Source organism: Ruegeria faecimaris, assembly GCF_900182615.1.
GTDB classification, from domain to species: domain Bacteria; phylum Pseudomonadota; class Alphaproteobacteria; order Rhodobacterales; family Rhodobacteraceae; genus Ruegeria; species Ruegeria faecimaris.
The window spans coordinates 1-189,433 of the sequence record NZ_FXTE01000005.1 but is presented as its reverse complement, the minus strand read 5'-3'; the positions used below and the strand labels follow the sequence as shown (position 1 = coordinate 189,433).

Annotated in this window: 194 protein-coding genes, 1 other RNA gene and 1 riboswitch; of the genes, 121 read left to right on the top strand and 74 right to left on the bottom strand. The window is 57.8% G+C overall.

Going from position 1 to position 189,433, the window contains the following annotated elements:
- Positions 1-201 precede the first annotated feature (201 nt).
- Complete coding sequence (locus FN806_RS11645; RefSeq protein ID WP_281995461.1) at positions 202-1,401, bottom strand: cytochrome-c peroxidase; 1,200 nt, start codon at positions 1,399-1,401, stop codon at positions 202-204.
- Positions 1,402-1,485: 84 nt separating this feature from the next.
- Here FN806_RS11645 and FN806_RS11640 point away from each other — a divergent pair, with 84 nt between their 5' ends.
- On the top strand, positions 1,486-1,956 hold the full coding sequence (locus FN806_RS11640) for a tetratricopeptide repeat protein (RefSeq protein WP_142637252.1): 471 nt from the start codon (positions 1,486-1,488) through the stop codon (positions 1,954-1,956).
- Between the two features lie 31 nt (positions 1,957-1,987).
- Here FN806_RS11640 and FN806_RS11635 read toward each other — a convergent pair whose 3' ends face one another.
- The 6 genes from FN806_RS11635 to FN806_RS11610 are packed head-to-tail and all read right to left on the bottom strand — an operon-like array spanning position 1,988 to position 7,564.
- Positions 1,988-3,049: a TRAP transporter substrate-binding protein gene (locus FN806_RS11635; protein WP_142637250.1), complete on the bottom strand. Its 1,062-nt coding sequence runs from the start codon at positions 3,047-3,049 to the stop codon at positions 1,988-1,990.
- Between the two features lie 24 nt (positions 3,050-3,073).
- Positions 3,074-4,363, bottom strand: coding sequence for a TRAP transporter large permease (locus FN806_RS11630; RefSeq protein WP_142637247.1), 1,290 nt, complete (start codon positions 4,361-4,363; stop codon positions 3,074-3,076).
- Complete coding sequence (locus FN806_RS11625; protein WP_142637246.1) at positions 4,364-4,951, bottom strand: TRAP transporter small permease; 588 nt, start codon at positions 4,949-4,951, stop codon at positions 4,364-4,366.
- Positions 4,952-5,004: 53 nt separating this feature from the next.
- Entirely contained in the window at positions 5,005-5,520 is a 516-nt protein-coding gene (locus tag FN806_RS11620; RefSeq protein ID WP_185956692.1) for a flavin reductase family protein, read from the bottom strand.
- On the bottom strand, positions 5,520-6,410 hold the full coding sequence (locus FN806_RS11615; RefSeq protein WP_142637242.1) for an aldo/keto reductase: 891 nt from the start codon (positions 6,408-6,410) through the stop codon (positions 5,520-5,522). Before FN806_RS11615 ends, FN806_RS11620 begins: the two co-directional genes overlap by 1 nt.
- Complete coding sequence (locus FN806_RS11610; protein ID WP_142637240.1) at positions 6,410-7,564, bottom strand: LLM class flavin-dependent oxidoreductase; 1,155 nt, start codon at positions 7,562-7,564, stop codon at positions 6,410-6,412. Before FN806_RS11610 ends, FN806_RS11615 begins: the two co-directional genes overlap by 1 nt.
- A 107-nt stretch (positions 7,565-7,671) precedes the next feature.
- On the opposite strand from FN806_RS11610, the gene FN806_RS11605 reads away from it, so the two are divergent.
- The 5 genes from FN806_RS11605 (at position 7,672) to FN806_RS11585 (ending at position 13,387) form a co-directional block, all read left to right on the top strand.
- Positions 7,672-8,382 carry a GntR family transcriptional regulator gene (locus tag FN806_RS11605; protein WP_142637238.1) on the top strand — a complete coding sequence of 237 codons (711 nt, stop codon included), beginning with the start codon at positions 7,672-7,674 and terminating at the stop codon, positions 8,380-8,382.
- Between the two features lie 12 nt (positions 8,383-8,394).
- Positions 8,395-9,489: a Gfo/Idh/MocA family protein gene (locus tag FN806_RS11600; RefSeq protein ID WP_142637236.1), complete on the top strand. Its 1,095-nt coding sequence runs from the start codon at positions 8,395-8,397 to the stop codon at positions 9,487-9,489.
- 199 nt (positions 9,490-9,688) lie between these two features.
- Positions 9,689-10,870 carry a phosphoserine transaminase gene (locus FN806_RS11595; RefSeq protein WP_142637234.1) on the top strand — a complete coding sequence of 394 codons (1,182 nt, stop codon included), beginning with the start codon at positions 9,689-9,691 and terminating at the stop codon, positions 10,868-10,870.
- A 65-nt stretch (positions 10,871-10,935) separates the two neighbouring features.
- The gene (gene serA / locus FN806_RS11590) at positions 10,936-12,531 is read left to right on the top strand and encodes a phosphoglycerate dehydrogenase (RefSeq protein ID WP_142637232.1); all 1,596 of its coding nucleotides are present in this window, start codon (positions 10,936-10,938) and stop codon (positions 12,529-12,531) included.
- Positions 12,532-12,649: 118 nt separating this feature from the next.
- A complete protein-coding gene (locus FN806_RS11585; protein ID WP_142637230.1) occupies positions 12,650-13,387 on the top strand; it encodes a metallophosphoesterase family protein in 738 nt (245 codons plus the stop codon).
- On the opposite strand, the gene FN806_RS11580 is transcribed toward FN806_RS11585, so the two are convergent.
- Positions 13,374-14,891, bottom strand: coding sequence for a malonate--CoA ligase (locus FN806_RS11580; RefSeq protein ID WP_142637227.1), 1,518 nt, complete (start codon positions 14,889-14,891; stop codon positions 13,374-13,376). The genes FN806_RS11585 and FN806_RS11580 overlap by 14 nt on opposite strands.
- Before the next feature lie 187 nt (positions 14,892-15,078).
- Between FN806_RS11580 and serB the strand changes: the two genes are divergently transcribed.
- From serB to FN806_RS11560, 4 genes are read left to right on the top strand one after another with little or no spacing between them, the layout of a single operon-like run.
- Positions 15,079-15,957, top strand: coding sequence for a phosphoserine phosphatase SerB (gene serB / locus FN806_RS11575; protein ID WP_142637225.1), 879 nt, complete (start codon positions 15,079-15,081; stop codon positions 15,955-15,957).
- Between the two features lie 45 nt (positions 15,958-16,002).
- Complete coding sequence (locus FN806_RS11570; protein WP_142637223.1) at positions 16,003-16,332, top strand: ArsR/SmtB family transcription factor; 330 nt, start codon at positions 16,003-16,005, stop codon at positions 16,330-16,332.
- Entirely contained in the window at positions 16,320-16,748 is a 429-nt protein-coding gene (locus FN806_RS11565) for an SRPBCC family protein (RefSeq protein WP_142637221.1), read from the top strand. Before FN806_RS11570 ends, FN806_RS11565 begins: the two co-directional genes overlap by 13 nt.
- Positions 16,749-16,770: 22 nt before the next feature.
- Positions 16,771-17,091, top strand: coding sequence for a YciI family protein (locus FN806_RS11560; protein ID WP_142637219.1), 321 nt, complete (start codon positions 16,771-16,773; stop codon positions 17,089-17,091).
- A gap of 5 nt (positions 17,092-17,096) precedes the next feature.
- Here FN806_RS11560 and FN806_RS11555 read toward each other — a convergent pair whose 3' ends face one another.
- Positions 17,097-18,095 carry an asparaginase gene (locus FN806_RS11555; protein WP_142637217.1) on the bottom strand — a complete coding sequence of 333 codons (999 nt, stop codon included), beginning with the start codon at positions 18,093-18,095 and terminating at the stop codon, positions 17,097-17,099.
- Positions 18,096-18,273: 178 nt separating this feature from the next.
- On the opposite strand from FN806_RS11555, the gene FN806_RS11550 reads away from it, so the two are divergent.
- From FN806_RS11550 to FN806_RS11535, 5 genes are all read left to right on the top strand, one after another.
- Positions 18,274-18,807 carry an invasion associated locus B family protein gene (locus FN806_RS11550; protein WP_142637215.1) on the top strand — a complete coding sequence of 178 codons (534 nt, stop codon included), beginning with the start codon at positions 18,274-18,276 and terminating at the stop codon, positions 18,805-18,807.
- A 175-nt stretch (positions 18,808-18,982) separates the two neighbouring features.
- Positions 18,983-19,150, top strand: coding sequence for a hypothetical protein (locus FN806_RS20485; protein ID WP_185956689.1), 168 nt, complete (start codon positions 18,983-18,985; stop codon positions 19,148-19,150).
- A gap of 143 nt (positions 19,151-19,293) precedes the next feature.
- The gene (locus FN806_RS11545) at positions 19,294-19,671 is read left to right on the top strand and encodes a lysozyme inhibitor LprI family protein (protein ID WP_246097235.1); all 378 of its coding nucleotides are present in this window, start codon (positions 19,294-19,296) and stop codon (positions 19,669-19,671) included.
- Between the two features lie 78 nt (positions 19,672-19,749).
- A complete protein-coding gene (rlmN, locus tag FN806_RS11540) occupies positions 19,750-20,940 on the top strand; it encodes a dual-specificity RNA methyltransferase RlmN (protein WP_142637213.1) in 1,191 nt (396 codons plus the stop codon).
- Between the two features lie 225 nt (positions 20,941-21,165).
- Positions 21,166-21,792: a cytochrome P460 family protein gene (locus tag FN806_RS11535; RefSeq protein ID WP_246097234.1), complete on the top strand. Its 627-nt coding sequence runs from the start codon at positions 21,166-21,168 to the stop codon at positions 21,790-21,792.
- 7 nt (positions 21,793-21,799) lie between these two features.
- Here the strand turns inward: FN806_RS11535 and FN806_RS11530 are convergent, their stop codons facing one another.
- Together FN806_RS11530 and FN806_RS11525 are read right to left on the bottom strand one after the other, a co-directional pair.
- Entirely contained in the window at positions 21,800-22,138 is a 339-nt protein-coding gene (locus FN806_RS11530) for a hypothetical protein (RefSeq protein WP_142637211.1), read from the bottom strand.
- Positions 22,135-23,055, bottom strand: a complete 921-nt coding sequence (locus FN806_RS11525) for a DnaJ C-terminal domain-containing protein (RefSeq protein ID WP_142637209.1) — start codon at positions 23,053-23,055, stop codon at positions 22,135-22,137. The genes FN806_RS11530 and FN806_RS11525 overlap by 4 nt, the downstream gene beginning before the upstream one ends.
- Positions 23,056-23,215: 160 nt before the next feature.
- Here FN806_RS11525 and FN806_RS11520 point away from each other — a divergent pair, with 160 nt between their 5' ends.
- Positions 23,216-23,599 carry a hypothetical protein gene (locus FN806_RS11520; protein WP_142637207.1) on the top strand — a complete coding sequence of 128 codons (384 nt, stop codon included), beginning with the start codon at positions 23,216-23,218 and terminating at the stop codon, positions 23,597-23,599.
- On the opposite strand, the gene FN806_RS11515 is transcribed toward FN806_RS11520, so the two are convergent.
- Positions 23,600-24,697, bottom strand: coding sequence for a cystathionine gamma-lyase (locus tag FN806_RS11515; protein WP_142637205.1), 1,098 nt, complete (start codon positions 24,695-24,697; stop codon positions 23,600-23,602). It abuts the gene before it with no gap.
- A 3-nt stretch (positions 24,698-24,700) separates the two neighbouring features.
- Positions 24,701-25,543 carry an LOG family protein gene (locus tag FN806_RS11510; RefSeq protein ID WP_142637203.1) on the bottom strand — a complete coding sequence of 281 codons (843 nt, stop codon included), beginning with the start codon at positions 25,541-25,543 and terminating at the stop codon, positions 24,701-24,703.
- A gap of 79 nt (positions 25,544-25,622) precedes the next feature.
- Here FN806_RS11510 and FN806_RS11505 point away from each other — a divergent pair, with 79 nt between their 5' ends.
- Positions 25,623-26,540: a serine/threonine dehydratase gene (locus FN806_RS11505; RefSeq protein WP_142637201.1), complete on the top strand. Its 918-nt coding sequence runs from the start codon at positions 25,623-25,625 to the stop codon at positions 26,538-26,540.
- Between the two features lie 108 nt (positions 26,541-26,648).
- Positions 26,649-27,476, top strand: coding sequence for a 2,3,4,5-tetrahydropyridine-2,6-dicarboxylate N-succinyltransferase (gene dapD / locus FN806_RS11500; RefSeq protein ID WP_142637199.1), 828 nt, complete (start codon positions 26,649-26,651; stop codon positions 27,474-27,476).
- A 65-nt stretch (positions 27,477-27,541) separates the two neighbouring features.
- Here dapD and FN806_RS11495 read toward each other — a convergent pair whose 3' ends face one another.
- Positions 27,542-27,877: a cupin domain-containing protein gene (locus FN806_RS11495; protein WP_142637196.1), complete on the bottom strand. Its 336-nt coding sequence runs from the start codon at positions 27,875-27,877 to the stop codon at positions 27,542-27,544.
- 117 nt (positions 27,878-27,994) lie between these two features.
- On the opposite strand from FN806_RS11495, the gene FN806_RS11490 reads away from it, so the two are divergent.
- Positions 27,995-28,339 (top strand): hypothetical protein, encoded by a 345-nt coding sequence (locus tag FN806_RS11490; protein WP_039539567.1) that lies wholly within the window; start codon positions 27,995-27,997, stop codon positions 28,337-28,339.
- On the opposite strand, the gene FN806_RS11485 is transcribed toward FN806_RS11490, so the two are convergent.
- On the bottom strand, positions 28,336-29,394 hold the full coding sequence (locus FN806_RS11485; protein ID WP_142637194.1) for a transporter substrate-binding domain-containing protein: 1,059 nt from the start codon (positions 29,392-29,394) through the stop codon (positions 28,336-28,338). The two genes, FN806_RS11490 and FN806_RS11485, sit on opposite strands and share 4 nt — an antisense overlap.
- A gap of 208 nt (positions 29,395-29,602) precedes the next feature.
- Between FN806_RS11485 and dapE the strand changes: the two genes are divergently transcribed.
- The 3 genes from dapE to rnr are packed head-to-tail and all read left to right on the top strand — an operon-like array spanning position 29,603 to position 33,630.
- Entirely contained in the window at positions 29,603-30,742 is a 1,140-nt protein-coding gene (gene dapE, locus FN806_RS11480) for a succinyl-diaminopimelate desuccinylase (RefSeq protein ID WP_142637192.1), read from the top strand.
- A gap of 3 nt (positions 30,743-30,745) precedes the next feature.
- Positions 30,746-31,321, top strand: a complete 576-nt coding sequence (locus FN806_RS11475) for a TIGR04282 family arsenosugar biosynthesis glycosyltransferase (protein ID WP_142637190.1) — start codon at positions 30,746-30,748, stop codon at positions 31,319-31,321.
- Positions 31,322-31,368: 47 nt separating this feature from the next.
- A complete protein-coding gene (rnr, locus tag FN806_RS11470) occupies positions 31,369-33,630 on the top strand; it encodes a ribonuclease R (protein WP_142637188.1) in 2,262 nt (753 codons plus the stop codon).
- Positions 33,631-33,661: 31 nt separating this feature from the next.
- On the opposite strand, the gene FN806_RS11465 is transcribed toward rnr, so the two are convergent.
- The gene (locus FN806_RS11465; RefSeq protein WP_142637186.1) at positions 33,662-34,060 is read right to left on the bottom strand and encodes a DUF1801 domain-containing protein; all 399 of its coding nucleotides are present in this window, start codon (positions 34,058-34,060) and stop codon (positions 33,662-33,664) included.
- Positions 34,057-34,770, bottom strand: coding sequence for a glutathione S-transferase family protein (locus FN806_RS11460; protein ID WP_334223311.1), 714 nt, complete (start codon positions 34,768-34,770; stop codon positions 34,057-34,059). Before FN806_RS11460 ends, FN806_RS11465 begins: the two co-directional genes overlap by 4 nt.
- A 67-nt stretch (positions 34,771-34,837) precedes the next feature.
- Here FN806_RS11460 and FN806_RS11455 point away from each other — a divergent pair, with 67 nt between their 5' ends.
- Together FN806_RS11455 and FN806_RS11450 are read left to right on the top strand one after the other, a co-directional pair.
- A complete protein-coding gene (locus tag FN806_RS11455; protein WP_142637184.1) occupies positions 34,838-35,551 on the top strand; it encodes a helix-turn-helix transcriptional regulator in 714 nt (237 codons plus the stop codon).
- 62 nt (positions 35,552-35,613) lie between these two features.
- Entirely contained in the window at positions 35,614-36,912 is a 1,299-nt protein-coding gene (locus tag FN806_RS11450; RefSeq protein WP_142637182.1) for a lytic murein transglycosylase, read from the top strand.
- Between the two features lie 73 nt (positions 36,913-36,985).
- On the opposite strand, the gene FN806_RS11445 is transcribed toward FN806_RS11450, so the two are convergent.
- Together FN806_RS11445 and FN806_RS11440 are read right to left on the bottom strand one after the other, a co-directional pair.
- A complete protein-coding gene (locus FN806_RS11445; protein ID WP_142637180.1) occupies positions 36,986-38,383 on the bottom strand; it encodes an aspartate aminotransferase family protein in 1,398 nt (465 codons plus the stop codon).
- A gap of 75 nt (positions 38,384-38,458) precedes the next feature.
- A complete protein-coding gene (locus tag FN806_RS11440; protein WP_142637178.1) occupies positions 38,459-39,142 on the bottom strand; it encodes a GntR family transcriptional regulator in 684 nt (227 codons plus the stop codon).
- Positions 39,143-39,283: 141 nt separating this feature from the next.
- Between FN806_RS11440 and FN806_RS11435 the strand changes: the two genes are divergently transcribed.
- The 5 genes from FN806_RS11435 to FN806_RS11415 all read left to right on the top strand — a co-directional run bounded on the left by FN806_RS11435 (position 39,284) and on the right by FN806_RS11415 (position 44,569).
- Positions 39,284-40,369, top strand: coding sequence for a polyamine ABC transporter substrate-binding protein (locus FN806_RS11435; protein ID WP_142637176.1), 1,086 nt, complete (start codon positions 39,284-39,286; stop codon positions 40,367-40,369).
- Between the two features lie 69 nt (positions 40,370-40,438).
- A complete protein-coding gene (locus FN806_RS11430) occupies positions 40,439-41,566 on the top strand; it encodes an ABC transporter ATP-binding protein (protein WP_142637173.1) in 1,128 nt (375 codons plus the stop codon).
- Positions 41,566-42,456: an ABC transporter permease subunit gene (locus FN806_RS11425; protein ID WP_142637171.1), complete on the top strand. Its 891-nt coding sequence runs from the start codon at positions 41,566-41,568 to the stop codon at positions 42,454-42,456. The genes FN806_RS11430 and FN806_RS11425 overlap by 1 nt, the downstream gene beginning before the upstream one ends.
- Entirely contained in the window at positions 42,453-43,271 is an 819-nt protein-coding gene (locus tag FN806_RS11420; protein ID WP_142637169.1) for an ABC transporter permease, read from the top strand. The genes FN806_RS11425 and FN806_RS11420 overlap by 4 nt, the downstream gene beginning before the upstream one ends.
- A complete protein-coding gene (locus FN806_RS11415; protein WP_142637167.1) occupies positions 43,268-44,569 on the top strand; it encodes an NAD(P)/FAD-dependent oxidoreductase in 1,302 nt (433 codons plus the stop codon). Before FN806_RS11420 ends, FN806_RS11415 begins: the two co-directional genes overlap by 4 nt.
- A gap of 3 nt (positions 44,570-44,572) precedes the next feature.
- Here the strand turns inward: FN806_RS11415 and FN806_RS11410 are convergent, their stop codons facing one another.
- The 3 genes from FN806_RS11410 to FN806_RS11400 are packed head-to-tail and all read right to left on the bottom strand — an operon-like array spanning position 44,573 to position 47,376.
- Positions 44,573-45,442, bottom strand: a complete 870-nt coding sequence (locus FN806_RS11410) for a phosphotransferase family protein (RefSeq protein WP_416383923.1) — start codon at positions 45,440-45,442, stop codon at positions 44,573-44,575.
- Positions 45,443-45,496: 54 nt separating this feature from the next.
- Positions 45,497-46,162: a flagellar hook capping FlgD N-terminal domain-containing protein gene (locus tag FN806_RS11405; RefSeq protein WP_142637165.1), complete on the bottom strand. Its 666-nt coding sequence runs from the start codon at positions 46,160-46,162 to the stop codon at positions 45,497-45,499.
- Positions 46,163-46,164: 2 nt separating this feature from the next.
- Positions 46,165-47,376 carry a flagellar hook-length control protein FliK gene (locus FN806_RS11400; protein ID WP_185956688.1) on the bottom strand — a complete coding sequence of 404 codons (1,212 nt, stop codon included), beginning with the start codon at positions 47,374-47,376 and terminating at the stop codon, positions 46,165-46,167.
- A 112-nt stretch (positions 47,377-47,488) separates the two neighbouring features.
- On the opposite strand from FN806_RS11400, the gene FN806_RS11395 reads away from it, so the two are divergent.
- The 6 genes from FN806_RS11395 (at position 47,489) to FN806_RS11370 (ending at position 51,211) form a co-directional block, all read left to right on the top strand.
- The gene (locus tag FN806_RS11395) at positions 47,489-47,761 is read left to right on the top strand and encodes a rod-binding protein (protein WP_142637161.1); all 273 of its coding nucleotides are present in this window, start codon (positions 47,489-47,491) and stop codon (positions 47,759-47,761) included.
- Positions 47,754-48,113, top strand: a complete 360-nt coding sequence (locus tag FN806_RS11390) for a flagellar export chaperone FlgN (RefSeq protein WP_142637159.1) — start codon at positions 47,754-47,756, stop codon at positions 48,111-48,113. The genes FN806_RS11395 and FN806_RS11390 overlap by 8 nt, the downstream gene beginning before the upstream one ends.
- A 209-nt stretch (positions 48,114-48,322) precedes the next feature.
- Complete coding sequence (locus FN806_RS11385) at positions 48,323-49,570, top strand: flagellin (RefSeq protein WP_142637157.1); 1,248 nt, start codon at positions 48,323-48,325, stop codon at positions 49,568-49,570.
- Between the two features lie 77 nt (positions 49,571-49,647).
- Positions 49,648-50,022, top strand: coding sequence for a flagellar biosynthesis regulator FlaF (gene flaF, locus FN806_RS11380; RefSeq protein WP_142637155.1), 375 nt, complete (start codon positions 49,648-49,650; stop codon positions 50,020-50,022).
- Positions 50,022-50,423, top strand: coding sequence for a flagellar biosynthesis repressor FlbT (gene flbT / locus FN806_RS11375; protein ID WP_142637153.1), 402 nt, complete (start codon positions 50,022-50,024; stop codon positions 50,421-50,423). Before flaF ends, flbT begins: the two co-directional genes overlap by 1 nt.
- Positions 50,420-51,211: a DUF1217 domain-containing protein gene (locus FN806_RS11370; protein ID WP_142637151.1), complete on the top strand. Its 792-nt coding sequence runs from the start codon at positions 50,420-50,422 to the stop codon at positions 51,209-51,211. Before flbT ends, FN806_RS11370 begins: the two co-directional genes overlap by 4 nt.
- A gap of 49 nt (positions 51,212-51,260) precedes the next feature.
- On the opposite strand, the gene FN806_RS11365 is transcribed toward FN806_RS11370, so the two are convergent.
- The 3 genes from FN806_RS11365 to FN806_RS11355 form a co-directional block, all read right to left on the bottom strand.
- Positions 51,261-52,832: a DUF427 domain-containing protein gene (locus FN806_RS11365; protein ID WP_142637149.1), complete on the bottom strand. Its 1,572-nt coding sequence runs from the start codon at positions 52,830-52,832 to the stop codon at positions 51,261-51,263.
- An 82-nt stretch (positions 52,833-52,914) separates the two neighbouring features.
- Positions 52,915-53,616, bottom strand: coding sequence for a winged helix-turn-helix domain-containing protein (locus FN806_RS11360; RefSeq protein WP_142637147.1), 702 nt, complete (start codon positions 53,614-53,616; stop codon positions 52,915-52,917).
- Positions 53,588-53,875 (bottom strand): hypothetical protein, encoded by a 288-nt coding sequence (locus FN806_RS11355; RefSeq protein ID WP_142637145.1) that lies wholly within the window; start codon positions 53,873-53,875, stop codon positions 53,588-53,590. The genes FN806_RS11360 and FN806_RS11355 overlap by 29 nt, the downstream gene beginning before the upstream one ends.
- A 175-nt stretch (positions 53,876-54,050) precedes the next feature.
- Between FN806_RS11355 and FN806_RS11350 the strand changes: the two genes are divergently transcribed.
- The 4 genes from FN806_RS11350 to FN806_RS11335 all read left to right on the top strand — a co-directional run bounded on the left by FN806_RS11350 (position 54,051) and on the right by FN806_RS11335 (position 58,004).
- Entirely contained in the window at positions 54,051-54,539 is a 489-nt protein-coding gene (locus FN806_RS11350) for a hypothetical protein (RefSeq protein WP_142637143.1), read from the top strand.
- Between the two features lie 109 nt (positions 54,540-54,648).
- The gene (locus FN806_RS11345) at positions 54,649-55,266 is read left to right on the top strand and encodes a ribonuclease HII (RefSeq protein WP_142637141.1); all 618 of its coding nucleotides are present in this window, start codon (positions 54,649-54,651) and stop codon (positions 55,264-55,266) included.
- Positions 55,267-55,372: 106 nt separating this feature from the next.
- A complete protein-coding gene (locus tag FN806_RS11340) occupies positions 55,373-56,476 on the top strand; it encodes a site-specific DNA-methyltransferase (protein WP_142637139.1) in 1,104 nt (367 codons plus the stop codon).
- 145 nt (positions 56,477-56,621) lie between these two features.
- The gene (locus FN806_RS11335) at positions 56,622-58,004 is read left to right on the top strand and encodes an adenylate/guanylate cyclase domain-containing protein (protein ID WP_142637137.1); all 1,383 of its coding nucleotides are present in this window, start codon (positions 56,622-56,624) and stop codon (positions 58,002-58,004) included.
- An 84-nt stretch (positions 58,005-58,088) separates the two neighbouring features.
- Here the strand turns inward: FN806_RS11335 and FN806_RS11330 are convergent, their stop codons facing one another.
- On the bottom strand, positions 58,089-59,225 hold the full coding sequence (locus FN806_RS11330) for an alkane 1-monooxygenase (protein WP_142637135.1): 1,137 nt from the start codon (positions 59,223-59,225) through the stop codon (positions 58,089-58,091).
- Positions 59,226-59,283: 58 nt separating this feature from the next.
- Positions 59,284-60,339, bottom strand: a complete 1,056-nt coding sequence (gene mutY / locus FN806_RS11325; protein WP_142637132.1) for an A/G-specific adenine glycosylase — start codon at positions 60,337-60,339, stop codon at positions 59,284-59,286.
- An 81-nt stretch (positions 60,340-60,420) separates the two neighbouring features.
- Between mutY and FN806_RS11320 the strand changes: the two genes are divergently transcribed.
- The gene (locus FN806_RS11320; protein ID WP_142637130.1) at positions 60,421-60,927 is read left to right on the top strand and encodes a DUF721 domain-containing protein; all 507 of its coding nucleotides are present in this window, start codon (positions 60,421-60,423) and stop codon (positions 60,925-60,927) included.
- A 14-nt stretch (positions 60,928-60,941) separates the two neighbouring features.
- Positions 60,942-61,604 carry a DsbA family protein gene (locus FN806_RS11315; RefSeq protein WP_142637129.1) on the top strand — a complete coding sequence of 221 codons (663 nt, stop codon included), beginning with the start codon at positions 60,942-60,944 and terminating at the stop codon, positions 61,602-61,604.
- Between the two features lie 36 nt (positions 61,605-61,640).
- On the opposite strand, the gene lpxK is transcribed toward FN806_RS11315, so the two are convergent.
- From lpxK to FN806_RS11295, 4 genes are read right to left on the bottom strand one after another with little or no spacing between them, the layout of a single operon-like run.
- Positions 61,641-62,639, bottom strand: coding sequence for a tetraacyldisaccharide 4'-kinase (lpxK, locus tag FN806_RS11310; RefSeq protein ID WP_142637127.1), 999 nt, complete (start codon positions 62,637-62,639; stop codon positions 61,641-61,643).
- Positions 62,626-63,861, bottom strand: a complete 1,236-nt coding sequence (locus FN806_RS11305; RefSeq protein WP_142637125.1) for a 3-deoxy-D-manno-octulosonic acid transferase — start codon at positions 63,859-63,861, stop codon at positions 62,626-62,628. The genes lpxK and FN806_RS11305 overlap by 14 nt, the downstream gene beginning before the upstream one ends.
- Entirely contained in the window at positions 63,858-64,658 is an 801-nt protein-coding gene (locus FN806_RS11300) for an inositol monophosphatase family protein (protein WP_142637123.1), read from the bottom strand. Before FN806_RS11300 ends, FN806_RS11305 begins: the two co-directional genes overlap by 4 nt.
- The gene (locus FN806_RS11295; protein ID WP_142637121.1) at positions 64,645-65,991 is read right to left on the bottom strand and encodes a TldD/PmbA family protein; all 1,347 of its coding nucleotides are present in this window, start codon (positions 65,989-65,991) and stop codon (positions 64,645-64,647) included. Before FN806_RS11295 ends, FN806_RS11300 begins: the two co-directional genes overlap by 14 nt.
- A 164-nt stretch (positions 65,992-66,155) precedes the next feature.
- Between FN806_RS11295 and FN806_RS11290 the strand changes: the two genes are divergently transcribed.
- Positions 66,156-66,890 (top strand): FkbM family methyltransferase, encoded by a 735-nt coding sequence (locus tag FN806_RS11290; protein ID WP_142637119.1) that lies wholly within the window; start codon positions 66,156-66,158, stop codon positions 66,888-66,890.
- Between the two features lie 35 nt (positions 66,891-66,925).
- On the opposite strand, the gene FN806_RS11285 is transcribed toward FN806_RS11290, so the two are convergent.
- Complete coding sequence (locus FN806_RS11285) at positions 66,926-68,455, bottom strand: DUF2125 domain-containing protein (RefSeq protein ID WP_142637117.1); 1,530 nt, start codon at positions 68,453-68,455, stop codon at positions 66,926-66,928.
- Between the two features lie 139 nt (positions 68,456-68,594).
- Between FN806_RS11285 and FN806_RS11280 the strand changes: the two genes are divergently transcribed.
- Genes FN806_RS11280 through FN806_RS11270 form a run of 3 tightly spaced genes read left to right on the top strand, consistent with a single transcriptional unit; the run spans position 68,595 to position 70,677 of the window.
- Positions 68,595-69,338, top strand: a complete 744-nt coding sequence (locus tag FN806_RS11280) for an SDR family oxidoreductase (protein WP_142637115.1) — start codon at positions 68,595-68,597, stop codon at positions 69,336-69,338.
- Positions 69,335-69,943, top strand: a complete 609-nt coding sequence (locus FN806_RS11275) for an enoyl-CoA hydratase/isomerase family protein (protein ID WP_142637113.1) — start codon at positions 69,335-69,337, stop codon at positions 69,941-69,943. Before FN806_RS11280 ends, FN806_RS11275 begins: the two co-directional genes overlap by 4 nt.
- Entirely contained in the window at positions 69,940-70,677 is a 738-nt protein-coding gene (locus tag FN806_RS11270; protein WP_142637111.1) for a VOC family protein, read from the top strand. The genes FN806_RS11275 and FN806_RS11270 overlap by 4 nt, the downstream gene beginning before the upstream one ends.
- Here the strand turns inward: FN806_RS11270 and FN806_RS20665 are convergent, their stop codons facing one another.
- On the bottom strand, positions 70,678-70,902 hold the full coding sequence (locus FN806_RS20665) for an HNH endonuclease (protein WP_246097236.1): 225 nt from the start codon (positions 70,900-70,902) through the stop codon (positions 70,678-70,680).
- A gap of 119 nt (positions 70,903-71,021) precedes the next feature.
- On the opposite strand from FN806_RS20665, the gene FN806_RS11260 reads away from it, so the two are divergent.
- Positions 71,022-72,194, top strand: a complete 1,173-nt coding sequence (locus FN806_RS11260) for a TIGR03862 family flavoprotein (protein WP_142637109.1) — start codon at positions 71,022-71,024, stop codon at positions 72,192-72,194.
- Here FN806_RS11260 and holA read toward each other — a convergent pair.
- The 4 genes from holA to FN806_RS11240 form a co-directional block, all read right to left on the bottom strand.
- Positions 72,191-73,219 (bottom strand): DNA polymerase III subunit delta, encoded by a 1,029-nt coding sequence (gene holA / locus FN806_RS11255; protein WP_142637107.1) that lies wholly within the window; start codon positions 73,217-73,219, stop codon positions 72,191-72,193. The genes FN806_RS11260 and holA overlap by 4 nt on opposite strands.
- Positions 73,216-73,719, bottom strand: a complete 504-nt coding sequence (gene lptE, locus FN806_RS11250; protein WP_142637105.1) for an LPS assembly lipoprotein LptE — start codon at positions 73,717-73,719, stop codon at positions 73,216-73,218. The genes holA and lptE overlap by 4 nt, the downstream gene beginning before the upstream one ends.
- Positions 73,706-76,243, bottom strand: a complete 2,538-nt coding sequence (gene leuS, locus FN806_RS11245) for a leucine--tRNA ligase (RefSeq protein ID WP_142637103.1) — start codon at positions 76,241-76,243, stop codon at positions 73,706-73,708. Before leuS ends, lptE begins: the two co-directional genes overlap by 14 nt.
- Before the next feature lie 71 nt (positions 76,244-76,314).
- The gene (locus tag FN806_RS11240; protein WP_142637277.1) at positions 76,315-76,803 is read right to left on the bottom strand and encodes a DUF3576 domain-containing protein; all 489 of its coding nucleotides are present in this window, start codon (positions 76,801-76,803) and stop codon (positions 76,315-76,317) included.
- Between the two features lie 283 nt (positions 76,804-77,086).
- On the opposite strand from FN806_RS11240, the gene FN806_RS11235 reads away from it, so the two are divergent.
- Together FN806_RS11235 and FN806_RS11230 are read left to right on the top strand one after the other, a co-directional pair.
- Positions 77,087-78,145 (top strand): porin, encoded by a 1,059-nt coding sequence (locus tag FN806_RS11235; protein ID WP_142637101.1) that lies wholly within the window; start codon positions 77,087-77,089, stop codon positions 78,143-78,145.
- Between the two features lie 102 nt (positions 78,146-78,247).
- The gene (locus tag FN806_RS11230; protein ID WP_142637099.1) at positions 78,248-78,907 is read left to right on the top strand and encodes a YggS family pyridoxal phosphate-dependent enzyme; all 660 of its coding nucleotides are present in this window, start codon (positions 78,248-78,250) and stop codon (positions 78,905-78,907) included.
- Here the strand turns inward: FN806_RS11230 and FN806_RS11225 are convergent.
- Both FN806_RS11225 and ribA read right to left on the bottom strand, forming a co-directional pair.
- Positions 78,891-79,391: a L,D-transpeptidase family protein gene (locus FN806_RS11225; RefSeq protein ID WP_142637097.1), complete on the bottom strand. Its 501-nt coding sequence runs from the start codon at positions 79,389-79,391 to the stop codon at positions 78,891-78,893. The two genes, FN806_RS11230 and FN806_RS11225, sit on opposite strands and share 17 nt — an antisense overlap.
- Positions 79,388-80,482 (bottom strand): GTP cyclohydrolase II, encoded by a 1,095-nt coding sequence (ribA, locus tag FN806_RS11220; protein WP_142637094.1) that lies wholly within the window; start codon positions 80,480-80,482, stop codon positions 79,388-79,390. The genes FN806_RS11225 and ribA overlap by 4 nt, the downstream gene beginning before the upstream one ends.
- A 163-nt stretch (positions 80,483-80,645) precedes the next feature.
- On the opposite strand from ribA, the gene FN806_RS11215 reads away from it, so the two are divergent.
- From FN806_RS11215 to FN806_RS11190, 6 genes are all read left to right on the top strand, one after another.
- On the top strand, positions 80,646-81,332 hold the full coding sequence (locus tag FN806_RS11215) for a response regulator transcription factor (protein ID WP_142637092.1): 687 nt from the start codon (positions 80,646-80,648) through the stop codon (positions 81,330-81,332).
- Positions 81,333-81,524: 192 nt separating this feature from the next.
- Positions 81,525-81,953 carry a GFA family protein gene (locus FN806_RS11210; protein ID WP_221929484.1) on the top strand — a complete coding sequence of 143 codons (429 nt, stop codon included), beginning with the start codon at positions 81,525-81,527 and terminating at the stop codon, positions 81,951-81,953.
- A 71-nt stretch (positions 81,954-82,024) separates the two neighbouring features.
- Positions 82,025-82,813 (top strand): exodeoxyribonuclease III, encoded by a 789-nt coding sequence (locus tag FN806_RS11205; protein ID WP_142637090.1) that lies wholly within the window; start codon positions 82,025-82,027, stop codon positions 82,811-82,813.
- A gap of 75 nt (positions 82,814-82,888) precedes the next feature.
- Entirely contained in the window at positions 82,889-83,803 is a 915-nt protein-coding gene (gene trxA, locus FN806_RS11200) for a thioredoxin (RefSeq protein ID WP_142637088.1), read from the top strand.
- A gap of 27 nt (positions 83,804-83,830) precedes the next feature.
- Positions 83,831-84,472, top strand: coding sequence for an LON peptidase substrate-binding domain-containing protein (locus FN806_RS11195; protein WP_142637086.1), 642 nt, complete (start codon positions 83,831-83,833; stop codon positions 84,470-84,472).
- Complete coding sequence (locus tag FN806_RS11190; protein WP_142637084.1) at positions 84,469-84,654, top strand: Trm112 family protein; 186 nt, start codon at positions 84,469-84,471, stop codon at positions 84,652-84,654. Before FN806_RS11195 ends, FN806_RS11190 begins: the two co-directional genes overlap by 4 nt.
- Here the strand turns inward: FN806_RS11190 and FN806_RS11185 are convergent.
- Positions 84,651-85,877, bottom strand: a complete 1,227-nt coding sequence (locus FN806_RS11185; RefSeq protein ID WP_142637272.1) for an FAD-dependent monooxygenase — start codon at positions 85,875-85,877, stop codon at positions 84,651-84,653. The genes FN806_RS11190 and FN806_RS11185 overlap by 4 nt on opposite strands.
- An 89-nt stretch (positions 85,878-85,966) precedes the next feature.
- Between FN806_RS11185 and FN806_RS11180 the strand changes: the two genes are divergently transcribed.
- The 4 genes from FN806_RS11180 (at position 85,967) to FN806_RS11165 (ending at position 92,123) form a co-directional block, all read left to right on the top strand.
- A complete protein-coding gene (locus FN806_RS11180) occupies positions 85,967-87,295 on the top strand; it encodes an amidase (RefSeq protein WP_142637270.1) in 1,329 nt (442 codons plus the stop codon).
- Positions 87,296-87,402: 107 nt separating this feature from the next.
- Entirely contained in the window at positions 87,403-88,584 is a 1,182-nt protein-coding gene (locus FN806_RS11175; protein WP_142637082.1) for an aminotransferase class I/II-fold pyridoxal phosphate-dependent enzyme, read from the top strand.
- A 14-nt stretch (positions 88,585-88,598) separates the two neighbouring features.
- Positions 88,599-91,487, top strand: a complete 2,889-nt coding sequence (locus FN806_RS11170; RefSeq protein ID WP_142637080.1) for a DNA translocase FtsK — start codon at positions 88,599-88,601, stop codon at positions 91,485-91,487.
- 39 nt (positions 91,488-91,526) lie between these two features.
- Entirely contained in the window at positions 91,527-92,123 is a 597-nt protein-coding gene (locus FN806_RS11165; RefSeq protein ID WP_142637078.1) for a LolA family protein, read from the top strand.
- A gap of 12 nt (positions 92,124-92,135) precedes the next feature.
- On the opposite strand, the gene FN806_RS11160 is transcribed toward FN806_RS11165, so the two are convergent.
- On the bottom strand, positions 92,136-92,717 hold the full coding sequence (locus FN806_RS11160) for a transglycosylase SLT domain-containing protein (RefSeq protein WP_142637077.1): 582 nt from the start codon (positions 92,715-92,717) through the stop codon (positions 92,136-92,138).
- A gap of 60 nt (positions 92,718-92,777) precedes the next feature.
- Positions 92,778-93,659 carry an AEC family transporter gene (locus FN806_RS11155; RefSeq protein WP_142637075.1) on the bottom strand — a complete coding sequence of 294 codons (882 nt, stop codon included), beginning with the start codon at positions 93,657-93,659 and terminating at the stop codon, positions 92,778-92,780.
- An 80-nt stretch (positions 93,660-93,739) separates the two neighbouring features.
- Between FN806_RS11155 and hspQ the strand changes: the two genes are divergently transcribed.
- Positions 93,740-94,066: a heat shock protein HspQ gene (gene hspQ / locus FN806_RS11150; RefSeq protein WP_142637073.1), complete on the top strand. Its 327-nt coding sequence runs from the start codon at positions 93,740-93,742 to the stop codon at positions 94,064-94,066.
- Positions 94,067-94,100: 34 nt separating this feature from the next.
- On the opposite strand, the gene FN806_RS11145 is transcribed toward hspQ, so the two are convergent.
- The 3 genes from FN806_RS11145 to FN806_RS11135 all read right to left on the bottom strand — a co-directional run bounded on the left by FN806_RS11145 (position 94,101) and on the right by FN806_RS11135 (position 96,702).
- Positions 94,101-95,678 carry a gamma-glutamyltransferase family protein gene (locus FN806_RS11145; protein ID WP_142637071.1) on the bottom strand — a complete coding sequence of 526 codons (1,578 nt, stop codon included), beginning with the start codon at positions 95,676-95,678 and terminating at the stop codon, positions 94,101-94,103.
- A 212-nt stretch (positions 95,679-95,890) separates the two neighbouring features.
- Positions 95,891-96,331, bottom strand: coding sequence for an ATP-binding protein (locus tag FN806_RS11140; protein ID WP_142637069.1), 441 nt, complete (start codon positions 96,329-96,331; stop codon positions 95,891-95,893).
- A 32-nt stretch (positions 96,332-96,363) separates the two neighbouring features.
- Entirely contained in the window at positions 96,364-96,702 is a 339-nt protein-coding gene (locus FN806_RS11135; RefSeq protein ID WP_142637067.1) for an STAS domain-containing protein, read from the bottom strand.
- A 100-nt stretch (positions 96,703-96,802) separates the two neighbouring features.
- On the opposite strand from FN806_RS11135, the gene FN806_RS11130 reads away from it, so the two are divergent.
- From FN806_RS11130 to FN806_RS11120, 3 genes are all read left to right on the top strand, one after another.
- Complete coding sequence (locus FN806_RS11130; RefSeq protein WP_142637066.1) at positions 96,803-97,975, top strand: thiolase family protein; 1,173 nt, start codon at positions 96,803-96,805, stop codon at positions 97,973-97,975.
- 74 nt (positions 97,976-98,049) lie between these two features.
- Positions 98,050-98,517 (top strand): GAF domain-containing protein, encoded by a 468-nt coding sequence (locus FN806_RS11125; RefSeq protein WP_142637064.1) that lies wholly within the window; start codon positions 98,050-98,052, stop codon positions 98,515-98,517.
- 57 nt (positions 98,518-98,574) lie between these two features.
- The gene (locus FN806_RS11120; protein WP_142637062.1) at positions 98,575-99,099 is read left to right on the top strand and encodes a GNAT family N-acetyltransferase; all 525 of its coding nucleotides are present in this window, start codon (positions 98,575-98,577) and stop codon (positions 99,097-99,099) included.
- 39 nt (positions 99,100-99,138) lie between these two features.
- Here FN806_RS11120 and FN806_RS11115 read toward each other — a convergent pair whose 3' ends face one another.
- On the bottom strand, positions 99,139-99,408 hold the full coding sequence (locus tag FN806_RS11115) for a DUF1294 domain-containing protein (protein ID WP_142637060.1): 270 nt from the start codon (positions 99,406-99,408) through the stop codon (positions 99,139-99,141).
- 117 nt (positions 99,409-99,525) lie between these two features.
- Here FN806_RS11115 and FN806_RS11110 point away from each other — a divergent pair, with 117 nt between their 5' ends.
- The 10 genes from FN806_RS11110 to rarD all read left to right on the top strand — a co-directional run bounded on the left by FN806_RS11110 (position 99,526) and on the right by rarD (position 110,598).
- Positions 99,526-100,095 (top strand): helix-turn-helix domain-containing protein, encoded by a 570-nt coding sequence (locus FN806_RS11110; protein ID WP_142637059.1) that lies wholly within the window; start codon positions 99,526-99,528, stop codon positions 100,093-100,095.
- Complete coding sequence (locus FN806_RS11105; RefSeq protein WP_142637057.1) at positions 100,095-100,718, top strand: LysE family translocator; 624 nt, start codon at positions 100,095-100,097, stop codon at positions 100,716-100,718. Before FN806_RS11110 ends, FN806_RS11105 begins: the two co-directional genes overlap by 1 nt.
- Before the next feature lie 5 nt (positions 100,719-100,723).
- Positions 100,724-101,104, top strand: a complete 381-nt coding sequence (locus FN806_RS11100) for a GFA family protein (protein ID WP_142637055.1) — start codon at positions 100,724-100,726, stop codon at positions 101,102-101,104.
- 15 nt (positions 101,105-101,119) lie between these two features.
- Positions 101,120-103,570 (top strand): GcvT family protein, encoded by a 2,451-nt coding sequence (locus FN806_RS11095; protein ID WP_142637053.1) that lies wholly within the window; start codon positions 101,120-101,122, stop codon positions 103,568-103,570.
- Positions 103,571-103,589: 19 nt separating this feature from the next.
- Positions 103,590-104,066 carry a cupin domain-containing protein gene (locus FN806_RS11090; RefSeq protein WP_142637051.1) on the top strand — a complete coding sequence of 159 codons (477 nt, stop codon included), beginning with the start codon at positions 103,590-103,592 and terminating at the stop codon, positions 104,064-104,066.
- 2 nt (positions 104,067-104,068) lie between these two features.
- Entirely contained in the window at positions 104,069-105,121 is a 1,053-nt protein-coding gene (locus tag FN806_RS11085) for an alcohol dehydrogenase family protein (RefSeq protein ID WP_425471984.1), read from the top strand.
- Between the two features lie 12 nt (positions 105,122-105,133).
- Complete coding sequence (locus FN806_RS11080; protein ID WP_142637049.1) at positions 105,134-106,024, top strand: homocysteine S-methyltransferase family protein; 891 nt, start codon at positions 105,134-105,136, stop codon at positions 106,022-106,024.
- Positions 106,025-106,035: 11 nt separating this feature from the next.
- Positions 106,036-107,010: a GlxA family transcriptional regulator gene (locus FN806_RS11075; RefSeq protein WP_142637047.1), complete on the top strand. Its 975-nt coding sequence runs from the start codon at positions 106,036-106,038 to the stop codon at positions 107,008-107,010.
- 89 nt (positions 107,011-107,099) lie between these two features.
- The gene (locus FN806_RS11070; RefSeq protein ID WP_142637045.1) at positions 107,100-109,553 is read left to right on the top strand and encodes a GcvT family protein; all 2,454 of its coding nucleotides are present in this window, start codon (positions 107,100-107,102) and stop codon (positions 109,551-109,553) included.
- Positions 109,554-109,695: 142 nt separating this feature from the next.
- Positions 109,696-110,598: an EamA family transporter RarD gene (rarD, locus tag FN806_RS11065; protein ID WP_142637043.1), complete on the top strand. Its 903-nt coding sequence runs from the start codon at positions 109,696-109,698 to the stop codon at positions 110,596-110,598.
- Here rarD and FN806_RS11060 read toward each other — a convergent pair.
- Positions 110,589-111,305 carry an SGNH/GDSL hydrolase family protein gene (locus FN806_RS11060; protein WP_246097232.1) on the bottom strand — a complete coding sequence of 239 codons (717 nt, stop codon included), beginning with the start codon at positions 111,303-111,305 and terminating at the stop codon, positions 110,589-110,591. The two genes, rarD and FN806_RS11060, sit on opposite strands and share 10 nt — an antisense overlap.
- Entirely contained in the window at positions 111,302-111,712 is a 411-nt protein-coding gene (locus tag FN806_RS11055; protein ID WP_142637264.1) for a nuclear transport factor 2 family protein, read from the bottom strand. The genes FN806_RS11060 and FN806_RS11055 overlap by 4 nt, the downstream gene beginning before the upstream one ends.
- Between FN806_RS11055 and FN806_RS11050 the strand changes: the two genes are divergently transcribed.
- Positions 111,650-112,456, top strand: coding sequence for an RluA family pseudouridine synthase (locus FN806_RS11050; RefSeq protein ID WP_281286270.1), 807 nt, complete (start codon positions 111,650-111,652; stop codon positions 112,454-112,456). The two genes, FN806_RS11055 and FN806_RS11050, sit on opposite strands and share 63 nt — an antisense overlap.
- A 2-nt stretch (positions 112,457-112,458) precedes the next feature.
- Here FN806_RS11050 and FN806_RS11045 read toward each other — a convergent pair whose 3' ends face one another.
- Complete coding sequence (locus FN806_RS11045) at positions 112,459-112,644, bottom strand: hypothetical protein (protein WP_142637040.1); 186 nt, start codon at positions 112,642-112,644, stop codon at positions 112,459-112,461.
- Between the two features lie 103 nt (positions 112,645-112,747).
- Between FN806_RS11045 and FN806_RS11040 the strand changes: the two genes are divergently transcribed.
- From FN806_RS11040 to FN806_RS11025, 4 genes are all read left to right on the top strand, one after another.
- Positions 112,748-113,440, top strand: coding sequence for a helix-turn-helix transcriptional regulator (locus FN806_RS11040; protein WP_142637038.1), 693 nt, complete (start codon positions 112,748-112,750; stop codon positions 113,438-113,440).
- A gap of 117 nt (positions 113,441-113,557) precedes the next feature.
- Entirely contained in the window at positions 113,558-114,229 is a 672-nt protein-coding gene (locus tag FN806_RS11035) for a YiaD family glycine zipper/OmpA-like lipoprotein (protein ID WP_142637036.1), read from the top strand.
- A gap of 114 nt (positions 114,230-114,343) precedes the next feature.
- Positions 114,344-114,886 carry an NADPH-dependent FMN reductase gene (locus FN806_RS11030; protein ID WP_142637034.1) on the top strand — a complete coding sequence of 181 codons (543 nt, stop codon included), beginning with the start codon at positions 114,344-114,346 and terminating at the stop codon, positions 114,884-114,886.
- 49 nt (positions 114,887-114,935) lie between these two features.
- Entirely contained in the window at positions 114,936-115,724 is a 789-nt protein-coding gene (locus tag FN806_RS11025; RefSeq protein WP_142637032.1) for an HTD2 family dehydratase, read from the top strand.
- Here FN806_RS11025 and FN806_RS11020 read toward each other — a convergent pair.
- The gene (locus FN806_RS11020; protein WP_342782003.1) at positions 115,716-116,195 is read right to left on the bottom strand and encodes a GNAT family N-acetyltransferase; all 480 of its coding nucleotides are present in this window, start codon (positions 116,193-116,195) and stop codon (positions 115,716-115,718) included. The two genes, FN806_RS11025 and FN806_RS11020, sit on opposite strands and share 9 nt — an antisense overlap.
- Positions 116,192-117,232 carry an NAD(P)/FAD-dependent oxidoreductase gene (locus tag FN806_RS11015; protein WP_142637020.1) on the bottom strand — a complete coding sequence of 347 codons (1,041 nt, stop codon included), beginning with the start codon at positions 117,230-117,232 and terminating at the stop codon, positions 116,192-116,194. Before FN806_RS11015 ends, FN806_RS11020 begins: the two co-directional genes overlap by 4 nt.
- A gap of 49 nt (positions 117,233-117,281) precedes the next feature.
- On the opposite strand from FN806_RS11015, the gene mnmC2 reads away from it, so the two are divergent.
- Both mnmC2 and FN806_RS11005 read left to right on the top strand, forming a co-directional pair.
- Complete coding sequence (gene mnmC2 / locus FN806_RS11010; RefSeq protein WP_142637018.1) at positions 117,282-117,947, top strand: tRNA (5-methylaminomethyl-2-thiouridine)(34)-methyltransferase MnmC2; 666 nt, start codon at positions 117,282-117,284, stop codon at positions 117,945-117,947.
- Positions 117,944-118,813, top strand: coding sequence for a DMT family transporter (locus tag FN806_RS11005; protein WP_142637016.1), 870 nt, complete (start codon positions 117,944-117,946; stop codon positions 118,811-118,813). The genes mnmC2 and FN806_RS11005 overlap by 4 nt, the downstream gene beginning before the upstream one ends.
- On the opposite strand, the gene FN806_RS11000 is transcribed toward FN806_RS11005, so the two are convergent.
- Complete coding sequence (locus FN806_RS11000) at positions 118,787-120,751, bottom strand: lytic transglycosylase domain-containing protein (RefSeq protein ID WP_142637260.1); 1,965 nt, start codon at positions 120,749-120,751, stop codon at positions 118,787-118,789. The genes FN806_RS11005 and FN806_RS11000 overlap by 27 nt on opposite strands.
- A gap of 133 nt (positions 120,752-120,884) precedes the next feature.
- Here FN806_RS11000 and dapA point away from each other — a divergent pair, with 133 nt between their 5' ends.
- Positions 120,885-121,757 (top strand): 4-hydroxy-tetrahydrodipicolinate synthase, encoded by an 873-nt coding sequence (dapA, locus tag FN806_RS10995; protein WP_142637014.1) that lies wholly within the window; start codon positions 120,885-120,887, stop codon positions 121,755-121,757.
- Between the two features lie 99 nt (positions 121,758-121,856).
- Here dapA and FN806_RS10990 read toward each other — a convergent pair whose 3' ends face one another.
- The 6 genes from FN806_RS10990 to pdxR form a co-directional block, all read right to left on the bottom strand.
- Positions 121,857-122,729: a dimethyl sulfoxide reductase anchor subunit family protein gene (locus FN806_RS10990; RefSeq protein WP_142637012.1), complete on the bottom strand. Its 873-nt coding sequence runs from the start codon at positions 122,727-122,729 to the stop codon at positions 121,857-121,859.
- On the bottom strand, positions 122,729-123,478 hold the full coding sequence (locus FN806_RS10985) for a 4Fe-4S dicluster domain-containing protein (protein WP_142637011.1): 750 nt from the start codon (positions 123,476-123,478) through the stop codon (positions 122,729-122,731). Before FN806_RS10985 ends, FN806_RS10990 begins: the two co-directional genes overlap by 1 nt.
- Positions 123,475-126,288, bottom strand: a complete 2,814-nt coding sequence (locus tag FN806_RS10980; protein ID WP_142637009.1) for a molybdopterin oxidoreductase family protein — start codon at positions 126,286-126,288, stop codon at positions 123,475-123,477. Before FN806_RS10980 ends, FN806_RS10985 begins: the two co-directional genes overlap by 4 nt.
- Before the next feature lie 87 nt (positions 126,289-126,375).
- The gene (gene pta / locus FN806_RS10975) at positions 126,376-127,389 is read right to left on the bottom strand and encodes a phosphate acetyltransferase (RefSeq protein ID WP_142637007.1); all 1,014 of its coding nucleotides are present in this window, start codon (positions 127,387-127,389) and stop codon (positions 126,376-126,378) included.
- A 5-nt stretch (positions 127,390-127,394) separates the two neighbouring features.
- Positions 127,395-129,173 (bottom strand): sulfoacetaldehyde acetyltransferase, encoded by a 1,779-nt coding sequence (gene xsc, locus FN806_RS10970; RefSeq protein ID WP_142637005.1) that lies wholly within the window; start codon positions 129,171-129,173, stop codon positions 127,395-127,397.
- A 126-nt stretch (positions 129,174-129,299) separates the two neighbouring features.
- Positions 129,300-130,760 (bottom strand): MocR-like pyridoxine biosynthesis transcription factor PdxR, encoded by a 1,461-nt coding sequence (gene pdxR / locus FN806_RS10965; protein WP_142637003.1) that lies wholly within the window; start codon positions 130,758-130,760, stop codon positions 129,300-129,302.
- A gap of 135 nt (positions 130,761-130,895) precedes the next feature.
- Between pdxR and FN806_RS10960 the strand changes: the two genes are divergently transcribed.
- A complete protein-coding gene (locus FN806_RS10960; RefSeq protein WP_142637001.1) occupies positions 130,896-131,204 on the top strand; it encodes an ArsR/SmtB family transcription factor in 309 nt (102 codons plus the stop codon).
- A complete protein-coding gene (locus FN806_RS10955; RefSeq protein WP_142636999.1) occupies positions 131,197-132,228 on the top strand; it encodes a permease in 1,032 nt (343 codons plus the stop codon). The genes FN806_RS10960 and FN806_RS10955 overlap by 8 nt, the downstream gene beginning before the upstream one ends.
- A gap of 42 nt (positions 132,229-132,270) precedes the next feature.
- Here the strand turns inward: FN806_RS10955 and FN806_RS10950 are convergent, their stop codons facing one another.
- The gene (locus FN806_RS10950) at positions 132,271-132,660 is read right to left on the bottom strand and encodes a hypothetical protein (protein WP_142636997.1); all 390 of its coding nucleotides are present in this window, start codon (positions 132,658-132,660) and stop codon (positions 132,271-132,273) included.
- A gap of 51 nt (positions 132,661-132,711) precedes the next feature.
- Positions 132,712-133,470 carry a DUF1013 domain-containing protein gene (locus FN806_RS10945; RefSeq protein WP_142636995.1) on the bottom strand — a complete coding sequence of 253 codons (759 nt, stop codon included), beginning with the start codon at positions 133,468-133,470 and terminating at the stop codon, positions 132,712-132,714.
- Positions 133,471-133,600: 130 nt separating this feature from the next.
- Here FN806_RS10945 and FN806_RS10940 point away from each other — a divergent pair, with 130 nt between their 5' ends.
- Positions 133,601-134,230, top strand: a complete 630-nt coding sequence (locus FN806_RS10940; protein ID WP_142637258.1) for a ribonuclease T2 family protein — start codon at positions 133,601-133,603, stop codon at positions 134,228-134,230.
- A 199-nt stretch (positions 134,231-134,429) separates the two neighbouring features.
- On the top strand, positions 134,430-134,810 hold the full coding sequence (locus FN806_RS10935) for a hypothetical protein (protein ID WP_142636994.1): 381 nt from the start codon (positions 134,430-134,432) through the stop codon (positions 134,808-134,810).
- Positions 134,811-135,002: 192 nt separating this feature from the next.
- Here FN806_RS10935 and recR read toward each other — a convergent pair whose 3' ends face one another.
- The 3 genes from recR to FN806_RS10920 form a co-directional block, all read right to left on the bottom strand.
- Positions 135,003-135,596, bottom strand: coding sequence for a recombination mediator RecR (gene recR / locus FN806_RS10930; protein ID WP_142636989.1), 594 nt, complete (start codon positions 135,594-135,596; stop codon positions 135,003-135,005).
- A gap of 64 nt (positions 135,597-135,660) precedes the next feature.
- A complete protein-coding gene (locus FN806_RS10925; protein ID WP_142636987.1) occupies positions 135,661-136,005 on the bottom strand; it encodes a YbaB/EbfC family nucleoid-associated protein in 345 nt (114 codons plus the stop codon).
- A gap of 223 nt (positions 136,006-136,228) precedes the next feature.
- Entirely contained in the window at positions 136,229-137,980 is a 1,752-nt protein-coding gene (locus tag FN806_RS10920; RefSeq protein ID WP_142636985.1) for a DNA polymerase III subunit gamma/tau, read from the bottom strand.
- A gap of 156 nt (positions 137,981-138,136) precedes the next feature.
- Between FN806_RS10920 and FN806_RS10915 the strand changes: the two genes are divergently transcribed.
- Positions 138,137-138,637, top strand: coding sequence for a protein-tyrosine phosphatase family protein (locus FN806_RS10915; RefSeq protein ID WP_425471981.1), 501 nt, complete (start codon positions 138,137-138,139; stop codon positions 138,635-138,637).
- Between the two features lies 1 nt (position 138,638).
- On the opposite strand, the gene FN806_RS10910 is transcribed toward FN806_RS10915, so the two are convergent.
- On the bottom strand, positions 138,639-139,043 hold the full coding sequence (locus FN806_RS10910; RefSeq protein WP_142636981.1) for a hypothetical protein: 405 nt from the start codon (positions 139,041-139,043) through the stop codon (positions 138,639-138,641).
- An 83-nt stretch (positions 139,044-139,126) separates the two neighbouring features.
- Positions 139,127-139,346, bottom strand: a riboswitch (cobalamin riboswitch).
- A gap of 139 nt (positions 139,347-139,485) precedes the next feature.
- Between FN806_RS10910 and FN806_RS10905 the strand changes: the two genes are divergently transcribed.
- Entirely contained in the window at positions 139,486-140,343 is an 858-nt protein-coding gene (locus FN806_RS10905; RefSeq protein WP_142636978.1) for an alpha/beta hydrolase family protein, read from the top strand.
- 25 nt (positions 140,344-140,368) lie between these two features.
- On the opposite strand, the gene rsgA is transcribed toward FN806_RS10905, so the two are convergent.
- The 3 genes from rsgA to FN806_RS10890 all read right to left on the bottom strand — a co-directional run bounded on the left by rsgA (position 140,369) and on the right by FN806_RS10890 (position 143,535).
- Entirely contained in the window at positions 140,369-141,397 is a 1,029-nt protein-coding gene (gene rsgA, locus FN806_RS10900) for a ribosome small subunit-dependent GTPase A (RefSeq protein ID WP_142636976.1), read from the bottom strand.
- Between the two features lie 158 nt (positions 141,398-141,555).
- Positions 141,556-141,654, bottom strand: an RNA gene (gene ffs / locus FN806_RS10895) — signal recognition particle sRNA small type.
- A 39-nt stretch (positions 141,655-141,693) separates the two neighbouring features.
- Positions 141,694-143,535: a 5'-nucleotidase C-terminal domain-containing protein gene (locus FN806_RS10890; RefSeq protein WP_246097231.1), complete on the bottom strand. Its 1,842-nt coding sequence runs from the start codon at positions 143,533-143,535 to the stop codon at positions 141,694-141,696.
- A 195-nt stretch (positions 143,536-143,730) separates the two neighbouring features.
- On the opposite strand from FN806_RS10890, the gene nudC reads away from it, so the two are divergent.
- The 3 genes from nudC to FN806_RS10875 are packed head-to-tail and all read left to right on the top strand — an operon-like array spanning position 143,731 to position 145,711.
- Positions 143,731-144,711, top strand: a complete 981-nt coding sequence (nudC, locus tag FN806_RS10885; RefSeq protein ID WP_142636972.1) for an NAD(+) diphosphatase — start codon at positions 143,731-143,733, stop codon at positions 144,709-144,711.
- 40 nt (positions 144,712-144,751) lie between these two features.
- Positions 144,752-145,219 carry an SRPBCC family protein gene (locus FN806_RS10880; RefSeq protein ID WP_142636970.1) on the top strand — a complete coding sequence of 156 codons (468 nt, stop codon included), beginning with the start codon at positions 144,752-144,754 and terminating at the stop codon, positions 145,217-145,219.
- Positions 145,220-145,243: 24 nt separating this feature from the next.
- Positions 145,244-145,711, top strand: coding sequence for a GNAT family N-acetyltransferase (locus FN806_RS10875; RefSeq protein WP_142636968.1), 468 nt, complete (start codon positions 145,244-145,246; stop codon positions 145,709-145,711).
- 1 nt (position 145,712) lies between these two features.
- Here FN806_RS10875 and FN806_RS10870 read toward each other — a convergent pair whose 3' ends face one another.
- A complete protein-coding gene (locus tag FN806_RS10870) occupies positions 145,713-146,546 on the bottom strand; it encodes a prephenate dehydratase (protein WP_142636966.1) in 834 nt (277 codons plus the stop codon).
- A gap of 119 nt (positions 146,547-146,665) precedes the next feature.
- On the opposite strand from FN806_RS10870, the gene FN806_RS10865 reads away from it, so the two are divergent.
- The 5 genes from FN806_RS10865 (at position 146,666) to FN806_RS10845 (ending at position 153,030) form a co-directional block, all read left to right on the top strand.
- Positions 146,666-147,175: a c-type cytochrome gene (locus FN806_RS10865; RefSeq protein ID WP_142637256.1), complete on the top strand. Its 510-nt coding sequence runs from the start codon at positions 146,666-146,668 to the stop codon at positions 147,173-147,175.
- Between the two features lie 174 nt (positions 147,176-147,349).
- Entirely contained in the window at positions 147,350-149,254 is a 1,905-nt protein-coding gene (locus FN806_RS10860) for an extracellular solute-binding protein (RefSeq protein WP_185956686.1), read from the top strand.
- A 9-nt stretch (positions 149,255-149,263) separates the two neighbouring features.
- Positions 149,264-150,349 carry a microcin C ABC transporter permease YejB gene (locus tag FN806_RS10855; protein ID WP_142636962.1) on the top strand — a complete coding sequence of 362 codons (1,086 nt, stop codon included), beginning with the start codon at positions 149,264-149,266 and terminating at the stop codon, positions 150,347-150,349.
- Positions 150,350-151,456 carry an ABC transporter permease gene (locus FN806_RS10850; protein WP_142636960.1) on the top strand — a complete coding sequence of 369 codons (1,107 nt, stop codon included), beginning with the start codon at positions 150,350-150,352 and terminating at the stop codon, positions 151,454-151,456. It begins immediately after the preceding gene.
- The gene (locus FN806_RS10845; protein ID WP_142636958.1) at positions 151,453-153,030 is read left to right on the top strand and encodes an ABC transporter ATP-binding protein; all 1,578 of its coding nucleotides are present in this window, start codon (positions 151,453-151,455) and stop codon (positions 153,028-153,030) included. Before FN806_RS10850 ends, FN806_RS10845 begins: the two co-directional genes overlap by 4 nt.
- A 19-nt stretch (positions 153,031-153,049) precedes the next feature.
- Here the strand turns inward: FN806_RS10845 and FN806_RS10840 are convergent, their stop codons facing one another.
- Positions 153,050-154,978: an elongation factor G gene (locus tag FN806_RS10840; RefSeq protein ID WP_142636956.1), complete on the bottom strand. Its 1,929-nt coding sequence runs from the start codon at positions 154,976-154,978 to the stop codon at positions 153,050-153,052.
- Between the two features lie 207 nt (positions 154,979-155,185).
- Positions 155,186-156,541, bottom strand: a complete 1,356-nt coding sequence (gene hemN, locus FN806_RS10835) for an oxygen-independent coproporphyrinogen III oxidase (RefSeq protein WP_142636954.1) — start codon at positions 156,539-156,541, stop codon at positions 155,186-155,188.
- 61 nt (positions 156,542-156,602) lie between these two features.
- Here hemN and fnrL point away from each other — a divergent pair, with 61 nt between their 5' ends.
- Both fnrL and FN806_RS10825 read left to right on the top strand, forming a co-directional pair.
- A complete protein-coding gene (fnrL, locus tag FN806_RS10830; protein ID WP_142636952.1) occupies positions 156,603-157,346 on the top strand; it encodes a transcriptional regulator FnrL in 744 nt (247 codons plus the stop codon).
- 72 nt (positions 157,347-157,418) lie between these two features.
- Positions 157,419-157,673, top strand: a complete 255-nt coding sequence (locus tag FN806_RS10825) for a GlsB/YeaQ/YmgE family stress response membrane protein (RefSeq protein WP_142636950.1) — start codon at positions 157,419-157,421, stop codon at positions 157,671-157,673.
- Positions 157,674-157,701: 28 nt separating this feature from the next.
- Here the strand turns inward: FN806_RS10825 and FN806_RS10820 are convergent, their stop codons facing one another.
- Complete coding sequence (locus tag FN806_RS10820; protein WP_142636947.1) at positions 157,702-158,541, bottom strand: universal stress protein; 840 nt, start codon at positions 158,539-158,541, stop codon at positions 157,702-157,704.
- Between the two features lie 195 nt (positions 158,542-158,736).
- On the opposite strand from FN806_RS10820, the gene ccoN reads away from it, so the two are divergent.
- Genes ccoN through ccoP form a run of 4 tightly spaced genes read left to right on the top strand, consistent with a single transcriptional unit; the run spans position 158,737 to position 162,171 of the window.
- Positions 158,737-160,344: a cytochrome-c oxidase, cbb3-type subunit I gene (ccoN, locus tag FN806_RS10815; protein WP_142636945.1), complete on the top strand. Its 1,608-nt coding sequence runs from the start codon at positions 158,737-158,739 to the stop codon at positions 160,342-160,344.
- Positions 160,345-160,358: 14 nt separating this feature from the next.
- Positions 160,359-161,087, top strand: a complete 729-nt coding sequence (gene ccoO / locus FN806_RS10810) for a cytochrome-c oxidase, cbb3-type subunit II (RefSeq protein WP_142636943.1) — start codon at positions 160,359-160,361, stop codon at positions 161,085-161,087.
- Positions 161,088-161,098: 11 nt separating this feature from the next.
- Entirely contained in the window at positions 161,099-161,311 is a 213-nt protein-coding gene (locus tag FN806_RS10805) for a cbb3-type cytochrome oxidase subunit 3 (protein WP_142636941.1), read from the top strand.
- Positions 161,308-162,171, top strand: coding sequence for a cytochrome-c oxidase, cbb3-type subunit III (ccoP, locus tag FN806_RS10800; RefSeq protein ID WP_142636939.1), 864 nt, complete (start codon positions 161,308-161,310; stop codon positions 162,169-162,171). The genes FN806_RS10805 and ccoP overlap by 4 nt, the downstream gene beginning before the upstream one ends.
- Before the next feature lie 103 nt (positions 162,172-162,274).
- On the opposite strand, the gene FN806_RS10795 is transcribed toward ccoP, so the two are convergent.
- Positions 162,275-162,457 (bottom strand): hypothetical protein, encoded by a 183-nt coding sequence (locus FN806_RS10795; RefSeq protein ID WP_142636937.1) that lies wholly within the window; start codon positions 162,455-162,457, stop codon positions 162,275-162,277.
- Between the two features lie 100 nt (positions 162,458-162,557).
- On the opposite strand from FN806_RS10795, the gene FN806_RS10790 reads away from it, so the two are divergent.
- From FN806_RS10790 to rplA, 12 genes are all read left to right on the top strand, one after another.
- Positions 162,558-163,433 carry a LysR family transcriptional regulator gene (locus tag FN806_RS10790; protein WP_142636935.1) on the top strand — a complete coding sequence of 292 codons (876 nt, stop codon included), beginning with the start codon at positions 162,558-162,560 and terminating at the stop codon, positions 163,431-163,433.
- 100 nt (positions 163,434-163,533) lie between these two features.
- The gene (gene ccoG, locus FN806_RS10785; RefSeq protein ID WP_142636933.1) at positions 163,534-164,961 is read left to right on the top strand and encodes a cytochrome c oxidase accessory protein CcoG; all 1,428 of its coding nucleotides are present in this window, start codon (positions 163,534-163,536) and stop codon (positions 164,959-164,961) included.
- A gap of 2 nt (positions 164,962-164,963) precedes the next feature.
- Complete coding sequence (locus FN806_RS10780; protein ID WP_142636931.1) at positions 164,964-165,422, top strand: FixH family protein; 459 nt, start codon at positions 164,964-164,966, stop codon at positions 165,420-165,422.
- A 3-nt stretch (positions 165,423-165,425) separates the two neighbouring features.
- Positions 165,426-167,603, top strand: coding sequence for a heavy metal translocating P-type ATPase (locus FN806_RS10775; protein WP_142636929.1), 2,178 nt, complete (start codon positions 165,426-165,428; stop codon positions 167,601-167,603).
- A gap of 5 nt (positions 167,604-167,608) precedes the next feature.
- Positions 167,609-167,767 carry a cbb3-type cytochrome oxidase assembly protein CcoS gene (ccoS, locus tag FN806_RS10770; protein ID WP_142636927.1) on the top strand — a complete coding sequence of 53 codons (159 nt, stop codon included), beginning with the start codon at positions 167,609-167,611 and terminating at the stop codon, positions 167,765-167,767.
- 70 nt (positions 167,768-167,837) lie between these two features.
- Entirely contained in the window at positions 167,838-168,035 is a 198-nt protein-coding gene (gene secE / locus FN806_RS10765) for a preprotein translocase subunit SecE (protein WP_142636925.1), read from the top strand.
- Positions 168,036-168,236: 201 nt separating this feature from the next.
- Positions 168,237-168,770 (top strand): transcription termination/antitermination protein NusG, encoded by a 534-nt coding sequence (gene nusG, locus FN806_RS10760; protein ID WP_142637254.1) that lies wholly within the window; start codon positions 168,237-168,239, stop codon positions 168,768-168,770.
- Positions 168,771-168,977: 207 nt separating this feature from the next.
- Entirely contained in the window at positions 168,978-169,763 is a 786-nt protein-coding gene (locus tag FN806_RS10755; RefSeq protein WP_142636923.1) for a phosphodiesterase, read from the top strand.
- Positions 169,764-169,766: 3 nt separating this feature from the next.
- Positions 169,767-170,630 carry an EamA family transporter gene (locus FN806_RS10750; RefSeq protein ID WP_142636921.1) on the top strand — a complete coding sequence of 288 codons (864 nt, stop codon included), beginning with the start codon at positions 169,767-169,769 and terminating at the stop codon, positions 170,628-170,630.
- Positions 170,631-170,666: 36 nt separating this feature from the next.
- Positions 170,667-170,897, top strand: coding sequence for a transcription termination/antitermination protein NusG (locus FN806_RS20855; protein ID WP_142636919.1), 231 nt, complete (start codon positions 170,667-170,669; stop codon positions 170,895-170,897).
- 920 nt (positions 170,898-171,817) lie between these two features.
- Complete coding sequence (rplK, locus tag FN806_RS10735; RefSeq protein ID WP_085823307.1) at positions 171,818-172,267, top strand: 50S ribosomal protein L11; 450 nt, start codon at positions 171,818-171,820, stop codon at positions 172,265-172,267.
- A 1-nt stretch (position 172,268) separates the two neighbouring features.
- On the top strand, positions 172,269-172,967 hold the full coding sequence (gene rplA, locus FN806_RS10730) for a 50S ribosomal protein L1 (protein WP_142636917.1): 699 nt from the start codon (positions 172,269-172,271) through the stop codon (positions 172,965-172,967).
- A gap of 69 nt (positions 172,968-173,036) precedes the next feature.
- Here the strand turns inward: rplA and FN806_RS10725 are convergent, their stop codons facing one another.
- Positions 173,037-173,996, bottom strand: a complete 960-nt coding sequence (locus FN806_RS10725) for a phosphotransferase (RefSeq protein ID WP_142636915.1) — start codon at positions 173,994-173,996, stop codon at positions 173,037-173,039.
- 401 nt (positions 173,997-174,397) lie between these two features.
- Between FN806_RS10725 and rplJ the strand changes: the two genes are divergently transcribed.
- The 5 genes from rplJ (at position 174,398) to FN806_RS10700 (ending at position 185,107) form a co-directional block, all read left to right on the top strand.
- Entirely contained in the window at positions 174,398-174,916 is a 519-nt protein-coding gene (rplJ, locus tag FN806_RS10720; RefSeq protein ID WP_142636913.1) for a 50S ribosomal protein L10, read from the top strand.
- 79 nt (positions 174,917-174,995) lie between these two features.
- Entirely contained in the window at positions 174,996-175,370 is a 375-nt protein-coding gene (gene rplL / locus FN806_RS10715) for a 50S ribosomal protein L7/L12 (RefSeq protein WP_142636911.1), read from the top strand.
- Positions 175,371-175,620: 250 nt separating this feature from the next.
- Complete coding sequence (gene rpoB, locus FN806_RS10710) at positions 175,621-179,754, top strand: DNA-directed RNA polymerase subunit beta (protein WP_142636910.1); 4,134 nt, start codon at positions 175,621-175,623, stop codon at positions 179,752-179,754.
- A gap of 49 nt (positions 179,755-179,803) precedes the next feature.
- The gene (gene rpoC, locus FN806_RS10705; RefSeq protein ID WP_142636908.1) at positions 179,804-184,045 is read left to right on the top strand and encodes a DNA-directed RNA polymerase subunit beta'; all 4,242 of its coding nucleotides are present in this window, start codon (positions 179,804-179,806) and stop codon (positions 184,043-184,045) included.
- A gap of 174 nt (positions 184,046-184,219) precedes the next feature.
- Positions 184,220-185,107 (top strand): DMT family transporter, encoded by an 888-nt coding sequence (locus FN806_RS10700; RefSeq protein ID WP_142636906.1) that lies wholly within the window; start codon positions 184,220-184,222, stop codon positions 185,105-185,107.
- Here the strand turns inward: FN806_RS10700 and FN806_RS10695 are convergent.
- The gene (locus tag FN806_RS10695) at positions 185,092-185,898 is read right to left on the bottom strand and encodes a putative rhamnosyl transferase (protein WP_142636904.1); all 807 of its coding nucleotides are present in this window, start codon (positions 185,896-185,898) and stop codon (positions 185,092-185,094) included. The genes FN806_RS10700 and FN806_RS10695 overlap by 16 nt on opposite strands.
- Positions 185,899-186,284: 386 nt before the next feature.
- Here FN806_RS10695 and rpsL point away from each other — a divergent pair, with 386 nt between their 5' ends.
- From rpsL to FN806_RS10675, 4 genes are all read left to right on the top strand, one after another.
- Positions 186,285-186,656 (top strand): 30S ribosomal protein S12, encoded by a 372-nt coding sequence (gene rpsL / locus FN806_RS10690; RefSeq protein WP_005621086.1) that lies wholly within the window; start codon positions 186,285-186,287, stop codon positions 186,654-186,656.
- A 15-nt stretch (positions 186,657-186,671) separates the two neighbouring features.
- Positions 186,672-187,142, top strand: coding sequence for a 30S ribosomal protein S7 (gene rpsG / locus FN806_RS10685; RefSeq protein WP_008756926.1), 471 nt, complete (start codon positions 186,672-186,674; stop codon positions 187,140-187,142).
- A gap of 18 nt (positions 187,143-187,160) precedes the next feature.
- Positions 187,161-189,278: an elongation factor G gene (gene fusA, locus FN806_RS10680; RefSeq protein WP_142636902.1), complete on the top strand. Its 2,118-nt coding sequence runs from the start codon at positions 187,161-187,163 to the stop codon at positions 189,276-189,278.
- A 60-nt stretch (positions 189,279-189,338) separates the two neighbouring features.
- A partial coding sequence (locus tag FN806_RS10675) for a GTP-binding protein (protein ID WP_034866829.1) occupies positions 189,339-189,433 on the top strand: 95 nt, incomplete at its 3' end.

Below are 189,433 nucleotides of genomic sequence, written 5' to 3'. Positions count from 1 at the left end.
CGCCCCTACACCCGCGAACAGGCCTGCTTCCCCCCGGGCTCCATGGGCGTCGACAAATACTGGTCCCCCGTAAACCGCGTCGACAACGCATACGGTGACCGAAACCTCATCTGCACATGCCCACCAATGGACACTTACGAAGAAGCCGCAGAGTAAACAGACGACAACCAGATCAGCCCCCGCACTGGCCAGGGGCTGATCTTATGGGATGAAATTGCCAGGAATCCCAAATGGCGGCGTCTTGATGCTGGTCCCGGTCAGACCATGCAGGAATTCCACAAGACTGGTGATTTCTGCATCTGTCAGGTCAATCTCTGGGATGTCGATCCGGCTACGTAGGCGCGCCATTTCGAACTGATCGCCCCATACCGCGAAATCAATCTGTTCCAGCCACGGAATTTCGGGCAGGGCGGCCATGTCACGGGTCCAACGCGACAGGCTGCGTTCAGGGTTGAGGTGATGGCGGATCACGCTGTCGAGATCGGGAAAGGCCCCGTTATGGCCGTATGGTGCGGTTAGAGCGACATTGCGCAGCATCGGCGTTCGAAAGCGGTAGGCATCCTCAAGCCGATCACTTTCGCCCATGCGGCCAACATCGCGGACATTGGGATCCCATTGCCGGGTGCGGCCCGGGCCAAAGGGCGGCAAGGCCAGCGCGTGGAACTTCTGATCCGACATTAGGGGCCCGGCGTGGCAGGTGGAGCATTGCGCCTTGCCATAGAAAAGGGTCATCCCAGCCTTCTGAACCGGTGACAGCGCATCGGTGTTCCCTGCCAGATAATGATCAAAAGGGCTGTCGATACTGCGCCATTCAATAGCCATGAAGGCGGCCAGAGCATTGGCGATCTGGGTGATGGTTATGTCTTCGGATGTCTCGACTTCAGGGAAGGCTGCGATCATGGCCGGACCGTAGGCGGGGTCGGTGCGCACACGCTTGGCAAGGATCGGCCAGCCCTTGTCTATCCGGTCATGTACCGCGCCGGTCACCTCGTTTTCAGCCACATTTCCTGCCATCTCAAACTGCGAGGTCAGCGGGAACAGCGCCTGCGCGGCCAGCAGAGAATTCAATCCCGCGGGCAACCATTCCTGCGCCGGAGAGTTGAAGCCGTTGCCATAGACATCCGAGATACTCAGTCGTCCGTCATGGAAAACAGTATGGATGTCCTTTGCCCCGAGGTTCCAAAGGCCGGGCGAATTTCGGGGAATACGCTTGCGGATTTTGTCGGACCCAGTGCCCGGCGTGCGATCGGGGCCTAACCCCTGACCGCCTTCGCCAATACCCAGCGACAGGCCGTCGGATGTTCCGAAATCGGGATGGTGGCAATGGGCGCAGGCGATGTTTTGATTGCCCGACAGGATTGGATCGTAAAACAGTTGATGACCGATGGCTGCCTGTTCCATATCAAAGGACAGGAAATCATCATCGGTCAGCGTGCGTGGCAGCTCTTGCGCTGCGGCTGCGCCGGCGAAAAGGAAAGCAATCCAATGCGCCAGATTATATTTGCCCTGTGTATGCTTGCGACCCCTGCGCTGGCCGAGCTGGAACAGGCGCGTGACATGATGGAGGCCGGCGCGTTCGAGGCCGCGCGCGAGGAACTGCTGCCCGCCGCCCGATCCGGCAATGCCGAGGCCGAGGAATTGATCGGCGTGATGTACGGGTTGGGTCTTGGAGTCGAGCAGGATTATGAACGGGCCTTTGAATGGTATCTGCGCGCATCGATGAAGGGGCATCCGGGCGCACAATCGGGGATCGGCTGGTATTACGAACTGGGTCTGGGCATGCCTGCGCCCGATCTTGTGCGGGCTTACATGTGGTACACGCTCAGCGCCATTGGCGGCGATCCCGACGCGGCAATCAGCCTTGAGGAAGTGGTCAAGAAAATGTCGCAGGAGCAGATTGAAAGAGCCCATGTTCTGGTCAACGACTATAAAGGGTGGATGTACCCGTTTCGGTGAGGGTCGGGCCAAACGCCCGACCCTAAATGGCTTAGTTCAGGTCCGCGTCACGCGATGCGTTGACGTCTGCCTCGGCCGCTGCAACGGCTTCGGTGAGCGCGGTGAAGACCTCATCACCACGACCGACGTTGGTTTGGAACCACTCGTAGACCGGGGTTGCCGCCTCTTTGAACGCGGCTTTCTGCTCGGGGGTCGGCACGTACAGATCACCGCCACCGGCGACGAAATCCTCATAGGCCTGGATCGACTTGCGCTTGGGTGAGGCAAAGGTGGCCTGCTGCAGCGCATAGAACCCATCGACCACGACACGGCGCATGTCTTCGGGCATCTCCTGGAACTTGGCGTTATTCATCCACCACAGAGCGCCCATATAGGCATGGCCGTCCAGGGTGACATATTGCAGGCCTGCATCGGGGAATTTCATGCCCATGATGTCGGTGATGCCGTTCTTGGACCCTTCAACCACACCGGTTTGAAAGCTGGTGAACAGTTCCGGCCACGGGATCGGGGTCGGCGATGCACCCAAGGCTTTAACCAGCTCTTGTGGCAGGTCAGCGACCACGGTGCGGATTTTCAACCCTTCCATATCAGCTGGTTCAGCCACGCGACGCTGGGTGTTGGCAAAGTTGCGCCAGCCACCAGTGTTGCCGATGGTCATCAGACGGATCGCGCCGCCGGAATCCTCAAGCGCCATGTCGCGCATGGTGCGGGTGAAATCGCCGGATAGAACATGCTCGGCAATCCGGTCATCCGCCATAAGGTAGGGTAGGTCGAGGACCTGGACATAGGGAAAGATGCCTGACGCCCCGCCCGAGGTCGAGATATAGATGTCGATGGTTCCATCGGCCACACCCTGCAGGCATTCCGCGCCGTTCGAACACAGCTGCGTACCGATGAACAGCTCGACCTCGATCGCGCCGTTCGAAGCGGCTTCGACATAGTTCTTGAAAACGATTAGACCGTCATAATCCTCGTCATTTTCGTTCGAGTTGGCCGTGGCGCGCAGCGTATAATCCGCTGCCGTGGCCGCGATGGCTGATGCGGCGACCAGCGACGTGGCCACCGCTGCGGTTTTGATAAAGGTTCTGAGCATGCGTTTCCTCCCTGTGGAACTCAGTTAGTTGGCAAATCCCGTTATCCTCGGGATCGTCATGGATAATGCGGGGATGTAAGTGATCAGAAAGATCACGATGATTTCAACGGCCAGAAACGGCAGGATCGCTTTGGCAATGGTTTCAACCTTTTCGCGCGACACGGCGGCGGCCACGAACAGCACCAGCCCCATGGGCGGTGTGGCCAGACCAACGGTCAAATTGACGCTCATGATGATGGCAAAGTGGATCGGGTCGACGCCGAGGCTGGTAAAGATCGGTCCCAGGATCGGCCCAAGAATGATGATCGCAGGCCCGGCATCCAGAAACATGCCGACAACGAACAAGAGCAGGTTGATCAGAAACAGCAGGATCAGCGGGTTTTCCGACAGGCTGAGGATCAGCGAGGCCAGCTGTTCTGGCGCATGGCTGAGGCTGACCACAGTTTTGAACGCCATCGCCGCCCCCACCAGCAGCAGAACGACGGCGGAGGTCAGGCCGGCATTGCTGAGGATCTCAGGCACTTCTTTGAGCGTCAGGGTGCGCAGGATGAAAAAGCCGATCAGAAAGGCATAGCCGACGGCCACCGCTGCGGCTTCGGTAGGTGTAAAGATACCGCCCAGAATACCACCCAGAATGATCACCGGAGTCAGCAGCGGAAAGAACGCCTTGAGGCTGGCCTGACCCCGTTCACCCCATGTGTATTTGCGGCTGGCAACGGGAAAATCATACTTGTCGGCCATGAATTTGATCATCAGCATCAGGCCAACGCCAACCATTACGCCCGGCACGATCCCGGCCAGAAACAGCGCCGCAACGCTTTCGCCCATGACATAGGCATAGATGATCATGATGCCAGAAGGCGGGATGATCGGGCCTATGACGGAACTGGCCGCAGTGATCGCCGCAGCGAATTTGCGGGTATAGCCCTGCTTCTCCATCGCCGGGATCAGCATTGAACCCAGCGCTGATGTATCCGCCACGGCAGAGCCTGAAAGTCCCGCAAACAGGATCGAGCTGAGCACGTTCACATGCGCCAACCCGCCGCGAAAATGGCCCATCAAGGCTTGGCTGAATTCCACCAGACGGATGGTTATCCCGCCGCGGTTCATTAGCTCTCCGGCCAGCATGAAGAAAGGGATTGCCATCAGGGGAAAGCTGTCCATGCCGTTATAGACATTGCGGTACAGCAGGGTGATGTCATTGGATTGGCCATTCAGCCACAGCAGGATACCCGGGGCGGCCAAAAGGGCGAAAAAGACCGGCAGGCCGATCATCAGAAAGACAAGGAAAGTGGGCAGGAACCAAATCAACATCTATTCAGCCCCCACCGGTGCGTCGGCAATTTCAGGCAGCAGGTCTGCGCCCCCCAATAGCGAGACAATCGCGCGCAGGATCAGCTCGACATTTACTACGATCAGAAGGGCCACCCCTACCAGCAGCGAGGCCATCATCCAGCTGCGCGGGACGCGGTACCATTCGTCAAAGCCAAATGAGGTGGGAATATACAAAGCGGCGGTTGCGAATTTGCCCCCGAACCCGGTCACTTCGGACCAGCCGATCTTTACCGCCACCAGCAGCACCGCCAGTGACACGAACAGCAGCGCGAGCATCAGTACCTGTCCCAATACGCGCGGAAGCATCAGGGGCACCATGTCGATGGCCACGAACCCGCCGCGGCGAAATGCGGTCGGGGCCATCAGACCCGTCATCCAGAGCATGCAGAACCGGGCGGCCTCATCCGGCCAGGGCAGTGCGTTGCCCAGCACATATCGGAAGAATACCTGAATCAGGATTGCGGTCACCATGAATGCAATCGCAACGACGCCAACCGCGCGGCCCAATCGCAGCACGGTTTCGTTCACGAATGCAATCGGCGCCAGCATCGTTGCCAGTCCGCCCATGCGTTTCCTCCCTATGTCAGCCGCGGGTTGGTCCCGCAGTCGTCAGAGCGCGCTTAGGACTGCGCGAATTGGCCGAGTTTTCCGGCATAAAAGGTCAGCGCGTCTCCATCGCTAATGCTGGCCTTCAGGACTTTGCCCACGACGATCACATGATCGCCTGCGTCGTGATAAGCGTGTTGTTCACATTCAAACCGTGCCAGACAATCCGGCAGCAGAGGGGTACCATTCGAGCAATGCCCATGGGCGATGTCTCGCAGCGCAAAGGCGTTTTTCGAGCAGCCGAAACACAGCTCGGCCTGTTCAGAGGACAATACATGAACGCTGAAATGGCGCGCCTTGTGGAAATAGGGGAAGCGGCGCGAGTTGCGGTCGCCGGCCCACATGATCAGGGGCGGGTCCAGCGATAGGGACGAAAAACTGTTGGCGGTGATGCAGACCGGGCCGTCCGTGCTGTTGCAGGTGACGATGGTAACTCCGGTGGCAAAGCGGCCAAACGCATCGCGCAGGGTTCGGGTGTCATCCTTGTGTGGGATGAAAGTATGGTTCATGTCCTGTGACATTGCATTCATCATGGTACCTCATGGCCCAGTGCCGCCTCATAAAGGCGGTACCAACTCTCGCGATCCAGATTGACTTTCAAGGCGTCCGAAATCTGTTTGATCCGGCCCAGATTGTTGGTGCCTAGCACCGGCAGGATGCCTGCAGGATGTGCCAGAAGGAAGGCCACGGCCACTGCGGCCCGGTCCACTCCGAATTCGGCGGCGATCTCATCCGCGACCACGCCGACCGGAGGGTTCCCGGCCATCAGCAGTCCGCCGCCCAGCGGCGACCACGCCATCACCGGCTGCCCATGCTGTTGATGAAACGCTAGGTCGCCATTGGTGAAGGGGCGGATTTCGCCCAGCGAGATCTCGACCTGGTTGGTGACCAGTTGGGTCTTCATCGCTGATTGCAGAAGCGTCCAGTCCCACGGGCGGAAATTCGATACGCCAACCGCGCCCACTTTGCCGCTGGCCACGACCTCGTCCAGCGCTGCGCCGGTCTCATGGTGGTCCATGAAGGGATCAGGGCGGTGGATCAGGAGCAGGTCGAAATGGTCGATTGCCATTTCGGACAGCGAGGTGTCGACGGATTTCAGGATATGCGCACGCGACGTGTCATAATATTTTACCTTCGCATCCGCGTATCGGCCCATCGGCGCAACGATGTCGCATTTGGTGACGATCTCCATCCGCGCGCGCAGCGCCGGGTTGGCGCGCAGGGCGTTGCCCAAAACCGCCTCGGCTGCGTAACCGCCATAGATGTCGGCCTGATCGAATGTGGTGATGCCCTGATCCAGGCAGGCTTGTATCTTGGCTTCGACATGATCCGCCGAGGTGTCACTGTCATCACCCAAGCGCCACATGCCGTATACCAGGCGGCTCATTTCCAGCGTGTCTGAAAGCTTTACACGTTGCATTAGCGGCGAACTCCGTTGCCCAGCGGGGTGGCTGGGATGGTTTTGGGCACGCGTCCGTATTCCTCGGGAAGCGAGCAGGTTTTCAGGTTGGGCATCACGCGGGCACCGAAATGGCGGGCCTCGTCCAGATGTGGATAGCCCGAGAAGATGAAGGCGCGGATGCCCATCTTTTGATAGTCTTCAATCTTGGTCATGACCTGATCGGTGGAGCCCACAAGCGCTGCGCCGCAGCCAGACCGCGCCCGGCCCACGCCGGTCCAAAGACCTGGCTCGACATAGCCATATTCATCCGCCAGATCGCGGTTTTTGGCCTGATGCGCCACACCCAGCGAAGTGGAATCCAGCGCCCGTTCGCGGATGGCGCGACCGTATTCGTCGTCCAGCTTGGATACGATGTAATCCGCGTATTCTTGCGCTTCGGCCTCGGTATCGCGAACGATCATGTGAACGCGCAAGCCGTAATCCAGTGTCCGGTTGTAATTCTCGGCTACCGCATGAACCGCCTGCATCCGCCCGGCCAGTTGATCCTCGGTTTCTGGCCACATCAGGTAGACATCGCAATGCTCTCCGCACAGTTCGAGCGCAGATGGGGAATAGCCGCCGAAATACAACAGTGGTCCGCCGGTCTGATAGGGTTTGGCTGGATCGGTGGTCAGGCCCGAGAAATTATAGACCTCGCCCGCATGGTTGATCTCATCCCGCGTCCAAGCCTGTTTCAGGATTTCGACGACTTCGCGCGAGCGTTGATAACGGAACGCGCTGTCTGCCTTTTCACCAGGAAAATCGGACGAGATGATGTTGACCGTCAAGCGCCCCTGCAACATGTGATCCAGCGTCGCGATGGTGCGGGCCAGCATGATGGGCTGCATTTCACCGCAACGCACCGCGGCCAGCAGGTTGATCTTGTCGGTGATCGGTGCGCATCCAGCAACAAAGCTGAGCGTGTCCTGACCGACCTGATAGGATGACGGGCACAGGATGTTGCGAAACCCCTGTGCCTCGGCCTCTTTCACGATGGCGGAACAATGGTCCCAGCTGGACCGCAGATCGCCATCGGGCATCCCCAGAAACTGATAGTCATCCGAACACAGAGCCGAAAACCACGAGACCTCGGCCGCATTCAGATCGGGGGAGGTGATTGGGACGATCGTCATCTGAGTCGGTCTCCGCAATGGATTTGCTTTTTCTCTTGCGTAGCAATCACATTGATGTAGATCAATAGTGTATCAATTTTTCCTGTGACCAATCGAAGCGCCCCGACGTGCCCCCCACAAGCCGAAACCCCAATGCCCTTCCGATATATGTTCAGATTGCAGAACTGCTGATCCGCGATATTGCGGCCGGCCGTCTGATTGACGGTGAGCGCCTGCCGCCGGAACGGGACATGGCGGCGGACCTGAATGTCTCGGTCGGGACCCTGCGAAAATCGCTGTCTGAGCTTGAGAAAAAAGGGATGTTGGAACGCATTCAGGGCTCGGGCAATTACATCCGTGAGACCGGAACGCAGAACAGCGTCTATGCGATGTTCCGGCTTGAGCTGCCCGAAGGGGGCGGTTTGCCAAGCGCGGATATCCTGTCGGTCGATCATCTGGAAAAGCCTGCCAATCTGCCCGGTTTCGGAGCCGCGGCCACGGGGTCGCGCGTGCGCCGGATGCGCTATTTGAATGACACAATCATCGCGGTCGAAGAGATATGGCTCGACGAATCAGTGGGTTTGATCGACGGCAACCTGCTGTCTGACTCGCTGTATCGCTATTATCAGCAGCAGTTGGGGTTCTGGATCACGCGGGCCGTAGACAGGGTTTCAATCGCCGCGCTGCCCGATTGGACACCGACGGGCTTTACCAAGCCCTTCGGGCAGACGGTCGGGTATATCGAGCGGTTCAGCTGGTCAGAACAGGTCGAACCCGTCGAATTCTCTAAAACTTGGTTCGATCCGGATCGGGCCACCTATGTTCAACGCTTGAAGTAAAAGGAAACGCGCATGACCCGGACCATCAATTACGGGCTGATCGGATGCGGCATGATGGGGCAGGAGCACCTGCATAATATCGCTCTGCTGGATGGCACGCGCGTGGCGGCAATCTATGAGCCCGACCCGCAGATGGCCCGCGCCGCGCAAGAGATCGCGCCCGAGGCTGTGATGGTGGGGTCGGTGGCTGATCTTCTGGCGGTCGAGGATCTGGATTGCCTGGTCATCGCCAGCCCGAACCACCTGCATGTGGATCAGATCTGCGACATTGCGGCGATGCGCCCACTGCCCCTGTTGGTGGAAAAGCCGCTTTTTACCGATCCGCAGGATGCGGCGCGGCTGGAAACGGTGCAGCGTGACTATCCCCATCCAATCTGGGTGGCGATGGAATATCGCTATATGCCTCCGATTGCCGCTTTGATCAAAGGGCTCCAATCCACCGGCGGGGTGCAGATGCTGACGATCCGAGAACATCGATTTCCCTTTCTGGAAAAGGTCGGCAACTGGAACCGGTTCAACCGCAATACCGGCGGCACATTTGTCGAGAAATGCTGCCATTTCTTCGACCTGATGCGGCTGATCCTTGGGTCCGATCCGGTGCGGATCACCGCCAGCGGTGGGCAGGCGGTAAACCATCTGGACGAAAGCTATGATGGGGAAACGCCGGATATTCTGGATCACGGTTATGTTCTGGTTGATTTCGCCAACGGCACGCGGGCGATGCTGGAACTGTGCATGTTCGCCGAAGGATCGCGGTACCAAGAGGAAATCTCGGCCACAGGACAACTGGCCAAGATCGAGGCGCTGGTGCCGGGGCCGGGGCGCTTTTGGCCCGATCATCTGGGTGAGCCGCCGGTGCCGCAGGTGATTGTCAGCCCGCGTAATCCGAAGGGGCCGGTGTCACAGGACATCCCCGTCGATCCGCGCCTGCTGGCCGCCGGGGACCACAATGGATCGACCTATTACCAGCATCAGGGGTTCCTGGCGCTTGTTCGAGGCGAGCGGGCTGCGCCGGATGTGACGCTGCAGGATGGGCTGTGGTCCGTTCGTATGGGGTTGGCGGCACAACAGGCGCTGGCAACGGGTGAAGCCGTTCGGTTGACCTGATAGGCAACAAGGACGATGCGCTGTGCCGGTGACGAAATTGCGCCTATCGGAAACGCGCTCCCCCAACTTGCGCATAAAAACCTGTCGTTTTTGATTTCTGATGGGTCTTTTTCGCTTGTTGATGCTGCGTCTGCACCCTAGCTCTGTCCGTGGGACACCCCTCCCCAACGAGGGGCGTGTATCTGGAAGGGTAATACACATGACTATCGAACAACCGGCGTCGCATGACGCCGTGCGCAAACCTGAAATGCGGCCGGCAAATCCGCGCTTTTCCTCGGGCCCCTGCGCCAAACCCCCCACATTTGACCTGACCAAACTGGCTGACGCAGCGCTTGGCCGTTCGCATCGCGCTGCTGTTGGCAAGGACAAGCTGAAAGCGGCCATCGAAGGTACGCGTGAAGTGCTGGGCATTCCAGCAGATTACAAGATCGGCATCGTTCCCGCGTCTGACACCGGCGCGGTTGAGATGGCGCTGTGGTCGCTGTTGGGTGAACGCAAGGTCGAGATGCTGGCCTGGGAAAGTTTTGGCGCGGGATGGATCACGGATGTGGTCAAGCAGCTAAAAATCGACGCCGAAGTGAAAACAGCCGATTATGGGCAGATCATCGATCTGGCCTCGGTCGACTTCTTCCATGACGTGGTCTTTACATGGAACGGCACGACTTCGGGCGTGCGGGTGCCAAACGGTGACTGGATCGCGGATGACCGTCAGGGTTTGACGATCTGCGATGCGACTTCAGCGGCCTTCGCGATGGACCTGCCGTGGGACAAGTTGGATGTGACCACGTTTAGCTGGCAGAAAGTTCTGGGCGGAGAGGCGGCGCATGGGATGCTGATCCTTTCCCCGCGCGCTGTGGAGCGGCTTGAAAGCTATACCCCCGCATGGCCATTGCCCAAGATTTTCCGCCTGACCAAGGGCGGTAAGCTGATCGATGGTATCTTTACTGGCGCCACGATCAACACCCCGTCGATGCTGGCGGTTGAGGACTATCTGTTCGCATTGGATTGGGCGCGCTCAGTTGGTGGTCTGCAGGGATTGATTGGCCGGGCCGATGCGAATGCCGGTGCGGTGCATGCGTTCTGCGAGCAGAATGGCTGGATCGCTAACCTGGCTGACGACCCGGCGACGCAGTCGAATACGTCTGTCTGTCTGAAATTCACCGATGCGCGCATCCGGGACGGCGCAGCCTTTGCCAAGGCCGTTGCAAAGCGGTTGGAGGCCGAGAATATCGCGTTGGATATCGGGGCTTATCGCGACGCACCTGCGGGTCTGCGTATCTGGTGCGGCGGCACGGTCGAAACTTCGGATATCGAAGCGATGTTGCCCTGGCTAGCCTGGGCCTTCGAGGCTGAGCTCGCAGCACAAACTGAAGCCGCCTGATCTTTCCCAATCTTCACCGGGCCGCCTCAGGCCCGGACATCTCATTACATTCAAGGACCACAGACATGGCTCCCAAAGTACTCGTTTCTGACAAACTCAGTGAAACCGCTGTTCAGATTTTCCGCGACCGCGGCATCGACGTGGATTTCATGCCCGATCTGGGCAAGGACAAAGATAAACTGGCCGAAGTGATTGGCCAATATGACGGCCTTGCCATCCGCTCGGCCACCAAGGTCACGCCGACCTTGCTGGAACATGCGGACAAGCTGAAAGTCATAGGTCGCGCCGGCATCGGCACCGACAATGTCGACAAGGATGCCGCCAGCAAGAAGGGCGTCATCGTGATGAACACGCCCTTTGGCAACATGATCACCACAGCCGAGCACGCGATTGCGATGATGTTCGCCGTGGCGCGGCAGATCCCCGAGGCCAGCACTTCGACCCATGCGGGCAAATGGGAAAAGTCTAAGTTCATGGGGATCGAGCTGACCAACAAAACCTTGGGCGTCATTGGTGCGGGCAATATTGGCGGGATCGTCTGCGAACGCGCCCTGGGCCTGAAAATGAAGGTTGTCGCCTATGATCCCTATCTGGGCGAAGAGAAAGCCGCCAAGATGGGTGTTGAAAAGGTTGAACTGGATGAGCTGCTGTCGCGTGCCGATTTCATCACCTTGCATGTGCCGCTGACCGATCAGACTCGCAACATCCTCAGCCGCGAAAATCTGGCCAAGACCAAGCCTGGCGTGCGCATCGTCAACTGTGCCCGCGGCGGTCTGGTCGATGAAGAGGCGCTGGCCGAGGCTCTGCAATCCGGTCACGTTGCCGGTGCCGCCTTTGACGTGTTCAGCGAAGAACCGGCCAAGGACAACGCGCTGTTCAACCTGCCCAATGTCGTCTGCACCCCGCATCTGGGTGCCGCCACGACCGAGGCGCAGGAAAACGTGGCGCTGCAGGTGGCCGAGCAGATCTCGAACTATCTGCTGACCGGCGCGGTGGAAAACGCGCTGAACATGCCCAGCGTGACGGCGGAAGAGGCCAAGGTCATGGGGCCCTGGATCAAACTGGCCGGGCATCTGGGCGGTTTCATCGGTCAGATGACGGATGAGCCGATCAAGGCGATCAACATCCTCTATGATGGTGTTGCGTCGGAAATGAACCTTGCCGCTTTGAACTGCTCGGCTGTTGCCGGGATCATGAAGAAGTTCAATCCCGAGGTGAACATGGTTTCGGCCCCGGTTGTGGCCAAGGAACGTGGTATTCAGATTTCGACCACCAATCAGGACAAGTCTGGCGCCTTCGAGGGCTATATCAAGGTGACCGTCGTGACCGAGAAACGCGAGCGTTCGATCGGCGGAACCGTGTTCAGCGATGGCAAGCCGCGCTTCATTCAGATCAAAGGCATCAATATCGACGCCGAGGTGGGCGCGCACATGCTCTATACCACGAACGAAGATGTGCCGGGTATCATCGGTGCGTTAGGTCAGGCCATGGGTGAGCACAGCGTCAATATCGCGAACTTTACCCTCGGACGCACCGAGGCAGGGGGGGAGGCGATTGCCTTGCTTTATGTTGATGAACCCGTACCAGCCGAAGCGCGGGCAAAGCTGGCCGAAACCGGCCTGTTCACGCAAATCAAACCGCTGGAGTTCGACGTTGCCTGAGGCGGTGTTGAATATCTGAGACACTTCATACCCGCGTCTTCCAAGGCGTGGGTATTTTCTTTTCCCGGCCGCCAAGACGCGTCACAAGCAGGGTGTTCCTGTTGATTTAGGGTTTTCCATGTCCTCGCCAATTTATGCAATCGGTGACATCCACGGCCAGCTCGGCATGCTGCAGGTTGCGCTGTCGCGGATCGAGGCCGATGGCGGGCCAGATGCAAAGATTGTGTTTCTGGGGGACTATGTCGATCGAGGCCCGGACAGTCGTGGTGTTCTGAACCTGCTGATCGAAAGCCAACAGACGGGGCGGAACTGGGTCATGGTCAAGGGTAACCACGACCGCATGATGACTCGCTTCGTGCAAGAGCGCGAGATTGCAGATAAGCAACTGCCCGTCACGCTGAACTGGCTGAACCCACGGCTGGGTGGTCGGGATACGCTGGCCTCCTATGGGGTTGAAGTCACGGACAATGACCGCATCTATCAGGTCCATGAACGGGCCTGTGCCGCCGTACCGCCAGCACATCTGGATTTTATCAACGCTTTGCCAGTTTACCATCAGGAGGATGAACTGCTGTTCGTCCACGCTGGCATCAGGCCCGGTCTTCCACTGTCGCAGCAATCCGAAGATGACCTGGTTTGGATACGGCAGGAATTTTTGGTTGAATCTGGCCCGCACCCCTGGCTGATCGTGCATGGTCACACCCCTGTGGATACGGCGGAACATTGCGGCAATCGGATCAATTTGGATGCGGGCGCGGGCTATGGTCATCCGTTGGCCACTGCCGTGTTCGAGGGCCGTGATTGCTGGTTGCTGACCGCACAGGGGCGCGCGCCGCTGAGACCTAGTCTTCGGTAAACAGGTCTTTGTAAGCTTCGCGTAGCGCGTTTTTTTGCACTTTGCCCATCGTATTGCGCGGCAATTCGTTCAGCACGATCAGCTTGCGGGGATGTTTGAATCGCGCCAGTTGGGTCTGCGCGCTTGCCATGATGGCCTCGAGGTCGGGCGACTTGTTTGGTTCGGCTACCAACAGGCCCAACACGGTTTCGCCGAAATCCGGATGGGGCACGCCGATAACTGCGCTTTCCAGAACACCGAGCTGGTCGTCCAGCACCAGTTCGACCTCTTTGGGATAGATGTTGTACCCGCCCGAGATGATCAGGTCCTTGCCGCGTCCGACGATATGGACATAGCCGTCCGCGTCCACACGTCCAAGGTCGCCGGTGATAAAGAACCCGTCCTCGCGCAACTCTGCTGCGGTCTTCTCGGGCATTTCCCAATAGCCCTGAAAGACGTTGGGGCCACGCACCTCGATCATGCCGATTTCGCCCTGTGGCAAGGTTTCACCCGTCTCAGAGTCGGTCACTTTGAGCTCAACGCCCGGCAAGGGGAACCCCACGGATCCGGCGCGGCGTTCACCGTCATAGGGGTTCGAGGTGTTCATGTTGGTCTCGGTCATACCGTAGCGTTCAAGAATGCGGTGCCCGGTGCGGGCCTCAAACTGCTGATGCGTTTCGGCCAGCATTGGCGCCGAACCCGAGATGAACAGCCGCATATGACATGCCAGATCGCCGGTGAACCGGTCGTCATCCAACAGACGGGTGTAGAAGGTCGGAACCCCCATCATCGCGGTTGCATCAGGCAAATGCCGCAGTACCTCATCCAGATCGAATTTCGGCAGAAAGATCATCGACCCGCCCGAAGCCAGTACCACGTTGGTTGCCACGAACAGCCCATGAGTGTGAAAGATTGGCAGAGCATGCAGCAACACGTCATCGTCGGTAAACCGCCATTCCCGTACCAATGTTTCGGCATTCGACAGCAGATTGGCCTGTGACAACATCGCGCCCTTGGATCGGCCGGTCGTGCCGGACGTGTACAGGAAGGCGGCCAGATCATCCTCGGTGCGGTTGACCGGCTCGAAAGCAGGCAGCATACCCAGCGCACGCCGCATCAGGCTGCCGGATCCATCAGCGTTTAGCGTTTCAAGCCGTGCCTTCTGGGCGGCGGCGGCGGGTGCCAAACCAGCCCTATTTACATCATCGCAGACCACCAGCGCAGCGCCGCTGTTTTCGATGAAATAGCTCAGTTCGCTGACCGTATAGGCAGTGTTGAGTGGCAGAAAAACCAGACCGGTCTGCACACAAGCAGCAAACAGCGCAAGCGCTTCGGGCGACTTTTCCACCTGAACCGCAACTCGTTGTCCGGGTTCGAGCTCAAAGCCGATTAGGGTATTGGCCAACCGAGATGCCATGTCCAGGAAATCAGAATGGGTCAGCACCTGACCGTTGGGCAGATGCAGGAAAGGCGTCTCTTTGCCCGCGTGAATGCCAAACAAGCGATCGTAAAGCAGGTTGCCCATTTACCGAGTTCCTTTCTGTCCAGTCCTGGCGAATCTGTCTTGGAATGGCGTGCTGGTAAAGCCCTGAATGGCGCAATCGGTCGCCGTTCTGTCCGCATGATGTGCCAGAGGTTGCTGCGGACAAACTGTCTTCTGGCGATCGGGGGCTATCTGCGTTAATCGCAGGTGAATTCGCCGGAGATAGACTATGTATGTTGCCACCCTGTTGACCAATCCCGAAACGCGAACGCTGGATTTGGCGCTGGTCGAGTCGTTGCGGAATGCCTGGGGCGGGGCCGAGATCATCTGGCTCAGCCCGGATGAGGCGGCAGAGTTCGCGCTCCAGGAACTTCCGGGCAATCAGTGGGATGTCTGGGGTGATTTGCAGAAGCTTGGCGTTGACCTGATCGTGCAGCCTGTCGAGGGGCGGCGCAAAAAGATGCTTTTGGCGGATATGGACAGCACCATGATCCAGCAGGAATGCATCGACGAACTGGCGGATGAGGCCGGTGTCGGCGACCGCGTCAAGGACATCACAGCCCGCGCAATGAATGGCGAATTGGATTTCGAAGGCGCGCTGACCGAACGGGTCGGGTTGCTGAAAGGGTTGGATGAGGCTGTGATCGGCAAGGTTCTGGCCGAACGCATCACCTTGATGCCCGGTGGGAAGGAGCTGGTCGCGACGATGCGCGCGAATGGCGGCTATGCGGCACTGGTCTCGGGCGGGTTCACGGCGTTTACTGCCAAGGTGGGCAGTGAATTGGGGTTTGACGAAAACCGTGCCAACACTCTGCTGGCCGAAAACGGCAAGCTGACCGGCGATGTGCAGCGACCGATTCTGGGACGACAGGCCAAAGTTGATGCTCTGGAACAGATCACCGCGCGTCTAGGCCTGTCCGAAAACGATGTGATCGCTGTGGGTGACGGGGCAAATGATCTGGGCATGTTGGGCCGGGCCGGAACCGGGGTTGCGCTGCATGCAAAGCCTTCGGTCGCGGAACAATGCGAAGTGCGCGTCAACCATGGCGATCTGACCGCGCTTTTGTATCTGCAGGGCTATGCGCGGCAGGAATTTGCCCAATCCTGAAAACCGGGGCTTTCCTTTATTTAACAAAAATGTTAAACAGTGGTCATGAATACGCTTCTGACCACATTCTCCGCATTGTCCGACGCCACGCGGTTTTCCATCGTTGAACAGTTGATGCAGGACGGAGAGCAGCCCGCGGGCGACCTGATCGAAGGGCGCGGCATGTCGGGTGCTGCGGTCTCGCGCCACCTGAAGGTTTTGCGTGAGGCCGGGCTGGTTCGGCAACGGGTGCAGGGCACCCAGCGGATGTATTCGATCCGCCCCGAAGGTCTGTACGCGATCGCGGAGTGGACCATTTCGAAACGACAATTCTGGGAAAGCAGTCTGGATCGTCTGGGCGATGCTATTGAAAGGGATACCTCATGGCCGATCTAAAGCTGGAGCGCACGTTCCCGATACCGCCAGAGGATCTGTTTGCGTGGATCAGTGTCGCAGAACGGCTGTTGCAATGGTGGGGCCCCGAAGGGGTGCATGTGCCCGAACATACTCTCGATTTTTCGCGCGTTGGTCCGTGGTATTCGGTCATGCAGAATGGCGAGGGCCAGCGGTTCAAGGTCTCGGGCCATGTGACCCATGTCGATCCGCCCAATTCGGTTGGCTTCACCTGGGGCTGGCATGACGATCAGGATCAGCGTGGGGCCGAGAGCCATGTAACGCTGCGGATCGAAGCCGCAGGCGGCGGCGCTCGGCTGGTGGTCGATCACCGCGACCTGGGCGATGACGAGATCGCCGCAAACCACGAGAAAGGCTGGACCTCGACGCTGAACAAGCTGGCCGGTCTGGCGCAATAAGTTTTCATCTGGGAGGAAAGAAATGCCACAGTTTCTGTTTGTCTATCACGGCGGGACCACGCCATCGGACCCGGCCGAAGTCGAAGCAACCATGGCCGCCTGGGGCGCGTGGTTTCAGAATATGGGCCCGTCACTAGAAATACCCGGCAACCCGGTGGGCCAGTCCTATACCGTCAGCTCGGGCGGTGTGGTCGACAATGGCGGTGCCAACCCGGTATCCGGCTTTACCGTGATCAAGGCCGACAGCATCGACGCCGCCAATGAAATGGCCAAGGGATGCCCCATGGTCGTAAACGGGTCAGGCTCGGTCGAGGTGGCCGAGATTCACGAGATTGAGATGTAGCGGCCCTAGCCGGGGAAACCCGGCGCGGGTCGGATCACGCCACATTCCAGCCCGCGACGGCTGTATTGCGTGGCGTTCATAAAGGTGCGGGTGGCCGGGTGATCGGCCTCCAGTACGCCGAGGCTGACCAGAATGGCAGCAATGGCGCATTCGCTGGCACGGGTGGCGCCATCGGTGATCTTCAGCGCGACGCCCATGCGTTTTTCAGGGATGATGGCGATGAATACGGCCTCGGCCCCGGTCTTGATCGCGGCGCGCCCGTTCATGGCGCGCATCAGCTCGGTACAGGCGCGCGTCTCTCCGGCCACCAGCTCGGGATGTTTGATCATCGCCGCGGTCAGGTGTTGTGCCGCATCGCTGGCCCGGTCCGACCGGTCCGCCGCCGAGGCAAACCACGCCATCGACCGTGCCATCCCCACCAGCGAGGTGGCAAAGTTCGGGGCGGAACAGCCATCGATGCCATAGCCGGGGCTGGTTTCGCCGGTGGTTTCTTCCAGCGCGGACAAACAGGCCTGTTGAACCGGGTGGTCGATTTCAAGATATTCCGGCCCGGCGCCCATATGCTGTGCTACCGTCAAAAACCCGCAATGTTTGCCCGAGCAGTTGTTGTGGATCTGACAGGGCGTGTCGTCGGCAAGTATCAGCCCGTCGCGCGCCGCCATATCCTGAGGCTCTTGCGGCCCACAGCGCAAATCGGGTTCTGCCAGGCCCAGATGGTCCAGCCAGGACGTTACCCTGTCTGTGTGAATATGCGCGCCGTTATGCGAGGCACAGGCCAATGCCAGATGCTCGCTGTTCAGCCCGTATTTCGCGGCCGCCCCAGATGTAATCAACGGCAGGGCCTGTATCATCTTGGCCGAAGACCGGGGGTAGATTATCGCCTCCGGGTCGCCCCAGCTGCGCACGATTTGACCCGTGTCATCACAGATAACCGCATGTCCCAGATGCAGGCTTTCCAGTAAAGGCCCCCGCCATAGTTCGGTCATTGCTACAGGCTGCGTCATCGGGACCCTCCTAAACATGCGCAAAAAACTGCCAACCGCCCTTTCGCCTATGGCGAAACTTGCGATAGTGTGTGTATGTCGGCAATCACCGGAAGACGCAACTTACAGACGAACCGTCAGGGTTCGCGAGCCATTCCGGTGGGTATGAGGTATTAGGTCGAGCTAGGAGGCTGGACAGATGGGATCAAAGCTCGTCCGCGTAATCGCGGGCCTGTGCGTGGCAGGGATGACAACGGCTGCAACCGCTCAGCAGGCAGACAGCACCAATAGAGTATCCGTAAACACCGACTGGAGTGTGTTTGTGGAAGAGGACCCAACCGAATGCTGGAGCGTTGCAACGCCGGATGAAACCGTCAACACGCGCGGCGGGCGCGTTGTTTCGGTGAGGCGCAGCGACATCCTGCTGTTTGTCGTGTTCAGACCTGATCCCGATGTGAAGGGGCGCGTCTCATTCACCGGGGGCTATCCGTTTGCCGCGGGATCGACCGTATCTGTATCCATCGACGGAAACAGCTTCGAATTCAGCACCGAAGGCGAATGGGCCTGGCCCGCGTCAGAGGGTGATGACCAAAAAGTAATCGCTGCCATGAAAAGCGGTACCGAAGCAGTGCTGACCGCCCGGTCCGAGCGCGGCACTCAGACCAAAGATACTTTCTCATTGCTGGGCTTCACAGCCGCTTTAGACGACGCCGAGAAACGCTGTACCAACTGAGCGCGCCAGCGCTCGGGCAGTGGCCCGGCTTGCAAAGTGGTGCCAGTTTCGCAGGATAGGACCGCCCTCCTTCATAGCTTAACTTAACGTCATCTATAAATTTGATCTGCGTCAATGCTCCGCGCTCTGAAATACTGAACTAATCGGTTCAAGCAGAGAGAAAAGGAGAGCATCGATGCAGAAGAAAGTTTTGGGCCTGTTTGTGCTGACCGCCGTCGTATTGCTGAGCGCTTGTGATAAATCCGCTGAGACATACCCGGTTTCGGGAGAGCAATGTGGGCCAAACGATCCGGTCAAAACGCTGGACGCCGAGGATTGCTTTATTCCACCAGCAGGTGCGTGATCCAATACGGCTGGCCTGGAAACGTCCGGGCGGCATAGGAGTTCGAATGACCGCGGGGTTGATCCCCCGCGGTTTTTTGTAACCTCTGGCGTCGCTGTGCTAAGCTGAACGCGTTAGTCTAACGACCCTTCGAGGAGTATGTCATGCGTTTGGTGATAATGGCTGTTTTAACCCCCACGTTGGCTGTGGCGGATCCTGCAATGGAATGCACGAACGCAAGTTCACAAGTCGAAATCGGATCTTGCGTTGCCAGTATGGAAGCGGGGGTTGAGGCTGCGCTGACCGATAGTTTTGGCTTTGCCATGGATGCAGCCAACGCGTTGGACGAGGTGACCGGACGGACAAGCGCGGCGCCTGCGATGGAGGCGGCGCAAAGCGCCTGGGTCGGGTATCGTGATGCGCAGTGCGAGGCGGTCGGCGCGTCTTTTGGTGGTGGGTCGGGAACCGGCATTGGTATCACCTCTTGCCGGATTGAATTGGGGCGCCTGCGGATTGACGAATTGCTGCGTTTTGTAAATTAGGCGCGACGAATTCTTTTGATCTTTGCGCGCAGTCCTATATAGAGGCGCATTCCAAGCCAGAATCTTCGAGACCCACCTATGTCGCCCAAAGCGCCGATCACTCAAGACGTCATGACCATCCCCCGCAAATTGCCGGAGGGGAAGGTGAACCTTGTCGGGTTGACCCGGGATCGCCTGCGCGAGACCCTGATCGAACACGGCACGCCTGAAAAACAGGCCAAGATGCGCACGGGCCAGATCTGGCAGTGGATTTACCAATGGGGTGTGCGCGACTTTGCCGAGATGACCAATCTGGCCAAAGCCTATCGTACCCAGCTGGCCGAGCATTTCGTGATCGAAATCCCCGAGGTTGTGACCCGACAAGTGTCCGAGGATGGCACACGCAAGTATTTGGTCCGTATTGCTGGCGGGCATGAGGTCGAGGTGGTTTATATTCCCGAGGACGATCGCGGCACGCTGTGTATCTCGTCTCAGGTCGGTTGCACGCTGACTTGTTCCTTCTGCCATACAGGCACGCAGAAACTGGTGCGCAACCTGACGGCGGCGGAAATTGTCGGTCAGGTGATGATGGCGCGGGATGATCTTGACGAGTGGCCGGTACCGGGAGCGCCCAAGGACGAAACCCGCCTGCTGTCGAACATCGTTCTGATGGGTATGGGCGAGCCTCTTTACAATTTTGAGAACGTCCGTGACGCGATGAAAATCGCGATGGACCCCGAAGGTATCTCGCTGTCTCGCCGCCGGATTACCCTGTCGACATCGGGCGTGGTGCCCGAGATCGCGCGTACCGCGCAGGAAATTGGCTGCCTGCTGGCAATTTCGTTCCACGCGACGACCAATGAAGTCCGCGATGTGCTGGTGCCGATCAACAAACGCTGGAATATCGAAGAGTTGCTGCAGGCTTTGGCCAGCTATCCCAAGGTTTCCAATTCGGAACGGATTACGTTTGAATACGTGATGCTTGATGGTGTGAATGACAGCGATGAGGATGCGCATCGTCTGATCGAACATATCAAGCGCCACAAAATCCCGGCTAAGATCAATCTGATCCCGTTCAACGAATGGCCCGGCGCGCCGTATAAGCGCAGCTCGAACAATCGTATTCGGGCTTTTGCCAATATCATCTATCAGGCCGGGTATGCCTCGCCCATCCGCAAGACGCGGGGCGAGGACATTATGGCGGCCTGCGGTCAGCTGAAATCGGCCACCGAACGCGCCCGTAAATCGCGCAAGCAGATTGAGGCCGAGGCCGGTCTCGACCGCGGATAAGCGGCTGAATAGACGGCGCATCGCAAAATTAATTTTTGGGGCGCTGTCTATAGAATGCAAAATTTGATATGTTTCAGAGGCTAGGTGTGGATGCACCAGGCTCACTTGCGCACAATAGGGTGAGTTCGGTGGCTGGCATGTGGCAAATTCGTTCACGGCGGCTACCTTGTATTTCAGCTCCGTGTGCCGATTGCGGCATAACAGGTTACGAGTTGGGTTATCTCTATGATGTTTCGATTGAAAATCCCGTACTTTAGTTTTGTTTTAGTTTTGGCTTGTGCGGCCGTCGCCGTAACTGATGCTGTTGCGCAGTCAAATGATGAGGATGCTCATCTGGCTATCGAAAATCCGGCTGATCTGACCAAGGACGACGCGCGTGAAATTTATGACTCGTTGCAGCGCCGGATGGCACGCGGCTATGCCGCAGCGCAGTTGGATTTGCTTCTGAATTACCAAAACTGGCCGCTGTACAACGATGCGCCCTATATATCTGAAACCCATGGTCGGCGATTTGTGAACAGCTATGCAAACCGGATGGCGTATAATTATGCAACCCTGACGGAAGGCGAAAAGCTTCCGGTGGGGTCTGTGCTGGCCAAGGACAGCGTGACCGTTACGGATGAGGGGAAAAGCCATCCCGGCGCGATGTTCGTCATGCAGAAACTGGCCGAGGGCGCCAACCCTGCTACGGCTGACTGGCGCTATATCATGGTCATGCCGGACGGGTCATTGTTTGGGGACACGTTGGGGGATCGCGCCAACGCAGTTGCGTATTGCCACGATTGCCACGAGGCGGTTGCCGACCGAGATTACACATTCTTCGTTCCCGAAGAATATCTGGTCGACAATTAGGCCGCTCTCACCCAAATCTCGCGGTGCCGATCACTTTGATCAGTTGCTGACGAACCGGATCTGGCTGCGCTGCGACGGCGTTCAGGACCTCTCGAAGTTCTGCGCGCAGCCCATGCATCTGGTCGATCAGGGAAATCATCATCGACACTGCGTCTGCCTCCATTTCGTATTGGTCGTGCAACTCGCAGGCCAACTCCAGCCGGGCAACGTCGATGCTGTGATAGACCAATCCGCGATCTGTTTGTTCGGGGATCACGATTTCGGCGGCCAGATATTCTGTCAATCGGGTCGAAGTCAGCCGGGCTACGGCGGTGATCAGTTCCTCTTCGGTCAGGGTGCGGGTCATGACGGCATTCCTTTGCGTGGGTCATAGCGGTGGGTTTCTCGCCATGAATCCATAAATTGCCTCAACTCATCATCGATTTGATCGGGCATTGAAATGGTCAGCTCGATCAACTGGTCGCCCCGTTCGGCCGAGCCGCGCTTCTTGACGCCCTTACCCCGCAGGCGCAGGGTTCTGCCGCTGCTGGTTCCGGCCGGAACGGTCACGTTTACGCCCCCATCGATCGTGGGCGCCGCCACTTTGCCGCCCAGCACCGCCTCATCAATCGTGATGGGCAGCGTGATGTGAATGTCATTTCCCTGACGGTCGAATACCGGATGATCCGCGACTGATACTGTCACCAGCGCATCGCCGCGCGGCCCCTCACCATAGCCAGCGGCACCCTTGCCCCGCAGGCGAATGGTCTGACCGCTTGTGATCCCTGCGGGTATCTTGACTTCGATCCGGTCCCCATCCGGCAGGGTCAGCTTCTGGCTGGCGCCGAATACCGCATCCAGAAAGCTGATCTGAAGCGTGAAGTTCAGATTGTGGCCGGGCGCGTGAAACTCGCGGCCGCCTTGCCCACCAAATCCGCCGCGACCCCGCATGAATTCGGCAAATATATCCGACATGTCGTCCGGGTCCGTCGCCTGCCCGCGATAGGGGTTGCCGGCGGCTTCGGCGTAATCGCGATAGTATTGCTGTTGCGGGCGTTCCTGTCCCGAGGCATCAATCTCACCATTGTCATAGCGTTTGCGCGTCTCAGGATCTTTCAACAGATCATAGGCCGCGGCGGCGGCCTTGAAATTGGCTTCGGCCTCGGCGTCCCCGGGTTTCAAGTCCGGATGGCATTCCTTGGCAATACGCCGATACGCTTTTTTGATTTCAGCGTCGCTGGCATCTTTGGCCACGCCAAGTGCGGCATAGGGATCGTCGCTCATCTCACCTCTCATGGATGGGGGAAGGGCTGATCATGATGAAGGTATTTTATCACGTGATTTCAACAGGTCAAAAAGGACCGGTGGCTAAATTGGTTCGCAAGTTTCGTAATCTCTGATACTATCAGGCTGTTTCATATTATTCATTGACGGAGATTAGCCGATGACGCGCAGACTTAAATCGGTTCTGGCCCTGCTGGCGGGCAATGCCATTGGGTTAATGTTGGCCGCTTTGCTACTGACCGGTTTTGCAATCAAGCCGATTTCATTCATCGTTGTGGTGATCGTCTTCACGCTGGTGCAGGTGGTGGCCGAGCCGCTGATCCTGAAGTTGGGTGAGAAAAGGGCGCCTTCGTTGAAAGGCGGGATCGCGTTGATCGTGACCTTTGTTGGCCTGCTTGTGACCGATCTGGTGACCAATGGGTTGACGGTTGGCGGAATTTCCAACCTGCTGGCTGCGACATTGCTGGTCTGGCTGGGCGCGCTGATCGCCAGCGTCGTGCTGCCGATCTACGTGTTCACCGAGCTGCGCACGCCCAAAAAGTAATTACAGCGCGTTCAGGCTGGCATCGATTGCCTGCCAAAGCTCAACCACCGGCTCGCATCCCACCGACAGACGGACAAAAGCGGGGTCAACGTCGTCGCCCCAACGGGCGCGGCGCTCGGCCGAGCTATGGACGCCGCCAAAAGACGTCGCAGGGCGCAGCATTGGACAGGTGTTGATGAAGGTTTCGGCCTTGGCCTGGGTTTCCAACGTGATCGAAAGAAGGAATCCGAACCGCGTGGTCTGAGCCTGTGCCAAGGTGTAGGATGGGTCACTTGGCAGGCCGGGATAGCGGATGTCTTTCACAGCCAGATGCGCCGCCAACCGTTCTGCCAACACCTGGGCTGAGCTGCACATCCGGTCGAACCGAACATCCAGTGTTTCCAGCCCACGATGCAGCAACCAAGCCTCGTGCGGACCGGGGATCGCGCCAGAGACACGCCGCCATTCCTCGACCCGCTCCATGACATCTGTATTGCGGCTGGCCACATGGCCCATCAGCAGATCGGAATGCCCACCCATGGCCTTGGTGTCCGAGGACACGACGATATCTACGCCCATATCCAAAGGACGCTGGCCCAGTGGTGTCATGGTTGTGTTGTCAGCAATGGTGATCCCACCAGCTGCGCGCACGGACGACGCGATGGCTGGCAGGTCCATCATATCCAGACCAGGGTTCGAGGGGCTTTCGACAAAGACCACATCGATGCCGTCGAACCCGCCTTCGGAAAAGGCGGTTGTCGGGCGTTCTGTCACGATGACACCCAGACCAGACAGAAATCGGTCGGCCAGCACGCGAGTGACGTAATAGCCATCCGACGGGATCAGGATGCGCGACCCGGCTTTGACCGTGGCAAACAACGCGGCCGAGATCGCCGCCATGCCCGACGGGAAAGCCAGGCAGGGGGCGTCTTCAAGATGGGCGAGAACCTGTTCCAGATGTTCCCAGGTTGGGTTGTTGACGCGACCGTAGAAATCATGCCCGTCCGGTGCGCCGGGCAGGTGGAACATACTGCTTTGGGTCAGGGGCAGGGCCACGGGCTCGCCCTTGGTCAGTGCGTTGCCCCGCAGATGCAGCATCTCGCCGGTCTTGCGCCCCATCGTTTAGCGCCCCGGTATTTCGTCACGGGGCGGGGTGGGTTCCCATTTCTCGATTATGTCGACCGCCTCTTGCGCGGTATCGACGAACCGGAACAGGTCCAGATCCTCGTCCGAGATGGTGCCGGCATCGGCCAGCGCCTCCCAGTTGATGACCTTTTCCCAGAACGCGCGACCGAATAGCAGGAAAGGCACGCGCTCCATACGGCCGGTTTGAATCAGGGTCAGGGACTCGAACAGCTCATCCATGGTGCCAAAGCCGCCGGGGAAGATGGTGATGGCGCGGGCGCGCATCAGGAAATGCATCTTGCGGATGGCGAAATAGTGGAAGTTAAAGCTGAGCTCGGGCGTAACGTACAGGTTCGGTGCCTGTTCATGCGGCAGCACAATGTTCAGGCCGATGGAACAGCCGTTCGCATCCTGCGCGCCGCGGTTGCCAGCCTCCATCACGCCGGGGCCACCGCCGGTGACGATTACATTCTCGCGCCCGCCGGTTTCGTTCGATTTCTCGGTCATCAACCGGGCAAACTCGCGCGCTTCGTCGTAATATTCCGACAGCCCGGCCAGCGTTTCCGTCCGCGCGGTGTGTTTCTGTGACGGCTCAGGGATACGCGCGCCGCCGAACATGACGATGGTCGAGGTGATCTCACGCTCGGTCATGATCATCTCGGGCTTGAGCAGTTCCAGCTGCAAGCGCACCGGGCGCAGCTCGTCCCGGCACAGGAAATCCTCATCGGCAAAGGCAAGGCGATAGGCGGGTGAGCGGGTTTGCGGGGTGTCGGGTACCTCGCTTGCGGTCGAACGGTCGGTCTGCGCGTCGCGAAACGGGCTGAGGCGGTCTTCTCTCATGGGGTAACGATCCCTGCTTGCGTGTTTTCCAAACAGCTATAGGGTTCGGGCGCAGAGTGCCAGTCACGGAAAGATGAGAATGAATTGGAAGAGCGAAATACTGGCGGCACAGCATCGCATAACCGGCTATGCACAAGTGACGCCAGTCATGGAAAGCCGTGCCTTGGGTCTGGGTTATTCGGTGGAAATGAAGCTGGAGCATATGCAGCACACCGGCAGTTTCAAGGCGCGCGGGGCGTTTAACACTCTGATCAGTTCGGATGTGCCCGAGGCTGGTGTTGTGGCCGCATCGGGCGGCAATCATGGCGCAGCCGCAGCCTATGCGGCACAGGCGCTAGGCTATCCGGCCAAGATTTTTGTCCCGGAACTGGCAGGGCCGTCCAAGATTGCGCTGATTGAACAGGCAGGCGCAGATCTGAGCGTGGTGCCGGGAGAATATGCCAACGCTCTTGCTGCGGCGCAGGCGTATGAGGATGCGTCGGGCGCGATGCAGATTCACGCCTATGACGCCCCCGCTACGGTCGCCGGGCAGGGAACCTGCTTTGCCGAATGGGAGGCACAGGGCCTGAAAGCGGATACCGTATTGATCGCGGTGGGCGGTGGCGGTCTGATCGCCGGGGCGCTGGCCTGGCTGCAAGGCACGCGCAAGGTCGTGGCGGTTGAGCCGGAAACCTCCTGCGCGCTGAATGCAGCCCTGCAGGCGGGAGAACCGGTGGATGTGTCCGTCTCGGGCATTGCGGCAAATGCGCTGGGCGCGCGGCGGATCGGCTCGATTTGTTTCGATCTGGCACAGGGCGTGCAATCAGTTCTGGTCAGTGATGAGGCCATCGCGCAGGCGCAGAAGGCCCTGTGGCGGGCGCATCGGATTCTGGTGGAACCAGCGGGCGCAACAGCCTTGGCTGCGCTGCTTTCGGGGGCTTACACGCCAGAGCCGGGCGAACGGGTGGCGGTGCTGATCTGTGGTGGAAACATCTCACCGGACCCTCTGAACGGCTGAAACCGCAACAAACAGCCGCAAAGCGCGCGCTCAGCGTCGCATTGCAGCCAGTCCGTCGCTTGCGTATAGGCAACACAAGCGTGAACAGAATCTGCAGGGAGCCGCCAAATGTCCAACGCGCAACTGGAAGCCGCCATCGAAGCCGCCTGGGAGGCGCGAGATGCCATCACCCCCGCCGCCACCGGCGAGACACGCGAAGCGATCGAAGATACGCTGAACGCGCTGGACAGCGGGTCGCTGCGGGTCGCGGAAAAGCAAGACAGCGGCGACTGGCATGTGAACCAGTGGGCGAAAAAAGCGGTTCTGCTGGGCTTTCGCATCAAGGATATGGAAATCCAGACCGGCGGCGCTCAGGACGGCGGCTGGTGGGACAAGGTGGACAGCAAGTTCGCGGGTTGGGGTGAAAACCAATGGCGGGCCGCTGGCTTTCGCGCGGTGCCGAATTGCGTCGTTCGCAAATCCGCCTTTATTGCGCCCGGCGTGGTTCTGATGCCGTCATTTGTGAACCTGGGTGCCTATGTGGACGAGGGCACAATGGTTGATACTTGGGCCACCGTCGGTTCATGCGCGCAGATCGGCAAGAACGTCCATCTGTCGGGTGGTGTTGGGATCGGCGGCGTTCTGGAACCGATGCAGGCGGGTCCGACCATCATCGAAGACAATTGCTTTATCGGCGCCCGGTCCGAAGTGGTCGAAGGCTGCATCGTGCGCGAAGGCTCGGTTCTGGGCATGGGCGTGTTCATCGGCAAATCGACCAAGATCGTCGACCGCGAAACCGGCGAGGTCACCTATGGTGAAGTTCCGCCCTATTCGGTGGTTGTTGCGGGCTCGATGCCGTCCAAGAACAACATCAACCTCTACTGCGCCGTGATCGTGAAACGGGTGGATGAAAAGACCCGCTCGAAAACCGGGATCAACGAGCTGCTGCGCGACTAATACTGGGCGCGGATCAAACAAGGGGGCTGCAGCGCGATCCGCTGCGGCCCTTTTTTTGTTATCGCTTACCCTTTGACCGGATAGCGGTCCGGTTCTTCGAACACATCAATGACGCGCGACCCGGCTTTGATCTTGCCGCCATGCTCCACTCCTGCGGGGATCGAATAGCTGTCACCGGGGCCATAGCTCTTGGTTTCATCGCCAATGGTCAGCTCAATCTCACCTTCGACCACAGTTCCCCATTGTGCCAGATGGGAATGAAGGGGCAGTTCGAAATCCTGAAGAAAGGTAAAAAACGCCACCAGCCCCGCGTCTGATCTGATCACGGCCGTTTGCACCACATCTTCGGGGAAGGGCACGTCGAGGCTTGGGAATCCTGTGATGAAATCCGGATAAGTCATGGCAACGTCCTTTTGTGATCGGTGTCAGGTTACTGCGGGCACTATGGCGGCACAGGCGATCCACTGCAATTCCCCGGCTGCTTGACCGCAGGCAGGTGCGCGGCTATGGCCCCTTGCATGGAAAAGCAAAAGAAACCTTCGCGTCAGCAGGTCTATACCCTGCTTGTGCAGATCGGTCGCAAGGATGGCGATGGCCTGCCCGACGGCGCAACCGGGGCGGCATTGATGTGTTTTGCCAGCGGCGTCGACGAGGCCGAGGCCGTGCGCGAAACGGTGGCGATCCTGAAACAGGCAGATACCGCGCCTTTGGATGTCACAGGCTATGGCACTTTGGCTGAACGTGAAGCGCAAGGTCACGAGATCGACCCGGATGAACGGGCCCTGATGCAGCGCGCGCTGGATGAAAATGCAGTGATCGTGGCGCAGATGACCCCGTTTTTCGGGGATGAAGAGACGGCTTAGTTCCGCGCCCCAAACCACTTGCGATAAATCTCGTCATAGGTGCCGTCTTCGCGCAGCGCCAGCAGCGCCTGGTTGACGTCTTCGACCAGGGGGGACCCGGTGGGGAAGGCAATGCCGTAATTCTCGCGCAGGAATATACCGCCTGTCATCGAGGCAATCCGGCGGCCTTCATGGGCGGCGAAATAGGACAGGATCGGCGCGTCGAACACGATGGCGTCCAGTTCCTCGTTGCGAAAAGCTTCAAGCATGGGGTCGAGCCCATCATAGTTGGTAAACTCGATCTCGCGGCGGTTCAGAAAGTTAGCAGCGGTTGAATTCGAGATTGTTCCGACCTCTTTGCCGTAAAGGTCATTTATCGAATTCACGCTGCCACTGATTGCATCCACTGTCATGACCGAGGTGATCCGCGCAGTGAAGACCGAGACGATAAACAGCGAAGATACAACCAGCACTACACCCAGAATTCGACCAAATGGCGTGCGCGGCATTCGTTCCTCAAACCCGCCATTGACCACCAGATTCAAGGCCCACCAGAATGAGGGGAACCAGGCCTCGTCTAGCTTGCGGTCGAAATAGGGCTGCGAGCGGCGCTCGAACACCCACATCAGCATGCCGCCGCCAAGAAGGATGGCAAAGGCAAGCCCGATAGCAATGAACAATTCGCGCGACAGTAACGCATGTAGCAGTGACGGGCGGCGCACCGCGTCCGATGGCACCATGATCTGCAAACCAGCCTCGAAAATCGGCTGGCTGAAGTCCATCTGCGTTTCTCGCGAGGCAGTGATCGAGATATTGGCGATGGCCAGATCTGCGGATCTGTTCTGCACTGCGCCCAGCATGTCGCCAAAGGCGTCGGAACGTTGGATGGAATAGTCCCAATTCAGGGATTCAGCCAACGCCTCAAGCAGGTCCATCGAGAATCCGGTTTGGGCTCCATCTTCGACAAAAGAAAACGGAGGCCGTGTCACGGTCGAAACCGTCAGCGTCTGGGCCTGGCTTTGCTGGCCGAGAACGGCGAAAGTCAGGCAGATCAATGCGAAAAGAGCACGTGTCATCGTAAAATCACCTGTTTCGCGGCCCTCTAGCGCAAATTCGAACCGGCAGACAAGGCAATCGCAGCGTAAGGCCCCATGTTTTCCGGGGGTGTCAGTTCGATACAAGGTGGAAAAAGCCCGCGGTTTCTGGCCTGTTGGGGTTGGCAATCGGGCCAATTCGTTGAATCTGTGCACGAACCTGAAAGAAATTTTATGAAAAGGGCCCACCATGACAGATCCGATTGCGTTGACGGCCGACCTGATCCGTTGCCCATCGGTCACACCTGAAGAAGGCGGTGCCCTTGTCCTGCTGCAGGATGTCCTGTCACAGGCGGGGTTTGATTGTACCCGTGTTGATCGCGCCGGCATCAGCAATCTGTTTGCGCGATGGGGTGCAAAAGGTCACGCCCGAAGCTTTGGGTTCAACGGTCACACCGATGTTGTTCCGGTGGGCGACGAGGCCGCTTGGACCACACCGCCTTTCGGGGCAGAAATCCGGGAAGGGTTCATGTATGGACGCGGGGCCACTGACATGAAATCGGGTGTGGCGGCCTTTGCAGCGGCGGCAGTGGATTTTGTACGCGACACGCCGCCCGACGGGGCGATCATCCTGACGATCACGGGTGACGAAGAGGCTGATGCGCTGCATGGCACCACCGCCCTGCTTGACCATATGGATCAATGCGGCGAGCGGATGAGCGTCTGCCTGGTCGGTGAACCCACCTGCCCGAACAGGATGGGTGAAATGATGAAGATCGGCCGTCGCGGCTCGATGACAGCCTGGTTTACCGTAACAGGTGTGCAGGGCCATTCGGCCTATCCACACCGGGCAAAGAACCCACTGCCCGCCATGGCCCGGCTGATGGACAGGCTGGCCAGTCACGAGTTGGACCGGGGATCAGATCATTTTGACGCCTCGACACTGGCGGTTGTGGCGATCGACACGGGTAATTCCGCCACAAATGTCATCCCGGCACAGTGCAGCGGGACCGTGAACATCCGGTTCAACGATCTGCATTCCGGCGCCAGCCTCAGCGATTGGCTGCAAGCGCAGGCGCGCGATGTAGCCGCCGCGTTTGGCGTTGATGTTGATGTGCGTATCAAGATATCGGGCGAAAGCTTTCTGACCCCTCCTGGCCCTCTGTCGGAATTGGTGGCCAAATCGGTTGCGGCTGAAACCGGGGTCACGCCCGAGATGTCAACAACCGGGGGTACTTCGGACGCGCGTTTCGTCAAGGATCATTGTCCGGTTGTCGAATTTGGTTTGGTCGGCAAAACCATGCATCAGGTGGATGAATGCGTTGAGGTGGCGCAGATTGAACAGCTCAAGGCGGTCTATACCCGTATCCTGACCGACTATTTTTCCTGATTCATGCAGCGCACCCTGGTGATCATGGTGAAAGAACCGCGCCCGGGCCGTGTCAAAACCCGGTTGGGGCGCGATATCGGTATGGTCGGTGCGGCGTGGTGGTTTCGGCATCAGACCCGCTCTTTGATCCGGCGCCTGCGCGATCCGCGCTGGCAGATCGTGCTGGCGGTCTCGCCGGACCGCGAAGGGCTGACCAGCCGCATCTGGCCCGCTGATCTGCCACGTGCGCCACAGGGGCGTGGGGATCTAGGCGATCGTATGGGGCGGATGCTGCGGGAAATGCCAACAGGGCCAGTCTGTCTGATCGGTGCGGATATCCCAGGGGTTACACGGGGGCATATCGCGCGCGCGTTCCGGGCATTGGGGCGCAACCAGATGGTGTTTGGTCCGGCCCCGGATGGCGGATATTGGCTGGTCGGGGCGCAACGCATTGGTGCCCTGCCACACAGCCTGTTTCAAAACGTGCGCTGGTCGACGGAACATGCGCTGGCTGACACGCTGGCCTCAATCCCCGGATGCCGGGTGGCGATGCTGGATCAGCTGCGCGATGTCGATACGGTTGCCGATCTGCGAGCCTGACCCTTTTTGGTCATGACGCCGACGCATCTCCGTGATAGGCCGAAATCATGACTCGCATCCCTACCAAGCAAGAGGTCCTCGATTGGATCTCGGCGAACCCCACCCTGACCTCGAAACGCGACATTGCTAAAGCCTTTGGCATCAAGGGCGCGGATCGGATCGACCTGAAACGGATCCTCAAGGAACTTGAGGCCGAAGGGCATCTTGAAAAGCGCAATCGCAGCTATCGTGACCCGGATCGTTTGCCGCCTGTCAGCGTGTTGCAGGTGAAGGCGCCGAATGCCGATGGTGATCTGTTCGCGCGCCCGCTAGAATGGCATGGCGAAGGGGTCGAGCCGGTTGTTCTGATGATCACTCGCGCCAGTGACCCGGCGCTGGGTGAAGGCGACCGCATTCTGGCCCGTCTGACCGTGGTGCATGAGGAAGACCATAATTACGAGGCCCGCCTGATCCGCCGGATCGGAACCAACCCGCGCAAGATCGTCGGTATCTTCCGCAAAGGGACCGAGGGCGGACGGATCGTGCCCATCGACAAGGCCGGACAGAACGAGTGGCTGGTCAATGAAGGTGCCGTACTGGGTGCAAAAGACGGTGAGTTGGTCGAGGCCGAACAGGCCGGACCCAAGACCCGCATGGGCCTGCCACGTGCCCGCATTGTCGAACGGCTGGGCGACCCGTCGGCCCCCAAGGCCGTGTCGCTGATCGCCATTCATCAGCATGGCATTCCCGATGACTTTCCCGACACAGTGATTGCAGAGGCCGACAAGGCCAAACCCGCTGGCCTGAAAGGGCGCGAAGACCTGCGCGATATGCCGCTGCTGACCATCGACCCCTCAGACGCGCGGGATCATGATGACGCCTGTTTCGCCCATGCTGACGATGATCCTAAGAACCCCGGGGGGCATGTTATTTGGGTCGCCATTGCTGACGTCGCCGCCTATGTGCAGCCCGGTACGGCGCTGGACCGCGAGGCGCGCAAGCGGGGCAACTCCAGCTATTTCCCCGACCGCGTGGTGCCGATGCTGCCGGATCGGCTGTCCGGTGATTTGTGTTCGTTGCACGAAGGCGTCCCGCGCGCGTGTATCGCCGTGCGGATGCAGATCGACGCCGAGGGCAACAAGATCGGCCACCGATTCGTGCGAGGGCTTATGCGCTCCGCCGCATCCTTGCATTATGCCGAGGTGCAAGAAGCCATCGACGGCACCCCGAACGACCGCACCGGGCCTTTGTTGGAAACGGTGCTGAAACCGCTCTATGCCGCGTATGCTGCGCTGAAAAAGGCGCGGGGTGTGCGGCAACCGCTGGAACTGGACTTGCCGGAACGCAAGATTATCCTGAGCGATACGGGCGACGTTCAAAGCGTGGCTTTCCGCGACCGTCTGGACGCGCATAAGCTGATCGAAGAGTTCATGATCCTCGCTAATGTCGCTGCGGCTGAAACCCTGATCGCCAAGCGCCGCCCGCTGCTGTTCCGTGTTCACGAAGAACCAGCACCCGAGAAGCTGGAAAGCCTGCGGGAAACGGCTCAGGCGGCGGGGTTGAATTTGGCCAAGGGGCAGGTGTTGCAGACCCGCCACCTGAACGCACTGCTGAATGCGGCTGCGGGCACCGAGGATGCAGAGTTGATCAACCTGACCACCCTGCGGTCGATGGCGCAGGCCTATTACAACGCTGAAAATTTCGGCCATTTCGGGCTGGCGCTGCGGAATTACGCGCATTTCACCTCGCCCATCCGGCGCTATGCCGACCTGATCGTGCACCGCGCGCTGATCTCGGCCCATGGCTGGGGTACCGATGGGCTGACCGAGGATGAGATCGCCCGGCTAGATGAAACTGCCACTCATATCTCGGATACCGAACGCCGCTCGATGATGGCGGAACGAGATACGACCGACCGGTATCTGGCGGCTTATCTGAGCGAGCGCGTTGGGACTGAGTTCTCGGGTCGGATCAGTGGTATCGCCCGGTTTGGGGCTTTCGTGAAAATGGACGAGACCGGCGCGGACGGTCTGGTACCGGTGCGATCCTTGGGGCGCGAGTTCTTCCATTTCGACCGCGAGGCCGGAACCCTGATGGGGTCGGACACCGGGCTGATCATAGCCATCGGCCAACGCGTCACCGTGCGTCTGACCGAGGCGACACCTGTGACGGGCGGGCTGGAGTTGGAGCTGTTGTCGATCGACGATCATGCCCTGCCGACGGGGCGCGGAGGAGCATCCAAGCGCCCAACGCGACGCAAGGCGGTCAGCACCAAGCGCAAGAAGGACAAGATCAAACGCAAGGTGGAACGCAAACGCCGCCAGAAGTGATTTCGCATCTCGGGAACAAGGCGAATGTAAGTTAGCCTTTTCCGGGAAGGTGATAGGTCAACGCGCGGGCGATCAGCCAGCCATGGCGGGTGGCGTCGATCTGACCCGGGTCATCAAACAGAACAGCGCGGTTGCCGTCTATCCGATCTTCGCCCGGAAAGGCCGAGGTGAAATCGCCCATCAACCGGCTTTGGCAATGCACGAACAGGGCAAAGCGGGCCGCTTTGTGCCCGCCCAATCGGATCGTGGATCCCTTGGGCGCCAGATAGGCGGGCTGCCCCCAGCGCAATGCCTCTTGCAACGGCTGCGCGCGGGGCAACGAAGTGGCGGTTTCCAGGATCAACTGACGCAGCGCAAGCGCCCCGGCACGTGTGCCTTCGGGCAGGGCTTGATAGGCCGCTGCCACTGCGGGATCGTCAAATTGTGTCATGACAGCGGTATCGCCTGCTCCATCCGGTCTATGTAGTCGCTCAACAGCTTATCCTGTTTGATCCGCTGGGTCAGCGGTGTATTGGCCGGCGTCGCGCGCATCGCGGCAAGCATCGGGGCCACGCTCATATCCACTGAGGTCGGGGTTTCTCCCATCAGATAAGTCGACTGCCACAGATAGGCCGAGATCGCCTCAAGATCGCGTTCCAGCCTGTCCTTACGTTCCGCATCTGAGAATCGAGAGACGCCCTGAAACCCCAATCCTTTAACAACGTTCTTGCGGATAGAATTGGCAACTGGTTTGCGGATCAGGGCGGGGATGCCAGTGAAAAAGGTCTTATACAGAATCGGCCAGACTTCGTCATTGGCCCAGCGGTCTTGGACGATCTGAAAATACAGATGCTCTTCGGCCAGGCGGATCAAGGCGCGCGATTGGGCCTTTTGCAGATCGCTCAGCCCGTGATCAAAATCACTGCCTTGCGCCTCAAGCCAGTCGCGGATCAGGTCGCTGTCGGGGATCAGACGCTGCGGTGTGCGCAGAACCGGCAGCTTCTGATGCGGCATCTTGCGCGGATCAAGGAGGTCAGATCGCTGCCAGCGTTGGCCCGATGTTTGCAGCATTAGTGCCGTCTTCACGCAAAACGGGCTGGCGCTGAACAGGCCAAAGGCAGAGGGGTAGGTCAAAAGGGTCAGCATCTTGGGCTCCATCATGGGTATAGGTGATGGGTATGCCGAGCTAATGACAATTTCTGTCATTAGAGATAAAGTAACCTGCATTATGACCCGCACCGCCCGTTTGTTCCAATTAATGCAATCCTTGCGCTCTGGCCCGTCGCCAAGAACGTCGATTGAGCTGGCACAGGATCTGGGCGTTTCGCCGCGCACGATTCACCGAGACATCGATTCATTGCGCAGCCTCGGCGCCGTGATCGACGGAGAGGCGGGGTTCGGGTTCACCCTGATCGAGGACGCCACCCTGCCACCGCTTGGCTTCACCGATGATGAGCTTGAGGCCCTGGTGCTTGGCCTGCGCGAGGTACAATCCATTGGTGATCCCGGCCTCTCAGAGGCTGCCAGCGAAGTTCTGCGCAAGCTGCAGGGTCGTTTGCCACCGCGCCAGTCTCAGCGCCTCAGCCATGCGGTGCTGACCGCTACACGGTTTGACCGGCCGGCGAAACCAACGGTGGATGTCGCTGAACTGCGGCGGGCCACCTGGGACGAACAGACGATCGAATTTTCCTATTGGGATGCCAAAGGCGACGAGACCCGTCGCAGTGTAAACCCGCTGAGCATTGTGTACATGGATCGCGCCAGCGTGCTGATCAGCTGGTGCCTGTTGCGGCAGGATTTCCGCGTGTTTCGGTTGGATCGCATGCAAGAGATGCAGACGACCGGGGCCTCGTTCCGGCCCAACCGGGTCCCTCTGCTGCGCGAAGCTCTGAACCGGCTGCGATCCGAGCGAAAGGCGAGAGACCGCGACTCGGAAAGCTGAGCGCTTTGAAATTCGCCATTTTTGCGCTATCCTGTGGTTGAGCAGTTATCAGGAAATTCGGAATGCGTAGATGCGTAAGCGGCGTTATGACCGCAGCATTATGGGCATCCATCGTACAGGCGGAGTCCATCAAAAGCCCGGAAGGGCCACAGCCGATACAATTGGCGTCGGCTGATCTTACAGTCTCAATCCGACCGGTCGTCCGACCATCGGAGGAAATGTATCGCGTGTCAGAGGAAAGAAGCGCCCGGTTTCAGGCGTGGCTTGGTGATTTTTGGGCGAGGGCACAGGCGCAGGGCATCCTGCCCGGGACTTTGAACCGCGCGCTTGCGGGGCTGGCCTATGACAAGGACATCATCAAGCGCGATCGTAATCAGGCTGAGTTTACCAAGCCCATCTGGGACTATCTGGATGCGGCCGTTTCTGATCGGCGCGTCGCGGACGGTCGCGCGGGGTTGGAACGCCATGCCGCGGTGCTGACCCGGATTGAGGCGCAGTATGGCGTCGAAAAAGAGGTCGTGGCCGCGATTTGGGGGCTTGAGACATCTTTCGGCACATTTCGGGGGTCGGATCAGACGATCCGTTCGCTTGCGACGCTGGCCTTTGATGCCCGACGGGCTGAGTTCTTTGAAACGCAACTGATTGCCGCCTTGCGGATCATTCAGGTAGGCGATGTCAGCCCCGCAACGATGATCGGAAGCTGGGCCGGAGCAATGGGGCATACGCAGTTCATGCCGACCTCGTTTTTGGATCACGCCGTGGATTTCGACGGTGATGGGCGGCGGGATATATGGGCGGATGACCCGACCGACGCGCTGGCCTCGACAGCGGCCTATCTGGCGCGTCATGGGTGGACCAAGGGACAGCCATGGGGTGTTGAAGTGCGCCTGCCCGCCGGGTTCGATTTTGCGGCCGCGAGACGCGATTACACGCTGCTGCCGTCAGACTGGGCGGCGCTGGGCGTGGTTGCGTGGGATGGACAGCCGCTTGCGGATCATGGTCAGGCAGCGATCTTGTTGCCAGCGGGTGGTGAAGGCGTTGCATTGATGGTCTTCGAAAATTTCCGCGTGATCGAGCAATACAACGGTGCAGATGCCTATGTGATCGGCATTGGACATTTGTCCGACCGTCTGGCGGGCCGCGCGGCGTTTCAGGCCGAGTGGCCTCGGGGTGATCGGGCGTTGAGCTTTGCTGAGAAGAAGGAATTGCAGCTCCGGCTGACCGAAGCCGGGTTCGATACACAGGGGATCGACGGGCGCACCGGCCCGAACACCACCGAGGCGGTTCGGGCCTATCAACTGGCACAGGGGCTTTTGCCGGACGGCTATGCGTCCGCGCCGCTGTTAGAGCGGTTGAGGTAGGGGAGGGGGCTCTGCCCCCGTCGCCTGACGGCGCCTCCCCCGAGGTATTTTCAGCCAGATGAAGCTGCGCAGGTCAGGAGGCCGCTTTCATCAGGCCCTGTGCGATGATCTCGGCCTGTGCCTCGTCCAGAGATTTGTGGATGCGTACGAGCATCTCATCAATTTCCGCGGGTGTCAGAACCAGCGGAGGAGAGATGATCATCCGATCGCCCACATGGCGCATGATCAGGTTATTCGCAAAGCAGCGGTCGCGGCAGATATAGCCGACTGTACCCGGATCGGAGGCGAATTTGGCGCGGCTGGCCTTGTCCGGGGTCAACGCAATCGAGGCCATCATGCCGACGATCTTGGCCTCGCCCACAAGCGGGTGATCGGCCAGCGCCTCCCATTTTTCCTTCAGATACGGCGCGGCCACATCGCGGACATGCTCGACGATCTTTTCTTCTTCAAGGATGCGCAGGTTTTCCAGTGCCACGGCTGCAGCGACCGGATGGCCGGAATAGGTGTAGCCGTGATTGAACTCGGTTCCGCCAATGACCTCGGCAATCTCGTCACTCACGATGGACCCGCCAATCGGCGCATAGCCCGAGCTGAGCCCCTTTGCGATGGTCATGATATCGGGGCGAATGCCGACGGTTTGAGACCCAAACCAGTTGCCTGTGCGACCAAAACCGCAGATGACCTCATCCGCAATCAGCAGGATATCGTATTTGTCACAGATGCGCTGAATTTCAGGCCAGTAGGTATCCGGTGCAACAATCACGCCACCTGCGCCCTGTACGGGTTCGGCGATAAAGGCTGCGACGCGGTTTTCGCCAAGTTCCTCAATCGCCTCTTCCAACTCACGCGCGCGGGCCAGGCCGAATTCTTCGGGAGACATGCTACCACCTTCAGCCCACCAGTTTGGTTGGTTGATATGGTGGATATTCGGGATCGGGATTCCACCCTGCGCGTGCATCCCTGCCATGCCGCCCAACGACGCCGAGCCGACCGAAGAGCCATGATAGGCGTTATGTCGGCTGATGATGATGTTCTTGTCGGGCTGGCCTTTTTCGGCCCAATAGGTCCGAACCAGACGGATGTTTGTGTCATTCGCCTCAGACCCGCCGGCTGCAAAGAACACATGGTTCAGATCGCCTGGCGCAAGTTCCGCGATCTTCGCGGCCAGCGCGATGGCAGGGACGTGGGTCGTTTTGAAAAAGGTATTGTAATACGGCAGTTCGCGCATCTGGCGGGCTGCGACCTCGGCCAGTTCATCGCGACCATAGCCGATATTGACACACCACAGGCCCGCCATTGCATCGAGTATTTCTTCACCCTCGCTGTCCGTAAGGTAGACGCCCTCCGCACGGGTGATCACACGCGCGCCTTCTTTCCCTAGGGCGCCATTGGCCGAAAAAGGGTGCATGTGGTGGGCGGCGTCCAAGGCCTGCAGCTGGGCCGTGGGCAAATGGTTTGTGATGGTCGACATCGGAAAATCTCCTGCAAGAGCGATTGGCAGCTACAATATGATCAAATTTTTTCCTGTCAATCGAATCGGACAGATCTAAGCGTTGACTAAGGCGTCTGCCATCAGCTCCATGCCCTGTTCGATATCTTGTGCGGTTGCTTTTGCTGCCAAATCCGCGTCCTGATTGCGCAACGCCGAAATGATATCCTTGTGGCGGTCCGGCAGGCTCTGAGTGCCGAATCTACCACATACAACGCGCAAAGACGGACCGAATCTAAGCCACAGGCGCTCGGCCAGATCATTGAGAATCGGGGCGTTTGCATGGCCGTAAAGCGTTTCGTGAAACCGGTGGTTGAGGCGCAGATAGCCGCTGACGTCTCCATCGCTGATAGTGCGATCCAGACGTTGGTCGATCTGCTCAAGATGATCAATGTCCTGAGGTGTCACATTCGCAGTTGCACGCCTCGAAAGCTCTGATTCTATTTTGATTCTTGAATAAATCATCTGTTCGACGTCGCCGTCGGTCAGAAGAGGAACACTCACTCGGCGGTTGCCCTGAAACACCAGAGCACCATCGGATATCAGGCGCCTGATCGCCTCCCGCACAGGGGTCATTCCAACACCCAGCGAATCAGTGAGACCCTGGATCGTGACGGGTTGCCCCGGCACCAATTCGCCGTACATGATTTGTGATCTGAGGGTATTATAGACCTGTTCATGCGCAGGTCGTTTTTCACGCGCACCGTCAGTGCTGGATGCCTTATTTTTGATCAAATCCAAGTGGTTTGCCCTGTTTCCCGCTATGTTGACTTGTCAGGTTTCTGACCTCGTGAAACCATACGACGGATCGTGCGAAAACGCAAAACTTGATCAAATCCAAAAAAACGGGAAAATAGCGCGTACACTTGCAGGGAGAATAATATGACAATCAAAACGCTGACCATGACAGCGGTCATCGCATTGGGGACTTCGGCGGCCTTCGCTGAAGAGGTGCGTGTTTACAACTGGTCCGACTATATCGACGAAGAGCTTCTGACAAAGTTCGAGGAAGATACCGGTCTGACTCTGATTTATGATGTTTTTGACAGCAACGAGGTATTGGAGACCAAGATGCTGGCCGGTGGATCAGGCTATGACGTGGTAGTGCCTTCGGGTACTTTCCTTCAGCGTCAGATCCAGGCTGGAGCCTTTCAGGCGCTTGACGCTGCACAGCTGTCGAATTCAGGCAATCTGTGGGATGTGATTCAGGAACGTACTGCCGGGTATGATCCGGACAACGCCTATTCTATCAACTACATGTGGGGCACAACCGGGCTTGGTGTAAATGTTGGAAAAGTGCAGGAAGCGTTGGGCGAGGATGTTGCGCTGAACAGCATGGATCTGGTTCTGAAACCCGAGAATATGGAGAAACTTGCATCCTGCGGCGTACATTTCCTGGATGCTCCGGCAGAAATCATTCCGATGGTTCTGCAATATTTGGGTGAAGACCCGGACAGCCATGACAAAGATGTTATTGGCAAGGCCGAGGCGGTCTTGACCAGCGTTCGACCGCACATTCAGAAGTTCCACAGCTCGGAATATATCAATGCATTGGCCAATGGCGACATCTGTGTCGCCGTGGGGTGGTCGGGTGATATCCTGCAGGCCCGCGATCGTGCGGCCGAAGCCGATAATGGTGTTGAAATTGAGTACCATCCCTTTGCTGAAGGGTCGTTGATGTGGTTCGACCAGATGGCGATTCCGGCTGATGCTCCGAACCCGGAGGGTGCGCATAAGTTCCTGAATTTCATTCTGGATGCCAACAATATGGCGGCGGCCTCGAACTATGTTTACTACGCCAATGGCAACAAGGCTTCGCAAGAATTTCTTGAGGAAGACGTGATCGGTGATCCGGCCATCTATCCGGATGATGCGACCATGCAGAACCTCTATATCACGACGCCTTACCCGTCGAAGATACAGCGGGTCGTGACCCGTTTGTGGACCAAGATCAAATCGGGCACCTGATCCGGCTTGTTTCAGCAGGGCGGACCAACCGCCCTGCCATTCTTTTCAGATTGCCGAACGGGGGCCGTTTTGAACTCTACTGTTTTTGTGCCGTGGGAAGACCCACAGGCGAAACCTCTGATCCAGTTCCAGAATGTCACCAAACGGTTTGGTGAGTTCACGGCCATCGACAATCTGTCCTTGGATATATTTGAGAAAGAATTCTTTGCTCTGCTAGGGCCCTCGGGCTGCGGCAAGACCACGATGATGCGAATGTTGGCCGGGTTTGAAAAACCGACCGAAGGGCATATTCTGCTGGGCGGGCAGGATATAGATCCCATTCCGCCGAACAAACGGGCTGTGAACATGATGTTCCAATCCTACGCGCTGTTTCCGCATCTATCTATCTGGGAAAACATCGCCTTTGGTCTGCGTCGGGACAATATGCCAAAGCATGATCTTATGGATCGTGTCGAAGAGATGTTGCGCCTGACCCGGCTTGAACAATTCGCCCGTCGCAAACCGCACCAGATCTCGGGTGGTCAGCGTCAGCGCGTGGCGCTTGCGCGATCCCTGGCAAAAGCGCCGAAGCTGCTGTTGCTAGACGAACCTTTGGGGGCGCTGGATAAGAAACTGCGACAGGATACCCAATTCGAGCTGATGGATATTCAGGAAAAGACCGGCACCACCTTTGTGATCGTGACCCATGATCAGGAAGAGGCGATGACCGTGGCCAGCCGGGTTGCGGTAATGGATCAGGGTAATCTGATACAAGTGGCGACACCCGACCGGATTTATGAGAATCCCAGTTCGGTCTATGTGGCCGATTTCATTGGCGACGTGAACATCATCCAGGGCAGGGCCACGGCAAGCGCCGATGAGACCTATCAGATTGACTGGGCTGAAGGTCAGGCACCTTTGACTGCGTCCTCGACCACAGAGTTTTCGAACGGTCAGCTCTGTCATCTGGCGATCCGCCCCGAGAAGGTGACGATCTCGGTTGATCGTCCAGCGGATGCAATCAACGCAGTGCAGGGCAAGGTGCTTGACATTGCCTATCTGGGCAATCTGTCCACTTATCACGTCGAACTGAATAACGGCACGATTATCAAGGCGCAGACGGCAAATACCCGTCGCATTTCGCGTCGTTCCTTTACATGGGAAGACCCGGTCTGGCTGTCCTGGACAGCCACCGCCGCGGTTCTGTTGGCGGATTGATGCGCCGCGCCCTTCTGATCGCCGTCCCGTATGTCTGGCTTTTGGCGCTGTTTCTGGTGCCATTTTTCATCGTTCTGAAAATCTCGCTTTCGGACACGGAGCTGGCCATCCCGCCTTACACGCCGACACTGGATCTATCTCAGGGCTGGGCCGGGCTCAGGGATTTCTTCAGCCAGCTGGATTTTGAGAATTTCGTCTGGCTAACCGAAGATGACCTGTATTGGAAAGCTTACCTGTCCAGTGTCAAAATCGCGTTGATTTCAACCATACTGACTTTGCTGGTGGGGTATCCTATCGCGTATGGCATGGCCCGCGCACCGGCTGAGTGGCGCCCGACGTTGATGATGTTGGTAATTCTGCCGTTCTGGACGTCGTTCCTGATCCGGGTCTATGCTTGGATGGGTATTCTCAGCAACGAAGGTTACCTGAACCAACTGCTGCTGTGGACGGGCATCATCTCGACCCCGCTGACCATTCTGAACACCAACACAGCTGTCTATATCGGTATCGTCTATACCTATCTGCCCTTCATGATTCTGCCGATCTATTCCGCGCTTGAACGAATGGACGAGTCGCTGATCGAGGCCGCAGAGGATTTGGGCTGTTCGCGTATTCAGGCCTTCTGGCTGATAACGATCCCCTTGTCACGCCCGGGTATCATCGCGGGTTGTTTCCTGGTGATGATTCCGGTGATCGGCGAATTTGTGATCCCATCATTGCTCGGAGGATCCGGGACATTGATGATCGGCAAAGTGTTGTGGGAGGAGTTCTTCTCGAACCGCGACTGGCCGGTGGCCGGTGCCGTGGCAGTTGTGCTGTTGCTGATCCTTGTGATTCCCATCGTGCTGTTCCAGCGCAACCAGCAGAAACAGACGGAGGCTGAGCAATGAACAGGTTAAGCTGGTTCAACGTCGTCTCGTTGACGCTTGGTTTCGCGTTTCTCTATATCCCGATGCTCATTTTGATCATCTTCTCTTTTAACGAAAGCAAACTGGTCACGGTTTGGGCTGGATTTTCGACCAAATGGTATGGTGAGTTGGTCCAGAACGAAGCGTTTCTTGATGCTGCCTGGGTCACCTTGCGGGTTGCAGTATTCTCGTCGACCCTGGCTACCATTCTGGGTACGGCGGCGGCTTATGTGCTGGTACGCGGTGGGCGGTTCTTTGGCCGGACTCTGTTTTCGGGCATGATCTATGCGCCTCTTGTGATGCCCGAAGTGATCACTGGCCTGTCGCTTTTGCTGCTGTTCATCGGAATTGGACTGGACCGGGGTATTTTGACCATCGTGCTGGCACATACGACCTTTTCAATGTGCTTCGTGTCGGTTGTTGTATCCTCACGTCTGGTCACGTTTGATCAGTCTCTGGAAGAGGCAGCGTTGGATCTTGGGTGCTCACCCGCACAAGCCTTCCGTCTTGTCACCCTGCCGATCATCGCCCCGGCGGTGATTTCAGGCTGGTTATTGGCTTTTACGCTGTCGCTGGATGATCTGGTGATCGCATCATTCACATCGGGCCCGTCAGCCACGACTCTGCCGATCAAGATTTTCTCAGCTGTGCGGCTGGGCGTCAGCCCTGAAATCAATGCGCTATCCACGATCATGATTGCGGTCGTGACGGTCGGTGTCATAGCAGCATCTTTGGTCACCAAGCGCGCGATGGTCCGGCAAAAACAGGATGAGATGGCGGCAGTGCGTGCGGAATGAAACGTCTGTTCCCTGAGTATACCTATGGATCTGGACCGCGATCAGGGTGCTGGTGGGATGAAACTATCGCAGCACCAGACTGGCCGGTGTTGCAGGATGATCTGAGCGTGGATGTCGCCATCATCGGCGGCGGGTTCACAGGTGTTACAGCCGCGCTTTTCCTGGGGCAGGCAGGCCTATCCGTCGCAGTTCTCGAGGCGGAGACGCCGGGGTGGGGTGCCTCGGGTCGCAATGGTGGGTTTTGCTGCCGAGGTGGGTCAAAGCTGAGCGATCGTGGCATGGCTCGGCGATATGGGGTCGAGGGGGCCGAAAGCTTTGCCCGGGCCAAAGTGGATGCGGTCAATCTTGTCGCCGACCTGCTTGAGGCGCATCAGATCGAAGCGGACGTTCATTCCAAGGGCGAGACCGCCCTGGCCCACACCGCCCGCGCCATGGAGAAATTGCGACGCTCGGCGGATGACGGGGGCTGCTTGCATGAGGTGGCCGACCTGCCCAGGCTCGGGTTGGGAGGGGATTTCTTCGGGGGCTATAGCGTGCCGGTCGGATTTGGTCTGAACCCCCGGAAATACCTGTTCGGCATTGCAAATGCGGCCGCTTCCGTTGGGGTCCGATTTTTTCAGAAAACCATGGCCAGAGACATCACCAAAACCAGCGCGAGCTTTGATGTTCGAACCGCGTCAGGACGGATCAAAGCGTCGAATGTACTGATATGCACCAACGGATATTCCAGTGAAAACATGCCTGAATGGCTGTCTGGGCGCTATATGCCAGCGCAATCAACCGTTCTGGTGACCCGCCCATTGACCGAGGCTGAGGTGTCGGCGCAGGGCTGGACCTCGGATCAGATGTCTTACGATACACGAAATCTTCTGCACTATTTTCGTCTTATGCCGGATCGACGGTTTCTGTTTGGGATGCGCGGTGGCCTGCGCTCATCACCTAAGGCCGAGGCTGCGATCCGGCAAAAGGTGCAGCGTGATTTCAAGGTCATGTTTCCGGCATGGGCCGATGTGGACGTGACCAATATGTGGTCAGGGATGGTGTGCCTTACCCAGGATCTGACGCCGTTCGCAGGGCCCGTTCCGGGTCAGAATGGGATGTTTGCCGGGCTGGCCTATCATGGAAACGGTGTCGCGATGGGTACCTATTGTGGGCGGGCGCTTAGTCGCATGGTGCTTGGACAGGATGCGGAATTGCCTGAGCCAATGGCCCGACCCCCGCGGCGTTTTCCACTTGGGTCCTGGCGGCGGGCGCTGATGCCGCCAGCCTATGCGTTAATGGCACTGGCCGACCTCTGACATTCACAAAGCGGCCAGTTCCAGCTCGAGCCCTTGTTCATAATCTGGTGCCCCATGTTCTGCGCGCCATAGGCAGTAGGCCGCCATCCTCCACCCGTACCAGCGGCGTAAAGACCGGTAGCGGTTTACGGTTTCCTGCCGGTCATACGCCGAAAGAAAGGACTTTTGCTCTTCAACGGTCAAAACCGCACCTCTGTAAAGATATTGCATGGCGGGTGACAGGAACAGCGCAAGGTCCTCGCAAGGATCACCAACGGCTGGGCATTGCCAGTCAATCAGCGTCAGACCAGAGGATGCGACGAGGATGTTTCCCGCCACCGGGTCGCCGTGAATCAGGCAAGTATGATCCGACCGCAAAATATGATGCTGTGGTTGCATCTTTTCCAGCTGAGCCCGTCGATCCGATGTGCACATCGCCAGAATGCTTTGACCATGTTCGGCCAGATCTGCGCTACCGTTTTTACCGGTGGGTGCGTTCTCTATGTTTGGGTTGAGCGAATGCAGGCGGTGCAGCAACCGGGCCACTGGGGCCGGGTCAGACCGCCAGGGGGTGCCCTGTGCGTGGTCGTAGAACACCCAATATCCGTTGTCATGTTGTCCCGTTGCCCGCAATCGCGGCACAACCCCAGAAGAAGCCAGTGCCCGCAGACAGGCGGCTTCCAATGCGGGATCGTTGCGAAACAATGGGTTTTCCAGGTCCGAGCGGTACAGTTTCAATACTTGATCACTGTCGTCGCCCAGCACCTTCCACACCTGGTTTGTCCTGCCACCATACAGAGTTTCGAACTGTGCCCCAGCGCTGGCAAATCCGAGCCTGACAAGTTGAGCAACAAGGTCGCGCGGTGGGGACGGTATTTGAGGCAGGGAGATCACCAATCAGTCAACGAGTCGGGCATTGCCTTGGTTTCGCCTGTCGTTAACCGTAGATCAAGCTCCTGTTCGCACCGCAGTGACTATTCCTGCTGGCACCACCTCTCCGCCAGCGAGCGTCAGCAACACTGCATCAGTGCCGACCTGCGCCTCCAGAACCTGATTATACGCTGAGGCGATGCGTTCAGACAGCAGTTCATCGCCGTCATAACTTTCCATTGTTGCGGTATAATTTCCTGCCGGTAACGGGGCGCCATCGTCATCGGTTCCGGCCCAGACAAACTCGGTTTCCGTCGTTGAAACAGCGATGCGTTCAACGACCTCGTCCGAGTCGTTGCGGATCACCATAAAGGCGCTGTCCGCCCCGGGGTCGGCCTGCGCATACAGCGTTTCTGGTGAACCGTCGAAATGAAAGGCCGAGGCGGTTCGCACATCCATCCCGACCCAGCTGGCAAGCTCTTCAAGGTTTACACTGCCAAGCGAATAGGCAAGCTCTGAGAGCAGATCGTTGGTCTGAACTTGCTGCTCGACCATCGAGAACTGCGCCAGCTGCGAGGCGTATTCCGATGAATCCAGCGGCTCCAGCGGGTCTTGGTTGCGGGCCTGGGCGGTCAGCATCAGAAGGAAGGTTTCAAAATCCGAGGCCAGGCCGGATGTTCCAGATTTCGCCGAAGACTGTGCCTGTGCGGCGGTAGAGCTTGTATTCTGTGCGGGTGTGATCATGCTCAAAGCCTCATATCAACGCGGCCACTATGGCCGATCCGGGTTAAGACCGGCTCGCTGGCCTGATCCATTTCGGTCTGGGTTGTATTCAGACCGGAATCTGCGTGTCTATCCGCGCTTTCGGACTGGCCGTCTGACGAACCACCCAGATTGAAAGACAGATCGCCAAGCCCGAGGTTTTTGAACTCAGCCTCAAGAACCGAAAGATGTCGCCTCATCATTTCCAGAGTTTCCGGCCGCTCGGCTGCGATCGTCATCTGCAACCCGTCTTCCCGGCCATTCATGACGATTGAGATCTTGCCCAGCTCTTCCGGATTCAAGGTCAGTTCAATCGTGCCGGATTGTGGTCTTGCATGTATCGCAGCGGCCATTTGCCCCGCGATTGCCCGCGCCGTTTCTGCCCGTGCTGAGGTTAAAAAGTGCTGATGGCTTGCTGACGTATCTCGTGCCGTTGAAAATGGCTGGCTTTCGCGCGCGGGCAGAATCCCCTCGGCATCCGGGTCTGATACCAAATCAACGTCCTGCACCTTGGCAGACGCCATCAGTTGTATTTGAACAAATGTCGGAACGGATTGCGTTGTCGGCGGTGAACCGGTGGCTTTGGGAGCCCGAGCCGCATCGGGTGTATCTCGCGAAACCAGCTTTGGTTCTGGCACTTCGGGTTTTTCGGACGCAGAATCCGAGGGTATCGACGCCTTGGTCCGATAGCCCTTTGCAATAGCGGTTTGCGTCAGATTGTGTTCCGGGTTTTGCTGAGCGGTTTTCGCCTGCAACAAAGCCGGAACCTCAGATCGGGCGCGTTGCGCCGCGTTTCCAAGCGCATCACCCCGAGGATCGGGGGTCGCATTGTTTGGCGCTGCGAGTATTACGGCCTTGTCAGGTTCGGGCAGCGATGCCGGCGTTTCCTCAGGTGCCATCTCTTCGTCCTGCGCCGGCGCGCGGGTGGGCGGGTCAGTTACAGGTTTTCCCGACAGGCTGGTCGCAAGATCAACAGAGTCTTCTTCGACCACATCCTCTTCAACCTGCACCTCGGCATTAATGGTCAGTTCGGGCACGTCCTCATTCAAGCTGTCACCTTCGGAACGCTGCAATTCCTGCTCCATTACCTCAGCAAAGGTGTCAGCCCCTTCCGAGATTGGGTGTCCCTTGGCGGCAGTTTCAGATTTTGCGGCGCTGGCGGTCGAGGATGTGGACAATATAAGAGGGTTGGGCATTTTGCTCCGGCTCCGGTTTGCGTAATCAGGAATTTGCCCGCAGGAAGTTACGTTTATTTTAACCGCTTTCATATTTGATCCAGAAAGTTCGATGCAATTTTCGGAGAAAGCGATGAAGCTATCTGGTATTCCAGCGGCGCCGCAGCCCTTGTCTGTTGAGCAAAAGCTGAAAGATGCTGCGGTAGAGCTTGAGGCGGCGTTCCTGTCTGAAATGCTTAAGTCCGCAGGTCTGGGCGAATCCCGAGATTCGTTCGGCGGCGGTGCGGGTGAAGACCAGTTTTCATCGTTTCTTGTTCAGCAGCAGGCACTGCAGCTTGCCAGGTCCGGCGGTGTTGGCCTGTCCGAAATCCTGTTTCAGTCCATGATGGAGAATACCAATGCCTAACAAGTCTGAACATGACCTGATCAAATCTCTTGAAGAAGTTCTGGACCTTGAACGCAACGCCTTGGTGACCGGGGATCTGGATCGGTTGAATCACATGGTCCCGGAAAAGGAAAAGCTGATCGGTGCGATCAATGATCTTGAGGTGATTGATAGTGATGAACTGATCGGGGTTCAAAAGAAAGTCGACCGGAATCAGGCTCTGCTGAACAGTGCGGCCGAAGGGATTCGGGCGGTTGCCGGGCGCATGGATGAACTGCGCCGAGTGCGTCAGGAATTCAGTACTTATGGAGCGGATGGGCAACGCAGCGATTTTACCGTTCGCAGTCACGCAAAGCTGGAAAAGCGGGCCTAGCGCGAGGATTGAATCAAATCCGAGCTTTCTGATTTTCGAGTCTTAGCACTCCGTTAGGAGATCGGCGTCAAAGGTGATCCTGCATCTGGAAACTCAGATGGCGCGAAAAGCCCGACGGCGGGTCGCAGTGATCAGAAAGACGTCAAAGCCCGTACATGTTGCGGGGTAAGCAAGGGCGCAAAAGGCCCGAACGGAAAAGGAAGAAAGCTATGTCCAGCATTCTGACAAACAACGGCGCAATGGTTGCGCTGCAAACCCTGAAATCGGTCAACAGGAACCTGGCGCAGACCCAGAACGCGATTTCGACCGGTAAAGACGTCGCCACAGCCAAGGACAATTCAGCCGTCTGGGCGATTTCCAAAGTCATGGAGTCGGACGTTAAGGGGTTCAACGCCATCAAAGACAGTTTGGCACTGGGTGAATCGACCGTTGCGGTGGCCCGGAACGCGTCCGAGACAGTCACTGACCTGCTGTCCCAGATGAAAGAGAAGATCGTTGCGGCACAGGAAGACAACGTTGACCGCGGCAAAATCAATGACGACGTGACTGCTCTTAAAGATCAGATCGCATCGGTGGTTGGAGCGGCGCAGTTTAACGGGCTTAACCTGGTTGACGGTTCGGCGGGTACAGCCTCGATCCTGTCGTCTCTGGATCGTGACTCCAGTGGCAACGTAACCGCATCTTCGATTTCGGTGGCCTCGCAGAACCTGTCCACAGGTGGGTATGCCAGCAAAGGTGTTCTGGCCGGCTCGGACAACGTCACAACCGACAATGACGCCGCGGGCTTCACGATGGACAAAGCTGGTGGAACCGGCGATATCGTGGTGGACAGTTCAACGGACAACTTTGCTGCTGGTGACAAGATCTCGATCACTATTGGTGACAAGGTTGCGTCCTACACGGTACAAGCTGCTGATCTGGACCCATCTGGAACATATGACGCCGCTTATACGGATGCCATTGTTGCCGTTGGCCTGAAAAATCAGATCGATTCCCTGGGGATCACGGGTGTCGCAATCGACTATGACTCGGCCAACCCGGGCACTTTGACATTTGTAACCGGTGCTGCGACGGCTGGTGCCGACGCTGATCGGGACGTTACTGTCTCGGCGCAGTTCTCCAATGCCAATGCAGGTGGCCTGGGGGCGTTGGCTTCGATTGATGTTTCGACAGATGCTGGTGCTCAGGCGGCGCTGGGTACTATCGAAACCTTGATCGACACGTCCATTGATGCATCTGCGGCGTTTGGTTCGTCTCAGGGCCGGATCGAAACGCAGAAAGAATTCATCTCGAATCTTTCTGACTCGTTCAAGTCCGGTATCGGAGCGCTGGTTGACGCCGACATGGAAGAAACCTCGGCTCGTCTGCAGGCCCTGCAGGTACAGCAGCAACTGGCAACACAGTCGTTGTCGATTGCCAACCAGGCGCCGCAGTCGATCCTGTCGCTGTTCCGCTAAGTTCAGGACCTTGGCCGGGGCGTGGAAACGCGCCCCGGCTTTGACCGCCGTAAGACGGCCTTTTGGAAGGATTTCAAGTGACACCGCAAACTCTTGCACAACGCGCCTATGCGCAGACCGCTGATCCGACGCGCACACCGCGTGATACGGAATATGAGGCGATTTCCAAGATCACGCATCGGTTGAAGGCTGCGGCCGCGCGGCACAAAACCGACTTTGGAGCGTTTGTTCAGGCTTTGCATGAAAACCGGAGGCTTTGGTCTGTGTTGGCAAACGGGGTCGCCGATTCCAATAACGCCTTGCCGAATGACCTTCGCGCCCGGATTTTCTATCTTGCTGAGTTTACCGAACAGCACAGCAGCCAGATACTCAGCAATAAGGCTTCGGTAGAGCCCCTTCTGGAAATAAACATGGCCGTTCTTAAAGGCCTTCGGCAAATGGGTGCGAATTGATGGCGGGTTTGGTATTGAAGCTAGCACCAAAAGAACGCGTGCTGATTAATGGTGTAGTTGTGGAAAACGGCGATCGTAGAAGTCGGTTTTCAATCATGACACCACAGGCAAATGTCCTGCGTTTGCGCGATGCGATACATCCTGACGAGGTGAACACACCCGTTCGCAGAGTGTGCTATGCGACGCAACTGGTTCTGTCTGGGGACATGGAAGCTGAAAGCGCCCGCCAACAACTGCTGCGCCGGGTGGAAGAGTTGAGCCAAGTGTTTACGGATGCGGACAGCCGCAGAGTTTTGGCCGAGGCAACCGACGCCTTGTTGGCCGAGCAGTATTACAAATGCCTTAAATCCCTGCGTGCTCTGCTACCGCGAGAAGAGCGCCTGATGGCCTACCAGCAATGACCTTTCAGCCGGTCATACCCTCAGGTGGCATTGTTGGCTGGCGGTTCCTTCAACGCACCTACGAAGGCCAGTTGAACAGCTTTTCCTCTTCGACGGTCAATGAGCGTGAGGCGACGTATTTCCGGGAAAACATCGGCAAGGTTCAGACGGCTGAAGATCTGGTTTCTGACCGCCGGCTGCTACAGGTTGCCTTGGGGGCATTTGGTCTGGAGGGCGACATCGACAACCGCTATTTCATCCAGAAAATCCTGTCAGATGGAACGAGCGCAGATGATGCATTGTCCAATCGCCTATCTGATAAAAGATACCGTGAATTCTCTGAGGCATTTGGACTGGGCCCTGGCGAAATTCGAAGAACCATTCTTTCGACATTTATGGAGGATATTGCCCGGGACAACGTGACCTCGCGCTTTGAGGTCGCCGTGGGTGAACAGGACGAGACAATGCGCATATCCCTCTATGCAAAACATGCGCTGGCTGAGTTGGCATCGCAAGACAGCAGTGGTGACACGAAATGGTTCGACATGATGGGCCTTCCGCCGTTGCGAAAGATGATGGAGACGGCGCTTGGGTTGCCCTCAAGCTTTGGTCAGTTGGACATCGACAAGCAGCTTGAGGTGTTCAAGGACAGGTTGTCGAACCTGAATGGATCTGACGATTTAGCGCAGTTCGCGGATGAAGAGGCGATCGGGGATTTGACCGACAGATACCTTGCGCGCAGTCAGATCGCGCAGCTTCAAAGCACAATTTCCCCGGCCCAAACCGCGTTGCTTCTGCTGGGCGGATAGTGCTGTCCCTATCGCAAGATGCGTGAGTATCAAACGCAACTTCGCGCGACTAGCCGTTCAGAATCGCGTCCGCCGAGGTTTTGAGCGCGTATGAGCACACGGGTTGTGACACGTTGTGCAGCTTGACCTCTCCAAGTGGCAAAGCGTCTGTACAGGCCGGCACGATGTCTTTGGTAACAACGATCCTGTGATTCACGATCTTGCTGTATTCCCCAAGCCGTGCGGCGACGTTTGCCGCTTGTCCGATGACGGTGAAGTCTAACCGTTCGCGCGACCCGATATTGCCGTAAGTTACGCGCCCATAAGCGACACCAATCGAACAGTCGCAATGCATGTCCGACCCGGACTTGCGCAGCTCTCCAAGCCTTTCAACGATTCCAACTGCTGATCGCTGCGCGTTTTCGCGGGCTAAGGTAGAATCTTCGCCTGCCGGGAATACAGCAAGAACAGCGTCCCCGATGAATTTCAGAACTTCACCACCGTTTTCGTCGACGATGCCCGAGACCGTTTCAAAGAAGTCATTCAGCAGGTTGATATAGGCGGCGCGGCCCAGCTTTTCTTCTAACAGGGTAGAATTGCGCAGGTCGCAGAACATGATGGCTGCATCAATCTCATCCCCGTCGCCACGACGGATTTCTCCGCCCAGGACACGCGCGCCGGTCCGCTTTCCGACATAGGTTTCCAGCAATACCTGGGCGTTTTCGCGCTGCATGAAGACTTCGTAGAACCGGGCAATCACCGAGGAGCATTCGAACACCAGCCCCAGATTGGCCGTTGTGAACCCGTCGGGGTGATCGCAGGTCAGCGTCAAGACATTGGTGCGCCCGTCGGAAAATGGCAGGGGCATCGCGACATAGTCAGTCGCCCCTTTGGCGCGCAGGTCTTCCATGATTGGAAAGCTGTGCTGAGGGTTCTCGTCATTCAGCCTTTGGCGCACGCCGCCCATACCGTTGGACACGTGGCGCAGAGGGCTGTTGATATAGGCGGGGTGGTCGTGGATTTCATAGGTGGGCACATTGGTCGAAATCTCGGCCTCATCCTTTTCCCAAATATAGTGTTTGCCCGCGATCAGCGGATGTAGGGACCAGGCAAGGATACTGAGGCGCTGAATGGCAATTCCATGTTCCAGCATCTTCTCGGCCAGCGCTTTGGTGAATGCTTCGGGCGTGCTGAGATCACTGGCCCCCCGCATCAGCCAATCAATCAGCGGCCCGCTGATATTGCCGTCTTCCGGGTTGCGCAGGTTGTTTTCACCCAGCTCAATCCGCGTATATGCGGTGGGCATAAAGCCGATATGGCCCTGGATCGCGGCGCTTTCGGGCAGGGCGTTCTCGTAAGCCCAGACGGAGTTGGCCAATCGTTGATCCGCCAGAACGACATCGTGGTAAGTGGCGGTGCCTTTGAACGGGCAGAATGTCTGAAGTTCGGTCTCATCGCTGAGATCGACATGTACATCCTGACGGGGGATGTAGATCATCGGCGGCAACCGAGTTTCGTACATTACCTTGGCATCAAAGCTTTCAGCCAGAAGGATCTCATCCCGGTAGATTGCGATACGGCCGACAAGTGGTTCGACCGAGATCCCATAGCCTTTGATATTTGGAGTCACGTGAACGTTCATAATCATCCTCCCCGGCACGGGTCTTTATAGGATGGGCGTTTGATCCGTGTTTTCCAAGGGGCAGAGCAGGATTTTCCCAATATCAAATCATCTGAATGACGTCTTTTTCGATCGACAACATATAGCCTTTTTTAGCAATGTTCTTGACCAGCAACTCGCTGACCATCTGATTGCCCAAAGCATCGCGCAGGCGCTTGATCCGCGTCGCGCCAGCAGCCTCGTCACAATCAGCTGTGCTTTTGCCGGAAATCATCGCCTCGATCTGAATGCCGGATAGAACCTCGTCATCCAACCTGGATTCGGCAAGAACTGACAGGGTTTCCATCGCCGACGCTGTCAGTTTGAAATCCATGTTATTGAGATAGACGGTATTCTCTTCCCGGCTGATCAAAAGTGAAGTGACCTGAATCCCAGTGCGCTCAATCTGTGCCATGCGTCGGTTCAACAGCACCAGCATGACCAGAAACACCAGCGCAGCAATCAGCATTGCAGTGGCGAAAACCAGCAAAACAAAGATAACCATGCGGTAACTGGACAATGTATCGGCAAAGGCAGTGCCGGACTGGGCCAGAATCTCGAGTAGGCGAATCTCGGTCTGCGAGGTCAGATCACTCTCGACGAACAGACGTTCGACGCGGGCATTGAACGCGTTTGCATCTGGCAATGTCCAGAACAGAAAGGCGGCAGAGGCCACAAGTATGACAACGATTACCGTGATGCCCGCGCCAACCAACCTGACGCCCGAGCGCCGTGCCTCAGTAACGGAGATAGAATTTTCCGGCATTGGCCTTCCTTTTATCCAACCCTTCCGGTCCAAAAACGGACATGACGTTCAGCAGGGTCCAGCCCGAGCCGCGCAGCCGTTGCGCGACCTCTTTTTTGGCTTTTCCTTTGCCGCAGGACGAAACCTGCATGACGCCATAATGCAGGCGCAACGGATTGTCCTGCTTGGCCTTGTAATCGGCATAGCAGTCCGCTGCTGACGCCATGGAACCAAGCGATATCAGGGCCCCGATGGCCAGAGAAGAGAGGATCTGTTTCATAGGCCGCATCCTGCGCATGGCTTTGGTTGATATTCAATAACGCAAAGGGGTTTCGCGGTCTGATATCAGATAACAAAACGGCGTTATTGCTTGTCTGAAGGGGACATCCCCAATGTCGGGTCATCGAATTTACGGACTGTCATCACGTCCACCGAGTACCCGAAAGGACAGCACCATGCATAAGAAATTCATCGCTCTGATCATTGCCTCTGCAGTCGCAATTACCGGCGTTTCTGCATCCCAGGCCCGTGCCGCTGATGCAGAAGATATTCTTGGCGGGCTGGCGGCGATTGCCTTGATTGGCGCTGCCATCCATCATTTTGACAAGCAAGGCGACAGCAAAAAGGTTACCCGCAACTACAACCACGTGTATCAGGCCCCCAAACAGCACATCCAGAGGACCCCCAGGCATCGGCCGAACCATATCCGTCCCTTGCCCGAGCGCGTTGCGCGCTATAGTCTGCCGCAAAGGTGCCTGGAAACCTTCAAGGGCTATGGCAAAAAGCGCCCGCTTCTGGGGACGCGCTGCCTGGATAAGCACTACAAATACGCCAATAGCCTGCCCAAAAAGTGCAAGGTCGGTTTCTGGAATGGCAATAAGGTCAAGCGGGCCTATGAACCCGCCTGCCTGCGCCAACAGGGATACCGCGTCGTTTACAAGTAACATGGTTCGAGCAGGAGTGGTGCCTTAGAAGCATCACGTCGGAGAGGGCAGCGATTGCTGTCCTCTCTTTTTTCTTGCGCAATGGGGGAAAACAGGATTTTCCCAAAACATGACCACACCGGATTATGAGATTGAAAAAGCCGCGCTTGCGCAGGGATATCTGCGGATTGCCGGCGTCGATGAGGTTGGGCGGGGGCCGCTGGCCGGTCCTGTTGTGGCTGCTGCAGTGATCCTGAATCCTGCGGACATGCCCGTAGGATTGAATGATTCAAAGAAATTGTCGGCCAAGCGCCGGGCCGCATTGGATACTGCCCTGCGTGGCTGCGCCGAATTCGCGGTGGCCGAGGCTTCGGTGGCCGAGATTGATGAGCACAACATCTTGCGTGCCTCGCATCTGGCGATGGAGCGCGCGGTGGCGGCGCTGGATCCCCCCCCGGATTATCTGTTGATCGACGGAAATATGATTCCGCGCGGACTGGCCATTCCGGCACAGGCAGTGGTCAAAGGCGATGCCCATTCCGTGTCGATCGCCGCAGCCTCGATCCTTGCCAAAAACTGGCGCGATCAACTGATGGTGGATTTGGCGCAACAGCATCCGGGGTACGGCTGGGAGACAAATGCTGGTTATCCGTCAAAACAACACAAGGATGCGCTGCGAAATCTTGGTGTGACCCCTCACCATAGAGTTTCGTTCAAGCCCGTCCACAATATGTTGTATCAAGAGTAAATCGTAAGCTGCTGATTCAAAAAAGAAATTGACGGCGAATCGTCTTTGACTCATCCTTGTCTCAACCAAATGAGCGCATAAGCGCCGTGGAACTTGAGGCAGCGATATGACAACGACTACCAAAAAGGGCGCGACAGCGCTCCCTGTAAACACGATTCTATCCGGGGACTGCATCGAAGTGATGAACAGTCTGCCCGAGGCTTCGGTTGACCTGATTTTTGCCGATCCCCCATATAATCTGCAGTTGAAAGGGCAACTGCACCGCCCCGATAACAGCCAAGTGGATGCAGTCGATGATCACTGGGACCAGTTTTCCAGCTTTGGCGTCTACGACCAGTTCACGCGGGAATGGCTGAAGGCGGCCCATCGCCTGCTGAAGCCCAATGGCGCGATCTGGGTGATTGGATCGTATCACAACATTTTCCGTGTTGGGTCTGCGTTGCAGGATGCTGGGTATTGGATCCTCAACGATGTAGTTTGGCGTAAATCGAACCCGATGCCGAATTTCCGTGGCAAGCGGTTCACAAATGCGCATGAGACAATGATCTGGGCCTCCAAGCGTGAAGGGGCGAAATACACCTTCAACTATGAGGCACTGAAAGCGTTGAACGAAGGCGTCCAGATGCGCAGCGACTGGGTGCTGCCGATCTGCACTGGCCATGAACGGCTCAAGGATGAAAACGGCGACAAGGCGCATCCGACGCAGAAACCGGAATCATTGCTGCACCGCGTGCTGGTTGGATCAACCAATCCGGGTGACGTTATTCTGGACCCGTTCTTTGGCACCGGGACTACAGGGGCCGTGGCCAAGATGCTGGGTCGCGAATTCATCGGGATTGAGCGCGAAGAAAGTTATCGCAAAGTGGCCGAAAAGCGTATCGCGAAAGTGCGTAAATTCGACCGCGAGGCGCTGGAGGTCAGCGCCAGCAAACGCGCCGAGCCACGCGTGCCCTTTGGCCAGTTGGTCGAACGCGGCATGCTACGCCCGGGCGAGGAACTCTATTCCATGAACCAGCGTCACAAGGCCAAGGTCCGCGCCGATGGGACACTGGTGGGGCAAAATATCAAGGGTTCGATCCATCAGGTTGGCGCCCATCTCGAGAATGCGCCCTCCTGCAACGGCTGGACCTACTGGTGCTTCAAGCGCGACGGCAAAACCGTGCCGATCGACGTCTTGCGTCAGCAGATCCGGTCCGAGATGCACAACTGATAGACCAATACCGCCGGTGCCTGTGGCCTGACACAAGGCACTAAGCCTTGCCCCGCCGATCAACGGCGGGGTCTTTTGTTTCTTTCCCTGATGAGTTCCGATATGAGCCTATTGAAGCAATCGGCGCAGTGTAGGAGCTTTCGCAATGTCGGACACAGCAGCCAGCGAACCTCGGGCTAGGCGGTTCTTTTTCACCCGTCCGAACGAAGTAGAAATCGAGAATAAATACACCGAAGCTGCGCTGGAACGGCACAAGCGCGAGGGGCTGGAGCTTGCTGTCCGGGCCCGCTGGATCGCAATGGGTCTGACTGGCCTTTTGCTGATATACCTGAACCCGCATTGGGAGGTCCTTTGGTATCATTTCATCCTTTTGCTGATTTGCGCAAATGGTTGGATGATCCGACGGGCAGGCCGTGTAGGGCAATCTCGGACAGAGTTGCTACTAATCTTTGTTGACCTTTTGATTATGACTTTGGGAATGATCATTCCCAACCCGTTCAGCGATGATGTGCGCCCATTGGCAATGCAATTCCGGTTTGACAACTTTCAGTATTTCTTCGTCATTCTTGCAGCAGGAACCATGGCCTATTCCTGGCGCACGGTGATTGCCATAGGCACATGGACTGCAATAATCTGGACTACCGGATGGGTGATCGCCTGGTGGGTTGCGTTTCCGATTCCCGGCATAAGTGAGAAAGTGGCCGAGGCCTTGCAGGGGTATCCGGATGTAGCCGAGATGTTGGATCCAAACAGCTTTGAGGTTCACGACCGAATACAGCAAGTGATTGTGTTCCTGATGGTGGCGGTGACGCTGGGCGTGTCGATGCGGCGGCTCAATCATCTGCTGATGACCAATGCTGGGTTGGAACGGGAACGAGCGAACCTGTCGCGATATTTCTCACCAAATGTGGTGGAGGAACTGAGCCAAAATGATGATCCGCTCAAACAGGTGCGAAAAGAGAATGTCGCAGTGCTCTTCATCGATATTGTCGGGTTCACCAAATTCGCGGCTGGTCGTGATCCTTATGACGTGATCGAGGTGTTGCGTGGTTTTCATGCCCGGATGGAGGCCGAAGTGTTCCGCCATCACGGGACGCTGGACAAGTATCTGGGCGATGGTTTGATGGCGACTTTCGGAACTCCGGTGACGACGCCGTTGGATGCGACCAACGCAGTGTCTTGCGCGCGCGGTATGGTCACTGTGATGGACCGGTGGAACATAGAACGTAGACGTGCCGGAGAGCCCGAGATTCATGTTGGCATCGGTGTCCATTATGGCTCGGTTGTTCTGGGGGATATTGGTGCCAACCGTCTGGAATTTGCTGTGATCGGTGATGCGGTAAATGTCGCTGCGAAACTTGAGGCAATGACCCGCGAGCTGCAGGTCCGGATCGTGCTGAGTGATGCGGTGCGCCTGCAGCTTGAGCAGGAAGGGAGCAGTGCCTCCGAACTGACAGCCGAATTTACCGAAAACAAGGGCCACCCTGTGCGCGGTGTTGAATACCCGATGGATATCTGGGTGATGTAGCTCAAGGCTCTCTCGTCGATGGATCACGCATCAAAGACGCAGGGCCAGTCGTTGGGCCGGGCAGCGCGCCGAGGCGCGCTGCGGTCAGGACCCTGGCATCGGGTTTTGTGACTTGTTGTAGGGTTGCCAGTCTGTGACTTCGGGGTAGTACCTGCGCCGCCAATCCCGCACACGGGGGTTCATGACACGCCGCCAGAGCGGTGGGATCATCGCGGCGATCGTCATCACTGGGTATCCGTAGGGCAGTTGCGGTGCGGTGTTCTGATCGTGATGTTGAAGCAGTGGAAATCGACGGTTGGGTTTGTAGTGATGGTCCGAGTGGCGCTGTAGATTGATCAGCAGCCAGTTCGACGCTTTTTGCGACGCGTTCCACGAATGACAGGGCAGGACGTGTTCGTATTTCCCCTGGCCCAGATATTTTCGGGTCAGCCCGTAATGTTCGACATAGTTCACCAGTTCAAGCTGCCAGATGGCGACGCCGGCTTGAATCAGGAACAGGACAAGGCCGGACCATCCTCCAATCAAACCTGCCAGGGTCAGCATACCACACTGTAATATCCAATACCGCCAGAACGGGTTTGCGCGGTCCGTCCAGGGTTGGTTCTTGCGCGCCAGTTTCTCGCGCTCGGCATGAAAGGCGGAGGCTAGGCATTGCCACAGAACACGCGGATAGAAGCGATGAAAGCCTTCGTTGTATCGTGCTGTTACCGGATCGCGCGGGGTTCCGACATAGCGGTGGTGAACCAGCAAATGTTCGGACCGGAAGTGCGAGTACAAGACCATGGCCAGCAGGATGTCGCCAAGCCCGCGCTCCAGTCGGCCCTTCTGGTGCATCAGTTCGTGGCTGTAGTTGATCCCAATCGTCCCCGAGACCACACCCATGCCAAAGAACAGGCCGATCTTTTCTGGTGAAGACAGGTGAGAGCTGTGCGTCACATACCAAAGCAGCCCGTAAAGGGTCAGGAACTGTACCGGAATCCAGGCTTTGGTCAGCAGGATATACCAGCGCAACATGCTGTCCGGCGTATCTGGGTCCGCATTTTCGAGGTCGAGCCCGGTGAGCTGATCCAGCGCGGCAAATATCCACCATGTTGAAAGCGGCACCAGCAAGACCCACCAGCCACCCACAAAGGCCGTGGCCCAAATCAATGGAATCAGCAAAAACGAGACCCAGAATGGAAGGGTGGATTGCCAGCGAGTCAATGTTTCAGATGCGATCATCAAAGGCTCCGGTCGACGCGGGACAGACTATCCGTAGGTCGTGTTTCAGCATAATGTGTTACTGGTTGCGCCAGAGGTCAAATGCCTTGCGCATGACCGTCGGCAGATCGCTGGGCCGAAAGGCATGTTTATCAAGCAAGATCATGTCCTCCGGTGCCGCACCGGGCGGTAAAGAGGTTGCCCAAACCTGCAGGATCAGGTGGAAATGCGTGAACGTGTGGCGCACTTCGCCCGGTAGAACGCGCCAGTCCGATGCAAACGGCGCGGTGTCAGACGGCGCATCGGACCATTCGGATCCCGGCCATCCCAGCATACCGCCCAAAAGCCCTTTGTCTGGGCGGCGTTCAAGCAACATCGCCCCGTCCGCTGTCTGGGTGATGTAGACATGGCCATAACGTGTGGGTTTTGGCTTTTTCGGTGTTTTGCGGGGCAGATCGGCCTGGGTACCCGCAGCTTGGGAGCGGCAACGCGTGCGCATTGGACATATCCCGCATGCCGGGGATCTTGGGGTGCAGACAGTCGCACCCAGATCCATCACGGCCTGTGCATAGTCGCCCGGACGCACCGCTGGGGTCAATGCAGCTGCCCGTTGCTTGAGTTGTGGTTTTGACCCCGGCAGCGGATCGTGAATGTCGTATAGGCGGGCCACGACACGTTCGACATTGCCGTCCAACACGGTTTCCGGACGATCAAAGGCAATGGCTGCAATCGCGGCGGCTGTATACGGGCCTATGCCCGGCAGGTTCAGCAGCTCATCGTGTGAGTCGGGAAAACAGCCATCATGGCTTTCAACCACAACGCGCGCGCATTTCAGCAGATTGCGGGCGCGGGCATAATATCCCAGACCGGCCCATTCCCCCATGACCTGCTCGTCAGGCGCTGCGGCCAGTGATTCAACTGTCGGCCACCGAGATGTGAACCGCAGGAAATAGTCGCGCACCGCTGCCACAGTTGTCTGCTGTAGCATGACTTCGGACAGCCAAACCCGATAGGGGTCAGGACGCATTCCGGAAGACCTATCGGCAGGACCGATGCGCCAAGGCATTTCACGGGCATTGCGGTCGTACCAGGCCAGCAATTCATCGTTGAAGTCAATTTCGTGGGTGTCACGCAAGTTTTACATATCTCCTTGTCGGGTTTCGCTGGCGCCCGGTGTTCTGCCCTTTACAATAGAGAGACAGGAGTTGGAAACCAGATGCAGCCCAGACGTTCTTCGACACGCGGCTTTAAACGTACTGCGACATTGCTGAACGGCCAGATCAGGCGCGCCGGGGAAAGCCGGGGATTCGCCGTCTCTCGTCTATTGACCCATTGGGCCGAGATCGTGGGGCAGGATGTGGCCTCGATCGCGCGGCCGGTGAAAGTGGGCTATGGCAAGGGCGGTATGGGGGCCACGCTGACGGTGCTGACCACCGGTCCGCAGGCGCCGATGCTTGAGATGCAAAAGGAACAGCTGCGCGGCAAGGTGAATGCGGTTTATGGCTATAATGCCATCAGCCGGGTGCGCATCACCCAGACAGCTCCGACAGGATTTGCCGAGGGGCAGGCCAGTTTCGACCACAAGCCGAAACAGGCGAAACCCACAATCAAACCAGAAATCATAGCCGAGGCAGACCGGGCCGCGCAGGGTGTCCATGATGGCGATCTGCGCGCAGCCCTTGAACGTCTGGGCCGTAACGTTTTATCCAAGCAAAAATGCTGAGAAAGGGCTGATTCATGAGCCGTATTGCAACCGGAATCTGCGCCGCCATCGCCATAGCCGCAGGCGGCTATTGGCTGACGCAGTCGAATTCTACTCCGTCCAACCCGCTGGTTGGCAGCGCCGAGGCACAACAGACCGATCTGGATACCTCGACCATCATCGAAATGGTTCAGGGCTCGGCGGATGCGCCGGTCGAGATCGTCGAATATGCGTCCTACACCTGCCCCCATTGCGCGACCTTCCATCAGGGGACGTATAAAGAGCTGAAGAAGAACTATATCGACACTGGCAAGGTCAAATTCACCTACCGTGAGGTGTATTTTGACAAATATGGTCTTTGGGCCTCGATGGTTGCGCGCTGTGGCGGCCCCGAGAAGTTCTTCGGCATCTCCGACTTGATCTACAAGGATCAGTCCAAATGGACTCGCGCCGGAGGACCTGCGGAAATCGTGGACGAGCTGCGCAAGATCGGACGTTTGGCCGGAATCAGCAACGACCAGCTTGATGCCTGCCTGCAGGACGGAACGCGTGCGCAGACGCTGGTGGTCTGGTATCAGGAAAACGCCGAGCGCGACGACATCAGAGCAACCCCATCCTTTATTGTGAACGGCAAGAAGGTCGACAATCAGTCTTACGAAGAATTCAAAAAGCTGATCGACGCCGAACTGGGCAGCTAAATCCAAACACGACCGGCCTGTCAGGGCCGGTCGCCTTCAGGGCGAAGGCGCGACCTGCAGTAGCAACTGTTTGACCCGGTCGCCCTCGTCCATGTTCAGCCGGACGGGCAGGGTGATGACTTTGCTGCGAAAGGCGGCTGGCAGGCGGACCGCATCTTTTTCCGTCGTGACCATCTGAGCGCCGAGCAGGTGCGCTTCATTCTCTAGCCGTGTCATCAGGGCCGGTGTCAGGGGCTGGTGATCGTCCAGCGCCTCGGCCCGCAGCAGGGTGGCGCCCTGTTGGCGCAGGGTGGCAAAGAACTTCTCCGGATGGCCGATACCGGCAAAGGCGAGAACCGGCGTGTCCGTCCAATCCATTCCTGTCTGCAGCGGTTCGACCGCACCGGTCGCATGTGGAACCGTCAGATTTCCCCCCCAGCGGGCGGCGAACTGTGTCTGCGCGTCTGTGCCGCCCAGCGACAGCACCAGATCGGCCCGTTGCTGCCCCACATCGACCGGTTCCCGCAGTGGACCCGCAGGCAGGCACAATCCGTTGCCGAACCCCCGCTCGGCATCCACCACGATGACCGAGAAATCCTTAGCGACCGAGGGGTTCTGAAACCCGTCATCCAACAGGATTACGGTTGCCCCGGCCTGGGCTGCGGCTTTTGCGCCCTCGGCGCGGTCCTTGGCCACCCAGACATCCGCAAATGCGGCCAGCAGCAGCGGTTCATCCCCGACTTCTGCCGCCGTATGTTTGCCAGGATCGACGCGCACAGGTCCTGTCAGTGCGCCGCCGTGGCCTCGGGTGACAACATGGGTCTGATGCCACGCGTCCCGCAGCTGTTCGATCATCCAGATCACGGTTGGTGTTTTGCCGGTCCCGCCTGCATTCAGGTTTCCAATGCAGATAACGGGGACGCCTGCGTTGAAACCTGTTTCCGAGGCCAGCCTGCGGGCTGTCGCCGCCGCATAAACCCGTCCCAACGGGGACAGCAGCCGGGCCCTGAGGTCCAACTGATCCGGAGCGGTGTTCCAAAAGTCAGGTGCCCGCATCGTCGGTGCTCCGTTCGTCCAGATAGTCCTGTACCAGTTCGATCAGCTGATCTGATTGCGGCGCGCCGTCGGTCACGATCTGCCAGCCTGCCAAAGCCATATCCGCCGCGCGGTCAGGCGCAAGTAACTCTACCACGGCATCCCCAAGTTCGGTTGCGGTTCTGACCGTCAAAGCGGCGCCTGCCTGGTCCAGCTGATCGTAGGCTGTCTGATGCTGGTCAACATGTGGGCCATGTATGACAGCCGATCCCAGGGCGGTCGCACCAAACGGATCCTGTCCCCCGTCGCCCCGTTCGAGCGAGTTGCCGATAAAGGACACTGCCGAAACACGGTACCACAAGCCCAAATCCTCTGGGTCCGAGGACAAGACGACCTGTGTGGTATCTTCAATCATGCCGCCATCGTCCCAGTTGATGCAGCGCAAGTCCATGGCTTCGAGCCGCCTGTGCAGTGGGGCGGCTTCCTGTATGTCGGCGACATGCAGGATTAGGGTCAACCGGGGCAGCATCCGCATGGCCTGACGGTGGGCGCTGAGGACCGAGATGAACTCTTTATCCTTCACCCAGGCCGCAAGCCAGATGGGTCTGCTTGAAAAGGCGTGATTGGTTTCGATCAGTTCGTCTTCGGGCCACGGAGAAGGGTTCGGACTTATCAGCAGAGGAGGCGCCTCGCTGACCTTGGTGAAGGCGATTCCCAGTTTGCGGATCTGCCGGGCCGTTTCGTTGCTGGTAGCCAGAATTCGTTGAAAGCAATCGAGAGTGTACCGGCTGATATCGGGCAGCCACCGGGTCCCACGCGCGGTGTTCAGGTCGATTTCAGCTTCGATCAGGATCAACGGCACTTCGCGCTCGTGGGCACGGGTAATCACATTGGGCATCAGCCCGCCGCCAACCCAAATGCCAATATTCGGACGCCAATGGTCCAGAAACACCCGCGCGGCGCCGGTTTGTTCCGAAGGTAGGTTCACATGTATATATTTCGAGCAGTCCCACTGACTCAGGTCCGCTTCGGGTGGGGCCGACAGGACAACCGACAGGCCCGGGCGCGACTGCAGCAGCCTGTGGCAGAAATCCATCATCGCGCGAAGGCGACCCGGATTGGCAATGTGAATCCAGATCAGATCTCCTGATGGCCGGGGCACATAGGGTTGGTCCCCGTTGCCGGGTACGCCCCACGAAAGCACGCGATAGGCCGCCAGACTAAGGGATCGCGGTTTGCTCATGGCGCAATGCCCGCACTGTCTGGGTCAATCTGATCCGCCAGTTGCCGGTGCAATGGCGGGTTTGCCGCGATGACACCATTCAGGCGCGGATGTGGGTTGTTAAGGCGCAGTGGGGCGCCAAGCCGGTCCGTACATATGCCACCTGCCTCTTGGACGATCAAATCCCCTGCCGCGATGTCCCATTCCCAGCTGGGGCGCAGTGTCAACATTCCGTCAAAGCGACCCTGCCCGACCAATGCCAACCGATAGGCAAGCGACGGGCGATAGTTTCGACGGAATTGAGGAACCCGGCCCTGACACCAGTGCCGGCTGTCAAGATTGGGTTTCGCGGCCAGGATCTCGGCCGTCGTGATGTCTTGGGTGTCCGATACGACAATCGGCGCGCCGTTTAGTGTGGCCCCTTGGCCCTTGGCCGCCGCATACAACAGGTCACGCAAGGGCAGGTAAATGACCGCCGCCGTCACCTGACCGTGTTCCGCCACAGCCAGAGAATGCGCCCAGGTCGAGGAACCTTCGGTGAAGCTACGGGTGCCGTCGATCGGGTCAATGATAAAAACCCGGTCCCGGGACAGGCGGTGCTGGGTGTCTTCGGTCTCTTCGCTGAGCCATCCGTAACCCGGTCGGGCAGAGGGCAAACGCTGTTCGAGCATCGCGTTCACGGCCAGATCAGCCTCGGTCACCGGGCCTGCGCCATCGGGCTTGTCCCAGCGTTGTGCTTTTGACCCGGAATACCGGGTTGCGATCTTTCCGGACTCGCGCGCGGCTTCAATCAGCAGGGGCAGGTCAGTTGCCGGCAAGTGTCATTCCCTCGATCAGCAGCGATGGAACCACGCGCGACAAATAGGGGCGGGCGTCATTGGCCGGAATGATCCGCAGCAGCATATCGCGCAGGTTCCCGGCGATGGTGCATTCGTTGACCGGGTGGGTAATCTCGCCATTCTCGATCCAAAACCCCGAGGCACCACGGGAATAATCCCCGGTATTGGGGTTGATGGTCGATCCGATCATCGACGTGACCAACAATCCAGTACCCATATCGCGCAGCAGCTCTGCACGGCTGCGCTCGCCCTGAGTCAAGCTGAGGTTCCAGTTGCTTGGGGACGGAGGCCCAGACACGCCCCGCGTAGCATTTCCTGTCGAGGCCATCTTGAGCTTGCGTGCGCTGGACAGGTCCAATGTCCAGCCCGTCAATACACCGTTTTCGATGATCGCCCGGCGTTGTGTGGGCAGGCCTTCGGCATCAAAGGGGCGCGACCCGGACATGCGCCGGCGATGTGGGTCTTCGATCAGCGAAAGATGTTCCGGCAGAACCTGTTGTCCAAGACAATCCGACAACCAGGACGAGCCGCGCGCGATGGAGATACCGTTGCTGGCGCCCAGAAGATGCCCGATCAACGAAGATGAAATCCGTTCATCGAACAGAACCGGATAGACGCCTGTTGCAGGCTTGCGCGCGCCAACCTGCGCAACAGCACGTTCGCCTGCGGTCCGACCAATCTGGTCCGGGTTGCGCAAATCGCTTTGGAATGTGCGGCTGTCGCCGTCATAATCGCGCTCCATTCCGGTACCTTGGCCCGAGATCGCTACGCAGGAGGTCGACCGGCTGCTGCGCTCATACCCGCCGGAAAAGCCGTTGGTGGCGGCCAGATGCACGCGGTGGGTGCCATAGGCGGCTGCGGCATCCGACACTTGTGTGACACCGTCGACCGTAAGCGCCGCGGATTCCGCCGCCAGCGCATCATTCAGAAGATCTTCAGCTGTGGGCTCCGGCGCGGGATCGCACAGTTCCAATGCCTGAATGTCCCAATCCCGGATCAACTGAGCCTCATTCGCCAGGCCGGTAAACGGGTCTTCGGGGGCTTCGCGGGCCATGGCGACGGCGCGTTCGGCCATGGCTGTCAGAGTTTCGGACCGGCTGTCGGAACTAGAGACGATGGCCTGTCTTTGGCCCAGAAACACCCGCAGCCCCAGATCGGTACCCTCGGACCGTTCGGCGGCCTCAAGCGCACCGGAGCGTACCTCGACCGAGACCGAAGACTCGTCCAGCACAATGGCATCCGCGGCCTCGGCCCCGGCCTTACGTGCCGCATCCAGCAGGTGTTGGCTGATCTCTTCGGGTGTGCGCATCATGTGGCCTCCGGTCTTGTTTCTTTGGACCTATCGTCCGCCCGTCCGTCCCGCAAGACCTGCGGTCATTTTCGGGGGTTTGCAGAAAGGCAAGAAAGGCGAATTTCGCATGTGGCTGCAATAATTCCGCTGTTTTGTCCTTAGCCGTAGGTTAGTAGTTGATCCAAGTGGATGAGAATGAGACGACTGGGCAGGAAGAACGGGCAGGCCACAACATGCAGAACAATCTATCGCTGCGCGGGGTTACGATCCCCGATGATCCGCAGATCATTACGCCTAAGGTCAAGCGTTCAATCCTGGCCGAGCGTTACGAAAAAGACGAAGTGACCGGTCTGCCGAAATTCATCGACCCGAAGGATCGCGTGGTAGAGCTGGGCGCTGGGATCGGCTTCATCTCATCCTATCTGGTGACGCAACTTGGTGTACGCCACGCAATGTGCATCGAGGCGAACCCAACGCTGTGTGAATTCATCGGCCGTGTCCACAAGGCAAATGACATTGCGAATGTCGAGGTGGTGAACGCGGTTGCTCTCGGCGATACACGGGTTCCCGGAACCGCCCGATTTTACATACGTGAACCGTTCTGGTCCTCATCTCTGGACCCTGATCCGGACTATGTCAGTGAGGTCAGCGTGCCGGAACGTCCTCTGTCAGAAATTCTGCGGGACTTTGAAGCCAACGTGCTGATCGTCGATATCGAAGGGGGCGAGAAGTTTCTGTTCGACGGGGTCGATCTTGTGAATGTCCAGAAAGTCTATCTTGAGGTCCACACCCGTAAGATCGGATTGCATGGGATCAAGGCTTGTTTCGATCATCTTTCGGCACTTGGGTTTGCCTACGATCAACGTGTCAGCAGCGGTGGGTCGGTGCTGTTCCGGCGTGTTCGCCGGCGCTCGTCGTAAAAGGGAAGGCAGCCGGGCCGCCTTCCCTGTTTCTTTTATTTGATGCGCTGTCCATTGGCCAGAATTTGACCATCTTCCTTGAACTCGATTGTCGAATTCAGCGTGTCGGGCTCTTCCCCTGGCACTGCCATGAGACCCATCATCATTCGCGCGCCCATTGCGTCTTGCTCGGCAATCAGACCCATACCGATCAGAGTGTCGATCAGGGCATTCGCACCAACCAGTTGCAGGTTCGCAACGCCAGCGGGGGTCGGCAGACCGCCCAGTTCCTCAGTGTTGGAATTGTCGAAGGTCAAGTCGCCATCGCCGGACAGTTCCGCACCGACCATAGAGACCAGCAACTCGTTGATCGTCAGAGAGTGCAATTCACCCGGCGCTTCGTCCGCAAACTCAAGCGCCTCTACGGCCTCGGGGTCAAAGAAGTTGGTCAGCACTTTGGCCGTACCGGAAAGATCCAGCGCAATCGTGGCCGGATCGCGTGGCAGGGCGGCTGCGGGGTCAAAAATGCTCCACAGAACGTCTGACATAGTGAAGTCCGTCAAGTTTATCGCCAGCCCAAAGGGTTGAATCTCTTCGGATTCCTGTACCGGGAATTCGAACTTGAAACCGCCACTTTCCATGGCAATTTCGATTGGAAAGGGCAGTTCCGCAGTGGTTACAGCAATTTTGGCGCTGTTTTGTTCGACGTCATAAGCAATTCGGTTCGCGTCGATGCTGCCGGAAAGCCGTCCGCCTTCGGATTCGCTGGCCATCGAAAAGTCTTCGCCTTCGCTGCTGCCCGCCATCGAAGACTGGCCCGATCCGTAAGTAAAGAGACCCGAGAAGGCAAAACCAGCGTCATAGAATGCCTGCGGGTCAGAGATATCGAAATCCGAAGGGATGATGCTGGTGCCGTCGAAGGCCAGATCGCCAAGCGTGCCGTCGAATTTCCCGGCGTCTTCGCTTTCGGGATCCTGAAATGCCAAGCTGTAGGTCATCTCTGATGCGGTAAAGCTTTGGTCGATATCGCGGTTTTCGCCGATCTTCATTTGCGAGGTGCCGCTCACATCCGCCATTTCAAGGTAGCCACCAACCACTTCGGGCGGCAACGTTTCACCGTCGACTTCGATGTTACCCAGTTTGATTCCAAGGCTGTCTGCAGAGTAATCGTAAGTCACATCATCCGGATCGCCAGAGACGGTCATAACAAGCCCGCTGTGGACGTATTCGATATCGACTGAAAATGACTCGTCCTGACCATCGACATTGCCGGTGACGGTCATGGGGAAACTTTCCGGGACACCAATATTGACGCTACCGTCGCCATTGTCGGTGAGGGTCATTTCAGGCATGGCCATGCTGAACGATCCCTCTTCTTCCGGGAGGTCCATCGACATCGTCAGGTTTTCGATGGTGATACCATTGCCGGTATCTGTCTGGTCACCTGAAACAGTATAGCCCATCTGCGCCAGATAGGACTGCCAGTCATCCCAGACTTCCTGTGGGGTAACGTCGGCAAGCGCCCCCTGCGAAATGACAGTGTAGGCCAGAACTGCGCCGCAGGTGCGGCGGAGAAAAACGGACATCATAGAACCCTTCTTGATCAAATTTGCGCGCATGGTGATGCCGGTGGCGGCGGGCGTCAAGGGGGAAGGGCTGGACCCATTCCCCGTTCGCAGGATAGAGGTTCATTAATTCTCAGGACAATGGAGGTACTGGAACCTTATGCAGGGGAAAACCGTACTGATCACTGGGGCCAGTCGCGGCATCGGGGCCGAGGCAGGGCGCGTATTTGCCGCAGCAGGGGCTAATGTCGTGCTAGTGGCGCGTAATCGGGATCAAATTCAGGTACTGGCGTCGTCGCTTGGTGAAAACGCTATTGCACTGGCCTGCGACGTCAGTGACTTCGCCCAGGTCGAGCTGGCCGTGGCAGAGTGCGTAAACAAGTTTGGCGGGCTGGATGTTCTGATAGGCAATGCTGGTGTCATTGACCCGATTTTCCATTTATCCAGCGCCGATGTCGCGTCTTGGGGTAAAGCGATCGACATCAACCTCAAAGGCGTATTTCATGGAATGCGCGCCGCGCTGCCGGTCATGCGTGCCGCGGGCGGCGGCACTGTCCTGACGGTCTCTTCCGGTGCGGCGTCGAACCCAGTCGAGGCCTGGAGCCATTATTGCGCCTCGAAGGCAGGGGCCAAGATGCTGACGGAATGTCTGCATCTTGAGGAATCCTCAAATGGGATCCGCGCCATGGGCCTGTCGCCCGGCACGGTTGCAACCGATATGCAGCGGGTCATCAAGGCCAGCGGGATCAACGCCGTCAGCCAGTTGGATTGGACCGATCATATCCCCGCCGATTGGCCGGCGCGGGCGCTGTTGTGGATGTGTTCGTCAGACGCGGATGAGTTTCTAGGCACCGAAATTTCGCTGCGGCGTGAGGATATTCGGCAAAGGGTTGGATTGACGTGATTGAATTGAACAAAGCAGACGGGCTGTGGACAGTCACGCTCAACAACCCCGACAAGGCAAATGCGCTGACCGGTGCGATGCTGACCGAGCTGTGCGAGATTGCCGAGGCCGCGACCGACGCAAGTGCGCTGATCCTGACCGGGGCTGGCAAAGTGTTCAGCGCCGGCGCCGATCTGGAAGAGGCGCGTGCCGGCCTGGCGACCTCGGATCTGTGGGAGCGGTTGTCGGCTGCTATCGCCGCGTTACCCTGCCTGACGGTTGCCGCACTGAACGGAACGCTGGCTGGTGGAGCCAATGGCATGGTTCTGGCCTGCGATATCCGCATCGCCGTACCGGAAGCCAAGTTCTTTTATCCGGTGATGAAGCTGGGTTTTCTGCCACAACCCTCTGATCCCGCACGCATGGCGGCCCTGATCGGTCCGGCTCGGACAAAGATGATCTTGATGGCCGGGCAAAAGATCACTGCGGATGAGGCTTATGCCTTTGGGCTGGTCGATCGCGTGGTTGCACCTGAAGACCTGATGCAGACCTCCCTTGATCTGGTGGCTGACAGTGTCGCCGCCAATCCTGAAATTGCGACCGGTATTGCGCGGTTATGTTCATGAGGTTGTCTGCCCTGCGTCTGCGCGTGGCTGACACGGATCGTCTTGCCGAGTTTTACGGGGATGCAATGGGTATGACTGCACGCCGGCAGGGCGCAAGCCTGCGATTGGGATATGCCGGGCAGGATGCCGATCTGCTTTTGATGCCGGGCGGCGGCGGGTACACACATGATCGGGGCCAGAGATATTGGAAGATCGGCATCACCCTGCCGGATGTTGATCTGGCTGCCGCTTATTTGCGCGAAAAAGGCATCGAGGTTTCAGAGCCGGACCAGTTTCTGGATATCGGCTATATGTGCCACCTGACTGATCCCGAGGGTTTCGTGATCGAACTGCTGCAACACGATTTCCGTGGCAATCGCCCGGACGGTATCGCCGATCCCAAGGCCCCTTTCGCGGATGCGCGTATTGGACAAATCACCCTGCGCACCGGGAATATCGCGGTCGAGGATGCCTTTTGTCGTGCACAGGGGATGCAGCTGCTATCTGTGCAGGATGTGGCACAATATGGGTTCGATCTGCACTTTTATGCTTTCACCGACGAGGTTCCCCCTAATGCCGACCTGTGGTCTGTTGAGAACCGCGAATGGCTTTGGAAACGCCCCTATACCACGCTCGAGTTTCAGCACAGCGCAGGTGCTACGTTTGCTCGGGCCCCCGATTTTCGGGGGCTTGAGATGCAGGGCCTGGCCCAGCCCGGCCATGATGCATTTGGCGACCCGGTCCTGCCGGGCTGATCACTGGCCACGTCGTTTTCGCGGCACTTTCGATCGAAAATCAGGGGGCCGTTTGCGAATCCAGTCCAGGAATCTCTCAAGACGAGGGTGGGCGCGCAAGGCTTCGACCGTGTTGAAATCCCGCGCCAGTTCCGCTTCGGTCAGGGTGGCGTGGATCTCTTTGTGGCAGATCACATGCAGAAAAACCGTGGGGCCGCCCTTGCCCCCTTTCAGTTTTGGGATCAGATGGTGCTAGCTGCCGTTCCCATCGGGGATCGGCCGGTCGCAGAGGGGGCAGATCGGGTCGCGGTCGGTCATATCAGCGTAACGTCGCGCCGTAGGGCGCGAAAGGCAAGAGGACAGCAATGGCACAAGCCGTCGTGATCGGAGGCGGGCCAGCGGGCCTGATGGCGGCGGGTGAACTGGTCGCCGCAGGTCATGATGTGCTGGTGGCCGAGGCCAAACCCTCGGTCGCCCGAAAGCTTTTGATGGCGGGCAAGTCCGGCCTGAACCTGACCAAGGATGAATCGCTGGAAACATTCCTGTTGTCTTATGGCCCCGGTGCTGAGTGGCTGCGCCCCATGCTGGCGGAGTTTGATGCCACCGCCGTTCAGGACTGGGCGCGCGATCTGGGGCAAGAGGTGTTTACAGGCTCAACCGGGCGGGTGTTTCCAAAGGCGATGAAGGCCTCACCACTGTTGCGGGCTTGGCTGGGGCGTCTTGATGCGGCTGGTGTGCATATCAAAACCCGATGGCGGTGGACCGGATGGAACGGCGATGCTCTGGAATTCGATACTCCGAAAGGTCACCGGCAGATTGAGGCTGACACGACGATTCTGGCCATGGGCGGCGCAAGCTGGGCGCGATTGGGATCGGATGGCGCCTGGGCCCGGCTGCTGCAAGAGGCGGGTGTCGACCTGTCGCCATTTGCCCCGGCGAACTCGGCCCTGTCAGTGGATTGGAGCGCACATATGCAGCCGCATTTCGGCGCTGCGATCAAATCCGTTGGGTGGACTGCCGGGGGTGTGATCAGTCGCGGCGAGGCGACGATTTCATCCAAAGGCCTTGAAGGCGGAGGGCTCTATTCCCTGACGCCCGCTTTGCGAGAAGGTGCGCCATTGAGTGTTGATCTGGTTCCCGATCTGGATGTAACTACCTTGCAGCAGAAAATTGCAGCCAAGAAATCCAAGACGACGCAGTCGCAATGGATGAAGAAATCTCTGCATCTGTCTCCGCAAAAGATCGCTCTGTATCACGAGATGAACAGGGGAAGCGGTCTGAGTGTCGAAACGTTGAAATCTCTGCCCCTCAGCCACGCGGGGTTGCGGCCAATGGATGAGGCAATCTCAACCGTTGGAGGTGTTCGGCAAGGCGCTTTGGACGAAGGGTTGATGCTGAAATCCAGGCCCGGAATGTTTTGTGCCGGCGAGATGCTGGATTGGGAAGCTCCGACTGGTGGGTATCTGCTAACTGCCTGTCTGGCGACAGGGCGATGGGCCGGGAGATCAGCTGCAAACTGGCTGGCGCGGACCGCTTAACGCGACTTTGCCAGCATCGCCAGACGGATCATGGCACGTTCGACCAAAGCCATGGCTGGGGCCGTTTGCCCAGCTGACCGCAATGACAGATCCGTATCAGTCAGAACGGTCAAAGCGGTCTGCAGTTTGGGTGCCCCCCATCCCTGTGCTTGCCGCAGAATACGATCACGCCGCTTTCCATAGACGGGTGGGCGCAACTTGCCGACGCCCTGTGCCGCACCACCGGGATCGGCGGCACAGGCGTAAAGCGTTCGAAAGTGCCGGGTTGCTCCGATACACAGGCTGACCGCATTTGTACCTTGCGATTGCAGCCGTCGTATCAGCGGGCTAATCTCTCCGGCTCTGCCTTCGGCGACCACGTTCAGGACATCGTCCAGAGCGGCCTCGGTCGAGCTGGGTGCACAGGCCTCGATATCTTCGAGAGCCAATTCAGTATCGTCTCCGCGCTTGTAAAGAGACAATTTTTCAATGGTTTGCGTAAAGTCCCCGGGGCTGATGGCCGTGGCAAGTTCGGTGATGGCCGACATTGCATCCGGTGGAATGTTATTGACTCCGGCCTGTGCCAGAACCCGTTCAACCTCGGCCCTAGAGGGCGGATCGTCATAGATCCCAACGGCATAGGCTGCGGGATGCGACTCGAATGCCTTACGGATCTTTGAACTGGGTTTGAGCTGCCCAGCAGTCACGATGATCTGAGCGTCGCCCGTTGCCCAATCCTCGAATGCGGTAATGATGGCAGGGGCGGCGACATCAGTTGCATCTTCGACGAAAACTGCACGTGGGCCGGGGAAGAACCCGACAGCCTTGACCGCGTCCAGCAACAGAGCCGGTTCCCCGCGCAGATCACCACCTGGCATTCGGGTCAGGCGCATTTCCTCTTCGGCGCCTTCTCCCAGAAGGGCTGACAAGACCTGTTGCCGTTTCAAGGCCACACGCATCGCATCGGATCCGTAAATCAACAACCCTGCCTTGCCCGCGTCCGGTCTGGCGAAATACCCCTCAGCCTCGCGCGGGCTGAGCTTCATTGGGTCAGGCCCGGTGCTGCATAAAGGCGGTTCACGATTTGATCGGACAGGATGATCATCAGCCGCTCGGTCGCGTCACGTTCGTCCGCAAGCGTCGAGACGGTTGAGCCTGCAGCGGAATAGCCCACGAAATCATGGACATTTCCTGATACCAGAATCCGCCCGGTTTCAGCGGACCTGAGGGAAAATTCCGCGCGCCCTTCGATTGTATACCGGTTCGTCTCGTTGGTAGTCGTGATCGCTGCAGATTGCGTGGCCGTAGCAACCTTAACATCCAGATCATACAGCTTTTGTGCGCTCGCATCCCGGCCCAGCCGCTGTTCCAAATTCTGGACAAGCAAATAGCTTTCCACGGAATTTGGCTCAGTAACAGCAACTTTACCATGCAATGCTTCACCTGTTCCGCCCGGCGCGTAAACGGGTTGGAACCCGCATGCGGCCGCCAGCAAGCAAGCAGCCAGCGGCATCAACAAAAGGCTTCTGCGATTAAACAACGACATTCACGATCCGACCTGGAACAACGATCACTTTCTTCGGCGCGGCACCGTCCAGTGCCTTTTGCACAGCTTCGGTGCTGAGCGCGATTTTTTCAACCTCTGCCTTGTCCATATCTTTTGGAACGCTGATTTCCGCGCGGCGTTTGCCGTTGATCTGGATCGGCAGGGTTACAGTGTCATCGACCAGCATAGCTTCGTCCGCGACGGGCCAGGCGGCTGTTGCGATCAAACCTTCGCCGCCCTGATGCGCCCAGATATCTTCAGCCAGATGTGGTGTCATCGGCGACATCAACTGTGCCAGCGTCTTTATCGCCTGCTTTTGGGCCGCTGCACCCGCTTTGGATTTTGCCAGCGTATTGGTAAACGCATAGAGCTTTGCAATGGCGGCATTAAAGCCGAAGCTTTCAACACCAAGCGTCACGTCATGGATGGCTTTGTGCATCTCGCGCAGCAGGTCTTGATCCCCGTCGCCTTTTGCCTCGGGGTCCATCGCGCCGATCTTGTCGCAGAGGTTCCAGACACGGTTCAGGTGCTTGAATGCAGCCTCTGCGCCTGATGCTGTCCACTCCACATCCCGCTCGGGCGGTGAATCGGATAACACGAACCAGCGCGCGGTATCCGCGCCGAAGGCCGAGATAATGCTGACCGGGTCGACCACGTTTTTCTTGGATTTCGACATCTTGGCCGAGGGGATGATTTCGACCTCCGTGCCGTCGGCGAGTTTGCCGTCGGTCACATCCTCGGGCAGGTGATAGACCGGACGGCCATTGGCGTCGCGGGTTTGATAAATCTCGTGCGTGACCATGCCTTGGGTAAATAAGGCATCAAAGGGCTCGATGGCCTTTTTCGGCAAATGGCCAGTGATCTGCATCGCCCGCGCAAAGAAGCGGGAATAGAGCAAGTGCAGGATAGCGTGTTCGATGCCGCCGATATACTGATCGACATTCATCCAGTATTCAGCCTCGGCCAGATCGGTCGGCGTTTCCGCGTGCGGAGCCGTAAAGCGGGCGAAATACCACGACGAATCGACGAACGTATCCATCGTGTCGGTTTCTCGCTTGGATGGCGCACCGCAAGACGGGCAGGCGCAGTCGCGCCAGGTCGGGTGGCGGTCCAGAGGATTGCCCGGTTTGTCAAAAGTGACATCGTCGGGCAGGCGGATCGGCAAGTTTTCGTTCTTTTCGGGCACCACGCCGCAGGATTCGCAATGCACCACGGGAATCGGGCACCCCCAATAGCGCTGACGCGACAGACCCCAATCGCGCAGACGGTATTTGGTAACGCCTTCGCCCCAACCCGCTTTTTCGGCGAAATCGACGGTGGTGTTGATTGCGTCATCACCCGTGGCGTCGGTCAGCCCGGCAAAATGGTTTACCCAGCGGACTTTTTCGGTTTTCGGCGGAACGAATGCGGTTTTGTCGACCGGCGTGTCATTATCAAGCGCAAAGAACGTGTCGACGACGGGCAAACCGTACTTACGGCAGAAATCCAGGTCGCGCTGGTCGTGGGCCGGGCAGGCAAAGATGGCGCCGGTGCCGTAATCCATCAGGATGAAATTGGCGATCCAGACCGGCAGCTCCCAATTCGGATCCAGCGGGTGTTTGACCTTGATACCAGTGTCATAGCCCAGCTTTTCGGCGGTCTCTATGGCCTCTTCTGTGGTGCCGCCCTTGCGGCATTCGGCAACGAACTCAGCCACTTCGGGGTTTTCGGCCTCAAGTTGCTTGGCAATCGGATGGTCCGGCGAGATGCCGACGAAAGACGCCCCCATCAGCGTATCGGGGCGCGTTGTATAGACGGTGATTGGCTCACCACTATCGACGCGTTCAAAGCCAAACTGCAATCCACGCGACTTGCCGATCCAGTTTTCCTGCATCAGGCGCACTTTTGCCGGCCAGTTCTCCAGCGTGTTCAGCGCATCCAGCAATTCCTCAGAGTAATCGCTGATCTTGAAGAACCATTGCGTCAGCTCGCGCCGTTCAACCAATGCGCCCGAACGCCAGCCGCGCCCGCCTTCGACTTGTTCATTGGCCAGTACGGTCATATCGACCGGGTCCCAGTTCACCACCGCGTTCTTGCGGTAAACCAGACCGGCCTGCAGCATATCCAGAAACAGTGCCTGTTGCTGGCCGTAATATTCTGGGTCACAGGTGGCGAATTCGCGGGACCAGTCGATGGACAGGCCCAGAGGCTTCATCTGGCTGCGCATGTCTGCGATGTTGCCATAGGTCCAGTCTTTCGGGTGACCGCCAATAGCCATCGCAGCGTTTTCTGCAGGCATCCCGAACGCGTCCCATCCCATCGGGTGCAGCACGTTATGGCCGGTCGCAAGCTTGTGGCGCGCGATTACGTCGCCCATCGTATAGTTGCGCACATGTCCCATATGGATCCGGCCAGACGGGTAGGGGAACATTTCAAGCACATAATATTTCGGCTTGTCCGCCTTGTGGTTGGCGGTGAAGATTCCAGCCTTGTCCCAGGCCTCTTGCCATTTTGCTTCGATTTCGGTGGCCGAATAGCGCGACATCGTGCGGTCCTTCGTAATGAAAACGCCGGGCATGAACCCGGCGTGGTAATATTGCGATTTGAAGCGGGTTGCTAGAGCTTGTTGTCCGCAATGCGCAGCTGACGGGCGCGGGACAGGATTGCATCTTCGATTGCGCGTGTGGTTGCCGCGCTGACCGGGGCACCCCCGCTGGTCTGCAGCGCAACCGACAAGGATCGTGCCGCCAGGGCGGGATCGCTGATGTGAACTGTGGCCCTGTATTGCCGTCCACCACCCGGAGGCGTGCCGTAACCTGTTACGATTACACCGGTAAAGGGATCGACTTCCTGCACAGGCAGAAAGTTAAGGACATCCAGCGAGGCAGCCCACAGATAGCGGTTCACATTGGTAACCTGCTCGGCGTCTGCGGTGTTGAATACATCCCAGATCGTTGAGCGATTCGGATCGTTCAGCTCACGCTCGTCCGAGCGACCGCCATCCACATTGAGTGGCGTTGCACTGGGTTCTGCGTTGCGATTCTGTCCGCAAGCCGACACCGCGGCTGTCACTATGATCAAACCGAAAATTGTCTGCAGGCGCATGTTGGACAGGTTCCGTTTCGTTGGTTTTAGGTTATTCACGTTACTCCTAGACAAGGTCTGGTTCGTCAACAAGCTTAATCTTGTCACATCCAGAGCAGGCTTCGGGGTTGATTCAGTGGGTAAATCAGACTGTGGCATCCTTGCACCAATTCTAGGCCAATGCGCGTCAGTTTTTATGCCAAGCTTGCGTGACAGGGGCAAAAAGGGCGAAACGGTTCCCGTGCTGAGACATGTGCCTAAGCACGTGTCGAGTTAAAAAACTTTTGAAACCGAGGGAAACAAGATGAAAAAAGTTCTCTTCGCATCGACCGCACTGATTGCAACCGCAAGTGTTGCAGCGGCCGAAGTTAAGTTCAGCGGCTACGGCCGTTTTGGTATTGGTTATCAGGAGGACCGCACAGCGGCCACCACGACCACGACCACTACAACAACCACGACAACCACAGCAAGTAGTGCGACTGTTCAGAACGTGAACGTGAACGCGAACGCGTTCGCGAACGACACTGACGACACAATCCTGGTCTCGCGCTTCCGCCTGAACATCGACGGCACAGCCGAAACCGATGGCGGCGTTGAGTTCTCGGCTCGTGTACGTCTGCAGGCTGACGAAGACTCGTCCACCGGCGAAGCCAACTCGGCTGGCCTGAACGGCGCGCGCTTCTCGGTCATCTACGGTGGTCTGCGTGTTGACGCCGGCAACGTTGCTGGTGCTTTCGACAACTTGGCAAACTACTACGGTAACGAGCCTGGCCTGGAAAACTTCATCGGTCAGTATTCTGCCGTTGACTATGGCTTCCTGGGTTACTCGTCGACCGGTTCGGGTTCGAACGCTGTGTTCTTCCAGTACGCAGTTGGTGACTTCGCCTTTGGTGCGTCGTACGATCAAGCGACCATCTTCCAGGGCGGTGGCAACACCACGAGCGCTGACCGTTGGGACGTAAGCGCGACTTACACCTTCAACAACATCACTGCAGCGCTGGCCTATGGTCAAACTGACGCGGGCGATGCTGGCGACGACCCAAGCCTGCTGGTCTTCACCCTGGGTGCAGAATTCGGCGACTTCTCGGGTACGCTGTTTGTTGCTGACGATAAAACCGAAAACGACCTGACCGACGGCACTGCTTGGGGTGTATCGGGTGCCTACAATGTTGGCGCCGCGACCACTCTGACCTTCGCCTACGGTGACGGTAACGCTGATGCGGACACGCAGCAGTACGGCATCGGCGCCATCTACGACCTGGGTGGCGGTGTATCGCTGCGCGGTGGTGTAGGTGTCAGCGACTGTGACGTCTGCGACGACTCGACCACACGTGCCGACTTTGGTGCACAGTTCAACTTCTAAGTTGATCTGAGCCGCAAGGTTTAAGGGCAGGTCTTCGGACCTGCCCTTTTCTTTTTGTCCGACATAGTGTTTTTCTTCGCCCATAACTGATCGAGGACCCAAATGTCGCTGCAAGAAATATCTGCCCGGATAACCAAAGCCGAAACTGCCTCGGGGCGTGACGTCGGGGCCGTGAAGCTGATCGCCGTGTCAAAGGTTCAGCCGAATGAGCGTGTAGCGGAAGTGCTTGCTTTAGGGCATCGCTGTTTCGGTGAAAACAGGGTTCAAGAAGCCGTCGGAAAATGGCCGGAATTCAAGCTGCAATATCCAGATGTCGATTTGCATCTGATTGGGCCGTTGCAAACGAACAAAGCCCGTCAGGCGTTGGATCTGTTCAGCACGATCCATTCTGTTGACCGCCCCAAACTGGCCAATACTCTGGCCCGGCTTGCGCAAGAGGTCGGCACTTGCCCGGACCTGTTCATTCAGGTCAATACCGGTGAAGAGGATCAAAAGGCAGGAATTCTGCCCACTGAGGCAGACGCATTTATTGCCGATTGCCGCGGGCTCGACCTTCCGATTCAGGGCCTGATGTGCATTCCGCCTGTCGAGGAAGAGCCATCTCTGCATTTCGCCTTGCTTGCCAAGATAGCTGAACGCAATGGTCTGAAAGGGCTATCCATGGGGATGAGCAGCGATTTCGAGCAGGCCATTGCACTTGGCGCGACCCATGTGCGCGTCGGCTCGGCCATTTTCGGTGAACGAGTTAAGCCTGAGGGATAATCAACCGCGTGCCTGGCTCGATTCGACGTGCGATCCACCGCAGATGGTCGCGCCGAAAGGCAACGCAGCCTTCTGTAGGAAAACCGGGCCGTCGCCATTGATGCAGGAAAATTGCTGAACCGCGCCCGGCCACCGCATTGGGCCAGTTCCAGTCAGTGATCAGAACCAGATCGTAAAGCGGGTCCGCGCGGCGGAGTTTTTCGTGGCTGAAAGGATAGGGTGCGCTGACCATATGATTGTACTGCGTGTCTTGCACATCATCTGACCAGAGGTCCTGAGGACCGATTGGGATGGCCCAAGGCGACGGTCTTGCGAGCCGGTCGGGCCGGTACAGCATACCAACGATGTTGAGGCAGCCGGTCGGCGTGGCGCCGTCCCCCTCACGCTTGCTGTTGCTTAACCCACCTTTCCCGATCGAACAGGGAAAATACCCGCCGCGAAAACGAACGCCGCGGCGGGTTAGAACCAGATCTGCGGGTGTCACAGCAAATGTCCCGACTTGGCTGCTTTGGTGGCCAGATAGTCGCGGTTATGGGCAGTTTCGCCGACTTTCAGCGGGACGCGCTCGGTGACGGCGATGCCGGTCTTCTCCATCATCGCGATCTTGGCGGGGTTGTTGGTCAACAGCCTTACGGAACTGAAGCCGAGCAATTTCAGGATGTCCGAGCCCAGACGGAAATCGCGCTCGTCATCCTCGAACCCGAGACGGTGATTGGCCTCGACTGTATCGAACCCTTGATCCTGCAGGAAATAGGCGCGCATCTTGTTGGCCAAGCCAATCCCGCGGCCTTCCTGATTCAGATACAGAAGTACTCCTGCCCCTTCAGACCCCATCTGGGCCAGGGCCCCACGCAGTTGTGGCCCGCAATCACATTTCAAGCTGCCCATCAGATCACCGGTGAAGCAGGCCGAATGCAGCCGAGCCAATACCGGTTTGCTGCGGTCGGGGCGGCCGATCTCTATTGCGTAATGTTCCTCGCCGCCATCTTCAGGGCGAAAAACGTGCAGGCGCCCGGCTTCGGATACCTCCATCGGCAGTCGGGCGGCCACGACCTCATTCAAAAGGCTTCGATCCGACAGATGTGGCGCGGCGCGGGTATGGTCAATACATGTCAGGCCATGTGCAGTAGCGAAGGTTCGACCATCTTGAACAGGAACAACGATTGCCGCCGGCAGAAGGTGGGCTGACTTGGTCAAAGCAATGGCAATGCGATGCAGATTGGCGTTGCCCTGACGCTCTGTCATCAGTGGGCCTTTCATAGGCGCGTTCAGATCGTCCGAGGGATCGGCCACCGCCTGCACCCAGGCAACATCGGCATCTGCCGGAACGATCACACGCGCCAGGTCACCGTCATAGGCCCGTGCCTTTAATGTCTCGGCCCGTCGGAGAGTCACTGCGACTACAGGATCGCCACCCAGACCTTGCAAGTCGGCAAGCCGCTGTGCGCTCAGCGTTTCCGACGCAATGGCCAGTACGCTAAAGCCGGTGTCATCCGTCAGGGCGACCGGCAAGCCCATGCGCAGGTCAGCCCGTGCCCGAGCAAGCAGTTCCGAGATATCCGGGATAAGACTCATCTGTTGTTACCCTGTAACGATCAGCCCTTCATGTAGCCTGATCAAAAGGAAATGTGAAACAATTCCTCATCCTGAGACACGAGGGCGTGAAACGGTTGCAGCAAACCTTGTTGATTGCATCTTTCGCGCGCAAGTGGTGGAAAAGGGCTCAGGAGGACCGGATATGGCACAGCTAAAGAAAATCCTGCTAGTGGATGATGATGAGGATCTGCGCGAAGCGTTGAGCGAACAGCTCGTGATGACCGAGGATTTTGATGTATTCGAAGCGTCGGACGGGGCATCAGCCATGGAGCGGGCTCGCGAGGCGATTTACGATCTGGTCATTCTGGATGTTGGCTTGCCCGACACGGATGGGCGCGAGCTGTGCCGCCTGATGCGCAAGCAAGGTGTGAAAAGCCCGATCCTGATGTTGACCGGTCATGACAGTGACGCGGACACCATCCTGGGTCTGGATGCCGGTGCCAATGACTATGTTCCCAAGCCGTTCAAGTTTCCGGTTCTTCTGGCACGTATCCGTGCACAGCTTCGCCAGCATGAACAATCAGAAGACGCGGTATTTGTGCTCGGGCCTTATACTTTCAAGCCGGCGATGAAGATGCTGATCACCGACGAAGACCGCAAGATTCGACTGACCGAGAAGGAAACCAATATCCTCAAGTTCCTGTACCGGTCCGCCGACGGTGTCGTCGCCCGTGACATTCTGCTGCATGAGGTCTGGGGCTATAATGCCGGTGTCACCACACATACGCTGGAAACTCATATCTATCGCCTGCGTCAGAAGATCGAGCCCGATCCATCCAACGCGCGCCTTTTGGTCACAGAATCGGGTGGATATCGCTTGGTATCGTAACTTGATGTGGATTGACTTGGATCAAAGTGATACCCTGTAGACATCTTTAAGTTACTCCCAACCCGTACATGTCCGGGTAATGACATGTACCTCCCTGTTGGACTGCCGGGCCTGATGGCCCGGCCTTTTTTGTTTGTGCTGCAAAATGTTTTGCGGCTCCTAGCGGATTGCGACAAAGTATATGTTCATGTAATGTTCTATTTCTGGAATGCAAAATTGGAGGCGAAAGTGATTCATGGAAGTTGCCTGTGTGGCGCCGTAAAATTCCAACTTACCAGTGAACCTTCGGTTATGGGAACATGCCATTGTTCGCGTTGTCGGAAGGCAGGTGCAAGCACTGTTGTCTTCGTCAAGAAAGATGATGTTGTTTGGCTGGACGGTAAGGACCGAGTTGTCACTTACCAGCCTGAACCGCCCTATAAATATGGCAGGTGTTTCTGCGATACCTGTGGGACGTCGCTTGGTGAAATTCTGGCTGATGCGGACAGTTTTCCGATTGCGGCTAATGCGCTGGACACTCCGTTTGATCTGAAAGTCCAGTTTCACGAATCCGTATCTGAGAAACCGCATTGGTACGAGATTTGCGATGATGCGCCCCAATCCTCAGGGCATCCGTCCTGATAATTTCTTTTACGATGGTACCTGTGAAAGCACCGCGTTAGGGTGCGCCAACCGCGACAGAGGAATTCCCTATGCCTTTTACTCTTGCCACATGGAACATCAACTCGGTCCGTCTGCGCGAGCCTATCGTGCTGAAATTGTTGCGCGAAGAGGCGCCGGATGTTCTGTGCCTGCAGGAATGCAAGTCTCCGGTGGACAAGATCCCCACCGAAGGGTTTGCCGAACTGGGTTACACTCACATGGTTGCGCGCGGGCAAAAGGGCTACAACGGCGTTGCGATCCTGTCTCGCCTGCCGATGGTCGAGGCGGGCGACATGGATTTCGCAGATCTCGGCCATGCGCGCCATATCGCGGGGCGGCTGGAAAACGGCGTGACGATTCACAATTTCTATGTCCCTGCGGGCGGTGATGTGCCGGATCGTGAGGTGAATGAGAAATTTGGCCAGAAGCTGGATTACCTGACCGATATGCGTGACTGGTTCCACGCGGAAAAGCCGGAAAAATCCATTCTGGTTGGTGATCTGAATATCGCTCCGCGTGAGGATGATGTCTGGTCGCACAAACAGTTGCTCAAGGTCGTTTCGCATACACCGGTCGAGGTCGAGGCTTTGGCCGAAACGCAGGACGCAGGCGGTTGGGTCGATGTCACCCGGCAGGACATCCCCGAAGGGCAGCTTTATAGCTGGTGGTCCTATCGCGCGCGGGATTGGGACGTGGCCGACAAGGGGCGGCGGCTGGATCACGTCTGGGCGACCCCGGATATCTCGAATGCAGGCCATTCCAGCCGCGTTCTGCGCAACGCGCGCGGGTGGGAAAAGCCCAGTGATCACGCCCCGGTCTTTGCGACCTTTGACGTCTGACGTAAAACTCTGCCCTTGGTTTCCGGGTCAAGCGACTGCATATAGAGCGCAAGTTTAATCGAAAGAGTGACAGCCATGGACCTTCTGAACGGCGCAGACATCCCCGCCACCGATCTGATCAAGGACGGGACCGAAGCCACTTTTATGGCGGATGTGGTCGAAGCCTCGCAGGACGTGCCGGTCATCGTTGATTTCTGGGCGCCGTGGTGCGGCCCATGCAAAACGTTGGGCCCGCTGTTGGAAGAGGCTGTGACCGCCGCCAAGGGTGCGGTCAAGATGGTCAAGATCAACGTGGACGAGGCGCAGATGATCGCCTCACAGATGCGCGTTCAGTCTATCCCGACCGTGTATGCCTTTCACAAAGGCCAACCGATCGACGGATTTCAGGGCGCAGTGCCCGGATCCGAGATCAAAGCATTTGTAGATCGCGTGATCGAGGCGACAGGTGGCGAAAGCCCGGGTGGTCAACTGGACGATGCTGTCGAGGCTGCCGAGGAAATGCTGACCGAAGGTGCCGCAGCGGATGCCGCTCAGACCTTTGCTGCCATTCTGGGTGAGGATCCGAACCACGCCACCGCTTATGGTGGGCTGGTACGCGCGCATATCGCCACTGGCGATTTGGAGCAGGCCGAGGCAATTTTGAACGGTGCCCCGGCGGAGATTTCCACATCGCCAGAGCTTGAAGCGGCAAACGCACAGTTGGAACTGGCCAAGCAAGCGGCAGATGCCGGCCCGGTGGCCGAATTGACCGCAGCGGTTGAGGCCGATCCTGACAATCATCAGGCACGGTTCGATCTGGCGCAGGCCCTGCATGCCAATGGCGAGGTTGAAGAGGCGGTGGCGCAGCTGCTGGAAATGTTCCGCCGTGACCGTGAATGGAACGAAGGCGCGGCCAAGTCTCAGCTGTTCACGATATTTGATGCGCTCAAACCCAATGATCCGATTGTTCTGAACGGGCGGCGCAAGCTCAGCTCGATGATATTTGCCTAATTCTGGATCAGGGCTACACTCGGGTACATGATGCATCCCGCTGATCTGCCGGAAACGGTATCCGTTTTCCCTTTGCCCGGGGCGCTGTTGCTGCCCCGATCGCGCTTGCCGCTGCATATATTTGAGCCGCGCTATCTGCAGATGCTGGACGACGCTTTGAAGACCCAGGAACGGTTGATCGGGTTGGTTCAACCGAATCCCTGTCAAAGCAACGAAAACAAGCTGCACCAAATTGGCTGCGCGGGGCGGGTGACGCAGTTTTCCGAAACTGAAGACGGCCGCTATCTGATCACTCTGACTGGCATCTCCCGGTTCCGTATTCAGGCCGAGTTGGATGCTTTTACCCCATACCGCCGTTGTAACGTGACCTGGCGCGGGTTTGACCGTGATCTTGGCAAGGTCGAGCACGACGAGGGGTTTGATCGGGTGGGGCTTTTGAAGCTGTTGGAAAAGTTCTTTTCGTCGCGAAAGTTGTCGGCTGATTGGGATATGTTGAAAGACGCGAATGATGAACTGCTTGTGAATTCGCTGTCGATGTTGCTGGATTTTGATCCGGAAGAAAAACAAGCCTTGCTAGAGGCTCCCTGTTTGCGCACCCGGCGCGAGACTTTGGTGACACTGATTGAATTCGCCATGCGCGGCGGAGCGAATGAGGAAACACTACAATGACCACCGTTGAACACGCTTTTGACCGCCACATGCTTGAGGCGCTAATTTGTCCGAAGACGCATACAACGCTGCATTATGACGCTGAAAAGCAGGAACTGGTGTCAAAAGCGGCGGGTTTGGCCTTTCCGATCCGCAATGGCATTCCTGTCATGTTGGTGGATGAGGCGCGCGAGCTGGACTAGATCGCCCGACCCTGCAGTAGTTTTGGCAGGTCTCCGGTCAGGCCGGCGGCCTCGCGCACGAAACCGCGACGCAGGCCGGGTAGTGACCCGACGACGCCCATCCCGATATCCCGTCCGATCCGTAGTAGAGGATTGTCGTTGGAAAACAGCTTGTTGAACACATCCGTCGCCATCGCCAAAGACGCGGTGTCAAACCGTCGCCATTCCTGAAAACGCTCCAAAACCAGTGGCGAACTAATATCTTCCCCGCGCCGTCCGGCCAGGGTCAGCACCTCGGCCAGAGCGCCCACGTCGCGCAGGCCCGCATTCAGGCCCTGGCCTGCAATCGGGTGCATTCCATGGGCTGCGTCTCCGACCAGTGCCATCCGTTCTCCGATGAAAGAGTTGGCGATGGTCAGGTTCAGCGGATAGGTAAACCGATCTCCGGCCAGACGGATTTCGCCCAGGAAATCGCCGAATCTGGGGCGCAGGACCTGCAGATAGTCCTCCTCGGGCAGGGCGTTGATGCGCTTGGCCATTTCTGTTCGCTCGCTCCAGACGATAGAGCTGCGATTGCCGGTCAGAGGCAGAATGGCCAAAGGGCCGGGTGGCATGAAGAACTGATGCGCGATGCCGTGATGCGGCAAGTCATGTTCGATGGCGCAGACCAGCGCGGTCTGCCCGTAATCCCATCCTGTGCGTTTGATCCCGGCACGTTCCGCTGTGCCGCTGCGACGCCCATCGCATCCGATCAGCAGCGCACCCTTGACGACCGCGCCATCATCCAATGTCAGGCTGACGCCTGTTCCCGAGGTCTGCTGTGACACTACCGTCTTGCCGCTGATCTGGGTAATGGCCTTTTCCGCGGCCATCGCGTCCAGAAAGGCACGGCGCAGGTGGCGGTCTTCGACCATAAAGCCCATCGGACCTTCTTCGATCTCGGCATGGTCGAAATGCATGAAAAACGGCGACGGGCCAGCGCCTGCATGGCCATCGGTGACCTTGATTTCGAGCATTGGCTGGGCGTGTTTGGCAACCCGTGACCAAACCCCAATCGCCTCTAGCAGGCGCTGCGAGGCCAGGGCCAACGCATAGGCTCTGCCGTCAAAAGCCGCATTTTTGCGAACCTTTTCGGCCAGCGCGTCAATGACGGTAACTCTGTGCCCTGTTTGTGCCAGTGCCAAAGCCAAAGCGGGGCCATTCAGGCCGCCGCCGACGATCAGGATATCCGAGCTCTGTTCCATGCTGCGCACTATGCGCGCCCATTCGGGATTGTCCATGTGCGGTCCTGTCGCTACCGTCGCTGGGAATGCAGAAATTGAAGGGGGCAGTGATGCAGGATTGGTTGTCGATGACGGCTTGTGATCTGGGTCGGGGCATTGGCATGGGCCAGATTGACCCGGTTGAACTGACAGAGACCTTTCTGACTGCGATAGCAGCCCACCCGCATCGCGACCGAATCTATGCCCGCGTGACCGAAGCGCGCGCCCGAGCCGAGGCTGAGGCGGCGCAGGAACGGGCCAAGCTGGGATTGCGCCGATCATTGTTGGATGGGGTGCCGATCAGTTGGAAAGACCTGTTCGATACTGCCGGGACTGCCACCGAGGCAGGAACGGCACTGCTGAAAGACCGGGTTCCCAAAACTGATGCAATCGTGCTGCGACATGCCAGTGCCATGGGCGCGGTATGTCTTGGCAAAACCCATATGAGCGAGCTGGCGTTCTCGGGTCTGGGCCTGAACCCGATCACCGGAACACCGCCCTGCATCGATGATGAGGATGCGGTTCCCGGCGGGTCATCCTCGGGGGCTGCGGCGTCCGTGGCTTGGGGCTTGGCGGCCTGCGCGATTGGCTCGGATACTGGCGGGTCGGTGCGGATACCGTCAGCCTGGAACAATCTGGTCGGGCTGAAAACCACTGCCGGGCGGGTCAGCCTGGAGGGTACAGTCCCGTTGTGCCTGCGGTTTGATACCGTTGGACCGCTGGCCCGCTCGGTCGAAGATGCGACCCATATGCTGGCCATGCTGGAGGGCGGGACGCCAGCTGATTTGCGCGGAGCCAATCTAAAGGGGCGTCGTTTCGCGGATTTGCAGACTGTCGCCAAGGATGATTTGCGCGCAGAGCCGCGTGTCGCTTACGAGGATGCCCTGGATCGGTTGCGTGAGGCCGGTGCAGATATCCTGCCTCTTGAGGTCCCTGAACTAGCCGACGCGATGGGGCTGTCGGGGGTTCTTTACACCACCGAAGCCTATGGCCTGTGGCGAGATGTGATCGAGGCCAACCCAGATGTGATGTATCCCGAAATACTCGAACGGTTCCGTGCTGGACGAAATGCTTCGGGCCCCGATTATGTTGCAGCCTGGTCAAGGCTGAAGGCGTGTCGCGGTGCATGGGACGTGGCCACTGCCGGGTTTGACGCCGTTTTGGCCCCAACTGCACCGATCCTGCCGCCCAATCTTGAACGGCTGATGAGCGATCATGACTATTACGTCACCGAAAACCTGCTGGCATTGCGGAACACCCGGATCGGCAACCTCATGGGGCTGGCAGCGCTGACCTTGCCGACCGGAAAACCGGGCTGCGGGCTGATGATGATGGGTTATCCGGGGTCCGAAGAGGCGCTTTTGCGGCTTGGTTCCGCGGCCGAGGCCGCATTGGCCTGAATGCCACAATCCCCTGATTCGGCGCCTCTTTGTCTGGACGAAGCCCCGCCCGGACTGTAACCTGCTTGAAAACGGGGCGAAATGATCCCGATATTGAGGCAGTAGTTATGAATTTCCCCGAGCGGTTTTCGAACCTTCCGGAATACGCATTCCCGCGCCTGCGCACCCTGTTGGATCATCACCAACCGGGCGGTGAAGTGATTCACATGACCATTGGTGCGCCGATGCACGCTTTTCCGGCCTGGGTCAGCGACGTGATTGCGGAAAATGCTGCCGGTTTTCAGGGATATCCGCCGAATGAGGGTTCGGCCGAGCTGCGCGGTGCGATCACTGACTGGATTGCACGCCGTTATGGCGTCACGATGGATCCGGACACGCAGGTTATGGCCCTGAACGGGACGCGCGAAGGGCTGTATAACGCCGCCATGGCGCTGTGCCCCGAACAGAAATACGGACAAAAACCGGTCGTTCTGTGCCCGAACCCGTTCTATCAGGTCTATATGGTTGCCTCGATCTCGGTCGGGGCTGATCCGGTTTTTGTCCCGGCCACGGCGGCCACAGATCATCTGCCGGACTATGCGGGATTGCCCGCGGATGTGCTGAACCGCACTGTCGCCGCTTATATCTGCTCACCGGCCAACCCGCAGGGCGCAGTTGCCACGCGTGAATACTGGGTCGAGCTGATCCGGTTGGCTGAAACATATGATTTCCGCATCTTCGCCGATGAATGCTATTCCGAGATTTACCGCGACACAGCGCCTACAGGTGTTCTGACGGTCGCAAAGGAACTGGGCGCTGATCCTGAACGGATCACCCTGTTCAACTCGCTGTCAAAGCGGTCGAACGTGGCCGGGCTGCGGTCTGGCCTGATTGCAGGCGGGCCGGAAACGATCAAGCGGGTCAAGCAGTTACGCAATTATGCCGGCGCGCCATTGCCGCTGCCATTGCAGGCCGCCGCCGCACGGCTGTGGGCCGATGAGGCGCATGTGGTCGAGAACCGCGCGCTCTATCAGGAAAAATACGCCATCGCAGACGAGGTGTTTGCAGGTATCCAGGGCTATATGCCTCCCGAGGCCGGATTCTTTCTGTGGCTGCCGGTCGAAAGTGGCGAGGAAACCGCATTGAAACTGTGGCAGCAGACCGGAGTTCGGGTGCTGCCGGGCGCATATCTTTCTCAAGGTGATCCGGGGCAAAACCCGGGCGAGCAATTTATCCGGGTCGCGATGGTGGCCCCAAAAACAGAGATGCGGCAGGGGCTGATCACGCTCCGCGACTGCATCTATTCGTGAGGTACGAGGGCAAAATGGCATCATATAACGCGCGCAACCGCGATCCATTGCTGGACAGCACGACTCAGGCCGCCATCGAGAGGCGCAGCAAAGAGTTGATCGGCATCGCCCTGATCCTACTTGGGTTGGCTTCGGCGGCGATGATCTGGTCCTACACACCGGATGACCCGAACTGGATGGTGTCGACGGATGCACCAGTGCAGAACTGGATGGGGCGTGTTGGTGCCTCGATCGCGGCGCCATTGTTCATGATTGTCGGTTGGGGCAGTTGGAGCATCGCGTTGGTCTTGATCGGCTGGGGTGTGCGTTTTGCCGGGCATTTCGGTGAAGATCGTGCCGTCGCCCGCCTGATATTTGCACCGATCTGGATCGCCATTGTCTCGGTCTATGCGGCGACATTAGTGCCGGGTGAGGCTTGGCGCGTAACGCATAGTTTTGGTCTGGGTGGATTGTTTGGGGATACGGTCATGGGTGCCTTCCTGACCTTGTTGCCCATATCCTCGCATTTTATTGTCAAGCTGATGTCTCTGGCGATGGCTATTGGGATGCTGACGCTGGGCGTGTTTGTTCTTGGTTTCACCAAGGATGACGTGCGCAAGGGGTTCCGCGCCTTCCTGCTAGGGCTGGTCATGTCCTATGACATATTGATGAATCTGCTGGGCCGTGGGGCTGCCGCAACAGCGGAGGCTGCGCGCGAACGTCGTGCCCAATGGGACGAACGCAAGACGGCCCGCGCCGAAGGGGCCGTGTTCGACGACGAGATTGCGTTTGCGGACCCTGTTTTCGACGAGCCACTTCTGGAAGCGCCCGAACCGGTAAAGACCGGCCTTCTGTCGCGCATTCCTGATCTGATCCGCCGCCCGGACCCCATGCCCGAACCCGAGCTGATCGACCGTGAACCTGTCGCGGGTTACGAGGAAATGCCGGGTGAGGACCGTATCCGTTCAAAGATTTCTGCCGCCGTGCGCAATCGTAAGGTTGCAGTCGGAGAGATGGCTCCTGAGCCCGATCCCGACCTGCCGCTGACCAAAGGGCGGGGCCGTGGACCCGACCCGTTGATCCTGAACGCAGGGCCTGCGGACGATCTGCCGCCCGAGCCGCCAGTGACATCAACCGGGCTGCCGCCCGAGCCGATGCTGTCAGCGCAGCCTGAAACAGAATGGCAGGAACCGCTGCATCAGGATTTTGCGCCCGAGCCGGATTTCGATGACGAGGCCGTTTTCGAGGATGACGCCGATGAGATGCCGCAAGCCCGCCCGGCGATGAAAATCCCCGTGGCCGAGCCGCGCAAGCCGGTGGTTGCTCAACCCGTGCGCCGCACCCCGCCACCCTCGCGCCGGGCCCAGGCCGAGGCCCAGCCCGCGTTGTCGTTCGAAGAAAAGCACTCTGATTTCGAACTGCCTCCGCTGGGCCTGCTGTCTAACCCCTCCAGCATTCAGCGCCATCACCTGAGCGATGAGGCCCTGGAAGAGAATGCGCGGATGTTGGAAAATGTGCTGGATGACTATGGCGTCAAAGGTGAGATCGTCAGCGTCCGCCCCGGTCCGGTTGTCACCATGTACGAACTTGAGCCGGCTCCGGGTTTGAAAGCCAGCCGTGTTATTGGTCTGTCGGATGACATTGCCCGCTCGATGTCGGCCCTCTCGGCGCGGGTTTCGACCCTGCCGGGCCGCTCGGTCATCGGGATCGAACTGCCCAATGAAAACCGTGAAATGGTGGTACTGCGCGAAATCCTTTCGAGCCGTGACTTCGGAGACGGCAATCAGGCGCTGCCTTTGGCGCTGGGCAAGGATATTGGCGGTGAATCCGTTGTGGCCAATCTGGCCAAGATGCCCCACCTGCTGATCGCGGGGACCACTGGTTCCGGTAAATCGGTGGCGATCAACACGATGATCCTGTCGTTGCTGTATAAGCTGACGCCGGATGAATGCCGCCTGATCATGATCGACCCCAAGATGCTGGAATTGTCGGTCTATGACGGCATCCCGCATCTGCTCTCACCCGTGGTGACCGACCCGAAGAAGGCGGTTGTCGCCTTGAAATGGGTCGTGGGAGAGATGGAGGATCGCTATCGCAAGATGTCCAAGATGGGCGTGCGTAACATCGCGGGCTATAACGGCCGCGTGAAAGACGCGCTGTCCAAGGGCGAAATGTTCAGCCGCACGGTCCAGACCGGTTTTGACGACGAAACGGGTGAACCGATGTTCGAGACCGAGGAATTCGCACCCGAGTCGATGCCCTATATCGTTGTTATTGTCGACGAGATGGCCGACCTGATGATGGTCGCGGGCAAAGAGATCGAGGCCTGCATCCAACGTCTGGCGCAGATGGCGCGGGCCTCGGGTATCCACCTGATCATGGCCACGCAGCGCCCCTCGGTCGATGTGATTACCGGCACGATCAAGGCGAACTTTCCGACCCGGATTTCCTTCCAGGTGACGTCAAAGATCGATAGCCGCACCATTCTTGGTGAAATGGGCGCCGAACAACTGCTGGGGCAGGGTGACATGCTGTATATGGCGGGTGGTGCGAAGATCACACGTTGCCACGGTCCGTTTGTCTCGGATGAAGAGGTCGAGGAAATCGTCAACCATCTGAAGCAATTCGGCCCGCCGGATTATATGAGCGGTGTGGTCGATGGACCGACCGAGGAAAAGGCTGATAATATCGACGCTGTTTTGGGTTTGAACACCGGGGGCAACACCAATGGCGAAGACGCCCTTTACGATCAGGCCGTGGCGATTGTGATCAAGGATCGCAAATGCTCGACCTCGTATATCCAGCGGAAACTTGCCATTGGCTATAACAAAGCTGCGCGTCTGGTTGAGCAGATGGAGGACGAAGGCATTGTTTCATCGGCAAATCACGTCGGAAAACGCGAAATCCTGGTGCCAGAGCAATAGGATATTTAATAACAAGGGCAGAGCGCTTATCTGGGTCTTATGAAACAGATTGCTTTTGCCCTTGCACTGACACTGGCCACACCCGCCGCCTGGGCTGCGGACAAGTTGCCGCTGTCGCAGATATCGAATTACCTGAATGGTCTGAAAACTGTCGAGACGACATTTACACAGGTCAATGATGATGGCTCACTGAGCACAGGAAAGCTGTGGATCGCGCGACCTGGAAAGATGCGGTTCGAATATGACCCGCCAGACAGCGCCGTTGTGTTGGCACGCGCTGGCACCGTTCAGATTTTCGATCCGAAATCCAATCAACCGCCCGAGCAGTATCCGTTAAAGCGAACACCTCTGTCTCTGGTTCTGGCACGGAATGTCGATCTGGGTCAGGCTAATATGGTGGTTGGACATGACTTTGACGGAACGGCCACTGTCGTGACAGCACAGGACCCGAAAAACCCTGACTCCGGTCGAATTGAGCTGATGTTCACTGGCGATCCGGTTGAGCTGCGAAAATGGGTGATCCACGATAATGCAGGCGGACAGACAACGGTTCTGCTGGGACAGCTTGATACCGAAAAAAATCTAAGCAGCAGCTTGTTTTCGAACAAGAACAGAAGCGGGTCAGGCAATCGCTGACCCGCTGTTTGTTCAGTAACGACAGCCTGACAGTTGCGCCTGGTACATCCGGGCGCGCGCATCCACATCATTGGCCACGTTCAGCAACCACGTCTTGCTGTAATGGCTGCCGCGGGCATAACCGGTATGGCCTTCATGATAGGCCAGATACTGATTGCGCGTGTCGCTTGGCTGGATGCCATTCCGCTCATAGCTTTTGTTCATGTACCAGCCGATGAAATCCGAAGCGTCGCGGATACGGTCCCGCTTGGCCCGGCGTTTGCCGGTTTCGCGCTGATACTCATCCCATGTCCCGTCCAGCGCCTGGCTGAAGCCATAGGCGCTGCTCTGGCGGCCCATCGGGATCACACCCAGAACATATTGATGCGGTGTGCGCGCATCGTGTTTATAGCGGCTTTCCTGATAGATCGTCGCCATCTGAACGTGAACGGGGATGCCCCATTTCCGTTCGGTGCTTTTGAACGCCTTGATGTATTCCGGCCGTTCACGTGCAATGCTGCATGCATCATTCAGCTTGCTGGGCGGTTGTTTGGAACCACCCCCGCAGGATGCCAAAAGCAGCACCCCGAAGAGTACGATAAGAATTCTGCTCATGTGCCTCGTGCCTTTTTTCTTCATTCTAGCGCAGATTGAGCGATTAGGAAATCACAATCGCTACAGAACAATAGCTAGAATTATAGGCAAAGCGCCGACGGACATCAGGGTTGAGACCATAACCAGCCCCGCAACCGCGTCAGAATCCGCCTCGAACCGTTCGGCCAGCAGGTATGAGGTTACTGCAACCGGCGTACACATCTGCACCACCAGAACGCCGAACGCGACTTTATCCAGATCAAACCCTTTTGCGATTGCCCATGCCAGGGCAAAACACACGACCAGTTTCAACGCCGATAGCCAGACCGCTTGCCCTAGCTTTCTGGTGGTCAGCCGCGCAATCGCAACACCAAGCGTGATCAGCATCATCGGAATCGCCATCTGTCCCAGCAGGTCCAGCGTATTGGTCACGAAGACAGGTGTTTGCCAGCCCTGCCACAGAAACAGCGCCCCCAGCAGAGTAGCCCAAACCATGGGTTCACGTGCTACCTTGCCGAAAGCGCCTTTTCCCGCCACCAGGTAGATCCCGTAAGTAAAGGAAAACAGGGCGGTAACGGCCAGAAATATCACCGCGAAACCCAAGCCTGCCTGCCCAAATGCGAAAATGGCCAGAGGCAGGCCCAGATTCCCCGTGTTGCCGAATATCAGCGGCGCCAGATAGGTGCGCCTTTCCAGCTTGCTGGCCCGGACAAATACGCCAAATGCGACCGCCAGCCCGACATGGCCTGTGATGGCGGCCAAAGTGAACCGGGTCAGCTCTCCGGGCGGGATCTGGGTTTGCATCAGGGCCACGAAAATCAGGCTGGGCACGGCGAGCGTCACCGCAAGGCGGGTCACAAATTGCAGCCTGTATTCAAAGCCAAGTTTGACCCAGGCAAACCCGATCCCCGCCAAGAGGAAGACCGGGGCCACGATTTCGAGTACTGTCAGTAAGAGGTTCACAGACTGTTTCCCATTATTTTAGATCAATGATTGGCATTCCTATGAGGAAACGGGTAGTAAGACCTTTGGGGGCAAACGTGATGCTAAAGACACAAGCAAAGTACCGGCTGGGCCAAGTCGTCCGCCACAAAAAACATCCCTTCCGAGGGGTGATTTTTGACGTGGACCCAGAGTTTTCAAATACCGAAGAATGGTATCAGGCCATTCCCGAAGACAGCAGGCCGATCAAGGATCAGCCGTTTTATCATCTGTTGGCGGAAAATGACCAATCCTTCTATGTTGCTTATGTTTCTGAACAAAATCTGATTGCCGACCAGTCCGGAGAACCGGTCGAGCATCCGGATATCCCCGATATGTTTGGTCCGTTTGAAAACGGCGCATATCCGTTGCATTTCCATTTGAACTAAAAATGGAAGCGCGGGTGAAACCGGGCCCATACTGTCAATAACCAAGCGCGCACCCATCTTTTCGCGGATCGCTTGCGCCTTGCAAAACGCCGCTCTTCTGGATTCGGATCGCTTGAGCCCCGCCAAGAGGTGTTTCCGAAATCAGAACTTTGTGGCCGATTTCAGATAATTGTTGCGCGACCTTCCGCGAAATTCCGCGTTCCAGTTTCAAGACAGGTCCGTCTGCAAAGGCCCGCGGTGCGTCTATGGCCTGCTGCAGCGCAAACTCATCGTCAGTTAGCAGCGAGACCAGCTTTGCATGTCCTGTGGGCTGAAAGGCACCACCCATCACGCCGAAGGGCATCAGGATTTTGCCTTTCTGTTTCAACATGCCGGGAATGATCGTGTGCATCGGGCGTTTGCCGCCGCCAAACTCGTTCGGATGGCCTGATTGCAACGTAAATCCAGACCCGCGGTTTTGCAGCAGAATGCCGAATTTCTCAGAGGCGATACCCGATCCAAAGCTATGAAAGATCGAATAGATCAGCGATACCGCCATCCTGTCCCTGTCGACCACCGTGATATAAACCGTGTCCTTGTGAATGGCTTCGGTCAGTGGGGCAGCAGCGGGCATGGCATGGTTTGGATTGATAAGCTCTGCCAGTCGATCGGCTGTTGTCTGGTCCCAAAACCTGTCTGCGTGTGTCGTATGATCCGGATCGGCGATGAACCTGTTGCGGGCATCGTAGGCGAGTTTTGAGGCTTCGGCCTCGATATGCAGACGCTCTGCGGATAGCGGATCCATGGATCCGAGGTCAAAGTTCTTGAGGATATTCAGCAGCAAAAGGGCGGTTGCACCTTGGCCATTGGGCGGATGTTCCAGCAGGTCCAAGCCACGATAGTGCCCTGCGACCGGAACTGTAGGTGTGGCAGCGGTCGCGTCCAGATCTTCTGCTGTGTGTACCCCGCCCATGGCCGTCAGGGTCGAGATAATATCTTCGGCGACCTCGCCCGCGTAAAACGCCTTTCGTCCGTATTTGGCGATTCTGCGCAGCACTTCTGCCTGCCCGGCGGACCGGAACATGTCTCCGGTCTTTGGAACGTCTCCTTTCAGCAGATAGTGGTTCCTGGCTGCCCCTTGCAACGTGTTAGCACCCGGGCCCCAATCAAAAGCCACACGTGGGGCGACCGGCACGCCCTGGTCTGCATAGCGGATGGCGGGTTGCAGGATGGCGTCCAGCCCTAGTTTGCCCTCGGTTTCGGCCAGCTGGCAGAACGCCTCGACCGCGCCGGGAATGGTGACCGCATCCGGTGTATTGAGCGGAACTGCAGTCAGTCCCTTATCGCGCAAGCTGCCAGCGTTGGCTGCTGCCGGTGCCCGGCCAGAGCCGTTGAGGGCCCGAACCTCATCTTCTCCGGCGCGGTTGTACAGAACAAAGCAATCTCCGCCCAGGCCGGTCATTTGTGGTTCGCAAAATCCCAAAAGCACTGCCCCGGCGATGGCTGCGTCCATCGCGTTGCCACCTTGCTGTAGAATGCCAAGGGCCGCTTGGGCTGCCAGCGGGTGAGATGTGGCGCACATCCCTTCGGTCGAAAAAACTTCGGATCTGCCTGGTGCCTGAAAATCCCGCATTGCGCTGCCTTCCCGTGTGATCGCGCAGAAGGTATCGCGCGTCCGGGTATTGTCCAGTCAAATCAAAGGGGAAGTTCCTCGGCATCGTTCACTGGGTGGGGGCTGTGACATACGATGCCGAGGGAAGCTATCTGAGCTACAGTTAAGACTTTGATCTTTGTTTGCGGCGCTACAATGGTTCGAAAAGGGCCTTATTGTGACGTTTTATAGCCCTAATCCGCGTCGAGAAAACTGAATCGCAGTGACAACCGGTTGCAGCCTTCGCTACGGTCATAGCGGATTTCACTGGTCAGTTGGTGGATCAGAAACCATCCAAATCCCCCCTCGGGCAGGTCTTCACGTCTTTCCCCCAGAGGTGCAGGTGCACCTTCTGGTACGCGAAAGCCGGGAAGGGGATTGCCGGTATCCGAGATGAGGATTTCCAACCAGCTCTGATGCAGGCGGCAGTGTACCTTGACGCTGGCGGGCGTGGTTCCGGCATAGGCGTGTTCAACGACATTGTTAATGGCTTCGGCCAGAGCAATTCTGACATCAGCCGCTTTGTGTGCAGGCAGCCCTTTAGACGACAGTGCCTGGCTCAACTTGGCAATGCCAGAGCTTGCCTCGACCTCGGTCGCAGCGAAGCTCAAATCGAAACTGATGCCGTTACACATTAGCCTTACGCCTGTTCAGTTTCTCCTTGTGTTCAATCCGGCGCACCGGACAGTGCGTCATCCATCGTTGGGTAAAGCTTGAACACCGTGTCCATGCGCGTAAGGCGAAACACCTTTTCCACAAAGGGCTGAAGACCTGCCAGATCCAGGCGCCGTTCAGCCCCGAGTTGTTTCATGGCGGCGACAATGGCACCCAAACCACTGGAGTCGATGAATTCGACACCGCTGAGATCCAGAACCACACGCACAGCCCCACCTTCGGTTTCCGTGCGCATGTTTTCTTTGAACTGAATGGCCATTGCGGCATCAATCCGGTTGGATTGTACAGTAATTATTTGAATATTGTTGGTCGTAGTACTGGACAGGCCCATACGTGACGGTCCTTTAACTGAAATCGCTCGTAGAAATACGCTAGACGGGAATTCTTACCATTCGGTATCCATCGAATGACAAGAATTTAGGAGCGCCCAGATGAAGCAAGTTGTAATCGCCGGAGCAGCACGTACCCCGATGGGTGGATTTCAAGGAATGTTCGATGGTGTTTCTGCCGCCGATCTGGGTGGAGCCGCGATCCGGGCCGCGCTGCAGGGTGCCGGTGCTGAAACGGTTGACGAAGTGCTGATGGGCTGCGTTCTGCCAGCCGGGCAGGGTCAGGCCCCTGCACGTCAGGCTGGGTTTGCAGCCGGCTTGGGCCAAGAGGTCCCGGCCACGACGCTCAACAAGATGTGCGGATCAGGGATGAAGGCTGCGATGATGGCCTTCGATCAGATCGCATTGGGCCATGCCAACACAATGATCGCGGGCGGGATGGAGAGTATGACGAACGCGCCCTACCTGTTGCCCAAAATGCGTGAGGGTGCGCGCTTGGGGCACGCTCAGGTCGTCGACCACATGTTTCTGGACGGGCTAGAGGACGCCTACGACAAAGGTCGTCTGATGGGCACTTTCGCCGAAGACTGTGCCGAGGCGTTCCAGTTCACCCGCGAAGCACAGGACGAATACGCCCTGCAGTCCCTATCTAACGCGCTGGCCGCGCAGGACAGCGGTGCGTTCGACGGTGAAATCACTCCGGTAACCGTCCGTACAAGGAAAGGCGAGGTCACGCAGTCCGCGGACGAGCAGCCGAAAACCGCCCGCCCGGAAAAGATACCTTCGCTGAAACCGGCTTTTCGCAAGGGTGGAACGGTGACGGCGGCCAACGCGTCGTCGATCTCTGATGGGGCGGCAGCTCTGGTTCTGGCGTCAGCTGAAGCCGCCGAAGCGCAATGCCTCTCGGTTCGGGCGCGCATTCTGGGTCATTCCAGCCATGCGCAGGCTCCGGGATTGTTCACGACTGCGCCAGTTCCCGCTGCGCAAAAGCTTTTGGCCAAAATCGGCTGGTCCAATGATGATGTGGATCTGTGGGAGGTAAACGAAGCCTTTGCCGTGGTGCCGATGGCATTCATGCATGAGATGGGTCTGACGCGTGACAAGGTAAATGTGAATGGTGGTGCATGCGCCCTGGGTCATCCTATCGGCGCTTCGGGAGCGCGTATCATGGTCACCCTGCTGAACGCGTTGGAAAAGCGGGATCTGAAACGCGGCGTGGCGGCGATCTGCATCGGTGGTGGAGAGGGCACTGCAATCGCGATTGAGCGCGTTTGACGCGGGGCCGATTCCACCATAGGTCCGGTGCTGTAGAACCTGTTTACAAGATCACTGACCGGACCCGCCCCCCCATGACCGTTGACTACGATACGCTGACCAAGACAATCGTCGCCCTAACCGCAGGCGAGACAGATCAAGTTGCTCTGATGGCGACAATCGCCTGTGAGGTTCATCACGCCGATGATCGGTTTGACTGGACGGGGTTCTATCGCGTAACAGATCCGGGCATTTTGAAAATAGGCCCCTATCAGGGTGGTCACGGGTGTCTGGTTATTCCCTTCGGGCGCGGTGTCTGTGGTGCCGCGGCGCGGACCGGAAAGGTACAGTTGGTGACGGATGTGCATGCGTTTCCAGGTCACATTGCCTGCGCCTCGTCTACGCAGTCCGAACTGGTGCTTCCGGTGCGCAATGCCTCGGGCGAGGTCATCGCGGTTTTTGACATCGACAGTGACCAGCCGGATGCGTTCACGGATGAGGACGCAGAAAAGCTGTCTGCCATATTGTCAAAGGCGTTTTCGGGCGAGTTAAGAGGGGCCTGACGCAAAATCAGCCCGTCTGTTAGACTGGAATGGATACTAATTGCGACTGGCCAAGGCATGATCCCGGACCAATTCACCACAGAGCGGCTTGCCGTCTGCCACTGGCAAGTGGAAGTCTCTGAAGCTGGTCGCCTTTCAGCGTTGACGGCCGAGTTGGCAACCGTCCTGACACCAGCGGTTCTTGAGCCCCTGCCGCCTTCGATGCAGGTCGAAGAAACGCCCAGCGGGATGACCGACTGGATCGCGGCACGCAAGACCGAAAGCGATGTTCTTCTTGTTCGGCTAAGGCAAAATAATCAACTGATCGGACTGCTGATACTGGCCTCAGAACCCGAAGATCAGGCCGCACCAGCCATTCACCTTGGATATCTGTTTGCCGAACGAGCCTGGGGCTGTGGCTATGCAACCGAACTTGTGTCCGGCTTTATCGCGGCCTGCGGCACGAGCCGCGCCATTCGGTTTTTGGCCGGGGTCGAGCACAGCAATCCCGCCTCTGCCCGTGTGCTACAGAAATCGGGGTTCACGCGATCCTCAGCTCACTCCACCGACGATACCGATATGTATGTCTGCGACATTTCCTAGATCCCATCGGGATCTTACGTGGCTTGCGGATCAAGCCAACTACAGAATGTCTGTGATTAGGAAATATGCCAGCCCGACCTGAGTCGCAAAGATCGCAAACAGCGACAGGGAAAACCGGCCTTTTCGGGACTTGTGATTGAAAATCCAACGCCCGACCAGCGCACCGGGACTGCCGCCCAGTGCCGCCAGCCACAATAGCCTGCGTTCCGGAACCCGGCTTTTTCTGCGTCTGGCGCGCAGCTTGTCCCAGCCAAAGGCCAGCAAAGTCAGGCCGTTGATGACCCACAGGTATATAACCGCAATCCACATAGCTGACGGATAGCTAAATGCGTCGATTTTCCCAAGTGAAAAAATGCTTGGAATTTTCACCGATTCGCGGCATCGTGAAAAACACGAGGAAAATTTCACCAGATATCGGAGAGTTCGGTGAACAGCCAAGCCCCCCACAGTGCAACGCTCGGAGCCGACATTCGCGCATTGCGTAAGGCGCGTGGGTTGACGCTGACCGAGATCGCAGAGCGGTTGAACCGGTCGGTCGGATGGCTCAGCCAGGTTGAACGCGACAAGTCCGAACCGTCAATTTCAGACCTGCGTCAGATCGCGGAATGTCTGGGTGTGCCGATGTCCATGCTGTTCGCCCATTCTGCCGCCCCCGCCAATGAACAAGGCTATGTCGTGCGCGCCGGGTCGCGCCGCCCTATGGGGTCGGGCGAAGAAGGTCTGATCGAGGAACTGCTGTCACCCGATCTGACTGACGATTTTGAGATGGTGCATTCCACCTTTGAGCCGCATTCCAAGATGCAGAATCCGGCGGACCGCCCCACGCAAGAGGTTGGCTATGTGATTTCCGGTCAGTTGAATCTGACCATCGGCGCGCAAAGCTTTTCGGTTGGGCCCGGTGACAGTTTTCGGATCAAGAACGAACCCTATATTTGGGCGAACCCTCATGATGAGCCCGCTGTGGTCATCTGGGTCATCGCACCTCCGGTGTACTGATGAGTTTCGAGGCCTGGACCATATTCGCGCTGTTCTGGGTGGTGTTTGTAACCACACCGGGGCCTAACGCGGTGAACTGTATCTCGAACGGGATGAGCCTGCCCTTCACAAAAGCGATGCTGGGTGTCTTGGCGATCCTGACCCAAGCCAGCGCCTTTTTGGTTTTGTCGGCGCTTGGGGTGACGGCCTTGATCGCGGCCTCACCCACCGGATTCTTCATCGCCAAGCTGGTGGGCGCAGGGTTTCTGATCTGGCTGGGTGTCCGAGGCTGGAAGGCTGCAGCAAATCCCGCCCCTATTTCCGAACGCCCTGCACGGCATGTCTATCTGCATGCGCTGGCCGTCGCGACAATCAACCCCAAAAGCGTCGCGGGTTATCTTGCTGCATTCTCGCAATTCGTGCAGCCGGATGTGCCGATCTGGGAGCAAATGTTGGTCATCATGCCAACGGCGCTGATCATCACAACGCTCAGCTACATCGGGTTCACTCTTCTAGGTGCGCTTATGGGGCGGGCCGCGCTGGGGGCCGTGTTCAACATCTGGGTGCGCCGGGTCATGGCCACCTGTTTCATCATTTATGGTGTGTTGCTGGGCACCACCAGCGCGCCAGCAGCAAGGGGATAAGCGAAATGCATACAGGTTCCTGTCTGTGCGGCTCGGTTGCGTTCAAGATCGAAGGCGATCTTCCTGCCGCCTCGGCCTGCCATTGCGGTCAATGCCGCAAACAGTCGGGTCATGTCTGGGCCTCGACCTCGGCCCATCAAGACGACATCACCTTCACCGCCAGCGATACGCTGAGCTGGTTTCGTGCTTCCGACATCGCCCGACGGGGGTTTTGCAACGCCTGCGGCTCTTATCTGTTCTGGCAGCATAAGGACGAAGACCGGATTGCCATTGCTATGGGGGCGCTGGATGCACCCACCGGACTGACCCTCGCCCGCCATATATTTGTGGCTGACAAAGGCGATTACTACGACATCACGGACGATCTGCCTCAAGAGGCACAGTAACAGGGACTGAAAGACATGAGTGATTTTCCGACAAAAGCCCGCGTGGTTATTATCGGTGGCGGAGTGGTGGGGACATCGTCCCTGTATCATCTGGCCAAAAAGGGCTGGACCGACTGTGTTCTGCTGGAGAAAAATGAGCTGACCGCCGGGTCGACCTGGCATGCAGCTGGCAACGTGCCGACCTTTTCGACCTCTTGGGCGATCATGAACATGCAGCGCTATTCGACCGAGCTTTATGCGCGGCTGGGTGAAGAGGTCGACTATCCGATGAACTATCACCAGTCCGGCTCAATCCGGTTGGCCCATTCGAAAGAGCGGGTGCAGGAGTTCGAGCGGGCAATGGCGATGGGCCGTTATCAGGGCATCGAGATGGAGATGTGGACACCCGAACAGGCCAAAGAGCATTACCCGTTCCTGGAAACTCATGACCTTGAGGGTGTTCTGTTCGACCCGACCGATGGCGACATCGACCCGGCGCAGTTGACCCAGGCACTGGCCAAGGGTGCGCGCGACATGGGGGCGAAGATCCTGCGTTTCTGCCCGGCCACGGGTGTGACCCAGAAGGAAGACAAGACCTGGATCGTGCATACCGACAAGGGCGATATCGAAGCGGACCACGTGGTCAATGCCGCCGGGTATTACGCCCAGCGTGTGGGTGAATGGTTCAAGCCCTTCGGCGGTCGCACCGTTCCGGCCATGGTGATGAGCCACCAGTACCTGCTGACCGACGAAGTGCCCGAGATCGAGGAATGGTCCAAGGCCAATGGTGGTAAAAAGCTGCCGCTTCTGCGCGACGTGGATATCTCGTATTACCTTCGGCAGGAGAAGAACGGATTCAACCTTGGCCCCTATGAGCCCAACTGCAAGGGCCACTGGATGACCGAGGATGATCCGATGCCCGAGGATTTCAGTTTCCAGCTATGGAATGATGATCTGGACCGGATCGAAGACATCGTCACCGACGCGATGGAGCGGGTGCCGCTGATGGGGACCTCGGGCGTGGGCCGGGTGATCAACGGACCCATCCCCTACGCGCCGGACGGGCTGCCGCTGGTTGGCCCGATGCCGGGCGTGACCAACGCGTTTGAGGCGCATACCTTTACCTTCGGCATCGCGCAGGGCGGTGGTGCCGGCAAGGTGCTGGCCGAATGGATCGTCGATGGTGCAACTGAGTGGGATATGTGGGCCGTCGATCCGCGCCGTTACACCGATTACACCGATCAGGATTACTGCAACCAGAAGGGGCTTGAGGTCTATGGCAACGAATACGCCATGCATTTCCCGCACCATGAATGGCCCGCCGCGCGCGACAAAAAGCTGTCGCCTGTCCACACCAAGGTCAAGGAATTGGGCGGCGTGATGGGGCCCTATAACGGCTGGGAACGCGCCAACTGGTTTGCGCAACCGGGCGACGATACCTCTGAAGAAGCGACCCATACCTGGGGCCGTTCGGGGCCATGGGAGAAGCGGATCAAGGAAGAGTGCGAGGCTGTCCGTGATCATTGCGGCGTATTGGACTTGCCCGGATTTTCGCGTTTCATCGTAAAAGGTGAGGGTGCCGCCGAGGCGCTGCGGTCGCTGGTCACCGGCGGTTTGCCCAAGGTGGGTCGCATCAACCTGGTCTATATCTCAGATGGTCGCGGCCGGATCCTGACCGAAATGTCCTGTATCCGCCTCGGCGATGACGAGTTCGTCATGATCACGGCCGCTACAGCGCAATGGCATGACCGCGATATCCTGACCGAGGCAATGCCCACTGGCGTCACCGTCGAGGATGTCACCACCACTCGTGACACGCTGATCGTGACAGGTCCAAAATCGCGCGACATTCTGGCGGGGCTGAGCGATGCGGACCTGTCCAGTGGCTGGCTGACCCATCAATCGGCCACGGTTGCAGGTCAGCCCGCATTCCTGATCCGCGTCTCGTTTGCAGGAGAACTTGGCTGGGAGGTTCACGCGCTGAACGACCATATGCCCGCGATCTATGGCGCGATCCTTGACGCTGGTGCCAAACCGTTCGGGATGTACGCCCTGAACTCTCTGCGCATCGAAAAGGGTTATCGGGCTTGGAAAGGCGATCTGTCCACTGATTACTCTCTGTTGGAAGGCGGGTTGGAACGGTTCGTCAAACTTGACAAACCGCAGGACTTCCCCGGCAAGGCCGCGATCCTGAACGAAAAGCAGCAGGGCGTGAAAAAGGCGTTTGCCACTATGTTGGTCGAGGCAGGTGACGCGGATGCACCCTACATGTCCTGTATCTGGCACAACGGCGAGATCGTTGGCGAAACCACCTCGGGCGCTTGGGGGTATCGCGTTGGCCAATCCATTGCGCTGGGCATGATCCGTCCCGAATTGGCGGTGGCAGGTACCGAGCTTGAAATCGAAATCTTCGGTGAGAAGCGACGCGCCGTGGTACAGGACGATAAACCGCTCTGGGATCCAGAAAACGAGCGGCTGCGCGCCTGATCGCCCGAAGGAGACCTGCATGAGCATGCGTTATTCAAAACGGGGGCCCGGAGAGGGCCTCAATTATGACTGGGAAAATGACCACACATTTGTGAAGGTTTCGACCCGGGATACTGATGGCGCCTATACGCTCATGGAAGACAATCTGAAGGCCAGCTTTGCGCTTGGCCTTCATCGCCATGAAACCCATGCCGAAAGCTTCTATTTTCTGGAAGGCGAAGTGGATTTCTATGTTGATGGCGACTGGCATCGCTGTGGGCCGGGCAGCACGATGCATGTGCCGCCCGGTGTGCCGCATGCCTGCCGCGTTGCTGGAAATGCACCTGCTAAGATGCTGATGATTTTCCAGCCTGCCGGTTTTGACGGATTCCTTGCTGAGCTGGCCAAGATGACCGAGGCGGACTTCGCCGATGAGGCGAAAATGGCCGAATTGAACGCGCGGTATGACATTGTCCCGATGGGCTCTGTGCCGCCTCATCCCGATGACGAGGTTTGATCATGACACTGCCTAAAACGATGTCCGGTGTATTCCTGACCTGTCACGGCGGGCCCGAGGCGCTGGAATGGCGTGACGATATACCCGTCCCAACCCCTGCGCCGGGGCAGGTTCTGGTCCGTGTGGCCGCAGCCGGGGTGAACAACACCGATATCAACACTCGTATCGGCTGGTACTCCTCGGATGTGACCGGCGCTACGGATGCGGTGGATCAAGAGGTCGAAGCCGGAGGCTGGGGTGGCGCGCTGAATTTCCCGCGCATTCAGGGCGGTGACCTGTGCGGCATCGTCGAAATCGCGGGGCCCGAGACCGGGTTCACCCCGGGCCAGCGCGTGACCTGTCCGATCAACCTGCCACGTCCGCGACCGGGCAACCCGACAGGCTTCATCGTGCTTGGGTCCGAGATTGACGGCGCCTTTGCGCAATATTGTTTGGTGCAGGCCGATGACCTTTATGATGTCAGCGCCTCACCCCTGTCCGACAATGAAATCGCTGCCATCCCCTGCGCCTTTGGAACCGCCGAGGCTATGCTGACCCGATCCGGTGTGACTGCCGGGCAAAAGGTGCTGATCACCGGCGCATCCGGTGGCGTCGGCCTTGCCGCTGTGCAACTGGCGGCGCTGCGCGGTGCCTCGGTTTGGGGCGTGACCGGTGCGGCCAAGGCCGAAGCGGTGAAAAGCCAGGGCGCGACCGCCACGTTCAACCGGGATGCGTCGCTGCCCACCGACATGTTCGACGTGGTCATTGACGTGGTGGGCGGACCTGCATGGGCTGACCTGATCCTGGCGCTGAAACCGGGCGGTCTCTATGCCGTTGCGGGTGCGATTGCTGGCCCGATTGTTCAAGCCGATCTGCGGGATATCTATCTGCGCGACATTACCATTCACGGCAGCACCCATCAGCCGTTCGAAGTCTTCGGTCGCCTGGTCGAACTGATGAATGCGGGGCGGATCAAGCCCCTGATTTCAAAAACCTATCCGCTGAAAGACATTGCGACGGCGCAAGAGGACTTTCAGTCAAAAACGTTTCCGGGAAAACTGGTTCTGGTTCCCTGAGGAGGTTCATCAATGGCAGACATAACCCTTCTGGATGGGTCTATCGGGCAGGAACTGGTCAAACGCAGCGGCGATGCGCCGACGCCTTTGTGGTCGACCCGGGTGATGATGGACCATCCCGAGTTGGTCGGGGATGTGCATGCGGATTATTTCTCACGCGGTGCGACTGTGGCCACGACAAATACCTATGCTGTTCACCGGTCGCGTCTGGACCGTGTCGGCTTGGGTGATCAGCTGCCAGATCTGATCGAGGCGGCCCTGTCGCAGGCCGAGCGTGCGCGCCCGGCGGGTAGGCGCATCGCTGGGGCTTTGGGTCCGCTTCTCGCCTCTTACCGGCCGGACCTGAATCCAGAGGTCGAAGAGGCGGCAGAGAAATTCACCGAACTGGTGGCGATGATGGCAGATCGCGTTGACCTGTTCCTGATCGAAACCGTGTCGTCGGTGCAAGAGGCCGAAGGCGCGTTGCGTGGAACGGAACAGGCAGACAAGCCGGTCTGGCTGGCGCTGTCCGTGATGGATGATGATGGGACGCGGCTTCGGTCGGGTGAGCCATTGTCGGGAATAGCATCTTTGGTTGATCGCTTTACGCCTGAGGCCGTGCTGATCAACTGCTCGCGCCCCGAGGCGGTGCCCGCTGCGCTGAATATTATCGCCACCTTCGGGCGTCCGTTTGGGGCATATGCCAATGGCTTCACCGGGATTACCCAGGAATTTCTACAAGACGCCCCAACCGTCGATGCGCTGCAACAGCGCCACGACCTTGGGCCGGATGAATATGCTGATCAGGCGATGGGGTGGGTGGCGCAGGGTGCAACTATCATCGGCGGATGCTGCGAAGTCGGTCCCGATCACATTCAGCGACTGGCAGATCGGCTGTGCGCTGCTGGCCACAGCATCGTCTGAAGGGGGTAAAGATGCGGCAACGACCAGATAGCTTGACCGACAAGGCGCAGATACATTTCGATGTTCTGGTCGCGCCGGGCTATGTGCTGTTGGAGCTTGCCGCATTGATTGAGGTTCTGAGGCTGGCCAACCGCGTCTGCCCCAACCCGCCCTTCAGCTTTACCTATCGGTCTCTGAAAGGTGGGCCCATTGCCAGCAGCAGCGATGCGACGGTCCAAACTGAACCCGTATCAACCCATCCCAAGGCGGATTATCTGTTTGTGATCGGAAATTCCGACCCTGACCACCCCGATCTGTCTATCGGACGGGTTGTATCGGACTATACGTTCCGAGGCGCTCAGGTCTTTTTGCTGGCCGAAGCTGCCAGCCGCTATATTGACGAATTTGGCACCGCAGACATGGCGACCCATTGGGAAAACGCCTCTTTCCTGAGTGAACGCGGGGCCCGGTTCGAGGCGAAGCTGTCGATAGCCACAGAACAGGGCCAGGTCGTGACCTGCGCAGGGATGGAGGCGACAACCGATGTTGCTTTGTCCGTGATCGGACGCCACATCTCGGGGCCTGCCAAGATGACGGTGGCCAATATCATGCTGCACGAAAATATCCGCGACTTTTCATCGATGCAGCCTTTCTCGGGGGCGCAACTGACAGCTACTGGGGACGCCAAGCTGGATCAATGTATCAAGCTGATGCAGGCCAATATCGAAGACCCCTTACCCATCCAGCAGATTGTCGAGGCATTAAATCTTTCGAACCGATCGCTTGAGCGAAAATTCAAAGCTTTCTTTGGCACCAGCCCAAACGGTTTCTATCGCGAGATGCGGCTGGCGAAGGCTAACAACCTGCTGCTGAACACCACGATGAGCGTTCGGGAAATCGGTCTGGCCTGCGGCTTTCCGAACGGTTTCTCATCGGTTTACAAAAGCTTTTTCGGGGTCACGCCCTTTGTTCTGAGGCGCGAAAGACGGGCTGCGTCACATAGGTGAAAATCGCCCATAACATGACGCTTTTGGTGCATTTATTGTCGATCTTCCATGGCAACGTGCCCAAAACCTGATTCAGCGGAGTCCTCAGGATGGTTGATCTTCCAAACAAAGCCCGAGTTGTCATCATCGGCGGCGGCGTCATCGGATGCTCGGTTGCCTATCATCTGACCAAGAAAGGTTGGAGCGATGTTGTGCTGCTTGAACGCAAGCAGTTGACCAGCGGCACCACATGGCATGCGGCGGGTCTGATCGCTCAGCTGCGGGCCTCGTCCAACATGACCAAACTGGCAAAATACACGCAGGAGCTTTACGGCGCGCTGGAAGAGGAAACCGGCGTGTCCACCGGGCTTAGACGCTGTGGATCGATTACCGTGGCACTGACTGAGGAACGCCGTGAAGAGATCTATCGCCTGGCTGCCATGGCACGTGCCTTTGGCGTTGAGGTCGAAGAGATTTCCAATGAGCGCGTCAAGGAAATGTATCCGCATCTGAATGTCGAAGACGTCAAGGGCGCGGTCTATCTTCCGCTGGACGGGCAGGGTGACCCGGCCAATATCGCGCTGGCCCTGGCCAAGGGCGCACGGCAACGCGGTGCCATTACCAAGGAACGGGTGAAGGTCACCGACATCACCAAACAGGGCCGTACCGTGACGGGCGTGGACTGGGTTGCCGATGACGGCAGCGGCTCGGGCCATATCGAATGTGATATGGTGGTGAACTGCGCCGGCATGTGGGGGCATGAGGTCGGCCGGATGGCCGGTGTGAACGTCCCGCTGCACGCCTGCGAACATTTCTACATCGTCACCGAAGGCATTGACGGACTGTCGCAACTGCCGGTTCTGCGGGTGCCGGATGAATGCGCCTATTACAAGGAAGATGCGGGCAAAATCCTGCTGGGTGCTTTTGAGCCCAATGCCAAGCCCTGGGGGATGAACGGCATCCCAGAGAGCTTTGAGTTTGACCAGCTGCCCGAGGATTTCGACCACTTTGAGCCCATTCTAGAAGCTGCGTGTAACCGGATGCCGATGTTGGCCGAGGCTGGGATTCATACATTCTTCAATGGACCAGAGAGCTTTACCCCCGACGATGCCTATCACCTCGGTCTCGCGCCCGAGATGGACAATGTCTGGGTCGCGGCGGGCTTCAACTCGATCGGCATTCAATCTGCGGGCGGTGCGGGCATGGCGCTGGCGGAATGGATGGATAGCGGCGAGAAACCGTTTGATCTGGGCGATGTGGATATCAGCCGGATGCAGCCGTTTCAGGGCAATAAGCAATATCTGTTTGAGCGTTCGAAAGAGACGCTGGGCCTGCTTTATGCCGACCACTACCCCTATCGCCAGAAAGCCACTGCGCGCGGTGTTCGGCGCACCCCGTTCCATCACCATCTGAAAGAGCAGGGCGCGGTGTTTGGTGAACTGGCGGGCTGGGAGCGTGCAAACTGGTACGCAAATCCGGGGCAGGAGCGCGAATACCAGTACAGTTGGAAACGTCAGAATTGGTTCGAGAACTCAGCTGCTGAACACCGCGCGGTGCGCGAGAATGTTGGCATGTACGACATGTCTTCTTTTGGCAAGATTCGCGTTGAAGGACCGGATGCCGAGGCGTTCATGAACTATATCGGGGGCGGCGATTATTCGGTGCCGAACGGCAAGATCGTCTATACCCAGTTCCTAAACCGCACCGGCGGGATCGAGGCGGATGTGACGGTGACCCGTCTGACCGAGACCGCCTATCTGGTCGTGACCCCGGCGGCGACGCGGCTGGCGGATCAGACCTGGATGATGCGCCATGTGGGTAGCTTCAACGTGGTCATAACCGATGTTACCGCTGGCGAAGGCGTTTTGGCCGTGATGGGCCCCAATGCGCGCGCTTTGCTGGAAAAGGTCTCGCCGGCGGATTTCTCGAACGCGACCAACCCCTTTGGCACCGCACAAGAGATCGAGATCGGCATGGGCCTGGCCCGCGCTCATCGGGTGACCTATGTGGGCGAGCTGGGATGGGAGATCTACATGTCCGCCGATATGGCGGGCCATGTGTTCGAAACGCTGCATGAGGCCGGTCAGGACATGGACCTGAAACTCTGTGGCATGCACATGATGGACAGTTGCCGGATCGAAAAGGGCTTTCGCCATTTTGGTCATGACATCACGTGCGAGGACAACGTCGTGGATGCCGGGCTTGGTTTTGCGATCAAGGTGGACAAAGGCTGTGACTTTATCGGGCGCGAAGCAGTGATTGCCCGCAAGGAAAGCGGGCCCAAAAACCGTCTGGTTCAGTTCCGCCTGACCGACCCGGAACCGCTGTTGTTCCATAATGAACCGATCGTGCGGGACGGGGAATATGTCGGTTATCTCAGCTCGGGCAATTATGGTCATACTTTGGGTGGCGCTATCGGTATGGGCTATGTGCCCTGCGAGGGTGAGAAGGCGGCGGATGTTCTGGGGTCAACCTATGAAATCGACGTGTGCGGCGTGAAGGTAATGGCCGAGGCATCGTTGAAACCGATGTACGATCCGAAATCCGAACGCGTCAAAGTGTAATCAAATTGTCGGAGCGCTGCGGCGCTCCGGCTTTGTTCTGGTCTCACATATCAAATATCCTGATGGGTTGCTTCACAGTTTTCGCGGTTCCCAAGTATGTCCGGGTTGCCGTAAAGACGACCGGTATTCCCGGAGATCCGCAATGGCTGACGCAACACCCACACAAAATGCCGATACGCCAAAAGGACTTGTTCTGGCGGTAACGGCCTATGTTTTGTGGGGTTTTTTGCCGTTATACATGAAGGCGATGGCCCATATCGCGCCGGTTGAGGTTGTGGCGCATCGTATCATCTGGTCGGTGCCTTTGGCCGGGCTATTGCTGATCGCACTGGGCCGGACGCGGGATTTGAAGTCAGCTCTGCGCGATCCCAAGATGCTGGGTATGGCCTGCCTGACAGCTGCTTTGATATCGGTGAACTGGGCGATCTATGTCTGGGCGATTGCCAGTGGGCATGCGCTGGACGCAGCGCTGGGCTATTACATAAATCCGCTGTTCAGTATCGCGCTGGGCGCGGTGCTGCTGCGCGAACCTTTGAACCGGACGCAGCTGATTGCTGTTGGGTTGGCCGCAGCCGGGGTGGTGGTTCTTGTTGTAGAGGCCGGAAGCCTGCCCTGGGCGGCGCTGGGGCTTATGTTCAGCTGGGGGTTCTACGCCTTCTTCAAACGCTCACTCCCCATCGGGCCAAATCAGGGGTTCTTCCTGGAAGTGCTGATCCTGCTGATCCCCGCATTGGTTTATGTGACTTGGCTGGGGATCAACGGGACGGGGCATTTCGGGCTGGTCGCAACCGACACCATGCTGCTGGCCGGGGCCGGGGTGGTGACCGCCGTGCCGCTGTTGATCTATGCCAATGGTGCCAAACTGGTGCGCCTGTCGACGATGGGCATCCTTCAATACATCGCGCCGACGATGATTTTTGTGACTGCCATCGCGGTTTTCGGAGAGCAGATCGACCGCGGCCGCATGATTGCGTTTCCGCTGATCTGGGCCGCGCTTGTGGTCTATTCGATCCCGATGATCCGGCAGATACGCGCTCAGGCCTGACGCAGCAATTCGGCGGCTTTTTCGGCCCAGATCGCATAGGCTTTGGGGCTGGGATGATACCCATCCGAGGCGGCCAGCGCCGGGTCGTCGGGTAAATCAATGGACAGATGGCGGATTTGCGGGAAGCCGGTCGCAATCTGTTGCAGGCCTTGGTCCAGGCGGGCTGCCTGACGCCCCAGCACCCAGGCAAGCGGTTGCGGCAAGGCGGGAAACCGACCTATCTGGGGAACGGCCGTTACAATGACACGCCGGGCTCCAAGCTGGTCGGTGATCAGGTGCATCAGACGGGATTGGTGTTCGACAAACCGCTTTTTAGTGACGCCACGGGTGACGTCATTGACGCCAAGCGCCGTAATGGCGGCATCAAATTGATCTGTCAGACCGTCAAGGCGTTTCAGTGTATCCAGCGTTGTATGCCCTGTCATAGCCTCGAGCCGCCATTCGACACTGTGGCTTTTTGCTAGCTGTGCGACCAACTGCCCGGACAAAGCCTGCGCCTGGGTGCCAGCGCCAACACCTGCTGCCGAGCTGTCGCCTGCGATTAGCAACCGCAAACGCGGGCCGCGCCCTTCACGGCCTTCGCGCGGCCCGGTCGGTTCGGGCAGGAACCGCGCCTTTCGTCGAACTGAAATCCCCTGTGCCGCCAATAGTGGCAACAGCGGTAATCTCAGAAACTGATCAGCTCCGATCCGGGCAGGCTTGGTCAACCCAAAGCGTCCTTAAAATTGATAAAGCGAGGGTCTTTTGCCACGCGTGCCATCATCTCGGTCCGCAGGGCTGCAATAGTTTTAAGTGGGCGCATGACCACTTCGAACTTTTCGATCAAGCCTTCATCATTCAGCCGGATCAAGTCCACACCAACCGCATCCAGATCACCAACCTTGCACTGAAATTCCAACGCCCAGTCTTTGCCTTCACCCATGATCCGACGATAGCTGAAGTCCGAGAATACCTGCCCCACATGCCCCAGCAGAGCCGCCACGGGTTCGCGCCCGGCCCAGGTGCTGTAGTAGGTCGGCGGCAGAAAACGCACGTCTTCGGCCAGAAACTCGTGAATCAGACTTTCATCGCCTTTTGTGATGACATCTTTGAGTTGTTCGATTGTCGGGTGCATGGTTTCTCCTCCGAGTTGTCGCATCATTTGCTGAACTATTCAGTTCAGGCAAGCGCGACGTTGCGGGAGGTTGTCGCTTGCGATAGGCAGACCCGCATGAGCGAGACCTACGATCCCCCGAAAACACCGCTGGATGTGCTGCACGAAGATGCGCATCTGATTGTGGTGAACAAGCCCTCGGGGCTTTTGTCCGTACCGGGTCGCGGAGAGCATCTGGCCGATTGTCTGCTGACCCGTGTGCAGGCGGCGTTTCCGCAGGCGCTGCTTGTGCATCGGTTGGACCGCGATACCTCGGGCGTGATGGTTTTTGCCCAGACGCCCCATGCGCAGCGCAATCTGAGCATGCAATTTGAACAGCGTCAGACTCGCAAGACCTATATTGCCCGCGTCTGGGGCATGGTAGAGTCAAAGACCGGAACTGTTGATCTGCCGTTGATTGTAGACTGGCCCAACCGGCCGCTCCAAATGGTCTGCCATGACACTGGTAAACCTGCGGTGACGGATTGGCGCGTGGTCAAACATGAAGGCAACACTACCCGCATACGCCTGTTCCCGAAAACCGGACGCTCGCACCAGCTGAGGGTTCACATGCTGGCGCTGGGCCATCCGATTTTGGGTGATCCGTTCTATGCAAAAGGTGAGGCACGGGCCTTTCCGCGCCTCATGCTGCATTCCGAGGAATTGCGCCTGAAAAGCCCCGATAGCGGGACGTCGATGAAGTTTCGCGCCAAGGCCGGGTTCTAGGCTCAGGCGGGATTGGTCCAAAGCAGCTTGAGATTGCCCAACGAAAACCGTCTGGTGCGTTTCTTTGGGGCGCAGGGCTGGCGGCTGGCCATGATCTCGCGTTCGATTTCAAAGGCGCGCAGGGTATGGTCCTGGGACCAGCGTCCCAGTTGCAGTGTCATCATTACGTGATTGTCGAGGCTGGGCATCAGTAATCTCCTGTGAATTGTTGAACCAGCATCCCGCATCACTCCTGACAGCGCGTTGTCAGGGGGGTGTGCTAAGGTGTCAGCAGAGAAACCGGAGTTTGCCATGCGCCGTTCGTCCCGCCTGTTTGAAATCATCCAGATTCTGCGTGCCGCCGACGCTCCGGTTACCGCTGAGATGCTGGCGCAAAAGCTCGAAGTCTCGGTGCGCACGGTGTATCGCGACATCGCGGCACTGCAGGCCCAACGCACACCGATCGAGGGCGAAGCCGGCGTCGGGTATCTGATGCGGCGGGGCTATGACTTGCCACCACTGAACTTCGACGCTGAAGAGGTCGAGGCGCTTTGGGTCGGTCTGTCAATGCTGGCACGGACCGGCGACAGTACCCTGCAGGAGGCCGCCAAACGCATTTGCCGGAAAATAGAAGGCCTGCGCGCAAGTCCCGACTGGTTGCAGGTCGCGCCTTGGGGGGCTCCGGTTGATGATCCGGCCAAGGGCTGTATCCCGGTCGTGAATTACCGCGAAGCCATCCGGGGCGAGCGCAAGCTTCGCCTCACATATGTCAGCTCGCAAGACGTTCGCTCCGAACGGGTCGTCCGTCCGGTTGCCCTGATCTATCATATCGAGTGCACGATGCTGGTTGCGTGGTGCGAATTGCGCAACGGTTTTCGCCATTTTCGGACCGATCGCGTCTGGGCCTGCGAAATGGTTGACGATCATTTCTGCGGCCAAGGGCAGCCGCTGCGGGAGATCTGGCAGGAGCAGAACCAATGGGGTTCCCCTGCCGAGGCCCATTGAACGGCGGGTATTCGCCGATATCACCTGATTGTTGCTTGAGCCTGCGGGGGGGCAGCGCGATATACTGTGCCAAATAATGGGACCCGGCAAACGGGCCTCTGAGCAGAAGGTGATATCATGACGATTTCCAAGCTTGTTGTTTCTGCTGGGCTTTGCTCGGCCTTGTTCTTGGCGGGCTGCACCGACCCCGGAACGCTGAACTTGCCCTCGGACCCCAACCAAAATACCAAACAGGGTGCGCTTTTGGGTGGGTTGGTTGGTGCCGGTGTCGGGGCCATTGCGAACGACTCGGATCCGCTTTTGGGTGCGCTGGCTGGTGGTGCAATCGGTGCAGCAGGTGGCGGCCTTATCGGCAATCAACTGGACCGTCAGGCGGCTGAGTTGCGCCAGCAGCTGGCAAATGACGGCATTACAATCGTCAACGCAGGCGACCGCCTGATTGTTACCGTCCCCAACGACATCACCTTTGACACCGACAGCTCGACCGTACGGCCTGCATTGCGTTCTGATTTGGTCCGGGTGGGTCAGAATTTGGTGAGATATCCCAACTCGGCCGTTCAGGTCATTGGCCATACGGATAGTGATGGCGAAGCCTCTTATAATCAGGCCCTATCTGAGCGTCGGGCGAGGTCCGTGGCGGATGTTCTGCAAGCCAATGGTGTGAACGGGGCCCGTATCAGCACCATCGGTTTGGGTGAGAACCGACCTGCGGCCTCGAATCTCACACCCGAAGGGAAGGCGCGGAATCGTCGGGTTGATATCGAAATCATCCCCAACGGCAACACATGATGTGACCGGGCACCGTCAAGGTGCCCGTTTTTGCACATTGACTGCGCGTCAAGTGGGCTTTGGCTGGCGGTGATCAGGAGCTACCTTCTGGAAAACGCCTGAACGGAGACCTTTATGTCCGAACCGATCCTTCTGAGCCTGTCAGGTTCGCTGCGCCAAAATGCCACCAACCGAAAACTGCTTCGCGAGGCGGCGCGGCTGTTTGAGCCGGGCACCCATATCGAGGCTGACCTGAACTTGCCGCTCTATGACGGCGATCTTGAAGAAGGCGAGGGCATCCCCAAGGGCGTTCAGGTTTTGGCCGGTCAGATCGCCCGTGCGGATGCGGTGATCATTTCGACGCCGGAATATAACAAAGCGCCGTCCGGCGTGTTGAAGAATGCGCTGGATTGGGTAAGTCGCACCAAGGATAAGCCCTGGGCGAACAAGCCGGTTGCGGTGATGTCTGCCGCTGCGGGTCGTGCGGGCGGGGAACGTGCACAGATGATACTGCGCAGCTATATGGTTCCGTTCCAGACGCGCATCTTGCAAGGGCCGGAAATTCATCTGGCCGACAGTTCGAACGAATTCGACGCACAGGGCAAGCTGGTTAACGAACGCTATGAAAACGCCCTTCGGACCTTGATGAGGAACTTGCGGTCAGAGGCCGGTTTCTGAAACTGCCGGTTTGCTTGCCCGTATGGGGCAGGCCGCCTAATCTTGCGCTATGTCGATGGAAATTCAGACAGATGTGATGGACGCAGCCCGTGCTGGCGCGTTGCAGATGGCGCTTGGGAAACAGGCAACTGTGAGGGGCGGCACTGCGTTGCCGCCGTTCTTTCATCACCTGTACTTCTGGACTCCGCAGCCACCCGGCCAACTTGGGCGCGACGGACATCCCAAAGTCGGGGGCCTGATCCCCGATATGGGCCTACCCCGCAGAATGTGGGCAGGCGGACGCTTGGAGTTTTTCGCGCCTCTGATAGCAGGTCAGTTAGCCGAACGGCGATCGCTATGTGAAAGTTCGAGTTCGAAATCGGGACGCACCGGCCCCTTGGGCTTTGTCACGTTGCGCCACGAGGTTTGGCAGAGCGGTGCGCTGCGCCTGACCGAATGGCAGGATCTGGTTTACCGCCAAGACCCCTCGGCAGATACGGCCACCCCTCCGGCACCACTGGCCAGGCTGGATGAAACCGAACATCGCGAGCTGTCCTTCGACAGCACAATGCTGTTTCGCTACTCGGCCCTGACATTTAACGGACACCGCATTCACTATGACATCGACTATGCCCGTGATGTCGAAGGATATGCCGGGCTGGTCGTGCATGGCCCGCTTTTGGCGCAGCACCTGATGTTGTTTGCGGAAGATGTGATGGGCCCATTGGCGCAGTTTTCCTTCCGCGCAACCTCGGCATTGATGCATTTCGAAACTGCGAGCCTGTGCCGGAGGGGCAATACCCTGTGGGTACGTGCGGCAGACGGGCGCCAATGTATGATTGCCGAAGCCTCAGCCTAAATGTTTCTGCATGGTAATCGAGGTCGCCCGGGTGAACCCGGGATGCGCCGTTTCCGCCGTTTTGACAAAGCCCATCCGGGCAAAGGAGGCATGGTTTTCGACCAATTCGACCCGTGCCTTCAGTTCCAGCGTCGCAATACCTGTTTCAACCGCCCGCGCGGATGCCAGATCGACCAGACGCTGTGCCAGCCCCTGACCACGTCGGGTTTCGTCCACAGCCAGTTTGCTCAGATACAGACAGTCCTGTTTGGGTGTCAGAAAGACGACCGCATCCGGGCGATTGCCTATGATCCAAACCTCGTGGTCGCGGGCCTGTTGCCTAAGCGTTTCCTCGGTCAGGCGATGCATTGACGAGGGCGGGTCTATACGCCCCTCCATGAATGCAAAGCTGTGGCGGATCAGGCGTAACACCTGTGGCAACATCGGATCGTCCGGTTGCAGGCGAACTGGGGTGTCGTCGAGGGAGGTCACAAAGAAGCCTCAGGTTGAAAATCTGCGGGGATTTCATCGCGCCCTTCAAGCACCAGTTCGGCCATGACTTCTGCCACTTTGGGCGCCATACCAAATCCGATCTTGAACCCTCCATTGGCGATGAATTCTCCGGCGTACAGCGGATGTGCACCCAACATCGGCGCACGGCTTTTGCTGCGGGGTCGGATCCCGGCCCAGCGTTCGATCACTTCGGCACCGTGCAGGACCGGAACCGCCCGTGTGGCCCGGTCCAGGACATCATCCAGCGCCGCATCGGTGCTGGTCGGATTGTCATAATCCCGTTCCGAGGTTGATCCGATGGCCAATGTACCATCTGCATGCGGGACAATGTGAACGGCATCTGCAAACAGCTGGGAGACGTCCCCGGCATCGAACCGCAGCAAAGCCGCCTGTCCCTTGACGCCATTGCCGACCGTTTTGCCAAAGGCGTCGTTCAGTTCTAGCAGGCCAGAAAGCCCGGTGGCGTGAATGATATGCCCTTGATTGGCCGCATCGGTTTTGACCTCAACCCCCATCACCGCCAGCGCCGAAACCAGTGCAGAACATGCCCGCCTTGGGTGCATCCGGGCGCTAAGCGTGTCGTGGATCACAAAGCCAGTGGGGCTGGGAGGGCACCACGACCCGACCTCATCCATTGCAACAACGCGCCATTCGGCCCGCCCCTGCCATAGCTCTGCGGCGGTGACCGTACGTGCATGGGCCAGATCCAGCGTGCGGCTATCTGCGATGGGCTGCAGCCTACCCAACCGGGCATATCCGGCTGAGACGCCTCCGGTCGCCTCAACCTGTTTCCAGAAGGGTTCGGCCATGATCAGGCTTTCGAATTGAAAAGCTTTCTTGGCATTCCAGTTCTCGGGCACATGCGGGGCCAAAGCCCCGACCAGACCGCCGCTGGACCCGGCACCGGGGCCAAAAGGATCTATGACCTGAACTTTTGCGCCGCGTCTAGCGCAGGCCCAGGCGATCGAAAGGCCAAAAATGCCCGCGCCTCGCACCGTCACATCGACCATTGCCATTCCCCTTTTCCTTGTTCAGTGTCGCGCCGCTTAGCTACAGGATTCCCCGATGGCAGACCAGCGCGCCGAACTGACCTGGAAAGACGGGCAGATACCTGTCTCAGACCGTTTCGACGACCCCTATTTCTCGTTGCAGAACGGGCTGGAGGAGACGCGGCATGTGTTTTTGGCGGGCAATGACCTGCCCGGGCGGTTTGCGCCGGGGTTTCATATTGCCGAGCTTGGTTTTGGCACCGGCCTGAACTTGCTGACTGTCTGGTCCGAATGGGAAAAGGCTGGCCAAACGACCCCGCTGACATTCACCAGTTTCGAAGCCTATCCAATGGCGCCAGACGACATGACGCGTGCTCTGGCCGCCTTTCCTGAGTTGTCCCCTTGGGCCGACCGGTTCCTGTCCCAATGGCAGGGCGGTACCTGCGATCTGGGCACCCTGCAGCTTGAGGTTATCGAGGGCGACGCGCGGTCCACCTTGTCCGCATGGTCGGGGCAGGCCGATGCCTGGTTTCTGGACGGGTTCTCTCCGGCCAAGAACCCCGAACTTTGGGGCGCAGAGCTGATGCAGCAGGTATCCGATCACACGGCGCCCAATGGCTCTGCGGCCACCTATACCGCCGCCGGGTTCGTCCGGCGCGGGCTCGAGGACGCAGGGTTCACCGTCACCCGCGCACCGGGCTATGGGCGCAAGCGCCACATGACTCGGGCGGTCAAGCCATGACCCAACAGAACAACACCCGCGCCGGTATCGCGCTGATGATCGCGGCTACCGTGGTGTTTGCGCTGCAGGACGGTATCTCGCGCCATCTGGCCGGGACTTATAACACCTATATGGTCGTGATGATCCGCTATTGGTTCTTCGCTGCGTTTGTCGTCGCTCAGGCGCTGCGCGCACCCGGCAGTATCGCGGCCACGGCCCGCACCAACCAGCTTGGGCTGCAGATCCTGCGCGGGGTGCTTCTGGCCGGAGAGATCTGCGTCGCGGTTTATGCCTTTACCATCCTGGGCCTGATTGAAAGCCAGGCCGTTTTCATCTGCTATCCGCTGCTGGTGGCGGCGCTCAGCGGACCCGTTCTGGGCGAGAAGGTCGGCTGGCGTCGGTGGTCAGCCATCGGCGTGGGCTGCATCGGCGTGCTGATCATCCTGCAGCCCGGGGTGGGAGTGTTCAATCCGTGGGCGGTGATCCCGTTGATCTCGGCCCTGATGTTTGCCATCTATGGCCTGCTGACCCGCTATGCGGCGCGGCGCGACACTACCGCCACCAGTTTTTTCTGGACCGGCATCGCCGGGGCGGTTGCCATGACGGCCGTGGGCGTGTGGTTTTGGGAGCCTATGCAGGGCGGTGACTGGCTTTGGATGGGCCTGCTCTGCCTGACCGGAGTTCTGGGACATTGGTTGTTGATTAAGTGCTACGAAATGGCCGAGGCCAGCGCCGTGCAGCCCTTTGCCTATTTTCACCTGATGTGGAGCGCCATTCTGGGAATCTCGGTCTTTGGTGAAAGCTTGCGACCCACGGTTGTTGCAGGGGCCACATTGGTTATTGCCGCCGGACTGTTCACCTTATGGCGCGAACGACGCCAGAGTTGACCCGATCAGTTCTTCGGAAAATGGCACCGGCAACGCCTGCTGCCCCAACCGTGCGCGATACACAGGCAGGCTTTCGGCGACGCGCATGACATAGTTGCGGGTCTCGCTAAAGGGTATGAATTCGATCCAGTCGACGATATCGGCCTCACCCCGGCGCGGGTCGCCATTGCGTTTCATCCACGAGATCGGCCTGCCCGGTCCGGCATTATACCCCGCCGCCATCATCACCACATTGCCGTTGAATTCTGCTGCCAGCTCGGACAGGTAATTCGCCCCCAATTTGGCGTTATATCGCCAGTCCGAAGTCAGTTTTCCGGTTTGGTGGCTGCTTAGAATGCCCATGTTCCGGGCCACAACTTTCGCCGTCGCGGGCATTACCTGCATAAGCCCGCGCGCGCCCGCGCCGCTGATGACAACCGGGTCAAACTCGCTTTCGCGCCGGGCGATTGCTAGCGTCATTTCCTTTGCCATAGGTAGGCCTAGATCTGCCACCGGATGAACCGGGTAATACGCGGCGGGCAGAACAACGCCGGTGGTCGCGGCGCGCTTGGCGATCATCACCGCCAGATGTGGTTCGTTCAGTTCGATGACCAGATCGCCCAGTTGGCTTGCCTGAACGGGGTCGAGCCCCTCAACCAGATGGGTCAGGAACCGCTCGGATAGGTTTGCCTCACCTGCGCGCAACAGCAATAGCCCCGCTTCAAGAACGCTGGAATCGGCAAACTCCGCTTGTTTCCAGTGCGGTGCCCTTCGCGGGTTTGCCAGATCGCTGTCGAAGGGGCGCCCTATCCGTTCGGCGGCAAGAAGCCCGTAGAACGAGGTCTGGTGATCAGCACCCATGGCATAGGCCTCATAAGCCTTTTCCGCATCCCCCTGCGCGGCATAGGCCCGACCCAGCCAATACCCGCCGCGTCCCTTGGAAATCGGTGACTGCACCGCGCCCGAGAAGTTTTGGAAATGCCGTACAGCCGTTGCGGGATCATTCAACCGACGCAGGGCAAGGAACCCGGAAAGCCATTCGAGATCGGCATAGGCATAGCCCATGTCCGGCGTCATATGGTGACTAGAGGCAATCTTGTATGCGCGGCTCATATCACCGTTGCGCATCTCAAGCCGGGCCAACCGGCGACGGCCCTCGGCCCATTTGTCTGGCTCGCCCAGAGCATCCGGGCTGGATGACCGCGCCAGCATCAGATCAATCGCACTGTCATCCAGTTCCTTTTTGTCTCGCCAGACAAAGCGGTCAAAGGCAAGCCCCGCCGATCCGGCCACGGAATCGGGAACCGCCCCTACTTTGGCATCAACACCCGGCGCACGTTTTTGCAATGCAATCCGCGCCTCGGCCAGCTTGCGCTGATCGTCATTCACCAATGGCAGCATTTGTCCTGCGCTGATCAGATGACCGTCCCACAGCATCCGGTCCAGCCGCGCCGCGTGGTGGGGTTTCAGCAATGTTTCAAAGTTCTCGATATAGTCTTTCTGCAGGCCCGATCCCATCGGCATCGTACGCCAGGCGGTGACGATATCCGCCTGCGCATCACCCTGCCGTCCCTTAGCCTTCAGCGCTACGGCGAAATTCAGCGCCCCTTCCGCCGTTTGCGGGGCAATGTCGGCGTAGAATTTCAACACCCGGTCCGGGTCCGCCCCGGTAAAGGCGGGTTCGCTTTCGCGCCGTAACCATGCCAGCCCCGGCCAATCCGGCCTGCGGTTCAGAAATACCAGCACATCGCCCGAGCTTCCGAACCCCTCGCGCAGCCAATGCCATACGATGATGTCACGTGACACAGATCCGCGCGGGCCTGCCTCTTGCAGCGCTGCGTTCCAATCGCCCTTTCGCATTTCATACATGCCAGCGCGCAGATCGCCCACCGAGTCGGCTTGGGCCGGCCCGAAGGATGCCAGAATCACCGCTGTCAAAAGCGCCAGAACGCGTGTCATGCCTTGCATTTCCCAACCAACCAAGGATAGAGCCATTTAGGATAAACCTTGCGCCGGCGGGATCAACACACATTGCTAGGAATGTGATTGCCCAAGGCGCAAAAATTGCTAACCGCACAGCAAGGAGCGTGTCATGTTCAAAGGCTCGATGCCAGCCCTCGTTACCCCGTTTTCGAATGGCGAGTTGGATCTGGGCACGCTCAAACGTTTGGTGGAATGGCAAATTCAGGAAGGCTCGACCGGTTTGGTGCCGGTGGGGACCACCGGTGAAAGCCCAACCCTAAGCCATGAAGAACACGAAACGGTGGTGGCAGAAGTTGTCAATGCCGCAGCCGGTCGTGTCCCGGTGATCGCTGGTGCGGGCTCGAACAACACTGTCGAGGCGATCCGATTCGTTCAATTTGCGCAGCAAGTCGGCGCGAATGCCGCTCTGGTGGTGACCCCGTATTACAACAAGCCGACCCAGAAGGGCCTAATTCAGCATTTCCGCACCCTACATGATTGTGCCGATATTCCGATCATCATCTACAACATTCCAGGCCGTTCCGTCATCGACATGACTCCCCAGACGATGGGTGAGCTGGCCGAGTTGCCAAGGATCGTTGGGGTTAAAGACGCAACCGGAGATTTGGGGCGTGTCAGCCAACAGCGCGCCTCTTGCGGGCCTGAGTTTTGCCAACTGTCGGGCGAAGACGCCACGGCGCTGGGTTTCAATGCGCATGGTGGTGTGGGCTGTATCTCGGTCACGGCGAATGTTGCGCCCAAGCTCTGTGCCGAATTCCAGCAGGCCACCCTGCAGGGGGATTATGCCAAAGCGCTGACTTATCAGGACCGCCTGATGCCTCTGCATGAGGCGATCTTTATCGAACCCGGTCTGGTCGGGGCCAAATACGCCCTCAGCAAGCTGGGCCTATGCAGCGAAGAAGTTCGCTCGCCCCTGACCACGTTGGACGACAGCACCAAAACTACTATCGACGCAGCCATGAACCACGCAGGTCTGCTGTAACCAGGGGTGTTCTTGGCCTGATCCGATCTTCATCTGGCCAAAAATACCTCGGGGGATGAATTGGCCTGTCTGGGCCAAGAAGGGGGCTGGCCCCCTTCTTTACCGTTTGCCGTAATACAGACCCACGACATGCTCGGCCTGCGCAAAGAACAGCCAGCGCGAAACTGCAACGCCTGCCACATGCGACAGCGCAGCCAGAAGAGCGAAGAAGTGGTTGAACGGCAGGATCAGCAGGATGACCGGCAATAGGAAGGCCAGCACAAACGAGATGACCCGCAATTTGTCCGCATGTTTCCTGCCAACCACGTGGACAAATTCGCGCAGAAGATAGTTTGTACCTGTATGTGGAGGCTCAAACGCACGCACTGCCCCGCGCTGCCCCAAACCCGTAGCGGTGCCAAGGTTTGTTCCTGAGTTCGCAAATGCCTTATCCCCTTGCCACCAGTAAAATGTCTGCGCAACGGCAGCGACCACCAACAGAGGGACGGCAAGGCTGACCTGACCGGCCAGAAGCGAGCCACCGGCAAGGCTGAAGCTCAGAAACATGATTGGTGTCAGTTTCATGTTCCAACGTGGGATTGTCTTGAGCTGGGTGTAGATCATTGAGGTGGTGAAAACTGTTGCCAGCGAAAACAACGCGCCAAGGACGCCCAGAACACCCCAACGCTGTCCAAAGAAGACGGCGCCCAGCGCGTAGAAGCCCAGAAGAATCAAGGCGATCACTGCGCACCAACCCTCACGGCTGAGCCAGCTTGACCGCCATTGGGTGAATGCTTTCCACGCACGTTCAGGATGGCCCAGGTGAAAGGTCGAGGCCATCAGCCCACCCACCGACAGGCCAAAGGCCATGGCATAGAATACGAAGGCCACCCACCCGGTGACATCCGGCATCCCAAGGCCCAGAAAAAACAGCAGCCCAAAGCCCAGACCGGACAAGGTAGTGAAGATAATGACAGATGGGGCCGGATGCATCAGAGCTTCTCCAGTGTCTTGTCGAGCCAACCCAGAAAGCCCTTGGGCTCTTCGGCTACCGGGGCCAGAAGGGGCGCGAGAATGTCGACCTGGTCCTCGATCTGATCTTTAGGGCGAGGTGGCAGGTATTTGTTAACGGGCTTGGTGCCCATTTCAGGCATCAGATCCATGCCACCACGTTCGGCGACCAATTTGCTGACATCGCTATCTGCGTCGCCCAGATCACCGAAATGGCGGGCTCCGGCGGGGCAGGTCCGCACACAGGATGGCACGCGGTCCACTTCGGGTATGTTCTCGTTATAGATGCGATCCACGCAGAGGGTGCATTTCTTCATCACGCCCTCGGCCATATCCATCTCACGCGCGCCGTAAGGGCAGGACCAGGCGCAAAGCCCGCAGCCGATACAGTCGCTTTCATTGACCAATACGATACCGTCCTCGACCCGCTTATAGCTGGCCCCGGTGGGGCAGACGGTGACGCAGGGCGCGTCCTCGCAATGGAGGCAGGATTTGGGGAAGTGGATCAGCTGGGCGTGACCCTGTTCGGGTTGGACCTCGTAGGAATGTACCCGGTTTAGGAAGGTGCCGGACGGGTTGCCGCCATAAGCGTCCTGATCCGACAGGGGCGCCCCGTAGTTTTCGGTGTTCCAGCCTTTGCAGGATATCACACAGGCATGGCAGCCGACACAGGTGTCCAGGTCGATGACCAGACCCATTTTCTTGTCTGTGGATTGGGGGAGCTGGGTCATTTTCCTACCTTCCACGCCAGATCTTTTGGTCCGGTGCCGACCGGTGATTTGATCGGTTTGAATTCGGGCTGGCTTTCTGCATCCGAAGGTGGCGCCGCCTTTTCGATCCTGACCTTCAGGTCGAACCAAGCCGCCTGACCTGTAATCGGATCAGAATTGGCCCAACGCATTCCATCGCCTTTTGACGGCAGTAGTTCGTGGATCAGGTGGTTCAGCAAAAAGCCTTTGGTGGCCTCTGGTGCGTCTTCCTGCAGGGCCCAAGCACCTTTGCGTTTGCCGATGGCATTCCAAGTCCAGACAGTATTTTCATTCAGCGCAGCCATCTCCATGACCGGAACAGTAATTTCCCCGTGCGGAGACGTGACTTTGGCCCAGTCGCCGTCCTGCATCCCGTGTTCGCGCATCAGTTTGGTTGGCACATAAAGCGGGTTGCGCCCGTGTAGCTGGCGCAACCAGGCGTTTTGGGTGCCCCATGAGTGATACATCGCCATCGGGCGCTGAGTCAGGGCATTGATGGTGAAACCTTCATTGCCCTGCTGATCGGTTTCGTACCAGATCGGCAGCGGGTCCATGGTGTCCTTGAGGCGCTGGCGCAGATTTTCCGGCGGTTGCCGGTCCCCGTGGCCTTCGGCGGCCAGCTGGAACTTGCGCATCGGTTCTGAATAGAGCTGGAACAGATAGGGTTGCGGGCTGTCGTAGATTCCCATGCCCACGGCCCAATCCTGATAGGCAGCGTTCCAGGGTTTGTAGTAATCCGCCCCTTCGGGGATATGCGCGACGTAGAAGCCGCCATTTTCGATGTAGCGATTCAGCTGGTCGGGGTTGACCTCGCCACGACCTTCCTTGTCGCCATTTTCGCCTCGAAACCCGGCCAGTGGGCCAATACCGGGCTTTCGCTGATGGTTAACGATATAGTCAGCGTAGTCTTTCCACTTCGGCGTACCGTCTTCGTTGGTAAAGCCTGGCAAGCTCATGCGGTTGGCCAGTTCCACCAGCACCGACTGAAAGCCCCGCACGTCGCGGTCGGGCTCGATCACCGGCCAGCGGATTGCGTCGGCGGCGGCGTCTGCCTCGCAGATCGGGCGGTCGAGCAGCGAGATACAGTCGTGCCGTTCAAGATAGGTGGTATCGGGCAGGATCAAGTCGGCATAGGCCACCATTTCCGAGGAATAGGCATCGGAATAGATGATGTTTGGGATGACGTATTTGCCGTCTTCGGTCTTGGCGGTCAGCATCTCCATCACACCTTTGGTGTTCATGGAGGAGTTCCACGACATATTCGCCATATACATGAACAGCGTGTCGATCTTGTAGGGATCACCGGCGGCGGCGTTTGAGATTACCATATGCATCAGCCCATGGGCTGACATCGGGTTTTCCCATGTGAATGCTTTGTCGATCCGTTGGGGAGTGCCGCAGTCGTCCAGCAACAGGTCTTCGGGCCCGCGGGGGAAGCCTAGATGCGGGCCTTCCAGGGGTCTGCCGGGGCGGCGGTCGCCATGCGGGGTTGGGTGCGCCTCGACTGGTTTGGGATAGGGCGGTTTGAAGCGGAAACCGCCCGGAACTTCGACCGTGCCGAGGATGATCTGCAGCACGTGCAGCGCGCGGCAGGTCTGGAACCCGTTGGCATGGGCCGAGATGCCACGCATGGCGTGGAAGCTGACCGGGCGACCGATCATCTTAGCATGGGTTTCGCCGCGGAAATCGGTCCATTCCTGATCCAGCTCGATCGCATCGTCAAAGGCGACGCGGGCGATTTCCGCCGCGATGGCGCGAATGCGACTGGCCGGGATGCCACAGCGGTCAGCCACGGCCTCAGGGGCGTGCTCGTCGCTTAGGTATTTCTCGGCCATCAGGTGGAAAACCGGGCGATGGGTGACGCCGTCCTTTTCGTAAGTAGCCGACAAGTCCGGGCGTACGCCCGGCTTGTCGAACGCAGTGAGTTCGCCTGTGGCCCGGTCGATCACCAGCGGTTTGCCGTCACTATCGCGCAAGAACAGACCCTTCTCGGGGCCTTCGGATGCGTTCACCAGAACAGGCGCGTTAGTATAACGGCTGAGGTAATCCAGGTCGATCTTGCCCGCCTTCATCAACACATGGATCAGCGATAGGATGAATAACCCATCGGTGCCGGGGGTGATCCCGACCCAGTCATCGGCGACGGCGTTATAGCCTGATCGAATCGGGTTCACACCGATCACCCGTGCGCCGCGTGCCTTGATCTTGCCGATCCCCATCTTGATCGGGTTGCTGTCGTGGTCTTCGGCCACGCCGAACAGCATGAACAGTTTGGTGTGGTCCCAGTCGGGCTGGCCAAACTCCCAAAACGCGCCGCCCATGGTGTAGATGCCGCCTGCGGCCATGTTGACGGAACAGAAGCCGCCATGGGCCGCATAGTTTGGGGTGCCGAAATTCTGAGCCCAGAAGCTGGTGAAGCTTTGGCTTTGGTCGCGACCGGTAAAGAAGGCCAGCTTTTGCGGCGCTGTCTCGTGCAGCTCATTCATCCAGCCGACGGCTGTGCTGATCGCTTCGTCCCACTCGATCTCGCGGAACTCGCCCGATCCGCGCGGGCCGACACGGCGCAGCGGTTTGCGTAGGCGCGACGGCGCGTTAACCTGCATAATGCCCGCGGACCCTTTGGCGCACAGAACGCCTTTGTTCACCGGGTGGTCTCGGTTGCCCTCGATATAGGCGACCTTGCCGTCTTTCATGTGAACGTTGATGCCACAGCGACAGGCGCACATGTAACAGGTGGTCTGCCGGATCTCGTCCGAGACTTTGGGCGAGGTGTCAATCACTGGCTGGTTCATAGGCGCCCCTGTAGTTTGCAGACCGGTATTCCCCCGAGTATTGCCGGGAACCGGAATAAAATTTGTTTTTCACGGACTTGTCGAGACTTATATTCCGTTTTCGCCATGTTGTGCTTGAACAGCAGTCACGGCGATCATGTGAAGGATGTCCTCTGCCGTACAGCCGCGCGATAGATCATTTGCCGGCTTGGCCAGGCCTTGTAGGACTGGCCCGATTGCCTCAACCCCTCCGATGCGCTGTGCGATCTTATAGCCCAGATTGCCCGCATTCAGGCTGGGGAAGACAAAGACATTCGCTTCGCCCTTCAGTGGCGAATCCGTCGCCTTTTGCGCCGCAACCTCGGGGACAAAGGCGGCATCGAACTGCAGCTCTCCGTCGATCAGAAGGTTCGGATCTTTTTCGCGTGCGATCCGGGTTGCCTCGACGACCTTGGATACTTTTGGATGTTCGGCGCTTCCCGAGGTGGAAAAAGACAGCATCGCCACACGCGCCGTGTTTCCAGTCAAAGCTGAATAGGATGCGGCCGATGCGCGGGCAATTTCCGCCATTTCTTCGGCGTTTGGATCCACCACCAGGCCACAATCGGCAAAGATGCGCGCGCCTTTGACCTCGTGATGATCCTGACAGAACAGCATGAGAAAAAAGCTGGATACCATTGTTGTACCCGGCGCTGTTCCGATGATCTGCAACGCCGCGCGAACTGTGTCAGAGGTGGTTTCAACCGCTCCGCCCAAGGTGCCGTCAGCGATACCCTGATGCACCAGCATGGCGGCAAAGGTCAGCCGGTTGGTGATCTGTTGCCCTGCCTCTTCAAGGGTCATGCCCTTGTGCTTGCGGCGATTAAACAGCGCTTCAGCCAGTTCCGTGGTAATTGAGGAATGCGCCGGGTCAAGAATGTCTATCCGAGTGGGATCAAATCCTTCATGCGCATCCAGAAGGGCCGAAATTTTGGCCCCGTCGCCGATCAGGATGATCCGTGCAACGTCCTCTTTTACGGCCCTGACCGCACCTTCCACGACGCGGGGATCATCGCCCTCTGACAGGGCGATGATCTTGTCCGACGCGCTGGCCGTCCCGAGAATGGCGCGCAGCGGTTTCACGCGGATTATACCCCGGCCTGCGGTTCCATGTCGTCATTGCTGATGCCTGCCACCGCGACCGGTTTCTTCATTGCGTCCCGACGGAACGGCTCGCCCAGTTCCTGGTTGATCATGGCTTCGATCAGCGTGGTGATCCCATTCTTCTGATCCTCAATGGCCTGATTCAGGGCTGCAGTCAGCTCATCCTGTGTGCGGGCCACGACACCTTTCAGGCCACAGGCCTGAGCGATACCGGCATAGGACACTTTGGTGTCCAGTTCGGTTCCGACAAAATTGTCGTCGAACCACAGGGTCGAGTTGCGCTTTTCAGCACCCCACTGATAGTTGCGGAAAACGATCTGGGTGACTGCGGGCCATTCATCGCGGCCGATTGCGGTCAGTTCGGTTACAGCAATACCAAAGGCGCCGTCACCCGAGAACCCAACGACAGGCACATCCGGGCAACCGATCTTGGCACCCATGACAGATGGCAATCCGTATCCACAGGGGCCGAACAGCCCGGGGGCCAGATATTTGCGGCCCGCTTCAAAGGATGGGTAGGCGTTGCCGATAGCACAGTTATTGCCGATGTCGGACGAGATGATCGCCTCTTTCGGCAGGGCTGCCTGAATGGCGCGCCACGCCATGCGCGGGCTCATCCAGTCGGGCTTGGCTGCACGGGCGCGTTCGTTCCAGGTGGTACCCGGATCGTCCTGCTCGTGGTCCATCGAAGTCAGTTCCTGCGCCCAGCGTGACTTGGTTTCCGCAATCTTCGCTTTGCGTGCATCGCGTCCTTCGTCACCTGCGGTGTCCGACAGCTGTGCCAGGATATTGGTTGCAACGGTGGCTGCGTCGCCAACAATACCGACAGATACCTTCTTGGTCAGGCCAATGCGGTCGGGGTTAATGTCAACCTGAATGATCTTTGCATTCGCCGGCCAGTATTCCATACCATAGCCAGGAAGAGTCGAGAACGGGTTCAGGCGAGTGCCGAGACACAGAACCACGTCTGCTTCTTTTATCAGCTCCATACCGGCTTTCGAGCCATTGTAACCCAACGGGCCAGCAAACAGCGGGTGCGAGCCCGGGAAGGCGTCATTGTGCTGGTAGCCAACACAAACCGGGGCGTCCAGACGCTCGGCCAGTGCTTTCGAGGCTTCGATGCCGCCAGCGGACAGAACCGTGCCCGCGCCGTTCAGGATGACAGGGTTCTTGGCATCCGACAGCAGCGCGGCGGCTTCGGTAACGGCTGATGCGCCGCCAGAAGGCAGTTCAAATTCAACTACGGCAGGCAGTTCGATATCGACAACCTGAGTGAAGAAATCACGTGGAACATTGATCTGTGCCGGTGCCGAGGCGCGCTTGGCTTTGGTGATAACGCGGCTCAGAACTTCGGCCATCCGCGAAGGGTCGCGTACTTCTTCCTGGTAGCAGACGCAGTCCGCGAACATGCGCATTTGTTCCATCTCCTGGAAACCGCCCTGACCCATGGTCTTGTTTGCGGCCTGAGGGGTCACCAGCAGCAGCGGGGTGTGGTTCCAGTAGGCGGTTTTGACGGCAGTAACAAAGTTGGTGATCCCGGGTCCGTTCTGCGCGATCATCATCGACATTTTGCCGGTGGCGCGTGTGTACCCGTCAGCCATCATCCCGCCCGAGCCTTCGTGTGCGCAATCCCAGAACGTAATGCCAGCTTTTCCAAAAATATCCGAGATCGGCATCATCGCCGAACCGATGATCCCAAACGCATGCTCGATCCCGTGCATCTGCAGAACTTTAACAAAGGCCTCTTCGGTGGTCATTTTCATCTGATTTGTCTCCGCGGATTTGTGGATGAAGCCGGACGATCAGCCCAGCCTTTGGGTACGGTTGTGGCCCAAGGGACGGAATGGCGTTAGGTCCAAAACGAAATGCGGATTAGGTCCAGACGCGGGCTACTGCGTTTGGATGGCATCCGCGATCAGCTTCACGCCCGGAGCGATGCGGTCGGGCGCGATGGATGAGTATCCGAGCCGGTAGAAGTTCTGTGGCCTATCTGGCCCTGCGAAAAACGGTGCACCAGGCTCGATGTGAACGCTTTGGATTTGCAGGCTGCGCGCCAGCTGGGACATGTCGACATGTTCAGGGGCGGACATCCACATCGAAGATCCGCCCATCACACCGCGCCCCGCCACCGACAGCCCGTATTCGTCGATAGCCTTGTCCATTGCATCCCGCCGCTTGGACAGCTCTTTGGACATGCGCCTGATCTGAGCATCGTAATGTCCCAGAGACAGAAAATACGCTGCAGTGCGCTGAATGTGGCCCGGCGGGTGGCGCAGCACCAAAGAGCGCAGCGCGCGCGCCTCGCGGATAAACGGCTCGGATCCAACCATGTAACCAAGGCGCAATCCAGGGAACAGCGATTTTGAGAAGCTGCCCACATAGATGACACGTCCATCCCGGTCCATGGACTTCAGCGCGGGTGAGGGCGCCCCCAGAAACGCCATTTCGAATTCATAGTCATCCTCGACCACCATTGCGTCCAGATCCCGGGCACGATCCAAAAGTTGGCGGCGACGGGTGATCGGCATGGTTGCGGTTGTCGGGCTCTGATGGCTGGGCGTGGTGAAGATGACATCCGTTTCATCGGGCAGCGCCTCGGGTGGCAGGCCATCCTTGTCCACGCCAATGGGTACGACCGCGCAGTCCCAATGGTTCAACAGGCTGCGCAGCGCATAGTAACAGGGGTCTTCGATGACGGCGGTGTGATTGTGAGTCAGCAGAATGCGCGACGCCAGCCAAAGTGCGTTCTGCGCCCCCAGTGTGATCAATATTTCTTCGGGGCGTGCCGAGATTCCACGGCGGGGCAGAGTGTGGCGGGCGATGAACTCGATCAGCAACGGATCGTCCTGATCGACATAGTCGCGGGTCAGCGATTCGAAATCCTTGTGCCCCAATGCCCGCACTGCGCATAGTCGCCAGTTGGCATGATCGAACAGGGTTCGGTCCGCCTGACCATAGATAAAAGGATAGGTATAGTCCCGCCAATTCCAGGGCTTGGGCAACACATCCGAATCTACAAACCGGCGGGCCAGCGCCTTGTCCCAATCCACGGTCTCAGTGCCCCGTTGGATGGGCGTGTATTTAGGCGGTACTGGCGCATTTTCCGACACATAATACCCAGATCGGCCCCGGGCGGTCAGGTAGTCATTGGCCAACAGCTCGGTATAAGCCAATGTCACGGTGATCCGGCTGACACCCAGATGCGAGGCCAGTTTACGCGACGAGGGCAGCTTTTCTCCGACATGGAACCGGCCTGACAGGATGCCTTCTGCAATCATCTGCTGAATCTGGGCCTGCAAGGTGCCTTGCCCATTCAGCTCTAGAAAGAACGTATCTACTGAAATCCCCATAAGACCTTATAGAGTGGCCTTATTGATTGAGCAATCTGGACTCACGCTCTTTTCACGAATTCTGATCAGAATTTGTTGACGGTAGCTTTCAATACCTCTATATAACTAGAAAACTAGTTTATTGGAGTTGTGGATATGTGGGAAACCGCTGCAGCAGGATTTTCGGCGATGGGGTCAGAGGCGCGACTGAAAGTCCTCAAGACACTCGTTCGCGCCGGAGAGGCCGGGCTCACCGTAGGTGAAATCCAGGAGAGAACCGGCATTGCCCCGTCGACGCTGGCCCATCACCTCCGGTTTCTTGCGGCCGGTGATGTTGTCGAACAGGAAAAGATCGGGCGCACCACGATCAACCGTGCCCGGTATGACCATCTCAGAAACCTCGCGCAGTTCATTCTGTCGGAATGTTGTGCGGACGAAACTGGAAAGGCGGCAAACGATGGCTGACCTTACTCAGAGCCCTCGGGCCCCGTTCAAAGCTGTCTTCGACCTGATCAAAACCCCATGGGCGGTGATTGTCGCCATTCTGATCGCGGTGGCGATACTCGACCCAGGGAATCTAACGGAGGTGATAACATTTGCCGGCAAGGCACTGGCCCATACCGGCCAATATATTCTGTTTGCTGTGCTGCTGTTGTCATACCTCAAGGCCACCGGTGCCGAAGTCATGGTGGCCCGAGCCTTTGAAGGCCGCGAAACGCGGATGATCCTTTTGGCTGCTCTGTTTGGCGGGTTGGCCCCATTCTGTTCCTGCGAGGTCATCCCGTTCATTGCTGGTTTACTGGCGCTTGGGGCGCCACTGTCTGCGGTTATGGCGTTCTGGCTCAGCTCTCCGCTGATCGACCCGCCGACGCTGTTGATTACGGCTGGCGCATTGGGATGGCCCTTTGCTATCGGAAAAGCCGTAGCCGCAGTGGCACTTGGCCTGTTTGGCGGATTCGTCGTGCGCACCATGACGCGCAGCGGTGTGTTGACCCAACCTTTGCGGAACTACCAACCAACTGGATGCGGCAGTTGTGGACCTAAGCAAGAGGACAAACCGGTCTGGAATTTTTGGCATGACCCTGCGCGCCGGAAAAGATTTCGTAGCGAGTTCTTTCGAAACGGCCTGTTCTTGTTGAAATGGCTGGCGCTTGCCTATGTTCTCGAGGCGTTGCTGATCAATTATGTACCCGCTGATCTGATCGCACGCGCGGTCGGAGGAGACGGCGTGTTGCCCATAATCATCGCGGCACTTGTTGGGATGCCAGCCTATCTGAACTCATATGTCGCGCCGCCGCTATTGGCAGGTCTGATGGAGCAGGGGATGAGCGCCGGGGCAGCAATGTCCTTTATGATCGCGGGTGCGGTCAGCTCGATCCCGGCCATGGCTGCGGTATGGTCGCTGGTCAGGCCGAAAGTGTTTGCGACCTATCTGGGCCTGGGGATAGTCGGCGCAGTGATCGCAGGAATCATCTTTCAGATGATCTGAAGGAAAAACCGCCCGGTGTGGACACCGGGCGGTTTTGCTTTGTCAGCTTGCTTCGCAATAACGCGGAAGTTTGAAGCGATACCTTGGTTCGCCACTTTCCACATAGACCCGCTTTTCGACACAGGCGCTTTGGCCGACGGTCTGGGAAATCGGGGCCTCGGTCGAAGTGATCGACGTCGCGGACCCGTCGGGTAAACGTACCGAGGCAATCACCCCGTTCTTGAGGTCGCCGTTGATAGCGGTGGCGGACAGAACCGGGACGGTCATGAAGGCTTCGTGTTCATGCGTGCCGTCGTCGTTCAGCAACAGCAGGGCTGCGGCAACCGCGATAACGCCTACGACACCGAACACGAGCAGGCCCCAGGTTCTCAGGAAGGCATAGATTGTCACGGCGCGGTGTGGGCCAAAAATGGCAGACAATATGTTCAGCATCAGAGTCTCGTCAAAAAAGCCCCGGCCAGTCTGACCGGGGCTGTCTGCGTATCAGAAACGCGGATCGCTTTCGTCTTCATCCTCGGCCTCGCCTTTGGGCAAGTTGAAGAAACTGTCGGCGTCGATGATCGGCTCTTCTTTCTCCTCGGGGGAGTCATCAGACAACGAGAAGGTCTCGAGACCCTCGATCGCCGTTGGAATTTTGGGCGCTGCGTCCATTTCCAGTGACTGCTCGGTCGAAACCAGCTTGCGGCGCTCATCATCGCTCATGACGCCACCTTCAGCGGCTTTCTTGGCGGCGGCTTTCTGCACGATTGCGTCCAGCTCGGACTGTTTACACAAGCCCAGAGCGACGGGGTCAATCGGTTGCATGTTCGAGATGTTCCAGTGCGTCCGCTCGCGGATCGACTGGATGGTCGGCTTGGTGGTGCCGACCAGCTTGGCAATCTGACCGTCGCTGAGTTCGGGGTGGAACTTGACCAGCCACAGGATCGAGTTCGGACGGTCCTGACGCTTGGACAGCGGGGTATAGCGCGGGCCACGACGTTTTTCCTCGCCACTGGCGGCGGGGTTGAACTTGAGCTTCAGCTTGTGCAGCGGGTTGCCCTGCGCCACGTCAATCTCTTCCTGCGTAAGCTGGTTGTTGGCGATCGGGTCGAACCCTTTGACGCCAGCGGCCACGTCGCCATCGGCGATGCCCTGCACTTCCAACTCGTGCATTCCTACGAAATCCGCGATCTGCTTGAAGCTGATCGTCGTGTTGTCTACTAGCCATACGGCTGTTGCCTTGGCCATAAGCGGTTTTGCCATCAGCCCGTCTCCTATGCATACATCTTTCCCGTCGCCGGAATTCGGCGGCCCCGTGATCTTGGGGCAGGTTTCCGTTGTCGGGGAACTTGGGCTGTATATAGTCGCGGCAGGGCAAGAAGGGAAGAGGCGAATGCGCTGGCTGGTTCTATGGGTTTTCAGTGCAATGACGGCGCTGGCCGAGGGTGAAAAACCGGGTGAGTTCGACTACTATGTCCTGGCGCTGAGCTGGTCGCCGAACTGGTGCGCGCGCGAAGGCGACGCGCGTGGGTCGGATCAGTGTGATGTACGGCATGATCACGGCTGGATTCTACACGGGCTTTGGCCGCAATTCCATCAGGGCTGGCCATCTTATTGCCGCACGGCCGAGGCCTCGCCGACGCGGACTATGACCCGTGAAATGGAAGATATTCAAGGCAGTTCCGGCCTTGCCTGGCATCAATGGAAGAAGCACGGCACCTGCTCGGGCCTAAGCGCTTCGGACTATTACACCTTGTCGCGGCAGGCCTATGGGTCGGTCGAGCGTCCAAAGGTGTTCCGCCAGTTGGACGCATCTGTGAAACTGCCCGCATCTGTCGTGGAAGAAGCGTTTCTAAAGGTCAATCCGGGGCTGGAGCGCGACATGATCACCGTCACCTGCAAACAAGGCTATATCGAAGAGGTGCGCCTGTGCCTGTCCCGCGATCTTGAACCGGTGCCTTGTGGCCGGGATGTGATCAAGGACTGCGCGGCCAAAGACGCGCTTTTTGATCCGATTCGTTAGAGGGTCCGGATGGCAGTCGCGGTACCAAAGCTGCACGTCTTGAAAACAGGGTCACGTCCAGCGTGTCATAACCGCTGAGCACCGCCGAAGGCCCAGATGCACAGTCCGGGTCAGGTACATGTTGTCGAGCGTGGGGACCATTTTGAGGTTCCTGACGTTGAGATCGCCCTAGTCGTTACGTTCCTGCAAATTGCGGCGGTTGAAGGTCCAAATTCATGAAAATGTTGCTGACTATTTTTCTGAGCTTAGTTGCCTACGCGACTACGGCAAAGCTGTTGTTTGGAAGCTCACTCCAGCCAATTGCCCTGATAACGCTCTGGAACGACAGGCTTGGCGCACCGTTTTGGCCGATATTGCTGTAGTTCGGTACCGCGACGAGCTATTTGGTTGCCGCCTTCTTAGCAAAGAAGGGCTTGAAGGAACTTCTCTCGGTTCCGATTTTTTGGCCTTGTCGATGAGTTTTTCTACGGTGTTTGTTGCAACATATGCTGAGTTGTTGCGCGCAATAGCCACCAGAAGCTTTAATGCAGATGTGGAAATTCAGAACTCATTCTACCAATCACTTAAACATGCGCTCTAAGAGGGGCAGTTCTTTTTGCACGGCGCGGCTCTTAAAGATTGCGTTCCATTTGCGTGGAGCTATAGGCGAGTGTCGTATTTTCAATTGCCTAACAACGTTGCAGTGAATGTCCTTCCATCGGAATGGTTGGTAAGCTGCAATATCATCGGAGATTGAGTTTCGAACTCCTTTTGAAGCGCGTCATGGGCTACACTACAACTCCTTCCGCGCCCTAAGCGCCGCTGTGATCGTCCCGTCATCCAAATAGTCCAGCTCGCCGCCAATCGGCACACCCTGCGCCAGCGAGGTCAGGCGCACCTGCCCGTCCAGTTGATCGGCTATATAGTGCGCGGTGGTCTGGCCATCGACAGTGGCGTTCAGCGCCAGAATGACTTCGGTGATCCCCTCGGCTGTGACCCGATCCTTGAGGCGAGGAATGCGCAGCTCATCCGGGCCGACTCCATCTAATGCTGACAAGGTGCCACCCAGAACATGATAGCGGCCTTTGAAAACTGCGGCGCGTTCCATCGCCCAAAGGTCGGCGACGTCTTCGACGACGCACAGCTCTCCGGTCGCGCGGACTTCGCTATCGCAGATGTCGCAGATATCCGAAGTGCCTACATTGCCGCAATTCAGGCACTCACGGGCAGTGATGGCAACCTGTTGCATCGCGTCCGCAAGCGGTGTCAGCAGAAGGGCGCGTTTGCGGATCAAATGCAGCACTGCGCGACGGGCCGAACGTGGGCCGAGGCCCGGCAGTTTGGCCATCAGGTCGATCAGATTGTCGATATCGCTGTTCGAACTCACTGCGCTTGCTCCTGCATAAGGGCCGGGCAGTTGGGCCCGGCCGGTATTTCGTCAGGAGTGCCTATCAGAACGGCAGCTTGATGTCTGCGGGCAGGCCCATGCCTTCGGTCAGCTTAGCCATCTCAGCCTGCGACCGTTCTGCGGCCTTGGCCTGAGCATCTTTGACGGCGGCCAGGATCAGATCTTCGACCACTTCCTTGTCGTCGCCGTTAAAGATTGACGGGTCGATATCGAGACCTTTCAGCTCTCCCTTGGCCGTGGCTGTTGCCTTTACCAGCCCTGCACCGGATTCGCCGACAACCATGATGGTATTCAGCTCTTCCTGCATATCCGTCATCTTGGTCTGTAGATCCTGTGCGGATTTCATCATCTTGGCCATGTCACCCAGGCCGCCGAGTCCTTTGAGCATCGGTATTCTCCTAATATCCGGTTTGACGCCTAAATACGGGCGCGGTCGGCGCGGCACAAGGGCCGAGCTGGCTCCCGCCCGTCGTCAAGACCTTTCCTCTCGTTGGGCCCGGCAGCGCGGGCAAGCCCGCGCTGCCGGGCCCAAGGCCGCTCAGGGGTATCGGCGTCAGCCGATGGCCCGCGGCGGGCGCGGGAGGTTTCCAGTTGGGTAAGATGGGACGGTTTCAGTCTTCCTCGAACGGGTCCCATTCGTCTTCGACCTCGGGCAGCGCCTCGGTTTCCACTTTGGCGGCACGTTCTTCCGGTGTTTCAATCCGCTTGATGCGTGCCTTCGGAAATTGCATGAGCACCGCCTGAACCAACGGGTGTTTCTCAGCCTCTGCTTTCAACGCCAGCTCGGCGGCGTCTCGAATCTCGGCGATGGTCGCAACCTCACCATCGGCCACAATCGACACAGCCCAGCGGTTGCCAGTCCATCGTTGCAGCGACGAACCCAGTCTCGCTGCCAGATCTGTGGGTGCGTTCTGTGTCGGGGTGAATTCGATCCGCCCCGGTTGGTAAGAAACCAGCCGCACCCCGTTTTCGACCTCGACCAGAAGTTTCACATCCCGATTGGTGCGGATCAATTCAACCACGTGGTCAAAACTCGGATACCGTGCCAGCGCCGATTGGATATCATGGGCCAGAGCGGCCGACGGCGCGCCGGCGGGGCTGCTGGTTGCGGACACGTAAGAAGATGATGCCGCTGGTACCGGAGCCTGAGAGGGCACGGCCATACCACCGCCCGGACCACCATTCGGAGGCGGTGGCGGGTTGTCCTGCAGGCGCTTGATCAGCTCTTCGGGGCTGGGCAAGTCGGCAACATGGGTCAGGCGGATAACGGCCATTTCAGCAGCCATCATGGCATTTGGCGCGGCCGATACCTCTTCCAGCGCTTTCAGCAACATCTGCCACATCCGGGTCAAAACGCGCATTGGCAGGGCCTCGGCCATTTGCTGACCACGAGCACGTTCATCAGGGGAAACCGTCGGGTCCTCGGCTGCGTCTGGCGTGATCTTCACAACCGAAACCCAGTGCGTGATTTCGGCCAGATCGCGCAGCACGGATAGCGGATCGGCCCCTTCGGCATATTGCCCGCCCAATTCAGTCAGCGCGCTTGCTGCATCCCCTCGCAGGATCATTTCCATCAAGTCCAATACCCGGCCCCGGTCGGCCAGACCCAGCATCGCGCGCACCTGATCGGCGCTGGTTTCACCGGCCCCATGGCTGATTGCCTGGTCAAGCAGCGATGTTGCGTCCCGCGCCGACCCCTCGGCCGCGCGGGTGATCAGCGCCAGGGCATCATCCGCGATCTGCGCCTTCTCAGCCGCTGCGATCTTATTGAGCAGGCCAATCATGTCCTCGGGTTCGATCCGGCGCAGGTCAAATCGTTGGCACCGCGACAGAACAGTCACCGGGACTTTGCGGATTTCGGTCGTGGCAAAGATGAACTTCACATGCGCAGGAGGTTCTTCCAACGTCTTGAGCAGCGCGTTGAATGCGCTGGTCGAAAGCATGTGAACCTCGTCGATGATGTAGATCTTATAGCGCGCACTGGCGGCGCGGTATCGGACCGAGTCGATGATTTCGCGGATATCATTCACGCCGGTTCGGCTGGCGGCGTCCATTTCCATCACATCAACGTGGCGGCCTTCCATGATAGCGACGCAATGTTCGCACTGGCCGCAGGGTTCGGTCGTGGGCTTGCCTTCGCCATCGGGGCCAATGCAATTCATGCCCTTGGCGATGATCCGGGCCGTGGTTGTCTTACCCGTACCGCGGATGCCGGTCATGATGAAGGCTTGTGCAATCCGGTCGGCCTCGAACGCGTTTTTCAGCGTGCGCACCATTGCGTCCTGACCGACGAGGTCAGCAAAAGTTTCCGGGCGGTATTTTCGCGCGAGAACCTGATAGGCGGGGCTGGGCGTGTCGGTCATGTCTGCTCTGTTGGATTCGTGTCAGGCTTGCAGCGTAGAGACCCCCGCCGCCCGCGTCCACCGCGCGCGAAAAGGAATTTCGTTTTGGCAAGGTGCATCAGAGCCGGTAAATCATGAGGGGCTTCAGCCCCATGTGGTGATGCAGGAAAAGGAGCTGTGTTGGAGAGTTTTGTAATTCACCCTCTTGGATTGGGCAAAGGGCAGATCGCTCTGTGCCCACTGCCGGGTGTCACGGGCGATTATGCTGGGGATTTCGCAGTAATCCGGGATTGGGCGCCGGACCTGGTCATCTCGATGACTACTCTGGATGAGTTCCAGCATTCTGGCGGGCTGTCATTCGACGCGGACCTGCAGTGCGAACGGATTGCCTGGGTCCACCTTCCAATCCGCGATTTCGGCGCCCCCACGCCTGAGGTTGAGGCGCTTTGGCCGCAAGCCAGCGCCGCCGCCCAACATGTCCTTGCCAGTGGCGGCAAGGTGCTGGTGCATTGCCGCGGTGGGTGCGGACGCTCGGGGATGGTTGTGATGCGGCTAATGGTGGAATGCGGCGAAGCGCCTGGCCAAGCGCTTCGGCGGTTGCGTGCAGTGCGGCCCTGCGCGGTGGAAACCAACGCGCAAAAGGACTGGGCCGGGTTGCCGGCCCGAACCCTTCCCTGAATCAGGCAGACACTTGATACGGAATACTGTCGCTGCGCGGCGGCAGGGTCGAAACGTCGAGCATCGCACAGGGTGGTTCTGACAGAAAACCAGCGGATTTCTGGATGAACTCCGGCCCGAACATCATGTCGCCATAGGCGTCCAGCTTTTCTGTCGGCGTGTCCGTGCTGGTGCCGCAATAGACCCTGATCTGTTCTGATTGGGCCCGAAAACGGGCCGTGCAGCCTTCGGTGCAATGGGTCAGATCGCTAGTGCCTTCGACCTCGAATGTTTTGGATGTCGCAGGCGTTGCCGTCGCCATCGCCTCGGCCATGGCGCGTGCCATTTGGGCAAGGGCGGGGCAGGGTTTCCCGGTCCTCTGACAGACGGACGCGGTGAATTCGTGTGTTTTTGTCTTCCAGATCATAATGCGCCCTCCGCGCGCAGGACGGAGGGTGAGGATCAGGTGTGACAGCGCGCTGACGACCTGCCCGGACACCCCGCCCGAGTTTCGGTTTCGATACGATGGCAGGTCTCCTGACTTGCGGGTCGTCGCTTTGCCGACCTTCCCAGCCCTGGGGCCAGTGGTATTTCGGCATTGCTCACCGCTTACAGTTGCGGGGGCAGTCGCGGAGTTGGCCCTTTCCGGCATCGCCGGGGCAGACCGCACCGTGTTCCCTTTTCATCCCGCCCCAATTCCGGGGCAAGAACCATCATCACATCGCTAGCGGCTATGCAGACCCCGAGTCAAGCCACCTGTTGGGGTGCAAACCGGACGTTTGGTCATCTTGATGAAATCTTGACTCTGGTGGCCGAAATCGGGCCGATTGTTGAGTGAACCGAGTAGTTCAGAAATTGCCGGAAGCGCCATGCTTGATACCACGCCCTGCGTCCAGACTAAGGACTTTGATTTTGCCTCAGGCTCTGCCAGCCTGTCGGCGCGGCTGTATCTGCCTGAAACCGAGCCGAAGGTCGCCGTGGTGATTCACAGCGCAACTGCAGTGCCGCGCGAATATTACCAGCATTTTGCCCGTTGGCTGGCCGCCGAACAGGGTATTGCTTGTCTGACCTATGACTACAGCGATTTCGGGCATTCGCTGCGCGACAAACTCAAAACCTCCGAGGTGACCATGGCGGATTGGGCCTTGGTCGACATGCCCGCCGCACGGGCTGAGATGCGCAGGCGGTTCCCGGACGCTTTGCAGTGGAGCATCGGTCATTCCCTTGGCGGTTTGCTGGGGCCGGTGCAGCCAGACATTGATCAGATCGACCGGATGATCTGTGTATGTTCGGGGCTGGTTACTCTGTCCGACCATCCCTGGCCCTATCGCGGGCTGGCGTGGTTGTTCTGGCACGGCCACGGGCGTCTGGCAGTGAATGCACTGGGGTATCTGCCGGGCAAAGCTGTGGGGATCGGTGCCGATTTGCCGGGCCCGGTCTATTGGCAATGGCGCAGCTGGTGCACGGCGCCGCAGAATTATGTGCCGCAGATCGGTGATGCTCTGCCCGAAGCGAGATGGGCGCAATCGAATACGCCGGTGGACCTGTTCACCTTCGAGGACGACCAGATGGTGCCGCCAGACGCAGTCTGGCGGCTTGCCGATCTGTATGGGCCGAAGGCGCGGCGACATCTGTTGTCTCCGAATGAATTCGGAGCGCCTGAGATCGGTCATATTGGCGCTTTTGCCCGCAGAAACTGGGCGGTTTGGCCTCGGTTGATTGCCTGAAAACGAGGCGCCTTTTCTGTCACACTCAGTGTCTGCTGCGGGACTTTTTGTCGTGCATGACGGATCGCACCATTTTGCCAAAGGCTTTGTCACGTGCCCGTGACTGCGCGAGGGTTTCGGAATTCCTCTGATCTTCGCGCCGAAGCTTGTGCCAGCGCGCCAGCCGGTCGGGCTCGATCACGCCATTGGCAATCGCCTCCTGTACAGCACAACCGGGTTCGGCCTGGTGCTGGCAATCTGAGAACCGGCACCTTGCAGCCAATTCCAGAAGGTCGGAGAAAACCTCATCCACGCCGTTTTGGGCATCCATCAAACGCAGGGCGCGCATTCCTGGCGTATCAATCAGCCACCCCCCGTTTCGCATCGGATGAAGCGCACGATGGGTCGTGGTGTGGCGACCCCGTGCGTCATCCTCGCGGATCCCCGCCGTTGTCCCGGCCTGACCAGTCATGGCGTTCGCCAATGTGGTTTTGCCGACACCGGATGAGCCGACCAAAGCAGCAGTTTGCCCGGCAGGGCACCAGGACAGGATCGGATCAATCTCTGACGCCTCCAGCGCGTTGACGGTTAGAACGGTCAGAAACCGAACCAGCGAACTGGCCTGACTGGCATAGTTCTCTGGGTCAGGGCAGCTGTCGGCCTTGGTCAGGACAACAACCGGATAGCACCCGGCCTGATGCGCCAGTGCCAGATAACGTTCAAGCCGGGCCAGATTGAAATCGGCATTGCAGGAACTGACGATATACAGCACGTCCACATTCGCCGCGATCAGCTGAACCTGCGCACCGGTGCCTGCGGCCCGGCGTTGCAAGAGGCTTTTGCGCTCCAAAAGATGCCGAATGCGGTTTTGATCATCCGCAAGGATCCAATCGCCAACCGCAAATTCACCGGTTGATCGGTCAGGGGTCAGATCAGATGTGTCGCCCAGCGCATTCAGGCCGATCAGGCGATCACGATGGACGGCGTTGATGCGATGCGGTGTGCAGGTAGGGTTCACAGCATGTTGGGCTGCAAAATGAGAGGACCATCCCAGGTCCGAAAGTGTTTTGGACATTGTTCTGCCTGTGTTCAGATACAGGAAACCATCAGGGTGGCAGACGCGCACCCATCGGTAACGTGTTCAGGCAAGAGCGGGGGTTAGTCCCGGAAACGCTCTGCCCGAAGGGTCATTGCTACAATCATAAAGTCCCTCCTGCGGCAGTCGTTGCGCGTAAGTGAGAGGTTGGACATCGACCCAAGCGGGGCTCGTTGTGGCTGCTTCCTTCCGGATCTGACCAGGTTGGCGAGGCGCTCGCCCGCGCCAACCTCTCGAGGGTGGATATAGGCAGTTGGCCGGAAAAACACAACCCGTCAGAAGGTCAGAAGAATCCGTAAAAAGCCATTTTCGTCGGTTCCAAGGACTTGTGGATCAAATTCCTGAATGTCCTGCAGAAGTCGGTGGGCATTTGGACCGGTGCGTAAGATCGCCTGCGTACCAGTGTTACTGGTGATTCTGAAGGGTTTCTGGGCCTCTTCCAGCGGATCGCTGACCAAGGTGCCTGACAGATAATCCAGCAGGGCTTGCTGGACCGGCAGGATGGGCATGTCGATACGTTGCGCATTACCCGCAAATGGGAAATGCCCGCCCCCGCTGGCGCGATAATTGTTAAGCGCGACGGCAAATTGCTGATCCGGTGCAATGGGGGTGGCACCGACCAGAACTTCTGAAACGCGCCGGTTTTCGGCGTTGATCAAGGTGCCCATATCGTCGAAACGCGGAGGTTGTGTCAGATCAATTCTGCAGGACAGCCCGTATAGCACATCAAAGTTGTGACCCACCCGATTTTCGCAAATAAGTTCGGATGCAGATCCGGTCGAAATCTGGTTGAAAACAGCTGCGGACATCTCAAGCCAGTCCACGATTTGGTCACCGGATACAATGACACCCTGCAATTCGTTTGGAAAAACATGCAGGTCAACCACGTTACGCAGGAATATCTCGCCAGGCTTAACATCCGTATAGAATCGCGGCCCGGCCCGACCGCCGAATTTCGAAGGTGAAACCGCCGATAAAATCGGAATATCTGCCAGGTCGGTATCGGACATACACAGACGTAACGCGGCAGCCTGGGCGGCGGCGACCAGCCTCAGCCCACGGTCCTCGGCGCAAAAGCTGAAATAGCTGTGCAGATGGTGCGGGGTGCGGCCGACCGGCTGGCCCGCTCGCCTGCGGGTTTCGGCATGACCAGAGGAAAACAGATGCAACAATTCCGGATCTTCGGGCGCCAGTGATACCATTTCGTCGGGACGCCCTGCAGATATCGGTCGTAGCGCCGCCCGGGCTTCGCCAACGGTCCAGCCGCCGCGCTCTGCCGAGTGAAGTTTCAAGTCGATCACCCCCAGATGTGATCCGGCCGTTCCGGGTAAGACAACTGGTTTGCCATGCACCAGAGTGTTTTCAGAGCCGGCCTTGACGGGATAGGTCAAATGGGAATGACCAGCAATTATTGCGTCGATACCTTCGATTTCGGCCAGCGGAATAATCGCGTTTTCCATATTCCGTTGTGACCTGTCCGGTCCGAAACCGGTATGGGCCAGCGCGATGATCAGGTCGCAATTTTCGTCTTTGAGCTTTCTGACTTTGTTTGCCGCACAAGTCAGGATGTCCTGAGTGGTAAGGGTGTCGTGCAGCTTGTGCGCCTCCCATTGCGCTGTCTGAGGGGGAAGGACCGAAAATACACCAATCTTCAGGGCCATAGGTGTCGGCGCGCCAGGGATCTCTTTGTGCAAAATGACATGATCTTGCCAGATCTGTGGCCCATTCGTGCGCAAGGCATTGCTGCTGAGCACAGGGCAGGGGGCGTCAGAGATAACGTGCTGTAAGAAATGAAGCCCGAATCCGAAGTCGTGATTTCCCAGGCCAATCGCGTCATATCCCAGGCTGCCGAAGGCCTGCATCAGGATGTGCGGCGCATTGGCGGGATCGGCAGCCCAATCCCCCAACGGTGTACCCTGCAGAGCGTCTCCGTTGTCGAAGAGCAAGACGATATCTCCGTCTGCCTCAGCCTCGTTCCGCGCCTGCCGGATCAGGCTGGCCGTTCGGGTCAATCCGATCGTAGGTTCGTCTTGATCCGCGTAATAATCAAAACTGCACAGGTTCATGTGCAGATCGGTGGTCGCCAAAATCCGGATACCTACAGACTGATCAGACAAATGCGAAATTGTTTTCAATACTCTACTTTTGGCAGTTTTATGAATAACAACTTCAACAAAAAGCATAGTAAGTGCAAATTTTTTTATGCACTTGCGGTAATTTGACAGGATCGCCTCGGTTTTCGGTCGTGGAATTGTCGTTGCAACACCGAAGCTGTCATGGCAGCCCTGTGCAGGCGAACCAGAGGAATTTAAATGAAGAACGCGGAACAGGTAACGTTTGGTGGATCAGGGCTGGATCGTGCCGCACATCTTCGTGGAGACGTCGACGCGATGGCAGCAGCGCGAGCACATCCGAAAGCGAAATGCCTGTTGCTGTGGCGCGGAAAGCTGCTGGTTCAAGGAGAGGCCCTTGATCAACTCTGCTTGTTACCTGTCTTGCACGAGCTGATCGCAAATGGTCCCGGTGGGATCGTCCCAGCGCCAGTATTGCTTGGTCTCTCGGATGAGGTTCCGGTTTTTGCCTTTGATATATCCGATTGGATGCCCGAGGGCGTTGACCTGTCCGAGCTTGGAGCATTCTTCGACCGATCAGAGCAACAGCACCCGGATTTGCCTGAAGGTCAGGTTTTTGTCGAATTGCGCCGCATCATGGCGCGCCTTTCCCCACGTGATGCCGAACTTTCGGCTTCCGCCAAGGCGGTCATCGCCTGGCATGAAACCCATAGGTTTTGCGCTCGTTGCGGCGCCGCCAGCGATATGGCGCAAGCAGGATGGCAACGCAGTTGCCCGTCGTGTGGGGGGCAGCATTTCCCACGCACCGACCCGGTGGTCATCATGTTGATCACATATAGGAATTCGGTGCTGATGGGGCGATCCCCGGGATGGCCTGAAGGGATGTATTCGCTACTGGCCGGATTTGTCGAACCCGGAGAAACGCTGGAAGCGGCGGTGCGCAGAGAGGTGATGGAAGAGGCCGGTGTCCCCGTCGGGCAAGTAACCTATCTTTCCAGCCAGCCCTGGCCCTTTCCGGCGTCACTGATGTTTGGCTGTGCAGGCGAGGCATTGTCGCAAGAAATCACTATAGACCCGGTTGAAATCGAAGACGCGATATGGGTGAATAAGGCTGAAATGATGCAGGTCTTTGCTGGGGAACATCCCAGCCTTCTGCCAGCGCGCAAAGGCGCGATTGCGCATTTTCTGCTGCAAAACTGGCTTGCAGATACGCTCGACTGACAAAATACTGGGCGAATAGGCAAGAGAACGATAACCCACCATGCAATTCTCCGCACGTGAAGATATTCAGGCCCCTGTCAACGCCGTGTTCGAAATGTTTGCGGATTTCGAACGGTTCGAGCGGATGGCAATGCGCCGCGGGATCGAGGTCCGGCGTTTGTCAGGGCATATGGGCGTTGTGCCCGGTACATCCTGGGAGACCGAGTTCCGTATGCGCGGAAAGCCCCGGCGCGTGGAAATCAATATGGCCGAATGTGATCCACCGACCCATATGCGGTTCGAGGCGGCAAGCAAGGGAATGAATGGCTCAACCAGGGTCGAGTTTCTGGCCCTGTCGCAACGTAGAACCCGGCTGACCGTGGATATGTCGCTATCGGCCAAATCCCTGCCTGCACGGCTGTTGCTGCAATCGCTCAGATTGGGTCAGTCGCGGTTCCGGCGACAGTTTCAGGCCCGCCTCAGCGAATTCGCGCGGGAAATGGAAGAACGTCATCTGCACGGTTCTTGAGAATTCCGAGACAAGAGGCCCTGAATGTCTGATGTGATATTGCGCAGCGCTGTTGTGGATGACGCCAAAGGTATTTCCGAGGTCCTGCAAGAGATCGTGACCGCCGGTAAGCGCACCAAACCCAGCGATGAGAGTTTTGCCAAAGAGCATTACATCAGCCACTGCGGCAGCATCCAATGCACCGTGGCGGTGCAGGGTTCACAGGTATTGGGCTTTCAGGCGCTGATACTGGCCGTCGACGGAAACACTTATGGCGTAACAGCCGGTTGGGGCATCATCGGAACACATATACGCCCGTCAGCCGCGCGTATGGGGGTCGGGCGGGCCCTGTTTCAGAAAACGCTGCTGGCGGCCCGAGCCGCAGGTCTGCCTGCAATAGACGCGACCATTGGAGCGCATAATGCCGAAGGCCTGGCCTATTACGCGGCCATGGGATTTGTCGGTTACCGGTCACATGAAGGTGCGGTGTGCAAGAAATACCAGTTAGCCTGAGCTAGCCGCGCGGCTGGACGGCTGGATACACGCCCAGAATCTCAACATTGGTGGTGAAATGTTCCAGCTCTTCCAGGGCCAGTTGTACATTGCGGTCATCCGGGTGCCCGACAATATCCGCATAGAACTGCGTGGCCGTGAACGACCCGTCGACCATATAGCTTTCCAGCTTGGTCATGTTGACACCATTGGTGGCGAAGCCGCCCATCGCCTTATACAGCGCGGCCGGGATGTTGCGGACCTGAAACACAAAACTGGTGATCATCCCATGCGCCCCGCGCCGCGACAGATCCGCGTCGCGTGACATGATCAAAAAGCGCGTGGTGTTGTCGTCGCTGTCCTCGATATGGCGGGCCAGGACGTTCAGGTTATAGATCTCTCCGGCCAACTCGCTGGCCAGCGCAGCAGAATGCAGTTCGGCGGCCTCGGAAACCTCGCGCGCGGCGCGGGCATTGTCCGGGCTGACGCGTCCCTGAATGCCGTGCTGCTTCAGGAACCCAGCGCATTGTGGCAGCAGCACCAGATGCGAATGCGCTTCGGTGATGTCGCTCAGCTTGGCACCGGGGACGGCCAACAAATTGATGTGTACGCGAACAAAAGCTTCATCGATGATATGCAACCCGCTATGGGGCAGCAGGCGGTGAATATCGGCCACCCGCCCATAGGTCGTATTTTCGACCGGAAGCATCGCCAGGTCTGCTTTGCCGGACCGAACTGATTCGATCACATCCTCAAATGTGCGGCAGGGCAGGGCCTCCATATCGGGACGAGCGTTTCGGCATGCCTCGTGGCTATAGGCACCGGGTTCTCCCTGAAATGCGATACGTTTTGTCATTTGGTCGATTCCGTGCAACAAGTTCCAGAATTGGGCGTTTAGTCGCGGTGTCTATACCTTGCCTCTTGTAAGGGGAAGCCTTAGACACCCCGCAGACAGCTGAAATGGACTCGCGATCAATGTTCGACACGATGACAGTTACCAAGGCCGCAGCAGGCCTGTTTGGCACCTTCCTGGTGCTGCTTCTGGCCAAATGGGCCGCAGAAGAGCTTTACCACGCCGATGCCCATGGCGAGACGGCTTCGTACATCATCGAAACCGAAAGCGCAGGCGAAAGCGCCAACGGTGAAGAGGTAGTATTTGAAGAGCTGCTGGCCGCCGCCGACGTTGAAAAAGGCGCCAAAGTTTTCCGCAAGTGTACCGCGTGTCACAAGCTGGAAGACGGTGCAAACGGCACAGGCCCCTATCTGTATGGTGTCGTTGACCGCCCTGTCGCAACGGCCAGCGGTTTTACCGGCTATTCGGCACCGATGCAGGCCCATGGCGGCAACTGGACACCCGAAGCACTGGATGCCTTCCTGACCAAGCCAAGCAGCTATATCTCGGGCACATCCATGAGTTTTGCTGGCCTGAAAAAACCGCAGGACCGTGCCGATCTGATTGCCTATCTGCAGACAATCGGCAACTGATGCCAGACCGGCACATCTGAAATTCAAAGCCGCTGCCCCGTGCAGCGGCTTTTTTTGTATGAAGAAACCTTCACAATGCGCTCACGCATTCTAAACTTGAATCAGTCAACGCTGGACCTTTAGCTTCGTTCAGGCGCAAGACTATAAGAAGTGACGCAACAGGGGATGAGCCAAATGGAATCCAACCGACAGATTGTTCAGGCACGTGCATTGGATTTCAGAGGTTGGTTGACCATACCGATTACCGGCTTTTTGCTGCTTGCGCTCATGACCTCTCAACTGTTTGCCGAAGAGACCATCATCAAAAGCCACGGATTCTCGGAATTTGGCGATTTGAAATACCCTGAAGGGTTTGCCCATTTCGATTATGTAAATCCTGATGCGCCGCGCGGCGGAGAGTTGTCTTATGCAGCGCAAGGGACATTTGACAGTTTCAACCCCTACACGCGGCAGGGCCGCGCGGGTGCGCGTTCGGCGGATCAGTATGAATCCCTGATGGTCGCGTCCTATGATGAAACGGCCACTTACTACGGTCTGCTGGCAGAAAGCCTTGAATACCCGGAAAGCCAGGATTGGGTCATCTTCAACATGCGACCTGAGGCGCGGTTTTCCGATGGAACCCCGGTGACTGCCGAAGATGTTGTGTTTTCGCATAATCTGCTGCTGGAACAGGGGTTAAAATCCTATGCCGACGCCGTCCGCGAGATGATTCCGCGTGCCGAAGCGCTGGATGATCATCGGGTTAAATTCTACTTCGCACCGGATATCCCGCGCCGTGGCCTAATAAGTCAGGTTGCCGGGACATCTGTGTTTTCTAAGGCCTGGTTTGAGGCAGACCCCGAAAACCGGCGGCTCGACAAATCCCGGCTTGAGCCCGGTATCGGATCCGGACCTTATGTTTTGGACAGCTATGACATCAACCGGCGCATCGTCTACAAGCGCAACCCGGACTATTGGGGCGACCACGTTAATGTGAATGTTGGCCGCAACAACTATGACTCCATCCGGATCGAATATTTCGCGGACTCGATTGCTGCGATGGAAGGGTTCAAGGCGGGCACGTTCACACTGCGCCAGGAAAACAACTCGAAAAGCTGGGCAACGGCCTATGATTTTCCTGCCATAGCAAACGGAACAGTGGTTCGGGTAGAGCTGGAAGACGGGGATGTCCCCAACGCTTCGGGCTTTGTCATGAACCTGGACCGGCCGCAATTTCAGGATCCCAAGGTGCGCGAAGCCGTCCAGTTAGGGTTCAACTTCGAATGGACGAATGAAAGCTTGCAATATGGCCTGTTTCAGCAGCGCGACTCATTCTGGCAGGGAACTCACCTAGAGGCGACGGGGCTGCCCGAGGGGCGTGAACTGGAGGTTCTGCAAAGCCTGGGCGATGCGCTGGACCCTGCGGTACTGACCGACCAACCGGTCGTTGCCCATGAATCCCGCGCCGAGCGTCAGAACGATCGTCGCAATCTGCGCGCCGCGATGAAGCTGCTGGATGAGGCCGGTTGGCAGGTGGGCGAAGACGGTATCCGCCGCAATCAAAACGGTGAAGTACTAGCCATAGAATTTCTGTCAGACCAGCCGACTCTTGATCGTATAATCCAGCCATTTGTCGCTAACCTGAGGACGATGGGTATCGATGCGACCTACAATCGTGTGGACAATGCGCAATTCACCCTGCGCCGCCGTGACCGGGATTTCGACATGATTTTCGGCGGGTACCCAAGTTCGCTGCAACCTTCGACGGGACTGTACCAGCAATTCGGAACCGAGGCGGCATCGTATTCCGTATTCAACCCGTCCGGTGCGCACGGCCCGGATATTGAGCCACTGATCGACAACATCGTGGCAGCAACCAACAGCGAAGAGTTGTTTGCCAATGTCCGCGCCCTGGACCGTGTTCTGCGGGCCAAGCGGATCATGGTGCCCACTTGGTATTTGGGCAAATACTGGGTTGCCTATTGGGACATGTATGAATACCCGGAAAACCTGCCGCCTTATTCATTGGGTGTCGAAGACCTGTGGTGGATCAACGCCGAGCAGGAAGCCCAGTTGAAATCCTCCGGCGCCTTGAGGTAATCCGCCCAAATGGGAGCATATATTCTAAGACGCCTGCTGCTGGTCATTCCCACATTGCTGGGAATCATGATCGTCAACTTCACCCTTGTGCAGTTTGTTCCAGGCGGCCCGATTGAACAGATCATCGCCCAGATGGAGGGTGGTGGAGATGTATTTGAAGGTATCGCTGGCGGTGGTGGCGATATTGAGCAGCAGACCGGCGGAACAAATGATCGCTATATCGGCGGGCGTGGCTTGCCGCCTGAATTCATCGAAGAACTGGAAAAAGAATTCGGGTTCGACAAACCGCCCTTGGAACGGTTTCTGAATATGATGGGTAATTACCTGACGCTGGATTTTGGCGAGAGCTATTTCCGGTCGATCAGTGTGACCGATCTGGTGCTGGAAAAGATGCCGGTGTCTATTTCGCTGGGGCTTTGGTCGACGCTGATTGCCTATCTGGTGTCGATCCCTCTGGGTATTCGCAAGGCGATCAGGGACGGATCAAGCTTTGACACCTGGACCAGTGGCGCCATCATCGTGGCCTATGCCATCCCGGGATTTCTGTTCGCCATTTTGCTGCTGGTGCTATTTGCCGGTGGGTCCTATTGGCAGATCTTTCCGTTGCGGGGGCTTACCTCGGACAACTGGGACAGCCTGAGTGTATTTGGCAAGATTGCCGATTACTTCTGGCATATCGCGTTGCCGATCCTGGCGCTGACCATCTCGGCCTTCGCAACGCTCACCTTGCTGACCAAAAACTCGTTTCTGGACGAGATTAAAAAGCAATATGTCATGACCGCCCGCGCCAAGGGCCTGAGCGAAAGCCGGGTGCTGTATGGCCACGTGTTCCGCAATGCGATGCTGATCGTAATCGCAGGTTTTCCGGCCGTCTTCATCGGTGTGTTTTTCGGAGGGTCAATCATCATCGAAACCATCTTTTCGCTGGATGGATTGGGTCGCCTTGGGTTCGAGGCGGCGGTCGCACGCGATTACCCGGTTATCTTTGGAACGCTGTTCATCTTTGGCCTGATGGGGCTGGTGGTCGGCATCATCAGTGATCTGATGTATGTGCTGGTTGATCCGCGCATCGACTTTGAAAAGCGGGAGGGGTAAATGGCGCTTTCCCCCCTGAATCAGCGCCGGTGGCGCAACTTCCGCCGGAATGGCCGGGCGTTCTGGTCGCTGATCATCTTCTCGATCCTGTTCGGCCTGTCGCTATTTGCTGAATTCATCGCAAATGACAAACCGATCCTCGTGAAATACCGCGGTGAGCTTTATACGCCGATCTTCAATTTCTACCCAGAGACCGAGTTTGGCGGTGATTTCCAAACCGAAGCAATCTATCGCGACCCCGAAGTGCGTTGTCTGATAGACAGTGGTGGTTTGGATCAGTGCTTTGACGATCCTGACGGCATTATCGAACAGATCGAGGCCGGATCCTTTGCCGCCGACGGGTTCGAGCGCGGCTGGGCCATCTGGCCGCTGATCCCATACTCTTTCAAAACCAGCGTTGATCGGCCGGGCGCAGCCCCACTGCCGCCCAATGGTCAGAACCTGCTTGGCACCGATGACACCAAGCGCGATGTGCTTGCACGGGTGATCTATGGGTTCCGTCTGTCCATTCTGTTCACGCTGATGGTCACAGGTGTTGCCAGCCTGATCGGTATCTTCGCAGGCGCCATTCAGGGTTTTTTCGGCGGCTGGCTGGATTTGATCTTTCAACGGATTATCGAGATTTGGTCGGCCACCCCATCGCTTTATGTGATCATCATCATGTTCGCTATTCTAGGGCGCAGTTTCTGGTTGCTGGTGTTGCTCATGATCCTGTTCAGCTGGACCGGATTGGTTGGCGTTGTTCGAGCTGAGTTCCTGCGGGCGCGAAACCTGGAATATGTCCGGGCGGCGCGGGCGTTGGGCGTCAGCAACAGGACGATCATGTTTCGCCACATGCTGCCCAATGCAATGGTCGCCACGCTGACCTTCATGCCCTTCATCGTCACCGGAACGATTGGCGGGCTGGCCTCGCTGGATTTTCTGGGCTTCGGCCTGCCGTCCTCGGCCCCGTCACTTGGCGAGCTGACCTTGCAGGCAAAACAGAACTTGCAGGCCCCTTGGCTGGCCTTTACCGCCTTTTTCACCTTTGCCATCATGCTGTCGCTTCTGGTCTTCATTTTCGAAGGCGTCCGCGATGCGTTTGATCCCAGAAAGACCTTCTCATGAGCCTGCTGGATGTAAACAACCTCAAGGTTTCGTTCCGGCAGGACGGGCAGGTCAGTGCGGCGGTCAAGGGCGTGTCCTTCACCGTGGATCGTGGGGAAACCGTGGCTTTGGTAGGGGAATCCGGGTCCGGAAAATCTGTGACCGCCTTGTCGACCGTCTCGCTGTTGGGAGACAGTGCGATTGTCGAAGGTTCGGTGAAATATGACGGGCAAGAGATGATCGGGACGTCCGAGCAACATCTGATGGATGTGCGCGGCAACGACATCAGTTTCATCTTTCAAGAACCGATGACATCGTTGAACCCGTTGCACACGATCCAGAAGCAGATGGCAGAGTCGCTGGCGCTGCATCAGGGGGTGGTGGGCGACGCGGCCCGTGATCGGATTGTCGAGTTGCTGACGAAGGTTGGTATCCGGGACCCGAAGGATCGGTTGGACAGCTATCCGCACCAACTTTCGGGCGGACAACGGCAGCGCGTCATGATCGCCATGGCGCTTGCCAATAAGCCGGACATACTGATCGCAGATGAACCGACCACGGCGCTGGACGTGACCATTCAGGCACAGATACTCGAGTTGCTGGCAGACCTGCAGAAAGCCGAAAACATGGGGATGCTGTTCATCACCCATGACCTTGGCATCGTGCGCCGGATCGCCGATCGAGTTTGCGTCATGAAGGACGGAGAGATTGTCGAAGCCGGTGCAACCGCGGACATCTTCGAGAACCCTCAGCATCCCTATACCCGGAAATTGCTGGCGGCCGAACCGTCGGGCCAACCCGATCCGGTCGCCGCGGATGCAGAAGAGGTCGCCCGCACTGATCATCTGAAAGTCTGGTTCCCGATCCAGCGCGGCTTTCTCAAGCGAACTGTCGGCCATGTTAAGGCGGTGAATGACGCCAGCCTCAGCGTGCGCGCCGGCGAAACCGTGGGGATCGTGGGCGAAAGCGGGTCGGGCAAGACCACGTTGGCGCTGGCCATCATGCGGCTGATCGCGTCCGAGGGTGGTATCACCTTTCGCGACCAGGATGTGCGCCGTTGGTCCACACGCGAATTGCGCCGTTTGCGCAAGGATATGCAGATTGTGTTTCAGGACCCGTTTGGCAGCCTGAGCCCGCGCATGACCTGTATGCAAATCATCGCCGAAGGTCTGGCAATCCACAAGGTTGATCCACACCGCTCCCCGCGTGATCTGGTGGCGGATGTGATGACCGAAGTGGGGCTGGACCCGGCGTCGATGGACCGGTATCCGCACGAGTTCTCGGGCGGGCAGCGGCAGCGTATCGCCATCGCACGGGCGATGGTGCTCCGTCCCAAACTTCTGGTGCTGGATGAGCCGACAAGCGCGCTGGACATGACGGTTCAGGTGCAGATCGTAGACTTGCTGCGAGATCTGCAGCGGAAATACGGGTTGGCATATCTGTTCATCAGCCATGACCTAAAAGTGGTCCGGGCGATGTCACATAATGTCATCGTTATGCGGAACGGTGACGTGATTGAAATGGGCGCTGCCGAAGACCTGTTCGAAAACGCGCAGACAGATTACACCCGCGAATTGATTGCGGCAGCGGGCTGAAGCCCGCTCGCCGTGTTTTTCACGCGTTTGCGGTTTCCCGTGTTGCCGCTTTCGGTATCGGGCCGCGCAGTTCTTCATAGTGATCAAAGCTTAACTTTACCCAACCGGTGCCGCGTGTGGCGCTGGCCAGGGTGCGATGCAACTCATCCTCGGCCACGGCAGGAAGTTGGGCATTGAAAATCTCCCAGCCCGAAGCGTTGGGGTTGCCTTCGAATCCCAGCACTTGACCCTGTAAGGAACTGATCGTCGGGACAAGATCACCGACGAAATCGGATGGCAGGTGAATCTCTGCGTTCAGAATGGGTTGCAGGACCACCGGTTTGGCCTGAGGCAGCGCCTCGCGTACGGCGTTCTTGCCTGCGGTGCGGAAAGCATAATCGGAACTGTCCACATTGTGGTGTTTGCCGTCACTCAGCGTGATTTTGACATCAACAACAGGGAAGCCCTCAGGCCCCTGCTCCAGCGCGTCCTTGGCCCCGTGTTCAACTGAGGGAATATAGTTGCGCGGCACCGAACCGCCTTTCACGATCTCTTCGAACTGAAACCCTGATCCGCGCGGCATGGGCGTGACCGAGATCACGACATCTGCAAACTGACCCGCACCACCGGATTGCTTGCGGTGACGGTGGCGGTGTTCGATGGGCGCACGGATGGTTTCGCGATAGGCGGTCTCGATCGGGTCGGCCACGATTTCGATCCCGAAATCTTCGGCCAGTTTGGCGGTGATCCGGCGCATGTGCTGCGGGCCTTGAGAGCCCAGCACCGCATGGCCGCTCAGCTCATCCTGCTCCAGATGGAGACCGGGGTCGATCTCGACCAGACGGGTCAGAGCGTTCGACAGGCGCACGTCATCTCGCTCATGCGCGGGTGATACGATCTGACGTTGGGCGACTGGATGTGATGATGCCCATTCCGGCAACGGAGATTCGGATTTGCTGTCGTAAATATTGCCGGGGATCAGGTGATCGGATTTCACGGCCAGCCCGATCTGACCTGCCTCCAGCCCGGAAATCTGGGTCTTGGCGTCAAGTGTCGTCAGATTGCCGACTGTCTCACCTCCCAAAGCTTCATGCGCACGCACGCCATCTCCCAGGCCACGAAGGACGATGATCTTGCCGATATGTTTCTTCACGTCCGCGAATCCCGCAATGGCGCGGGCAGTCTCGGTGGCCTCATCGCGGTTGGCGGCAATGTTGAACTCAGGGGCTTCGTGCCGCAGGGCTTTCATCAGGCGGGTCAGGCCATTGCCATGGCTGGCCGCGCCCAGACAGGCGGGGATCAACTGGTGGTTCTGCAAAACCTGCGCGGCCAGATCGTAGATCTCGGCACTTGCGGGCTGTTTGTCTTCGATCAGCTGCTCTAACAGGTGATCGTCAAAGTCCGACAGCGTCTCTAGCAGCTCGGTGCGGGCTTCTTGTTCGCGGTCCTCGACCGAGTGCGGCAGTTCGATCAGGGCCGAGGGCTGGCCTTCCTGATATTTCCAAGCCCGCTCCGAGATCAGGTCGACCGCGCCGACTATTGTCTCACCGTCGCGAATAGGGACCTGACGTAGGGCGATGTGGTGGGTGCAGTAGGTCTGTAGCGCGGCGATGATATCCCGGATACGGCCATTTGGGGCATCCATCCGATTGATGAACAGGAAACAGGGAATGCCCGCCTCTTCAACCAGCCGCAGATAGGGCGCGCACAAGACAGCCGCGTCTGGGTCCGGCGGGACAACCACAACCGCCGCATCCGAAATCGCCATGGCTGGTCCGACATAACCCAGATTGTCGCTGCCCCCGTCCACATCGATCGCGCACCAGGGCTCGTCCAAGTAAGAAAAACCGTGCAAGTGCACGGTTCCGGAGACATCGAATGTGGTGGGTCGGTTGTCGAGGCGGCTTATGGCCTCGACCAGGGTTGTCTTGCCAGATTGGCTGGGGCCGAGGACGGTGAATACGCGCATGAGTGATGTCCCTCTTTTCAGGTTGCAGTAATACCTGCACGAAAAGGGCCGACCCACACGGCTGCGTGGGCGAGGACTGACTGCGAATTCACCTGCCTCAGGGTTCGGATCGTTCCGCCCAAGTGTGAAGACAACCAGAGGCTCGCGTCAAGCCCCTGTACTGGTATCTAAGCGGCAGGCCGCACAACCGGGCCCACCTGTAAGCAATCAGATCGCCGAGCTGTGGCCAGCTTTGCTCAGGTCATAGGCGTCAAAGCTGCGGGCAATCATTCGGGTCAGCGGCCGGGCCTCGGGTGGAATGAACAGGCCATCCTTGGTGACGTGTAGCAGATTGTTGAAGTCGGCATTGGCCCTCTGGTACATCTCGTTCAGCTCTTGGGCGGATATGTTGTGGTCACGCAGAATCTCAGCCGAATTGATCTGAAAATCACACATCAGCGCTTCGATCAGACGTGCGCGCAAAATGTCCTGCCCTTTGAACAAATGTCCGCGCGAGGTTGCAAAGCGCCCCTCGCGGATGGCTTTCGTATAGGCCGATGTTGCCGGTGCGTTCTGGGCGTAGCCCTGAGGAAATCGCGAGATCGAGCTTGCGCCCACACCGATCAGCACCTCGGCCTGATCATCCGTATAACCCTGAAAGTTCCGTTTCAGTCGCCCGGTCCTGAGCGCATGTGTCAGACCATCATCCTGCGTGGCAAAGTGGTCAATTCCGATCTCGGCGTAATCATCCCAGAGGAACAGTCGACGCGCCGTCTCGAACAGCTCCAGACGTTGCTCGGGCGTGGGCAATGCGTCCGAAGGAATCAACTGTTGCCGCTTGGCCATCCACGGCACGTGGGCGTATCCGTACAGCGCAACGCGGTCGGGGTTCAGTGACAGCAGTTTCTGTACGCTTTCTGTCATCCTTGATTTGGTCTGATGCGGCAGACCGTACAGGATATCAGCGTTCAGGCTGGTAATGCCGTGGGCACGGATCATGTCCACAGCTGCGCGCGTGGTGTCATAGCTTTGGACGCGACCGATAGTTTTCTGAATCTCATCGTCGAAATCCTGCACGCCGATCGAGGCACGGTTCATGCCCGCTTCGGCCAGCGCGTCCAGTCGGGCTTGGTCAATCTCGTTCGGGTCGATTTCGACCGAGAATTCAGCACCCGGGCCCAGCGGGATAACATCCAGAATGCGTGTGGCCAGATCTCGCATCAGATCGGGATTCAACAGCGTTGGTGTGCCGCCGCCCCAGTGCAGACGCGAGAGGGTGACGCCTTGAGGCAGGCGCGCGGCCAGCAGATCAAGCTCGGCCTTGAGGACATCGACATAGGCGATGACCGGGTTGTCAGTTTGCGTCCCCTGTGTTCGGCAGGCACAAAACCAACACAGCCTGCGGCAGAAGGGCACGTGTATGTACAACGAGACGGAGCTTCCGGGTTTAATGCCGGTAATCCAGTTTTCGTAAAGGTTTACCCCCACATCATTGTTGAAGTGAGGGGCTGTTGGATAGCTTGTGTAGCGCGGTACTTTCGCGTCAAATAGTCCAAGCTTTGCAAGTTGTGGTTTAACTATCATGGCGATACCGTTAGAGGACGGCACGCCTAGCAACCTTGATAGAGATCAAGTGGGAACGCGCATGACACAGATTTTCAAAATCGATCATACAAACTGTGAAGATTGTCCAATCCGCCACAGAGCAGTCTGTGCGAATTGCGATGTTCATGAGCTGGAGCTTCTTGAAGGTATTAAATATTATCGCAGCTTCGAGGCTGGGCAGACAATCATCTGGTCCGGTGATCAGATGAATTTCGTGGGCTCGGTCGTGTCGGGGATCGCTTCTTTGACTCAGACCATGGAAGATGGGCGCACGCAGATGGTTGGCCTTTTGCTGCCCAGCGATTTCGTCGGTCGTCCAGGTCGAGATTCAGCGCCTTACGACGTCGTGGCAACGACTGACATTGTCATGTGCTGTTTCCGTAAGAAGCCGTTCGAAGAACTGATGGGTGCGACTCCGCATATCGCGCATCGTTTGCTTCAGATGACATTGGATGAGCTGGACGCTGCCCGTGAATGGATGCTGGTGCTGGGGCGCAAGACTGCGCGCGAAAAAATCGCAAGCCTGTTGTCCATCATCGCGCGCCGGGATGCGTCGATTGGGCAGAACGGGAGTTCCAGCCCAATCGTTTTTGATCTTCCGCTGACGCGCGAGGCGATGGCAGACTACCTTGGCCTTACACTGGAAACCGTCAGCCGTCAGATATCCGCCCTGAAGAAAGACGAGATCATCTTGCTAGAAGGCAAGCGCCGTGTATCTGTTCCGGACATGGGCCGGTTGATGGAAGAGGCAGGCGACGATTCCGATGGCGGATATCTGGTGTGATTCACATACGGCGTGACCCGTTGTCTTAACCGTGGTTTAGTGGGACCAGTGAAACTGCGTCAGGAGTAAGTCATGGGATTCAGCAGCCTTTTGGCCATGCTGCTTATTGGTGCCATCGCGGGATGGTTGTCCGGAAAGATCATGGAAGGCCGGGGATTCGGCTTGATTGGTAACATCATCGTTGGCGTTGTCGGGGCATTTCTGGCCGGGCTGATTTTCCCAGCCCTTGGTTTTGCCGTTGGCGGCGGTCTGGTCTCGTCAATTATTTTCGCCACCATTGGGGCAATCATTCTGCTTTTCCTGATCGGCCTTGTGAAACGCGGATAAGAGCCGCCCGCTGGGCGGCTCTGCCGTTTCAATGTGCCATGAACACCGGAACAGTCGATTGTTCCAGCATATTACGTGTCGCGCCGCCCAGGATGGCTTCTCGGAATCGGGAATGCCCATAGGCGCCCATGACGATCATATCTGTTTCGGTATCCGTCGCATGGCGGTTCAGGATGTCCGATACACGCGACATTGTTTTGCTGAGCACGTCGATTTCGCACTTAACTCCGTGGCGCGACAGCATCTGGGACAACAACCCACCGGGGTCCGAGCGATCCGGCCCATGCGTTGGTGGGTCGATCACCACGATCCGCACCTGATCGGCCCCGATCAGGAAGGGTAGGGCGCAGCGAATTGCGCGCATGGCTTCGACGCTTTCGTTCCAGCCGACCAAGACAGTACCGGGCTTGTCAAAAGGCGTCGTGTTTTCGGGTATGACCAGAACCGGAGCGTGACCTTCGAACATGGCTGCCTCGACGATAGGCTCTGCTTCGACGCTGCGGTCTTTTCCGTAAGGTTGCGGCAAAATAACAAGGTCCGAGAACCGCGCCCGATGGGCAACGTGGCGACCAATATCGGCAATCTGGGCCACGCCGCTTTCCGCAGACCAGCGTACGCCGGAACTGTTCAGATAGGTCTCTGCATAGTGCAGGGTGTCCTCGGCCTCTGCTTTGGCGCGGGACAGGGTCTCCTGCAGAATCAGCGCGTTGGCGCCAGCATAGTAATAGCCGGTCTGACTGCGATCGACCCCCAGGCACAGGGCTTCGGCATGCGCATCCTGGGCTGTGGCCAGGGCTGCCATCTGTGCCAGCGCCGGGGCCGATTGTTCCGTTTCCGTTAGAACTGTGAGAAGGGACTTATACGCCATCTTGACCTCTTGCCTCTAGGGCCGTTCCGTCTGCGACATTCCGGCCAAATCATTTCTGTAGCCTTGTCACAATATTCGCTATTCTGTCTTGATACAGATCAAAGCAGTTTGGGCTGTCCTCGGACAAAACAACGACCAGTCAAATGGGTTCCGCGACAAAAAAGAATCGCGCGGAGCATGGCAAAGGGACGCAATATGTCAAATTACATCAAGCTGATCGTGCTTGGTCTGATCGTGCTGTTTGCAGCGATCGGGACCAATTATGCACGCGATTTGGCGTATCAGGTGCATGCAATTCTGGTGATGTTGATCGCCGCGGGATTGTTCATCTGGACGCTTAGAAACACGGATGAGCCAGATATCCTCATAGATCGTTCAGGCGAGTACATGGACGATGTGGTCCGTTACGGCGTAATCGCGACGGCCTTTTGGGGCGTGGTTGGTTTTCTTGCCGGGACATTCATCGCCTTTCAGCTGGCCTATCCGGTGCTGAACTTTGAATGGGCACAAGGATATCTGAATTTTGGCCGATTGCGTCCGCTGCATACATCGGCGGTTATCTTTGCCTTTGGCGGCAACGCACTAATCGCAACGTCCTTCTACGTCGTCCAGCGGACCAGCGCCGCGCGCCTGTGGGGCGGCAATCTGGCATGGTTCGTTTTCTGGGGCTATCAGCTGTTCATTGTGCTGGCTGCGACCGGGTATGTGCTGGGCGGAACCCAGTCCAAGGAATACGCCGAGCCGGAGTGGTATGTCGATCTGTGGCTGACCATCGTCTGGGTGGCCTATCTTGCCGTGTTCCTGGGAACAATCGTCAGGCGGAAAGAGCCTCATATCTATGTGGCGAACTGGTTCTACCTGGCCTTTATCGTTACCGTCGCCATGCTGCATCTGGTCAACAACATGACTATCCCTGTCAGCATCTGGGGTTCGAAATCTGTCATCGTCTGGTCAGGCGTTCAGGACGCAATGATCCAGTGGTGGTACGGCCACAATGCTGTGGGCTTTTTCCTGACTGCCGGTTTCCTGGGCATGATGTACTATTTCATCCCGAAACAGGCCGAACGTCCGGTGTTCAGTTACAAGCTGTCGATCATCCACTTCTGGGCGCTGATCTTCCTGTATATCTGGGCTGGTCCGCACCATTTGCACTATACAGCGCTGCCCGACTGGGCCTCGACACTGGGCATGGTGTTCTCGATCGTGCTGTGGATGCCGTCCTGGGGTGGCATGATCAACGGCCTGATGACCCTATCGGGTGCGTGGGACAAGCTGCGTACGGACCCGGTGATCCGGATGATGGTGATTTCGGTCGGCTTCTATGGCATGTCCACTTTTGAGGGCCCGATGATGTCGATCCGAGCGGTTAACTCTTTGAGCCACTATACCGACTGGACCATTGGTCACGTGCATTCGGGTGCGCTGGGCTGGAACGGCATGATCACCTTTGGTGCTCTGTACTTCCTGGTTCCTGTCTTGTGGAAGCGTGAGCGTCTGTATTCGTTGCAAATGGTCAGCTGGCACTTCTGGCTCGCCACTATCGGCATCGTGCTCTACGCCGCGTCGATGTGGGTGACAGGTATCATGGAAGGCCTGATGTGGCGCGAAGTGGATGCCAACGGTTTCCTTGTGAACTCGTTCGCCGACACCGTGGCTGCCAAGTTCCCGATGTATGTGGTGCGAGCTCTGGGTGGGGTCATGTTCCTCGCTGGGGCGCTGATCATGTGCTACAACCTGTGGATGACTGTGCGGAAAGCGCCGGCCAAAGAGGCCAGCCTGACCGTCGCGGTCCCGGCTGAATAAGGAGGGCCGGAGCAATGGCAATTCTCGACAAACATAAGATCCTCGAGACCAACGCGACCCTCCTGCTGATCTTCAGCTTCCTGGTCGTGACCATCGGTGGCATCGTGCAGATCACCCCGCTGTTCTATCTTGAGAACACCATCGAAAAGGTGGAGGGCATGCGCCCTTACACCCCCTTGGAAATGGCGGGCCGTGACATCTATATCCGCGAAGGCTGCTATGTCTGCCACAGTCAGATGATCCGCCCGATGCGGGATGAGGTCGAGCGCTATGGCCACTACTCGCTGGCGGCTGAATCAATGTATGATCATCCGTTCCAGTGGGGGTCCAAACGCACCGGCCCTGATCTGGCCCGTGTCGGTGGTCGTTATTCTGACCAGTGGCATGTGGATCACCTGCGCAACCCGCAGTCGGTGGTGCCTGAATCTGTAATGCCGAAATACGGCTTCCTCGAGCATCGCAAGATTGACGGTAAGTATATCGGTGATGTCATGAAGGCGAATGCGCTGGTAGGCACGCCCTATACCGAAGAGATGCTGGAGAACGCCGTGGCGGATTTCCGGGCGCAGGCCGATCCCGACAGTGACTATGACGGCCTGCTGGAACGCTATGGTGACAAGGTCAGCGTGCGGAACTTCGATGGTCAGCCCGAGCTGACCGAAGCGGATGCGATGGTCGCTTATCTGCAGATGCTGGGAACGCTGGTCGATTTCTCGACCTTCACCCCAGACGCGAACCGGTAAAGGAGGGTGTGATGGAAGAATATACACTCTTACGGCAATTCGCGGATAGCTGGATGTTGCTGCTGCTCTTTGTTTTCTTTGTTGGGATCATAATCTGGGTTTTTCGCCCGGGTTCCAGCAAGGAATACAAGGACACCGCGAATATCCCGTTTCGGCATGATGATGCACCAGCGCCCCTGCGGGGCGACGACAATCCCGCCACATCCAAGGAGGCGCGGCAATGAGCAAGACACCTGAAAAACAGCCGGGTGATCCGAGTACAACCGGCCACAGCTGGGATGGTATCGAAGAATTCGAAAACCCGATGCCGCGCTGGTGGTTGTGGACATTCTACGCCACCATCTTCTGGGCGGTGATCTATACGATCATGTATCCCGCATGGCCCTTGGTTCAATCCGCCACTGCTGGCGTTTTGGGCTGGTCCTCTCGCGCTCTGGTACAAGAAGAGATGATTGCGTTTGAAGAGGCGAATGCCCCTTGGAACGCCAAGCTTGTGGAAACATCGCTTGAAGATATCTCGGCAGATCCCGAACTGCAGCAATACGCGGCGAATGCCGGGGGCGCGGTGTTCCGTACCTGGTGTGCGCAATGCCACGGCTCAGGCGCGCAGGGTGCACCAGGATTCCCGAACCTGCTGGATGACGCCTGGCTGTGGGGCGGTTCGCTTGAGGATATCGAGACCACAATCGCCTATGGCATTCGCAACGAGGAAAGCGACGATGCGCGCTATTCCGAAATGCCTGCATTTGGCGAAATCCTGGAACATGACGAGATCACCCAAGTGGTTCAATACGTGATGTCCCTGACCAATGCGCAGACTGATGACGTAGCTGCGCAGGCAGGCAAGGTCGTCTTCGAAGATAACTGTTCGTCCTGTCATGGCGAGGATGGCACTGGTGACGTCTTTCAGGGCGCACCCAACCTGACCGATGCGATCTGGCTCTATGGTGGCGACGCAGAGGCATTGACTGAGACCGTGACCAATAGCCGTTTCGGTGTAATGCCTGCTTGGGAAAACCGCCTTACGGACGCGCAGATCCGCGCTGTGACGGCCTATGTCCACCAGTTGGGTGGCGGTCAGTAAGGCCAAAAGAATACCTTCGGACGGTTCGCCGCCCGAAGGTTAAGGCACCGGCTGTTCTCTCTGTTCGCGCGTTTCCTGAACAGCCGGTGCTACTATTTTCAGACTACAGGCCCCCATTGGTGCAGTCCAGATGCGCCTTTTCGCGCGGGCCAGACTTTTCAATCCACCAGTGATGGTCCGGCAGCCAACTGCCGCGCGCAAGGTCGCGGCTATCTGTGCCAGTGCCTTTGCCGTTAGCCTCTGTTTTGGTGGCTACCATGAAACTTCGTGCCAGTATCGCAAGCATCTGATCCCTCCTGGATTGTGTTGCCGCTGTTATCAGGATTGATCTTTAGCCTGATAAATGCGACTCAATTACCATTCCAATATGTAAGTAGGGCTTACAGATGAACTGGATGGATATGCCGCCGCTTGCGGCTTTGCGCGCCTTTTCTGCCTTTGCTGAGACTGGAAATGTTGTTCAGGCAGGGGCGTCGCTGAATGTCAGTCACGCAGCGATCAGCCAACAACTGCGTGCGCTTGAAAAACACCTGGATCTGGCCCTTCTGGACCGATCCGGTAAATCCATGACCCTGACGGCCGAGGGCAAGGTTCTGGCGCGTGCCCTGCATTTGGGATTTGGGGCCATAGGTGCGGCGGTCACTGACCTGAAGCGTGCAACCGAGGATCGCCCGGTCCACGTATCGCTGACGGCCTCTTTCGCAGCTTCGTGGCTTATGCCGCGCTTGCCCGCATTTCAGGCCGAGCATCCAGGCATTCACCTTGCGCTGGATCCTTCGCCCCGGTTGGTCGATCTGCACCCGGGCGGCGTGGATCTGGCGATCAGATATGGGGCAGGGGACTGGCCCGATGTGACGGCCGAACTGCTGTTGCAAAGTCCGATCGTGATTGTCGCTGCGCCATCCCTGTTGACTGGGCGGGCACCTGTGACACCTAAAGCACTCAGCCGTCTGCCCTGGCTTGAGGAGTTCGGCACAACGGAGGCAACGCAATGGCTGGCCCGTCACGGCGTGGACCACAGCCCCGGCGCTGGCCGCATCGCCTTGCCGGGAAACCTGCTGCTTGAGGGAGTGCGCGCCGGGCAGGGTGTGACGGCCACCGTGCGGCATTTTGTCGAAGCGGATATCATTGCGGGTCGATTGGTCGAACTGTTCCGCGAACCCGACGGGCGCGGATACCATATTGTCACCGGGAATATGCCGCTTCGTCCTGGGGTGAAGATATTTATCAGGTGGCTCAGGCGGCAAGCTGGTAAGATGTGACAAAAGGTGTCTTTACGATGCGCTTTTGACCCATGTCAAAGTGGCTGCCCGTATGATCTGGAAGAAGACGCCGTAGAACAGCTACATCTGGAGCCAGCCCGTGAGCGATTCCGACCCCGCCCCCAGCCTATACGCAGCGCGCGAACCGATCTTTCCCCGCCGCGTGTCCGGCCCGTTTCGCAACCTGAAATGGTTCATCATGGCGGTCACGCTGGGGATCTATTACGTCACACCCTGGATCAGATGGGATCGCGGTCCCAGCCTCCCGGACCAGGCGGTGCTGCTGGATCTGGCCAACCGGCGCTTTTACTTTTTCTGGATCGAGATCTGGCCGCACGAGTTCTATTTCGTGGCCGGGTTGCTGATCATGGCCGGTCTGGGCCTGTTTCTGTTTACATCGGCGCTGGGGCGCGTGTGGTGCGGCTATGCCTGCCCGCAGACCGTCTGGACTGATTTGTATATCTTGGTCGAGCGCTGGATCGAAGGTGATCGAAACGCCCGTCTGCGCCTGCATCGTCAGAAAAAGATGGATTTCCACAAAGCAAGGCTGCGTGTCACCAAATGGGTCGCTTGGCTGTTTATTGGTCTGGCAACGGGTGGTGCCTGGGTGTTCTATTTCGCGGATGCGCCAACGCTGGTCCGTGACCTAGTGACCGGAGATGCACATCCGGTCGCCTATACAACCATATTGATCCTGACGGGGACGACCTTTTTGTTTGGTGGGTTCGCACGCGAGCAGATCTGTATTTACGCCTGTCCCTGGCCGCGCATTCAGGCCGCGATGATGGACGAGGATACTCTGGTGGTTGGGTATCGCGAATGGCGCGGTGAACCGCGCGGCAAAGGCAAGCGGAGCGCGGATTCCGATCTTGGGGACTGCATTGATTGCATGGCCTGTGTGAATGTCTGCCCTGTCGGTATCGACATCCGCGACGGTCAGCAGCTTGAATGTATCACCTGTGCGCTGTGCATCGACGCCTGCGATGACATGATGGCCAAAATTGGCAAGCCGCGTGGCTTGATCGACTACATGGCGTTGAGCGACGAATCGAGTGAACGCGCCGGTCATCCGCCCAAGAATGTCTGGAAACACATCCTGCGGCCTCGGACCATCATGTATACGGGTATGTGGTCTGCGGTTGGCTTCGCGCTTTTGTTCGCCCTGTTCATCCGGTCTGACATTGATCTGACCGTAGCGCCGGTGCGAAACCCGACATTTGTAACCCTTTCTGACGGCACTATTCGTAACACTTATGATGTACGACTGCGGAACAAACATGGCGAGGACCGCCCATTCCAGCTGACCCTGTCCGGTGATCCGGCCCTGAAGATACAGATCGAGGGGGTTGAAGGTGAGACTGTCAATGTGACGGCGGATACGGCACAGTTGACCCGTGTTTACATCGTCGCATCGGGCGACACCGGGCCAGCAACTTTGGATACGACGCCGGTCCGCATCTGGGTCGAAGACCTGCAAAGCGGTGAGCGCGCCTATAAGGACACCACGTTTAACGGACGAGGGAACTGAACATGGCTGAACGTAAATTCACCGGCAAACATGCGCTGGCTGTGTTCGTTGCATCCTTTGGCGTGATCATCACGGTGAACCTGGTTCTGGCCTATAGCGCGGTGAAGACCTTTCCGGGGCTCGAGGTCAAGAATTCCTATGTCGCCAGCCAGGAATTCAACGAACGCCTGAAGGAACATCAGGCGCTGGGCTGGTTTATCCGCGCCGAGATTTCGGGCGGCTTGCTGATCCTGCATATAACCGATCAGACGGGCGCACCGGTCAAGGTGGCTGACCTGCAGGCCGTTGTGGGCCGCGCGACCCATGTCAAAGATGATTTCGCTCCCGGTTTTACATTCGACGGGACTGCATATGCGACTCCGGCATCGCTGGGTCCAGGCAACTGGAACATTCGGCTGGTTGCCAAAGATCACAGCGGGGCCGAGTTTGCACAGCGCGTGCCGCTTTATGTGAAGGGCTAGGGGATGTCTACGCAGATGTCCTCTGGCACCGCAGCTTGCCCCGGCTGTATCGCCGCCCCGGCAGAGCCCGCAAGGCCGATCCCGCAGGAAGTGCAGATCGCGCTGTCATTGCCGGGAATTCACTGCTCGGCCTGTATTGCCACGGTCGAGCGTGAATTGAATGCCCAGCCAGGGGTCGAGGACGCACGCGTGAACCTGACCTTGAAACGCGCGATGGTCAAAGCCGCGCCCGATCTGCGGGCCGCCGATCTGATCCCGGTGCTTGAACGCGCAGGCTTTGAGGCGCACGAGCTGGACCCTGGATCCCTGTCTGCCACGCAGTCCGACAAGGCTGGTCGCGACCTGTTGATGCGGTTGGCGGTGGCTGGTTTTGCCTCGATGAATGTAATGTTGCTGTCTGTCTCTGTCTGGTCAGGGGCAACCGATGCAACGCGGGACATGTTCCACTGGATTTCGGCAGCGATTGCTTTGCCTGCGATCGCGTTTTCGGCGCAGCCCTTCTTTGCTAATGCCTGGAGCGCCTTGCGCGTCGGTCGCCTGAATATGGATGTGCCGATCGTGTTGGCAATCCTGTTGGCATTGGCCACATCGCTGTGGGAAACCGCGCTGAGTGGTGAGCACGCCTATTTTGACGCCGCCCTGACCCTGACGTTCTTTCTGCTGGCCGGTCGCTATCTGGATTACCGTACCCGCGCCGCCGCCCGATCCGCAGCCGAGGAGTTGACCGCGTTGGAAGTTCCGCGCGCGATCAGGCTGGCCGATGGTCAAGAAGTTGAGGTGCCCGTCGCAACGCTGAGCGTGGGTGATCTGATCCTGGTACGTCCCGGCGGCCGAATGCCGGTGGATGGCGAAATCGTTTCCGGGCAATCCGAGCTCGACCGATCGCTGCTGACGGGTGAAACCTTGCCGGTATTTGCGGAAACCGGTCTGACGGTCAGTGCTGGCGAGGTAAATCTAACGGGTCCATTGACCGTACGGGCGACAGCCGTGGGTGAGGATACCTCGCTGCACCGCATGGCCGATCTTGTGGCCATCGCGGAATCTGGGCGGTCGCGTTATACTTCGCTGGCGGATAAGGCAGCCAAGCTTTATGCACCGGGCGTGCATATCCTGTCGGCGCTGAGCTTTCTGGGCTGGTATATCTATTCCGGCGATATCCGCACCGCGCTGAATATCGCAGCAGCGGTGCTGATCATCACCTGCCCCTGTGCGCTGGGTCTGGCCGTACCGGCGGTGACGACGGCGGCCTCGGGTCGGTTGTTCCGCAAGGGGATGTTGATCAAACACGCCACAGCGCTGGAACGCCTGGCCGAGGTGGATACGGTTGTGTTCGACAAGACGGGAACACTGACTTCGGGAACGCCGGAGCTGACCAATCTTGCGGATCATGCGCCCGGCGATCTGGAAATTGCACTGGCACTGGCCGAGGTCTCGTCGCACCCGCTCTCTGTTGCGCTGGCGCAGGCTGCCCGTCAAGCGGGGGTCACGCCTGCAAATGTAGAGGGGATCTCTGAAGTTCCGGGGTACGGCACCGAAGGCATCTTTCAGGACCATCCCGTGCGTCTGGGACGCGCCGAATGGACCGGTGGGCAAGAGGCTGAACAAACTGCGGCCTGGCTGTCGTTAGCAGGGCGGGCGCCTTCAGTGTTCTTGTTCTCGGACACATTGCGCGCCGGTGCGGCTGAGGCGGTTCAGGCGTTTCGCGATGAGGGGAAAAAGGTCATTTTGATCTCGGGCGATACGCAAGGCGCGGTTGAGATGCTGGCCGGTAAGCTGGGGATTGAGACATGGATTGCGCAGGCCCTGCCACAGGACAAGGCAACCCATGTGCAAAGCCTGCGGGATCAAGGCTGCCACGTCCTGATGGTTGGTGACGGGCTGAACGACACGGCGGCGCTGGCCGCGGCGCATGTGTCGATTTCACCGGCCTCGGCGCTAGATGCTGCGCGAGTGGCATCCGATATCGTGCTGTTGGGTAATGACATGTCGCCGATTGCGGGTGCCTGCGATACCGCGGTTAAGGCAACGAAACGGATTCGCGAGAACTTCCGTATTGCAACCATCTATAATATCATTGCAGTGCCACTGGCGGTTGCGGGCCTAGCCACACCGCTGATCGCGGCATTGGCAATGTCGACCTCGTCCATTACCGTTTCTCTGAACGCGCTGCGGCTAAGGTGATCTGAATGGAAGTTCTGGCCTATCTCATACCGATTTCCCTGCTTTTGGGAGGGGTTGGCCTGTTTGCGTTCATCTATACCGTTCGGTCGAACCAATATGACGACCCCGAAGGCGATGCGCGCCGCATTCTAAGCGACGAATGGGACGATAAGCCCAAGCCCTGACGGCCCCCTTGAAATTGCCTCAATGCCCGGTTATGTCCGGCCCATCCGCTAGCAGAGAGAACAAAGCCAAATGGCAACTATGAATCCGATCCAGTTTATTCAGCAGGTCCGTGCCGAGGTTTCAAAGGTCGTCTGGCCAACCCGCCGCGAGGTGTTGCTGACCACGGTCATGGTGTTCATCATGGCAGCACTGACGGCTGTGTTCTTTGCGCTGGTCGATCTTGGTATTCGTGGTGGCCTGCAGCTGATTCTGGGCATGTTCGGTTAAACCGGGCCGGGCAGGTCGGAAACGTCGCTGCCCCCTTGCACAGCTTGCGATGTCAGAGTAGGTGACGCGGTACTATTCGGAATGGGCGTGCGGCGATTCGGGCTGTGCGCCGCTTTTTATTCCGGGTGACGCGACAGATTTTTAATAACGGCTTTTCCGGTACATGGAATGCAGCCGAAGGCAAACAAGGACGACAGGTTCATGGCGAAACGGTGGTACTCGGTCAGCGTTCTTTCGAATTTCGAAAAGAAGATCGCAGAGCAGATCCGCACGTCGGTGGCCGAGCAGGGCCTTGAGGATGACATTGACGAAGTTCTGGTGCCCACCGAAGAGGTGATCGAAGTGCGCCGGGGCAAGAAAGTCACAACCGAACGTCGCTTTATGCCGGGTTACGTGCTGGTACATATGGAAATGTCGGATCAAGGGTATCACCTGGTCAACTCGATCAACCGGGTCACTGGTTTTCTGGGTCCGCAAGGCCGCCCGATGCCGATGCGCGATGCCGAGGTGAACCAGATCCTCAACCGTGTCCAGGAAGGCGAAGAAGCGCCCAAGCTGATGATCTCGTTCGAAATTGGCGAGAAGGTCAAGGTGAATGACGGTCCGTTCGAAGATTTCGACGGCATGGTCGAAGGTGTGGATGACGATAACCAGAAGCTGAAGGTCTCGGTCTCGATCTTTGGTCGGGAAACCCCGGTCGAGCTGGACTTCACTCAGGTCACCAAACAAAGCTAATTTCCAATTAGCGAAATTTGACAACGCCGCGTTGCCCTAGGCACTGCGGCGTTTCTTGTTTTGGAGCCTTCAGCCCGTTATCAGACCCGGGCAAATCAGGGCGGAACTGATCTGTCGAAATCGGGATAATCTTTGTCGTAACCAATGGGGATGGAACCCGGCCGCCTGGCATATTTGGACAACCATACAAGGCAAGTGGGCAGGTAGATGAAATTCATACATATTACAGATATACACCTTGTTGACCAAGACGGGCACCTGAATGGCGGCGTTCCTTCGACCCAATTTTCCCGTTGCCTAGAGGACATCGCCAAATGGCATTCGGATGCAGCGTTTTGCGTGATATCCGGCGACCTGGCCGAGTTTGGAAGGGCTGAAGCCTATCAGGTGCTCAAGTCACATCTGGACGGTTTCCCGCTGTCTTGTCACCTGATGATCGGCAACCATGATGATCGTCAGGTTTTCAGAACGGTCTTTACGGATGACCATGTGGATTCAAATGGCTTTGTTCAGCACAGCATCGAGACCGACGCGGGAAAGTTTATCTTTCTGGATACGACAAAAGACGGTGCGGATATGCATGAAGGCCAGCTGTGCGCCTTGCGTTTGAATTGGCTGAAAGAACAGCTGATCTCGGCGGGGGATAAGCCCTGCTATTTGTTCATGCACCACCCGCCTTTTGACATCGGCATTCCCTATGTGGACGACATCCGCCTGGTCGAAGCCGAAGTGTTTTTTGAAACACTCGGTCACGGGCGTAACATTCGCCACGTCTTCTATGGGCATGTCCATCGCATGACCTATGTGAATTGGCGTGGCATCCCGTTCACCAGTCTGCCCAGCCTCAATCACCAAATCCCTCTGACTGCCGACAGCGTTGACGGGGAATTCTGTGATGAACCGCCAGCCTATGGAGTTGTGCAGATTGCGGACGACCAGATGACTGTGCACTATAACACCTTTCTGCAGCGCAATCCGCTTCATCAGACCTGAGATATGGAACTTGGCCTGATTGTTCTGGTTCTGATTTCGGCGGCGACACATCCGCTGCGGGATCTGTTGTTGAAAGACACGGCGCATCCGGTGTCCTGTTATGTCGGTGTAGCGCTGACCTGGGTCATTCTTGCGGCGCTTCACGCTCGACTGGTTGGCCAGCCCCTGACCGTCAGCCGCGAGGTCTGGCCTCTGGTGCTGGTTTCTTCCCTGGGGTTGAGTTTTTATTACTATGGCACGCTTTCAGCCCTGCGCCGGGGCAACCTTTCGGTGTATTATCCGATCATCCGGTCCTCGCCGATTGCCATCGTTGCCTTTAGCTGGCTTGCGCTGGATCAGCAGTATTCGTGGCTCATCCTTGTGGGGATTTCGCTGGTCTTGATGGGCAGCCTGATGATCCAGAAATCGCCGGGCGGGTTGCTGCATGATCACAAGGCTTTTGCACTGGCTGTCATGGCGATGCTGGGCTCGGCCGCCTATTCGCTTAGCGATGCAGGCGCTATGCAAAAAACAACGCCCGCGCCTTTCCTGTTCTACTGTTATATCCTGGTGACATTGACCCTTGCCGGCATCCGGGCCTGGGAAGATCGCCATATGTCGACCCCATTTCTAGGCGTGGTACGAGGCTGGACACTCGCCCCGTGGCGGATCGTATTCGCGGGGGTTGCGTCCTATCTATCTTATCTTTTTATCCTGAAAGCTTTCCAGTTAGGCGCCGAGGCCGCACCTGTCAGCGCGGTTCGGCAGGCCTCGATTCCGGTATCCGTAGTCCTTGCCGCGCTCGTCCTGAAAGAGCCGCGCTTTCTCCACCGCATCGGCTGGGCCAGCCTGATCGCGCTTGGGATATTGGCAATCACACAGTCCTGATTTGCCTTTGCGCGACAACTGGCAAGCAAGGCAGAGGTGCACCAGGTTTTCTACATCACTCAGCGAGGTGGCGAAGCGCCCAAGCTGATGATCTCGTTCGAAATCGGCGAGAAGGTCAGGGCCTACTCTGGTCCATTCGTGGATTTTGACGGGATGGTCGAGGGCGTGGATGACCAGAGGCAGGAGGCAAAATTTATTCGGTGGATTTTGAGGGGCCGCATTGCCCTAGCCAGTGCGGCATCTTGGCTGGCTGAACGTTTACATTGATGATCTGGGTTGGTACATAACTGCCCTATTGATTTGACCGAATGTTTTTTCCGAAAAGTGACCACAAGGCGTTTTTCATGCGTGCGTTCATCTATTTTGTTTTCTTGATTTTGGCTGCGTGTACCGCTGATGTTTTGTCACCCGAAGTGTTGTCCTCGAAAGTAGCGCGCGCATCGTCCGCAGAGCTGTGTTCCGCGTATCGGCTCCCAAGTACGACATTGCGGGGGAAACTGATGATCGAAGCAGAGCTGGCTGCTCGAAAAGTAAACCAATGTGGTAATAGCAATTATGGTCAGTACAGCCTGTCTACAGCTGGGACCAAATCCTACGAGCGACCGTTTTCATCCGAGGCAGCAGGGGTTGACTATGATTGTGATGACTTTCCGAATGGCGCAGCAGCGCAAAGGTTCTTCTTAGCGTCTGGTGGACCTGTATCTGATCCACATAATTTGGATCTTGATGGCGATGGTCTCGCGTGTGAGTGGGGTGCTCAGATCAGGAAAGTATCTTCGTACCGCCGACCGGTTGCCAGCGTTAGGCGCGTGACCTCACGATGCTACACGGGTCCAAGAGGCGGAACCTACACAATCACGGCGAGTGGAAACAAGAACTATGGCGGCTGCTAAGTTGCTCTGATAGCCCGCAAGGTTGTGCATGTAGCGGGTGCAATCTCATTGGGCGATGACAGATGCTGGTTTGCTGTTGCTTAGCTTTTGTGCGAGGGTCGGTTTGGGTTCGATGTGGCTGCTTCAAGCCGTGATTCAAACCCTTGCCAACACTTCCGTTCCCCTGTACATGCCGCCTCTATCGTCTTTGGGCGAGATTCTCTCGTGGGAGATTACCGGGATCGCGATCCCGGATCGGACCACGCAACATAAACCGGGTGGAACGCGTTTCACCTTAGTTGAAAGGAAAACCAAATGGCCAAGAAGCTTGCTGGTACAATGAAACTGCAGGTTCCTGCAGGTCAGGCGAACCCCTCGCCGCCAGTTGGTCCGGCGCTGGGTCAGCGCGGCATCAACATCATGGAATTCTGCAAGGCGTTCAACGCCAAGACCGCAGACATGGAGCAAGGAGCGCCTTGCCCGACCGTGATCACCTATTATCAGGACAAGTCCTTCACCATGGACATCAAGACGCCTCCTGCGTCTTATTACCTGAAAAAAGCAGCTGGCCTGAAGCCGGTTGGCAAGCGTAATCGCCCCCGTGGTGCGGAAAACCCAGGTCGTGAGACCGTGGCATCCGTGACCTCGAAGCAGGTTCGCGAAATCGCCGAAGCCAAAATGAAAGATCTGAACGCCAACGACGTCGAAGGCGCAATGCAGATCATCCTGGGCTCGGCCCGCTCTATGGGCATCGAGGTGAAGTAAGATGGCAAAACTCGGTAAACGTACCCGCGCTGCGCGCGAAGCTGTCGCTGGCAAGGAAAACCTGTCGGTCGAAGAAGCAGTTGCCCTGGTCAAAGCCAACGCAACTTCGAAATTCGATGAGACCATCGAAATCGCTCTGAACCTGGGCGTTGACACCCGTCACGCGGACCAGATGGTTCGTGGCGTTGTTGGCCTGCCGAATGGCACCGGTAAAACAATGCGCGTTGCTGTATTCGCTCGTGGCCCCAAGGCTGACGAAGCGAAAGAAGCAGGGGCGGATATCATTGGTGCAGAAGATCTGATGGAAACCATTCAGGGCGGCACCATTGAATTCGATCGTTGCATAGCAACCCCGGACATGATGCCCATCGTTGGTCGTCTTGGTAAAGTTCTGGGCCCCCGCAACCTGATGCCGAACCCCAAGGTTGGCACTGTGACCATGGACGTGAAAGCGGCCGTAGAAGCAGCCAAAGGCGGCGAAGTTCAGTTCAAAGCTGAAAAAGGCGGCGTTGTGCACGCTGGCGTTGGCAAAGCGTCCTTCGACGAAGCCAAACTGGCAGAAAACGTTCGTGCATTTGTGACCGCTGTTGCCAAAGCCAAGCCAACAGGCGCCAAAGGCACTTACATGAAGAAAATCGCGCTGAGCTCGACCATGGGCCCAGGCGTGACTCTGGATGTGGCTGCTGCTGCGGGCGAATAAGTCCCTAGCTTACAGCTAAAATGATTGGACCCGAACGGTGAAGGCTGTTCGGGTCTTTCTTTTTCAGCCTCACTCATACACGGCTTGCAGGCGCAGGTTCAGGCGGTCTCTGCGAAAACTCTCGTATTCGCTGCAGGATCTGTCCAATCGCCATAAGTCCAGCCAATCCATCACCAGACGTGCGCGCATACACATATCCAGAACGTCCATCTGAATTGGATGGCGGTATTTGCGAAAGAACATGTCCTTGTTTGTTTTCAGGATGCCGCTTTGATCAATTTGATCCTCAGTGCCATCGCGAAAGATATCGGATTTCAGAAAGTCGACGATATCGTAAACTGCCAGCTTTTCGCGTGCTTCGGTTAAATCCAGACCGATCATCTCACCTTGCCCGACGATCAGGTTTTGGCTGTGAAAATCTCCGTGCGCATGGATCAGCAAGTCAGTTATGCCCTTTAGCTGTGCGGCCTCATGGGTCAGGTGCTGAACCATCTTCTGCCCCCAAGGCTGCACTGTATCTGGGACAAGGCCTAGCAAAGCCTGAAGCTTGTCGACCATCCAACTGGGCCGGAAGCTATAGGTCTTGATGGGTTGAAAGCTGTGCAGGTCGTTCAGCCACGATCCGGCGCGGCGATAGATGCGGCCGATCTGGTCGTCATCCGGGCTGTTATGGATAAGATCCGCAGCGGTGGGGCGGTCAATAAACTGCGTCACAAAAAACGCATCACCCGGTGATATGTAAACCGGGTCGACAACCCCCGCAGATTCGTATCGTGCAAAATGGGCGGTCAGCTTTCCGAGCATGTCAAACTCATCGCGCAAACGTCCCGTCCCGGGCGATTCCGTATCGACCTTTAGGGCATAGTCCCGGCGCGCACCCCGGACCCTGAGCACTATACGCGAGCCCGCAAAATCATGAGAACGATAGACGCATTCGAAACCCGCCGGTCCATCCTCGGGCGTTTGATCCAGGAACTCCTGAACAAAGCCGCGCGCGCGTTCGTATTCGTCTGTGGTGAGGGTCAGCATTCAGGGATGGATACCTAAGAAGAAAGGGGCTTAACCAGACTGGACCTCAGCGCATGGAACATGTCAATCTAGGACACTGTTCCGATGCCAGCTGCGCTGCTCGATCATTTCCGGTTTCTGCCCAATTTACCCCTTGGAAACCCGGCGTAACTGCCATAAAGAGAGCTGCGAAGTAAAGCGTGCGATTCGTCGTGCGCTTTATTTTGTTTCGTCCAAGACGGTGGGTGGTGTCATCTGACCCCTTAATTCCCTGCCTGAGACGGGTAAGACCAAAGAATTCTGAGGGCTTCGATCCTCGGGCGAATTTTGGCTAATCCCGTAACAACGGACCTGAACGCCGGAGCGTAAGCTGCGGCAAATATGAGCCGGGGTGAGATATCACCCCTAACTTGGAGAAAACTGTGGATAGAGCCCAGAAAGAGAAAGTGGTCGACGAGCTCGGCCAAATCTTCGAAAGCTCTGGCGTCGTAGTGGTTGCACACTACGCCGGTCTGACAGTTGCCGAGATGCAGGACCTTCGCGCACGTGCTCGTGACGCGGGTGGTGCCGTGCGTGTTGCCAAGAACAGGCTCGCCAAAATCGCCCTCGACGGAAAGCCATGTGAAAGCATTGCCGACCTGCTGACGGGGATGACCGTTCTGACCTATTCTGAGGACCCTGTGGCAGCAGCCAAAGTGGCCCAGGACTACGCCAAAGAGAACCAAAAGTTCGAAATTCTTGGCGGTGCAATGGGTGAGAACGCTCTGGATCGTGCCGGCGTCGAAGCCGTGTCCAAAATGCCTTCGCGCGAGGAGCTTATTGCTACTATCGCGGGCATGCTGGGCGCACCTGCTTCGAACATCGCTGGCGCAATTGGCGCACCTGCAAGCAACATCGCAAGCATCCTTTCCACCATCGAAGAGAAGGCGGAAGCTGCGTAAGCGGTTGGCACTGAATGATCTGCGTAGGGTAGTCACCCTGACGTTGGAACACACACTGTAAACGGAAAGAGCTGATAAAATGGCTGATCTGAAAGCACTCGCAGAAAGCATCGTGGGTCTGACCCTGCTGGAAGCACAAGAACTGAAAACCATCCTCAAAGACGAATATGGCATCGAGCCCGCAGCTGGCGGCGCGGTTGTCATGGCAGCCGGTGGCGACGCCGGTGGCGCAGCTGAGGAAGAAAAAACCGAATTCGACGTCGTTCTGAAGAACGCCGGCGCTTCGAAAATCAACGTGATCAAAGAAGTTCGCGGCATCACCGGTCTGGGCCTGAAAGAAGCCAAAGAGCTGGTCGAAGCTGGCGGCAAGATCAAAGAAGCTGTGTCGAAAGACGAAGCCGAAGACATCAAAGGCAAGCTGGAAGCAGCTGGCGCCGAGGTCGAACTGGCCTAAGTCAGTCTTTTGGTGCATCGCAGATGCACCGGAAATTTGGCTGGTCCCGGAGAAATCCGGGTCCAGCCGAACCTGTCTTAGAAAGGACCTCATGGATTGGGGTGTTTTCTAAGACGCGGTTCATGGATCGGGAGGCCGCCATTCGGGACGGTGGCCACGAATTGATCCGGACGTGTTGTCTCTAATGTGCAAGGCACCGGGGCCCGACGGTGTCTTTGTCCGCTGAGAACATCGAAAGGTGACATCTGACATGGCTCAATCGTTCCTTGGCCAGAAACGTCTTCGGAAATATTACGGCAAAATCCGCGAAGTGCTGGAGATGCCGAACCTCATTGAGGTACAAAAATCTTCATATGATCTATTCCTGCGCTCCGGCGATGCAGATGTGCCGACAGACGGCGAAGGCATCAAAGGCGTGTTCCAGTCGGTTTTCCCGATCAAGGATTTCAACGAAACCTCCGTTCTGGAGTTCGTGAAATACGATTTGGAAAAACCCAAATACGACGTCGAAGAGTGCATGCAGCGCGACATGACCTACAGCGCGCCGCTGAAAGTCACTCTGCGTCTGATCGTGTTTGATGTCGACGAGGACACTGGCGCCAAGTCGGTCAAAGACATCAAGGAACAGGACGTGTTCATGGGGGATATGCCCCTGATGACACCAAACGGGACGTTCATTGTGAACGGTACCGAGCGTGTGATCGTGTCCCAGATGCACCGTTCGCCCGGTGTGTTCTTTGACCACGACAAGGGCAAGACCCATTCCTCGGGCAAGCTGTTGTTTGCCTGCCGCATCATCCCGTATCGCGGCAGCTGGCTGGACTTTGAGTTCGACGCCAAGGACATCGTGTTCGCCCGTATCGACCGTCGCCGCAAACTGCCTGTGACAACGCTGCTGTATGCGCTGGGTCTGGATCAAGAAGCGATCATGGACGCCTATTACAACACGGTGTCGTACAAGTTGGACAAGAAGAAGGGCTGGATAGCACCGTTCTTCCCCGAGCGTGCACGCGGTACGCGTCCGACCTATGACCTGATCGACGCCAAATCCGGTGAAGTGATTGCCGAAGCGGGCAAGAAAGTTACCCCGCGCGCGGTCAAGAAGCTGATCGATGAAGGCAACGTCACCGAGCTGTTGGTTCCGTTCGATCACATCGTCGGGAAGTTTGTCGCCAAGGACATCATCAACGAAGAAACCGGCGCGATCTATGTCGAAGCTGGTGATGAGCTGACGCTGGAATACGACAAAGACGGCGAGCTGATCGGAGGCACCGCGAAAGAGCTGATCGACGCGGGCGTCACTGATATTCCGGTTCTGGATATCGACAACATCAATGTCGGCCCCTACATGCGCAACACCATGGCGGCAGACAAGAACATGGGCCGCGACACAGCGCTGATGGATATCTATCGCGTCATGCGCCCGGGTGAGCCGCCCACCGTCGAAGCGGCCTCGGCGCTGTTCGAAACGCTGTTCTTTGACAGCGAGCGCTATGACCTGTCCGCCGTTGGCCGTGTAAAGATGAACATGCGTCTGGCTCTGGATGCGCCCGATACGCTGCGCACCCTGCGCCGCGAAGACATCGTGGCCTGCATCAAGGCTCTGGTTGAACTGCGTGACGGCAAAGGGGACATCGACGATATCGACCACCTCGGCAACCGTCGTGTGCGTTCGGTCGGCGAACTGATGGAAAACCAGTACCGCGTTGGCCTGCTGCGCATGGAGCGCGCGATCAAAGAGCGTATGTCGTCGGTCGAGATCGACACCGTCATGCCTCAGGACCTGATCAATGCGAAACCGGCTGCTGCTGCTGTCCGCGAATTCTTCGGCTCGTCGCAGCTGTCGCAGTTCATGGACCAGACCAACCCGCTGTCGGAAGTTACCCACAAACGCCGCCTTTCGGCGCTTGGCCCCGGTGGCCTGACACGCGAGCGTGCGGGCTTTGAGGTGCGCGACGTTCATCCGACACACTATGGCCGGATGTGCCCGATTGAAACGCCGGAAGGCCCGAACATCGGTCTGATCAACTCGCTGGCGACCTTTGCCCGTGTGAACAAGTATGGCTTCATCGAAACACCGTACCGTGTCGTCAAAGACGCCGAGGTGACCGATGAGGTTCACTACATGTCCGCGACCGAGGAAATGCGTCACACGGTGGCACAGGCGAACGCGACACTGGATTCGGATGGCAAGTTCATCAACGATCTGGTTTCGACTCGTCAGTCAGGTGACTACACTCTGGCCCCACGCGAGAATGTGGACCTGATCGACGTCAGCCCAAAACAGCTGGTATCGGTTGCTGCATCGCTGATCCCGTTCCTTGAAAATGACGATGCTAACCGCGCTCTGATGGGCTCGAACATGCAACGTCAGGCGGTTCCGCTGCTGCGGGCCGAGGCACCGCTGATTGGTACCGGAATCGAGGAAAAGGTTGCGATTGACTCAGGTGCTGCGATTCAGGCGAAACGCGCCGGTATCATCGATCAGGTCGATGCCCAGCGTATCGTTATCCGCGCGACTGAGGATCTGGAACTGGGCGACGCTGGCGTTGACATCTATCGTCTGCGCAAATTCCAGCGGTCGAACCAGAACACCTGCATCAACCAGCGTCCGCTGATCAAAGTGGGTGACACCGTCCAGAAGGGCGAAGTCATTGCTGATGGTCCGTCCACCGATATGGGTGAACTGGCCCTGGGTAAGAACGTGGTCGTCGCGTTCATGCCGTGGAACGGTTACAACTACGAAGACTCGATCCTGATCTCGGAACGTATTGCGCGTGACGACGTCTTTACCTCGGTCCATATCGAGGAATTTGAAGTCGCCGCCCGTGACACCAAGCTGGGTCCGGAAGAGATCACCCGCGATATTCCGAATGTCGGTGAAGAAGCGCTGCGTAACCTCGACGAGGCGGGCATCGTTTACATCGGCGCGGATGTTGAACCGGGCGATATCCTGGTCGGCAAGATCACTCCGAAGGGCGAAAGCCCGATGACCCCGGAAGAAAAGCTGCTGCGCGCTATCTTTGGCGAAAAAGCATCTGACGTGCGCGACACTTCGCTGCGCGTGAAGCCGGGCGATTACGGTACGGTCGTTGAGGTCCGCGTCTTCAACCGTCACGGCGTCGAGAAAGACGAGCGTGCGCTGCAGATCGAGCGGGAAGAAGTCGAACGTCTGGCCCGTGACCGGGACGACGAGTTGGCGATCCTGGACCGCAACATCTATGCGCGTCTGCAAGGCCTGATCATGGGTAAAACCGCGGTCAAAGGCCCGAAAGGCGTCAAGCCAGGGTCGGTGATCACCGAGGACCTGTTGGAAACCCTGACCCGTGGTCAGTGGTGGCAGCTGGCGCTGGAAGATGAGCAGGACGCACAGATCGTTGAGGCTCTGAACGAGCAGTACGAAGTGCAAAAGCGTGCTCTGGACGCCCGTTTCGAAGACAAGGTCGAGAAGGTTCGTCGTGGCGACGACCTGCCGCCGGGTGTGATGAAGATGGTCAAAGTCTTCATCGCCGTGAAGCGCAAGCTGCAGCCGGGCGATAAGATGGCCGGTCGTCACGGGAACAAAGGTGTAATTTCCAAGGTTGTTCCGATGGAAGACATGCCGTTCCTGGCCGATGGTACGCCGGTTGACTTCTGTCTGAACCCGCTGGGTGTTCCTTCGCGTATGAACGTTGGTCAGATCCTTGAAACCCACATGGGTTGGGCCGCGCGCGGTCTGGGTCTGAACATCGACGACGCGCTGGGTGAATATCGCCGCTCTGGCGACCTGACCCCGGTTCGCGAAGCAATGAAGCTGGCCTATGGCGACGATGTCTATGAAGAAGGCATCACTGGCATGGACGAGGGTCACCTGATCGAGGCTGCGGGCAACGTGACCCGTGGTGTTCCGATCGCGACTCCGGTCTTTGATGGCGCCAAAGAGGCAGACGTCAATGACGCTCTGGTGCGCGCGGGCTTCTCGCAAAGCGGTCAGTCGGTTCTGTTCGACGGTCGTACGGGTGAGCAGTTTGCACGTCCGGTGACCGTGGGCATCAAGTACCTGCTGAAACTGCACCACCTTGTGGATGACAAAATCCACGCGCGTTCAACCGGGCCTTACAGCCTGGTTACCCAGCAGCCGCTGGGTGGTAAGGCGCAGTTCGGTGGTCAGCGCTTTGGTGAGATGGAAGTCTGGGCTCTGGAAGCTTACGGCGCCGCCTACACCCTGCAGGAAATGCTCACCGTGAAATCGGATGACGTCGCCGGCCGGACCAAAGTGTACGAGTCGATCGTCAAGGGCGAGGATAACTTTGAAGCGGGCGTACCGGAATCGTTTAACGTTCTGGTGAAAGAAGTCCGTGGCCTCGGCCTGAATATGGAACTCCTGGATGCGGAGGAAGAGTAGGGGCGGCAACGCCCCAAACTCATCCCATCCCAATTTGTAAGGACGCAAAATGAACCAGGAAATTACCAATAACCCGTTCAACCCGCTGACGCCGCCTAAGGTCTTTGACGAGATCAAGGTCTCATTGGCCAGCCCGGAACGGATCCTCTCTTGGTCTTATGGCGAGATCAAGAAACCCGAAACCATCAACTACCGGACGTTCAAACCCGAACGTGACGGTCTGTTCTGCGCGCGTATCTTTGGCCCGATCAAAGATTACGAATGTCTGTGCGGTAAATATAAGCGGATGAAATATCGCGGCGTTGTCTGCGAGAAATGCGGTGTGGAAGTCACCCTGCAGAAAGTCCGCCGCGAGCGTATGGGTCATATCGAGCTGGCCGCGCCCGTCGCACACATTTGGTTCCTGAAATCGCTGCCGTCCCGCATCGGTCTGATGCTGGACATGACGCTGCGCGATCTGGAACGCGTTCTGTATTTTGAAAACTATGTTGTCATCGAGCCCGGTCTGACCGACCTCTCCTATGGTCAGATGCTGACCGAAGAAGAGTTCATGGACGCGCAGGATGCCTATGGTATGGACGCGTTCACCGCGAACATCGGTGCCGAAGCCATTCGTGAGATGCTGGCCCAGATCGATCTGGAAGCCGAAGCCGAACAGCTGCGCGCTGATCTGGCCGAAGCAACCGGTGAGCTGAAGCCCAAGAAGATCATCAAGCGTCTGAAGGTTGTCGAAAGCTTCCTCGAGTCGGGCAACCGCCCCGAATGGATGGTGATGACTGTAATTCCGGTCATTCCGCCGGAACTGCGTCCTCTGGTTCCGCTGGATGGTGGCCGTTTCGCGACCTCGGATCTGAACGATCTGTATCGCCGCGTCATCAACCGGAACAACCGTCTGAAGCGTCTGATCGAACTGCGCGCACCTGACATCATCGTCCGCAACGAAAAGCGGATGCTGCAGGAATCCGTCGATGCTCTGTTCGACAATGGCCGTCGTGGCCGCGTGATCACCGGTGCCAATAAGCGTCCACTGAAATCGCTTTCGGACATGCTGAAGGGTAAGCAGGGTCGCTTCCGTCAAAACCTTCTGGGTAAGCGCGTAGACTTCTCGGGCCGTTCGGTCATCGTGACCGGTCCGGAACTCAAGCTACACCAGTGTGGTCTGCCCAAAAAGATGGCGCTGGAACTGTTCAAGCCGTTCATCTACTCGCGCCTTGAAGCCAAGGGTCTGTCTTCGACCGTGAAGCAGGCGAAGAAACTGGTCGAGAAAGAGCGTCCCGAAGTGTGGGATATCCTCGACGAGGTGATCCGCGAACACCCTGTCATGCTGAACCGTGCGCCGACCCTGCACCGTCTTGGCATTCAGGCGTTTGAACCGGTTCTGATCGAAGGTAAAGCCATCCAGCTGCACCCGTTGGTCTGTTCGGCCTTTAACGCCGACTTCGACGGTGACCAGATGGCCGTTCACGTCCCGCTGAGCCTTGAGGCCCAGCTGGAAGCCCGCGTGCTGATGATGTCGACAAACAACGTTCTGTCGCCAGCAAACGGCGCGCCGATCATCGTTCCCTCGCAGGATATGATCCTGGGTCTGTACTATGTGACACTGGAACGCGAAGGTATGCCGGGCGAAGGCAAGGTCTTTGGCTCGATCGACGAAGTTCAGCACGCGCTGGACGCCGGTGAAGTGCATCTGCACACCAAGATCACTGCGCGGATTACTCAGATCGACAGTGAAGGCAATGAAGTTCAACAGCGGTTTGAAACCACTCCGGGCCGAGTGCGCCTGGGTGCTCTGCTGCCGATGAACAACAAGGCGCCGTTCGAACTGGTCAACCGTTTGCTGCGGAAGAAAGAAGTGCAGCAAGTGATCGACACCGTCTACCGTTACTGCGGTCAGAAAGAGTCGGTCATCTTCTGTGACCAGATCATGTCGATGGGCTTCAAGGAAGCGTTCCGCGCCGGTATCTCGTTCGGTAAGGACGACATGGTGATCCCTGATGACAAATGGGGCATCGTCGATGAAACCCGTGGTCAGGTGAAGGATTTTGAACAGCAGTACATGGACGGCCTGATCACTCAGGGTGAAAAGTACAACAAAGTTGTTGATGCCTGGTCGAAGTGTAACGATCGTGTAACCGAAGCGATGATGAGCACGATCTCATCTTCGGATCGGGCAGAGGACGGGTCTGAAAAGGAACCGAACTCGGTCTACATGATGGCCCACTCGGGCGCGCGTGGCTCGGTCACTCAGATGAAACAGCTGGGCGGTATGCGCGGCCTGATGGCCAAACCAAACGGTGACATCATCGAGACGCCGATCATCTCGAACTTCAAGGAAGGTCTGACCGTTCTTGAATACTTCAACTCAACCCACGGCGCCCGTAAGGGTCTGTCGGATACTGCTCTGAAAACGGCGAACTCGGGTTACCTGACCCGTCGTCTGGTGGACGTGGCACAGGACTGCATCGTGCGTGAGCTCGATTGTGGAACCGAGCGTGCGATCACTGCGGAAGCCGCGGTAAACGACGGTGAAGTTGTTGCTTCGCTAGCCGAACGTGTGCTGGGCCGTGTCTCTGCCGATGACGTTCTGCGTCCCGGTACCGATGAGGTTCTGGTCGCTGCGGGTCAGCTGATTGACGAACGTATGGCTGATATCATTGATGAGGCCGCTGTTGCGTCGATGCGCATCCGTTCGCCTCTGACCTGTGAGTCCGAGGAAGGCGTCTGTGCAACCTGCTACGGTCGTGACCTTGCACGCGGTACTATGGTCAACACGGGTGAGGCTGTCGGCATCATCGCCGCCCAATCCATCGGTGAACCCGGTACGCAGTTGACAATGCGGACCTTCCACATCGGTGGTGTTGCGCAAGGTGGTCAGCAGTCGTTCCAGGAAGCCAGCCACGACGGTGTCGTTTCGTTCGAGAACCCGCAGATCCTGGTCAATTCCGCGGGCGAAAGCCTGGTCATGGGCCGGAACATGAAGATGGTGATCAAAGACGAACATGGCGAAGAGCGTGCCAACCACAAGTTGGGTTATGGCTCGAAGCTGTTCGTCAAGGATGGCACCAAGGTGAACCGTGGCGACAAGCTGTTCGAATGGGATCCTTACACCCTGCCGATCATCGCCGAAAAGTCCGGTACCGCGAAATATGTTGATCTGGTTTCGGGCATTGCTGTCCGCGACGTGACCGACGATGCAACCGGTATGACCCAGAAGATCGTGATCGACTGGCGCGCGGCCCCCAAAGGCAGCGACCTCAAGCCTGAGATCATTCTGGTTGGCGAAGATGGCGAACCGGTCCGTAACGATGCGGGCAACCCGGTTCACTATCCGATGTCGGTGGATGCGATCCTGTCGATCGAAGACGGTCAGCAGATCGAAGCTGGTGAAGTTGTCGCGCGTATCCCGCGTGAAGGTGCCAAGACCAAGGACATCACCGGTGGTCTGCCGCGCGTTGCCGAACTGTTCGAAGCCCGTCGTCCCAAGGATCACGCGATCATCGCAGAAGCTGATGGTTACGTGCGCTTTGGCCGCGACTACAAGAACAAGCGTCGCATCAGCATTGAGCCGGCTGACGAGTCCATGGAGACCATCGAGTATATGGTGCCCAAGGGTAAGCACATCCCGGTTGCAGAAGGTGACTTCATCCAGAAGGGTGAATACCTGATGGACGGTAACCCGGCCCCGCATGACATCCTGTCCATCATGGGTGTCGAAGCGCTGGCGGATTACATGATCGACGAAGTGCAGGATGTTTATCGTCTGCAGGGCGTGAAGATCAACGACAAGCACATCGAAGTGATCGTGCGCCAGATGCTGCAGAAGTGGGAGATCCTGGATTCAGGTGACACCACCCTGCTGAAAGGCGAACATGTCGACAAGCAGGAGTTCGACGCGGCCAACGAGAAGACCCTCGCCCGCGGTGGACGTCCGGCTCAGGGCGAGCCGATCCTCTTGGGGATCACCAAAGCCTCGCTGCAGACGCGTTCGTTCATCTCGGCGGCGTCGTTCCAGGAAACCACACGCGTTCTGACCGAAGCTTCGGTTCAGGGTAAGAAAGACAAACTGGTTGGCCTGAAAGAGAACGTCATCGTCGGTCGTCTAATCCCAGCCGGTACCGGTGGCGCAACGCAAAGCGTACAGCGCGTCGCGCAGTCGCGTGACAACGTTGTCATCGAAGCCCGCCGGGAAGAGGCCGAAGCCGCCGCTGCTCTGGCTGCGCCGATGATGGATGACGATATGGTCGGGGATGAGCTGGATGTTCTGGTGGAAACACCGGAAAGCCGCGAATAAGCGATCCTACATTCCAAAGATCAGGCCCCGCGATTTCGCGGGGCCTTTTCATTTCAGGCTCGGGTGTGGCTCTGCATGAAGCGCCATTGGAAATGTCATGCTAGCAGAGCATTGGCGGGCGGAGCCATATTGACATCTCTTTCTTGAACGCCGCCAAATGCACTTCGTGGCCAAATGCGGAGTTCAAAAAGAGTGACGCCGAATTTCAGGGGTGCTTTGCTGATGATGGGCAGCATGGCTGCCTTCACCATCAATGACACTTTGATCAAGGCCGCCGGAGCCCAGATACCGCTGTTTCAGATGGTTGCCATCCGCGGGGTTTTGGCGACCATTCTGGTGTATCTTCTGGCACGGTACTATGGGGCGTTGCATCTGAACTTTCCGCGGCATGACAAGTGGTTGGTCGCGGCACGTTGTCTCGCCGAATTGTTGGCGACAATTTTCTTTTTGGTCGCGCTGCTGCATATGCCGTTGGCAAACGTGACGGCCATTCTGCTGGCCTTGCCATTAACCGTAACACTTGGAGCCGCGTTGTTTTTTCAAGAGTATATCGGTTGGCGTCGGATTCTTGCCATCGTTTTCGGGTTCGCCGGTATGTTGCTGATTGTTCGCCCGGGCACGGATGGTTTCAGCATCTACGCGATATATGCTTTGATCGCAGTTGCTTCGGTAACTGCCCGGGATTTGATTACGCGACGCATGTCGGTGCATGTGCCATCACTTGCAGTAACGCTGGCAACAACCGCGACGATTACATTGACGGCGGTTCTTGTCACCTCTGTCTCGGGCTGGGTTCCGGTTCCGGCAGCCGCCGGTTCGATGGTAGCGTTTGCTGCGGTCTTTGTTCTGACAGGATATTTGTTCAGCGTCATTGTCATGCGCGCTGGTGAGATCGGCTTTATCGCGCCGTTTCGTTATTCCAGTCTGATCTGGGCGTTGGGTTTGGGCTGGGCCGTATTTGGGGACTGGCCCGACAGGATTACGATGGCGGGCGCGGCCTTAGTGGTTGGGGCAGGAATGTTCATGCTGTTCCGTGAAAGGACGCGTCAATCTGCCGAATGAATGCGGCGAACGGCGTCCTGGTCGATGGCGAACCGTGCGATGAATTCGCCTTCCTGTTCAGAGGTTAGGGGGGACAGCTCGGTCTTACTGTTTCGCGCATGCGGAGAATCGTTGAACTGGTTAAGCGTGCGGACCCACATAGGTGCATCCGGATAGCTGATAACGGGCATGAAATTTCCGATCCGGTGATGTGCGAAATTCATGATCGTCAAGTCACTTCCGCCGGCGGAGTACATTGCAAAGCCCACCCCCAGCAAAGGTTGATACACCTGTGCCGCCTTGATGCCATCTGCACCGAAACGGGCCAGGAACCCCTGATTGTAGTCAATCGCAACGGTTCTGTGATTCCGCATTAGGCCCTGACCCTCATCTGCGGCGATGCGCAAGCGCTCAACGAAATCGACCGAAACCGCATCGTCATCATCGTGGCGGAACTGGATGCAGGGGGCGTCCGGTTTGGTGCGCGCTGAATTCAGGATTTCTTTCATGACCCTGCGATGACGCTTTGGTTCGCGTGCGATGATCTGTACCTGAGGCATGCCCGCTGTTAAGTCGTAAAGACGTTCGCGTGCCGGGTTTGGCAGGCATGTACCGATCACGATGAGAAACTGAAAATCCTCGTCGGTTTGCTCTTTTATGCAGGGCAGGCTAGTAGTTTCAAACAGGCGAAACCGCTCTTCCAGCCGGTCAGGTTGATACAGATAGGAGCGCCGGTCCTCGATCGTTTCGTGTTCGATCTGAAAGCCGCCATGGGCGGGATAGGAAAAACGACACAGGCCAAGTATTTGCATGATTCATCCGTGGTCCAGACCAATGGGCTGACTATGCCTGCACGGACCTGTTCCTGCAACGGGCGGTAAGACTGGATGAGCTTTGGTTCCAGCGCGAAACGGCCTGATGTGGAACGGATCAGCTGTACTGTTGACACTGGGTCCGACTCCCCCTATTACGCGCCACATCTCGGTACCGGGGGCCGCCCCAAAACCGATTTCAGTAATGAACTGGTCAAGGCCCGAACTCTTTTATCGTTCGCGCCCTCTGATAACAAACCGCGACGTTCACCTCGGAATGGGAACGCTCGCGGGTTTTGCGCTTGTGGACGCACGAGTGCAGCGAATTTAACCGCACGCATCACGCGTGCATGTCATGTGTGTTGCAAAACGGGGATATAACCGGAATGCCAACGATCCAACAGCTGATCCGCAAGCCGCGGCAGCCGAAAGTAAAACGCTCGAAGTCCATGCACCTGGAGCAGTGCCCGCAGAAACGCGGCGTCTGCACACGTGTTTACACAACCACACCGAAAAAGCCGAACTCGGCGATGCGTAAGGTTGCCAAAGTGCGCCTGACAAACGGGTTCGAGGTCATCTCGTACATCCCCGGTGAAAGCCACAACCTGCAGGAACACTCGGTTGTTCTGATCCGTGGCGGCCGTGTAAAAGACCTTCCCGGTGTCCGTTACCACATCCTGCGCGGTGTTCTGGATACCCAAGGCGTCAAAGACCGTAAGCAACGTCGTTCGAAATACGGCGCGAAGCGTCCCAAATAAGAAGGAGAGGCTGATATGTCACGTCGTCACGCCGCCGAAAAACGCGAAGTCCTGCCTGACGCCAAATTTGGCGACAAGGTACTGACTAAATTCATGAACAACCTGATGATCGACGGTAAAAAGTCGGTTGCAGAGCGCATCGTTTACAACGCCTTTGACCGCGTTGAAGGCAAGATCAAGCGCGCCCCTGTCGAAGTGTTCCACGAAGCACTCGACAACATCAAGCCGTCGGTCGAGGTTCGCTCGCGCCGGGTTGGTGGTGCAACTTATCAGGTTCCGGTCGAAGTGCGCCCCGAGCGCCGCGAAGCACTGGCCATCCGTTGGCTGATCACTGCTGCGCGTGGCCGCAACGAAAACACCATGGAAGAACGCCTCGCCGGTGAGCTGCTGGACGCTGTACAGTCCCGCGGTACCGCTGTGAAGAAGCGTGAAGACACCCACAAGATGGCCGAGGCGAACAAAGCCTTCAGCCACTACCGTTGGTAATTCCAGAGGCTTATTGAAATGGCACGCGAATATACACTCAACCATTACCGTAACTTCGGTATCATGGCGCATATCGATGCAGGTAAAACGACCTGCTCGGAACGCATCCTGTACTACACCGGCAAATCCCACAACATCGGTGAGGTGCACGACGGTGCAGCCACCATGGACTGGATGGAGCAGGAGCAGGAACGCGGAATCACTATCACTTCGGCTGCGACCACCACTTTCTGGGAACGCACTGAAGACGGTGTAACTGCCGACTCGCCCAAGCACCGCCTGAACATCATCGACACCCCCGGCCACGTTGACTTCACCATCGAAGTTGAACGCTCGCTGGCGGTTCTCGACGGTGCCGTCTGCGTTCTGGACGCAAACGCCGGTGTTGAACCTCAGACCGAAACGGTGTGGCGTCAGGCTGACCGCTACAAGGTTCCGCGGATGGTGTTCGTCAACAAGATGGACAAGATCGGCGCGGACTTCTTCAACTGCGTTGCAATGATCGAAGACCGTACCGGCGCACGCGCTGTTCCGGTTGGTATTCCGATCGGCGCAGAGACCGAATTGGAAGGCCTGATCGACCTAGTCACCATGGAAGAATGGCTGTGGCAGGGCGAAGACCTAGGCGCAAGCTGGGTCAAAGCACCGATCCGCGACAGCCTGAAGGACATGGCTGACGAATGGCGCGGTAAAATGGTCGAAGCGGCCGTCGAAATGGACGACGACGCGATGATGGAATACCTGGAAGGCAATGAGCCCGACGTTCCAACCCTGCGCGCCCTGCTGCGCAAAGGTACTCTGGAAATCGCGTTTGTTCCGGTTCTGGGTGGTTCGGCGTTCAAAAACAAAGGTGTTCAGCCGCTGCTGAACGCTGTGATCGACTATCTGCCCAGCCCGCTGGACGTTGTCGATTACATGGGCTTCAAACCTGGTGACGAAGAAGAAACCCGTAACATCGCCCGCCGTGCGGATGATGATATGGCGTTCTCGGGTCTGGCGTTCAAAATCATGAACGACCCCTTTGTTGGCTCGCTGACCTTTACCCGCATCTACTCGGGCACTCTGTCCAAGGGCGACACGCTTCTGAACTCGACCAAGGGTAAGAAAGAGCGTATCGGCCGGATGATGATGATGCACTCGAACGAACGTGAGGAAATCACCGAAGCGTTCGCGGGCGACATCATTGCGCTGGCAGGTCTGAAAGACACCACCACGGGCGACACTCTGTGTTCGACCGGCGATCCGGTGGTTCTGGAAACCATGACCTTCCCCGATCCGGTGATCGAGATCGCGGTTGAGCCGAAAACCAAGGCTGACCAGGAAAAAATGAGCCAGGGTCTGGGCCGTTTGGCCGCCGAAGACCCGTCCTTCCGTGTGGAAACTGATCTGGAATCGGGTCAGACCATCATGAAGGGCATGGGCGAACTTCACCTGGACATCCTGATTGACCGTCTCAAGCGTGAATTCAAGGTTGAAGCGAATATTGGTGCGCCGCAGGTGGCCTATCGCGAAACCATCGGTCACGAAGCCGAGATCGTTTACACCCACAAGAAACAGTCGGGTGGTTCGGGTCAGTTCGCCGAGGTGAAGATGATCATCACCCCAACAGAGCCGGGCGAAGGTTATTCGTTCGAATCTCGTGTTGTTGGTGGTTCGGTGCCCAAGGAATACATCCCGGGCGTTGAAAAAGGCATCAGATCCGTCATGGATAGCGGCCCGCTGGCTGGCTTCCCTGTGATCGACTTCAAGGTTGCCCTGATCGAAGGTAAATTCCACGATGTGGACTCTTCGGTTCTGGCCTTTGAAATCGCCGCTCGTATGGGTATGCGCGAAGGCATGCGCAAAGCGGGTGCGAAACTGCTTGAACCGATCATGAAGGTCGAAGTGATCACACCGGAAGAATATACCGGTGGCATCATTGGTGACCTGACATCGCGTCGGGGACAGGTTTCCGGGCAGGAAAACCGTGGCAACGCCATCGCGATTGACGCGTTTGTGCCGCTGGCCAACATGTTCGGCTACATCAACACCTTGCGTTCGATGTCGTCTGGCCGTGCCCAGTTCACCATGCAGTTCGACCACTACGATCCGGTTCCGCAGAACATCTCGGACGAGATCCAGGCGAAATACGCATAAGCGAAAATTTGAGGGAGCTCGATTAGCGGGCTCCCTTCATTACCGATAAAGGAGGCCATCATGGCAAAGGAAAAGTTTGAGCGTAATAAGCCGCACGTCAACATCGGCACGATTGGCCACGTTGACCACGGCAAGACGACGCTGACCGCAGCAAT

Bases quoted from the DNA above. Each gene is read 5' to 3' on its own strand.
- holA (WP_142637107.1), bottom strand. From the start codon at position 73,219: ATGAAGCTCAGCCCGCGCGAGGCTGAGGGGTATTTCGCCAGACCGGAC.
- fusA (WP_142636902.1), top strand. From the start codon at position 187,161: ATGGCACGCGAATATACACTCAACCATTACCGTAACTTCGGTATCATG.
- FN806_RS11630 (WP_142637247.1), bottom strand. From the start codon at position 4,363: ATGTTGATTTGGTTCCTGCCCACTTTCCTTGTCTTTCTGATGATCGGC.
- FN806_RS11615 (WP_142637242.1), bottom strand. From the start codon at position 6,410: ATGCAACGTGTAAAGCTTTCAGACACGCTGGAAATGAGCCGCCTGGTA.
- FN806_RS11055 (WP_142637264.1), bottom strand. From the start codon at position 111,712: ATGCACCCGACAATCGAACAACTCAAAGATGTCATCACAAAAGGCGAT.
- hspQ (WP_142637073.1), top strand. From the start codon at position 93,740: ATGCTAAAGACACAAGCAAAGTACCGGCTGGGCCAAGTCGTCCGCCAC.
- FN806_RS11505 (WP_142637201.1), top strand. From the start codon at position 25,623: ATGAATTGGAAGAGCGAAATACTGGCGGCACAGCATCGCATAACCGGC.
- FN806_RS11415 (WP_142637167.1), top strand. From the start codon at position 43,268: ATGAAACGTCTGTTCCCTGAGTATACCTATGGATCTGGACCGCGATCA.
- FN806_RS11550 (WP_142637215.1), top strand. From the start codon at position 18,274: ATGGGATCAAAGCTCGTCCGCGTAATCGCGGGCCTGTGCGTGGCAGGG.
- FN806_RS10725 (WP_142636915.1), bottom strand. From the start codon at position 173,996: ATGCTGACCCTCACCACAGACGAATACGAACGCGCGCGCGGCTTTGTT.
- rpoC (WP_142636908.1), top strand. From the start codon at position 179,804: ATGAACCAGGAAATTACCAATAACCCGTTCAACCCGCTGACGCCGCCT.
- FN806_RS11210 (WP_221929484.1), top strand. From the start codon at position 81,525: ATGTTCTATTTCTGGAATGCAAAATTGGAGGCGAAAGTGATTCATGGA.
- FN806_RS11595 (WP_142637234.1), top strand. From the start codon at position 9,689: ATGACTATCGAACAACCGGCGTCGCATGACGCCGTGCGCAAACCTGAA.
- FN806_RS11600 (WP_142637236.1), top strand. From the start codon at position 8,395: ATGACCCGGACCATCAATTACGGGCTGATCGGATGCGGCATGATGGGG.
- FN806_RS11070 (WP_142637045.1), top strand. From the start codon at position 107,100: ATGGTTGATCTTCCAAACAAAGCCCGAGTTGTCATCATCGGCGGCGGC.
- FN806_RS11085 (WP_425471984.1), top strand. From the start codon at position 104,069: ATGACACTGCCTAAAACGATGTCCGGTGTATTCCTGACCTGTCACGGC.
- FN806_RS11465 (WP_142637186.1), bottom strand. From the start codon at position 34,060: ATGACACAATTTGACGATCCCGCAGTGGCAGCGGCCTATCAAGCCCTG.
- flbT (WP_142637153.1), top strand. From the start codon at position 50,022: ATGGCGGGTTTGGTATTGAAGCTAGCACCAAAAGAACGCGTGCTGATT.
- FN806_RS11395 (WP_142637161.1), top strand. From the start codon at position 47,489: ATGAAGCTATCTGGTATTCCAGCGGCGCCGCAGCCCTTGTCTGTTGAG.
- FN806_RS10755 (WP_142636923.1), top strand. From the start codon at position 168,978: ATGAAATTCATACATATTACAGATATACACCTTGTTGACCAAGACGGG.
- FN806_RS20485 (WP_185956689.1), top strand. From the start codon at position 18,983: ATGCAGAAGAAAGTTTTGGGCCTGTTTGTGCTGACCGCCGTCGTATTG.
- rarD (WP_142637043.1), top strand. From the start codon at position 109,696: ATGGCTGACGCAACACCCACACAAAATGCCGATACGCCAAAAGGACTT.
- rlmN (WP_142637213.1), top strand. From the start codon at position 19,750: ATGTCGCCCAAAGCGCCGATCACTCAAGACGTCATGACCATCCCCCGC.
- FN806_RS11385 (WP_142637157.1), top strand. From the start codon at position 48,323: ATGTCCAGCATTCTGACAAACAACGGCGCAATGGTTGCGCTGCAAACC.
- FN806_RS11165 (WP_142637078.1), top strand. From the start codon at position 91,527: ATGAAACAGATTGCTTTTGCCCTTGCACTGACACTGGCCACACCCGCC.
- FN806_RS10990 (WP_142637012.1), bottom strand. From the start codon at position 122,729: ATGCATCCGGCCCCATCTGTCATTATCTTCACTACCTTGTCCGGTCTG.
- FN806_RS11080 (WP_142637049.1), top strand. From the start codon at position 105,134: ATGGCAGACATAACCCTTCTGGATGGGTCTATCGGGCAGGAACTGGTC.
- FN806_RS11545 (WP_246097235.1), top strand. From the start codon at position 19,294: ATGCGTTTGGTGATAATGGCTGTTTTAACCCCCACGTTGGCTGTGGCG.
- FN806_RS10700 (WP_142636906.1), top strand. From the start codon at position 184,220: ATGCGGAGTTCAAAAAGAGTGACGCCGAATTTCAGGGGTGCTTTGCTG.
- FN806_RS11580 (WP_142637227.1), bottom strand. From the start codon at position 14,891: ATGGGCAACCTGCTTTACGATCGCTTGTTTGGCATTCACGCGGGCAAA.
- lptE (WP_142637105.1), bottom strand. From the start codon at position 73,719: ATGTCGTTGTTTAATCGCAGAAGCCTTTTGTTGATGCCGCTGGCTGCT.
- FN806_RS11340 (WP_142637139.1), top strand. From the start codon at position 55,373: ATGACAACGACTACCAAAAAGGGCGCGACAGCGCTCCCTGTAAACACG.
- FN806_RS11435 (WP_142637176.1), top strand. From the start codon at position 39,284: ATGACAATCAAAACGCTGACCATGACAGCGGTCATCGCATTGGGGACT.
- FN806_RS11160 (WP_142637077.1), bottom strand. From the start codon at position 92,717: ATGAGCAGAATTCTTATCGTACTCTTCGGGGTGCTGCTTTTGGCATCC.
- trxA (WP_142637088.1), top strand. From the start codon at position 82,889: ATGGACCTTCTGAACGGCGCAGACATCCCCGCCACCGATCTGATCAAG.
- FN806_RS11400 (WP_185956688.1), bottom strand. From the start codon at position 47,376: ATGCCCAACCCTCTTATATTGTCCACATCCTCGACCGCCAGCGCCGCA.
- FN806_RS10805 (WP_142636941.1), top strand. From the start codon at position 161,099: ATGGAAGAATATACACTCTTACGGCAATTCGCGGATAGCTGGATGTTG.
- FN806_RS11045 (WP_142637040.1), bottom strand. From the start codon at position 112,644: ATGCCCAGCCTCGACAATCACGTAATGATGACACTGCAACTGGGACGC.
- FN806_RS11515 (WP_142637205.1), bottom strand. From the start codon at position 24,697: ATGGGGCGCAAGACCGGCGAGATGCTGCATCTGCGGGGCAACGCACTG.
- ribA (WP_142637094.1), bottom strand. From the start codon at position 80,482: ATGAGTCTTATCCCGGATATCTCGGAACTGCTTGCTCGGGCACGGGCT.
- FN806_RS11360 (WP_142637147.1), bottom strand. From the start codon at position 53,616: ATGCCGGAAAATTCTATCTCCGTTACTGAGGCACGGCGCTCGGGCGTC.
- FN806_RS11355 (WP_142637145.1), bottom strand. From the start codon at position 53,875: ATGAAACAGATCCTCTCTTCTCTGGCCATCGGGGCCCTGATATCGCTT.
- FN806_RS11215 (WP_142637092.1), top strand. From the start codon at position 80,646: ATGGCACAGCTAAAGAAAATCCTGCTAGTGGATGATGATGAGGATCTG.
- FN806_RS11475 (WP_142637190.1), top strand. From the start codon at position 30,746: ATGCAGCGCACCCTGGTGATCATGGTGAAAGAACCGCGCCCGGGCCGT.
- xsc (WP_142637005.1), bottom strand. From the start codon at position 129,173: ATGAAAATGACCACCGAAGAGGCCTTTGTTAAAGTTCTGCAGATGCAC.
- FN806_RS11570 (WP_142637223.1), top strand. From the start codon at position 16,003: ATGAATACGCTTCTGACCACATTCTCCGCATTGTCCGACGCCACGCGG.
- FN806_RS11295 (WP_142637121.1), bottom strand. From the start codon at position 65,991: ATGATGCGCACACCCGAAGAGATCAGCCAACACCTGCTGGATGCGGCA.
- FN806_RS11100 (WP_142637055.1), top strand. From the start codon at position 100,724: ATGCATACAGGTTCCTGTCTGTGCGGCTCGGTTGCGTTCAAGATCGAA.
- FN806_RS10920 (WP_142636985.1), bottom strand. From the start codon at position 137,980: ATGACCGACACGCCCAGCCCCGCCTATCAGGTTCTCGCGCGAAAATAC.
- FN806_RS10870 (WP_142636966.1), bottom strand. From the start codon at position 146,546: ATGACAAAACGTATCGCATTTCAGGGAGAACCCGGTGCCTATAGCCAC.
- dapA (WP_142637014.1), top strand. From the start codon at position 120,885: ATGTTCAAAGGCTCGATGCCAGCCCTCGTTACCCCGTTTTCGAATGGC.
- FN806_RS11235 (WP_142637101.1), top strand. From the start codon at position 77,087: ATGAAAAAAGTTCTCTTCGCATCGACCGCACTGATTGCAACCGCAAGT.
- FN806_RS11005 (WP_142637016.1), top strand. From the start codon at position 117,944: ATGACCCAACAGAACAACACCCGCGCCGGTATCGCGCTGATGATCGCG.
- FN806_RS11350 (WP_142637143.1), top strand. From the start codon at position 54,051: ATGCATAAGAAATTCATCGCTCTGATCATTGCCTCTGCAGTCGCAATT.
- FN806_RS10850 (WP_142636960.1), top strand. From the start codon at position 150,350: ATGGCGCTTTCCCCCCTGAATCAGCGCCGGTGGCGCAACTTCCGCCGG.
- secE (WP_142636925.1), top strand. From the start codon at position 167,838: ATGGCAACTATGAATCCGATCCAGTTTATTCAGCAGGTCCGTGCCGAG.
- rsgA (WP_142636976.1), bottom strand. From the start codon at position 141,397: ATGTCCAAAACACTTTCGGACCTGGGATGGTCCTCTCATTTTGCAGCC.
- FN806_RS11000 (WP_142637260.1), bottom strand. From the start codon at position 120,751: ATGACACGCGTTCTGGCGCTTTTGACAGCGGTGATTCTGGCATCCTTC.
- FN806_RS10960 (WP_142637001.1), top strand. From the start codon at position 130,896: ATGTGGGAAACCGCTGCAGCAGGATTTTCGGCGATGGGGTCAGAGGCG.
- FN806_RS10865 (WP_142637256.1), top strand. From the start codon at position 146,666: ATGTTCGACACGATGACAGTTACCAAGGCCGCAGCAGGCCTGTTTGGC.
- rplA (WP_142636917.1), top strand. From the start codon at position 172,269: ATGGCAAAACTCGGTAAACGTACCCGCGCTGCGCGCGAAGCTGTCGCT.
- FN806_RS10905 (WP_142636978.1), top strand. From the start codon at position 139,486: ATGCTTGATACCACGCCCTGCGTCCAGACTAAGGACTTTGATTTTGCC.
- FN806_RS11280 (WP_142637115.1), top strand. From the start codon at position 68,595: ATGCAGGGGAAAACCGTACTGATCACTGGGGCCAGTCGCGGCATCGGG.
- FN806_RS11535 (WP_246097234.1), top strand. From the start codon at position 21,166: ATGATGTTTCGATTGAAAATCCCGTACTTTAGTTTTGTTTTAGTTTTG.
- serB (WP_142637225.1), top strand. From the start codon at position 15,079: ATGTATGTTGCCACCCTGTTGACCAATCCCGAAACGCGAACGCTGGAT.
- FN806_RS11520 (WP_142637207.1), top strand. From the start codon at position 23,216: ATGACGCGCAGACTTAAATCGGTTCTGGCCCTGCTGGCGGGCAATGCC.
- rnr (WP_142637188.1), top strand. From the start codon at position 31,369: ATGACTCGCATCCCTACCAAGCAAGAGGTCCTCGATTGGATCTCGGCG.
- leuS (WP_142637103.1), bottom strand. From the start codon at position 76,243: ATGTCGCGCTATTCGGCCACCGAAATCGAAGCAAAATGGCAAGAGGCC.
- hemN (WP_142636954.1), bottom strand. From the start codon at position 156,541: ATGATAGTTAAACCACAACTTGCAAAGCTTGGACTATTTGACGCGAAA.
- FN806_RS11335 (WP_142637137.1), top strand. From the start codon at position 56,622: ATGTCGGACACAGCAGCCAGCGAACCTCGGGCTAGGCGGTTCTTTTTC.
- FN806_RS10950 (WP_142636997.1), bottom strand. From the start codon at position 132,660: ATGCTGAACATATTGTCTGCCATTTTTGGCCCACACCGCGCCGTGACA.
- ccoP (WP_142636939.1), top strand. From the start codon at position 161,308: ATGAGCAAGACACCTGAAAAACAGCCGGGTGATCCGAGTACAACCGGC.
- FN806_RS10750 (WP_142636921.1), top strand. From the start codon at position 169,767: ATGGAACTTGGCCTGATTGTTCTGGTTCTGATTTCGGCGGCGACACAT.
- rplL (WP_142636911.1), top strand. From the start codon at position 174,996: ATGGCTGATCTGAAAGCACTCGCAGAAAGCATCGTGGGTCTGACCCTG.
- ccoO (WP_142636943.1), top strand. From the start codon at position 160,359: ATGGCAATTCTCGACAAACATAAGATCCTCGAGACCAACGCGACCCTC.
- FN806_RS10860 (WP_185956686.1), top strand. From the start codon at position 147,350: ATGGAATCCAACCGACAGATTGTTCAGGCACGTGCATTGGATTTCAGA.
- FN806_RS11645 (WP_281995461.1), bottom strand. From the start codon at position 1,401: ATGGAACAGGCAGCCATCGGTCATCAACTGTTTTACGATCCAATCCTG.
- rplK (WP_085823307.1), top strand. From the start codon at position 171,818: ATGGCCAAGAAGCTTGCTGGTACAATGAAACTGCAGGTTCCTGCAGGT.
- FN806_RS11635 (WP_142637250.1), bottom strand. From the start codon at position 3,049: ATGCTCAGAACCTTTATCAAAACCGCAGCGGTGGCCACGTCGCTGGTC.
- FN806_RS11125 (WP_142637064.1), top strand. From the start codon at position 98,050: ATGACCGTTGACTACGATACGCTGACCAAGACAATCGTCGCCCTAACC.
- FN806_RS10980 (WP_142637009.1), bottom strand. From the start codon at position 126,288: ATGAACCAGCCAGTGATTGACACCTCGCCCAAAGTCTCGGACGAGATC.
- FN806_RS10820 (WP_142636947.1), bottom strand. From the start codon at position 158,541: ATGGCGTATAAGTCCCTTCTCACAGTTCTAACGGAAACGGAACAATCG.
- ccoN (WP_142636945.1), top strand. From the start codon at position 158,737: ATGTCAAATTACATCAAGCTGATCGTGCTTGGTCTGATCGTGCTGTTT.
- FN806_RS11560 (WP_142637219.1), top strand. From the start codon at position 16,771: ATGCCACAGTTTCTGTTTGTCTATCACGGCGGGACCACGCCATCGGAC.
- FN806_RS11120 (WP_142637062.1), top strand. From the start codon at position 98,575: ATGATCCCGGACCAATTCACCACAGAGCGGCTTGCCGTCTGCCACTGG.
- FN806_RS11390 (WP_142637159.1), top strand. From the start codon at position 47,754: ATGCCTAACAAGTCTGAACATGACCTGATCAAATCTCTTGAAGAAGTT.
- FN806_RS10880 (WP_142636970.1), top strand. From the start codon at position 144,752: ATGCAATTCTCCGCACGTGAAGATATTCAGGCCCCTGTCAACGCCGTG.
- FN806_RS11175 (WP_142637082.1), top strand. From the start codon at position 87,403: ATGAATTTCCCCGAGCGGTTTTCGAACCTTCCGGAATACGCATTCCCG.
- FN806_RS11420 (WP_142637169.1), top strand. From the start codon at position 42,453: ATGAACAGGTTAAGCTGGTTCAACGTCGTCTCGTTGACGCTTGGTTTC.
- FN806_RS11585 (WP_142637230.1), top strand. From the start codon at position 12,650: ATGTCCTCGCCAATTTATGCAATCGGTGACATCCACGGCCAGCTCGGC.
- rpsL (WP_005621086.1), top strand. From the start codon at position 186,285: ATGCCAACGATCCAACAGCTGATCCGCAAGCCGCGGCAGCCGAAAGTA.
- FN806_RS11185 (WP_142637272.1), bottom strand. From the start codon at position 85,877: ATGGAACAGAGCTCGGATATCCTGATCGTCGGCGGCGGCCTGAATGGC.
- FN806_RS11035 (WP_142637036.1), top strand. From the start codon at position 113,558: ATGACGATTTCCAAGCTTGTTGTTTCTGCTGGGCTTTGCTCGGCCTTG.
- FN806_RS11270 (WP_142637111.1), top strand. From the start codon at position 69,940: ATGAGGTTGTCTGCCCTGCGTCTGCGCGTGGCTGACACGGATCGTCTT.
- FN806_RS10940 (WP_142637258.1), top strand. From the start codon at position 133,601: ATGCGCTGGCTGGTTCTATGGGTTTTCAGTGCAATGACGGCGCTGGCC.
- FN806_RS11075 (WP_142637047.1), top strand. From the start codon at position 106,036: ATGCGGCAACGACCAGATAGCTTGACCGACAAGGCGCAGATACATTTC.
- FN806_RS11105 (WP_142637057.1), top strand. From the start codon at position 100,095: ATGAGTTTCGAGGCCTGGACCATATTCGCGCTGTTCTGGGTGGTGTTT.
- FN806_RS11030 (WP_142637034.1), top strand. From the start codon at position 114,344: ATGTCCGAACCGATCCTTCTGAGCCTGTCAGGTTCGCTGCGCCAAAAT.
- FN806_RS11330 (WP_142637135.1), bottom strand. From the start codon at position 59,225: ATGATCGCATCTGAAACATTGACTCGCTGGCAATCCACCCTTCCATTC.
- FN806_RS11640 (WP_142637252.1), top strand. From the start codon at position 1,486: ATGCGCCAGATTATATTTGCCCTGTGTATGCTTGCGACCCCTGCGCTG.
- FN806_RS10790 (WP_142636935.1), top strand. From the start codon at position 162,558: ATGAACTGGATGGATATGCCGCCGCTTGCGGCTTTGCGCGCCTTTTCT.
- FN806_RS11130 (WP_142637066.1), top strand. From the start codon at position 96,803: ATGAAGCAAGTTGTAATCGCCGGAGCAGCACGTACCCCGATGGGTGGA.
- FN806_RS11145 (WP_142637071.1), bottom strand. From the start codon at position 95,678: ATGCGGGATTTTCAGGCACCAGGCAGATCCGAAGTTTTTTCGACCGAA.
- FN806_RS11180 (WP_142637270.1), top strand. From the start codon at position 85,967: ATGCAGGATTGGTTGTCGATGACGGCTTGTGATCTGGGTCGGGGCATT.
- FN806_RS11170 (WP_142637080.1), top strand. From the start codon at position 88,599: ATGGCATCATATAACGCGCGCAACCGCGATCCATTGCTGGACAGCACG.
- dapE (WP_142637192.1), top strand. From the start codon at position 29,603: ATGACAGATCCGATTGCGTTGACGGCCGACCTGATCCGTTGCCCATCG.
- FN806_RS10795 (WP_142636937.1), bottom strand. From the start codon at position 162,457: ATGCTTGCGATACTGGCACGAAGTTTCATGGTAGCCACCAAAACAGAG.
- ccoS (WP_142636927.1), top strand. From the start codon at position 167,609: ATGGAAGTTCTGGCCTATCTCATACCGATTTCCCTGCTTTTGGGAGGG.
- FN806_RS11315 (WP_142637129.1), top strand. From the start codon at position 60,942: ATGAGCCGTATTGCAACCGGAATCTGCGCCGCCATCGCCATAGCCGCA.
- FN806_RS11190 (WP_142637084.1), top strand. From the start codon at position 84,469: ATGACCACCGTTGAACACGCTTTTGACCGCCACATGCTTGAGGCGCTA.
- FN806_RS11205 (WP_142637090.1), top strand. From the start codon at position 82,025: ATGCCTTTTACTCTTGCCACATGGAACATCAACTCGGTCCGTCTGCGC.
- FN806_RS10695 (WP_142636904.1), bottom strand. From the start codon at position 185,898: ATGCAAATACTTGGCCTGTGTCGTTTTTCCTATCCCGCCCATGGCGGC.
- pdxR (WP_142637003.1), bottom strand. From the start codon at position 130,760: ATGGGGATTTCAGTAGATACGTTCTTTCTAGAGCTGAATGGGCAAGGC.
- FN806_RS11240 (WP_142637277.1), bottom strand. From the start codon at position 76,803: ATGCGCCTGCAGACAATTTTCGGTTTGATCATAGTGACAGCCGCGGTG.
- FN806_RS11140 (WP_142637069.1), bottom strand. From the start codon at position 96,331: ATGTGTAACGGCATCAGTTTCGATTTGAGCTTCGCTGCGACCGAGGTC.
- FN806_RS11495 (WP_142637196.1), bottom strand. From the start codon at position 27,877: ATGACTTATCCGGATTTCATCACAGGATTCCCAAGCCTCGACGTGCCC.
- FN806_RS11260 (WP_142637109.1), top strand. From the start codon at position 71,022: ATGGCACAAGCCGTCGTGATCGGAGGCGGGCCAGCGGGCCTGATGGCG.
- nusG (WP_142637254.1), top strand. From the start codon at position 168,237: ATGGCGAAACGGTGGTACTCGGTCAGCGTTCTTTCGAATTTCGAAAAG.
- FN806_RS11490 (WP_039539567.1), top strand. From the start codon at position 27,995: ATGGAAAAGCAAAAGAAACCTTCGCGTCAGCAGGTCTATACCCTGCTT.
- FN806_RS11320 (WP_142637130.1), top strand. From the start codon at position 60,421: ATGCAGCCCAGACGTTCTTCGACACGCGGCTTTAAACGTACTGCGACA.
- FN806_RS10825 (WP_142636950.1), top strand. From the start codon at position 157,419: ATGGGATTCAGCAGCCTTTTGGCCATGCTGCTTATTGGTGCCATCGCG.
- rpsG (WP_008756926.1), top strand. From the start codon at position 186,672: ATGTCACGTCGTCACGCCGCCGAAAAACGCGAAGTCCTGCCTGACGCC.
- nudC (WP_142636972.1), top strand. From the start codon at position 143,731: ATGAAGAACGCGGAACAGGTAACGTTTGGTGGATCAGGGCTGGATCGT.
- FN806_RS11025 (WP_142637032.1), top strand. From the start codon at position 114,936: ATGTCGATGGAAATTCAGACAGATGTGATGGACGCAGCCCGTGCTGGC.
- FN806_RS10780 (WP_142636931.1), top strand. From the start codon at position 164,964: ATGGCTGAACGTAAATTCACCGGCAAACATGCGCTGGCTGTGTTCGTT.
- FN806_RS11460 (WP_334223311.1), bottom strand. From the start codon at position 34,770: ATGATGGAGCCCAAGATGCTGACCCTTTTGACCTACCCCTCTGCCTTT.
- FN806_RS10985 (WP_142637011.1), bottom strand. From the start codon at position 123,478: ATGACCCAGCTCCCCCAATCCACAGACAAGAAAATGGGTCTGGTCATC.
- FN806_RS11285 (WP_142637117.1), bottom strand. From the start codon at position 68,455: ATGTCCGTTTTTCTCCGCCGCACCTGCGGCGCAGTTCTGGCCTACACT.
- FN806_RS10845 (WP_142636958.1), top strand. From the start codon at position 151,453: ATGAGCCTGCTGGATGTAAACAACCTCAAGGTTTCGTTCCGGCAGGAC.
- FN806_RS11530 (WP_142637211.1), bottom strand. From the start codon at position 22,138: ATGACCCGCACCCTGACCGAAGAGGAACTGATCACCGCCGTAGCCCGG.
- FN806_RS11345 (WP_142637141.1), top strand. From the start codon at position 54,649: ATGACCACACCGGATTATGAGATTGAAAAAGCCGCGCTTGCGCAGGGA.
- FN806_RS11485 (WP_142637194.1), bottom strand. From the start codon at position 29,394: ATGACACGTGCTCTTTTCGCATTGATCTGCCTGACTTTCGCCGTTCTC.
- FN806_RS10910 (WP_142636981.1), bottom strand. From the start codon at position 139,043: ATGATCTGGAAGACAAAAACACACGAATTCACCGCGTCCGTCTGTCAG.
- FN806_RS11450 (WP_142637182.1), top strand. From the start codon at position 35,614: ATGCGTAGATGCGTAAGCGGCGTTATGACCGCAGCATTATGGGCATCC.
- FN806_RS11230 (WP_142637099.1), top strand. From the start codon at position 78,248: ATGTCGCTGCAAGAAATATCTGCCCGGATAACCAAAGCCGAAACTGCC.
- FN806_RS11365 (WP_142637149.1), bottom strand. From the start codon at position 52,832: ATGAACGTTCACGTGACTCCAAATATCAAAGGCTATGGGATCTCGGTC.
- FN806_RS11455 (WP_142637184.1), top strand. From the start codon at position 34,838: ATGACCCGCACCGCCCGTTTGTTCCAATTAATGCAATCCTTGCGCTCT.
- FN806_RS10925 (WP_142636987.1), bottom strand. From the start codon at position 136,005: ATGCTCAAAGGACTCGGCGGCCTGGGTGACATGGCCAAGATGATGAAA.
- FN806_RS11405 (WP_142637165.1), bottom strand. From the start codon at position 46,162: ATGATCACACCCGCACAGAATACAAGCTCTACCGCCGCACAGGCACAG.
- FN806_RS11620 (WP_185956692.1), bottom strand. From the start codon at position 5,520: ATGAATGCAATGTCACAGGACATGAACCATACTTTCATCCCACACAAG.
- FN806_RS11445 (WP_142637180.1), bottom strand. From the start codon at position 38,383: ATGTCGACCATCACAAACCATTTGCCCACGGCCCAGCTGCAGGCCTTG.
- FN806_RS10945 (WP_142636995.1), bottom strand. From the start codon at position 133,470: ATGGCAAAACCGCTTATGGCCAAGGCAACAGCCGTATGGCTAGTAGAC.
- FN806_RS10840 (WP_142636956.1), bottom strand. From the start codon at position 154,978: ATGCGCGTATTCACCGTCCTCGGCCCCAGCCAATCTGGCAAGACAACC.
- FN806_RS11425 (WP_142637171.1), top strand. From the start codon at position 41,566: ATGCGCCGCGCCCTTCTGATCGCCGTCCCGTATGTCTGGCTTTTGGCG.
- FN806_RS11195 (WP_142637086.1), top strand. From the start codon at position 83,831: ATGATGCATCCCGCTGATCTGCCGGAAACGGTATCCGTTTTCCCTTTG.
- FN806_RS11115 (WP_142637060.1), bottom strand. From the start codon at position 99,408: ATGTGGATTGCGGTTATATACCTGTGGGTCATCAACGGCCTGACTTTG.
- fnrL (WP_142636952.1), top strand. From the start codon at position 156,603: ATGACACAGATTTTCAAAATCGATCATACAAACTGTGAAGATTGTCCA.
- FN806_RS10775 (WP_142636929.1), top strand. From the start codon at position 165,426: ATGTCTACGCAGATGTCCTCTGGCACCGCAGCTTGCCCCGGCTGTATC.
- serA (WP_142637232.1), top strand. From the start codon at position 10,936: ATGGCTCCCAAAGTACTCGTTTCTGACAAACTCAGTGAAACCGCTGTT.
- FN806_RS11610 (WP_142637240.1), bottom strand. From the start codon at position 7,564: ATGACGATCGTCCCAATCACCTCCCCCGATCTGAATGCGGCCGAGGTC.
- FN806_RS10955 (WP_142636999.1), top strand. From the start codon at position 131,197: ATGGCTGACCTTACTCAGAGCCCTCGGGCCCCGTTCAAAGCTGTCTTC.
- FN806_RS11015 (WP_142637020.1), bottom strand. From the start codon at position 117,232: ATGGCAATGGTCGATGTGACGGTGCGAGGCGCGGGCATTTTTGGCCTT.
- FN806_RS11305 (WP_142637125.1), bottom strand. From the start codon at position 63,861: ATGAGCAAACCGCGATCCCTTAGTCTGGCGGCCTATCGCGTGCTTTCG.
- FN806_RS11565 (WP_142637221.1), top strand. From the start codon at position 16,320: ATGGCCGATCTAAAGCTGGAGCGCACGTTCCCGATACCGCCAGAGGAT.
- mnmC2 (WP_142637018.1), top strand. From the start codon at position 117,282: ATGGCAGACCAGCGCGCCGAACTGACCTGGAAAGACGGGCAGATACCT.
- rpoB (WP_142636910.1), top strand. From the start codon at position 175,621: ATGGCTCAATCGTTCCTTGGCCAGAAACGTCTTCGGAAATATTACGGC.
- FN806_RS11095 (WP_142637053.1), top strand. From the start codon at position 101,120: ATGAGTGATTTTCCGACAAAAGCCCGCGTGGTTATTATCGGTGGCGGA.
- FN806_RS11555 (WP_142637217.1), bottom strand. From the start codon at position 18,095: ATGACGCAGCCTGTAGCAATGACCGAACTATGGCGGGGGCCTTTACTG.
- FN806_RS11090 (WP_142637051.1), top strand. From the start codon at position 103,590: ATGAGCATGCGTTATTCAAAACGGGGGCCCGGAGAGGGCCTCAATTAT.
- lpxK (WP_142637127.1), bottom strand. From the start codon at position 62,639: ATGCGGGCACCTGACTTTTGGAACACCGCTCCGGATCAGTTGGACCTC.
- FN806_RS11370 (WP_142637151.1), top strand. From the start codon at position 50,420: ATGACCTTTCAGCCGGTCATACCCTCAGGTGGCATTGTTGGCTGGCGG.
- dapD (WP_142637199.1), top strand. From the start codon at position 26,649: ATGTCCAACGCGCAACTGGAAGCCGCCATCGAAGCCGCCTGGGAGGCG.
- FN806_RS10855 (WP_142636962.1), top strand. From the start codon at position 149,264: ATGGGAGCATATATTCTAAGACGCCTGCTGCTGGTCATTCCCACATTG.
- FN806_RS11135 (WP_142637067.1), bottom strand. From the start codon at position 96,702: ATGGGCCTGTCCAGTACTACGACCAACAATATTCAAATAATTACTGTA.
- FN806_RS11040 (WP_142637038.1), top strand. From the start codon at position 112,748: ATGCGCCGTTCGTCCCGCCTGTTTGAAATCATCCAGATTCTGCGTGCC.
- FN806_RS10875 (WP_142636968.1), top strand. From the start codon at position 145,244: ATGTCTGATGTGATATTGCGCAGCGCTGTTGTGGATGACGCCAAAGGT.
- FN806_RS11625 (WP_142637246.1), bottom strand. From the start codon at position 4,951: ATGGGCGGACTGGCAACGATGCTGGCGCCGATTGCATTCGTGAACGAA.
- FN806_RS11525 (WP_142637209.1), bottom strand. From the start codon at position 23,055: ATGAGCGACGATCCCTATGCCGCACTTGGCGTGGCCAAAGATGCCAGC.
- FN806_RS11510 (WP_142637203.1), bottom strand. From the start codon at position 25,543: ATGAGAGAAGACCGCCTCAGCCCGTTTCGCGACGCGCAGACCGACCGT.